Below are 224,276 nucleotides of genomic sequence, written 5' to 3' on the forward strand. Positions count from 1 at the left end.
CGCGGGGCCCTATTATTTCAATTTCCACCAGGGCGACCTGGGCAATTTCACCGTGATCGGTCCGTCCGGCTCGGGCAAGACGGTGGTCGTCAATTTCCTGCTCGCCCAGGCGCGCAAATTCCATCCGCGGATCATCTTTTTCGACAAGGACCGCGGTGCCGAGCTGTTCATTCGCGCTATCGGCGGCCGCTATGACGTGCTGCGCCCCGACATGGCCGCGGGGCTCAACCCGCTGCAGCTCGACGATAGCCCGGCCAACCGTCAGTTCCTGATCGACTGGGTCGCGCAACTCGCGGGCGGCGCCGATATCGACGAGACCGCACGGATCAAGGACGCGATCGACGCCAATTTCGATCAGCCGATCGAGCATCGCCGGCTGCGCCACCTCGCGGAATTGTTCCGCGGCGGATCGCGGCCGACTGCCGCCGATCTCTATTCGCGTCTCAGGCCCTGGTGGGGTGATGGCGAGCGCGCCTGGCTGTTCGACAATGAGCGCGACCTGACCGATCTGTCGGCCGACTCGGTCGGGTTCGACATGACCCAGATCCTCGACGATCCCGCGGTGCGGACGCCCGCGATGATGTACCTGTTCCACCGCGTGGAGGAACGGCTCGACGGATCGGCTGCGATCATCGTCGTCGACGAAGGATGGAAAGCGCTCGACGACGAAGTGTTCGTCCGCCGTATCAAGGATTGGGAAAAGACGATCCGCAAGCGGAACGGGATCGTAGGCTTCGCGACGCAGAGCGCGCAGGATGCGCTCGAAAGCCGTATCGCCTCGGCGATCATCGAGCAGGCCGCGACGCAGATCTTCATGACCAATCCCAAGGCGCGCGCATCCGATTATATCGACGGCTTCGGGCTGACGCCGCACGAATATGAGATCGTCCGGACCTTGCCCGACGATGCGCATTGCTTCCTGATCAAGCACGGCACCGAAAGCGTCGTCGTCCGGCTCAACCTGACCGGCGAACACGACATCCTGACGATCCTGTCGGGGCGCGAACGCACCGTGCGTCTGCTCGACGAGATCCGCGCCGAAAAGGGCGACGATCCGGCCGACTGGATCCCGCCTCTGCTGGAGCGCGCGTGATGCAGGTAGCGTGCCCGGCGATCAACGATTCGCAATTCCTGTCGAGCGTGCTCGGCCATATCGACTGCCAGGCGCAGACCTTGGGCGCCGCCGGATACCAGGCTATGGCGGCGGGCGGATCGGCATCGTCGCTGATCCTGGGCGGCGTGCTGACGGTGTTCATCGCTTTGTTCGGCTATCGCCTGATCCTGGGCGACACGCCCGATGCGCGTGCCGCCATCCTCACCGTGATCAAGCTCGGCGTGGTGCTGTTGTTGGCGACAAGCTGGCCGGCATTTCGCACGCTTGCCTATGATGTCGCGCTCAAGGGTCCGGCGGAGCTCGCCGGCGCCATCGGCGGCGCGTCGGGGCTGCCCGGCGCCGGCGGCGGACTGGTCGCGCGGTTGCAGGCTATAGACGACGAGATCGCGGAGCTGAACGTCATCGGCACCGGACGGCCCCCCAATACCGATCTGGTGACGGGACCGACCACACAGCCGATGACTCCCGAGCAACAGGCACAGGAGCGCCGCCGGCTGCAGGGGCTCGCCAGCCATGCGCGCTGGGATCCGGCGCGCGATCTGTCGCTGCTGGGCAGCGCGCGGACATTGTTCCTGGCGGGAACGATCGCCGCCTTCGCCAGCGTCCGGCTGATCGCCGGGCTGCTACTCGCCTTGGGGCCGCTCTTCGCGATCTTCCTGTTGTTCGAAGGGACGCGGGGTCTGTTCGAGGGCTGGGTGCGCGGCCTGGCCGGCGCCGCATTGGGGGCATTGGGCACCGCGATCGTGTTGGGAGTCGAACTCGCCTTGCTCGAACCCTGGCTCGCCGCAGTGATGGACTTGCGGCATCAGGAGATCGCGACACCCGCGGTCCCGGTCGAACTGCTCGCTTTGTCGGTGATCTTCGCGGTGACGTTGCTCGCGGTACTGGTGGCGGTCGCGCGCGTGGCGCAGGGATTTCGCATACCGACGAGCTGGAAACAGGCTGGCGAGCGGGTTGCCACCCGCTTTGCCGACCGCGCGCCGGTACTGGCCGGTGCGCGCGGCAATGAGGGCGTTATCACCGACCAGCGATCGCGCGCGCTGGCGATCGCTGATGCGGTGACCGCGACGCAGCGACGCGAGAGTCATGCCAGCCAGCCACCCGCTACGTCGCTTGGGCGGCCGGGGATTACGCCCACCAACACCACGCGTGAGATCGCCGTTGCGGCAGCCGTGCCGCTCGGCCAGAGTTTCAGAAGGCGGACGCGGGGGCGCGTGTCGGCCGGGGCAACACGGCGGGATAGCAACAGATGAAACAGGCCGCGCGCGAATCGCTCGACGCTTATTATCGCGAGGCGGACAGCTGGGCCGACGATCGCCAGGACATGCTGCGCGCATCGCGCCGCACCGCGTGGATCGTCGCGAGCGTGGCGGTGGCGGTGGCCCTGTTCGAGGCGATCGCGATCATCGTCTTGATGCCGCTCAAGACCGTCGTCCCCTATACGTTGCTGGTCGACAAGCAGACCGGCTATGTCCAGGAATTGAAGCCGCTCGACGCCGAGAAGATCGCGCCCGATACCGCGCTGACCCAATCGTTTCTGGTCCAATATGTCATCGCGCGCGAGAGCTACGATGCGGGCACGGTGCAGGCCAATTACCGCAAGGTGCAGATCTGGTCGGCCGACGTCGCCAAGGCCGATTATGTCAACGGCATGCAGGCGGCCAACCCGGCCAGCCCGCTCAGCCGCTATCCGCGCTCGGTCGTCGACACCCGGGTCAAGAGCATCACGTCGATGGGCGGCAATCAGGCGCTGGTGCGGTTCGATACCGTGCGCCGCGATCCCGGCGGGCAGACGCAGCCGCCCGAATCCTGGGTCGCGGTGATCAAATACCGTTTCTCGACCGGGCCGATGCGTGCAGAGGACCGTTTCATCAATCCGCTCGGCTTCCAGGTGTTCGGCTATAACCGCAGCCAGGAAAACCTCGCGCCCCAGCCTGTGCCGCTGACCCCCGCAGCGCCATCCGTAGGATCCAGCCAGCCGCAAGTGCTCGCCCCCGGCGCGCCAACGAGTCCGAGTCCTTCGCCGTCGCGCTCGCCCAATGGCGCAGAGGTTACGCTTTGAGGATCGTTTCAGCTCTGATCCTGGCCGCAGCGGTTGCCGCCGCACCGGCGCAGGCGCAGGTCCGGCCGCAACCGGGCGATGGCGATCCGCGCATCCAGACCGTGATGTACGACGCGGACCAGGTCGTCTCGCTCCAAGTGCCGAGCGGGTATGAATTGACCGTCGAATTCGCCCCAGACGAGCGGATCGAGAATGTGGCGGTTGGGGACAGCGGCGCGTGGCAGGTCACGCCCAACAAGCGCGGCGACCGGCTGTTCCTCAAGCCGTTGCAGGGGATCACCACCAACATGACGGTGGTGACCGACGCGCGCTCCTATGTCTTCGAATTGTCGCCGGGCAGCGTCGGCAGCGCGCCGTTCATCGTCCGCTTCCGTTATCCGCCGCCGCCCGCGCCCGCCAATAGCGGGCCCGCGCCGGTCGAATCGGGTCGATACAAATTGAGCGGATCCGCCGACGTGCGGCCCGAAGCGATCTCCGACGATGGGTCCAAGACCTTCATCATGTGGCGCGACAGCCAGACTCTGCCCGCAGTCTTCGTGATCGACCGCGACGGCAAGGAGACACTGGCCGACGGTGCGATGCGCGACGGCCGCTATGTGCTCGACAGCATCAACAACAAGCTCGTGTTCCGGCTCGACAAGAAGATGGCGAGCGCGACGCGCGTGCCCCAGGTGGCGCGCTGATGGCAGTCGCGGGAAGCGATCCGCGCACGCTGCCGCCGCCGGCCGATGTCGAGCCGAGCGCGCGGCCGGTCGTCGCGCGGCCCGGCGGCGGACTGCCCAATTGGGTGATCGCGGCGGGGATCGTCGTCGCCGGTCTGATCCTGTTCCTGATTCTCGACGCACGCCGCCGGCAATTGTCGGCACCGGCCACGCGCGTCAGAACCGCCGATTTACGCAGCGGTGCCGAGCCGCCGCCGCTCTACGTCCCGCCGGTGCCCGAGCCGGCACCGACGGTTATCCCGCCGCCGCCGCCACCCCCGCCGCCGCCTCCGGCCCCACCGCCACAACCGCGCGTCGTCTATGTCCCCGCGCCGCCGCCTCCGCAGCCGGTCGCGCCGCCAGCGCCGCCACCTCGCGCCTCGGCCGATCCGGTGCTCGTGCTCGACACCACGACGGGCGAGGCAGTGGTTCCGGCCGGGCCGACCGGAGAAGGCGGCGCGGGCGCTGTTGCGACGGCCAATCCCGGCGGCGGCGGCGCCACGCTTGGCGGGCGGTCGCGTGCGTCGGTGCTCCGCAACCGCGCGACGACGGTCCCGCAAGGGACGCTGATCCCGGCGGTGCTGGAAACCGCGCTCGATTCGACGCGACCCGGTCCGGCGCGCGCGCTGGTGACGCGCGACGTCCGGGGCTTCGACGGCAGCAAGGTACTGATCCCGCGCGGCAGCCGGCTGATCGGCGATTATAAGGCGGACCTGCAACCCGGGCAGAATCGCGCTTTGGTGATCTGGCAGCGGCTGGTGCGCCCCGATGGCGCGACGATCGATCTTGCCTCGCCCTCGGCCGATCCGCTCGGCCGGGTCGGCATCAAGGGCAAGGTCAACAGCCATTTCCTCGAGCGGTTCGGCAGCGCGCTGCTGCAATCGACGCTCAACCTCGGCGTCGGTGTCGCGACCTCGCGAATCGCCGGCAACAATTCCAGCGTGCTGCTTGCCTTGCCCAATTCGGCGGGGAGTTCGACCGGATCGTCGTTGAGCGACAGCCAGCAATTCCAGCGCACCTTGCGCGTTAGGCAAGGCGTGTCGGTCAGCGTGTTCGTGGCCAAGGATCTGGATTTCACCGCCGTGGAGACGAAGCGATAGCCGCCAGCGATCCCGTCTATCTCAAAAGCTATCTCGCTCCCCTGGGCGGGGTGCTGGCGCGCGACGACGTCACCGACATCTACGTCAATCGTCCGGGCGAGATCTGGGTTGAGACATTGGGCGGCGCGACGGAGCGGCATGACGCTCCGGCGCTCGACCGCGCGACGCTCGATCGGCTGTCGCGCCAGATCGCGGCGCTGTCGCATCAGGGGATCAGCCGCGAGCATCCGTTATTATCGGCGACCTTGCCCGACGGTGCGCGCGTCCAGGTCGTGGCGCCGCCGGCGACACGCGGCGATCTGGCGCTGGCGATCCGCAAGCACGTCTCTCCCGATCTCAGCCTGTCGGATTATGTCGCCGCGGGATCGTTCGCCGATACCAGGCGCGGCGAGGTTGGCGAGCGCGCCCCGATCGACGTGGAATTGTCGCGGCTATTGGACGCCGGCGATGTGGCCGGGATGCTCGCCACCGCGGTCAAGGCGCGCAAGAACATCCTGGTGTCGGGCGGCACCTCGACCGGCAAGACGACGTTTCTCAACGCGCTGATCCGGGAGATTCCGCCGCACGAACGGCTGATCCTGATCGAGGATACGCCCGAACTTCATCTCGGCCATGCCAATGCGGTGGGGCTGCTCGCGGCGCGCAGCGCGCTGGGGGAGGCGCAAGTCACCGCCGACAATTTGCTTGCCGCATCGCTGCGCATGCGCCCCGACCGGATCATCGTCGGCGAGTTGCGCGGACCGGAGGCGTACACCTTCCTGCGCGCGGTCAATACCGGCCATCCCGGATCGATGACCACCGTCCATGCCGACAGCGCGGAGCGTGCGGTCGAGCAGATCGCCTTGCTGGTGCTGCAGACCGGCACCCGGCTGGGGCGCGAGGACGTGCACCATTATGTTCGCAGCACGGTCGACATCTTCGTCCAATTGGCGCGGACCGGCGGACGGAGGCATGTCGCCGAGGTCGTGCTGGCGCGGTGATCCCCGCCGATGAGCGCCGGCAGGCATGGAGAGGCCCCGCCAATTACGGCGAGGCCTCCTTTTCCGTCCGATAGCAGTAGCGATCAGCTATGTGGGACCGTCCCCGTGAATGCGCCGAGATTGCTGTTGCCGGTGACGTCGTTGTCACCGAAGCTTTCGAGCTTGCCGCTGTTTACCGCATTGAGCGCCGTGCCGTTGTTGGTGATCGCGGTGTCGCCGACCCGAACCGCCGCACCGGCACCATTCGAATTGATGCCATAAACTGGGTTGCCGGAAATGGACGAGGACTTGATCACGATCGTGGCGGTCCCGGTAGGTGCCTTGGCCACGACGCCGCTCGCGCCCGTGACGCCGCCACCCGCGATCTCGCTATTGGTCATTGTGGCCGAAAGCGCAGTTGCGCCACTTGCCGTCGAGAGGGCGAGGCCAGTGATCCCGTTGCCGAGCAGACGGACATTGTTGAGGTCGGCGCCCGCCGAGAAGCCGGATGACGGTTGGAGGACGATGCCACCGCCCGTATTGTTGTTGATCGTCGTATTGTTGACGAACAGTTGGACGTTCGACGATGTGCTGTCGACGCTGATCCCGCGCCCAGCCCCTGAGCCGAATCCGAAGATGTACGAATCTTCGACGGTCACGCTCTGTGCCTGAAAAATGTGAATTCCGTATGTCCCTGGGGTTGTGCCCGCGCCGTTGATGCTCAGGCCGCGCACGACCACCACGATGTTGGCGCCATTGACATTAATGCCGCTCGTGGCCGACGCCAGAATGCTGCCTTCCGTCTCGCGGCAATCGAGCGTGATCGATTTGGTGATCGTCACCGTGCCGAAGCCGCCCGGATCGAGGCAATCGATCTCGCCTCCGGCAGCGGTCTTCGAAATGGCGCCGGCGAAGGTCTTGCACGGAGCGGTGCGGCTGCAGGGATTAACGTCATCGCCGACGCCCGAAATCCAAGTACGGGTCGCCTGTGCCGCGGCTGGCGAAGCATAAAGCAGGGATGTCGCGAACAGCGCCCCGATCAACATCATCAACCGTCTGGTAATGTGTGACATTATCTACCCCCATCCTCCGTGGCGGACACATGGCCCGTCATATAGGGTAAATATTCTATTGTAGTTTCGGACGGAGTGATAGCCCCCGTTTCTGTCCTGATGGGGTGCGCGATCAAAGTTGATCCCAATCAGTCTCCAGGCGACGCTGCAACGGACAAGTAAAAGGGGCTCCGACCGGCGCGGATCGGAACCCCTCATTGTTCAATCACTTGACGCTTTGGTGATCAATGCAGCGGGATTGTTCCGGTGAACGCGCCGTCGGTCGTGTTCCCGTCGAGGCGGTTGTTGCCGTAGCTCAGCACTTTCGCAGCGCTGAGCACGAGGATACCGGTGCCGTTATTGGTGATTGTGGTATTGCCGACAAACGCGTTCGCCGACGCTGCAGTGCCGTTGGCGATCAATCCCTGACCCGCATTGAGCGTAATCTGCGAATCGGTGAGCATGAGTTTGACCGTCCCAGTGCCGTTGGGCGCTTTGGCCAAGATGCCCGCCCCGTTGTTCGAGACCGTCACGCGATCGATCGACAGGTTGATTACCGATCCGACGATGCCGGTGGTGTCGGCACGGATGCCGATATTCATATTGTCGACGACGTTGCTGTTGGTGATCGTCGCACTGGCGGTGATCCCAGCCGCCGGATTGACTGTAATTCCGCCAGTGCTCGTCGGGCTGGCGGTGCCGCCGCTTTCACTGATCGTTACGTTGTCGACGAACAACTGGCTGTTGCCGCTCTGCGGTGCGAAATTGATGCCGTAACCGTTGCGGAATCCACGGATCTTGGTGTTCCGGACGTGCACGGCGGCCGCGTTGATAACGTAGACACCGTTAATGCCTGCGGTCGTGGGCGCATTGCCCAGCCCCTCCAGGTCGAGGCCGTCGATCACGACATAAGCGCTCGCCGAATTGATGACGATGGCGCTGCTGCCGGCGACGACGACGCCCGCCTCCGTCTTGTCGCAGATCAGCGAGATCGACTTGGTGATCGTCACCGCACCGAAGCCGCCGGGATCGAGACAATTGATCTCACCGCCCGCCGCCGTCTTGGAGATCGCGCCGGCGAAGGTCTTGCATGGCGCTGTGCGGCTGCACGGATTCGCGTCGTCGCCGACGCCTGAAATCCATGTGCGCGTGGCCTGAGCCGCAGCCGGCGCGCTCCACAGCGTGGCGCACGCCGCGATGATCGCGGCGAAAAGTGTCGAACGCTTCAAACCCATGATAATCGTCCCCCCTCCTCAACTTGCCGTCAATGGCGCGAGCCCATGTCTCTTCCGCGTCGTTCGAATCGACCGTAATGTCACTGGGCCACTCGCCCATCCATGCGATAAAAAATGAGCCATGCGATTAGACTGGAAGCACTTTTCCTGCTTTCGTCGCGGGCCCTGCCCCGGAATTAGGATTAAAGGCTTATTATAGTTCTGCTTGATTGTGTAGTCCCGATCCATCAAGCGGCCTCATCGGCTGGCCCCCGACTTCGTTGTTACCCTCGACATTGAGCCCCGCAAGATACGCTCAAGTCTTCTCATCCATGACAGAATGCCGACATTCTGCCAGACTTTCCTCTTAACTGCCAACAAGTTGGCGTGATTCGTTTTTTTCTCACTCCAGGCTTGAGAGAGTTGGTCTGCCCGCCGTCGGGGCTGTGTATGTGTCCGTGGCCGGGACACTTACTGCGCTTGGGCGTCGAATTATTGCTCGGAAACGACATCTCGCGAAACGTTCATATCGGTTGTATTAGCGGCGACAGCAGCTTAGGCTGGTGGTAAATCTGAGATTAGGGGGTTTCAACATGACCGCTTCCCACAAAAGCACGGTTAGCCGCCGTGGCGTGATGAGCAGGATGGCCATTGCCGCCGCGGCGGGCATCGCCGCGCCGACGCTGGCGCCCGTTGCGCATGCTGCCGCGCAAATCGACGGCAATCTCAAGGCATTCAAGGGGCGCTATGCCCTGCGGGGCGGCCGCGTTATCGACGGCTATTTCGTCGCGCCCAGCCATGCCTCCGAGCTCGACGTGGTAGTAGTGCTGCATGGCGAACAGGGCTTCGATGCGGCCGCGCGCGCGCTGGCCCACGACCATGCCCGGGCTGGTAAACTGGCGATCGTGCCCGACATGCCTGCAACCTATCGCGGCATCGCCGCGCTCGCGGGTCGCGACGCGCATGTCGCCGATATCAAGGCGATGCGCGACGCGTTCGGCCGTCATGTGCGCGGCAACGGCAAGGTCGAATTCGTATCGGCCTAACGTTAATCGTACGTCGCGAGGGAAAAGAGCCGTCGAATGCTTTTCGGCGGCTTTTTTCATGTCGCTGCGGCTTGTGCAGAAGCGGGATTCGAAGTGCCAGCCGGAAACTCGGTGGTTAGGCACGGCAAAGCCGCGCCCGTCTGTCGCCGCATGCGGCGCCGGTCGACGTCCTTGCTATGTCACGAAATAGCGCCGCTATTTCGCGGCAAGAACTGGAGCGAGCGAAGGGATTCGAACCGCGCGCGCGTAGCCCGGTAGGGCGGAGCGCCGACAAAAGACTCGAGGGTTCCTGCACGGCAAAGTCGCGCCCGCCTGTCGCCGCATGCGGCGCCGGTCGATGTCCTTGCTCTGTCACGAAATAGCGCCGCTATTTCGCGGCAAGGAACTGGAGCGGGCGAAGGGATTCGAACCCTCGACCCCAACCTTGGCAAGGTTGTGCTCTACCCCTGAGCTACGCCCGCTCTGGCGCCTGCCCGTGAAGCCACGGGCGGGTAAGGAGCGGGGCCATTAGCAGCGCTCCCGCGGGTCCGCAAGCCCCTGTCGCGCATCAGCCAAAAAGCCTTGGCTTCAGCGCCGCGACGCCCACATAAGGGCCTTTGCCGCTGACGGAGAAGAGACTTGGCTACGCTTGGAATGACCCCGGACCAGAAGGAAGCCGTCGAGGCGTTCCGTCGCGACGTGGTCGAGCCGTCGATGAGCAAGCTGGTGATCATCGACTTCTGGGCCGAATGGTGCGGGCCGTGCAAGGCGCTGACCCCGGTGTTGGAAAAGGTCGCCGCCGATTACGCCGACAAGGGCGTGGTGCTGGCCAAGGTCGATACCGACAAGAATCAGTTCATTGCCGCGCAATTCCAGATCAAGTCGATTCCGACCGTCTATGCGATGTTCCAGGGCCAATTGGTCGCCGACCTGACCAGCGCGCGGACCGAATCGCAATTGAAGGCGATGCTCGACCAGATTCTTCGCCAATTGCCGGTCGAGAGTGCCGAGGCGCAACAGGACGCGGAGATCGAGCCTTTGGTCGCCGCCGCCGAACAGATATTGCATGACGGCGACGCGGCGCGCGCCTTGTCCTATTTCGAGCAGATTGCGGACATCGCGCCCGATCATCCCGATGTGGCGTCGGGGCGCGTTCGCGCGCTGGTGTCGCTCGGCCGGTTGCAGGACGCCGAGGCAGTGCTCGCCGCCCTGCCCGAAGATGCCGCCAAGGGCCCGGAGATCGACCGCGCGCGCGCCGCGCTGGACCTCGCGCGTTCCGCCCCGCCCGCCGAGGATCTCGCGCCATTGATCGCCGCGGCGGAGGCCGATCCCGACAATCTCCAGGCGCGGTTCGACCTGGCCAATGCGCAGATGGCGGCTGGGCAGCGCGATGCCGCCGCCGATTCGTTCCTGGCGATCGTCGCCAAGGACCGTGGCTGGAATGACGGCGCGGCGCGCACGCAATTCCTCAAGCTGCTCGAAGTGGTCGGGCTGGAGGATCCCTGGGTGTCGGCGCAGCGCCGCCGGCTGTCGGCGATTTTGTTTACATGATTGGCCTGTTCACGTGACGACGACGCGGCTCTCGATCTTCCCGCTGGCGGGGGCGTTGCTGTTTCCGCGGATGCATTTGCCGCTGCACATCTTCGAGCCGCGCTATCGAATGATGGTGTCGGACGCGATGGCGCGCGACCGCCGCATCGGGATGATCCAGCCGCGCGGCGAAGGCGACCATCCGCCGCTGTTCGACTTGGGCTGTGTCGGCCGCATCGCCGAGGTCGAGGCGCTCGACGACGGCCGCTACAATATCGTGCTCGAAGGAACCGCATTGTTTCGCGTGACGCGGGAGTTGGAAGTCGCCACCCCGTTCCGCCAGGTAGAGGCTGAGTTGCTGCCGATTCCCGACGAGCCGGAAACGCTGTCGCTCGGTCATCGCGCTGCCCTCGAAACCGAATCGCGCCGCTTCGCCGATGCCCAGGGCTATGCGGTAGATTGGGATTCGGTCGCGCGGCTCGACGATGAGGCGCTGGTCAACGGCATCGCCCAGATCGCGCCGTTCGACGCGGCGGCGAAGCAGGCGCTGCTCGAGGCTGCCGATCTGGCCACGCGTGCCGAGTTGATCGTGCAATTGATGCAGTTCTTCGGCCGCCACGACGGCGAGGATCGGGTTACTCTGCAATAAAACGCCGAGCCCAACCCCGTCGGTTTCGTGCCGGGGGGAGCCGCCCCGGCGCCCCTACGCCGGTATCTGCTGCGAGATGCAATGAAAGCTGCCGCCGCCGGTCAGGATATGGTCGGCGCGCAGACCGACGGTGTTGCGCCCCGGAAACAGCGCGCCGATCGCTTCGACGGCGGCCTGGTCATTCTCCGTGCCGTAGAGCGGCACCACCACGCTGGCATCGCCGATATAGAAATTCATGTAGCTCGCCGGAATGATCTCGTCGTCGCGTAATACGCGGCCAGGGGAAGGGATCGGCACCACCTCGATACCGCCATGCTGGAGCGCGCGTGCGGTGGCGCGTTGATAGACTTGCCAATTGGGGTCGTTCTCGCTCGCTTCGGGAATCGCCAGCCGGCGGACGCCGACGAAGCGCGCGAGGTTGTCGACGTGCCCGTCGGTATGGTCGTTGAGCAGTCCGTCACCGAGCCATAGCACTTCATTATAGCCAAGGTCGCGATGGAGCAGTTCCTCGATTTCGGCGCGCGACATCGATCCATTGCGGTTGCGATTGAGCAGGCATTGTTCGGTGGTGACCACCAACCCCTCGCCATCGCCGTCGATCGCGCCGCCCTCGAGCACCCAGTTGAAGGTCTCGACCGTCTTGCCGCGCGCTTCGGCCAGACGCACACCGATATCGTCGTCGCCGGGCAAGTCGTATTTGCCGCCCCAGCCGTTGAACTGGAAATCGGCCGCCACGCCGTCGCCGCGGATGATCGGCCCGGTGTCGCGCAACCAGATGTCGCCGAACGGTTCGATCACGATCCTGGCGATATCGCCGGCGCGCCTGCGAGCCGCGCCGGCGGCTTCTTCATCGGCGGCAACCAGCAGCACTTGTTCGCCTTTGCCGTCGGCATGGACGGCGCGCGCGAATGCGGTCACCTCGTCGCGTGCGGGCTCGAGGTCGAGTTCCCACAATTCCGGATGGCTCGGGAAACCGATCCACACAGCCTTGTGCGGCGCCCACTCGGGCTTGGGAGGGGCGAGCCTGGTCATTGGCCGGCGCCTGCCCCGGCGCGGGAGCGATCGCGGATCGCGCGGAACTCGGCGGTCCTATACCAATTGGGCCAGGCCGAGCCGTCGGCGAGCTGGCGCCCGAATTGGTAATAGAGCGTCAGATCCTGCACCGCGCCCGTCCAGTTCCAATTGGGGTCATATTCGTCCTGCGGCTTGTGATAGCGGTTCTCGATATAGTCGAGAGTCGCGGCATGCCCCTTGGCCACGCCGCCATCGACCAGATCTTCGCCCGACCCGCCGTCGAACATCGGCACACCGAGTTTGGCGAAGCTGAAATGGTCCGAACGGAAATAGCCGCCGCGCTCGGGATTGGGTTCGGGTTTCATCGTCCGGCCCTGCGCCTCGACCAGCGGCTTCATCAGATCCTCCAGCTCGGACTTGCCATAGCCGGTGACGACGAAATCCTTGGCCGGGCCGATCACGTTCAGTCCGTCCATATTGACCCCGCCGACCGTCTTCGCGAGCGGAAAGACCGGGTGTTCGGCATAATATTTGGACCCGAGCAGCCCCGATTCCTCGGCAGTGACCGACAGGAACACCATCGTCCGCTTGGCCGGTCCCGCTTTGGCCTGTGCCTCGGCCAGCGCGATCAGTCCGGCCGAGCCCGAGGCATTGTCGAGCGCGCCATTGCAGATATCGTCGCCCTTGACCGGGGTGCAATGGCCGAGATGATCCCAATGCGCCGAATAGATCACCGTCTCGTCGGATCTTTCGGTTCCGGGCAGGATGCCGATGACGTTCTTCGACGCCTGGCGTTTGATATTGTTGGTGAACCCGACCGAGAATTTCACCCCGAGCGGGACGGCCCTGAATCCCTTCACTTTGGCCGCCGCCTGGAGTTGGTCGAAGTCCTTGCCTGCGCTCGCGAAGACTTGCTTGGCCTTGGCGAGCTGCATCCAGCCGATCGCCTGGCTCTGGTCCATGTGGTCGCCCTTTTCGTCGAGCTCGAGCTGCGCGCCCGACCAGCTCGACCGTACCACGCCCCAGCCATAAGCGGCGGGGTCGGTATCGTGGACGATGATCACCGCGGCTGCGCCTTCGCGCGCGGCCTCTTCGTACTTGTAGGTCCAGCGGCCGTAATAGGTCATCGCCTTGCCTTCGAAGAGGCCCTTGTTGTCGGGCGCCTGCCAATCCGGATCGTTGACCAGGACGACGACCGTCTTGCCCTTCACATCGACGCCGGCATAATCGTTCCAGCCCTTTTCGGGAGCGTTGATGCCATAGCCGACGAAGACGACGTCCGAATTGCGGATGTCGATCCTGGGCGTCACGCGATAGGTCGAGACAACCATATCGTCGCGATAAGCCAGGCTGACCGGCGTCTTGCCGCCGGTGAAGGTCATCGGGGTGATATTCTCGGCGGTCATCTGGACCATCGGCACGTCTTGGTACCAACTGCCGTTATTGCCCGGCTTGAGCCTGGCTGCCTTCATCCTCTCGACGATATAGGCGACCGTCTTATCCTCGGCCGGTGTGGTCGGCGCGCGTCCTTCAAACGCGTCGGAGGACAGCGTTTTCGTGACGTCCTTTAGCGTTTCGACCGAGATGGCGTGCGTGCTCGACTGGGCAAGTGCCGGCGCCGCGACCAGCGCGGCTAGGGAGAGAACGAGGCGGCGCATGGACGACCTTTCGCTTGGGTGGCCGCTGTCTGGCAGCGCCTAGCGAGCGGCGCAAGCCGGACGTCCAGCCGACCGCCACGGCCCAGCACAATATCCACTAGGTCAGTTGAAAGTATTTGATCCGATATGATGCGAAAGGCCCTCATGTACAGCGTCCCTCCCTTGCTTCGTGGCGCGTCGCGGTTATCGATCGCTACAACGGGGAACGGGGCGAGGGGGACTTATGCGGAAATTGTGTTTTGCAATGGTCGTCGGCCTGGCGCCGCTCGCCGTCGCGGCACAGGATAACCCCGCCAAGTCCGGCAACAATCTTGCCGAGACTTTCGGGACGCGCGAAGCCGTACGACAGATCAGTCTGTCACCGGACGGCACGAAGGCGGCGATCATCCAGCCCACCAAGGGCCATGGCTCGGCACTGATGATCGGGGATATGGTCAATGGCGGCGAGCTGAAGGCAATCCTTACATCCAGCGGAAATCCGGACAAACTCGGTGATTGCCATTGGTCTACGGACACGCGGCTGATCTGCCGCATATCCATCACTAGCGATGTTGATGGCGAACGGCTTGGTTTTTCGCGGATCGTTGCAATCGACGCCGACGGCAAGAACCTCAAGATGCTGAGCGCGCGGACCAGCGATCGGGCCCTGGGGCTCATGCAGAATGGCGGCTCGTTGATCGATTGGGGCGCTGGAGGCGATGGATCAGCGCTGATGACCCGTCTGTTCGTTCCAGAAGTCTCTACCGGGACGCATATTGCCGAAAGCCAGTCGGGATTGGGTGTCGAACTGATCGATACCCGTTCGCTGTCGCGCAAACAGATCGAGCCGGCGCGAGAAAGTGCCGTCGATTATATCAGTGATGGCCGGGGAAATGTCCGCGTCATGGGGCTCCAGCCCAAAACCGGCACAGGCTACGATTCGGGCAAGATAGTCTATTCCTACCGGACCGCCGATAGCCGTGCATGGAAGCCGCTGACCACGGTAACGGTCGTCGCCGGGCAAACGGCGGGCTTCGTGCCTTATGCCGTCGATCCGGCGCTCAATGTCGTTTATGGTTTTGAGAACCAGACCGGCCATACCGCTCTCTACAGTATCGCCCTCGACGGCAGCCTGACCAAGAAGCTCGTCCTGTCGCGGGCGGACGTCGATATCGACGACCTGATCGAGGTGGGCCGGCAGAACCGCGTCGTCGGCGCGACCTTCGTCACGGATCGCCGCGAGGCGGAGTTCTTCGATCCGGCGCTGAAGACGTTGCGAGCGGCGCTGGGCAAGGCGCTGCCGGGCAAAATTATCACCTTCATCGACGCCAGCGCGGATGAGGGCAAATTGCTGCTGTTCGCCTATAGCGACGTCGATCCCGGACGGTATTATCTGTTCGACAAGAAGACGCGATCGATGGCGGAAGTTCTGGCGTCACGGCCGGGTCTCGACGGGGTCAAGCTCGCGACCGTCAAGCCGATCACCTATCAGGCTGCCGACGGCACCAATATTCCCGCCTATCTGACGCTACCGGCGGGAAGCGACGGCAAGAATCTGCCGGCGATCGTGATGCCACATGGCGGCCCGGGGGCGCGCGACGAATGGGGCTTCGACTGGCTCTCGCAATATTTCGCGGCACGCGGCTATGCCGTTATCCAGCCCAATTTCCGTGGATCGACCGGCTATGGCGACGCCTGGTACGAGAAGAACGGCTTCCAATCGTGGCGAACCTCGATCGGCGACGTCAACGACGCCGGCCGCTGGCTGGTGAAATCGGGCGTCGCCGATCCTAAGAAGCTCGCCATCGTCGGCTGGTCCTATGGCGGCTATGCGGCGTTACAGTCGTCGGTCCTCGACCCCGATCTGTTTAAGGCGATCGTGGCGATCGCGCCGGTCACCGATCTCGACACGTTGCGGAACGAAGCGCGCAACTTCACCAACTTTCCGCAAGTCGACGCGCTCATCGGCCACGGGCCATGGGTTGCCGAAGGGTCGCCGGCACGCAACCCGGCCAAGATCAAAGCGCCGGTCCTTCTGTTCCATGGCGATATCGATACCAACGTCCGGATCGGCGAGTCGCGCCTGATGGCCGATCGCCTCAAGGACGCGGATCGCAAGGTCGAGCTTGTCGAGTTCAAGGGTCTGGATCATCAGCTCGATGACGATACGGCACGCGCGACGTTGCTGAGCAAGGCTGACGCATTCCTGCGTTCCTCAATGGGGATGTAATCGCCGCAACCCGCGAAGCGGCCGCATCGATGCCAAGCGAGAAGGCGGCCGAGGACAAGCGGCCGCGATCCGGACCGATGTCCAAACGAAAAGGGCGGCCCCGCGGGACCGCCCTTTCCAATTTCGAAATTCGCCAGTCGATCAGCGCGAATAGAATTCGACGACCAGATTCGGTTCCATCTTCACCGGATACGGCACCTCGTCGAGCGTCGGCACGCGGGTGAAGGTCACCTTGGCATTGCCGTCGGGCGAGACGTAATCGGGAATGTCGCGCTCGGCGAGTTGCTGGGCTTCCATCACCAGCGCCATTTCCTTGGCCTTGTTGCCCAGCGTGATCTCGTCACCGACGAAGCAGCGGCGCGACGCGATGTTGCACTTCACGCCGTTCACGCGGATGTGGCCATGGCTGACAAGCTGGCGGGCGGCGAAGATCGTCGGGGCGAACTTGGCGCGGTAGACGATCATGTCGAGGCGCTGTTCGAGCAAGCCGATCAGGTTCTGCGAGGTATCGCCCTTCATCCGGGCGGCCTCCTGATAGCAATGCCGGAACTGCTTCTCGGTGACGTCGCCGTAATAGCCCTTGAGCTTCTGCTTGGCACGCAGCTGGATGCCGAAGTCCGACATCTTGCCCTTGCGGCGCTGGCCGTGCTGGCCTGGGCCGTATTCGCGCTTGTTCACCGGGGACTTGGGACGGCCCCAGATGTTCTCGCCCATCCGGCGGTCGAGCTTGTGCTTGGCGCTCGTGCGCTTCGACATAAATATTCCTTTGCAATAGCCAACAACGACGCCGCCCCAAGGCGACGTTAATTCCGGTCATCGCTCTGCTGAGATCATGGAGATCGGCAGGGCCACCGCTTCACCGGAAATGCGGGGCCGCTCGCGAAGGCGGCGCCTCTCGCAGAGGCGCCTGATCATGTCAAGCCTTAGCGGGGGCTCGCGGCACGGTTGTTGGGATGCGACAGCATGTCGTCGGTGCTCCGCGCGTTCGCGGCATCGATTGCTGCCCATTCGCTTCTGGTATGGCAGGTGGATCGGGCGCCGATGATGGAGCCGGTCGTCGTTTCGCGACGGCACACCTTCTTTTCCTTGACTGGTTTCGGCGCTGCCGGATCGGTGGCCGCGGTCTGGGCGAACGCGGGAGCGGCGAGAGAGATAGCGGCAACGAACGCCATCGTGTTGAAACGCATCAGTAACTCCACAATTTTGGATTGCTGGCTGCTTATCGTTTCCTTGACAGTAACGGAAGGCTAAAACGTCAGCCGCGCTGACGCGGATTGGAAAGTGCGGACAAGACGCCGCGCAATGTCCGCACTTCCTGGCTCGACCAACCGGGCTTGGTCAGCAAGGTGCGCAATGTCCGCTTTGTTGTCGGCACGCGGTCGGGCGGAAAATAGAAGCCGGCGCTCTCCAGCATCGCGTCGAGTTGACCGATCATGCCGTCGAGTTCTTCCTGCGGCGCGGGAAGCGGCAGATCGGTGTCGGTCGGCTGCGCAAGCGCCACGCCCTTCGACCATTCATAGGCGACCAGGATGACCGCCTGGGCGAGGTTGAGGCTGCCGAACTCGGGATTGATCGGCACGGTGACGATTGTCCGCGCCACGGCGACGTCGTCGGTCTCGAGCCCCGAACGTTCAGGCCCGAACAGGATCGCCGAGCGGCCGGGCTGGCCATGTATCTCGCGCGCTGCGGCCTCGGGAGTCATCACCGGCTTGGTGACGCCACGCTTGCGCACGGTGGTCGCATAGACGTGCGGGCAATCGGCGACGGCCTCGGCGACGCTGTCGAACACCCGCGCACGTTCGAGCACCACGTCGGCACCCGATGCTGCTGGCCCCGCCTGGGCATTGGGCCAGCCGTCGCGCGGGGCCACCAGCCGCATCTCGGTCAGCCCGAAATTGAGCATGGCGCGCGCCGCCTTGCCGATATTCTCTCCAAGCTGCGGACGGACGAGGACGATGATGGGCTGAAGGTCGGTAAGTTCAGTCACGAGTAAGGCGCGCGCTCCAGGCATAGCCACGATAGAGCGCGCGGTGTTGCGCGTTCAGTCCGATCTTGTCCACCACGTCGAACAGATCGGCGCGCGGCGTGACGTCGAACTTCGCCAGCCAGGCGAACAGCATCGCGCGGAACCAGCGTGGCAGGCGTTCCTGCTGCCCGAAATCTACGATGTCGAGCCGCCCGCCGGACGCGAGTTTGCCGGCTGCCTCGCGGATCGCTCCGGTCCAGTCGGGAATCATCGACAAGGTATAGGATTGGAACACGCGGTCGAAATCAGTGCGATCGAACATCGCTTGCGCATCGAAGGCGGTCGCGTCTCCCTGCGCGAAGGTGATGCGGTCGCTCAGTCCCGCCTTGGCGACATTGGCGCGCGCGGTCTCGAGCATCGCCTCGGAGATATCGACGCCGTAATAATGCGCGTCGGGCCAGCGCCGCGCGGCGACGATCAGATTGCGCCCGGTCCCGCATCCTGCCTCCAGCACGCTGCCGCCCGGCGGGGGCGCGAGCCCTTCGATCAGCGCGTCGCGTCCCAGCAGGTAATATTTGCGGGTCAGGTCGTAAAAGTGGCGCTGGCTGCGATAGATCGCATCCATATGCGCGGCATGCGGCTGCTCGCTCAGGCGGCGTCCTCCAGCACGTAGAGATGTACGCCGCCATAGATCGAGGATCGGTCGCGCCGGGTGTAATCGAGCGATTCCTCGGCACGATAGGTCCAGCGGTCAAGCACCGCGTCTGGCACGCGACCCGGCAGGATGGTCGGCTCGCCCGCGGTGCGGAACAGGACCCGCGCCCCCGGCCGCGCGGTGCGCGTGATCTCGGTCCAGAGATCGGTCAATTGCTCGTCGGTCATCCAGTCCTGCGCGTCGAGCAGGATGTAGCGATCGAGTGAGGCATCCGCCTGGCGCTTGAGGAATTCGGCATAGTTCGAATGGAGAATCTCCATCCGGTCGAGCCGGTCGACGACGTCAGCGTAATTGTCTGCCTGGAGATAGGGCGGCAGCGGCGCTTCCGGTCCTTCGCCATAACCGCGGCCGAAGGCCTGCCAGGCGAAATAATTGTCCTTGAGGTCGAAGTCGCAGGCTAGCTTTTCGAGCCGCTCGCGCAGCACGGTCGCCATCTTGGCGTCGCCGGCCAGGGCATCATATTGCGCGGGCGGAATGCCGAGGCCGAACAAGGACGCAGGTTGATCGGTCAGCCAGCGTACGAACGCCTTGTCGAAAAAGGGCGCATATTCGCGATCGAAAATCTCGCGCTGCTCTTCGATCGTGTTGGCCTTGAGGATCGCCTTGGGGTCGACTCCATGGAGCCGCGCCAGCACATGTGCCGCTCCGATGAAGCCGCCGAGCAGCCCGCGCTTGTACAGCCCCTTGGCGAACCCGCCGATGCGACGGCGGCCGATCAGGTCGCGGCTTTCCCAATAATGCCGCGTCGGCTCGTCGAGATGCGGACGGATATAGGCCTTGTATGCAGCGATATTCGCCTTGGTGTTCGCTTCGGCGAAAAAGCGATGGAAGGCGTCGTAATCGGGCAGATGCCGCGCCGCCGCGAGCTTCAATTTGTTGAGCGCGATATGCGCGGTGTTGAGGTCGACCGCGGTGATCCGGCGCGGATTGGCGGTCAGATAGCTGAGCGCGTTGCACCCGCCCGAGGCGATCGTCACGACATGATTGTCGGGCTGGATCGCCAAGGCTTCCATGTCGACCGCGGGGTCTTCCCAGATCTGCGCATAGACCAGGCCACGGAACGCGAAGGTGAAGGCGCGCTCGAGGATGCCCTGCTTGGTCAGATGATCGTGGCGGTGGACCGCATCCTGGACGGCGCGGTTCTTTTGCGGAGCAAGGGAGGTGGCCATACTGAAGTGTCCCAGAGGGTGCGCGGCCTTACCGCGCCCGACCTTTTCGCGCTAGGGCAATCCGGTGACGTTTCGATGACGCCCGCACGACTCGCGACGGAATGAGACGAGGGCGCGCCGTGTCGGCCAGCCGCTTCAAAGCATAGAAAAGGTAAAGTCGGGGTGGCATAACGCGCATGGGACCGGTAAGGGCGTCTCCACACGACAGCTCAAAGGACCCGCGCCCAGTTCATGCGCATCGCCATCGCGTCCGATCATGCCGCCATCGCGCTCAAGGCAGTGCTTGCGGAATGGTTGCGTGCGGCCGGCCATGAGGTCGACGATCTGGGTCCGCACGACGGCGCGAGCGTCGATTATCCCGATTATGGCTACAAGCTCGCCGACGCGGTCGCATCGGGCGCGGCTGATCGCGGTGTCGCCCTTTGCGGGTCCGGCATCGGCATCTCGATCGCGGTCAATCGTAACCCCAAGGTGCGCTGTGCACTCGTCTCCGAACCGCTGTCGGCCGCGCTTGCCCGCGAGCATAACGACGCCAATGCGATCGCGATCGGCGCGCGGCTGACCGGCGAGGCGATGGCGATCGCCTGCCTCGAAGCCTTTCTCTCAACGCCCTTTGCCGGGGGCCGCCACCAGCACCGGGTCGACAAGCTCGGAAACCCAACGCCCGCCAATCCAACGAAAGCCTGATCGATGAGCACCAACCCTTCCGCGCTCCACGACGTCCAGCCCGACGGCTATTTCACTCGCGGCCTGGCCGAGGCCGACCCCGCGGTGTTCGCTGGTGTGCGCCACGAACTCGCCCGCGAGCAGAACCAGATCGAGCTGATCGCGTCGGAGAACATCGTCTCCAAGGCGGTGCTCGAGGCACAGGGGTCGGTGTTCACCAACAAATATGCCGAAGGCTATCCGGGCAAGCGCTATTACCAGGGCTGCCACCCGTCGGACGAGGTCGAGCAGCTGGCGATCGACCGCGCCAAGGAATTGTTCGGCTGCGACTTCGCCAACGTCCAGCCGCATTCGGGGGCGCAGGCGAACGGCGCGGTGATGCTCGCATTGGTCAAGCCGGGCGAGACGATCATGGGGCTTAGCCTCGATTCGGGCGGCCACCTGACCCACGGGGCCAAGGCGGCAATGTCGGGCAAGTGGTTCAACGCGGTGCAATACGGCGTCGACGCCACGACTCACCTGATCGATTTCGACGAAGTCGCGGCCAAGGCGCGCGAGCACAAGCCCAGGCTGATCATCGCCGGCGGCTCGGCCTATCCGCGCCAGATCGACTTCGCCAGGTTCCGCGCCATCGCCGACGAAGTGGGCGCGATCTTCATGGTCGACATGGCCCATTTCGCCGGGCTGGTCGCGGGCGGTGCCCATCCGAGCCCGTTCGGCCATGCCCATGTCGTCACCACCACGACTCACAAGACCCTGCGCGGCCCGCGCGGTGGCGCCGTCTTCACCAACGACGAGGCGATCGCCAAGAAGATCAACTCGGCGGTGTTTCCCGGCCTGCAGGGCGGGCCGCTGATGCACGTCATCGCCGCCAAGGCCGTCGCGTTCGGTGAGGCGCTACGCCCCGACTTCAAACTCTATGCCGCGGCGATCATCGAGAATGCCAAGGTGCTGGCGGCGACGCTCGCCGAGCGCGGCGCGGCGGTGGTGTCGGGCGGCACCGACACGCACCTCGCGCTGATCGACCTGACGCCATTGGGCGTCACCGGCAAGGATGCCGACGAAGCGCTCGAACGCGCGGGCATCACCTGCAACAAGAACGGTATCCCCAACGATCCTTTGCCCCCGGTCAAGACCAGCGGCATCCGGGTCGGATCTCCCGCCGGCACCACGCGCGGATTCGGCCCCGCCGAATTCCGCGAGATCGGCAATATGGTCGCCGACGTGCTCGACGGCCTCGCCAAAAATGGCGAACAGGGCGACGCGCAAGTCGAAATGGCTGTGCGTGAGCGTGTTAATGCACTATGTCACCGGTTCCCGATCTATCCGGAAGGCTAAGTCATGAGTGAAGACAATCTGAAGCGGATGTGCACGCATTGCGACGCGGCGCTGCCCGAGGGCGCGAAATTCTGCCCGACGTGCGGCGTGGCGACCGGCGACGGCTCGACGACCTATGAGGAGGCCAAGGCGTTCGTGATGAACAGTGCCGCCGAGGCGGAGAAGACCGCACGCGACCTGATGAAGAACGAAGATGCGCAGAAGATCGCGGGCGCCGCGGCGGTAGGCGCGGTGGCGGCGATCGTGCTGCCGATTTCGATGGCGACCGGTGCGCTGATCGGTGCCGGCATCATGGCGTATAATCGATTCGCCAAATAAAGGGGCTTGGATGAGTTCTTCTGACGACACGCTCGCGGCCGCACGCGCCGCTCTCCACCGCTCGCGCACCGGTGAGCCCGAGCGGGGCGTCGGCGGCGCGCTGAAGCGCGGCGCGGTGCTGGGGGCGGTCGCCTCGCTGCCGGTCGCGGGCATCGGCCTGATCGGCGGGGCGGTAATCGGAGCCGGTGCAGCCGCGCTCGATGCTCTGACGAAGGACTGATCGGCCTTGCGCTGCCCCTTTTGCGGCCATGAAGATAGCCAGGTTAAGGATTCGCGTCCGACCGAGGACGGCGCGGCGATCCGTCGCCGCCGGCAATGCGAGGGCTGCGCGGCGCGCTTCACCACGTTCGAGCGCATCCAGCTGCGCGATCTGGTCGTGCTCAAGAGCGACGACCGCCGCGAACCGTTCGACCGCGAGAAATTGATGCGCTCGATTTCGGTCGCGACGCGCAAGCGCCCGATCGATCCGGTGCGGATCGAGAAACTGGTGTCGGGAATCCAGCGCCAGCTTGAAACCAGCGGTGATCCGGAAATCCGCGCGCAGCAAATCGGGCAGATGGTGATGGAGGGACTGAAGGGTCTCGACTCGGTCGCCTATATCCGCTTCGCCAGCGTTTATAAGGACTTCACCGAGGCCAAGGATTTCGAGGAATTCGCCGGCAGCGTGAGCGAGATCGGGGCCAAGCCCTAGGCGTGTGCCGCCCAGGCGGTCGCGATCATTTCCTCTAATATTGCCGCCTCTACATCGGCGAGCTTCTTGATGTAGAGGCAGCCGCCGCCGCGTTCGTGCTTGCCCAGCCGGTCGAGCAATGCCTGACTCGAGTCGAGATCACAGCTCAGGTAGAGAACCAGCGCCGCCTTGCGTGGCGAAAAGCCGATCGAGCAAATCTCGCCCTCGCGTCCACTTTCATATTTGTAGCGATGGCGACCGAACCCGACGATCGACGGCCCCCACATCACCGGCGGCTCGCCTGAGATGCGCGTCATGATCGCGGCTAGCGCCTGGCCGTCGGCGCGGCGCTGCGGATGGTCGATTGCCGCCAGGAACGCCTGAGCGTCGATTGTCGTCGGCATGGTCTTGTTTTCGGCCATCGATCGCATCCCTGGCGAGTCGGTCCGCTCAGCCTAGCACGCCGTCCCTGCTTCGCTTAAGTCGCGCGCCATGACCGCCTCCGCGATCACTCGTCGCTCGATCGCCGCGCAGGCCTGGCCGATCATGATTGGCCAGATCACTGTGCCGTTGGTCGGGCTGGTCGACACCGCCGTCATCGGGCGAACCGGTGACGCGGTGGCGCTGGCAGCGGTCGCGCTCGGCAGTTTCGTGGTGACGTTCCTGTTCTGGACCTTCGGCTTCCTGCGGATGGGAATGACCGGGCTAACCGCGCAGGCCGAGGGAGCCAAGGACGGAAAAGAGGTGCGCGCGCTGCTGATCCGCGGCATCGCTTTGGGAGTCGGACTCGGTGCTGCCCTGCTCGCGCTCCAGGCGGTGATCGTCCCGCTCGCGTTCCGCATCTTCGCGGGGTCGGGCGAACTCGATGCAGTGGCGGAAGGGTTCGTCGCCGCCCGCTTGTTCGGGGCGCCTGCCGCGCTCGCAGGTTTCGCGATCAACGGCTGGCTGCTTGGATTGGGGCGGACGCGGGCGGCGCTGCTGCTCCAGATCGTGATGAACACTGCCAATATCGCGCTCGACCTGATCTTCGTCTGGCATTTCGGCTGGGGCGCGCGTGGCGTCGGCTTCGGCACGTCGAGCGCGGAGTGGATTGCGCTGGCGACCGGGCTCACCATCGCCGCTTTCGTGCTGGGGCGCGACGGCCGCGCCGCGATCCGCGGCGAACTGGCGCGCGCCTTCGACCCGGCCGCGCTCAAGCGGCTTTTCGGGGTCAATGCCGATATCATGGTCCGCACCGTCGCCTTGCTGATCCTGTTCGGCTGGTTCGCCAATGCCGGCGCGCGGCTGGGGCCGGTCCAGCTCGGCGCCAATCATGTCCTGTCGCAGTTTGTCGGTCTCGCCGCCTACGTGCTGGACGGTTTCGCCTTCACCGCCGAATCGCGCGTCGGCCAGGCGATCGGGGCAAAGTCGCGCGACGATTTCCTCCGCGCGATCCGGCTGACCGGCGAATTCTCGTTCGCGAGCGGGCTGGTGTTCGTCGCGGCGATCGCGTTCGGCGGCCGCTTCCTGGTCGAGCTGATGACCAGCAATCCCCAGGTCCAGGAGCGCGCGCTGGCGCTCGCTCCCTTCGCAGCGCTGCAGCCGCTGATCGGCGCGCCGGCCTGGCTGCTCGACGGCGTCTTCATCGGCGCGACCCAAGGCAAGGCATTGAGAAACGCCGCGATCCTCTCGACAGCTTTGTACATCGCGACCGACCTGGCGATGCGACCCTGGGGGCCGCTTGGCGTGTGGATCGCGCTCACCTTGAGCTATGTCTATCGCGCCGGCGCGCTCGCTTTGTGGTGGCCGGGACTACTCAAGCAGGTGGGAACGCCCCCACCGCTTGCGGAACCGTCCCCCGGAACCTAGAGGCGCATCGCAAATCCCCCTTCCAGTTTGCGGAGCCGCCATGTCGGAAAAGATCAATCGTGTTGTTCTCGCTTATTCGGGCGGCCTCGACACCAGCGTCATCCTCAAATGGCTCCAGCAGACCTATCAATGCGAGGTGGTGACCTTCACCGCCGACCTCGGCCAGGGCGAGGAGCTGGAGCCGGCGCGCAAGAAGGCCGAGATGGCCGGGGTCAAGCCCGAGCACATCTTCATCGACGACCTGCGCGAGGAATTCGTCAAGGATTACGTCTTCCCGATGATGCGCGCCAATGCGCTCTATGAAGGCCTGTACCTGCTCGGCACCTCGATCGCGCGGCCGCTGATCGCCAAGCGCCAGATCGAGATCGCCAAGATGGTCAATGCCGACGCGGTCAGCCATGGCGCCACCGGCAAGGGCAACGACCAGGTCCGCTTCGAGCTCGGCTATTACGCGCTGGCGCCCGACATCAAGGTGATCGCGCCGTGGCGCGAATGGGATCTGACCAGCCGCACCAAGCTGATCGAATTCGCCGAACAGCACCAGATCCCGGTCTCGAAGGACAAGCGCGGCGAAGCGCCGTTCTCGACCGACGCCAATCTTCTCCACACCTCGTCCGAGGGCAAGGTGCTCGAGGACCCGTGGGAGGAAGTGCCCGACTACGTCTATTCGCGCACCAACAATCCGGAGGACGCGCCCGACACGCCCGAGATCATCACGATCGATTTCGAGCGCGGCGACGGCGTCGCGTTGAATGGCGAGGGCATGTCGCCCGCGACGTTGCTGACCAGGCTCAACGAACTGGGCAAGCGCCACGGCATCGGTCGGCTCGACCTCGTCGAGAACCGCTTCGTGGGCATGAAGTCGCGCGGCATGTACGAGACGCCGGGCGGTACCATCTATCACCTCGCGCATCGCGGCATCGAGCAATTGACGCTCGACCGCGGCGCCGCGCACCTCAAGGACGAGCTCGCGGTGCGCTATGCCGAATTGATCTATAACGGCTTCTGGTTCTCGCCCGAGCGCGAGATGCTCCAGGCGGCGATCGACTACAGCCAGGAAAAAGTCACCGGCACCGTTCGCCTCAAGCTCTACAAGGGCGGGGTGTATGTGGTCGGCCGCAAATCGCCTTATTCGCTCTACAGCGAGAAGGTCGTCACCTTCGAGGACGATCAGGGCGCCTATGACCAGCGCGACGCCGCCGGCTTCATCAAGCTGAACGCATTGCGGTTGCGATTGTTGGGGCGCCGCGACCGCTGAGCCAACGTCCGTCATCCCAGCGAAAGCTGGGATGACGGCTAATAGGTGCCGGTCCGCGTCTCCCGCCAGCTTGGCCGAGTAGGAATGGTCCGATTCCGCTCAACCCCAAGCGCGCCTTAGGGGTCCGTTAACCACTTTCCCGCCAAGGCTCTCCGGACCATCGCGGTTCGGGGGAAAGTAGACATGCGGGACGACCAGGCAGTCGATGTCGCGATCATCGGCGCCGGCCCGGCGGGCCTGACCGCCGCCTATCAGCTGACCAAGCTCGGCTATTCGGTCACCGTGATCGAGAAGGACCCGGTCTATGTCGGCGGCATCAGCCGCACCGTCGAGCATGACGGCTTCCGGTTCGATATCGGCGGCCACCGCTTTTTCTCGAAATCGAAAGAGGTGGTCGATCTCTGGAACGAGATCCTGCCCGACGACTTCATCGAGCGCCCGCGGATGAGCCGCATCTATTACGAGGGCAAGTTCTACAGCTATCCCCTGCGCGGGTTCGAGGCGCTGATGAACCTCGGCATCTGGCGCTCGACGATGTGCATGCTGAGCTATGCCAAGGCCAAGGCGTTCCCGACCAAGAATCCGCGCTCGTTCGAACAATGGGTGGTCAACCAGTTCGGCCACAAACTCTATTCGATCTTCTTCAAGACCTATACCGAGAAGGTCTGGGGCATGCCGTGCGACGAGATGTCGGCGGACTGGGCGGCGCAGCGCATCAAGGGACTGAGTCTGGGTGGTGCCGTGATCGACGGGCTCAAGCGCTCGCTCGGCCTCAACAAGAAACGCAATGACGGCATGGCGGTCAAGACGTTGCTCGAGACCTTCCGCTATCCGCGCCAGGGGCCGGGTATGATGTGGGACGCGGCGCGCGACAAGGTACTCGCCGGCGGCAATCGCGTGCTGATGGGCACCGCGCTCCACCAGATCAGCCAGGACCAGGCGACGGGCCGCTGGCGCGTCGCCGCGCGTCGTGGTGACGAAATGCTGACGATCAACGCCGCCCATGTCATCTCGTCGGCGCCGATGCGCGAGCTGGCGGGGCGGATCCATCCGCTGCCGGCGACCCTGCCCAACGCCCTCGACCTCAATTATCGTGACTTCCTGACCGTGGCGCTGATGATCCGGTCGGACGATTTGTTCCCCGACAATTGGATCTACATCCACGATCCGCGCGTGAAGGTAGGCCGCGTCCAGAATTTTCGCAGCTGGTCGCCGGAAATGGTGCCGGACGAATCGCTCGCCTGTGTTGGCCTCGAATATTTCTGTTTCGAAGGCGACGGCCTGTGGTCGGCCTCGGACGACGATCTCGTCGCGCTGGCGACCAAGGAACTCGCGACTTTGGGGCTGGCCGATCCGGCCACCGTGGTCGGCGGCCGCGTCGTGCGGCAGGAAAAGGCCTATCCGGTCTATGACGACGCCTATCGGACAAATGTCGAGGAGATGCGGACCGAGCTCGAAGCGCGCTATCCGACGCTCCACCTGGTCGGCCGCAACGGCATGCATCGCTACAACAATCAGGATCACGCGATGATGACGGCGATGCTCACCGTCCGCAACATCCAGGCGGGCGAGCGCATCTACGACATCTGGGCGGTCAACGAGGACGCCGAATATCACGAGAGCGGCAATGAGGGCGAGCGCGCCGCGTTGGCCTCTGAGCGCCTCGTCCCGGCGCGCCTGCAAGTCGCATGATGAATCGCGTCATGGCCTTGCTGTGGCGAGCGACCTATTTGCGCTATCTCGCCGCGAGCGTGGTCGCGCTCGGCTTCGATTTCTCCCTGTTCCTGGCGCTACGGACCACTGGCATGCCGATCGCGCTGCTGTCGGCGCTCAGCTACAGCGCGGGCATCCTGGTCCATTGGCTGATATCGAGCCGGCTGGTGTTCGCCGGTGAGCTGCGCGACATCGGCATCGACCGCGCCCGGCAACAGGCGCTGTTCCTGCTTTCGGCCTTCGCCGGGCTGTTGATCACCGTCGCCATCGTCAGCCTCGCGGTCCAATTCGGCATCGACGCCCGGCTGGCCAAACTGGTCGCCGTCGCAGCGAGCTTCCAGGCTACATATCTCTTGCGGGCGAAAATCGTCTTCGCATGACCGAACGGCGCTTCTGGCTGTCGGTCGCAGCGATCTGGGCGATAACGTCGATCCTCCTCGTCGTGATTGCCTGGAGCGCAATCGTCGCATGGCGCTTTCCCGATCCCGACGATCAGATGCGGCTGCTGCAGGTCCGCGACTGGCTGGCGGGGCAGAGCTGGTTCGATCTGACCCAGCATCGTCTCAACCTTCCCGACGGCGTGCCGATGCACTGGTCACGCGTGGTCGATCTGCCGATCGCGGTGGTGATCGTGGCACTGCGGCCGCTGCTCGGCCAGCTCGCCGCCGAGCATGTCGCGCTCGTGGTCGTGCCGCTGCTGACGCTCGGCACGGTGATGGCATTGGTCGCGGCGCTGGCCCGACGCGTGCTCGCGAATGACGGCGCGGCACTGATGGCGGTGTGTATCGTACCCCTGGGCGTGGAAGTTCTCCACCAGCTTCGGCCGATGCGGATCGACCATCACGGCTGGCAGATGGCGACCGCATTGCTTGCCGCCTATGCGCTGGCCGGCGCTCCGACCAGGAAGGCTGGCCTGCTGGCCGGAACAGCGATTGCGATCTGGCTGTCGATCTCGCTCGAAGGCTTGCCGATGATCGCGGCGATCCTGGCGCTGGTCTCGCTCAAATGGGCAGTGGCGCCCGCCAACCGCGCGCTGCTGACGGCTACGGTGGCCGGCACCGCTTTGGGCGTCGTCCTCCTCTTCCTGGTATTGCATCCGGCGGCCGCCTGGCGGGTGTCGCCTTGCGACGCAGTGTCTCCCGTCTATCTGGCGATGCTCGTGGCCGCGGCGGCAGGCACGATCGCCCTGACGGCGCTGCCGGTCCGGACGATCATCGGTCGTGTGATCGGGCTGGCGGGCGTCGGCGTGGCCGCGCTCGTGCCGCTCCCGTTGCTCGCGCCGCAATGCGCGGCGGGCCCGTTCGGTCAGCTCGATCCGCTGGTTCATCACTTCTGGTACATGAACGTGGCGGAGGGTCTGCCGCTATGGGACCAGGCGCCGTCCGTGATCGCCGACACCATCGCCCTTCCGCTGCTTGGGTTGGCCGGTGCCGCCCTTGCGGTGAGGAAAAGCGCGGGCGAAGCGCGCACGCGCTGGATCACCCTCGCGTTCCTGCTGGCGGCGGCGACCGCAGCGGCGATTGTCGTCCAGCGTGCCGGCGGGGTCGCCAATCTGCTGGCAATCGTGGGCGCGGTGCGCTTGCTTCATCCCCTGCTTCTACGGGCCAGGACCATCGACAACCTGCCCAAACGGATTTTGGCGACGTCATGCGTGCTCGCCGCGGCAGCGCCGGGCGCGGTTTTCGGCGCCACGTTGCGAGCATTGGCGCCCGACCCGCGCGTCGCGACAGTCCATCGGGCGATGGGCTGCCTCGACGCGAGTGACATGCAGGCGCTCCATGCACTGCCGCGCGGCAACGTGCTCGCGCCGCTCGATATTTCGCCTGCGATCCTGCTGTTAACGCCGCACGATGCCGTCGCGAGCGGACATCATCGCGGCGCGACCGCGATGCATGATGTGATCGCGGCATTTGTCGGAACCGAGGCGCAGGCCCATGCCATCGTCCTCAGGCGGCGGATCGACTATGTCGCGTTCTGCCCGGGGCTGCCCGAGATCATGATCTACGAAAGCGAAGCGCCCTCCGGGTTTCTGGCAGGTCTCGATGCCGGCCGTACGCCGGCTTGGCTGACGCCGGTCGCATTGCCGGGCTCGCCGGCCAAGGTCTGGCGCGTGCGTTGACCTTGCGGCGCGACCCTGCTCGTGCCTAAAGCCGCGAAGATGGACGGCAACGACAAACTTCAATGGTGGCAGACGCGCACCTTCGTGGTGGTGATGGCGTTGTTGTCGATGGTGCCGTTGTTATGGCCCGACATCCCGCCGCTCGTCGATCTGCCCGGACATATGGGTCGGTATCGCGTCCAGGTCGATCTCCAGAATTATCCCTGGCTGCTCGACTGGTACAATTTCCAATGGTCGCTGATCGGCAATCTCGGCGTCGATCTGCTGGTCGAGATCATGCATCCCATCTTCGGGCTCGAACTTTCGGTCAAGCTGATCGTGCTGTCGATCCCGCCGCTGATCGTGATCGGACTGTTGTGGATCGCGCGCGAAGTGCACGGGCGCATCCCGCCCACCGCCTTGTTCGCGCTGCCGCTCGCTTATTGCTACCCGCTGCAATTCGGCTTCGTGAACTTCATGCTGTCGATGGCCTGGGCGCTGCCGATGTTCGCGCTGTGGCTGCGGCTCGCGCGGCTCAAGAAGTTCCGGCTGCGCGCGATCATCTTCGTGCCGCTGTCGTGCATCCTGTGGATTTGCCACACATTCGGTTGGGGCGTGCTCGGCGTGCTCGCCTTCTCGGCGGAAATGGTGCGCGAGCATGATCGCATAAAGGACCAGGTCGGCGCGCGGATCGGACCGATCACGCGCGAAGGCGCCAAGCGCTGGGCGATGGGGTTCGTGCGCGCCGGACTGCACTGCCTGCCGCTCTGCTTGCCGATGTTGCTGATGATCGCCTGGCGCAATGGTCAGCATGTCAGCGGGCAGACCGGCGACTGGTTCAACTGGCAGGCCAAGATCAGCTGGCTGACGATGATGCTGCGCGATCGCTGGATGGCGTTCGACATCGCCTCGGTGGCGGTGATCGGGCTCGTCATCTACAAGGCGGTGCGCGACCCCAATTTCGAATATTCGCGCGCGGTCGGCCTTTCGACCTTGTTCCTGGTCGCGGTCTTCGTGCTGTTGCCGCGCATCGTGTTCGGTTCGGCTTATGCCGATATGCGGCTGGCGCCGTTCATGGTCGCCATCGGCGTGGTCGCGATCCGGCCAAAAAAGCTGGTCTCGTCTCGCGCGATGACGACGGTCGCGGCGCTCGGCCTTGCTTTCGTGCTGGTCCGCACCACCGCGACGACCGTCAGCTTCTACATTTTCGACCAGAATTACGACCGCGAACTCAAGGCGCTCGACCATATCCCGGTCGGCGCGCGCTTGGTCAGCTTCGTCGGCAAGACGTGCAATAACGAATGGCTGATGAGCCGGCTCGAGCACCTGCCCGGGCTCGCGCTAGAACGCAACGCCGCCTATACCAACGACCAATGGTCTATGCCCGGCGCGCAATTGCTCACGACAAAATATGTCGCCGCCGGGCATTTCTCGCATGACCCATCGGAAATCGTCACCGAGCGCCAGTGCGCGCGCGAATGGTGGAGGCCGATCGACCGCAGCCTGGCGCTCTTCCCGCGCCCGGCGTTCGATTATGTGTGGCTGATCACCCCGCCGCCCTATCACGCCAAATACGTCCAGGACCTGACGCCGATCTGGCGCAGCGGCGACAGCGCGGTGTTCAAGGTGAACCATGTCGAGGTGGCGCCGCAGGCCAAGAGGAGCGACTTTCCGCTTCCGCCTAAGAGCAAGGTTCCCCTCTTCTGAACGGCGTGAGCTGCGCGAGATATTGCTGGTCGCTCTCGACGCCGGCGCGCTCGCGCGCCAGGAAATCGGCAATCGCGCGGCGAAAATTGCGGTCGGGAATGTAATGCGCCGACCAGGTCGGCACGGGGACGTAGCCGCGGGCCAATTTGTGCTCGCCTTGCGCGCCTGCCTCGACCGTCTTGAGCCCGCGCGCGATCGCCGCGTCGATCGCCTGGTAATAGCAGAGCTCGAAATGGAGGAAGGGCACGTCCTCGACACAGCCCCAATAGCGGCCATAGAGCGTGTCGGCACCGATCAGGTTGAGCGCCCCCGCGATCGGGCGGCCGTCGCGTTCGGCCAGGATCAGCAGCACATCGTCCGCCATCCGCTCGCCGAGCAGGGAGAAGAACGGGCGCGTCAGATAGGGATGGCCCCATTTGCGGCTGCCGGTATCCTGATAGAATGCCCAGAAGGCGTCCCAATGCGCCTCGGTCAATTCGGCACCGGTGACGTGACGGATGGTCAGGCCCTCGACTGCCTTGGCACGCTCCTGACGAATCGCCTTGCGCTTGCGGCTGGCGAGCGCGGCGAGGAAATCGTCGAACGTCGCATAGCCGTCATTGCGCCAGTGGAACTGAGTGCCTTCGCGGATCAGCCAGCCCGCTGCCTCGAAAAAAGGGATTTGATCCGGTGTAACGAAGGTCGCGTGCGCCGAGCTAAGGCCGTTCTGATCGGTCAGCGCCTCGATCGCGCCGATCAGCGCGGGGGCTGTCGCCGGGTTGCGTAACAGCAGTCGGGGCCCCGGCACCGGCGTGAACGGCGCGGCGATCTGCAGCTTGGGATAATAATCGCCGCCGGCGCGCTCCCAGGCGTCGGCCCAGGCATGGTCGAAGACATATTCGCCCTGGCTGTGGCTCTTGGCATAGGCTGGCGCGATCGCGGCCGGACGGCCGTCCGGGCCGTCGACGATGACTGGCAGCGCCTGCCACCCGGTGCCGCGCCCGACACTGCCCGATTCTTCGAGAATGGAGAGGAAAGCGTGGCGCACGAACGGATTGCCGGTGCCGGCGCAGGCGTCCCAGTCGGCCGCCGCGATTTGCGACACGCCTTCCGAAATTCGTGCGGTAATTGGCGCGCGACTCACTGGCCGCAGTCTTTCGTCACCCCGGCCTCGTGCCGGGGTCCACTGTGCCGCTTTCCTCGCATGCGTGGAATATGCGGATCGGTGGATGCCGGGACAAGCCCGGCATGACGTTTAGTTCGTTTGTTCGTCGTTGGCTCAGTCGGCCAGCTTGACGACTGCATCGACCTCGACCGCGGCGCCGCGCGGCAGCGCCGCGACGCCGACAGCGCTGCGGGCGTGCTTGCCGGCTTCGCCGAACAAAGCTTCCATCAGGTTCGACGCGCCATTTGCGACTTCGGGCTGATCGGTGAAATCGGGTGCCGAATTGACGAACACGCCCAGCTTGACGATCCGCTCGACCCGGCTGAGGTCGCCGCCCAGCGCCGCCTTGATCTGCGCGACCAGCATCAGCCCGCACAATTCGGCCGCTTCCTGCCCCGCGACCTTGTCCATCCCGTCGCCCAATCGGCCGGTGACCACCTTGCCGTCCTTGAACGGCAGCTGCCCGGAAATATGAAGCAGGCCGTTGGCGTCGACCGTCGGTACATAGGACGCGACGGGCGCGGCCGGCAACGGCAGGCTCAGGCCCATTTCCTCCAGCTTGCGGTCGATACGATCGGTCATGCGGAAATCCCTTCTGTTATGGCCGGCTGGTCGGCGGCGAAGCGCTGGGCGATCCAGTCGCGCGCGGCCCCCCAGTCGTCGATACGTGCGTGCGCGTGCGCCGCGGGCGGCACTTGCGGTGCCATTGCGGGCTCGGCGACTAGGTGCAGCCGGTGGACTGCGGGCGCGTGCTTGGCAACCGATTCGTGGTGGGTCGCCAGATCATCGACGAAAACCGTGACGGGATTGCCATATTCCGCGACCAGTCGAGCGACCGGGCCGCCCTTGCCGCCCTGATTGGTTTCGACGCGGTGGCGGATGCCGTGGCGCGCGAGCTGCTCGATGCGATGATCGCGGCAATGATCGCCCAGATTGGTCAGGATGACGATGTCCGCGCTCTCGGACAGCGCCGCCAGCGCTTCGGCGGCGCCGGGCACCAGGGTCTGGCGCTCCATCTCGGCAGGAAAGAATTCGTCGAGCATCGCCCAGATCCGCTGGTGATCGACCGGACTGCCGTCGGCATGGGTCATAGCGATGAAACTACCGGTCTCATGTGCGAAGGCGATGTCATGGCGCTCGCGCAGCCAGGTGCCGAAATGGCGCACCATGTGCAGCAGCACCTCGTCGCAATCGCAGATCAGCAGCGGCCGCGTCATGCTTCCAGACTCCGGCGGGCGGCGACCAGCGCCTCGGGCTTGACTCCGAGTTCGGTGGCGCAGGCGACGAGATCGGGCTCATGCGCTTCGAGGAACCCCAGCACCGCCGCCTGGGTACCGCGATTCGCGGCCGAGCCGCGCAAGGCTTCGGCATCGAGTCCGGTCAAGTCGAGCAGCCGGTGCGCCCTCGCCGGATCGGCCAGCGTCCAGGCCAGCGCGTGCAATGCCAGGGTCGGGGCGTCGTTGGTGTCGGTCGGGTTCATTGCTATGTCGTGTCCAAGGAGACCCCGTTGGCAAAGCGCGTGCTGGTTGTCGAGGACAACGAACTCAATCTGAAGCTGTTCTGCGATTTGCTGCGCGCGCACGAATTCGAGACGGAGCCGGTGCGCGACGGCCGCGAGGCGGTCGAACGCGCGCGTGCCTTCGCGCCCGACCTGATCGTGATGGATATCCAGCTGCCCTATGTCAGCGGCTATGATCTGATCCTGCAGATCAAGGCGGACGGGGATTTGGGCCGGATTCCGATCATGGCGGTGACCGCTTATGCCGGGCGCGAGGACGAAGAACGGATTCGTGGCGCGGGTGCCGACGCCTATGTGTCCAAGCCGATCTCGGTCGCGCGATTTGTGGAAGAGGTGAACGCGCTACTTTAGCGCTATATCCGTCATCCCAGCGAAAGCTGGGATCTCGAGCGATGGCGCGAGCCGCATGAGACCAGCGTCGGGTTGAGCATGCGGGGCATGCCCAAACCCGACGCTCTTTCGCTGGGGTGATGCCAGAGAGCTACGGGCGAGGGCTTAAAAACGAAAAGGCCGCGAGGGTTTCCCCTGCGGCCCGGGGTCCCCGCCTTCGCGGGGACTGCGTAACTCGCGTAACCGCGAGTTACTTGATCTTCGCTTCCTTGAACTCGACGTGCTTGCGCGCGACGGGATCGTACTTGCGGAACGACAGCTTCTCGGTCTGAGTGCGCGGATTCTTCTTCGTCACGTAGAAGAAGCCGGTGTCGGCCGAGCTGACGAGCTTGATCTTGACGGTGGTCGGCTTGGCCATGACCCAAATTCCTGTTTCGCTTGAAATGCAAAAGCGGCGGACGCGCCGCCGCTTGTCAGGGGCGGGCCATTGGCCCAGCCGAGGGAGATTGTCAAGCGCAAGGGGCTTTAACATCCCCTTTACCATATCGGTAGCACTCTCGCGCAGGCGAAGCGGGAGTAGAGGAAATGGGGGTTTCTGCTCGTAATGACGATCTCGCCGCGCGGATCGCGCGGCTCGACCTGATGGCGCGGCATGTGCGCCCGCGCGACCTCGTCGTCGAAGTCGATTCGATTCGTTGCGTGGCCGAAGCGGCCGGCGTGCTGCCCGTCGTGGCGGTGGCGCATGCGCTCGAATCGGCCTTGGGGCGCGGCGAAAGCGGGATGATCGTGCGCGGCTGGATTGCGATGCTGAGCGAAGCGGTCGGCTGCGGCCAGACCGATGCGCAGACCGGCCATGTCTTCCTTGCCGCCGGTGCGATGCGACTGGGCGGCTGATGGATTCATTGATGGCGGCGCTGGTCGCCGCCTTGCTGATCCGCGCGACTGATCCGACCGCGACTTATGTCGCGCATTTCGCCGATCGTTCGGGCAAGTCCGGCGCGGTGCTGGCCGGTGCGTTGGTCGCAATCCTGATCGCCCATGCCATTGCCGCGATGGCGGGCTTCTTCCTCGCGCCGCATCTCACCCCCAATCCAAAGCGCCTGTTCGTCGCCTTCGCGCTCCTTGCGGCGGCGAGCGGCGGAATCTGGCCGGGCAAGCCGATCGAGCCGGGCGAGGCGCGCCGTCCGTTCTGGACCGTCGCGGTCCGACTGATCGCCGGCGGGTGGAGCGGTCGCACCGAATTCGTCACGCTCGCGCTGGCAATGAGCGGGACAGCCGCGCTCGCCGGCATCGGCGGGTTCATCGGCAGCGCGGTTGTGTTGGGCTTCGCGGCGCTTGGCGGCGACCTGATCTGGCGCACCCTGCCGCACCGCGCGATCAGCTTGGTTGTCGGCGGATTGCTCGCGGTCGCGGGGTTCTGGCTGGCATTCTCCGCCTTGCGGTTGATCTAGCCGCTCGATCACTCTGCCCGGCATTTTCGTGCGGCGAAGGGTGGAGCCAATCCTATATTGATCCGTTGTCGCAACGATTCTTTCGCTCAACGGAGACACCATGCCCAACGCCGATCTCAAGACGCCGACCGATCTGTCCTCCAACGCCGCGAAAAGCGTGAAGGACGCGCTTAACGCGATCCTCGCCGATTCGTTCGCGCTCTACCTCAAGACCAAGAACTTCCACTGGCACGTCTCGGGCCCGCATTTCCGCGATTACCATCTGATGCTCGACGAGCAGGCTGCGCAGATCTTCGCCTCGACCGACGACATTGCCGAGCGGGTGCGCAAGACCGGCAACGTCACCTTGCGCTCGATCGGCGACATCGCCCGGCACCAGACGATCAAGGACAATGATCAGGACTTCGTCGCGCCGGAGGACATGCTTAAGGAATTGCGTGACGATAATCTCAAGCTGGTCGAAAGCCTTCGCGAGGCGAAGGACATCGCCGACAATGCCAAGGACAATGCCACCAGCGCGATGATCGACGACTGGACCGATCAGGCCGAACGCCGCGCCTGGTTCCTGTTCGAGGCGGGGCGCAAGGCGTAAACTGCTCGAGATTCCCCTCTCGGCAAGAGAGGGGAATCCCATGGACCTTTCACCCTTCCAGCGTGATCAGCCACAGATCGGGCGGCGCGCCGAATCGGAGCGGCGGGCCGCTCGTGCCCAATCCACCGGTCACGATCACGGCAAGTCCCGGATCGAGCACCAGCCCGCAGCGATAGCGATCGCCGAAATGCGATACGCTCGCGACCGGGCCGTAAATGGGCAGCACCCCCTGGCCGCAATGCGTATGGCCGGCGAGCAGCAGATGCACGTCCCCCGGCAATCGCGGCGCGATGTCGGGCGAATGCGTCAGGATGATGCGCGCTCCCTCGAACGGGCGCAGCTTGGCCATCGTCGCGGCGATGTCGGCATGATTGGTATAATCGTCATCGACCCCGCCGATCGCGATCGGCCCGCGGGCGGTGACGTCGTTGACCAGCACGGTGATCCGCGCCTGGGCCAACAGGCTGGTGATATCGTCGGCGCCGGTCCAATGATCGTGATTGCCCAGCACCGCGACGACGCCGAGCGGCGGGTGCAGTTTCTTGAATGGCGCGATCAGACCGGGCCCTAATTTCCGCGCGCCATGCGGATCGTGGCCGTAGATGAAGTCGCCCGCCATCAGCACGATGTCGGGATTGAGCGCGTTGATCTGGTCGACGATGCGGCTGAGGCGCGCTTCGTCCATCGCGTGGCTACCGATATGCACGTCGCTGATCAGCACGGCGCGGATCGGCTTAATGCCCTTCGGCCAGCGCGGTAGCTTGATCGTGGCGGTGCGAACGATGGGGTCCCACCGCGCCTCCGCGCGCGCATAGAGATAGAATCCTGCCAGGATCAGCAGCAGGATCAGCAGGACCTTGAGAAGCTTTCGCATGGCCGAACGCTAGGGGGGGCGCGAACGGTCGGCAATGGTCTGGAAATTCCTCCCCGTTCCGGGGAGGATTTAGCGAACGCCTCTGGTGGAACCGTTACGTCAGCGCCATGTTGGTCGCGACATGCACGCTTTCGCGCAGCTTCTCGATTCGCTGATCTACACGCGGTCGCGCAACGCCAAGCTCAAGCTGATCGGCGACTATCTAAAAGCAACGCCCGATCGCGGCTGGGCGATGGCGGCGCTAACCGGCGATCTCGACCTTCCCGCGGTCAAGCCGGCGGTGATCCGCGCGCTGATCGAGGAGCGCGTCGACCCGGTGCTGTTCCGGATGAGCCGCGACTATGTCGGCGATACGGCAGAAACGATCGCCTTGCTGTGGCCCGGCGCAAATGACGGCAGCGGGGAGCCCCTGTCGGTCGGCCAGGTCGTCGACACGCTCAATTCGCTGTCGCGCTCGGACGCTCCGGCTGCACTTGCCGCGATGCTCGACCGGATGGATGCCGAGGAGCGCTTCGCGTTGCTCAAGATGGCGACCGGCGCGCTCAGGATCGGTGTCTCCGCGCGGCTCGCCAAGACCGCGCTCGCCCAGGCGTTCGGCGTCGCGGTCGAGGCCGTGGAAGAAGTCTGGCACGCGATCCGGCCGCCTTACGCCGAATTGTTCGACTGGGTCGAAGGACGCGGCCCGCAGCCGACCGCCGCCGACGTGCCCGTCTTCCGCCCGTTCATGCTCGCCCATCCGCTCGAGGACGGAATCGTCGACCTCGCCGATTATGCCGCGGAGTGGAAATGGGACGGCATCCGCGTCCAGCTCGTCCATGTCGGCGGCACGACGCGCCTCTACAGCCGTGCTGGCGACGATATTACCGGAAGCTTCCCGGACATCGCAGCCGCCTTCCGCACGCCGGGCGTCCTCGATGGTGAGTTGATGGTGAAAGGCGAGGCTCAGGGCAGCGCGCTCGAGGAAGGGGCGGGTGCCGCCAGTTTCAACGCCCTGCAACAGCGGCTCGGGCGCAAGGTCGTATCGGCGAAGATGCTCGACGACTATCCTGCCTTCGTTCGCCTCTACGACATCCTGTTCGACGGCGGCGAGGACCTGCGCGCGCTTCCCTGGACCGGGCGCCGCGCGCGGCTGGAAGATTTTGCCGCGCAGCTCGATCCGGATCGATTCGACGTCAGCGTGTTGATCGAGGCGAAAGATTTTGCCGCGCTCGAAGACATACGCGCCGGCGCTCGCGATGCCGCGATCGAGGGCGTGATGCTCAAGCGGCGCGATTCCGATTACGTCGCCGGGCGCCGCACGGGCCTGTGGTACAAATGGAAGCGCGACCCGCTGACCGCCGATTGCGTGATGATGTACGCGCAGCGCGGCAATGGCCGGCGCTCGTCCTTCTACAGCGACTATACGTTCGGCTGCTGGACCGAAGAGGGCGAATTGCTCCCCGTCGGCAAGGCCTATTCGGGGATCACCGACGACGAGCTGAAGTGGCTCGACAGCTTCGTGCGCAACCACACCGTCAATCGGTTCGGTCCCGTGCGCGAAGTGGAAAAGACGCTCGTGCTGGAAGTGGCGTTCGATTCGATCCACGACTCGAAACGCCACAAATCCGGCGTCGCGATGCGCTTCCCGCGGATCCATCGCATCCGCACCGACAAGCCCGCGGCCGAAGCGGATACGATCGCCGGAATCAGAAAACTAGTGACCTGATCATCCTTGCGATGGCCCCCGATCGCGCCCGATCACGCCTCCGGCGGACAGCGCCCACCAGCAGATGAAGGGTTGGGCAAACAGGCGCGGATAATGATAGGCCCATCCTAACCCGGTGCCGGTCGACAGGTCGTGCACCGCGTGGAGGATGTTCGCCGGATAGACGCACAGCGCGTAAAGAGCGAGCGCAACGCCGGCGATCGCGCGGGTCCGCCGCACGAACAATCCGATCGCCCCGGCAATCTCGGCGCCGCCTGTCAACATGACGACGGTCAATGGATGTGGAATCGCCTGCGGCATGACCTTCATGAATAGGTCCGGCCGCAACAGATGGATCAGCCCCGCCAGCAGATAGAGCGGGGCGAGGGCAAGCCGGGCAGTATCGGCACGCCTCGATCTCGTTTTCCCCACGCCCGCCATGTCAGAATTGGCGGTAATGGACGCAAGCCCATCTGAACAGCGTGCGAACGGTCAGAAATGCGGGCACCAGCAGGGGCGCGATGATCGCGGCGATCAGCATTTCCAGCATGGCACCGTCCGATCCGGCTGGCGGCGAAGTCCGCTCCAATTTGCGCGGAATTTGCCGTTCGGTGAGGTGAGAGACCGGCGCCGGGGAATGGCGCCGGTCTCTCGCTGCCCCCGGAAGGAATTAGGGCAGCATGACGGTGTCGATGACGTGGATCACGCCGTTCGACTGCATCACGTTGGCGATGGTGATCATCCCGGTGTCGCCCTTGTCGTCCATCACGGCCCAGCCGGCGCCCATCTTCTTGAACTTGAGCATGCCGCCCTGCACCGTGGCGTAGCTGGCGGTGCCGCCGTTCGCCTTCGCCTTGGCGGCGATGTCGGCGGCGGTGATGCGGCCGGGAACGACGTGATAGGTCAGGACCGAGGTCAACTGACCCTTGTTCTCGGGCTTGAGCAACGTGTCGACGGTGCCCGCAGGCAGCTTGGCGAAGGCGGCGTTGGTCGGCGCGAAAACGGTGAACGGCCCCGGACCGGACAAGGTGTCGACCAGCCCGGCGGCCTTGACCGCCGCGACCAAGGTGGTGTGGTCCTTCGAATTGACGGCGTTCTGGACGATATTCCTGGTCGGATACATCGCAGCACCACCGACCATCGGGTTCTTCATCGCGGCGACGCCAGCGCCGGCGCCGGCGACCAATGCGGTCGCGAGCATCAACGTACGAATTGGCTTCATTTCCCTGACTCCTATTGCACGCCTTGTTTGGGTGCGTCGGGAGCTACGGATGCGGGACACTGGCGGATGCAGCGGGATACGTAGAATCAGGAAAAGTTTTTCGGCGGAGGGCTGAGACGCCTCCGTCGGCGCAGGCCGGACCTAGGCGATCGAAAGCTTGCCGCTCGCCACCACCGGCCCGGTCGGCAGGCCGGTGGGCGACCCCCCGAGCGGCTCGATCGATACGGCCAGCGTGATCCCGGCCTTCAACGCGGCACGCTGGCCGGCGGCAAGCGTCATCCGCGACGGCCCGGCCGATGCCAGCACGCCCATCGGTTTGGGCACGCCATCGCCACCGATCATCCAGAGTTGCGCGCTCTTGCCGGCAGGCGCCACCGCCGCCTCGCCGACCCGCATTTCGCCGGTGGTCATGTCGACGATCGCCGGCATCGCGCCCGATTTATCGCTCATCACCAGTGAAGCTGCCATCATGCGATGCGCCGCGGGCGGCGCGACCGCTTGCGGGATCGGACGCAGGACGAGGAACAGAGCGAGCATTGCGGCGATCGCTGTTACCACGCCGGCAATCGGCCAGCGGAAGCTGGGCCGTACCGGCACCGGAGGCGGCGAATCGGGCCGGGCCAGCCGCGCGGCGACCGATTCGGGCGCCGGGACTTCGGGATAATCGTCGAACAGTCCCGCCAGCCTCTGGCGCCACTCATCGACCTCGCGCGCGAAGGCGGGGTCGGCCAGCACCCGTCGCAGCGCCGCGGCGCGCTCTTCTCCGTCGAGCAGGCCGAGCGCGAGTTCGGCGGCGGTCATTTCGGGATCGGGAGCGTCAGGCGTCATCGACACACCCCTTCAGCTGGAGCAGGCCGCGTCGCACGATACTCTTCATCGTGCCCAGCGGCATGTTCTTGCGTTCGGCCAGCTCGGCATAGGTCACGCCGTCGAAAAAAGCCGTGCGGATGGCGTCGCGCGAGCGCTCGTCGAGCGCGCCGAGGCAATCGTGCAGGCGCCGCGATTCTTCGTCACGCTCGGCAATCTCGCGCTGATCGGGCGACGCGTCGGCTACCATCGCGGCTTCCTCGATCGGATGCGCCGGCCGGGCCCCCCTTGCCCGCACCCAGTCGATCGCCTTGTTGCGCGCGATCGTTGCCAGCCACGAAATCGGGCTCGCGCGGCCGGGTTCGTAGGCGCCGGCGCGCTTCCAGATCGTGAGATAGACGTCGTGCAATACATCCTCGGCAGCGCTCCGCTCTCCGCAGATACGCAAGCATATGCCGAAAAGCTTCGCCGAGGTCAGGCGATAGACATCCTGCAGCGCGGCGCGATCGTCCTGGCCGGTGCGCACCAATGCCTCGGTCAGGCGGGCGCGCGCAGCGGCGGGGTCGGTCGTTTGGCGCACCGTGCATGACTAGACGTCCGCGACGCTACAGGCAATTAGCGCGATGATGACCGCCACGCTCGCGCCGCTGTTGATGATCGCCTCCGGGTCGATCCACGCGGTGGTCAATGCGATCGTCAAGGGCGGCAAGGACAAGATGGCGTCGCGCGCGATGACCGACGGATCGGCGGCGATCATCCTACTGCCCGCCTTACTGCTCGTGCCGCTGCCGCACGGCGCCTGGACCTGGCTCCTGGCGACCGCGCTCGTCCACGCGCTCTATCTCTACGCGCTGATCCGGGCCTATCAGGTCAGCGATTTCTCTTCGGCTTACCCCGTGCTGCGCGGTACCGCGCCACTGGTTACGGCCGCCGTGACGCTCGGATTGCTCGGCGATCACGTCTCGACCGTGAGCATCGCCGGGATTGCGCTGATCGGCATCTCGATGTTCGTCCTGGCGATCGGCCGTCACCTCAGTCGCGCGGGATTCGGCTGGGCAGTGCTGACCGGCTTCACCATCGCCGCCTATACCGTGATCGACGCGGCCGGCGTGCGGGCGGCGCCGACGCCGTTCAGCTATATCGCCTGGATGTTCGTGACGATGGGGCTGGTTATTGTCGGCCTGTTCGCGATCCTGACGCGCGGCACCCTATTCGCCTCGATGCGCCAGCAGTGGCGACCGGGCGCGATCGCGGGCGCGCTGTCGATCCTGACCTACGGACTTGCGCTTTATGCGCTGTCGATCGGGCCCACGGCGCCGCTCGCCGCCTTGCGCGAGACGGGGATGGTGACGGCACTGATCATTGCCGTCGTGTTCCTGAAGGAGCGGGTGACGATCGGGCGCGGGGTGGCGGTGCTGGGGATATTGGCGGGGGCAGCGCTAATTTTGCGGGTCGCTTGATGCTCGCCCCCACCACCAAGCCGCTGCGCGTCTTGGTCCCCCTCCCCGTAAACGGGGAGGATTTACCCCCCACGAAAAAGCCCGGCCCGCATTTCTGCGGACCGGGCTCTTTTCAAAGCAGAACCGGATCGGGTGTCAGATCGACGTCAGGTTCACCGCGGCGTACTTGCCACGACGATTGTCGACTTCGAGCTCGAACTCGAGCCGATCGCCTTCGTTCAGGCTGGTCATGCCGGCGCGCTCTACCGCCGAGATGTGGACGAACGCGTCGGGCTGGCCGTCGTCGCGCTGAATGAAGCCGAAGCCCTTCATCGCGTTGAAGAACTTGACCGTGCCGGTCGCCTTCTCGCCGGTCAGCTCGCGGCCACCGCCGCCAGCGCCACCACGCGGGCCGGCATCGCGGTCACGCGGCGGGCCGCGGTCGGTCACCGGCATCGGCTCGCCTTCGATCTTGAGGTCGGTCGCCGAAATGCGGCCGCCGCGATCGACGAGCGTGAAAGCCAGCGGCTGACCCTCGGCCAAGCCGGTCAGGCCGGCCTGCTCGACCGCGCTGATGTGGACGAACACGTCCTCGCCGCCATCGTCACGAACGACGAAGCCGAAGCCCTTTTGTCCGTTGAAAAACTTTACGACGCCGGTGCCTTCGCCGACGACCTGCGGGGGCATACCGCCACCGCCGCCGCCACGGAACCCGCCGCCACCGCCGCCGCCGCCGCGGAAGCCACCACCGCCGCCGCCGCCGAAGCCGCCACCGCCGCCGCGATATCCACCGCCGCCGCCATAGCTGCTACCGCCGCCGAAGCCGCCGCCACCAAAGCCACCGCCGCCGAAATCTCCGCCGCCAAAATCGTCACCGCCGAAATTGTCGCGCTTGTCACGGCCGCGACCACCACGATTGCCACGGCCACCTTTATCGAAACTCATGCCCTGTTCGTCTTTCCGGTTCGCCCCGTAACACATTCAAGAACCAACACGTCGGACGACGGACGCAGGCCTTCGGGCGCAAACCAATAGCGCCTTATTGTGTGTCTTAACCCAAAATCGGCCACGCCGCGAACAAAATCGTCCGCATTCCTGCCCTTGTCGTCGCGATACTTGCGCAGGCGTGGCCAAGACGGCACAGCCGTGACCTATGCCAGTCATCGAACTTCTCGCCAGTCCGGCGGCCTGGGCCGCCCTGTTGACGCTGATCGTCATGGAGGTCGTGCTCGGAATCGACAATTTGGTCTTCGTCGCGATCCTGTCGAACAAGCTGCCTGAGGCGGACCGTGCCCGCACGCGGCGAATCGGTATCGGGCTCGCGCTCGTGATGCGCCTGTTGCTGCTCACCACGATCAGCTGGATCGTCGGCATGACCGCGCCCGTGATCGATCTCGGACTGACCGGGGCGGCCGACGCACACGGCAATCCCAGTTTCGAAACGGCCTTCTCGATTCGCGATCTCATCCTGATCGCCGGCGGCCTGTTCCTGCTCTACAAGGCCACGACCGAAATTCATCACAGCGTCGATCCGGCCGAATCGGACTCGCCGCTCGACAAGACCAACAGCCAGAAGTCGCTCGGTTTCGCCGCCGCGATCGCCCAGATTCTGATGCTCGACCTGGTCTTCTCGATCGATTCGATCCTGACCGCGGTCGGCATGACCGATGAATTGCCGATCATGATCGTCGCCGTGGTCGTCGCGGTCGGGGTGATGCTGATCGCCGCCGACCCATTGTCGAACTTCATCGCGAAGAACCCCACCGTTGTGATGCTCGCCCTCGGCTTCCTCCTGATGATCGGCCTCGTCCTGATCGCCGACGGTTTCGGCGTCCATGTCCCCAAGGGCTATGTCTATACTGCCATGGCCTTCTCCGCCGGGGTGGAGATCCTCAATATCTGGAGCCGCAAGGCACGCGAACGGCGGGGCGGAAACGGCGCGGCGCACTGAACGCCGCATCTCCTCCGACCATTGAGCGTTGGGCCCGGAAGGGCTAGGCGCAGTCGGATGACCGTATACCTTCACGAGGAAGACCTCCCCGCCGGGCTGTTCGCCCCCGGCGCCGCGATCGCCGTCGATACCGAGACGATGGGGCTGATCACGCCGCGCGACCGGCTCTGCCTGGTGCAATTGTCCGATGGCGGACCCGACGAGCATCTCGTCCGCTTCGGCCCTGGCAGCGACTATGCCGCGCCCAATCTGAAAGCACTGCTCGCCGATCCGGCGCGGAAGAAACTGTATCATTTCGCGCGCTTCGATCTCGCCGCGATCAAACATTATCTCGGTGTCACCGCTGGCCCGGTCTATTGTACCAAGACCGCCTCGCGGCTGGTCCGCACCTATACCGACCGCCATGGGCTGAAGGAATTGGTCCGCGAACTGCTCGGTCAGGACATTTCGAAACAGCAGCAATCGTCCGATTGGGGCGGACCCGAACTGAGCGACGCGCAAAAGGACTATGCCGCGTCCGACGTGCGCTATCTGCATCGCCTGCGCGACGAACTCGACCGCCGCCTGGTGCGCGAAAATCGCGCCGAGCTGGCGCAGGCCTGTTTCGACTTCCTGCCGTGGCGCGCCGAGCTCGATCTCGCTGGCTGGCCCGAGATCGACATCTTCGCCCATGTCTGAGGTCGCGCTCCGGATGCGGTCCGAGCGCCAGCGCTGGGCGGCGCCGGGGAGCGGGCACGACACGTTGATCGCGATCCTGCGGGTCGTCCTGCCGTCGGCGGTCGGCGTGGTCGCCGCGCTGATGGTGTTCTTGCCGCTGACCGCCGGCGGCGACGTCAGTTTCGTACTCGATCGCAACAAGGTGGAAATCACCAAGGAACGCCTGCGCGTTCAGTCGGCGACCTATCGCGGTCAGGACGACAAGGGCCAGCCCTTCACCTTGACGGCCCAGTCGGCGGTGCAGCACGACGCCAGCCAGCCGATCGTCGAGATCGACCGCATGATGGGCGACATCTCGCTCTCGGACGGCCCCGGCAAGCTCGTGGCGCCAAAAGGCAATTACAATCTGAAGAACCAGCAGGTCGACGTGTCGGGGCCGATCACCTTCACCGGTCCCAAGGGCTATAGTCTTCAGAGCCAAGCGGCGACGGTCGATTTGCGCAAGCGCACGATGCAGGGCACGGGCGGCGTTTCCGGCACCTTGCCGCAAGGCAATTTCAACGCCGATACGATGGACGCCGACCTCGAGAATCGCGTGGTGAAGCTCAACGGGCGCGCGACCATGCACTTCAGCGGCAGGGCCAAAGGCAACCGATAACCGGATTTTTTGGCATATCCGCCGCGCGCGCGCTTGTTCGCGGCAAAGTGCCGGTGCATGGCGCGCGGTACGCCATGCATGAAGCTTGCCAATTGCTCGCGCGATAACCATTCAGTAACCAAGAGGCGGGCACTCAGGGAGCCGATATGAACGACGCCGTGACCCTGGACGAAATTGCGCCGATCGCCGAGACCCCGGTAATGCGCGGCCTGTCGGTCGTGTCGATCGCCAAATCCTACGACAAACGCGTCGTGCTGACCGACGTATCGCTGTCGGTCGGGCCGGGCGAAGTGATCGGCCTGTTGGGCCCCAACGGAGCCGGCAAGACCACGTGCTTCTATTCGGTGATGGGATTGGTGAAGCCCGATTCGGGTCGCATCATGCTCGACGGCGACGACATCACCGGGTTGCCGATGTACCGCCGCGCGATTCTCGGGCTGGGCTATCTGCCGCAGGAAACCTCGATCTTTCGCGGACTGTCGGTCGAAAAGAACATCCTCGCCGTGCTCGAACTCGCCGAGCCGGACAAAGCGGCGCGCGAACGCCGGCTCGACCAGTTGCTCGACGAATTCGGCCTGACCCGGCTGCGCGACGCGCCGGCCATGGCCTTGTCGGGCGGCGAGCGCCGTCGCGCCGAGATCGCGCGGGCGCTCGCGGCCAATCCCTCGATCATGCTGTTGGACGAACCGTTCGCCGGGATCGACCCGTTGTCGATCTCCGACATTCGCGATCTGATCGTCGAACTGAAGAAGCGCGGCATCGGCGTGCTGATCACCGACCATAACGTTCGCGAGACGCTCGATATCGTCGATCGCGGCTATATCATCTATGACGGCCGGGTGCTGTTCGCGGGCTCGCCAGAAGAACTCGTCGCGGACGAGAATGTCCGCCGGCTCTATCTTGGTGAGAGCTTCACGCTGTAGGACGATGACGAGCCCATCTCCCACTCGTCGCCCCGGCGCAGGCCGGGGCCGCTGGCGGAAAAAGGACCTCGATTTCAGAGCGGCCCCGGTCTGCGCCGGGGCGACGGAAAAGCAGCCATGAGTCTCGCGCCTCGCCTTGATCTTCGGCAGTCGCAATCGCTGGTGATGACGCCGCAGTTGCAGCAGGCGATCCGCCTGCTCGCGCTGTCCAATCTCGAAGTCGAGACCTTCATCGCCGAGGAAATCGAGCGCAACCCGTTGCTCGACAGTTCGAGCGCGGGCAGCGACGATGACGGCCCGGTCATCGAACGCGAGGCGCCGGTCGCGACAGGCGACGAGCCGGCGAGCGCCGATGCCCTGTTGAAGGGCGAGAGCGGCGGCGAAGCCTCGCTCGACGTCGATTTCGCGGCGGAAAGCTTCCACCACGACTCGCCGTCGGACCAGGCCGGGATGGACGGATCGCTCGGCCTCAACGGCGGCGCATCCGGCGGCGCGAGCGAGGATGGGCCCGATCTCGACGCCTTTGCCGATACCAGCCTCAGCCTCGCCGATCATTTGCTGCAACAGGCGGGCGAGGTGCTGTCGGGCGCCGATATGTTCGTCGCGCAGCATCTGATCGACCTGATCGACGAGGCCGGATATCTGACCACGCCGTTGCTCGACATCGCCAACCGGCTCGGCGTGCCGCTGGTCCATGTCGAAACCGTGCTCAAGACGATCCAGACGTTCGATCCGACGGGGGTCGGCGCGCGCGACCTCGCCGAATGCCTCGCGCTCCAGGCCAAGGAAGCCGATCGCTACGATCCGTGCATGGCGCGGCTGATCGACAATCTCGACCTCGTCGCGCGCGGCGAGATGTCGCGGCTCAAGCGGATCTGCGACGTCGACGACGAAGATCTCGCTGACATGATCCGCGAGCTGCGCAATTACGATCCAAAACCCGGATGCCGGTTCGGCGGAGAGCCGATGCAGGCGGTCGTCCCCGATCTGTACGTCGCGCGCGCCAAGCAGGGATGGGCGATCGAGATCAATGCGGCGACCTTGCCCAAGGTGCTCGTCAACCGCTCTTATTATGTCGAATTGTCCTCGGGCCCGCAGGACAAGACCTCCAAGGCGTGGCTCAGCGAGATGCTCGCCAGCGCCAATTGGCTGGTCAAGGCGCTCGACCAGCGCCAGCGCACGATCATCAAGGTCGCGAGCGAGATCGTGAAGCAGCAGGAGGCGTTCTTCCTGCACGGCGTCGCGCACCTGAAGCCGATGACCCTGAAACAGGTCGCCGATGCGATCGAGATGCACGAATCGACTGTCAGCCGTGTGACCTCGAACAAATATCTCAGCTGTGCGCGCGGGCTGTTCGAGCTCAAATATTTCTTCACCTCGGCGATCCAGGCAGCCGATGGCGGTGACGCGGTGTCGGCGCAAGCAGTCAAATCGGCGATCCGCACGCTCATTTCGGCGGAGAGCCCCAAGGCGATCCTGTCCGACGACACGTTGGTCGACATGCTCAACGCCAAGGGTTTCGACATCGCGCGACGGACGGTCGCCAAATATCGCGAATCGATGGGGATCGGCAGTTCGGTGCAGCGCCGTCGTCAAAAGGCGCTGGAGGGAGTCGGCTAGAGCCTTTTCAGCGGCGCTGCCTCGACGTCGCAGATGATGTCAGCTCCGCTGAGACCCAGCCTGGTTTTTTACCGTTCGGCAAAACATTCGCTCTAACCCAAGAGCATGGCTGCACATTTCACCGTCCGGGCCGAGCCCTCGCGCGATCTGATTCGCATCACCATGTCGGGCTTCTTCAGCCCCGACGACATACAGGCGTTCCGCGATGCGCGCGCGGTGGAACATGCCCGACTGACCTGCGGGCCCAATCAGCATGTCACACTCAACGACGTGAGCGCGATGAAGGTACAGGCGCAGGACGTCGTCGCCGCCTTCCAGAACCTTCTCGCCGATCCCGCCTACAGGTCGCGCAAGCTCGCCTTCGTCGTCGACCGCACCCTTGCGCGCAGCCAATTGATGCGCGCGCTCAATGGGCGCAGCGCGAAATGCTTCGAAAATCGGGTTGAGGCCGAGCAATGGCTGTTCGCGCACGATCCGGAGATGGTGGCGGCTTGACGCGTTTTCCTTTTTTCCGGGTCACCGCGGCGTAAGGCGCTTTCTCCGCCCCGTGCACAATCTACCCTTGCCGCAAGCGGACACGGGTTCGATATTTTTCCTTGTTTTATAATACTTTCGATAGTTCCCCTCGGTTTAAAAATGCGTTAGCTTCCCGACCAAGGGAGAGGGCGTCATGATCATCGTCACCGGCAGCGTCACCGCGAAAGACGGGCAGTTCGAGGCGTTGCGTGACGCCTGTCTCGCACATGTCCACCGTTCGCGGACCGAGGATGGCTGCATCAGCCATGCGGTTCATATCGATGTAGAAAACCCACTCCGACTGGTGTTCTTCGAAGAATGGCGCGACCTGCCCACGCTGCAGGAACATTTCGTCACCCCTGGGACCGCCAAGTTCATGGGAGCGGTGCGCGAGCACGCTGCGTCGAGCGAAAAGATCACCACCTACAGCGCGCAAAAGGCCCCGCCTCAGGAATAGTCGATACTTGGATACCAGTCGGTGCCGCGCCCGGCAGGAATAGTATCTAGCACGTTCCATAAAGGCGACATTTCAGGCGCGCCGCGGGGATCCTGACCGGGATCCTGCGTGCCGCCCAGTTCCGATCCCCAGAAATGGCGGATCGTGCCGTCCGCATCCTTGGTGAACACATCGTAGGATGGCCAGTCGCCATCGTCGTGCCAGGCATTGTGGTCGCGGCCGAATGCCTCACTGGGATCGCTGTAGAGCGGCAGCCCGCGCCAGCCGCGTTCCTCGGCGAAATCGTAGAGCCGTTCCACTGGTGACCGCGCGATCACCGCGAGCGCGACCTTCTGGCGCAAGTCGAGCGCGTTGGCCGCGAGTGCCCCGAGAAACTGCGTGCACATCGGGCATGGCCGCGCGCGCTCGGGGCCGAACATCCAGCAATAGGTGACAAGTGCGTCATGCCCCTCGAACAGGTCGGCCAGTCCAACCTCGCCGTCCTTGCCCCGGAAACGATAGTCCTTCGCGACCACCGGTCCGGGCGGTAACGCGCGGCGCTGGGCGGCGACCCGCTCGAGATGGCGGCGCAACTCGACCTCTTCGCCAAGCAGCTTCTTGCGCGCCGCTGCGTAATCGGCGCTTTCGCCCGGATAGGGACGATGCGCTTTCTCGGCTAGCTCGGTAGCGGAGGCCAGCAATGCCACGTCGGCGTCGGCCATATTCCTCTCCTTTTCGCAGGTTAAATCCTGAAATCGGAGTCGCTTGTGTATCAGCCGACGGTCGGATCGACCATGATCTTCACGTGGTTCTCGGGATCGCCGAGGTCGGTGAAGGCTTGCGCCACGCCGCCCAGATCGACCGTCCCGGTGATGATCCGCCCGACATTGATCGTTCCCTCGGCGATCTCGCCCAACGTGGCGGCGAACTCCTCGGGCGTGTAACCATAGACGAATTCGAGGTTGAGCTGTTTGGTGATCGCCATCGACGGGCGAAAGCTGTCGGGTTCCATGCACACACCGGCTACGACGATCTGCGCGCCGGGCGGGCAATCCTCGATGATCCGCTGCACCATGCCCGGCACGCCGACGCATTCGAAGATGATCGGCCGCGCGTGCGCTTTGCCCGCCATCCGGGCGATATGCGCCTCCGCCTCGGTCGCGGGAACGCCATAATCGGCCCATTTCCGGTGCGGGCCCTCGACCGCCGGATCGACCACGACGTCGGCGCCCATCCGCTCGGCCTCGGCGCGACGGCGGGGCGAGAAATCAGCGGCGATCACCGGTCCCTTGCCGGCGATCTTGAGCGCGGCGATGATCGCCAGCCCGACCGGGCCGCAGCCGATCACCAGCGACGCCGAGCCAGGTTCCAGCGCGGCCCTGGCGACGGCATGCGCGCCGACCGCGAACGGCTCGGTCAACGCGGCGAGATCGTCCGGCAGGCCGTTGGGCACTTCGAGCAGTAGCCGCTCATCGAGCAGCATCCGCTCGGCGAACCCGCCCGGCGCCGAGGGCGAATAGCCGACGGGGTGATAGCCTTTGGCGGAATTGGTGACGGGGACCGAAACTACACGCGTCCCGGGCTTTAGTCGGTGCGGCGTATCCGGGCCGTAATCGAGGATTTCGGCGCAGAATTCGTGCCCCATCACCATGTCGGGCAGCGGCCGCGGCCTCCCGCCCGAACGCTCGGCGACCATCTTGTCCATATGGTGGAGCGCATGGAGATCGGATCCGCAGATCCCGCAACGCAGCGTGCGCACCAGCACTTGCCCCTTGTCGGGGGTCGGCTCGACAATCTCATCCAGCTCCAGCCGCTGCCTGCGCTTGACCACTGCCCGCATTGCGCTCTCCTCTTCCGTACCCTCTTTTCGAAAATACGGATGGCGCGGTCAATCGTCTTCGTCTTCATACCCGACCAGCGCCAGCGCTCGCGCCTTGATCTGCCGGGTCTCGCACCAATGGATCAACGCATCTTCGCGACCATGGGTCACCCATACCTCTTTGGGCGCGATCTCGATCAGCGTTTCCGTCAACTCATCCCAGTCGGCGTGGTCGGACAGGATTAGCGGCAGCTCGACCAGCTTCTGCCGCGCGCGCTGGCGAACGCGCATCCAGCCTGACGCCATCGCGGTGATCGGATCGGGTAGGCGCCGCGACCAGCGGTCGTTGAGCGCGCCCGGCGGACATAAAACGATCCGCCCCTGCAACTCCGCCTTGGCCACCCCGGTCGCGGGTCGCAGCTCGCCGAGATCGACGCCCAGTTCGCCATAAAGATCGCACAACCGCTGCAAGGCGCCGTGAATGTAGATCGGATCGTCGAACCCCATGTCGCGCAATTCGCGGATCACGCGCTGCGCCTTGCCCAGGGCATAGGCTCCTACCAGCACGCAACGATCGGGATTGGCGCGCGACGCCGCCAGCAATTTGTCGATCTCGTCATGCGTCTCGGGATGGCGGAAGACCGGTAGTCCGAACGTCGCCTCGGTCACGAATACATCGCATTTGACGGGCACGAACCGCGCGCAGGTGGGGTCGGCACGGCGTTTGTAATCGCCCGATACGACGATCGTTTCGCCGCGATGCCTGAGCACGATCTGCGCCGATCCCAGTACATGGCCGGCGGGCACGAATTCGACCTCGACCCCGCCCATGTCGCGGGGTTCGCCATAGCCCACCGCGTGCCCGGCCTGCGGTCCGTAGCGCGTCTCCATGATCGCCAGCGTCTCGGGTGTGGCCCATACCGCCTCATGGCCGCCGCGGGCATGATCGGCATGACCGTGCGTCACCAGCGCGCGCGGGCTGGGCACCGACGGATCGATCCAGACATCGGCCGGCGCCACATAGATCCCCTGCGGATGGGGCGTGATCCAGTCGCCGAGCTTGGTCATCACGCCAATATGGCGCGACGAGCGTTCCTGTTCCATCTTGCCCGCAAATAAGGAGGAACGGATGCGGGAATCGACGATCAATCAGCGGCTTGATCGCCTTGAACGGACGGTCAGACGGCAGCGCCTGATGCTGGGCGCGGTGGGGCTGGGCGGCGCGGCGGCGTTGTCGATGGCGCTTGCGCCTGCCGCGCCCGGGACGATCGAGGCGCAAGCAATCCGCATCGTCGATGCCTCTGGCAAGCCGCGCATCCTGATCGGCGCGCCGCCGCCTGCCGACGGCCGCCAGCGCAAAGACGCCGGGACCGCATCGATCGTGGTGCTCGGCCCCGACGGCGCGGATCGCCTGGTGCTTGGCGAGGAGCCGCCGGTGCTGGTCGACGGCAAGACCTACCCGCGGATCGCCGACGCTTATGGCCTGCTGATCCACGATGCCAAGGGCAATGAACGCGGTGGGTTCAGCTTCCTCGACAATGGCCGTGCCATCCTGTCGCTCGATCGGCCGGGCGGAGACGCGGTCTTGCTCACTGCCAACGACAAGACCGGCTTCGCCGGGCTGGTCGTCAATTACCAGAACCCGTTGGGCAAATATGCCGAGGGGCTGCGGATGGGGACGCAAGCCGACACCGTCTGGTTGTCGCTCCAGGATCGCGCCGAGGGTGAGCGCGCCAGGCTAGCGGTCGACGGCAGGGCGGCGCCAAAACTGATCACGCGGGCAGCGGGCGCGCCGCCGGCGCCATAGCGTGATCGGCGGCTCGCACCCTATATCCGTCGGGTGAGTTCTCTCCCTCAGCCCTTGACCGACTGGTTCGCCGAACGTGGGTGGCGGCCGCGGCGGCATCAGTTGGAGATGCTCGACGCCGCGCGCGCCGGGCATCACGCGCTGCTGGTCGCGGCGACCGGCGCCGGCAAGACGCTCGCCGGGTTCCTGCCCACCCTGGCCGAATTGATAGAATCTCCGAGTGAGGGCCTCCACACGCTCTATGTCTCGCCGCTCAAGGCCCTCGCGGTCGACGTGCAGCGCAACCTGTTGACGCCGATCGAAGAAATGGGGGTCGATATCCGCGTCGAGACGCGCACCGGCGATACGCCGAGCGACCGCAAGGCGCGCCAGCGCGTGCGGCCGCCGCAGATCCTGTTGACCACACCCGAATCGCTGTCGCTGCTGCTCAGCTATCCCGACAGCTTCCTGATGTTCGCTGGACTCAAGCGGGTGGTGGTCGACGAAGTCCACGCTTTCGCCAGCGGCAAGCGCGGCGACCTTTTGTCGCTGTGCATGGCGCGGCTCCAGCGGATCGCGCCGGACATGCGCCGCGCCGCGCTTTCGGCGACCGTCGCGGATCCCGACGCCTATCGCGCCTGGCTCGCGCCCGATGGCGATATCGACAGGGTCGACCTCGTGCTCGGCGAGCCCGGTGCCGAGCCCGACATCGCCATCCTGCTCCCGGAGGGACGTGTTCCCTGGGCTGGCCACTCGGGGCGTTACGCCGCCGAACAGGTGATGGCGGAGATCGAGACCCACCGCACCACGATCGTCTTCTGCAACACGCGCAGCCTGGCCGAGTTGATTTTCCAGGATTTGTGGAAGGTGAACCTGATGTCGCTGCCGATCGGCGTGCATCACGGCAGCCTGTCGAAAGAAGCGCGGCGCAAGGTCGAAAGCGCGATGGCCGCGGGTCAGTTGCGCGCCTTGGTCGCCACCGCCAGTCTCGACCTCGGCGTCGACTGGGGCGATGTCGATTGCGTGATCCAGATGGGCGCGCCCAAGGGATCGTCGCGCCTGCTCCAGCGGATCGGCCGCGCCAATCACCGCCTCGACGAATCGAGCGAGGCGATCATCGTTCCGGGCAATCGCTTCGAATATCTCGAAGCACGCGCGGCGATCGACGCGGTCGAGATGGGCGAACTCGACAACGAGCCCTTCCGACCGGGCGCGCTCGACGTGCTCGCGCAACACGTCATGGCCTGCGCCTGCGCCGCGCCATTCCAGGGCGTCGAGATGCTGAGCGAAGTGCAAGGCGCGCTGCCTTATTCGGCGCTCGATGCGGAGACGTTCGAGCGCGTGCTCGGCTTCATCCGCGACGGGGGATACGCCCTGCGCGCCTATGATCGCTTCAAGCGGCTGACGCAGGAGCCCGACGGGACGTGGCGTGTCAGCCACCCGCGTTTCGTCCAGCAGCATCGCCTCAATGCCGGGATCATCGTCGAGGCGGCGATGCTCAACGTGCGGTTCAAGAACGGCCGCCTGCTCGGCAAGGTTGAGGAAAGCTTTGCCGCCACTTTGTCGAACGGCGATACCTTCTTCTTCGCCGGAATGAGCTGCGAGGTGATCCGGATCGATACCGAAGATGTGCTGGTCCGCGCTTCGACTCGGCCGGCGCGGATCCCGACCTATGGCGGCGCGCGCATGCCGATCTCGACTCACCTTGCCGATCGCGTGCGCGGCTTCCTCGCACATCCCGAGGAATGGGCGCGATTCCCCGATGATGTACGCGAGTGGCTCGAAGTGCAGTCCTACCGGTCGCGCCTGCCCGAACCCGGGCAATTGCTGATCGAGACCTTTCCGCGGGACGGCCGCCAGTACATGGTCGCCTATAGTTTCGAGGGCTGGAACGCGCACCAGTCGCTCGGCATGTTGCTCACCCGGCGGATGGAGACGCAGGGACTGAAACCGCTGGGATTCGTCGCCAGCGACTATGCCATCGGCTGCTATTCGCTCGATCCGGTAACCGATCCGGCCAGTCTGTTCTCGCCCGATATCCTCGAGCACGAATTCGTCGATTGGGTGCAGCAATCGCATCTGCTCAAGCGCGCCTTTCGCGAGGTCGCGGTGATCGGCGGTCTGGTCGAGCGCCAGCATCCCGGCAAGCGCAAGACCGGCAAGCAGGTCACCTTCTCGACCGACCTGATCTATGACGTGCTGCGCAAATACGAGCCCGGCCATCTGCTGCTTCAGGCCGCTTGGGCCGATGCCCGCGCACGGATGACCGATGTCGGGCGCCTCGCCGATCTCCTCGACCGCGCCGGTAACACGATGTTGCACGTGACGCTCGACCGCGTATCGCCGCTGGCGGTCCCGGTGCTGACGCTGATCGGGCGAGAGAATGTCGCGACTGGCCTCGCCGACGATGCACTGCTGTCGGAAGCGGAGAGCCTCGCGCAAGAGGCGATGCGGCTCGACTAGTTTCAGGACTGGTCTCCGGGGGCGTATTATCCGCTTTGTACACGTCCGAAACGGGCGTATGATCCGGACATGCGCGGGTTCATTCCCCTGCTGACGATGAGCGCCGTCGCTCTGGCTGCATCGAGCCTGGCCGCGCAGCAGATTGCAGCGCCCGCGCCTGTCGCCGCCCCCCAACCGCCCTCCGCCGCTGCCAGCGCCAGCCTGGATATCCTCAATTTCCGTGAGCGCAGCGACAGGATGACCGTGCCGGTACTGATCGGCGCGCACGGACCGTTTCCGTTCGTTGTCGATACCGGCGCCGAGCGGTCGGTGGTCTCGCGTGAATTGGCCGGATTTCTAAAACTGCCCCTTGGACAACCGGCGCGGGTGTTCGATTTCACCGGCCCGGCCGACGTCGCCACGGTCAAGGTGCCGTCGTTGAGCGCGGGCGCGCTCGGCACCAGCGGCATGGAAGCGCCGCAGCTATTGATGGCCGATATCGGCGCGCCCGGCATGTTGGGCATCGATGCGCTTCAGGGCCAATCCATCGTACTGGATTTCTACCGGAAGCGAATGGTTCTGAAACGTGCGCGCCGGCACGCATCGGGCGACGTCGTCATATCGGCGCGATCGCGTACTGGGCAGCTGATCGTGACAAAGGCCTGGTTCAACGGCCAACCGATCGCCGTGGTCATCGATACTGGATCGTGGCTCAGCGTGGGCAACAGCGCGATGCTCAGGCTCGCCAAGCGAGCTCCCCGTTCTTACGGTCCGATTGTCGTTACGGCTGTGACTGGCCGCTCATTCACCTCTGATTTCGTGACGGTCAGCGACGTGCGGGTTGGTTCTGTCAACTTCAACAATTTCGGCATGGTGTTCGCCGATGTGCCGCCATTCGGCCGTTTCGGATTGCGCGATAAGCCGGCGCTCATCCTTGGCATGAGTTCGCTTAAGCTTTTCAGTCGGGTAGAGCTCGATTTCGTCAACCGGGAAGTCGGCTTCACGATGGCGCACAAGGGAATAGACGTACACGATACGTGCCGCACCAGCGCGGCATGCCGAAGTATCAGAACTTAGTATCTCAATAGCTGACGCAGGTCAGTGACACACTGGGTTGGAGAACATATAAGGAACAAGTGGCCCAGCTCGACACGCGTCAGAAACTCGAAATCCTCGCCGATGCCGCCAAGTACGATGCCTCGTGCGCGTCCTCGGGATCGGTCAAGCGCGATTCGCGTGGCGGCAAGGGGATCGGGTCGACCGACCAGGGCATGGGCATCTGCCACGCCTACGCGCCCGACGGTCGCTGTATCTCGTTACTCAAGATTCTGCTGACCAACAGCTGCGTGTTCGATTGCCATTATTGTATCAATCGGAAGAGCTCGAACGTCCGCCGCGCGCGCTTCACCACTGATGAAGTGGTCCAGCTCACACTCGCTTTCTACCGGCGCAATTACATCGAGGGCCTATTCCTCTCCTCGGGTATTATCCGCTCGTCCGATTACACGATGGAACAGATCGTCGAAGTGGCGCGCAGCCTGCGTGAGGATCACGATTTTCGCGGCTACATTCACCTCAAGACCATTCCCGATGCCGATCCCGAACTGGTCCATCGCGCCGGGCTCCACGCCGATCGCGTCTCGATCAATGTCGAACTGCCGACCCGTGCCGGGCTCGAACGGCTTGCGCCCGAAAAGGACGCGACGCGGATCGAAGGCGCCATGGCGGGGATGAAGCGCGACATCGTCGATGCCGACGACGCCACCCGCCGCTACAAATCCGCGCCGCGCTTCGCGCCCGCCGGCCAGTCGACCCAGATGATCGTGGGCGCCGACGCCGCGACCGACCGCGACATCGTCACGCGCGCTGCGGGCCTCTACGGCAAGTTCGGCCTCCGCCGCGTCTATTATTCGGCATTTTCGCCGATCCCCGACGCCAGCGCGGTGCTGCCGTTGAAGCGCCCGCCGCTGATGCGCGAGCATCGGCTCTACCAGTCCGACTGGCTGATGCGCTTCTACGATTACAAGCCCGACGAGGTTGCAGCCGCGGCCGACGACTCCACCGGCATGATGCCGCTCGACATCGACCCCAAGCTCGCTTGGGCGCTCAAGTTCCGCGATCGCTTTCCGGTAGACGTCAACCGTGCCCCGCGCGAGGCACTATTGCGTGTGCCGGGACTCGGTACGCGCGCGGTCGATCGCATCCTCGCCGCGCGGCAATGGCGGCGGCTCGCGCTCGCCGATATCGGCCGGCTGACCGTCTCGGTGGCGAAGGTCCGTCCGTTCCTGATCGCCAGCGACTGGAAACCGGTCGCCCTCGCCGACAAGGCGGATCTTCGCGCGCTCGTCGCGCCCAAGCCGAAGCAGATGGAGCTGTTCGGTTGAGGGGATTCTGATGCGAATCGTCACGCTGGAGGCGGAGGACGATTTCGACGGCTGGAGGGATGCCGTGCGCGGCCTGGTGCTCGATCAGGTGCCGCCCGATCAGGTCGTGTGGCAGGTCGGCGACGACGATCCCGGCCAGCTGTTCACCGGGCAGATGCCGGTGGTCCCCGCCGATCGCGGCGCGTTCTCGGTGCCGCGCGCCTTTATCGACCTCGCGCGCTCGGCGATCCTTCATTCCGATCGTCAGCGTTTCGCCTTGCTTCATACCTTGCTCGACCGGGTGCTAAGAGAGCCTGGCCTGATGGAAGATCAGGCCGATCCCCTTGTCCGTAAGATCGAAGGGCTGGCGAAAGCCGTGCGGCGCGACATCCACAAGATGCGCGCTTTTTTGCGCTTTCGCGAAGTCCCGCACCAGCCCGCTCCCCCACCCGACCACCCAAATTATGCTGTGGGCGGTCGGGTGGGGGAGCGGGCCGGCACCGCCCAAAACGGCACTGGGACACGCTATATCGCTTGGTTCGAGCCCGAGCATCACATAGTTCGCGCCAATGCCGGCTTTTTCGTCGATCGTTTCGCGACGATGCGCTGGTCGATCCTGACGCCGGAAATCTCGATCCACTGGGACGGCAAACGGCTCAGCCAGGGCCCCGGCGCCTCGAAAGCGGACGCGCCGGAGGGCGATCCAATCGAGGCGGTGTGGAAGGCCTATTATGCGTCGATCTTCAACCCGGCGCGGCTCAAGGTCGGCGCGATGCTCAAGGAAATGCCGCGCAAATATTGGAAAAACATGCCCGAAACGGCGTTGGTACCGGGGTTGATCGCGGGGGCGCAGGCACGGGAGCAGGTGATGGTCGCGACGGCACGCGCAAAGACCGGAGACAATGTCGAGGCGGCATGGGCGGCGTTGCGCGACGAAGCGATGCATTGCCGTCGCTGCGATCTCTACAAACACGCGACGCAAACCGTGTTCGGTGAGGGGCCGGTCGATGCCGACCTGGTCTTTGTCGGCGAGCAGCCCGGCGACCAGGAGGATCTGGCCGGAAAGCCGTTCGTCGGCCCGGCCGGGCAGATGTTCGACCGTGCGCTGGCGGAGGCCGGGATCGACCGGGCGCGCGTCTATGTCTCGAATGCGGTCAAGCATTTCAAATTCGAGCAACGCGGCAAACGCCGCATCCATTCCAAGCCCGATGCCGGCGAGATCACCGCCTGCCGCTGGTGGATCGAACAGGAACTCGCGCTGGTGAAGCCACGCGTGACGGTGGCGCTCGGCGCGACCGCGGCGCGGTCCTTGTTCGGCAAGGCGATGACGATCAGCCGCGAACGCGGACGCGTGCACGACCTGCCCGGGGGCGGCGAAGGATGGATCACCGTGCATCCCAGCTTCCTGTTGCGGTTGCCTGACGAGGACGCGCGGCATGCGGAATTCGCCAAATTCGTCGATGATTTGAAAGCTGTAGCCAAGCGCGTCGGCGGCTGAGCCCGCCAACCCCCGACACGAACAGCGTCGCGATAAGGGCAATGCCCCTGTCCCAGTGACAAACTTGTGCGACAAATCGCGCTTAGCCCGGCCGCAGCGCGACGAAGGGGACGACATGACGGCTGGCCGCGGCCGGAACTCAGAGCGAGCGGGCTGAAGATGGCTCGCGACGAGAGCGCCGCGAACGAGCGGCGGGCGACGCCGTTGCTCGCGCGCCGCGTGCCGCTCTGGATGCTCGTTCTCGTCTTCAACGTATCGCTAATCCTGATCGTCGCGGTGGCGGCGCTCGCCCGCAGCGCGGAGAAGCATGGCGCGCTGGGCGTCGCAGCGGCGCAGATCGCCGAGATACCGGACACGATCGGCGATTGGTGGAAGGGCGCCGCGCCATTCTCCACGCCGCCTTACGCGAAACTTCCCGCCGGCTTCCGGCGCAATGCCGCGCGGTCGTTCGTCGATCCGGGTTATGCGTTGATCACGCCGTATGACACCCAACGCGGCCGCGCAACGGTCCAGCTGATCCGCTTGTCCGACGGCCGCATCCTCAAGGAATGGCTGCCCGATGTCGCGGCGATCAATGCACGATCGCGTTTTCATTCGGCGATCGTCGACCTCAATCGTGACAAGAGCGTCGACCGCATGCGGCCAATGCACCCGATGCTGCTCGCCAATGGCGACCTGTTGATCCACGACAATACGCCTTTGTCGCGGATCGACGGTTGCGGCCGGCCGCGCTGGGTGATCGACGGTATTTTCCACCATTCGCTCGAGCGCGCCGCCGACGGCAGCTTGTGGATTCCCTATCGGCTGGCGCGCTCCAACGTGCCCGGTGTCGGCGCCAAATTCGCCGACGAGGCGCTGGCGCAGGTCGACGAGAAGGGGCGGCTGATCCGCGTCGAGCGATTGATCGACATCCTCGATCGCAACGATCTGGGCGGGCTGTGGCGCGGCCGCCCCTATGAAGAGGATCCGTTCCACCTCAACGACATCGAACCGGTGCTGACCACGGGCCCATATTGGCAGCGGGGGGACGTCATCCTGTCGCTCCGCAACATGTCGCTGATCGCGCTTTACCGTCCGTCGACCGGCCGCATCCTGTGGACGCGCGCGGGGCCGTGGTCGGCGCAGCATGACGTCTCGATCCTCGACGATCATCGCATCATGGTGTTCGACAACCACGTGCGCTGGGGCGTGGCGGGGCGCCGCGTCGACGGCAACAGCCGCCTGCTGATCTATGATCTGGCGACCGACAAGGTGAGTTCGCCGCTGGCCGCCACCTTCGCGGTGCGCGGCATCACCACCGCGACCCAGGGCCGCGCTACCCCGCTGCCGAACGGCGATGTAATGGTCGAGGAGACCGAGCGCGGCCAGCTGATGCGCATCGCCCCCGACGGCAGCCTGCGCTGGCGCTACGTTTCCGCCGACCCCTCCGGCCGCCGTTTATGGCTGAGCTGGAGCCGTTATCTCGACCCCGGCGATCCCGGGGTCCGTTCCGCCGTCGAGGCGGCCACCGCCAGGGAGCAATGCACATGACCCCCCACCGCATCTCCGCGCTGACCGGCGCGATCCTGCTAACGATGATTCCGACGATCGCTCAAGCCTATAGCGGGCCCGGCGTCGGGCTCGGCGCGATTGGCGTCGTGCTCGGTATCGTCGGTTCGGTTTTCCTGATGACGGTCTCGCTGATCTGGTATCCGGTCAAGCGGATGGTCCGCGGCCTGCGCCGGGGCCCGGCCGCGCCATCCCGGCGACGCGACGGCAACGTATGACTGGGGCGCTCGCACCGATAGCGCTGCTGCTCGGCGCGATCGTCGCGGCGGGCGAACTCGCGCGCCGGCTGCGCATCGTTCCGCGTTTCGCCACGCTTGCCGACCTGGGCCGCCGCGCCGGCGCAATACTCGCCCGGCGTGGCGTATCCGATCATCTGAAGGAGCGCGCGACGCGCATCCTGGCGGGTCGCATGATGGCGTCGTCATTGAGCGCGGGGGCCGTCCTGGCGATGGTGATCGCACCGGTCGTCCTGCTGCTGCTGATCGACGGGGCCTTGCCGCTCGGCGTCCGCGCCGCCTTTTTCGACTGGCAAGCGCGCCTCCTCATTCTTTTCGTGAGTCTGATCTATGTCCTCGCCCGATGGCGGATCGGCCGGCGGCGGCTACAGCCGCGCTGACCGCCTGCTCCACCGCCTGGCGATGAACCCGGCGGTGCTCGATCTCTCGTTCGATCTCGAGCGCGCGCGATACGCCACGGCGGCACGCGCCAGGGAAAGTGCCGCGCCGGTATTCGTCACAGGGCTGGCGCGTGCCGGGACCACGATCCTGCTTCGATTGCTCCACGACAGCGGCCAGTTCGCCTCGCTCACCTATCGAGACATGCCGTTCCCGCTCGCGCCCAATAGCTGGCTGAAGATGAGCAGGCGATCGCGGCACGACGTGGCGGCGCGGGAACGCGGACATGGCGACGGCATTGCGCACGATCTCGACAGCCCGGAAGCGATCGAGGAAGTGTTCTGGCGCACGACCGAGGGCAAGCGCTACATCACGCGCAGCCATCTCCATCCGCACGATCCGCTGCCCGATAGCGTCGAATCCTTCCGCGATCTCGTCGCTCTGGTGTGCCATCGGTACGATCGCCCGCGTTATCTGTCGAAGAACAACGCCAATGCGCTGCGGCTCGGCGGAATCGTCGCGGCATTCCCCGACGCGGTGCTGATCCATCCGTTTCGCGATCCGCTGCAACAAGCGGCATCGCTGCTCAATCAGCATCGCCGCGCGGTCGATCTCGGCCGCGCCGACCCGTTCCGCGCCAGCTATATGCGCTGGCTCGGCCATTACGAATTCGGCCGCAGCCACCGACCCCCGCTGATTCGGGGCGCGCCCGCCGCCAGCGAGCCGACCGACCGGATCGATTATTGGCTGGCGATCTGGAGCGCGGTCCACCGCTTGCTGCTCGATCAGCCAGAGGGGGTCGGCGCGCGGCAAGTATTCGTCGATTACGATGCGCTGTGCGCGCAGCCGGCCGCAGGCGTCGCGCGGATCGCCGCCGCGGCCGGAGTAAAACTGGGCTCGGGCGATGGCCTCCGACCGCCGCCGGTCCATGCGGTGGAGGGCGTGAGCGGTGACGTCCTCGCCGAGGCGCGTGCGGTCCATCGTCAGCTGGCCGCGCGCCAATTAGGAATACCGCTCCCGATTGCCGATTGACCCCAACCGGCCATTCTGCGCATCGACCGGTCCCATGATCGAGAAAATCCTCGCCGTCCTCGCAGGCTTCACCATCTGGGTCATTTCGACCGGCGGCTATCTCGGCATCGTACTGCTGATGGCGATCGAGAGCGCATGCATCCCACTGCCGTCGGAAATCATCATGCCGTTCGCCGGCTATCTCGTGTCGACCGGTCGGTTCGACCTGTTCCTGGCGGCGACCGCAGGCGCGATCGGCTGCAACCTCGGCTCGATCGTCGCCTATGAGATCGGCAAGCGGGGCGGCCGCCCGCTCGCGCTCAAATGGGGCAAGTATGTGCTGGTCGGACCCGGCGAGATCGATGCCGCCGACCGATTCTTCGAACGGTGGGGCTCGATCGCGGTGCTGATCGGCCGGCTGTTGCCGGTAATCCGCTCGTTCATCGCCTTTCCCGCAGGTGTCGCACGGATGCGGCTAGTGCCGTTCCACATCTACACCTTTCTCGGGTCCTGGCCGTGGTGCTTCGGGCTCGCCTGGATCGGCATGAAGCTGGGCAAGGCATGGGATAGCGACCCGCGATTGAAGGCGGCGTTCCACTCGGCCGACGTGGCGATCGCCGTGGTGCTGGTGGCGGCGATCGCCTTCTATCTGTGGCACCGCCTGCGCGGCGTCAGGAAAAGTCCAGACGCGCCGCCGCGGCCCTGAACTTTTCCTCCCGATCGGGGGCCAGTTGCGCAACTCGCCGCTGATAGGTCGCGACCAGCTCGGGGCCGGCTTTCTCGGGCGACCCAGCGTCGAACGGCGGCGCTGGATCATATTCCAGGCTGAGCTGCACCGCCTTGGCGAATTCCGGGCTGCGCACCTCCGCCATCAAGGTCAACGCGAAGTCGATTCCGGCGGTTACGCCGCCGCCGGTCACGCGGTTGCGGTCGACCACGACGCGCTCGGGCAGCATCTCTGCCCCGAACATCGCCAGATAGTCGCGCCACGACCAATGCGTCGCCGCGCGATAGCCTTTCAGCAGACCTGCCGCGCCCAGGATCAATGATCCGGTGCATACGCTCGTCACCCAGCGCGCCTCGGCGCCGACCGCACGGACCCAAGCCATCGCCTGATCGTCGGCGATCACCTCTGTCACGCCCATTCCGCCGGGCACACACAGGATATCGGCACGCGGGACTTCGGCGAAGGTCGCGGTCGGCACGATCGCGAAGCCGGCATCGGTCGCGATCGGCGCGCGATCCTTCCACACCAAATCGAGCGTCACGTTGCCCAGCCGTGACAGCACTTGCGCCGGGCCGGTCAGATCGAGCTGGGTGACGTTGGGGAACAGCAGGAAAGCAACGGAAATCGGCGGGATGCTGGCCATGAGCAGACTCCTTGTCGAGAGGATGCCCAGGCGAGCGGCATTGGTCCAGGCCGCGCTCCCCTGTGGTGCCCCACGGTTTCGCCAGTCACGCAGCGATGAACGGTATCGTGGCCGGGAGAGGATCGCAATCACGGTGATGTCATCGACGCCGCGCGTTCGGCCCGGTTACGTACTTTCCCCAGTATCGCTCCAGCAGCGGAAGTCCGAGATCGCCAGCCGTCGGCAATCCGCATTGCGGGCAGAAGCCGGCGGCAGTTGGGGGTTCGGGACATGGCCGGTGATGGACAGGACAAAACAGGCGATCTTTCTCGCCGCAATCTGCTGACATTCGCCTTTGTCGGTACGGGCATCGCGGTGGCCGGGGCCCTCGCGTCCCCGGGGATAGCCGCAGGCAAGGTTTCCAAGAAGGTTGTGAGCTATCAGGACATGCCGAAAGGCGCCGCCAAATGCGCGACCTGTGCGTCCTTCCAGCCGCCGGCTGCCTGCAAGGTGGTCGATGGTGCCGTGTCGCCCAACGGCTGGTGCAGCATCTACGCGAAAAAGCCCTAGGCCGCGCCTCGCGATTGCGATCTGCGGGCGATAATGCTGTCCGTCCGACGTGGTCCGGGCCAAGCTAGGTTGCCCGCATTCGCCTGACCAAGAGCAAAGCCAAGCTCACGGCTATCAGCAAATACGTACTTGCTCCGGCCATCGGACTCCATCCGAGGAGATCGCTCGGCAGCGTCCTTAGCATGCCCACCCGCCAGTCGGTCAGAATCGGATCGACCAGCGGAAAGCGATAGGTATCCGGCGTGGTGATGTTCGCCGCCGCGATCATCAGGTTGATCGTCACCGATATCAGCAACGCCCCGACCGTTACCACACGCTCCCACCCATAGCGCAGGCTTGCCCAGAACGGCGCCAGACCGATCGCGATCAGCCCGATCGCGGGCACGGAATGGCGCGGGCCGGTCGAATGGCCGCCGTCCCAATAGACATAGGCCGAATTGACCAGCAACACGGTCAGGGCCGCCGTTGCCAGCATCAGCGCCAGTCCACGGTGCTTACGACCGAGCAGCCACAATCCGATCCCGGCAGGAACGAGCACGGGCGCCACCCACAGCAATCCGCGGCGCATCCCGACCAGGATCTTGAGCAACACCATCGGCTTGGGGCTCGTCAGGCCGAACAGGCCCTCATTCATTCCGGCGAAGCCGACCACGCCCTGATAGCCGAGCCGGAAGGGCGTGCCGAACGCGATCATGTTGTAGGCCGTGAACGGTACCAGCAATGTCATCAGGCCGGCGGCTGCCGCTGCGGCGACCGCACGCCGATCGACACGCCACAGACGCAGCGCCCCCCAGATCGCGATTACCGATCCCGCCAACGCCGCCTCGAATTCGATCAGTACCGCCAGTCCCAACGCCGCGCCGCCGATCGCCGCCAAGCGTATCGCGTGCCCTTCGCCCGCGCGCCACAAAGCCCAGACCGCGATCACGAACAGCCCGGCCACCGGTGCATGCCCGAACAGAGTCGTCGACCAGCCCCAGATCGGCGTGCCCAGCGCGAAGCCCAGGCTCGCGACCAGCGCGCCGCTCGCGCTCCCCGTCAGCCGCAATCCGAGATCGTGCATCGCGAGGGCGGCGAGCGCGGCGATGAGGGCGCTCACCATCGCCACCGCCAGCCGCAACCGCACGGTCACGAGATGCTCGAACCGCGCGTCGTAGAGGGTGGGCGGGATATATTCGATCGGCGGGCCAATCTTGTCGGCCAGCGCCATCGCCGGCAGCGACAACAAGGTCATGCCCGGTGCTTTGTCCATATAGACATGGCCGTCGAACTCGGCCTTGTCGATCGTCAGCGCCTGATACTGATCGATCCGCGCGTCGCCGCGTTCGACCAGCGCCATGCCGGCGTATATCCGCGTCGCGTTATTGGGATTGAGCGCCCAAGACCCGAACCAGACGCAGGACAACCAGACCAGCGCGAACAGCAGCAATCGCGTCCGCGCCATGCGTTTATCCGAACAGCCAGCCGCCGAGCAGCCGGAACGGCGGCAAGGTGAAGAATCCCGCGATCAGCAGCGCACCGGTCACCAGCCCGCGTACCGTCGCGCGGTGCCTCGCCACCTGATGCGCGCGCGCCGTCAGCCACACGCGTGGCGCCATGATCAGCGTGAAGATCGACAGAATGTGGATGATGCTGAAATGGCCGGGATTGATCGTCTTGACCAAGAGGCTGAGCGCGGCGGTCGCGACCATCGCCGCCACCCAGATCTTGCCCAACAGGCGATGGGTCTTGGTCCTACGCGGCCTGAGCAGCATCCACGGCGTTAGCGCGAGCGAGACGAGCACGGTGAATAGATGCGCCCAGACGATCGCCGGGACCTGGGGCCATTGCGCGTAGCCGCGGGCGAGCGCGACGATCACCGCAGCCAACAGCACCCCCGCCGCGCCAGCGAGCAGCTTGTCATAGCCATTGGGCGCGATAGAGCCGACCTTCCGATCGGCCTTCATGAATAATGTCGCCATGGGTCCCCCGGTTTACGCAGTCAAACCCTAGGGTTGGCGGCCCGAATGGGCAATCCGCTTGGCATTATCCCTGTCTCTTCGGAAGCGGAGGAAACCCTACGGAACCGGATGCGGTGAAGGCGAGCGGAGGATCGCAACAGTCAGCCTCAATCGTCATGCCGGCCTTGTGCCGGCATCCACGGCGCCGCGCTTCCAGCGGCCGTTGGTCAGGTGCCACGGTGGATGCCGGGACGGGCCCGGCATGACGAACGGGGAAGCGCAATCCCGTTCAACTTCGGGCGGCGCACTCCTGGAACGAAGAACGCCGAGAATGGCAACGAGTCAGCTTGCCACCCATATGCGATTGTCCTGCTCCGGGGGGCAGCGCCACAAGCAAGTCGCCAAGAGTATAGGCCCACCCTCACCTTCGCCTGAAGGAGAGGGGCAACTGAACCTATTTCCCTTCTTCCTCGGCGGCCTTGCGGTCCTTGTTGAACTGCTTGCTTTCCTTGAACTGCTGTTGTGAGCAGCCGAGTGATCCGCCCGGGCCGATCGCCGAGCAGGAGCCGATTCCCGATGCGCCGGTGTCGAGCGTGCCTTGCGCGCGCAAGGCCCAACTCTGATTTTCGGGCGTGATCTTGAAATTGCGCAATTCCTTGGGAACGCGATATTGTTCGGCGGCGTCGCGGCGCGTGCAGACGACGATCTCGTTGCCGTCGCGGTCGGTCGGGCATTGTTCGTTGCCGTAGAGCACCAGCACACCGTTGACCGGCGCGTTGCGCGACACCGGGCCGGGCGTGGTCGGTTTGGGCGGCGGCGGCACGCCCGGGCCGGCCACCTGTGCGGCGGCAGGCATCGCGACGATCGTCGCGGCCAGCAGGCCCAGGGCAAAGTTACGCATCCTCGTCTCCTCCTCCCGCCCGGCGCCTAGAAACGCTTGGCGGTCTCGATCGCTACCCGGCAGCCGAGCCGGATCAGCGCCGACATCAGCGGATAGGCCGGAGCCGATTCCGCACCGTGCGCCAGGGCGGTCTCGCGATGCTCGACCTCCTCGGCCTGGAATTCCGCGATCGCCGCCGACACTGCGGGATCGCTATCGCCCAATTGCTGAAGCTGTTCTGAATAATGTTTGTCGATCTCGGTTTCGACCGCCGCGGTGCAGGCCATCGCGGCTTCGGGGCCGATTGCCGCGGTCGCCGCGCCCAGCGCGAAGCCGGCGACCGTCCAGAAGGGCTGGAGCAGGGTGGGGCGCACCCCGCGATCGGCGATCATCGTGTCGAAGAAGGCGCGGTGGCGTTCCTCCTGCCGCGCCATGCCGGCGATTTCCCGCGCGGCCGGCGTGCGGTCGCCCATGATCGCCAATTGTCCGGCATAGATGCGCGTGGCGCCATATTCGCCGGCCTGGTCGACCCGGATCATCGAGTCGGTCCGCGGCCGGGGATCGCCGGGGCGCCAGCGACTCATGCCGTTCGGCTCCGGCGGGTCAGCAGGAACAGGATGACCAGCGCACCGCCGAGCGAAATCACTGCGTTGAATCCCGCCAGCGAGACTCCGGCAAAGGTCCATTGCGGCGCGTCGCACCGCACAACCGGCGCGTTCATGATCGCGCTCAGCGTGTCGCCGCCGCTGCTGAAAGTGGACGTGCACGGTGTGAAGCCCTGCCACCAATGATATTCGACCCCGGCATGCGCGACCCCGATCGCGCCGCTGATCGCGATCGCGATCGCCGCCAGCACGACCAGCGGCCGCTGCGGCATGCCCGGCACGAACGCCAGCAAAGCGATCGGCAGCGCGGCGTAATGCGGCCAGCGCTGCCAATGGCACATCTCGCACGGGTAGAGATGGCCGATCAGCTGGAATCCCCAGGCGCCGGCGAGCAACGCGGCGGGGATCAGCAATGCCAAAAAGCGGGCCTTTTGAAACGAGGTCATCCCGGCCTCAGTGCTTCTTCGGCGTCGCCGCCGCGGTGGTCACGGCTGGCACCTTGGCCAGCCGCCCGATCGTCTGCAGCGCGTACCAAAGCTGGAAGTCGGTCACGCCCTTCTTCTTCAACTCCTCCGGCGTCGCGGCGAAGCGTGGATCGGTCTTGGTATCCTCTTCGAGGATGGCGTTGTCGGCCTTGACCTCATTGACCAGATGCTTGCGCAGATCGGCCTCGCGGAACACTGGCCGCGACTTGTAATCGGGGTCCGAAATCTGCGGCACCGCAATGTCGGGACGGATGCCACCTTCCTGCACCGACCGGCCCGAGGGCGTATAGTAACGCGCGGTGGTGAGCCTGAGCGCGCTGGTGTCGTCGAGTTGCAGCAGCGTCTGGACCGATCCCTTGCCGAAGCTGCGCTCGCCCATGATCAGTGCACGGTGGTGGTCCTGCAACGCACCAGCGACGATTTCGGAGGCCGACGCGGTGCCGGCATTGGTCAGCACGATCACCGGCAAGCCGTTCGCCAGATCGCCTGGCTTGGCATAATAGCGCTCGATATCCGCGGCGTCGCGGCCGCGTTGGCTGACGATCTCACCATAGGACAGGAAAGCGTCCGACACCTCGATCGCCTGGGTCAGCAGACCGCCGCCATTGTCGCGGAGGTCGACGACATAGCCTAGCGGCTTGTGCCCCAGCGACTTGTCGATGCTCGATATCGCCGAGCGGACGTCGGCTCCGGTATTCTCGGAGAAAGTGTTGATGTTGATATAGCCGATGCCGTCACGGACTTCCCATTTGACCGGCTTCTGGACGATGATCTCGCGGACCAGGCTGACGTCGATCGGCTTGTCGCGGCCCGGCCGGACCAGGGTCAGCGCGATCTTGGTGCCGGGCTTGCCGCGCATTGCGGTGATCGCCTCGTCCAGCGTCTCGCCATAGATCAGCTGTCCGTCGATATGGGTGATGTAATCGCCGGCCTTGATCCCGGCGCGGAAGGCGGGCGTGTCTTCCTGCGGCGCAATGACCTTGACCGCGCCGTCCTGCATCGTGACCGACAGTCCGAGGCCGCCATAATTGCCCTCGGTCAGAATCTTCATGTTCTGAAAATCGACCGCGTCCATGTACGACGAATGCGGGTCGAGGCTGTTGAGCATGCCGTCGATCGCGCCGCGGATCAGCGTTTTGTCGTCGACCTTGTCGACATAGGACTTCTTGACCTGATTGAAGACCTCCATGAACCGGTCGATCTCGCGATACGTGTCGCCATCGGCTGCCGCCATCGCCGCGGTCGCGGTTGGGACGAGAGCGATGGCGCCGGCGATGGCGGTCGCCTGGAGCCAGGTAAAAGCACGGGCCATGGGGTTACTGCGTTCCGATCTTGCTCAACTCGTCCGTCATGTAGCGATATTCGATCGGCCTAGCCAGTCAGGGGTACCGGATCGATCGGACGGCCCTTGCGGCGCAATTCGGCAGTGACTTGGCGGTCGTCGCCCGGCGGTGCCGCGCCCAGCAATGCGCCCTGGCCGACGCGTTGGCCGGTCGCGACGGACAAGGCGCCCAACCCGATCAACGTGGTGCTCCAGCCGCCGCCATGATCGATCACGACGATCGTGCCGTAATCGCGAAACGGCCCGGCAAAGACGATCTTGCCGGCGGCGGGCGCTACGATGTCGGCGCCCCCCGGCACTGCCCAGGTGAGCCCGCGCGAGGTGACGCCGGCCTCCGAAGAAACTTCGCCGAACCCGGTGATCAATCTGCCGGTGACCGGAACGCGATACGGTGCGCTGGCGGCCGTCCACGACAATGCAGGCGCGGTGCCGTCGCCGGGGCGGGGTAATGGCCCCGGCAGTGCCGCCAGTGACCGCGCCGTCGCCGCGGCGTCTGTGGTCACCTGCATGGTGTCGACCAGGTCACGAGCGCGTTCGCCAAGGCCGATCGCGCGGTCGCTTTCCGCCAGCGCGGAGCGGCTGAGATCCTGCGACTTCAGGCGATGCTCCGCTTCCAGCCGGGCTAGCGCGATGCGATTGCTCTCCAGCCGCCGGCGACCTTCGGTCAGGCTGCGCGCGGCAAGCGCGGCGTCGGCGCGTAGTCGGCGCGTATTGTCCAGGTCGGCCCGCAGCCCGGCAGTGCGTGCGCGCACCAGCGGAAGCGTACTGCCGATCACGGCGCGGACATGGACCAGATCGGCGACCGAGCCCGGCTGCATCACGCTGACCGCGTCGGGACGCTGCGCCAGCGAGCACAAGGCCGCGATCAGCCGCGCGATCGGCCCTTGTTGCGTCGCGAGCCGTGCCTGTTGGTCGGCGAGCAGCCGGTCGACCAACGTCACCCGCGCGCTCGCCGCGGCGATATCGGCCTGTGCCTGCTGGATCCGCGCGCCCATCGCTTCTTCCTCGGCGCGCGCTTTGGCGGCTTCATTCTGCTCGGCCTTGGCCGCGGCGTCGAGTTTCGCGGCGCGCTCGGCGGCGGCGGCGGATTGCGCCCGGGCGGAGAGCAAGCGGCGCTGCTGGTCGGCCAGATCGGATTGGGCGTTGCCCTGGCTCGCGGCGAACGCGGCGGCGATCGGGAGCAAGGCAAGAGTCCAGGCGGCGCGCATCGCGCTACCCTTCGCGATGATAGGGATGGTTGGCAAGGATCGAGCTGGCGCGCCACAATTGCTCGGCCAGCATCGCGCGCGCCAGCATGTGCGGCCAGGTCAGCCGGCCGAACGACACGAGCCAGTCGGCGGCCTTGCGCTCCTCGGCCGAAAAGCCGTCCGCCGCGCCGATCAGGAAGCGGATTTCGCGCACGCCGTCGTCGCGCCATTTACCCAATTTGCCGGCAAAGGCGATCGATCCTGGCGTGTCGCCGGTTTCATCGAGCATGACGATGCGCGTCTGCGGCTCGATCGCCGGTATCTTGCCGCCGGTATCGGGCAATTCGGTCATGCGTGTCGGGAAGCTGACGCGCTTGAGGTAGCGGTCGACCAGCTCCGCCTCGGGGCTCCTTCCGATCCGCCCCCGCGCGACGATGTGGAGGAGCATCGACTAGACCCTTCCCGTCATGCCGGCCCTGTGCCGCCATCCAACGTGCAACAACGGAACGACGCCGTTGCGGAAGCTTGGACCCCGGAACAAGTCCGGGGTGACGTTTCGGGATGAGGCCCGCTCATCCCATCCGCCTTCTGCCGTCAGTGCGACGAACCCGACGGCCCGTCGCCGAACGCCCACATCCGCTCGAGATTATAGAACGTCCGCACCTCGGGCCGAAACAGGTGGACGATGACGTCGCCGGCGTCGATCAGCACCCAGTCGGCGGTGGGCAGGCCTTCGATCCGCGGGCCACGGCCGGTTTCGGCCTTGATCCGCTCGGCGAGCTTCTGCGCCATCGACGCGACCTGGCGCGTCGATCGGCCGCTGGCGATAACCATGTGATCGGCGATCGACGACTTGCCGGCGAGCGGGATCGAGATCGTGTCGACCGCCTGGTCGTCGTCCAGGCTGGACAGGACAAGCTGGTGCAACGTCTCGGCCCCTTGAGGGTCGGACGAGCGGTACGCGTGCGGGTTAGTGGCCAATGTGGGTCCTATGGTGCGGAGGAAGGAGGATCGGTGTCGTTGGATCGGCGAAGAAAACGGCGCTGCCAGGCCGGATCGGCCAAACGCAGCCTGGTGGCTGAGGTGGAGTCAGGGCGGAAACGAAGCAGCACGAGGGCTGGCAATCTCCACGTCGTCCAGTTCTTCGCCTGGTGTACGGGCCGGAAAAAGCGCCGCAACCAACCCATGGCGGGCACCGCCTGGGCAGCATGATCATAGCCCGGCCGCGCGATAACCGCAATCGGGATCGATTTCGCTATATGGCGCCAACCCTTCCACTGGTCGAAATTGATCAGATTGTCCTCGCCCATCAACCAGATGAAGTCGATCCGCGAATACAGGCGCTGCAGTTTGGACAGCGTGTCGACCGTATAGCGCGTGCCCAACCGCTGTTCGATCGCGGTGACCCGGATCGGCGCATGCCCGGCCATCGCGCGGGCGGACGCGAAGCGCACCGCGAACGGCGCCATGTCGGTCGCCTTGTCTTTCAGGGGATTGCCGGGCGACACCAGCCACCAGACTTCGTCGAGCCCCAGCGCCTTGATCGCCGCCAGGCTGATCGCCCGATGCCCCGAATGCGCGGGATTGAACGACCCGCCCAACAGCCCGACGCGCAATGCTCCCGCCATCAGATGCCGGACAATGCCTTGGGCGCGGGAGCGGACTGGCTCATCGCCCCTCTGTGGACGGGCGGCGGCGAGCGGGCAAGGGGCGTTAGCGGTACTCCCCTCCCGCTTGCGGGAGGGGCTGGGGGAGGGCGTGTCATGCTCGGCGTCCTTCGAACGTGCCCTTCCCTGACCCTCTCCCCTTGTGGGAGAGGGAGGGAGCGGCGAAGGCGCGGAAGGGTGAGTGGGAGTCACAAGCCAAGTCGCCCGTGACTCCCCCTCACCATTCCCACTCGCTGCGCGAGCGGGCCCCTTCCCTCTTCCACAAGGGGAGAGGGAGTTTTCGCCCATAGCACCTCTCCGGCCATCATTTTCCAACACGGAAAGTTTTAACTTGCCAATCCGGAAAGTCAGGCTTATCTCTTTCCGCATTGGAAAGTGAGGAATCGATGATGACCACGATCGAGGAACAGGCCCGCATGGCGTTGATGGCGAAGGGCGCGGCCGAGCAGGATCTGGCGCGGCTCGCGGCGTGCCCGCCCTGGCGCCACGCGGCATTTGCAGGGATCATGGCGGCGCTCGTCGCCACGCCCGCCGCACCGCTGTCGCTGCGCTTCGTCGTATTGGCGCTGATCTTCGTCGCCATTGCGCTGATCGTGCAATCGGACCGCCGCCGCCTTGGCGTATTCGTCAACGGCTATCGCCGCGGCAGGACCCGGATGGTCGCCTTTCCGATGCTGGCGTTGATCTTGCTGCTCTACGCGGCGAGCTGCTATTTCGCGCTCGACCGCAGCCAGCCGACGGTCAGCCTGGCGCTTGCCGCGGCGTCGTTTGTCATCGGCTATATCGGCAGCACGATCTGGCAACGAGTGTTCGTCCGTGAACTCGGTGCCTGAGGCCTTCAACCCGATCGCCGGGTTCGAGCCGCTGCTCCAGGCCCCGGCACGGCTTCAGGTTATGGCGGTGCTGGCACAGGCGCAGGAGGCCGAGTTCGCGCGGCTGAAGGAGATCACCGCCAGCAGCGATTCGGTGATGTCGAAGCACCTCGCTGCCTTGTCCGACGCGGGGTTCATCTCGCTGCGCAAGGCCGCGCTCGACGGCCGTCAGCGTACTTGGGCCAGCCTCACGCGCGCCGGCCGCAAGGTGTTCGACGATCATGTCGCGGCGCTGCAACGGATCGTTGCGGGCGGTTGATCGATCGGCCGCCGCCGGAAGCGTTTTTGCGGCCCCTATTCGCGGATGCTCAGCCATTCCTCTTCCGGCGCGCGTTCGGTGCGCAGGCGGTTGGCGGGCTCCTCCTTATCCTCGTATCCGATCGCCATGCCGCAAAAGAGCATGCGATCGGCGGGCGTGCCGAGGAAGCGCTCGATCGTTTCGGGATACATTGCCCAGCATTCTTGCGGACAGGTCGCCAAGCCGGCCTCGACCGCGAGCAGCATGATGTTCTGAAGGTACATGCCGAGGTCCGACCATTGCGGTGGGCCCATCCGCCGGTCGACCGTGCAGAACAATGCCGCGGGCGCGCCGAAGAACTGGAAATTGCGCGCGAACCACATTCGCCGCGCCGCCTTGTCCTCGCGCGGAATGCCGATCTGGCCGTACATCGCCTCGCCGACGGCGAAGGTGCGTGCGCGATAAGGCGCGACGAACTGTTTCGGGTAGATGTCGTAGCCTGGGGTCTCGGTCTCGCCCGCCATCAGCTTGGCGGCCACGGTCGCCTTGAGCTCGGCAAGGCTGTCGCCGGTCACCAGGTCGATATGCCAGGGCTGGATATTGCCCCCGCTGGGTGCGCGTGCGGCCTTCACCGCGATGTCGTGAAGCAGGGCGAGGTCGACCGGCGTGTCGAGGAATCCGCGCACCGACCGGCGCGCCGCAATGGCATCCGAAACATTCATGCCGCCAACCTTGCCCGGCGGCGCCGGATCGGCAAGTCGGATCATATGACAACTGCCCCGGACGCACGCGCCGCCCGGGGCGAACGTTCATTATTTCGCCATCGTGATCTCGGACCACAGGCCGTCGTCGACGAACGTGCGGTACTTCTCGTAACCGGCGACCGCGATCTTGCCCTCTTCCTCGCTGAACTTGGCGAGGATCTCCTTTTCGATCATCTGATCGCGCGCCTTATCGGGTTCGAGCATCGCAGCGCTGGTGAAGTGGGTCATGATGAGGACGCTCGGGGCGCCTTTGTTATAGCCGTTGCGCACGAGGAACTTATAGGAATCGATGATCCCATGGGCCTTCATCACTTCGAACCCGGGTACCTGCGACTTGCGAAGCCCTGTTAAATAGTCATCGACGTGATTGGGGTCGACCTCGATGGCGTTGACTTCCCACAAGCCTTTTTGTGGCGTGTAATCGGTATATTGCTTGCCGATAGATACGGTCGCTGTAAGACAAGCTACACCGACCGCCGCCAGAATCATGGCACGACTCATGGTAACCTCCCCAATGTTGATTATAAAGGAAGCCTACGATTCGAAGGCGTGTGCAACTAAAATCGCTCTAGTCGAGCATAGAACTCAAAATATTCAACCCGGCCGGCATATCACCTATGCGCTAAGTTATACCGGCAAAGGGACTCGACTTGTCCAAGAGCGGTCGGCAAGGACGGATCATGCCTCGCCCTGCACCCTGGCGGCTCGATCCAGCCGCCTATCCGCACCATGACGTCATCCAGACCCGCTTCCAGGATCTCGACGTGCTCGGCCATATCAACAACGTCGCCTGGGCGGCGCTGTTCGAGACGGCGCGGGTGCGATTCTATCATAGGCTCAGCGCCTTGGGGCCGGGTCGGAACCGCGGGCTCGTCGCCAATGTCGAGATCAATTACCTGGGGGAGGGCAATTTCCCCGCCGAGATGACGATCGTCAGCGGGATCGGGCGGCTCGGCACGCGATCGTGGCAGACGCTGAACTTGGCGCTGCAGGATGGGAAGCCGCTCGCCACGTGCGACGTGACGATCGTCAGTACCGGGGTCGACGAGATCGATCCGGCGTTCCGCGCCGAACTCGAAAAATGGTTGGTGCGCGAACCGGCCTAAATCAGGGTCGTAGCGCCGCGAAATGCGGTCGACCGGGGTGCCGTCGATCAGCGGGACGGCGCGCGCGACGGCGTAATCGGCGAAGCCCATCTTCGCATAGAAAGCGAGGCCGCCTTCATTGTCGGCGCGGATCGTCGCGTTGATCGCTTTCAGCCCGGCCGCGATCGCCGCGGCCCTGGTGGCGGCGAACAGCGCCGAGCCGATTCCGCGCGTGGTCGATCCACGGCGCGCGAACGTGCCGATATCGCCCCAATCGGAACCGAGTTTGTCGTTGGCGAGCAGGATCTGGAAGCCCATCGCACAGCCCTCCTGATCCTCGGCGATCATGCTGGTGATCACGCGGGGTCCGTCGATATGGGCCTTCGCCAAGCTCTCGGGCGTGAACGGCGTTTCATAGGCCGTCGTCCCGCCCGCGGCGATGATCTCGTTGAGCAGTTCGGCGAGCGCGGGGGCATCGGCACGCACCGTCGGCCTGACACGCAATTCCATCGCGATCAGTCCTGAAACGCAGCGGCGCGCTTCTGCATGTTGGCGGCGACCGCTTCCATCATGTTGGGCTTGCCGATCACCTTCACCTGCTCTTCGGTCTCCGCGGCGAGCATCGTCACCGGATCGGCGTCGTGCATCATGTTGAGCAGGCGCTTGTCGCCGCGGATCGCATGGGGGCTGCGGCTGGCGATCTCGCGTGCCAGGTCCATCGCGGCGGCGTGCGGGTCATCGGCGATACGGGTGACGAAGCCGTGCGCCAGGGCCTCCTGGGCATCGAATTCGCGTGCGGTATAGACGAGCTCGCGCAAGACGTCGTCGCGGACCAGGCTGCGCCACAGCGGAAAGCCCGCCATGTCGGGGACGAGCCCCCAATACGTCTCGCGGATCGCGAAACGGCTACCCGGATGCGCGATGCGGATGTCGGCGCCCGACATGATCTGGAACCCGCCGCCGAACGCGACGCCGTGAACCGCGGCGATCACCGGCATCGGCAGGTTGCGCCAACCCCAGGAAACGTGCTGCGGCAGGATCGCGCCCTGGTCGTTGCGGTCACGCGACGATAGCCCCGAGCCACCGCCCTGCATGCTGACCATGTCGAGCCCGGCGCAGAAAGCTCGCCCTTCGCCCGACAGCACCACGCAACGGACGTCGGCTCGCCCCGCGAGCGAGTCGATCGCCGCGCCGATCCCTTCGAACATCGCCGGGTCGATCGCGTTCATCTTGTCGGGCCGCGCGAGGCGGACGTCGGCAATCTGGTCGGCGATGCTGATGGTGACGCGGTCGTTCATGATAGGGCTCCGTCGCCCCGGCGGAGGCCGGGGCCGCTGGGTTTCACGCGCGCGCTTCGACTCGCAAAGCGGCCCCGGCCTCCGCCGGGGCGACGCGCATCAGACGATCCTCGAACCGCTCTCTCCCCAATAGCGGTCGCGGAGCAAGCGTTTGTAGAGCTTGCCTGTCGGGTGACGCGGCAATTCGGCGGCGAAATCGATCTGGCGCGGGGTCTTTACGCCCGACAATTCGGCCCGGCACCAGGCGGTCAGCTCGGCGGCAAGCTCGGGCCCGGCATCGGCCATATCGGCAGGCTGGACCACCGCCACCACCTTTTCACCCATGTCCGGATCGGGCGCGCCGATCACCGCGACATCGGCGACCTTGGGGTGGGTGATGATGCGGTTCTCGATCTCTTGCGGATAAATGTTCACCCCGCCCGAGATGATCATGAAGCTCTTGCGGTCGGTCAGATAGAGGAAACCCTCCTCATCCAGCCGCCCGATGTCGCCGAGCGTCGTCCAGCCCTTGGCGTTCGACGCCTCGGCTGTCTTGGCCGGATCGTTGTGATAGGCGAACTGGCCGCCGCCCTCGAAATAGATCAGGCCTTCGCTCCCGGCCGGCAGTTCCTCGCCATCCTCGCCACAGATATGGGCGATGCCATAAGCCGGCTTGCCGACCGAGCCCTTGTGCGCGAGCCATTGCTCGGATGTGATCGAGGTGAAGCCATTGCCTTCAGACCCGGCATAATATTCGTAGATCACCGGCCCCCACCAAGCGATCATCGCCTCCTTGACCGGGATCGGGCAGGGCGCGGCGGCGTGGATCGCGGCCTTCATGCTCGACACGTCGTATTTGCGCCGCTCTTCCTCGGGCAGCTTGAGCATGCGAACGAAATGGGTCGGGACCCATTGGCTCGCATTGACGCGATATTTCTCGATCAGCGCGAGCGCCGCGACGGGATCGAAATGCTGCATCATGATCACGGTGCCACCGAGCCGGTGCACGGTCATGCACCAGCGCAGCGGCGCGGCATGATACATCGGCGCCGGGCTGAGATAGATCGTGTCGGGGCCGAAGCCGTAGAGGCCTTGGGCCAGCATCGCCAGGACGTTGACCGCGGCGATGTCGGCATCCTCCGGCAAGGCGACGCGCACGCCCTTGGGCCGGCCGGTCGTGCCCGACGAATAGAGCATGTCGATGCCGGCGCGCTGGTCGGCAATCGGCGTATCCGGCTGCGCCGCCAATGCATCCTCAAGGCTGTCCCAGCCCGCCGCCGTACCGCCCAGCATCAGCCGGCCGAGATCGGGAATCAGCGTCGCGAGGGGTTCGGCGATGGCCGCAAGCGCCGCCGAGGCGACGACCAGTTTCGCATCCGAATCGCGGATGATATATTCGGCTTCGGGCGCGGTCAGCTTCGATGAGATGCAGACATAGAACAGCCCGGCCCTCTGCGCGCCCCAGGTCAGCGCGAAATATTCGGGAACATTGTCCATGAAGATCGCGACGGTGTCGCCGATCGAGAGACCGCGCGCGCGGAACAGCTGTGCGACGCGGTTCGACCGCCGATCGAGCTCGGCATAGCTCCAGGTTTCCCCGGTTTCGGCGACGATCAGCGCCGGCTTGTCGGCATTGTCGCGCGCATGGACGCTGGGATGCATCCGCCCTCTCCTTACATCATTGTCAGTAACGCTAGCCGGTCGTGGCGACAAGGCAAGCCCCGGCGTAAGGAGTTGCACCGCGCGACCGCACGTGTAGGGCATCGGCACGATGAGCCAAGGCTTCCAATTCGACCCCGCTCGGTTCCTCAGCAGCCGACTCGGCCATGGCGGCCTGCTCGGCAGTCGTTACCGCGCGCACGGGTCCGATTGGGCCGAACTCGAACTGCCTTATGACGAACGATTGATCGGAAATGTCGATACGGGCGTGATCGCCTCGGGGCCGATCCTGTCGCTGATGGACATGGCGACCAGCGTCGGCGTGTGGCTGCGCGCCAATGCCTTCGTTGCGCACGCCACGCTCGACCTGCGGGTCGACTACCTGCGTCCAGCCACACCGGGTAAGACGGTGATCGGACGCGGCGAATGCTATCGGTTGACGCGGTCGATCGCGTTCGTCCGCGGTCAGGCGCATGACGGCGACCCCGACGACCCGCTCGCGCATGTCGCCGGGACGTTCATGGCCCCCGACGGCTATCCGCGATGATCGACCGGCTGCCTCCTTATGCCCAATTGCTGGGCCTCACTGCCGAGCGCGATGGCGACGGCGCGCCCGTCCTGGTCATGCCGTTCGGCAATCACGTGCTGGGGCGCCCTGGCTTCCTCCATGGCGGCGCGATCAGCGGGCTGATGGAGATGGCCGCCATCGTCGCGCTCCACGACGCGCTGGAGGGAGAAGGCGGCGGCGAGATCAAGCCGATCAACGTGACGGTCGATTTCATGCGCGGCGGCCGCGACAAGACGACGCGTTCGCGCGGCATCGTCACCCGACTGGGCACGCGCGTCGCCAATGTCGAGGCGACGGCCTGGCAGGACGACCCCGCCAAGCCGATTGCCGCGGCGCGGATGAATTACCTGATCGTGCGGCGCTGAGTTTCGCGGACGGCCGCCTCAGTTCATCGTCACCCCTTCGGGGTCAGCCGCATCAGCCGCCCGCCGGCGCCGCGTTCGCCATCCTCGAGCAGCCAGATCGAGCCGTCGGGCGCCTGGGCGACATCGCGGATGCGCGTGCCGAAGTCCCAGTAATTGGCCGCAGTCGCGGTGTCGCCCGATAGCGCGACGCGGATCAGGCCGGGCGTGGACATCGCACCGATGAACAGCGATCCCTTATATTCGGGGAACATGTTGCCCGAATAATAGATCATCCCGCCGGGCGAGATCGACGGATTCCACCACAATTTGGGAGCTTCGAGATCGGGACGGCTCGGGTGATCGGGGATCGGCTGGCCCGAATAATTGTCGCCGTTGGACACGATCGGCCAGCCGTAATTCTTGCCCGGCAGGATGAGGTTGAGCTCGTCGCCACCGCGCGGGCCCATCTCTTCTTCCCACAATCGGCCGTCGGGCGCGAACACCAGGCCATAGGGATTACGATGGCCGCTGGTCCAGGTCATCGCCTCGACCCCGCCTCTATCGTACATCGGATTGCCCACCGCGGCCTTGCCGTCGAGCGTCAGCCGCAGGATCTTGCCGAGCGCCTGTTTGGGATCCTGCGCCGGGGTGAAGCGCTGGCGCTCGCCCGAGGTCAGGAACAGATATTGGCCGTCGGGCGAGAAGGTGATGATCGAGCCGAACTGGCCGCCTGGTCCGGCCGAGCCCGAGCGCCAGATCACCGACAGATTGTCGAGCTTGCGCCCCGTGAGGTCGAGCTTGGCCTTCGCCAGCGCGAGCTGGCTGCCCTCCGCGCCCGGCTCGGCATAGCTCAGATAGACGATATGACTGTCGACATAGGTCGGTGCGATGGCGACATCGAGCAGGCCCCCTTGGCCGCCTGAGGCGACCTTGGGAACGCCGGCGATCTCCAGCACCTTGCCATCGGGTTGGCGCAGCTTGAGCACCCCCGCTTTCTCGGTGACGAGCAGGCCCTGGTCGTTGGGCAGGAAGGCCATGGCGAACGGTGCATCGAACCTCCCGATATCGGTCACCGTAAATGGCGCCGGGGCGATCGGCATGTTGGCGCGTCCGGTGGTCGCGGGCACGTTCTTGATGTCGGGTTCGAGCGGCGAATTGCGCGGGACGCCCCCCTTGGTTTTGGCAGACTGGCCGTTGGCCTGGCCATCGGTCTGCGCCGAACAGGCCGTGGCGATCAGGCCGGCGGACAACAGGATGCGACGGATCATGGCGATGCCTTTATGAAGCGGAGCGAAGGGCGCTGGGACAACGCCTTGGCATAGCATCGGGTTGCCCGCTTGCCACGGCGCGTGGACCGGACTATATCCTCGTCACAATCTCTACATCGCCAGGTGAAGAGGTCGGAGGGCTCCCGCTCCCCGGCGCCGAACCTGCTTGTTTCACGGATACTTCATGGCGGACATCGCCCAACTGACGCAATTGATCGAGCCCGAGGCCAAGGCCCTCGGCTTCGACCTTGTGCGCGTGAAGATGTTCGGGGGCAAGGAGGACCTGACCCTGCAGGTGATGGCCGAGCGGCCCGAGACCGGGCAGCTGACGATCGACGATTGCGCCGATCTGTCGCGCCGCATCTCCGACAAGTTCGATGAGATCGATCCGATTGAGGACGCCTATCGTCTCGAAGTATCGTCGCCGGGAATCGATCGGCCGCTGACGCGACTCAAGGACTTCGCCAATTGGCAGGGGCATGAGGCGCGCATCCACCTGACCGCGCCGGTCGATGGCCGCAAGCAGCTGACCGGCGATCTTGCCGGGGTGGATGGCGACCGCATCACGATCGATGTCCGCAAGCATCAACCGATGACGATCGGGTTCGACCAGGTCGCCGATGCCAAATTGCTGATCACCGACAAACTCATTGCCGCAACCGCGCCGCTTTCAAGCGACGGCGCAGAAGAATTCGAGACAGAGGAAAGTAACTGATGGCCACCGCCGTTACCGCCAACCGGGCTGAGCTGATCGCGATCGCCAATTCGGTCGCGAGCGAGAAGATGATCGATCGCGGTATCGTGATCGAGGCGATGGAAGATGCCATCCAGCGCGCCGCCCGTGCCCGCTACGGCGCCGAGAACGACATCCGTGCCAAGCTCGACCCGAATACCGGCGATCTCCGCTTGTGGCGCGTCGTCGAAGTGGTCGAGGCGGTCGACGATTATTTCAAGCAGGTCGACCTGAAGGGCGCGCAGAAGCTGCAGAAGGATGCCAAGGTCGGCGACTTCATCGTCGATCCGCTGCCCCCGATCGAATTCGGCCGCATCGCAGCGCAAGCCGCCAAGCAGGTCATCTTCCAGAAGGTCCGCGATGCCGAGCGCGAGCGCCAATATGAAGAATTCAAGGACCGGATGGGCGAGATCATCACCGGCGTGGTCAAGCGCGTCGAGTTCGGCCATGTCGTCGTCGACCTGGGCCGTGCCGAGGGCGTGATCCGCCGCGACCAGCAGATCCCGCGCGAAGTGGTCCGCGTCAACGACCGCATCCGCTCGATCATCCTCAACGTCCGTCGCGAGAACCGGGGCCCGCAGATCTTCCTCAGCCGCGCGCACCCGGACTTCATGAAGAAGCTGTTCGCGCAGGAAGTGCCCGAAATCTACGACGGCATCATCGAGATCAAGGCGGCCGCCCGCGATCCGGGTTCGCGCGCCAAGATCGGCGTCATCTCGCACGACTCGAGCATCGACCCGGTCGGCGCCTGCGTCGGCATGAAGGGCAGCCGCGTCCAGGCGGTCGTCCAGGAAATGCAGGGCGAGAAGATCGACATCATTCCCTGGTCGGAAGACACCGCGACCTTCGTCGTCAACGCGCTGCAGCCGGCATCGGTCAGCCGCGTCGTGATCGACGAGGAAGAGGACCGGATCGAGGTGGTGGTGCCTGACGATCAGCTCAGCCTGGCGATCGGCCGCCGCGGCCAGAACGTCCGTCTTGCCAGCCAGCTGACCAACAAGGCGATCGACATCCTGACCGAAGCCGACGCCTCGGAGAAGCGCCAGCGCGAATTCGTCGAGCGGTCGGAAATGTTCCAGAACGAGCTCGACGTCGACGAGACTTTGGCCCAGCTGCTGGTCGCCGAGGGCTTCGGCGCGCTCGAGGAAGTCGCCTATGTCGACCTCGCCGAACTCGCCTCGATCGAAGGCTTCGACGAGGATCTCGGCCAGGAGCTGCAGAGCCGTGCGCAGGAAGCGCTCGAGCGCCGCGAACAGGCCAATCGCGAGGAGCGCAAGGCGCTCGGCGTCGAGGACGCGCTCGCCGGTATGCCGTACATGACCGAAGCCATGCTGGTCACCCTGGGCAAGGCGGGGATCAAGACGCTCGACGATCTCGCCGACCTTGCCACCGACGAACTGGTTGAGAAGAAGCGCCAGGAACCGCGACGCCGCGCCGAAGACGCCCCCAAGCGTCCCGAGAACAAGGGCGGCGTGCTGGCCGAATATGGCCTGACCGAAGAGCAGGGCAACGAGATCATCATGGCCGCCCGCGCGCATTGGTTCGAGGACGAAGCGGCGGCGGAGGGCGAAGAAGCCTGATGCCGTTCGTCTCGATCCGTCTCGCCGGCACCGCCACGAAGGACCAGAAGTCCGCAATCGTGGCGGACGTCACCCGGTCGCTCGTCGAGCGGCTGGGAAAGAATCCGGCTGCCGTGCAGATCGTGATCGAGGAAGTGTCGACGGAGAATTACGGTGCGGGCGGGGTACTGATCGCCGACCGCGATGCTCCTAAAAGTGAGGGAGACGCGCATGCGGTTCCCTCACAATGATGATCCCGATCGTCCGGTAGCGTCACATACTCCAACCCTTCCCTTCCAAGGGAGGGACAAGGGGTGGGTGCAGCGACGGCGGAGGCTCAATGCCTCCGGCGGCGCTCTTCGTTGCTCGTTTGGGGGGCTCGCTACGCTCGCCACCCACTCCAACCCCTCCCTTGAAAGGGAGGGGCTATGAAAACTTCAGCCGACCCGATCCGCCGTTGTATCCTGTCGGGCGACCGCGAGCCGCGCGGCGAGTTGATCCGGCTGGCGCTCGGGCCAGACGGCCAGGTGCTGCCCGATATCCGCGCCAAGGCGCCGGGGCGTGGGGCATGGATCGGGGTGAGGCGAAGCGAGCTCGATGCGGCCAATGCCAAGGGTAAGTTGCGCGGCGCGCTGGCCCGGGCGTTCAAGACCAACGAACTGACGATTCCGACCGATCTCGGTACGCGGATCGCCGACCAGTTGCAGCGCGCGTTCCTCGACCGGCTCGGTCTCGAATCGAAGGCGGGCAAGATCGTCAACGGCACCGAACGGGTGGAGAAGGCGGCACGCGCCGGCCAGGTCCACCTGCTGCTCCATGCGTCCGATGCAGGTACCGACGGCGCGCGCAAGCTCGCCCAGGCGTGGCGAGTCGGGCGCGATCGCGAAGGTTCGGGCGAAGAGGGCTTGGCACTTCCCCTCCCGCGCACCATATTGTCCTTGGCGCTAGGCCGCGAAAATGTGGTACATATCGCCGTGACCGACCCCGCTGCCGCGGTCCGCGTGCGTGACGCGCTCGACCGCTGGCGGCACTTTATCGGCCCTGATTTGACTACCGAGCCTTGCGAAACGGCCTCGCAGGGCGCATCGGCGCTTCCCGCGGCGGCTGGAAGCACTAGCGGTTCGGCCGAGAACGACGAGGAAATTGAGTGAGCGATACCGACAACGACAAGCCGAAACTCGGAATGCGCCAGCCATTGGGGCTGAAGCGCACGGTCGAGACCGGCAAGGTGAAGCAGAGCTTCAGCCACGGGCGCTCGAACACCGTCGTGGTCGAGGTCAAGCGCCGCCGCGTGCTCGGCCCGAATGCCGGCGGTCCTGCCGAGGCGCCGGTCGTCGAGGAAGCGCCCGCACCGGCTCCGGCACCTGCGCCTGCAGCGCCTGTCGCGCGCGCGCCCTCCGCCCCGCAGCTGTCGCCGCAGGAACGCCAGGCGCAATTGCTGCGCGAGGCCGAGGAACAGCGGATGGCTGCGCTGGAAGAAGCGCGCCGCCGCGAGGACGCGCAACGCCAGGCAGCGGCCGAGGAAGAACGCCGCCGCGCCGAGGAAAAGAGCAAGGTCGCCGAAACGCCGCCCGCGCCGGAACCCGCGGAAGCTCCGGCTCCCGCCCCCGCACCGGCCGCGGCTGCTCCCGCTGCGACGGCACCCGCCGCGCCCAAGCCGACCCCGACACCCGCGCCTGCGCCCGTGCCGCCAGCACCGGTCGCGGTGCAGCTCGATCCGAGCTTGCCGGCGCCGCGCCGCTTCACCCCGGTCGCGCGTCCCGAAATTCCCAAGCCCGCCCCGGCGCCGGCTCCGGCTCCGGCCCAGGCTGCGTCGAGCGCATCGGCCGCCCCCGCGCAGCGCGCGGCGCCGACCGGCACCGGCCAGGCGACCCCGCGTCGTGGCGCCGAGACGTCGCAACCCGCGCGTCCCGGCCAGCGCGACCGCAAGGGCGAGGAGCGCCGTGGCGGCAAGCTGACCGTCAACCGCGCGCTCGGTGGCGAGGAAGGCGCCCGCGCTCGCTCGCTCGCCGCGCTCAAGCGTGCGCGCGAAAAGGAACATCGCCGTCATCTCGGCGGCGGTGCGCCGCGCGAGAAGCAGGTCCGCGACGTCGTCGTGCCGGACGCGATCACCGTCCAGGAACTCGCCAACCGCATGGCGGAAAAGGGCGCCGACCTGGTCAAGTCGCTGTTCAAGATGGGCATGCCGGTCACCGTCAACCAGACGATCGACCAGGATACCGCCGAACTGCTGGTTACCGAATTCGGCCACAACATCACCCGCGTCAGCGATTCGGACATCGACCTGTCGACCGACGTGGTCGAGGATGCGCCCGAGACCCTGAAGCCGCGTCCCCCGGTCGTCACGATCATGGGCCATGTCGACCATGGCAAGACCAGCCTGCTCGACGCGCTGCGCGGCACCGACGTGGTGCGCGGTGAGGCCGGCGGCATCACCCAGCATATCGGCGCCTATCAGGTCACTCTGAAGGACAAGTCGAAGATCACCTTCCTCGACACGCCGGGCCATGAAGCGTTCAGCGAAATGCGCGCGCGTGGTGCCAACGTCACCGACATCGTCGTATTGGTGGTGGCCGCGGACGACGGACTGATGCCGCAGACGATCGAGGCGATCAACCATACCAAGGCGGCCGGCGTGCCGATGATCGTCGCGATCAACAAGGTCGACAAGCCCGAGGCCAACCCGCAGCGCATCCGCGAGCGCCTGCTCGAGCACGAAGTCGTGGTCGAGCAGATGGGCGGCGACGTCCAGGACGTCGAAGTGTCGGCGCTCAAGAAGACCGGGCTCGACGAGCTGATCGAGAAGATCCAGCTTCAGGCCGAACTGATGGAGCTGAAGGCCAATCCCGACCGCGATGCCGAGGGCACCGTGATCGAGGCCAAGCTCGACAAGGGCCGCGGTCCGGTCGCGACCGTGCTCGTCACGCGCGGCACGCTCAAGGTCGGCGACGTGTTCGTCGTCGGCGCCGAGAGCGGCAAGGTCCGGGCGCTGGTCAACGACAAGGGTGCCCAGCTCAAGGAAGCCGGTCCCTCTATGCCGGTCGAGATCCTGGGCATTTCGGGCGTTCCCTCGGCGGGCGATCCGCTCCAGGTCGTCGAGAACGAGGCGCGTGCCCGTGAAGTCGCGGCCTATCGCGCCGGCGTCATCCAGGACAAGCGCACGACCAACGCCCCGGCCAGCCTGGAGAGTATGTTCTCCGCGTTGAAGGCCAATCAGGCGATCGAATATCCCCTGGTGGTCAAGGCCGATACCCAGGGCACGGTCGAAGCGATCGTCGGCAGCCTCAACAAGCTGTCGACCGACGAGATTCGCGTGCGGATCCTGCATTCGGGCGTCGGCGGCATCACCGAGAGCGACGTGACGCTGGCAGGTGCCTCGGGCGCGCCGATCATAGGCTTCAACGTCCGCGCCAATGCCAAGGCGCGCGAGATCGCCGAGCGTCAGAAGGTCGCGCTCAAATATTATGACGTGATCTACGACCTGATCGACGAAATCCGCGCCGGCATGGCGGGCGAGCTTGGTCCCGAAGCGTTCGAGACCGTGGTCGGCCGCGCCGAAATCCGCGAGGTCTTCTCGGCCGGCAAGCACGGCAAGGCGGCCGGTCTGCTGGTGGTCGACGGCGTCATCCGCAAGGCGCTCAAGGCGCGCATCACGCGCGAAGATGTCATCATCTATCAGGGTGAGATCGCCAGCCTGCGGCGCTTCAAGGACGACGTCGCCGAAGTCCGCGCAGGCCTGGAATGCGGTGTGACGTTCACGCAGAACTTCACCGACATCAAGCCGGGCGACTTCCTCGAAACCTTCGAGGTCGAGCTGCGCGAACGGACGCTGTAAGATCAACCGTCATGCCGGCGAAAGCTGGCATCTTGCGCCGCGGGCCGTGCCATATCGGTCGCGCCCGCGGCATGAGACCCCAGCTTTCGCTTGGGTGACGCAGGCGGAGGCAACGTCATGCGCCACAACGATTCCAGTCCCGACAAATCCGTCCGCACGCTCCGCGTGGGCGAACAGGTGCGCCATGTGCTGAGCGAGATCCTCCAGCGCGGCGACGTGCATGACGATACGCTGGCGAGCCACATGGTCTCGGTCACCGAAGTACGGATGTCGCCCGATCTGCGTCACGCTACCGTGTTCGTGAAGCCCCTGCTCGGCAAGGACGAGGACGCGGTGCTGAAGGCGCTCCGCACCAACACCGCCTATCTGCAGCGCGAGGTCGCGCACCGCGTGAAGATGAAATATGCCGCGCGACTCAAGTTCCTTGCCGACGAGAGTTTCGACGAGGGAAGCCATATCGACGCGCTGCTGCGCGCGCCCAAGGTGGCACAGGATCTCGACCAGAACGCCGACGACTGACCGCGGACGTGCGCGTGCCGGGTAAGGCCGCAGTCGTTCGCGGCCCTATGCCTCGACCGTCGCAACGGATGCTGGCGTGCATCCGGTATCCGCGATACCTGATCGGCTGATGGCGAAACTCTATTTCTATTATGCGTCGATGAACGCCGGCAAATCGACCACCTTGCTCCAGGCCGATTTCAACTATCGCGAGCGCGGCATGACGACGATGCTGTTCACCGCGGCGATCGACGACCGCTTCGCCGCCGGCACCATCACCTCCCGGATCGGGCTGGAGGCGAACGCGATTCCGTTCGAGGGCAAGACCGATATCGCCGCGATCGTTGCCGAGCGTCACGCGCATGAGAAGATTGCCTGCGTGCTGGTGGACGAGGCACAATTTTTGACCTCAGCGCAGGTCGACCAGCTTGCGCATCTCGCCGATGTCGTCGGGATTCCGGTGCTCGCTTATGGCCTGCGCACCGATTTCCAGGGGCAATTGTTCCCTGGCTCGGCGCGGCTACTGGCGTTGGCCGATTCGCTGATCGAACTCAAATCGGTGTGCGAATGCGGGCGCAAGGCGACGATGAACTTGCGCGTCGATGAGCAGGGCAGGGCGGTGGTCGAAGGTGCACAGACCGAGATCGGAGGTAACGATCGCTATGTCGCCTTGTGCCGCCGGCATTTCGTCGCCGCGCGGCAAGCCGCCCGCCAGGGCGCGGGGGAATGAACGACACGACGCTCTACAGGATCGCTATCTGGCTGATCCCGCTGGTCATCGCGATCGTGTTCCACGAAGTCGCCCACGGCTATGTCGCGCGCATGCTGGGCGACCAGACCGCTGCGCAACGCGGGCGATTGACGCTCAACCCGATCCGTCATGTCGATCCGGTCGGGACCTTGCTGGTGCCGATGATGCTCGCACTGGCCAATGCGCCGATCTTCGGCTGGGCAAAACCGGTGCCGGTGGTGACCGCGCGGCTCAACCATCCGCGCCGCGACATGGCGCTGGTCGCGCTCGCCGGGCCAGGGATCAATCTCGTCATGGCGATGATCGCTGCAGCCGCGATCGGCGTCTGGGTTGGTTCGGCCGGGGGCTTGCCGCAAAGCGGCGTCGCTGGATTCATCGCCGCCAACCTGATCAACTTCCTGCTGATCAACGTCTTCCTCGCGATCTTCAACCTGTTGCCGGTGCCGCCGTTCGACGGCGGGCACGTGGTCGAGGCGATCCTGCCGCGCGCCCTCGCGGCGCACTACGCCAAGCTCAGCCGGTTCGGCTTTCCGGTGATGCTGTTCCTGCTCGTCATTTTGCCGACGATCGCTCCCAGTGCCAATGTCGTGGCGCGGGTCGTCGGGCCGATCGCGGATTGGGTCCTCGGCCTGTTGCTGGCTATTTTCCATGTGAGTCTGGCTTCAGCCTGAATTCAGGCTCTGCGCTGTAGGATCAATGGCGACAGTCCTTCGTTTCGTCTTTGTCTTCGAAAGGCAACGCCCATGATCCGTAATTTGACGATCGCGATGCTGGCGGCGATGAGCCTTGCCGGCACCGCCGTTCCCGCCGCGGCCCGGCAGCAAAGCCCGACTTGGCCGGCGGACAAACTCGGCAAGGAAACCAGCATTCCGTTCGTCGGCACGATCGGGCTCTACAATTTCGAAGCCGATGGCGATCGTGGCGTCTGGCTGCAGGACCAGCAACGGCGCTGGTATTACGCCACCGTGGTTGGACCGTGCACGGGCCTTCCCTTCGCCGTCCGGATCGGCGTCGATACGCGGTTCGGTGGCACCCAGCTCGACCGCACCGGCACCCTGCTCGTCGACCGCGAACGTTGTCCGATCAACAGTCTGGTCGCGAGCAACGGCCCGCCGCCCAAGGCAAAGAAGGCCAGGAAGGTGAAGGAGGGTTAAGCGTGAAACTTTCCTTGCCCCTCCCCTTCAGAGGAGGGGATGGGGGTGGGGTAGTGCCTCAAGCCGATCGGCAGGCGGGACAAGCCCCACCCCAACCCTCCCCTGAAGGGGAGGGGCTTGTAATATGGGGCATACCCTGCGCTAGGGCGCGCGGATGCATGGCTGGATCATCCTCGACAAACCGCTCAGGCTCGGCTCCACCCAGGCGGTGAGCGCAGTCAAGCGCGCATTGCGCCAGGGCGGCTATGGCAAGGCCAAGGTTGGTCATGGCGGGACGCTCGATCCGCTGGCGACGGGGGTGCTGCCGGTGGCGATCGGCGAGGCGACCAAGCTCGCCGGGCGGATGCTCGACAGCGACAAGATATACGAGTTCACCATCGGGTTCGGAACGCAGACCAGCACGCTGGATGCCGAGGGCGAGGTGGTCGCGAGCAGCGACGCGCGGCCGACGCTTGCCGCCATCGAGGCGATACTGCCGCGCTTCACCGGGCCGATCGAGCAGGTGCCGCCCGCTTATTCGGCGCTGAAGGTCGATGGCGAGCGGGCGTACGATTTGGCCAGGGCGGGGGAAGAGGTGGTGCTCGCGAAGCGGGCGGTGACGGTTTTATCTCTAAATTCCTCCCCGGCACGGGGAGGGGGACCAGCGCGAAGCGATGGTGGAGGGGGCCCGGCCCCAAGCCATGAACGTGAGGAGGGCCCCCTCCACCACTCGCCTTCGGCGAGCGGTCCCCCTCCCCGTGCCGGGGAGGAATTGCAGGAGATCACCCTCACCGCCCATGTCTCCAAGGGCACCTATATCCGCTCTCTCGCCCGCGACATCGCGCTCGCCCTTGGCACGGTCGGCCACGTCACCTATCTCAGACGGGTCAAGGCCGGCCCGTTCGACCTCTCCCACGCGATATCGCTGGACAAATTGGCCGAATCCGCTAAGCGCCACGACCTTGAACAGATTCTCCTGCCATTGAGGGCGGGGCTGGACGACATCCCGGCTCTCTCCCTCGACCCCGACCAGGCAGGAGCGCTCCGACAGGGGCGCGTTCTGGCCGGGATTGCCGAAGACGCCCAATCCAAGGGGGGCCTCCACTTCGCAATGCTGGGCGAAACCCCGGTGGCGTTGGTGGAAGTCGAAAGCGGGGAAGCCCGTGTCGTCCGCGGTTTCAACCTATAGTCTACGATGTCGAAGGAAACAGAATGTCGATTACTCCCGAGCGCAAGGAAGCGCTGATCAAGGAACATGCCCGCGCCGAAGGCGACACCGGCAGCCCCGAGGTTCAGGTCGCGATCCTGACCGACCGCATCAAGACGCTCACCGAGCATTTCAAGACCCATGCGAAGGACAATCACTCGCGCCGCGGTCTCTTGATGATGGTCAACAAGCGTCGCTCGCTTCTCGATTATCTGCGCAAGTCGGATGGCGATCGCTATCTGGCACTCATCGCGAAGCTCGGTCTTCGCAAGTAACTCTCAGGGACGGCGCCTCCGGGCGCCGTTTCGCTTATTCGGCCCTGTGCAATCCGGCACGGGGGCGGCGGCGGAAACATCCGCCACCCGGGCCTGACGTCAGGCCCACTCAAAGGCCCCCGTCGCATCGGGCGACGGGAGTGAAGGAAAACAAATGTTCGATACCAAGAAAGTAAGCATCGAGTGGGGCGGAAAGACCCTCACGCTCGAAACGGGCAAGGTTGCCCGCCAGGCCGACGGCGCGATCATGGCGACGCTCGGCGAAACCGTCGTCTTGTGCGCGGTCACCGCCGCCAAGTCGGTCAAGGAAGGGCAGGACTTCTTCCCGCTCACCGTCCATTATCAGGAAAAATATTCGGCCGCCGGCCGCATTCCGGGCGGCTTCTTCAAGCGCGAACGCGGCGCGACCGAGAAGGAGACCCTGGTCTCGCGTCTCATCGACCGTCCGATCCGCCCGCTGTTCCCGGAAGGTTTCTACAACGAGATCAACGCCATCGCTCAGGTGCTGAGCTATGACGGCGAAAACGAGCCCGACATCCTGGCGATGGTCGCCGCGTCGGCCGCGCTGACGATCTCGGGCGTGCCCTTCATGGGTCCGATCGGCGCCGCGCGCGTCGGCTATGTGAATGGCGAATACATCCTCAACCCGACCGATGCGCAGGTCGCCGAGGGCGATCTCGACCTGGTCGTCGCCGCCACCTACGACGCGGTGATGATGGTCGAATCCGAAGCCAAGGAGCTGTCGGAAGAGGTCATGCTGGGCGCGGTCATGTTCGCGCACGACGCGTGCCGCGAAGTGGTCAAGGCGATCGTCAAGCTCGCCGAGCAGGCCGCCAAGGATCCGTGGGAAATGGCGTCGTCGGACGACAATGCCGCGATCAAGGACAAGCTCAAGAAGCTGATCGGCGCCGACATCGCCGCCGCCTACAAGCTGACCGACAAGTCGGCGCGTTCGAACGCCCTCAACGAGGCGCGGGCCAAGGCCAAGGCGCAGTTCGTCGAGGACGGCCTTAGCCCCCAGGACGTCATGGCCGGCATCAAGCTGACCAAGAAGCTGGAAGCGGAAATCGTCCGCGGCGCCATCCTCAAGGACGGCACCCGCATCGACGGCCGCACCACCACGCAGATCCGTCCGATCCAGGCGGAAACGCACTTCCTCCCGCGCGCGCATGGCTCGACCCTGTTCACCCGCGGCGAGACTCAGACCATCGCCACCTGCACCTTGGGCACCAAGGACGCCGAGCAGATGATCGATGGGCTGAACGGCCTCAGCTACCAGAACTTCATGCTGCACTATAACTTCCCGCCCTATTCGGTCGGCGAAGTCGGCCGCTTCGGCGCGCCGGGCCGTCGCGAAGTCGGTCACGGCAAGCTGGCGTGGCGTGCGCTGCACCCGGTTCTGCCGACGAAGGAGGAATTCCCCTACACGATCCGCCTGACCAGCGACATCACCGAGTCGAACGGCTCGTCGTCGATGGCGTCGGTGTGCGGCGGGTCGCTCGCGATGATGGACGCCGGCGTGCCGATCAAGCGCCCGGTCTCGGGCATCGCGATGGGCCTGATCCTCGAGGGCAAGGATTTCGCGATCCTGTCGGACATCCTGGGCGACGAGGACCATCTCGGCGACATGGACTTCAAGGTCGCGGGCACGTCCGAAGGCATCACCACGATGCAGATGGACATCAAGATCGCGGGCATCACGCGCGAGATCTTCGAGGCCGCGCTGAACCAGGCCAAGGAAGGCCGCGCGCACATCCTCGGCGAGATGAACAAGGCGCTTGATCACACCCGCTCGGAATTGTCGGCGCACGCGCCGCGGATCGAGACCTTCACGATCGACAAGACCAAGATCCGTGACGTCATCGGTACCGGCGGCAAGGTGATCCGCGAGATCGTCGCCACCACCGGCGCCAAGGTCGATATCGACGACGAAGGCGTGATCAAGGTGTCGTCGTCCGACGTCAGCCAGATCGAAGCCGCGATCAACTGGATCAAGGGCATCGTCGAGGAGCCCGAGGTCGGCAAGATCTATAACGGTAAGGTCGTCAACATCGTCGATTTCGGCGCGTTCGTGAACTTCATGGGCGGCAAGGACGGTCTCGTCCACGTCTCCGAAATGAAGAACGAGCGGGTCGAGAAGCCGACCGACGTCGTGTCGGAAGGCCAGGAAGTGAAGGTCAAGGTCCTCGAGATCGATCCGCGCGGCAAGGTTCGCCTGTCGATGCGTGTCGTCGATCAGGAAACCGGCGAAGAGCTGGAGGACACCCGTCCTCCGCGCGAGCCGCGCGAAGGCGGCCGTGACCGTGGCCCGCGCAGCGGCGGCGGCGATCGTGGCGGTGACCGTGGTCCGCGCCGTGACGGCGACCGTGATCGCGGCCCGCGCCGCGACCGTGGCGACCGGGGCGGCGACCGCGGCCCGCGCCGCGAGCGCAGCGAAGGCGGCAAGGATGAGGGCCCCGAGCCCGAATTCGCGCCTGCCTTCCTGACCGGTGACCGCAACAGCGACGACTAAGCCTCACGCGGAAAAGCGACTATCGCTTTTCCGCAAAGGCGATAGGAAGACAGCCATAACGACCGGGAAAGCCGGGGAGGATGAAGCGGCTCGAGAGCAATCTCGGGCCGCTTTGCCGTTTGAGAAACACTTTCGGCGCTGCCGTGGACAGGAACTATCGATCGATGGCGCCTTGGGATGGCGCAGTATAAGCATTCCCCATGACGTTGTTCAGTCGCAGATCGGGCTGTGCCCTGGCGGTTATCGTACCCGTCATGGGCGTGCTGTATTTACTGTTCGGCGTTAGCCTGAACCGCACTGTCGCCCTCGCTGCGGAACCGATCGCTGCCGGAGACATCGACCTTCATCTCGAAGCAGCTGACTTCGAAGAATCCTTGGCACCATGGCCGATATTCTCGACCGTTACGTATCTGGATAACGGTAGGATCAGGGGCAAAATCCGACAGCGGTCATCTGCAGAGCGCACAGCCGATTTCAAAATTGTCATTGTGTCGCGGGAGGGAGCGTCCCGCGTAACGCGCTGCTATCCCGACTATAGGGACGCCTGCTATTTTGATGCGGACCTGGGACATACCAGCCTAGCCAAGGGCATACGACTTAGCGTGTTTGACGCGCGCAACGGCCAGGTCGTCGTAGCGCCGCGGACCGTCGCTTTCTCACGCTCGACCACTTACTCCTCGGCGCGATGGGATGCGCTCATGGGCATTTAGAACATTAGCTGCGTCGGATGAGCTCTCGATAATGAGCCTCAGGGTTGACGTAACTGGCCACATAGGAAATACTTCGCTATATGGTGAAGTATCACTCATCCGCAATCGACCGCACGTTTTCCGCGCTCGCCGACCCGACACGGCGACGCATCCTGTCGCGGCTGAAGGACGAGCCCGGCCTGTCGGTCAGCGAGCTCGCCGGGCCGCTATCGCTCAAGCTGCCCAACATGATGAAGCACCTCGATGTGCTGTCCGATGCAGGGCTGATCACTCGGACCAAGAGCGGCCGTACCGTGGCGGTCAATCTATCGGTCGGGCCGATGCAAGAGGCCATGGCCTGGCTGCAACGCTATGAGCGTCTCTGGACGGTGAGCCTCGATCGGCTTGTCGCGTCCGTTGAAAAGGACGGCGAGTGACGGGGAGCTTGCCGAGCGTGACCATCGTCCGCCGCATCAAGGCGCCGCCAGCCAAAGTCTGGGCGGCGATTACCAGCCCCGATCAGATGATCCAATGGTGGGGACCCGATGCCGGGCCGACACTGCGTGCCGACGTGGATGTTCGCCCCGGCGGCCGGTTCAGCGTCGTGTTCCGCTTGCTCAACGGCGAGGAGCACAATCCTACCGGAATCTACCGGGAAGTGATTCCCGAGCGGAAGCTGGCCTTCACCTGGGATCTCCCCGGCGAGCGCGCGTCGCTGGTCACGTTCCTGCTCGAGCCGATCGACGGAGGCACCGAATTGACATTGCTCCACGAGCATCTTCCCGACGAAGGCGTACGCGAAAGCCACGAACGGGGCTGGAGCGGGCTGCTCGACAAATTACCCCTTTTTCTTGGAGTTTGACGACATGGGCGACCTGACCGTCTATACCTATGATTGGGTTCCCGAGCCGCCGCGCGGATTCGTGCGCGACATACGATTGCGCTGGGCGCTCGAAGAAGCCGAATTGCCCTATCGCGTCGCGAGCGTGCCGTTCAAGGACCGCGGCCCCGAGCATTTCGCGCACCAGCCGTTCGGCCAGGTGCCGTGGCTGACCGATGGCGACCTGTCGATCTTCGAGAGCGGCGCGATCCTGCTTCATCTCGGCGAGCTGAGCGACAAGCTGATGCCGACCGATATCCAGGGGCGGAACGCCGCCAGAGAATGGCTGTTTGCGGCGCTGGCGTCGGTCGAGGCCGCGAGCCAGCCCTGGTCGTTCTTCATGTTCTCCGGCGATACCAGCGAAAATCCGATGCGGAAGTTTTTCGACGGCTTTCTTGAGGCCCGTCTCAAGCATATGGAAATCGTGCTGGGCGAAAAGGAATGGCTGGCCGGCAGCTTCTCGGTCGCCGACATCCTGATGGCCGACGTGCTCCGACTGGTCGACCGGTTCGACGGGCTCGCCGACTATCCCGCCTGCCGCGCCTATGTCGCGCGCGCGACGACGCGACCAGCGTTCGCGAAGGCGCATGCCGACCAGATGGCGCATTTCGCCGCGGCGGATTGACCTGAGGCGTCGGCACGGCTGATGGGCTGGATTGCCCGCTGATCTACGCTGGCGGGCCCGCCCGAACGGATCCGTCGCGCAGCGCCGCCTCCAGGAGCGAAGCGATGGCCTGGCGCCGCACTTCCCTGGCCTCGGCACCGTCGAGGGCGAGGACGTCCTTGAGCACGAGCATGGCCTCGGTTCCGATCACCAGGCTCAGCGCTCGCGTCAGCTGCCGATAGGAAGGGGCCGAAAATTTCGAACGGGCGGGCTCCAGCGCCGCTTCGATCAGCGGCAATCGCCGGTTCTGTCGAGCGGGTACGCCGGTCGACTGGAGCGGCAGCTTGGCGGTGCTGGCAATCATCCGGCGCAGCGCCGTTTCGTTCGCGGCGATCATGCGATCCACCGCGTCGTCCACCAGTAGCAGCCGTTCGAGCGGATCATCCGATGCCCCGGAAAGGCATTCGACCCCCGGGAACGCCATGTGCAGCGCCGCTTCTGCGAGCAAATCGTCGACATTGGGGAAATAACGATAGGCGGTCGCGCGCGACACGCGCGCCTCTTCCGCTATCGCCTCGAGCGTGGGCGCGCCGTTATCTGCCGAAACGCGCAATGCTGCCTCGAGCAGATCGCGGCGCGTCCGGCCTCGCTGGTTCGCGCGGATCGACGCCGGCATCTCAGGAAAGCTGCTGCTGGATCGCGGCTATGTCGAGCCAGACATTCTCGCGCGCGATGTCGCCTCGGTCGGTGAACTCCAGGACATGGAGCAAGCGGAACTGCAGCGGACGGTTCCTGCCCTCGAAGCCGAACGGGCGGCCCTTAGCGATCCCGCTCCAGGTCGAATCGTCGACCATGAAATTCTCCCCGTAGAGGCGGCGGCGCGACGTCACCTGGCCGTCGGCGAGATCGGGAAAGGTCGCTTCGTAAAATGCCCGCGCCTGGTCGCGCCCCTTGCTCGGACCGCCGGGCCAACCAACGACATCGTGTTCGATATTCTCGTCGAGCGTCCCCACCACGCCCTCGATATCGTCCCGAGCTTCGTAGCCGAAATGCTCGTCGAGCTTCTGATCCATTTGTTCGCGAGTGAGCATCGTCCCTGCCTCCAATCGAGCACTCCCCCTAATGAGACAGTCGTCTCATGTCAATACGACGGTATCTGTTTTCAAAGCGGTGTTGGCCCCGGAGGGCATAGCCGTGACGACCGAGCGGCCACGGCTATCGGGCGTCCATTTCGGTCCGCGTACTCGATGGGCCGCAAACGGGCTTGACGAATCCCGTGCGTGCAACCACTTCCGCCACGGCTCCGTCCGGAGTCGCAATCCACTCCTCCTTAGAGGGACCGATGTCTGACCAAAGTCGATCGACCGACCCTCTGAGGCGGCTGGCGGATTGAACTGACGTTCACCTCACCAGCGCTGCCTCAGGGGGCGGTCGCAAAAAATAGGTGAGTAATGAACGCAATCCGTTTCTTCGCCGGTTCGTTCCGGCGCGTACCGCGCGTCCGCGACGTCAATGAGGTCTTCGACGCCCGCCTCACGGTCGGCGAGCGGCTGGCTGATCGCGTCGCGGCGATCGGCGGCTCGTGGGGCTTCATCATCGGGTTCAGCGTCTTCATGGTGGCCTGGGCCATCCTGAACACGATGGTCCTGGCGCGCCACGCCTTCGATCCCTTTCCCTTCATCTTCCTCAACCTGATGCTGTCGATGCTCGCCGCGCTGCAGGCGCCGATCATCATGATGAGCCAGAACCGTCAGGCGGCGAAGGATCGGCTGGAAATGCGGCTCGATTATGAGACCAATCTCCGCTCTGAGGCGGAGATCGCCAGCCTGCACGAGAAGATCGACTTGTTGCTGGCGATGGCCGGTGACGAGGCGATCGCGCTTCGGGAGATGGCGCACGCCGCGAAGTGATGCGCCTCAGGCCAGGCGCCAGACCACGCAGAGGATCGTGACCAGCAGGACCGGCGCCGCCGCTATCAGCAGGCGGCGCCGGGCGGGCGTCGCGCCCCTCGCCATGTCGCTGCCCGCGATGAGCGCGGCGATCAGCACCGCCAGCATCGTCCAGAGGTGGTAGCGCAACTCGCACGCCACGCTCGCGGGCAGATAGCCGAGGCCATAGAGCAGTCCCGATAGCGCCATCGGGATGACCAGCCGCCGCGACGGCAGGCCGGGCGCGACGACGAGCAAGCCGATCGCCAGCGCCATCCACCAGACCGGCCAACCCAAAGGAGTATGCGCCGACCAGCGTGCGCCGCGGTCGAGCCAGGTCAGCGCGGGATTGGGCGTGAGGTGGAAACCCCAGTCATTGGGGGGAATCCGGCCCATGACCGGGCGCTCGACCTCGTCATGGACGAGGAAGCGGATATTGATATTGAAATGGGTCAGACGATGCTCGGCATAAGCGACCGGATGCGCCAGCACCGCGCCGAGCCAGTGGCGGTACGGGCTCTCGCCGCTCTGCTTGAACAGATCGTCCATCGCGTCGAACCCAAGCGGGCACGGATCGGGCACCCACCAGCTATAGGAATCCCAGCGCTCGGGCTTGTAGCAATGACGATTGACCGCGACCGGATCGTCGACATCGTCGTCCGCAGGAAAGGCGTCGACCCCACTGAACCGGGTGATGCCGCCGAGATCGAAGATGACGAGCGACAGCCCGACGCCGCTCGGCTTGGCGCCGACCGCGCGGTTGGCGAGCGGCAGCGCGGCGGCAATGACCGCCGTGCCGATCAGCAACGCGGCGCCGAACCGCACCCGCGTCGCACGCCATGAGGCAGGCAGCAGCGCGATCGCAAGCGGCAGGCAGGCGGGAAGCGCGTTGAAGCGCAACGTCGCGGCGCAGACGATCAGGATCAGCGCGATCAACCGCGCGACGGGCCGGCCGCGGGTCGGGATGGCGACCAGGATCGCGCTCGCCGCAAGCAACAGCCCCGCCATCAGGCTGTCCTTGATGATCTCCGCCATCAGCACGACCGGGAGCGGCAGGATCGCGGCGACCGCAAATGCGATGGCGAGCCGTCGACGGCCCGCGCGCACCGCCCAGACCACCAGCCCGGCGAATGCCGACCAATATAGGCCGAGCTGGATCGCCAGCATCGGCGCGGGGCCGTGGGCGATCGGCAAGAGTTGCCGCCACAGCCATTCCATCGCTGGCGGATGCCAGTCGTCGAAATCGCCGCTCAGCGCCTGGCCATATTGGCGGATCGAATCCCAGGTCATCAGCCCGGGCGCATAGGCATAGGCCTGCGCGGCGCAGACCAACGCCAGCAGCAACGCCGCGATCAATCGATAGTCGGTCCAGCGGATCGGCACGCCGGCTGGTCTGCGCCGATTGGCGGCGCCGATGCAAGCGCGGTTGCGCTCAGTCGCGGAAGCTCGTGTCGATACGGTCGAGCTTCCGCAGCAGCGCCGGCCAGGCGAGCCGTTCGGCGGCCATCGCCATGCCCGCCGGCGGCGTCTGGCCCTTGACCTTGTCTTCGGTGCCCTGAGGTGGATTGTAGAGGTGGTCGTAGCCGGCCGACAGCATCATCACCTGCGCCTGGCAGGCGCGCTCGAGGAAATAGAGCCGCAGGAAACAATCGCCGACGGTCTTGCCGACCGCGAGCGTGCCATGGTTGCGCAGGATCATGGCGTGCTTGTCGCCCAGGTCCTGAACCAGCCGTTCGCGCTCGTCGAGATCGGTCGCGATGCCTTCATAGTCGTGGTATGCGACATTGTGCTTGGCGATCATCGCCGTCTGGGTGTGCGGCAACAGGCCGAATTCCATCGCCGACACCGCCTGGCCATGGGGCGTATGGAGATGCATCACCGCCGCCGCATCCTCGCGCGCCATATGGATCGCCGAATGGATGGTGAAGCCCGCCGGATTGACCGGATGTTCCGACTTGCCGACCGGATTGCCCTCGACGTCGATTTTGACCAGGCTCGACGCGGTGATCTCCTCGAACATCATGTCATAGGGGTTGATCAGGAAATGATGTTCCGGCCCCGGCACGCGCGCCGAAAGGTGGGTGAAGATGAGGTCGTCCCATCCATAGAGCGCGACCAAGCGATAGGCGGCGGCGAGATCGACCCGCGCTTCCCATTCGCCCGGGGCCATGCCGGTATCCTCGACTTGTGCCAGTGTCGCCATGTCAGTCTCTCCGATTCCGTTTGGCCGAGCCTAACCTGACGAGCGCAATCGAACAATGGGTATGGTGAGTTGCGGAGTCCGCCATGGGCATCATGCGCCACGCTCTCGAATCTGTAACATTCTCCCGGCAAGCAGCTTGCGACAGCGGGAGAAGCGAGATGGCAAGATGGTGGACGGTGGGAGCGGCGGCGTTGCTCGGCTTGACCTTCGCGCTCGGTACGGCGGTGTCGGCAAGAATGTCGGCCGATATGCTGACGGTCGACCGCGTCGTGGTAATGATGCGCCACGGCATCCGTCCGCCGACCAAGAATCCGGCGATGCCGGCGCGATACGCGGCCGATGCCTGGCCTGGCTGGTCGGTCAATCCGGGCTGGCTGACCCAGCATGGCGCGCAGGCCGTCGCGACGATCGGCGCCGCCGACCGCGCTTTTTACATGCGCGCTGGCTTATTTGCGCGCGGCTGTCCCGATGCCGCGATCATCGCCGACAGCGACCAGCGGACGATCGCCACGGCCCAGGCTTATGCCGGCACTTTGGCGCCGGGCTGCCCAGTGCCGGTCGACCATCGGCCGCAGGGTACGGACGATCCGCGTTTTTCGGCGATCGAACAGGGGCTGGGTACGGTCGACGTTCCCGCGGCCAATGCGGCCATGGCCAAGGCGATCGGACCGGGCGGAATCGCCGCCGTCGAGGCGCGGATGCGGCCGTTGCTCAGCAAGCTCGACACGATTCTGTGCGCGCAGAAACCGACCTGCGGGGTCGGCGCGGAAAAAAGCGCGATCGCGCCAGCCCAATCCAACAAGCGCCCGGATCTGACTGGCGCGCTCGACCGTGCGTCGACCGCGGCGCAGATCCTGTTGCTCGAATATGCCGATGGCAAGCCGATGCGCGAGGTCGGCTGGGGCCGCGCGACTGCCGCGGACGTCACGGCCTTGTCCGAATTCCACGCGCTCGAATTCGCCATCCTAGCGCGGCCCAAACCCATCGCCGCCGCGAATCTGGTGGGCCTGGTCCCGGCGATCCTGCGCGCGATGGCGGGTGAGGGACCAAGACTGGCGATGATCTCAGGCCACGACACCAATGTCGCCAATCTCGGCGGGATGCTGGGTCTGCACTGGCATGTGCCGGGCTTCGCCGCCGACGATCCCGCGCCGGGTGGGGCGATCATCCTCGAACGACTGACGGATGCGGGCGGCAACGCCTATGTCCGCGCCTATTATCGCGCCCAGACGCTCGACCAGCTCCGCGCCGGCGCCGCGCCGGGCTATCGCCAGGTGCTGCCCATCACGGGATGTCGCGCACGCGGCATCGCCGGACTGTGCACGCTGGCCCAGTTCCAGACGGTAATGTCGGAGAAATAGGGGAGTAAGTGGGGAGCTTCTATTGCCCGGTGCTCCGAGCTCTTGAAGTCCAGGGGGTTCTGTTGCCCGGCCCCCCTGGCGGCCGCTGGAATCCGCTTCTGTTGCCCGGTGCGGTCCAACCGCGCATTTTAGAGTAACCTTAAGCCGTTAGGCCTTGGGGTTACGCCGCAATAGCGAGTGCTTCGTTATCGTTGGCACTTGTGTAATGAGCCGTCACAGTGGCCCGTTCTGAGCGAACGTCAGCGCTTTTCAACACACGTCGATCCTGGTTCGGCCCCGTCAGAAACGGTGTCCAGATACACCACCATTTCTGGTGGAGCCGCCGGGTACTGCCCCCGGGTCCGCTGCGTCTATTGCACGCCATCATTTATCGCCATAGCCGGTTGCCCGGCCCGACCAATATAGGGCCTGCGCGCTTAAAGAAAAGTAGTGGGTGCGGGGGGCAGGGGTGCCCACCGGCAAAAAACCCCAGTTTTCCCGGACCTCCGCCTTTCGGTCGCCACATTATTGGGTAATAAGGTTACCCATTATGTTGACGCAGCGTTCCCGTTACGCGCTTCGCGCGATGCTCTATCTGGCTGAAGCTCCCGCAGGCAGCCCCCCGATCCCGATGAACCGGATCGCCGAAAACGCCAACGTCCCGCGCAAATTTCTCGAACTGATCCTGGCCGATCTTCGCGAGGCCGGCTTTCTGCACAGCCATCGCGGCAAGACCGGTGGTTACTGCCTGTCGCGCCCAACCCATCTGATCTCGCTGGGAGAGATCATTCGCGTGATCGAGGGACCATTGGCGTTGGTGCCCTGCGTCAGCCGCACCGCCTATCGCCGCTGCGCCGATTGCAAGGATGAGGCTGCCTGCGCGATCCGCCATGCCATGGCACGCGTCCGCGACGAAACCGCGCGCATCCTCGACGGTACCAGCTTGGCCGATGCGGTCAGCGAGGACCTCGCGGCGGCGTAAGATTCGGAGACTGCGACACTCTAAGCCCCTCCCCTGCAGGGGAGGGGTTAGGGGTGGGGGAGTGCCTCAAGCCAATCGTCCGTGAGAGGCCCCACCCCAACCCCTCCCCTGAAGGGGAGGGGCTAATATTCACCCTTTCCGCGCGCGCAATTCGTCGCGGATTTCGCGCAGCAGCACGACATCGGCGGGATCCGCAGGTGCTGCTTCCTCGGGCTTGGGCGCGACGCGGTTCACCGCGCGGACCATCAGGAAGATGATGAACGCGATGATCAGGAAATTGACCGCGGCGGTGATAAACTCGCCATAGCCGAACAAGGCGACACCGGCTTTCTTCAGCGCGGCATAGTCGGTCGATCCGGCCAGCGCCGGCGGCACCTTTTCGGGCGAGAGGATGATGAAATGGCTCGAGAAATCGAGTCCTCCGAACACCTTGCCGATCAGCGGCATGATGATGTCGTCGGTCAGCGAGGTGACGATCTTGCCGAATGCCGCGCCGATGATCACCGCGACCGCCAGGTCGAGCACGTTGCCGCGGGCAATGAACGCCTTGAATTCCTTGAACATGATCAAGCCCCTTTCGCTGTATCAGGCCGGCACAGCCTAGGCCCGGTTGGCATGGATGCAAGCGGCCGCCGTTGCGCCCACGCAACCGAATCCGCTTCACGACGACGCCGGGCGTCACTACATTGCGCCAAGCAAGGGGCACTGGAGGGTAGCTAGATGAAGTTTCGTGCGATGATCGTGCTGGCCGCGATGGCGATGCTGTCGGCTTGCGGGATCAACTCCGTTCCCACCGCTGAGGAAAATGCCAAGGCGCGCTGGGCGGACGTCCAGGCCGCCTATCAGCGCCGCGCCGACACCATCCCCAACGTCGTCGCGACGGTGAAGGGCAGTGCCGCGTCCGAAGGCAAGATCCTGACCGACGTGATCAACGCGCGCGCCAATGCGACGCGGGTCCAGGTCAACGCCACCGACCTGACCGATCCGGCCAAGATCGCGAGCTTCCAGGCCGCGCAGAACCAGTTGGGCGCGTCGCTCGGCCGGCTGCTGGCGACGGTAGAGGCCTATCCCGATCTCAAGAGCCAGGAAAATTTCCGCTCGCTGATCACCGAGATCGAGGGCAGCAACAACCGCATCACGATCGCGATCCGCGACTATAATACCGCCGTCCAGGCGTATAACACGCGGATCCGCACCTTCCCCGACGCGATCGGCGCGAAGGTCTTCTACGGCGCCAAGCCGATGGTTCCGTTCCAGGCGCAGCCGGGTGCCGAGACCAACCCGACGGTCGATTTCGGCAATACGAACTGACCATCGTGACCTTAGTGCATCCGCTGCGGAGAGAGTCCGTATGAGGATTCTTCGGGCGCTGCTGTTGATGCTCGCGCTGCTGATCGTCCCGCAGCTCGCGTCCGCGCAGACTTTTCCGCCGTTGTCCGGGCGCGTGGTCGATGCCGCGAACCTGCTCAGCCCGGCGCAGAGGCAGCAGCTCGAGGCGCTGTCGACCGATGTCGGCAACGTCGCTCAGCGCCAGTTCGTGGTGGCGACGATTCCCGATCTGCAGGGCTATCCGATCGAGGATTACGGCTACAAGCTCGGCCGCGAATGGAAGATCGGGCAAAAGGACGCCAATAACGGGATCATCCTGATCGTCGCACCCAATGAGCGCAAAGTGCGGATCGAGGTCGGCTATGGGCTCGAGCCGATCATGACCGATGCCTTGGCCCAGACGATCATCGACGACCAGATCCTGCCCAAATTTCGCGCCGGCGACATGGCGGGCGGTATCATGGCGGGCGCGCAGGCAATCGCCGAGCAGATGAAGGCGCCACCCGAAGCCGCCGAGGCGCGGGTCAAGGCGGCAGCCGCGCAACCGCAGGCGGCGCGGTCGTCGGGCTCGTCATCGGACGGCTTCGTCGCAATTTTCTGGATCTTCATCATCCTGTTCTTCGTGCTGCCGATCGTCTTTCGCGGCGCGCGCGGCCGGAAGTATCGCGGCGGGCGCGGACCGGTGATCCTGTGGGGCCCGGGCCTGGGCGGCGGCTGGGGTGGCGGCGGATCGTCGTCGAGCGGCTGGAGCAGCGGGGGCAGCGACTGGGGCGGCGGCGGTGGCGGTTTTTCGGGCGGCGGCGGATCGTTCGGCGGCGGCGGCGCGTCGGGAAGCTGGTGATGCGCGGACCGATCCTGACCCCGGCCGAACGCGAGCAGGTGACCAAAGCGGTCACGACGGCCGAGGCCGGCACCGATGCCGAGATCGTCACGATCGTGGCGCCGCGATCGGACCCCTATCACGATATCGGCCTCAACCTCGGCATAGTCGCGATGTTGCTGGTGGCGGGGATCGCGGCGCTCAATCCTACCGCGATCGAGGACAAGATCGCCTGGTTCCAGAACGGCTGGCAAGGTGGAGTCAATCTGGGGCGGTCGTTCTTCGCGCTGATGGTGGTCGAGGCCGCCGTGTTGCTGCTGATCCGGGGCGCGCTTTATTGGTCGCCATTGCGGATGGCGCTGACGCCCAAGGCGGTGCGGTCGCGCCGCGTGCGGCGTCGCGCGATCCAGTATTTCAAGGTCGGCGCCGAACGCCGCACCGCCGCGCGGGTAGGAGTGTTGCTCTACCTCTCGCTCGATGAAAGGCTGGCGGAGATCGTCGCCGACGAAGCGATCCATGCCAAGGTCCCGCCCGAACGCTGGGGCGCGGCGATGGCCGCGCTGATCGATCGGGTCCGTGCCGGGCATCCGGGCGATGGCATGGCCGCCGCGGTGACCGCGATCGGCACCATCGTCGCCGAACATTTCCCCAAGACGGAAAGCGACGTGAACGAACTCCCCGACCGGCTGATCGAATTGTGAGCGTCACCGACGCCGACGCGATCGAGGAAACCGTCTGGAAGGGCCGCTTTCTCGAAATGAAGAAACGCGGCCGCTGGGAATATGTCGGCCGCGTCGGCGGGGTCGAAGCGGCGGTGATCATCGCCATCGATCAGGGCCATGTCATCCTGGTCGAGCAATATCGCGTGCCGCTGGGCCGCGCCTGCCTGGAATTGCCCGCCGGTCTGATCGGCGATGAGGATGCAGGCGAAACCGCCGAAATGTCGGCCGCGCGCGAGCTGGAAGAGGAAACCGGCTATCGTCCCGCGACCTGCACCTCGCTGGGGACGTTCTACGCCTCGCCCGGCATGGTCAGCGAGTGTTTCACGCTGATCCGCGCGGAGGGGCTGACACGGGTCGGCGAGGGCGGCGGAACGGCGGATGAGAATATCATTGTCCACCGCGTGCCGATGGCGACGATAACCGACTTCATCGCCGAGCGCCGCGCCGCGGGGGTGGCGATCGACGTGAAGTTGCTGACGCTGCTTGGGCCGTCGCTGCTTTCCGATGAGATCGTAGACGCATAAAGAGCCGTCGGGCGGCAAGCGACTGACTTGCCGACAATAATCCAACGATGCAGCATGTCTGAGCAACTGGCAATCTGTCTGTCCTTTGAGCGCTGATTCGAGGAGCACCTACGTTGGGAAAGCGGCTCATGTTCGTGCTGGTCTGTGCCATGACTGGGATCAGCACCCAGGCATTCGGGCAGTTTATTCTTCCCAAACCGGAAGTGTTCGTTCGCGCGGAAGATCAGCAACGGGCGCGGTTTCTTGAAAAACCGTGCGCCTCAATCGATGAGGGGCACGGCTGCTATCGATACGACGGGCGTTTAATACGCGAGGCGCCTTGCGCTTACCACATCGAAGCCGGCGTTATCGGGTTTGTGCCAACCGACCAATGCTATAAAATGGACGCCCCACGGCGATATCGGGGCGTCTGGATCGATGAATTCGAAGGTCAGAAGTTCATACCGGAGGGAACGAGGGCGCCCGAATGGCCGCGCGGGAATCCGCAATCACCCGAATGGCAGAAGAAAGCCGATCAAGCGATCGCTGCGACGATTTGGCTTGACGTCGATCGGGCCAAATTAGGTCACAAATGGCAACAAGGTGGACGAAGGGTGTTCATCGAGTTCATTGGTCGAAAAACTATGTATCCGGGCAATTATGGCCATATGGGCATGTCGGGACAGGAGATCATCGTCGATCGCGTGATCGCGCAGAGACAATGTCCGCAAATCGGAGCCTGTCGCTGAATAGGCCAGGCAGCTTGCCACCCAAATCTCGCCGTTCGATCCGCATAGCGATAGCTGTCATTCATGGGTTCCCGACCTAGCGATCGTCGTACTTCGCTGCGAACGGCGCTTATTGCATCCGGTTCCCGAGCACCCCGATCTACCATGGGCCGGTCCCCGTCGCGCCTTGCCGATATTCGGCGATGCGGCGAGCGGTGGCGGGGGATAGCGGCGCGGGCAGGGCGTCCGGCGCGAACCAGGCGGCTTCCTCTATTTCGGCCAGATCGGCGCGGCGGAACTCGGCGCTCGCATCGGGACCGCCCTGCACCACGAAAATGACGATATGGTCGTCCTTGCCCTCGCGCCGGCTGTGATAGACGCCGAGGACACGCTCGATCCTGGCGTCGGTCACGCCGACTTCTTCCGCGAGCTCGCGGAATAGAGCGGCGTCGATACTCTCACCTTTATTCACCCCGCCGCCGGGCAGATACCAGTGCTCCATATAGGTGTGTCGCACCAGTGCGATGCGGCCATCCCGATCGAGCAGGATGGCGCGAACTCCGATCGTCCGCGGCCTCGTGATCCGCCATACGATCCGCGCCGCCTTGCCGGCCAGCCGATGCGTCCACGCCATCCCCGGCCTCCTTCGCGCGAACGCCGGGCTGCGGCGCGCGGTTACCAATTCACCCGAATGTGCATGGTGGCGCAGCGATCGTGTGAATTCCACCCTTTGGTAAACCGACGCAGCCCGGTGACCCTAGCCCTTATCCGGCCTCTCAGGCGCCGCCGATCGCTGCCGGGTCCATCCACATGATCTCCCAGACATAGCCGTCGAGATCCTCGACATGGCGATTGTACATGAAACCCAGATCCTGCGCCGGATCGGGATCGGCGGTGCCGCCCGCCGCCGCGGCGCGATCGACGATGGCGTCCACGTCTTCCTTGCTGTCGGCCGACAGCGCCAGCAGCAACGGGCTGGCAGCATGCGCGTCGGCGATCGGACGCTTGGTGAATTCGCCGTAATGCGCGTGGGTGAGAAGCATGACGAAGATCGTGTCCGAGAACATGAGCGACGTCGAGGTTTCACCCGAAAACTGCGGGTTAACCGTGCCGCCCAAGGCGACATAAAAGGCGGTGGAAGCCGCCAGATCGCGCACGGGGAGGTTCACGAAGATCATTTTAGGCATGCTCAGCTCCGTTTTTGGCCCATTCAGTACTAGACCGACTAGTACTGTATCCGCGCTAGCGTTCGGTGGCGGTACTGTCTAGTACTGGGTTGATGAGGGCGCATGAAAACTGACGGCGAGACGAGATCGGAGCGCAAGGAGCGCGACATCATCCGGGCGGCGGCCGCGACCTTCATCAGCAAGGGTTATGACGGCACCAGCATGGAGGAGATCGCCACCAAGGCGGCGGTCTCCAAACAGACCATCTACAAGCATTTCACCGACAAGGAGACATTGTTTGGAGAGGTCGTCCGCTCGACGGCCGCGGGAGCGAACGACATCGTCGAGTTGGTGACGAACCTGCTATCCGACACCAAATTCCGGCAAGGCGGCTTGGCCAAGCTCGGGCGACTGGTGGTGACGACATTGCTGGACGACGAGTTGGTGAAGCTCCGCCGCCTGATCATTGCCAATGCCGATCGGATGCCGAGCCTGGGCCGCGATTGGTACGAAAAGGGTTTCGAGCGGATGCTCGGGACGATGGCGTCCTGCTTTCGAAAACTGTCGGCGCAGGGCCTGATGCGCGCCGATGATCCCGAGCTCGCCGCCAGCCATTTCTTCGGCATGCTCCTCTGGATTCCGATGAACGAAGCGATGTTCACGGGCAACCGCCATCCCCGATCAAGGGTCGAGCTGGAACGGCATGCCGACGCCTCGGTCGAGGCTTTTCTCGCTCTTTATGGAGTGCGGGACCGGCCGAACGCCGGAGGAAAGTCGAGCACCGCGCCGGTATAGGTCTCGACCACGTAACTGAACGGTTCGCCATCGCCGCGCGTCAGCACGGCCTGATGCTCGATGACCTTGTCGGGAATCGGCAAGGATGCGCCCGGATTGGCGCGCGGCAAGGGAGCGCCGCCGCTGTCCCAATCCTCAGGTAACGGCGACCATAGCAACGTCGCCGATACCGTATGCCGCTGAAACCGAAGCGGTTGAACGACGCGACCGAACGCCGCATCGCTGGTTTCTAGCGCCTGGTTCATGTCGGGCGTGAGGCGCGACGGGACGTACCAATTATCGGCCTCGGATAGGAAATACTCGCCGCAGCGCAATCGCACCCGGCGATAGGCGATCGGCTGGCCGGCCTCGACATGCAGCTGCTCACGGACCGCGGCGGGCGGTGGCTTGTCCTGGCCGCGGACGCGATCCGCGACGATCCTCGCGCCATCGGCGAGATGGTGGTGCGCGCACCAGCGGTCGAGCGTCAAGGTCGCGCTGTCATGGCTCAACAGGTCGGCGTTCAACGTCTGGAGCTCGGCCAGCGCTTCGAGCCTGGCGACGGGCGTGTCCGGCCAGGAGGCTGGTGCAGGCGATGCGGCGAGCGCCAGCATAGCCAGCGCGCATCGTACGGTCATTCGCTTCATTTTGACCAAGAAGGATGCTCCCGAGTCGGTATCGCCACATCGCCGCCCTTCAATGGATCGTCTCGCCGCGCGCGCACATGCCGACGAATTTCTCGATCCGCGCAGCCCGCGTTTCCGGTTTCTTCGCGGTCTCCACGCGGTACAAAATCGCGTAGCGATTGGATCCGGTAAGCGAGTCGAAGAACGCCCGCGCCGCTGGTGTTGCATCCAGCGCAGCCTTCAAATCCTCCGGCTCCGCCGCGGTCGAGGCTGGGGCATAGGCCGTATCCCATCGTCCATCGGCTTTGGCCGCCTCGATCTCGACCAGTCCCGCCGTGGCCACGCGGCCGTCAGCCATCAGTTGCTCCGCGCGCTTGCGGTTATTCTCCGACCATTTGCTGGTGCGCTTGCGCGGTGTGAAGCGGGTCAGGAACCAGGCCTCGTCATATTTGTCGATCTGCCCATCGATCCAGCCGTGACACAAGGCGCCATCGATCGCCTCCGCCTTGGTCAGGCTCGACGCGCCATTCCCCGCCTTGGCGATCTTCAGCCATATCCCGGGAGCCTTTCCGGCGGTCGTCGCCAGCCACGCCTCCCACGCTTCGGCGTCGACGAAATCCAGTACCGGCAATCCGCCGCGTTCTTCCACCATCGCGCTCCTTCGACCTGACGTTCCCTTGGCATCGCGGTGGTTGACAGCTCAAGCACTGTGTGACACACAGTGTATAACGCACACTATGTAAAGCACAGCTCATGCCGGTCGACGACGACATATTCGAAAAATTGCGCATCGAGCTTCGTCGGGGATCGCTGGTGCTCGCCGTGCTCGGGGCGCTTCGCGAGGAACGCTATGGCTATACGTTGCGCCAGTCGCTCGAGGATGCCGGGCTGCTGATCGACGAAGGCGCGCTTTACCCGCTGCTGCGCCGCCTAGAATCGCAAGGCCTGTTGATCAGCGAATGGCGCGAGGAGGCGAAACGAACCAAGCGATTCTACCGCCTTTCGGTCGATGGCACCGACACGCTCGCCGCCTTGCTCCGCGAATGGAATGCGATTTCAGAATCGATCCTGCGCCTTACCGAAAAGGACAAATGAGATGGACCTGATCGACCGCTATCTCGCCGCGATCGCGCGGCGCCTGCCCGCAGACAAGGCCGACGATATCGTGGCGGAGATCCGCGACGATCTGCTCACGCGCCAGGAAGTGCGCGAGGACGCGCTCGGACGTCCGCTCGACAAGAAAGAGGTCGCCGCTCTGATCAAGGATATGGGCCACCCGCTGCTGGTCGCCTCGCGCTATCGGTCGCAGCAATATTTAATCGGGCCGGACGCTTTTCCGTTTTTCGTCGCGACCTTGCGCATCGTGGCAATATTCCTGGCGATCGCGTTCGCCGTGACCGCCGCGTCGAGCGTGGTGTTCGGTCACGCCGACATCGTCCACGCCGCGATCGGCGCGACTGCTAACCTGTTGAGTTCGGCTGTGTTCGGCTTCGGCGCCGTGGTCGCGATCTTCTATGCGCTCGAACGTGCCGGCTTCCCGGCCGACCACCTCGCCAAATGGCGGCCGCAGGACTTGCCCGAGGTGAAGGACAAGCAGCCCGGTGCCTGGGGACCGGCGTTCGAGGTCGCGATCGGCGTCTATTTCATCCTGTGGTGGTGCGGATGGGTGCCGTTCCCGGCATATTTCGGCAACACAAAGGGACTGATTCTCACGCCGGATCCGATCTGGACCCTGCTGTGGTGGCCGGTGCTCGCGCTGATGGTCGCGCGCCTCGTCTTCAACCTCATCCAGTGGCTACGGCCGCGTTGGAAGGGGGCGCAGGCACTACTCGCGATCGGTACCGGGGCGGGCGGGCTTGGTCTCGCCTATGTAATCCATCGAGCGGGCCATTGGCTCACCGCGAGCGGTACGCTCGCCGCGGACAAATTGGCGCAGATCGATCGCGGCGTGAACGTCGGCATCCGCTGGGCGATCGTCCTGGTCGGAGCGATCATGGTGGTCCAGTGCTTTCAGGAACTGTGGCGGCTCGCCACGTCGCGTCCAGGGACGACGGGCGCGAAGATGATCTGACGGCTGGCTGATCGAAGGCGGACGGCTATGCCGCGCGCTTTTCCAGCGCGTGCGCTGCCTCGGCCATCAATTGCGCGATGATGTCCGCGACGGGCTCTTCCTTGTTGACCATGCCGACCGACTGGCCGGCCATCAGGCTGCCATGCTCGACATCACCGTCGATCACTGCGCGGCGCAGCGCGCCTGCCCAATAATGTTCGATCTGCAGCTGCGCCTCGGCCATTTCGACGCTGCCGTCGTTCAGCGCCTGCGCGACCTCGACCTGCTTGGCGGTGAACAATTCGGTCCCGGCATTCTTGAGCGCGCGGACCGGAATGACGGGCAGGCGCGGGTCGATCTGCACGCTGGCGACCGCATCGCGGGCATTGGCGCGGAAGAACGCCTTCTTGAAATTGGGGTGGGCGATCGATTCGGTCGCACAGGCGAAGCGCGTGCCGAGCTGGACGCCTGCCGCGCCCATGTCGAGATAGGCTGCGATCGCCTCGCCGCGGCCGATCCCGCCGGCGACGAATACCGGCACCTGCTCGGCGACCTCGGGCAGGATTTCCTGCGCCAGCACGCTGGTCGACACCGGGCCGATATGGCCGCCGGCCTCCATGCCTTCGACGACCAAAGCGTCGACGCCCGAGCGGATCAGCTTCTTGGCGAGCGCGAGCGCGGGGGCGAAGCAGATCAGTTTGGCGCCGTTGGCCTTAATCGCATCGAGCGATCCCGCCGGCGGCAGCCCGCCCGCCAGGACGACGTGCCCGACCTCATGCTTCTTGCACACCTCGATCAGGTCGAAGAGCTGCGGGTGCATGGTGATCAGGTTGACGCCGAACGGCTTCGACGTGAGTTCCTTGGTCCCGGCGATCTCCTTGTCGAGCAATTCCGGAGTCATCGCGCCGCATGCAATCAGCCCGAATCCGCCCGCGTTGGAGATGGCCGAAACGAGATGGCGCTCGCTCACCCAGGACATCGCGCCGCACAGGATGGCGACCTCGGAACCAAGGAATTCCACGCCGCGCGCCATGCGCCGCTTGAGGCGCTCGGCGCCGATCAATGAAGGGGAAGTCATGCCGCGGCACTAGCCTTGCCCGGGGGTTTGGGGCAAGCCCGTGTCATGCGACAGCACGCCACCGAGCTGACGGTGCGGACCCCTGGCCAGGGGTTGCACGATTGCACTGACAGGATTTGCCGCTGGATCGCGGATAGCGGCATCGAGACCGGCCTGTTGACGGTGTTCATCCGCCACACTTCGGCCTCGCTCGTCATCCAGGAGAATGCCGCACCCGCCGCGCGCCGCGACCTCGAACGCTATTTCGCCCGCATCGCGTCGGAATCGAGCGAGTACGAGCATGACGACGAAGGCCCCGACGACATGCCCGCGCACCTGCGCGCCGCGCTGACCCAGACCAGCCTGACGATCCCGGTGATCGGCGGCCGGCTGACGTTGGGGACGTGGCAGGGGGATCTACGTGTTCGAACACCGTCATGCGCCGCATGCACGGACGTTGGCGCTGCATCTGATCGGCGAATGAAGTCCGAAAGTCCCTCCCCTTCAGGGGCAGGGCTATCGCTTATGGATTTGGGGTGGGGCAGCGCCGATCAACTGAGCTGAACCGTCATGCCGGACTTGTTCCGGCATCCCATGCGCAACAACGGCTCGATTCCGTTGTGGAGGGTTGGACCCCGGCACAAGGCCGGGGTGACGACGAATAAACTGCTCGAGTTCCATATGCGATACCCCTCCTTCAGGGGAGGGTTGGCGGGTGGGGCGGTGCCCCAAGCAACCCGCTGGTGGAGAGTCCCCACCCAAACCCTCCCCTGAAGGGGAGGGGCTTGATAAGATTACGCCGCTTCCTCCGCATCGAGCCCATAGGCCGTATGCAGCACGCGCACCGCGAGTTCGGTCTCATCCTCGTGGATCAGCACACTGACCTTGATCTCGCTGGTCGAGATGGCCTGGATGTTGATCCCGCGCTCGCCGAGCGTAGTGAACATCTTCGACGCGACGCCGGCATGGCTCTTCATGCCGACGCCGACCACCGAGATCTTGGCGACCCGGGTGTCGTGGACCAGCTCGTCGAACCCGATCGACTCCTTCGCCTCGTTGAGCGCTTGGATCGTCCGCGCCAGGTCGACCGCCGGAACGGTGAAGGTAACGTCGGTCGATCCCGTGCGCCCCTGCGACTGGTGGGCGATATTCTGGATGATCATGTCGACGTTGATATTGGCCTTGGCCAACGGCACGAAGATCGCCGCGACCGATCCCGGCGTGTCGGACACGTTGGTCAGCGTGATCTTCGCTTCGTTCTTGTCATGCGCGATGCCGGTGATCAGCTGGCGTTCCATATCGTCGATCTCCTCTTCGCCCACGATCATCGTCCCGGGCAACGTGTCCGCCATCGGCGCATCATCGCCGGTGAACGACGACAGCACCTGGACGCGGACATTTTCCTTCATCGCGAGCCCGACCGAGCGCGTCTGGAGCACCTTGGCTCCCACGCTCGCGAGCTCGAGCATTTCCTCGTATGTGACCTTCTTGAGCTTGCGCGCCCTCGGCACGATGCGCGGGTCGGTCGTGTAGACCCCGTCGACATCGGTGTAGATGTCGCAGCGATCGGCCTTCATCGCCGCTGCCACCGCCACCGCCGAGGTATCCGATCCGCCGCGGCCGAGCGTGGTGACGCGGCCCTGTTCGCCATCGGCGCTGTCGGCGACGCCCTGGAAGCCAGGGATCACCGCGACCTCGCCCGAGGCCAGCGCGCGGTCGAGCGCGGTGGTGTCGATCTCCTCGATCCGGGCCGAAGCATGTGCGTCGCTGGTATGGATCGGCAATTGCCAGCCGAGCCAGCTGCGTGCCGGCACGCCGATCGCCTGAAGCGCGATCGCCAGCAGGCCCGACGTGACCTGCTCGCCCGCGGAGACGACGACGTCATATTCCTTGGGATCGTAGAGCGACGACGCCTCGCGGCAGAAATTGACCAGCCGGTCGGTCTCGCCGGCCATCGCCGATACCACCACGGCGACCTGATTGCCGGCATCCACCTCGCGCTTGACGCGATTGGCGACGTTGCGGATTCGCTCGATCCCCGCCATCGACGTCCCACCGAACTTCATGACGATACGGGCAGGGGTCGCGGCCATCGGAGGAGCGGAAGTCCTTTGGATTGGAGAGGCGCGCCTGATAGGAAGCCGCGATGACAAGCGCAACCGTAACGTCTGTAACCACTATCGACCCCGATGAAGCCGCCCATTTCGGCAAGCTGGCGCGCGACTGGTGGGATCCCAAGGGGTCGTCGGCGATGCTCCACCGGCTCAACCCGCCGCGGCTGGGCTATATCCGGCGGCAGGTCGACGCGCATTGGGGCGGCGATCCGACGAGCTTCGCGCCGCTGACGGGCAAGCGCGCGGTCGATATCGGCTGCGGCGCGGGGTTGCTGTGCGAGCCGCTTGCCCGCTTGGGCGCGGCGGTCACTGGAATCGACGCGGCGGCGGAGAATATCGGCGTGGCGCGCACGCATGCCGCGCAATCGGGACTGGCGATCGACTATCGCGCGGGGAGCGTCGAGCTATTGGCCGGCGAGCGGTTCGACCTCGTCACCAGCATGGAAGTGATCGAGCACGTCACCGATCCGGCGGCGTTCGTCGCCGGACTGGCCGGCGCGCTGGCCGATGATGGACTGATGATCCTGTCGACGCCGAACCGCACCGCCATGTCGCGGCTGGCGATGATCACGGTGGGTGAGGGCAGCGGGATGATCCCCAAGGGGACGCATGATTGGAGCAAGTTCCTGACGCCGGAGGAACTGACCGTATTGGTCGAGGATGCGGGGCTGAAGGTGATCGACATCAGCGGGCTGAGCTTCTCGCCGGGTCAGGGCTTTGCCGTGAGCGACGACACGAAATTGAATTACTTCCTGACTGCTGTCCGGGGGTAAGTTCCCTCTCCCTGCGGGAGAGGGAAGGAGCGCCCTAAGGGCGCGGAAGGGTGAGGGTCGAGCTCGGTGGCTCTTTCCTACCCTCACCTTTCCGCCGCTTCGCGGCTCCCTTCCTCTCCCAAAGGGAGAGGAAATATTACGCCATCACATTCCGCCCACGCGCCACCGTCGTGCTGTGCCCGACCACCGCATTGCTCGACTTCGCTCGGATCGTATCGACGAACAGCCAGTCGTTCGACACCGTCTCCTGCGTGATCGTCAGCGCCATGTAGCCGCGGTGCGAGGTATCGCACCATTTGAGCTCGGGATTGCCCGCCACCAGCCCGGCGGCGACGGTTTTTGGATCGATCTTCACTTCGTGTTCGTAGCCGGGCGAGGTCACGCTGTGCCCGGCGAATTCGACGCCCGCCGCCTTGCCGTCCTGCTTGAGGTCGAACGCCCAGCCATTGTGGCTGTCGCCCGAGATCACCACCAGATTGGCGTTGGTGCCCTGCGCGGCGCGCAGGAAGCGGGCACGGGCAGCGGGATAGCCGCCCCAATTGTCGTAATTGAACGGCAGGCCGAGTTTCCCTGCCTGGATGCCGGCGAGGACGTAATTCTTCGCCCGCTCGCTGGCATTGGGGTCGACCCAATTCAGCGCGGCGGCGGGCATCACCGTCTCGCCCAGGATCGTGCCGAATCCGACCAGCTGCCATGTCTGCCCGGCAGCGACCGATCGGCGCATCGCGTGGAACAGCCAGTCTTCCTGCTGCGTCCCCATCATCGTCGCGGCCGGATCCATCCACGGGCCGTCGCGGAACGCCTTCAGCGCCGCGATCGGGTCGGCTGCCTTGAACAGGGGTGCGATATCGGGCTGTTCGGTGCGCGCCAGCACGCGCGTTTCGGTGCGGAACAGGGTCGCGAGATCGCCGATATCGTACGCCTTCCACGGCTCGTCGCTGACCGGCATCCATTCGCGATAGGCCTGGATCGCGGCCAGCTTGCGCAGCGTCCAGTCGCCTTCGTCGGGCTGATGGTTCTCGGCGCCGCCTTCCCACGAATCATTGGCCGATTCGTGATCGTCCCATTGCACGATCATCGGCAACCGGGCGTGCAGCGCCTGGAGGTCGGGGTCGCTGCGATAGCTCGCATAGCGGATGCGATAATCGGCAAGGTGGACCAGTTCGTTGGCGGGCTCGGTCGAGCGCACTGCGTCCTTGGGGGCGGGATAACCACCGGTCTTATATTCGTAGAAATAGTCGCCGAGATGGATGGCGAGGTCGATATCGTCGCGCGCCGCCGCATGGCCATAAGCGTTGAAATAGCCGAACGGCATGTTCGAGCAGGAAAAGATCGCGGCCTTGAACGATTTGGCTTGCGATCCCGTCGGCAAGGTACGCGTCCGGCCGGTCGGCGACTTCGACCCGTCGGGGCCGACGAAGCGATAGAAATAGCTGGTGCCCGGCTCGAGCCCATCGACGGTGATCTTGGTCGTCCAGTTGCGCCACGGCCCGGTGATCGCCATGCCGTTGCCGGCGATTTTGGCGAAATCGGGCTGTTCGGAAAGCTCGACCGTCAGATGGACGGGCTTGCCGTCGGCCGGGACGTAGCGCGTCCATAACAGCATCGAATCGCTGGCCGGTTCGCCGCTCGCGACCGAATGGGTAAAACCGGTCGCGTTGCTGACGTTGATCGTCTGTGCGAACCCTGGGATGCTCCAGGCGCCCAGCCCCAAGGTCCCGGTGACGAGAAGCGAACGGCGATCGATCCGAAGCATAGGCTCTCCCTTTTCCCCGCCTCCTTGCGCGCTTCATATGGCGCGTTCGTGACAGGTCCGGTACGGACGCCGCCATGTTGCTACGGATGATGCGCGGGGGGCAAGCGGGCGTGCCGCTGGTCCTGGGTCTGATCTTCCTGTTCGCGGTGCTGTCGGTGCTGCGGCCGGTCAATCACGACGAGAGCCAATATGTCGCCGCCGCGATCCTGGCGCGCAACGCGCTGCCGTGGCGCGACTTCGCCTATTTCCAGACGCCGTTGCAGCCGGTGCTGTTCGCGCCCTTCGCGGTCAGCCTGGGGACGCTTGCCTGGCCGGGATTGAGGGTCCTCAATGCGGTGCTGGGCGCGATCGCGGTGCTGATGGTGGGCCGTGCCGCCCGGACAGCGGGCGCTTCGCCGCGGATGGCGATTATCGCCGCCGTCTTGTTCGCCGGCACCGACATCCTGCTGTTCAGCGCCGGGACGGCGCGCAACGATGCACTTCCTGCCGCGGCACTGGCGGGCGCGATCGTGCTGATCGTGCGCGCCGCGCAAGGGCAGGGAGCGGCGCGCCATGCGTTGCTGACCGGCTTCCTGCTAGCGCTCGCGGCGGGAGCGAAGATCAGTTACGCCATTCCCGCGGCCGCCTATTTCGTCTGGGCCTTGCTCGACCGGCGCCACCGTCCGGCGATGATCGCGCTTGGCGCGTTGCCGGTGATCGCGCTGATCGGCTGGATGGTCGCGCAGGCGCCTGAAGCGGCGCGGTTCGAGATGCTCACCTTCCCGGCGCTCGCTCCCGATCAGATGTACCGTGATGCCGGACGCGCCTTCAAATTGTCGCTCGGGTTCAAGGCGATCGATACGCTCAAGTTCCTCGCGCTGGGCACGGCCCTGCCGGCGATCGTCGCGGTTGCGGCGCGCTGGCGGCGTGATGAGCAGGGGCTGGCGCGATTGCTCGACATGCTGATCCTGGCCGGGCTGGTCGCGGCGCTGTTGCCCGAGCCGACCTGGCGGCAATATCTGCTGCCTGCGCTGCCGCCCTTGTTCGTGCGGCTGGCGTTGCTGTGGGAGAAGAAGCCGCCGGTGCGTTGGGAGCGGATCGCGTTCGCGGTCTTCTTCTTTGCCGGCTTGGCGCCGTCGGTCGAGGCGGTGGTGCTGACCGCCGAGCATGGCGCGCCAATGGCCAATGCCGTGACCGACGGGGCGCGGTTGAGCGCGGCGATGGACCAGCAAGGGGTGACCGGAATGGTCGCGACGCTATCGCCGCAATATGTCGCGGCGACCGGCCGCGCGATCGATCCGCGCTTCGCGGCGGGCCCGTTCTATTTCCGCAGCCACGATCTGCTCGATCCGGGGAGCGAGCGGGCGCTCAACCTGGTCTCTGCGAAGACTCTGGACGGTGCGGCGCTGCCCAATGCGGTGCTGGTCGGGGGCGACGCGGATGCCGAGGGCGGGGATGCCGCGCTCGAGGCGAAGCTGGCGGCCTGGGCGGCGCCGCACGCGGTCGGCATCGCCCGATTGAACGGAAGATTTACGCTCTACGTGCTGCGCTGACGCCGGTGCCGTCGCGGGCATCGATCAGCGACTGGTAATAGGCCATCAGGTCGAGCGCATGCTCGCGGTCGGTACGGACACGGCCCGCGGCGACGATCGCCGCCTTGCGCAGGATAGCGGGTTCGCGCGCGAACAGGCGTTGGATCGCCGCCGCGGCCGCGGCGGTATCGCGTGCGCGATAGGTTTCGCTAGTCAGCGGGTCGGCGACTTCGGCACAGCCGCCGGTATCGGGGACGATCAGCGGCAATCCCGATGCCATCGCCTCGGACGGCACCAGCCCGAACGGCTCGGCCTCCGAGCCATGGATCAGCGCGTCCGCGCTGGCCATGATCCGCGCGAGTTCGTTGCGTTCGTAAACCGGGCGGAACAGCCGGATATGCGGATTGCCGTCGATCCGGGCCTCCAGTCTCCTGCTCTCCGGGCCGGTGCCGAGCAACATCAGCCCAACCGGCAATTTGTCGCCCGCCATGCGCACGGCGTCGATGACGAGCGGCCAGCGCTTTTCGCCGTGATGACGACCGATCCCGATCAGCAGGTGTCCTTCGGGTGGCAGGCCGACTTGCCGCAGCATTGCGGCGCGCAACCTTTCGTCGCGCAGGCTGGGCGAGAAATGGCTGCGCTCGATGCCAAGCGTCATCGCCGTATCGATCCGCACGCCACGCCGCGTCAGCCGCTTCTGCAGCGCCGGGCCGTTGGTGACGACGGTGTCGTAGAGCGCGAGAAACCGGTTCATGTACCGCGCATAGATGGCGCAAGCGTCCTCGATCTGCTCGGGCGGGGCCAGCCCTTCGAGCCAGCGCATCGGATAGGCCGCGATATTGTCATTGTGCATGAAGAACGACTTGAGCGCGCTCCCCTGCCATTTTCCGACGATCCAGGCGGGGCGCCATGGCGACGACGTCTCGACGACGTCGGGCTGCAATTGGTCGAGCCAGCGCCAGATCGGCTCGTGACGCGAGAACAGGCCGTAATTCTTGTCGAACGGCAGGCCCGGTGATTTGATGTAGATGATCTTGCCACCGCCGGCGCGTTCCTCGACCCGATCTTCCTTGCCGCAGGCGATACAGATCAGTTCGTGGCCCATGTCGGCCATGATCGACATCTTGCGGTCGATATAGGTCCGCACGCCGCCGCCGGTCGGCGAGTAGAATTCGTTGACGTCGACGACCAGCATCGCGGGCGGCCTAGATCTGGCGCTTGATCAGTGCCTGGACCGCGAAGAACGCGGCGAAGGCGACATGAACCACGAGTGTCAGCGCGGTGGTGAAGGCGATCAGATTGGCGAGATCGACATTGGTCGCGTTGCTGTTGCTGTGCACCAGAATCGCGCTGGTCATCGTCGCGAACACCAGGTCCTTGTTCACGAACGGCAGGCGCGAGACCAGCATGCGCACCGCCGACAGGATCAGCCAGGCGCCGATGCCGACATTGGGCAGCCCGAAATGCCAGGCAAAGGCGATCAGCACACAGCCGACCGTCAAGCGCGCGGCATGGATCCAGAAAATCCACCACAGGGTCTTGCGGTCGAGCGAGAACACTTTGCGCGAGAAGATCAGGAACGGCAGGCACATCGCGATCACGACGGGGATGCCGATGGCCAGGCCGGTATAATAACGCGGCGGCAGCACCTCGAGCGCGAATGGCAGCGCGAGAGCGGTCATGACCAATGTCATCATGTTGCCCGAGATCGCCGACAGGATCGAGACGTCCTTGACCGCCCCGAACGGGGCCGCGACCATCGTCGCGCGTTGCCGCGCCCAGGCGTAGAAATAGGCATCGCCCGAATAGCCGACCACCGCCTCGTTCGCGATGCGCTTCTTGATCAGTGCGCCGAACCCCTCGAAGGGGATTTTCCATAACCGGCGGAAGATGATGTAGTCGCCGGTCGGCGGCGAGATGTAGAGGAGGGCAAAGGCGACGTAATAGAGCCAATTGTCCGGCGCGGCGTGGCTGAATCCGGCCAGCCCGGAACCGAGCAGTTGCTTCGCCAGGCCTGCGATCATCGCCAGGCTCAGCACGCCGGCGATGATCATCGGCCAGCGGCTCTTCAGGCTCCTGACGGGCTCAAGCCCGGCGAGGTCCTCGGCGGCGTCGACAATCTTCGGCGCCAGACCGGCGGCAGGATTGTTGGAGGCCCCGACAAAGCCGCTGTTCATCGACGCTCCAAAATCTGTTCATCCAAAGGCGGCAGTTCGGTATCCAATCGCACGTGCCCGGAAATAATGGCCGCTTAACGGCAACGCACGAGCACGACAATCGGCCCGCGACAAGCCGGTTGCCGCAAGCGCCGCGCGATTTGGGGGTGGAAAGCCCGAATCGCAAGTCCTATGTTGCGGTGCAGCATCGCTTCGGCGGCAAATAACACGGTTTTGCCCCAATTATTTCGCCGCCGAGAAACTTTTGACACAAATCGACGTTAGCGCGCCAACTCATGCTCAGTCCTTACGCCCCCGTAAGAATCCTGACTTTCGCTCACAGCCTTCAGGGCGGCGGAGTCGAACGTGCGATGTTGCGGATGATCCGCGGCTGGGTCGAATTGGGGCAGCACGTCACCCTGGTGCTGAGTTCGGCGCAGGGGCCGCTGGCGGCTGAAATCCCCGATGGCGTGCAGCTGATCGAGCTTGGAACGACGCATCTCGGCATGATCCGCGCACTTCCCCAAACAGTGAAGGCGGCGGCGCCCGATATCGTGTTCTGCCCGGGCAATCATTATAGCAGCGCGGCCGCGTGGCTGAAGCTGCGGCTTGGCCGCGATTGCCCGCCCATCGTGGGCAAAGTGTCCAACCGGCTCGATCGCGAGGATCAGTATTTTCCGGTGGCGCAGGGATATCGGGCGTTCCTGCGCTCCTATCCCAGCTTCATCGACCATCTGGTGGCGATGAGCCCGGCGATGGCCGAGGAGACTGTGCGGATGACGGGGATCGGCGCCGATCGCGTCAGTGTCATCGCCAATCCGCCGAGCCCCGAGCCGATCGGGGTACCGACTCCGCCGCTGCCGGGTGCCGATTATCTGATCGGGATCGGCCGGCTGACGCCGCAGAAGCGCTGGGACCGCGCGATCGACGCGCTGGCGCGAGTCGAGCGGCGCGACGCCAAGCTGATGATCGTCGGTGAGGGCGAAGTGCGCGGCGAACTGGAGAATCAGATCGACGCGCTGGGCCTGCGCTCGCGCGTCCATCTGCCCGGCTATTCGACCAACCCGCGGCCCGCTTTGGCGCAGGCGCGCGCCTTGGTACTGACGTCGGATTTCGAAGGCGTTCCGGGCGTGCTGCAGGAAGCGCTGGCGCTCGGCACGCCGGTGGTCGCAACCGATTCGAGCGTCGCGATCCGCGAGATCGTCGCGCATCCGCGTCTCGGCAGCGTCGTGCCGACCGACGACCCCCTCGCTTTGGTCTCCGCGTTCGACCATTGGCTCGCGCCCGGTCGCCCGCGCCCCGACCCGGTCCCCGAACGCGGCCGCGATTCGATCGAACGCTATGTCAGGCTGTTCGAAGAGCTGGTGCTCGATCGTAAGCTCAGGTCGTTGAGAAATTAGATCCGTCCGGTAACCTTGCCGTCGGTTTGATGCTCAGCTCTGGCGCGCCGCTGCAGCGCAGCATATGTTGATCCGATGCGGATCGCGATCATCGACACCAGCACGACTCGTGCGGCGATCATTTCCGAAGGTCTGCGCGAAGCCGGTCTCGACGATCTCGTCCTGATCGACAATGCGCATGCGCTCGTTGCGCAAATCGAGGCGGCCAACCCGGAAGTTGTGCTGATCAACCTCGAAAATCCCAGCCGTGACGTGCTGGAGGAATATTTCGCGGTGTCGCGGGCGCTGGCGAAACCAATCGCGATGTTCGTCGACCAGAGCAATCCGGAGGCCACTGCCGCGGCGATCGATGCCGGTGTTTCGGCCTATATCATCGACGGCCTGTCGAAGCAGAGGATCATGCCGATCGTCGATCTCGCGGTGCGGCGCTTCAACGCCTTTTCCCGGCTCCAGGCCGAGCTTCACGAAGCCCGCAATGCGCTGGCCGACCGCACCGCGATCGACAAGGCGAAAGCGATCCTGATGCGTCGCCGCGCGATCGACGAGCCCGCCGCCTACGCCTTGCTGCGCAGCCACGCGATGCAGTCCAACCGCCGCATCGCCGAAGTGGCGGAAGCCATCATCACCAGCGCGGCGTTGATGGGGGACGACACATGACGCTCGACCGCATCCGGATAGGCTTCCTGCCGCTGGTCGATGCCGCCTTGCCGATCCTGGCGCGCGAGCGGGGGTTCGCCGAGGCGCATGGACTCGAGATCGAGTTGGTTCGCGACCTCAGCTGGGCAACGGTGCGTGACCGCCTGCTCTACGGTCATACCGATGCCGCGCATATGATCGCGCCGCTGGCGATCGCCACCGCGCTCGGCCGGGGGCGTCCCCCCGTCGAGATCGACGTCCCCTTCGTGCTCGGCCTCAACGGCAACGCGATTACCTTCTCGATCCCTCTCGCGACGGAAACGCTCGAGGGCGATCAACTCGGCGACCCGCGGACGGTCGGGGAACGGCTCCGCCAGGTCGCGACGGCGCGAGCACAATCGCGACGCGCGCTCCGTTTCGGCGTCGTCCATCGCTATTCGAGTCATAACTACATGCTGCGCTACTGGCTGGCGGCGGTCGGCATCCGGCCCGACATGGATGTCGAGATCGTCACGATCAGCCCGCCTTTCGCCGCGGACGCGCTCGCGGCGGGAGAGGTCGACGGCATCTGCGTCGGCGAACCGTGGAACAGCGTGGCGGTCGATCGCGGGGTCGGGCGGATCGCACTGGTGACCGCGCAGATCTGGCGGCGCGGGGTCGAGAAGGTGCTCGCGATGCGACGCGAGACGGCAAGCGCTTCGCCCGATCTGATCGACCGGCTGGTCCGGGCGCTGCACGATGCCGCGGCGCATTTCGTCGAGCCCGATGCGGCTGAAGAGAATGCGCGGATCCTGGCGCAGCCCGCCTATCTGGCGGCGCCGGAGGAGACGATCCTGCGCGCCATCACCGATCGGGTCCGCCTGTCGCAGGGCGCGACGCCGCTCCACATTCCCGATTTCATGTTCCAGTTCCGCGAGGCGGCCAACTTTCCGTGGCGTAGCCAGGCGGCGTGGCTGTATTCGCAAATGATCCGCTGGGACGGCACGCCGTTTTCGTCCGAGGAATCTGCTCGCGCCGAGGGCGTGTTCAGGCCCGATCTGTACCGCCGCGCGCTGGCCGGATCGGGCGCGATCCTGCCCGGCGCGAGCTCTAAGCTGGAAGGCGCGATCGGCGATCCGCTCGGCGCGGGATCGGTGCAAGGCAGGCTGGTGCTCGGTGCCGACCGCTTCTTCGATGGCCGTGCGTTCGATCCCGACGATGCGGAGACCTATCTGGCGTCGCTGCCCTGATTTTTGCTGCAAGTGCGAAATAAGCTTGCGTCCGGCAAGCGAATCACGCATCATCCCAATCGCTGGGTAATGACGCTCGGCACGAAATAACCGCGATGACCTCCACCGACGGGGGTGATTGCGGGGCGGGTCCGACGATCCGCCAAGGCAACGAAGCCGCCCAGACGCGCCAGCATTGGCCGCCGTCGGGGCGGCTTTTTTCTTGTCCATCGCACGCGAAGGGGATCCGCATGGCGACCGCATTCTGGAACAGGGCACAGGACAGGCAGCAGGACGGCTTCTGGTCGAGCGGGCATGTCCCGACGCTGATCGCCGCTTTCCTCTATTTCGACCTCGCCTTCATGGTCTGGGTATTGCTGGGGCCGCTCGCCCCTGAAATCGCCAGGACGTTGGCGCTGACGCCCGCCGAAAAGGGTCTTATGGTGGCGACCCCGACGCTTGCCGGAGCGGTGCTGCGCGTGGTCAACGGCCTGCTGGTCGACCGCATCGGCCCAAAGCGCTCGGGCACGATCAGCCAGATCATCGTCATTGCCGGGCTGCTGACCGCCTGGCTGGCCGGCGTGACCAGCTTTGCGGGCACATTGGCGCTCGGCGTCATCCTCGGTTTCGCCGGGGCGAGCTTCGCGATCGCCCTGCCGCTGGCGAGCCGCTGGTACTCGCCCCAGCATCAGGGCAAAGCGATGGGGATTGCCGGTATGGGCAATTCGGGCACCGTGCTTGCCGCCTTGTTCGCGCCGTTGCTGGCCAAGACGTTTGGCTGGAACGCCGTGCTCGGCCTGGCGTGCATCCCCCTGACGGTCGTGTTGGTCGTTTATCAGCTGATCGCCCGCGACGCGCCCAACCGGCCCGCGCCGAAGTCGCTCGCCGAATATCTCCACCCGCTCAAGTCGGCCGACGCCTGGTGGCTGATGGGATTCTATTCGGTGACCTTCGGCGGGTTCGTCGGGCTTGCCGCGTCGCTGCCGATCTATTTCACCGACCGCTTCGGCCTGACGCCGGTCGTCGCCGGCTATTGCACCGCGGCCTGCGTATTTGCCGGCTCGCTGGTTCGTCCGCTGGGTGGCGCGCTCGCCGACAGGATCGGCGGGGTCAAGGCGCTGACCGCGGTGTTCGCGGCTGCCGCTGCCGCTTTGGTGGGAGTCAGCATGGCGCCGACCGTTGGCGCGGCGATGGGATTGTTCGTCCTCGCGATGCTGGCATTGGGCGTCGGCAACGGATCGGTGTTCCAGCTGGTACCGCAGCGTTTCGCCGAAGAGATCGGCGTGATGACGGGCCTGGTCGGCATGGCCGGCGGCGTCGGTGGCTTTTACCTCGCTTCGTCGCTCGGCATCGCCAAGCAGCTGACCGGCAGCTTTTCGCCCGGCTTCCTGATCTTTGCCGGGCTCGCCGGCATCGCCTGTCTCGGCATCACGATCGTCAAATATTCGTGGCGCCGGCACTGGGGTGCGGCCGAGGGCGTGCGGATCTGAGCGGGCAGGGGGGAGCAAGGCGATGAAATATGCCTGGCTGATCCTGGGAAGCGCGCTGGCGGCAACGCCGGCCACGGCCCAGGACATCGCACTTAAGCCGCTCGCCGAGGCGCGGCTTCGCTACGAAACGGTGGATCAGGCCGGGCTGCCTGACGATGCGGATGCCCTGACGGTCCGCGTCCGAAGCGGCATTCAAGCCTTAAGCGGGCCGCTCACGGCGATCGTCGAAGCGCAAGGGACGCTGGCGCTGGTCGGCGATTATTATGACGGCCTGCACGGCGCTGCGACGCGCCCGCTGGTCGCCGATCCGCAAAATATCGCGCTCTACCTCGCGCAGCTGCAATACCGCACCAAGGCGGTTTCGGTGACGATCGGCCGCCAGCGGATTGCGCTAGACGACGAGCGCTTCGTCGGCACGGCGCCGTTCCGCGACAATGGCCAGACCTTCGATGCCGCGCGGATCGAATGGACCGGGGTCAAGGGGCTGAAGGCGGACCTTACCTATGCCTGGCGCGTCAACACGATCTGGGGAATCGACGGCGTGGGTGCTCGGCCGCGCTCGATCGGCGGCGACAATGTGCTGGGCAATCTGTCCTATGCCAGCCCGGTCGGCACGATCACCGGCTTTGCCTATCTGGTCGATCAGGACGAAACCGCGGTGCAGGGATTCCGGCTGTCGAGCCAGACCTATGGCGCGCGCTTGGCGGGCGCGCGGCCGCTCGGCAAGGGGATCAAGCTCTCCTACCAGCTGAGCTACGCGACCCAGTCCGATTATCACCGCAACCCCAATCGCTATCGCGCCGATTATTATCTGATCGATGCCGGGCTCGATCTCCATGCGCTCAAGCTCGGTGCGGGCTATGAAGTGCTCGGCGCCGACAAGGGCGTGGCGCTCGCCGCCTTCGAGACGCCGATCGCGACTGGGTTCAAGTTTCAGGGCTGGGCCGACAAGTTCCTGACCACCCCACCCGACGGCGTCCGCGATCTCTATGGCAACTTGGGCTATGGCTGGAAACAGGCGGGGCCGTTCAAGGCGCTGACTTTGCAGGTGGTCTACCATCGCTTCGCCGCCGATCGTCACAGCCGCCTCTATGGCGACGAGATCGACCTCCTCGCTAGCGCCAAGCTCGGCAAGACCAGCCTGTCCGCGCGCTACGCCGATTACCAGGCGGATGGTTTCGCCACCGATACCCGCAAATTCTGGCTGCAACTCGATTGGAGCTTGTGATGGACTTCCTTTTATCCGTGTCCGACCCCGACTCTCAGCCGGACGCGCCGTCCGGTTCGGAGCCCGGCCTTCCTCATCTGGTGGTGATCGGCAACGGCATGGCCGGGTGCCGTGCGGTCGAGGAACTGATCGCGCGCGATGCCGGCCGCTACCGGGTGACGATCTTCGGCGCCGAGCCGCGGGTGAACTACAACCGCATCATGCTGTCACCGGTGCTGGCGGGCGAGAAGAGCTTCGACGACATCGTCATCAACGATGCCACTTGGTACGCCGATAACGGGATCGAGCTGGTCGCTGGCGATCCGGTGGCGAAGATCGATCGCGCCGCGAAGACCGTGACCGCGCGGTCGGGTCGGACGGTGCGCTACGACAAATTGCTGATCGCGACCGGATCCGATCCGTTCATCATCCCGGTCCCGGGCAAGGACCTGCCCGGTGTGATCAGTTTCCGCGACATGGATGACGTCGATCATATGCTGGCGGCTGCCGATCGCGGCGGCAGCGCGGTGGTGATCGGCGGCGGCCTGCTGGGGCTGGAGGCAGCGCACGGCCTGTCGCTGCGCGGGATGCAGGTCACCGTCCTTCACCTCATGCCCACCCTGATGGAGCGCCAGCTCGACGAAGCGGCGGCGTGGCTGCTCAAGTCGGCGCTGGAGGCGCGCGGCCAGACCGTGCTGACCGGCGCCGACACCGCAGAGATCCTGGGCGACGGCAAGGTCGAGGCCGTGCGGCTCAAGGACGGGCGCGAGATTCCCGCCGACCTGGTGGTGATGGCGGTCGGCATCCGTCCCTCGGTCGCGCTGGCGCGTGAGGCCGGGCTCGCGGTCGGGCGCGGCATCCAGGTCGACGATCATATGGTGACGAGCGACCCCGACGTGCTCGCGGTCGGCGAATGCGTCGAGCATGACGGTCAGGTCTATGGGCTGGTGGCGCCGCTGTGGGACATGTGCCGCGCGCTGGCCGACGGACTGGTCGAGCGGCCCAGCGGCTATCGCGCCAGCGTCACCTCGACCAAGCTGAAGGTCGCCGGGCTCGACGTCTTCTCGGCGGGCGATTTCGCCGGCGGTGATGGTTGCGAGGACATCGTGCTGCGCGACGCCAGCCGCGGCATCTACAAGCGCGTCGTGCTCAAGGACGACCGGATCGTCGGCGCGGTGCTCTATGGCGATACCGCCGATGGCGGCTGGTATTTCGACCTGATGCGGCGCGGCGAGGACATCTCGGCCACGCGCGACCTGTTGATCTTCGGCCAAGCCTTCGCCTCGGGAGGGGGGCAGGCGGACCCTAAGAAGGCCGTTGCGGCGCTCTCCGACGACGCGGAGATTTGCGGTTGCAACGGCGTTTCCAAGGGTCAGGTCGTCTCGTGCATCGCGAAAGGCGCGCATAGCCTCGACGCGGTACGGTCTGGCTGCAAAGCAAGTGCGAGTTGCGGGTCATGTACCGGCTTGGTTGAGACCCTGCTCGCCCTAACGCTTGGCGACGAGGTCGAGGCCGGCCCGAAGACGATGTGCAAATGCACCAGCTTCGGCCATGACGATGTTCGCCGCGAGATCGTCGCACAGGGTATGCGCTCGATTCCCGAAGTGATGCACAAATTGCACTGGTCGACCCCGGATGGCTGTTCGGGCTGCCGCCCCGCGCTCAATTACTACCTGCTCTGCGCGCTGCCCGGCGAGTATCAGGACGACCAGCAGAGCCGCTTCGTCAATGAACGCCTCCACGCCAACATCCAGAAGGACGGCACCTATTCGGTCGTGCCGCGGATGTGGGGCGGGATCACCAGCCCGCAGGAATTGCGCGCGATCGCCGACGTGGTCGAGAAATACGATGCGCCGATGGTCAAGGTGACCGGCGGCCAGCGGCTCGACATTTTCGGCATCAAGAAAGAGGATCTGCCCGCGGTGTGGGCCGACCTCAATGCCGCCGGAATGGTGTCGGGCCATGCCTACGGCAAGGCGCTGCGCACGGTGAAGACCTGTGTCGGCTCCGAATGGTGCCGCTTCGGCACGCAGGATTCGACCGGCCTCGGCGTCAAGCTCGAACGCGGCTTTTGGGGCAGCTGGATGCCGCACAAGTTCAAGATGGCGGTGTCCGGCTGCCCGCGGAACTGCGCCGAGGCGACGATCAAGGATTTCGGGGTGGTCTGTGTGGACTCGGGCTACGAACTCCATGTCGGCGGCAATGGCGGTATCCATGTCCGCGCGACCGACTTGTTGGCGAAGGTCGCGAGCGAGGAGGAAGCGATCCATTTCGCCGCCGCCTTCGTGCAGCTCTATCGCGAGGAAGCGCGCTATCTCGAGCGCACGGCGCCGTGGATCGAGCGGGTCGGGCTGCAACACATCAAGGACCGTGTGGTAGAAGACGCGGCCGGCCGGGACGCGCTGGCCGAGCGCTTCTGGTACTCGCAGACGTTCAGCCAGGAGGACCCCTGGGCCGAACGCGCCTCGGGCGCGGCGCGCGAACAGCATGCGCATATGGCGCATTTTCAACCCTTGGCATTGGAGGTCGCGGAATGATCGGCGATTGGCTCGATATCGGCTGGCTCGACCAGATCCCGGTGCGCGGCAGCCGCACCGTCACCGTCGCGGGCGGTGAGGAAGTCGCGGTGTTCCGCACCGCCGACAACCGCGTGTTCGCGCTCGCCAACCGCTGCCCGCACAAGGGCGGACCGCTCAGCCAGGGCATCGTCCACGGCCACAGCGTCGCCTGCCCGCTGCACAATTGGCGGATCGCGCTCGCGACCGGCGAGGCGCAGGGCGAGGACAAGGGTTGCACGCCCACCATCGCGGTCAAGGTCGACGCCGGGCGCGTGCTACTGTGCCGGTCTTCGACGTTGAAAGCCGCCGCCTGATATGGAAGCGGTACGCACCACCTGCGCCTATTGCGGGGTCGGGTGCGGCATCGTCGCTCGGCGGACCGGCGAGCGCAGTGTAGAGATCGCCGGAGATCCTGATCATCCCGCCAATGCCGGAAGACTGTGCTCGAAGGGCACGCACCTCGGCGAGACGGTCGGGCTGGAAGGGCGCCTGCTCCATCCGATGATCGGGACCAAGCGCGTTGGCTGGGATCGCGCGCTCGATCTCGTCGCGCGGCGCTTCCGCGACACGATCGCGCGGCACGGGCCGAACAGCGTCGCCTTCTACGTCTCCGGCCAGTTGCTGACCGAGGACTATTACGTCGCCAACAAGCTGATGAAGGGGTTCATCGGCTCGGCCAATATCGACACCAATTCGCGATTGTGCATGTCGAGCGCGGTGGCGGGCCATGTCCGCGCGTTTGGCGAAGACGTGGTGCCGGCAAGCTATGCCGATCTCGACGCCGCCGATTTGATCGTGCTGGTCGGGTCGAACACCGCCTGGTGCCATCCGATCGTCTATCAGCGAATCATGGCGGCACGCGCCGCTAGCGGGACGAAGCTGGTGGTGATCGATCCGCGTCGTACCGAGACCGCCGCGGAAGCCGATCTCCATCTGGCGATCCGGCCGGGCAGCGACGTGGCGCTGATGAACGGGCTGCTCGCCTGGTGCCGCGACTCAGGGCTGATCGATCGCGACTATCTCGCCCGGCACGTCCGTGTGCCCGACGATTTCTGGGACAAGCTTGGAGAGGGGAACGACCTGTGGTCGGTGGCGCGGACGTGCGACGTTCCGGCCACCGACCTCAGGCGTTTCTACGAGCTGTTCGCTGCCAATCAGCGGACCGTGACCCTGTTCAGCCAAGGCGTAAACCAGTCGGTCAGCGGCACCGATCAGGTCAACGCGATCACCAACCTGCACCTCGCGACCGGCCGGATCGGCAAGCCCGGCGCCGCGCCCTTCTCGATCACGGGCCAGCCCAATGCGATGGGCGGGCGCGAAGTCGGCGGGCTCGCCTCGACGCTCGCCGCGCACATGGACTTCACGCCCGAAAACGTCGCGCGCGTCGGGCGATTCTGGGCGGCACCCAATATGGCGACCAAGCCCGGATTGAAGGCCGTGGACCTGTTCCGCAGTGTCGGCGAGGGGCGGATCAAGGCGATCTGGATCATGGCGACCAACCCGGCCGTTTCGATGCCCGATGCCGGGCAGGTCCGCGAGGCACTGGCCGGCTGTCCGTTCGTCGTGGTGTCGGACGTGATCGCCGATACCGATACGAGCCGCTTCGCCCATGTCCGGCTGCCGGCGACGGCCTGGGGCGAAAAGGACGGCACGGTGACCAATTCGGAGCGCTGCATCAGCCGCCAGCGCCCGATCTTCGCAGCCCCGGGCGAGGCGCGGCCCGATTGGTGGATCCTCAAGGAAGTCGGCCGCCGCATGGGTTGGCGATCGGCTTTCGCGTATGACCGCCCAGTCGATGTGTGGCGCGAGCATGTCCGGTTGAGCGCCTATCAGAACGACGGCGCACGCCGCTTCCGCCTCGATCGCGCGACGCCGGGCAATGCCGACTATGAGAAGATGGCGCCATTCCGCTGGGGCGACGACGCCTTCGCCGACGGCGTCTATCCGACCCCGGACGGGCGGGCGCGGCTGGTCACCGTCACCCAGCGGCCCGGCGAGCGGCAGCTCGAACGCTGGCCGATGATGCTCAATACGGGGCGGTATCGCGACCAATGGCATACGATGACACGCACCGGGCTCGCGCCCAGGCTGGCGCGCCATCGCGAGGAACCATTGGTCGAGATCCATCCGGACGATGCGGCGCGTTTGGACATCGCCGACGGCGCCCTGGCCCGCGTCTCGACGCCGCGTGGCGAGAGCCTTTATCGCGTTGCCGTGACCGACGCGCAGCGACCTGGCGAGCTGTTCGTCCCGATCCATTGGACCGATCGCGGATCGACCGGCGGACGCACCGGGCTGCTGCCGCGTCCGCTGGTCGATCCGCATTCGGGTCAGCCAGGCTTCAAGTCGACGCCGGCGGCGATCGCGCCGGTGGCGACCGAGTGGCGCGGCTTCCTGCTGATGCGTGGCGAGCCGGGCGCGATGCCTGACTGTCTGTGGGCGACCCGCGTTGCGGTGCCGCAAGGGTCGCTGTGGGAATTGGCCGGGAATGGCGACGCCGCGGCGATCGAGCGGCTGTTGCCACCGGGCGATCGCATCGAAGCGTTCGACCCAGCCAAGGGATCGCGCCGCATCGCCGTCCTCCGCGACGGGCGGTTATCGGCTTTGTTGTTCGTCACGTCGCAAGGCGTGCTGCCGTCGCGCGACTGGCTGATCGCACAATTGGCGGCGCCGGCGGTCGCGCCGACTTTGCTCGCGGGCCGCGCGCCGGGGCCGAGCGTCGATCGCGGTCCGATCGTCTGCGTCTGTTTCGATATCGGCGCGCGAACGATCACCGATGCTATCTGCCAGCTTGGCCTGGCGGATGTTGCCGCCGTCGGCGCGGCTCTGCGCGCGGGAACCAATTGCGGCTCGTGCCGCCCGGCGATCGCCAGATTGATCGCCGAGCACGCCAATCAGGAGAGTGTCAATGCGGGCCGATGACTTTCCGCCGGGCAGCGTCTGGCTGGTCGGTGCCGGCCCCGGAGACCCCGATCTGCTGACGCGCAAGGCCGAAGCATTGTTGCGCTGCGCTTCAATAGTGTTCCACGATGCCTTGGTCGGGCCCGGCGTGCTGGCGCTCATTCCCGATCACGTCCGGCGGGTGCCCGTGGGCAAAAGATCGGGGCGCCACTCGCGAAGGCAGGAGGCGATCAACCATCTATTGATCGAGGCGGCCGTCGAAGGCGAGCGCGTCGTGCGCCTGAAGGGTGGTGACCCGGCACTATTCGCACGATCCGCAGAAGAAATGGCCGCCCTCTCTGCCGAGGGGATTGCCGTTCGGATATGTCCCGGCATCACCGCGGCAAGCGCGGCGGCGGCATCGGCGGGACTATCGCTATCGCTGCGCGGCAAGGCGCGCCGTGTCGAGTTCGTGACGGCGCATGCCGCGCCCGGCCGCCCGCTTGACCTCGATTGGACCCGGCTGGCCGATCCGCAGGCAACGATCGCTTTCTACATGGGACGCACCGCCGCCGCCGATATCAGCCGGAACCTGATCGCGGCCGGGCTCGCCGCCGCGACGCCGGTGATCGTGGCGTGCGATATCAGCCTTCCCGAGGAGACGAGACTGCAGACGCGGCTGGACCTGCTGCCGTTCGCGGTCGCCGCGATCGCCGAGGATCGTCCGACGCTGATCATCGTCGGCGAAGCTGTCGCGCCGCCGGGCATGGTAATGGCGCAGGCCGCTGCGACGAAAGCGGCCGACGCGCAAGGTTAGGCAGCTTTTGCCGTGCGGAGCACGCAGCGAAAGCCGATATGGCTGGTGGATGAGTCGATCGCCTGGGCGTGTCGCGCCGCCGGGCGGTAGCGCTGGCAATAATTGGCGGCACAGAGATGCGATCCGCCCTTCAGCACCTTGCGACCGATCGGCACATGCGGCGTGGCCGGGTCGCGGCTGTCGCGCTCGCGGCCGCCGCGCGGATTGGCCGGGACGCAGCAGGCATCGCCGCGTTTCTTTTTCGAGACCGTCGGAAGCGACCACCAATCGGCGGTCCATTCCCAGACATTGCCGATCATGTCGACCAGTCCATAGCCGTTGGGCGGGTAGGTGCCGACGGGCGACGTCCGCTCCCATCCGTCGAGCAACTGATTGGCGAAGGGGAAGGCGCCTTGCCAGTAATTGGCGAGCATTTTCCCCTCGGGCGCCAGTTCGTCGCCCCAGGCGAATTCGGCGCCGTCCAGTCCGCCACGCGCGGCATATTCCCACTCCGCCTCGGTCGGCAGGCTTTTGCCCGCCCAGTCGGCATAGGCCTTGGCGTCGCTATAGGCGACGTGGACCACGGGGTGATCGGCCAGATCGTCGATCCCGCTGTCCGGCCCGAGCGGATGACGCCAGTCCGCGCCAAAACTGAAACGCCACCATTGCGAGAAATCCTGCAGATCGACTGGACCCGCGGTCCGCTCGAACAGCAGCGATCCGGGCTGCGCCATGTCGATCGGCATATCGGGATAATCCGCCGGATCGGGGGCGATCTCGGCCAGCGTTCGATGGCCGGTCGCCGCGACGAACCGCGCGAACTCGCGGTTCGTCACCGGCCCTTCATCGATCCAGAAGGGATCGACGCGCAAGGCCCGCACGGGCGCCTCTTCCGGATAGAAACGCAGCGATCCCATTGTGAAGACCCCGCCGTCCAGACGGCGCATGCCGGCGGTCGACGCGGTGCCTGCACCTGTCGTGACGGATGCCGGTATCACCATCGCAACTGCTCCTGACCGACGGACCGCGTGCCGACGGATACCGGTTCGTACCCTTACCGTACGAACCAGCCAACAACGAGATGTCGTGAAATCATGGCGCACCCGACAGGATTCGAACCTGTGGCCTCTGCCTTCGGAGGGCAGCGCTCTATCCAGCTGAGCTACGGGTGCGAGCCGGGTGCGCCTAGCAAAGCATCGCCGCGCGCGCCAGCGATTCTATTGCGCGCTCATTTCGCGGCTATTTGGTGATCGTGACCGGCTGGAACTTGCCCAGGCCGCAGCGCGGTCCCGGACCGGCGCCGCCCGATTGCAGCACGGTAATCGTATCGACGGAGCACAATTGGTTGGTCGACACCGAATAGGCGAACCTTTCCTCGAAGCCGAGGCCGGGGCAGGCGCTGGGCAAGGTGTTGCGCAGGATCTTGCGGTTGTTCATCTCGAAATCGATCACCTGGTCGCTGCGGACATGCGTCTCGCGCACCTGGCTCAGATTGACGCAATCGACCGCCGGGCCGGCGGGAGTCGCGGGCGGGACTTCCTTGTCCTTCGCGCTCAACGGGGCGACGATCGCGGCGGCGGCGAGGACGAACAGCAGCGGGCGCATGGCTTTTCTAACTCCGTGTCAGGCGGCGCGCGATTTGGGCGCCGGCGTCTTGGGCTTGAACGCACAAAGATCGGCAACGACGCAACGCCAGCATTCGGGCGTGCGCGCCTTGCATACATATCGGCCATGCAGGATTAACCAGTGATGAGCATGCAGCCGGAACGGTTGCGGCACGACCTTTTCGAGCTTGAGCTCGACCGCAAGCGGCGTCTTGCCGCGCGCCAGCCCGGTGCGGTTGCCGACGCGAAAGATGTGGGTGTCGACCGCGAAGGTCTCGGCGCCAAATGCCACGTTCATCACGACATTGGCGGTCTTGCGTCCTACGCCCGGCAGCTTCTCGAGTTCGTCGCGATCGTTCGGAACTTCGCCGCCATGCTCGGCGATCAACTGCTCGGACAAGGCGATGACGTTCTTAGCCTTGGTGTTGAACAGGCCGATCGTCTTGATGTGCTCCTTGAGCTTCTCCTCGCCCAGCCGCACCATCTGCTCCGGAGTATGCACCTCCTGGAACAGCTTACGCGTCGCCTTGTTGACGCCGACATCGGTCGCCTGGGCCGACAGCACGACCGCTACAAGCAATTGATAGGGATTGCCCGATTCGAGCTCGGTTTCCGGATGGGGGTTGTCTGCGGCGAGGCGGCTGAAGAACTCGACCACGTCGGCCTTGTTCATTGCGCGCCTCAGAGCCCGAGGACTTCGGGCATCGTGTAGCGCCCGGCCGGCTGGCCGGCGAGCCACATGGCCGCGCGCACCGCGCCGCGCGCGAACATCTCGCGGCTCTCGGCGCGGTGGATCAACTCGAGCCGTTCTCCCGGTCCGGCGAAGATGACCTGGTGGTCGCCGGCGATCGATCCGCCGCGGATCGACGAGAAGCCGATCGTGCCTTCGCTGCGGGCGCCGGTAAGCCCGGCGCGGTCGACGACCTTGAGGTCGGCGAGCTTGGCGCCGCGTCCGTCGGCCGCGGCATCGCCCAACAGCAAGGCGGTGCCCGACGGCGCGTCGACCTTGTGGCGGTGATGCGCCTCGACGATCTCGATATCCCATTCAGGCCCCAGCCGTGCCGCGGCATCCGCCACGATCCGCGCGAGCAAGGTGACGCCGAGCGAGGTGGTGCTGGTCTGCAGTACCGCGATCCGTGCCGCGGCATTGTCGATCAGGTCGTGATGTGCCTGGCCCAAGCCGGTGGTCCCGACGACGATCGGCGTCCCCGCTTCGCATGCCGCCGCCAAATTGGCTTCGAGTGCCGAAGGCGCGGTGAAGTCGACCAGTACGTCTGCGCTTTTCGCCAAGACCAGCGCATCGCCATCGGCATCGACGCCACCCGCCACGGTCGCGCCGAAATCGGCGGCGATCGCGGCGATCGCGCGGCCCATCCGGCCCTCGCTCCCCAAAATGCCTATCGCGGTCATGGCGCCCCCTTTGCACCAATCTCCGTCGGCGCGACAGGGGGTAAGGGGGCTTGAATCCCGGGCAGTACGGGTGCCGTGCCCAATACCAGCGACCAGGGCTGGGGCAGGTAATCGACCGACATGTAGAAATAGAAGGCGCAGCTACCGTCGGGTCGATAGGTCGCGCCTTTGAGGATGCCGAGCGCCGTCGTTCCCGAAAATACCGGCGAGCCACTGTCACCGCCCTTGCAGGTCGGTCCTGATACCGTGACCCAGGTCGGCAGGCACGCTCCACCGCACAGATCGCCCGCCGGCGCGAAATCGGTCAGCTCGACCACCGCGCAGCTATAGCCCGTGCGCTCGCCGCGATGGCAGACGAAGTCGCCCGCGCGCGTCTGGTCGCGCGTTCGCATCCCCGTGACTGGCCGCTCGATCATCTTCGCTGTGTCGGCGTAGAACAGGCCAGCGAGCGGTTCCGGCACCGTCCCGATCTGGACGTCGTGATAGCCCCATCCCCATTGCCCGACGAAGCTCAGCGGCACCTCGCTATGGTCGGGCGCGATGAAACTCATCTGGTCGAGGCAATGCGCCGCAGTGGCAACGCCGTAGCGCGTTCCATCGGTAACGACGAAGCCGCTGGTGCAGAGGTAACGCTTGCCGTCGTCGGGATTGTTCCCCTCGAGCCGCGCGCCGCCGACCGGCGGGCCGCCGAGATTGACGTCGACCTGGTCGACCACGCGGATGCTGACGGGTACGCCGGCGACCGCCTCGACCTTCTCGCGCCATTGCTCGACGCCGCTCTTCGCCTCGCCGCTGGTGATCAGCACAACCAACTCGCCGGTGCGCGGATCGAGCCCCATGGCGGGAGGGCGCGGGAACATCGCGCGGATCTGCGCCTGGTGCCAGGTCACTGCCCAGATCACCTTGTCGCGTGAGGCGAGCGCGCCGGTACGGAAGGTGATCGGCAGGGTCATGCCGCCGGCATTGATCGTCTCGCCCGGCACCGGATCGTCGCCGGTCAGATAGACGATGATGCGCAGCTCCGGGCGGTGCTGGATCGAGATGCCGGCGATCCGGTCGCGATATTTGGCCTCGATCGCGTCGGTCACCGGAATGCTGGCGTCGAGCGCGGCGAGGCGGCGGACGGCTTCGTCCTGGGGGACGGCGAACAGCCTGGCATATTCGGCGGCGTCGCGGGCCTGGGCTTCGGCCGGGGTTTCGACTGCCTGTGCCGTCGCCAAGCGGGGGGCGAACGCGAGGAGAAGCAGCAGGCCGGTCAGAAAGATACGCATGCGACCGCCACTCTTACTCCGTCATCCCAAGCTTGTCCCGGGATCCAACGCGCCTCACTTCCCGAACCACGAGCCTCTTGTCCAGCGCCTGCCTCCCATCGTCACCCCGGCACCGGTCGGGATAACGATTGGGAAGGGGAGGCCGCATCCCACTTCTCTTCTCTCGATATGGAGTGGACTAGCCCCCCGCCGCTATCGCCCCCATCGTGACGTAATCGAGCTTGCCCGTTCCCAGCACCGGTAGGGCGTCGACCACCCGGATGTCGCGCGGGATCGCCAGCTCGGCGATGCCATTGGCCTTGCCCCAGGTCTGCAAGTCGGCCGCTTTCGCGCCCTTGGCCGTGGTGAACAGCACGAGCTGCTCACCCTTGCGCGGATCGGCCCTCGTCGCGACGGCGTGGTCGGCATCGGGCCACACCGCGCTCGCATAGCCCTCCACCGCCGGCAGCGAGACCATCTCCCCGCCGATCTTGGCGAAGCGTTTGGCGCGGCCGCGGATGGTGATGAAGCCCATTTCATCGATCGTCACGATGTCGCCAGTATCGTGCCAGCCTTCTTCCGGAGGTTGCAGCGCTCCCGGCTGATCGGCCTTCATGTATCCGGCCATGATGTTGGGCCCGCGGATCGACAATTTGCCGCCTTCCCAGATACCCTCGACCGGTTCGACCTTGGCCTCGATCCCCGGCAACAACCGCCCAACGCTGCCCGCCTTGAAGTGCATGGGCGTGTTGACCGCGATCACCGGCGCCGCCTCGGTCGCGCCATAGCCTTCGAAGATGCGCACGCCGAATTTCCCGGCCCACACCTTGCGCGTCTCGTCGCGCACGCGCTCGGCGCCGGCGAAGACGTAGCGGACCGAATAGAAGTCGTAACTGTGGCCCATCCGCGCATAACCGGCCAGGAAGGTGTCGGTGCCGAACAGGATCGTCGCATTGGCGTCATAGGCCAGCGCCGGCACGATCCGGTAATGCAGCGGATTGGGGTAGAGCAATGTCCGGATCCCGCTCAGGATCGGCAGCAAGGTACCGCCGGTCAGCCCGAAGCTGTGGAATACCGGCAAGGCGTTGAGCACGAGGTCGGACGAATTGAAGTCGATCCGCGCCGACAATTGCTGACAGTTGGACAGCAGGTTGCGGTGCGTGAGCACAACGCCTTTGGGCAGCCCTTCCGACCCACTGGTGAACAGGATCACCGCCGCGTCGTCGGGCGAGACGCGATGGCGGCGATGGAGACGACCGGCCCAGCGCGAGGCGATCAGCGCGCGCAGCTTGGCGACCGCGCCGAGGCTCTTCGCCACACCCTCGAGGTAGAGGAAAGTACGACCGTCCGCCTCCAGTCCCGCCACGATCGGCTCGAGCTTGCCCTGCGCGATGAAGGCACGCGCGGTGATGATCGTCTTCACTTCCGCCGCTTGGCACGCCGCCTTCAGGTTGGTGAGCCCGGCAGTGTAATTGAGCATCGCCGGCACGCGCCCGATCCGCTGCAGCGCGAAGAAGGTCGCGACCACCCCGGCGACATTGGGCAGCAGCACGCCGACCGCTTCGCCTTTCCGCGTCAGCGGATCGAACGCGCGGCCAAGCGCCATGCTGCCGACCACCAGCTTCTTGTAAGTCAAAGGCTCGCGCTTGATGTCCTCGACGATCGGCGCGTGGCCGCCGTTCACGTCCTTCGCGTCCAGCAATGCCTGGAACAGCGTGCTGTCGGTCTCCGACGTTGCGAAGATCATATTGCTCATCTCATCATAGAGACGGCGCCCGGCGATCGCGCGACGGGCGCGCGCGGTCATCTCGCCCTTGATCTCGAACCGGCGCGGCGGGAGGACGGTGAGCGTGATCTTGGGAAAGGTCTTGAGCCGGACCTTGCCGCGCAATTTGGAGAAGGTCGAATATTGGGCGCCGTCGATCCTGACGGGAATGATCGGCGCGTCGGCCTTGTCGGCGACCATGCCAGGGCCGTCGAACACCTTCATCAGCGCGCCGGTGACGGTGATCCGCCCCTCGGGGAAGATCACGAGGGTGTTTCCTTCCTTCACCGCCTTGACCATCGCCTTGGTCGACATCGGATTGGTCGGATCGACCGGAAAGGCGCGGAACAGCTTGAGCGCGGGCTTGATCCACCAGCTCGCCACTACCGCGCTGTGCACCGCGAACACCGGCTTGCCCGGCAGGAACACGGCGAGCAGCAGGCCGTCGAGCCAGGAGACGTGGTTGACCACGACGACGGCGCGCTCGCCGGGCCGCGGCATGTTCTCCTTGCCATGGACCTCGACGCGATAGGCGATCTCCAGCAACGTGCGGATCAGCCGTTTGATGACGGTCTCGGGCAGCAGCCAGCAGCTGACGAGCGCGACGATCAGGGTGGAGAAGCCCATCGTCGCGATCACCGCGGAGATGGAGGCATCCAGCAACTGAGCCATGCCGATCACCACCGCCATCACCAGCACGATGACCAGCGAGTTGACGATATTGTTGGCGGCGATGATCCGCGATCGCTCGGCCACCGGACTGTTGGTCTGGAGCAAGGCGTAGAGCGGCACAATGAACATGCCGCCGGCGAAGGCTAGGCCGGCGAGGTCGATCAGGATGCGCCAGCTGCCCGGCGCGGCCACGAAACGGGCGATATCGGCGCCGGGCGCGGTTACGACGAAACCGCGCGTCGCCGGCCACAAGTCGATCATGAATCCTGCCATCAATAGCGCGGCGAGGGGTACGTAGCGTGCCGACACCCTGCCCTTGAGCAGGCGGTTGACCGCCAGCGAGCCGATCGCGATCGAGATCGAAAAGACCAGCAGGAAGAGGGTCACAACAGGTTTGCCCGCGCCGAGGCGGTTCGTGACCAGCGGTGCGAAGTCGTTCAGCAGCACCGCACCGACCGCGAAGAACCAGCTGATCCCCAGGATGCACAGCCAGGCATCGCGCCCATCACGCGCGCTCTTCAATACTTGCCACGTGCTCCTGAACACGTTGCGGTCGACCGGCACCACACCCGGCGGCGGCGGCGCGGGCGGGATGGCCAGGCTGGAGAGGAAGCCGAGTACGGCCATCCCGGTCGCGACCAGCCCGGCTTCCCACGGCGGAATGAAGTTGGGCATCAACTGGCCTGCCAGGATCGCCAGGAACGTGCCCGCCTCGATCATACCGGTACCGCCCATAATTTCGTCGGGGCTGAGATGCTGCGGCAGGATCGAATATTTGACCGGGCCGAAGATGGTCGAATGACAGCCCATCAGGAACAGCACGGTCAGCAGCAGCGGCACCGATTGCAGCGCGAGCCCGGCCAAGCCCATTGCCATGAAGACGATCTCGGCCGCCTTCACGATCCGCATCAATTTGGCTTTATCCCAACCGTCGGCGATCTGCCCGGCTAGCGCCGAGAACAGGAAATAGGGCAGGATGAACAGGCCGGTGGCAAGCGCCGCGAGCGACGCCGCGCCATTCTCGTCGCCCTTGTAGAGCGTGAAGGTGACGAGGAAGAGCATCGCATATTTGAGCGCGTTGTCGTTGAACGCGCCGATGAACTGGACGACGAACATCGGCCCGAAGCGGCGCTTCGCGAGCAGCGAGAAATCAGGTGCGGACATAGTGGATCTCTCCGGAAGGGATCAGGCGGCCGCCGCGGCGGCATGGCGCGATTTCATCTCGCGCAGGAAGCCGTGCAGCACCTCGGTCGACAGACCGTGGAGCATCAGGCGGAAGCCCGCGCGCAGCGTCGAGAACGGCACCAACGGGTGCCGGTTGTTGATCATCGCCAGATGCTTTTCCTCCCCCGTCAGACGCGCGGCATAAAGCCCGATCGTCTCGTCCAATTGTAGCGAATTCGACGCGCGCCAGAAATCGCGATCGCTGAGCAGCATCGCGTAAGCGGGCGTGTAGAGTTCGATGGCGGTTTGCAGGTCGATCACGTTGAGCCAGTTGGTAGGCAGCGGGTCGAGCGCGATCTCCTCCTCGATCGCCGAGAAATCGAGATCGGCGACGCGGCCGATCGCCGTGCCGCGCCGGTCGAGCTCGCGGTTCAGGTCGATCAGGAAATTGTAGATGTTGAGGTCGTGGTGGAGGAACAGATTGTCCTTCACCGCGGCGATCGTGCGCGGCCGCATCGGCGTGAGATCGGGATGATAACCCGGCGTCGCATTGTCCGAAATGAACCGCAGGATCTGCGCGCCGAGATGGAAATGTCTCAGTATAAGCCGGTTGGCGTCGGGCGTCAGGAAATGCCGCATACCGAACGCGATCGAACGGTGGAGCAGTCGTGGAGCGTTGGGCCAGCGCGGGCTGATCGTGTGGATCAGTTGCGCGAAAACGATCATCGTCCGCGCCAGCGGCCGCACCAATGGCAGCAGGAACTGGCGGCTGCGCGATTGCTGGTCGCGGATCAACGCGGCCTTGGCCTCGTCCGCCAGCGGCAGCGAGCGGTCGAGCATCAGCGCCAGCCATGGGTCGGGATCGCGGGGATCGTGGCCCTTCAATTCCCCTCCCTCCCAGGGAGGGGTCAGGGGTGGGTTTTCGTCAGACGGGGCTCGATGCCCCGGCTGGCGACCCTGTTGCGAGCCCCGGTCGCGCGGCTGCGCCGCGCACCCACCCCCTACCCCTCCCTGGGAGGGAGGGGAGTCAGAAGGACTATCAGCCATGGTCGATCTCCTCGAGCTGGAGGCGATAGAGCCGTGCGACGATCCGCGCGTGGCGGACGATCTCGTCCGCAGTCGCGCGATCGGCGATGGCGAGCGCCAGCGCGCGGTCGAACATGTCGAGATGATCCCCATCATTGGCGCCGTGATAGGCCAGGAAGCTTACCGCTTCGTCGCCAAGATCGAGCTGTTCGCGGATCGCCTGCGACCAGGGGCCGGCCAGACGTTCGCCCAGTCCCTCAATGATATACATCGCGCCGAGCAGCCCAACCGGGTCGGGGCGCGAGGCGGCGTGATACATGAACGCCGACAGCGCTTCCGACCCGATGTTCATGCGACCGGCGCGAATGTCGTCCACCTTACCGCCGGCTGCGACGTAATTGTCCTCGATCAGACGATAGTCGCGATGCTCGGCCACCGCATGGCGCACGAACAGCGAGCGCAATTCCTCGTGATCGGGACCCAGGTTCGACGCCGCGCGGCTGATCCAGCGGCTGCCCTCCACCACTTGCTGGCGCAGATTGAACAGCAAGCGGCGATAATCCTCGAGCCGGAGCTTGCCGGCGAGCAGGCGCGCGACCACCGGTACTTGCGCCAGCGCGCTTTCGAACTCGATCCAGGTCTGGGCGAGCCCGCGATGCGCGGCCTCGATCAAGGCACGATTGTCTGTGGTCATTGCGATAGTCGCGTTCATTGCGGATCTCCGTCGACAACGGTCATTGCGGCGTAGGCCATGATGCACTGGCCGCTTTCGGGCACGGCGCAGAGGATGCGCTGGCCGGGCTTGAGCTGGCCCGACCGCATCAGATCGTCGAGCAACAGGAAGATGGCGGCGGCGCCGACATTGCCCTTGTCATAGATGTTGGTGAACCAGCGCTCGTCGGGAATCATGCACCCGGCGCGCTCGGCCAGCCGTGCCATCTCCTCGCGCAGCGAATGTGCGGAGAAATGGCACAGGAACCAGTCGACCGCCCCCGGATCGATACGGCCGGCATCGACCAGCCGCATGAACTCGCCTAGCCAGACCGGCAGCATGCGATAGAGCGCATCGACATCCTGGCGCAGCTGAAACGCGCCTGCCGCGGCGGCATCCGCGGCGCACGCGTGCAAGCTCCATGGCTTGAGCGAGCCGTCGGGCTGGCGCGCGCCGCCGCCGGTCATGCATGGGACGAAGCGATCGGCGAAGGATCGCAATGAGACCCAGTCGATGCGCAGCGACAGGCCGTGCGCGGCCGGGCGATCCTCGATCAGCAGGGCCGCCGCTCCATCGCTCAGCGTCCAGCGCAGGAATTCGGAATCGCCGGGGAGTGTGCCGTCGGGTTTGATCGTCGCGGTGTCGCGATAATGGCCGGGCCGGAAATAGCGGCTCGAGAATTCGGCCCCGACCGCGATCGCGGCGCGATGTTCGCCCGCCGCGACCTGCAGCGCCGCCGCCTTCAATGCCATCATCGAACTCGCGCAGACGCTTTGCAGACTTGCGAGTTCGATCGGCGGCAAGCCGGACTCGGCATGCACGCCGCTGGCCAGACCGGGGACCATCAGGTCGTTCTGCGTCGTCGCGCTGGCCAGGAAGCCGATCGCGGCGGGGTCGATCTCGGCATTCGCGATCAAATCGCGCACGGCGGCGCCGGCGAGCTTGGCCACGGTCCAGTCGCTGCCGCCGTCGGGGCGGATCGCGTAATGGCGCGATCGGATGCCGTTCTGGCGCAGGGTCAGCCGGCCGAACCGTTCGGCCTCGGGCGACAGGCGGCCGATATAATCGGCCATCCGGTCGTTGGTAACGGCCGCGCCGGGAAGGCATTGCGCGGTCGCAGTCACGTAAACGGGTTGCATTCGGACAACTCCATTCGACGCCCGTCGAGTCGGCGGGCGGAACTGACGTGCCATTGAATTGAGCAGTGTTCAATAAAAATATTAGACAGTGCTCAATTTCGTATCTAGGCAAGGCTGATGGGACGGCGGTCGGATCATACGCGGGGCGAACTGGAGCAGCTGATCGTCGGCGCGGGCCACACTTTGCTCGCCGAAGTCGGCTATCAGCGCTTCTCGGCGCGCGAAGTGGCGAAGCGGATCGGCTATTCGGTCGGCACGATTTACAATGTGTTCGAAAGCCTCGACGACCTGATGCTGGCAATCAACGGCCGCACCTTTCTGGTCTGGGCGGAGACGGTTGCGAGATCGCTCGAAAGCGCGGGCGCGGATCGCATCGCGGTGCTGGTCGCATCCTATTTCGATTTCGCGCTGAGCAACCGCAATCTGTGGATGGCGATCTACGATCACCGCCTGCCGGTCGGTGTGCCATTCCCCGAACGCTATGCGCGCCAACGCGGCGTGCTGACCGACATCCTGCGTGGGGAGATCGCCGCCGTGCTGCCCGACGACCGCCGCGACCGCGCCGCGGCGCTCGCGCGATCATTGCTGGCGACGGTGCACGGCCATTGCGTGTTCGCGCTCAACGGCACGTTCGCGCTGCTCGGCGAACAGGACCCGCACGGCGCGGCTTTGGCGCGCGTGCGGGAGACACTGGCGGCGGCGGGAGCGGCAATGCCAAGCGCGCCCGATCCAGCCTGATCGAGCTTACAAAGCCAGCCCGCGAGTCCACTCGATGCCGGTGCAGGGTGCAAACGACTCGCAACAAAAGACTTCCGGGAACGAACTCGACCCCGTCGCGGTTGAAGAAGAAAATCCAGGAGGAACGACATGGCCGAGAAACAGGACGCGATCGCGCTGCTGAAAGCCGATCACCGCAAAGTCGAGGATCTGTTCGAACAATTCGAGAAAGCGAGCGGCGAGGGCCGCAAACAGAAGATCGCGCTCGAGATCTGTCTCGAGCTGACCGTTCATGCCCAGATCGAGGAAGAGATCTTCTATCCGGCCTGCGAGGGCAAGGTTGAGGAAGACCTGCTCAAGGAAGCCTATGTCGAACATGACGGCGCCAAGGTGCTGATCGCCGAGATCGAAGCCGGCGCGCCGAGCGACGACTTCTACGATGCCAAGGTCAAGGTGCTGTCGGAGCAGATCGAGCACCATGTCGAAGAGGAAGAAAAGCGCATGGAGGGCATGTTCAGCCAGGCGCGTCACGCCGGATTGGATATGGATGCGCTCGGCGATCAATTGCGCGCGCGCAAGGAAGAGCTGATCGCCAATTATAAGACGAATGGGCTCACCAAGCCGGAAACCACGACACTGACCGAGGCGACCGTCTGACGGCCGCGCCCGTCCACTCGCCACGTACCGGGCCGGCGCGCCACCATGCTTGATTGCGTAGTGGTGGGCGGCGGTCCGGCAGGGCTGACCGCCGCAATCTATCTGGCGCGCTTTCATCTCGACGTGCGCGTGATCGATGCCGGCAACAGTCGCGCGGCGACGATTCCGATGACGCGGAATCATGCCGGGTTTCCCGACGGCATCGCCGGGGTGGAACTGGTCGACCGCATGCGGATGCAAGCCCGGCGATACGGAGCGGAATTGGTGCGCGCCGAGGTCGACGGGCTGAAGGTAGCTGCCAGCGGTCTTCACGTCTCGGTCGGTGACGAGGTGGTCGCCACGCGGAGCGTTTTGCTGGCAACTGGGGTGGTCAACCGCCGTCCGCCAATGCCCGACGATCTGCATGCAACTGCATTAGCGCTCGGGCTGCTGCGCTATTGCCCGATCTGCGACGGCTATGAAGTCACCGATCGTCGGGTAGCCGTGCTTGGTACCGGCGGCCACGGGACGCGCGAAGCGATATTCCTGCGCGGTTATACGGCCGATGTGACGTTGATCGCGCCAGGCGGACAGCACGACCTTTCGCCCGAACAGCGCGCGCTCCTGGCGAAAAGCGGGATCGCCATGGTCGACGGTCCCGCTGACGCTTTCGCGATCGATGGCGACCAGATCCGATTGCGCACCGTGGAAGGCGACCTGCGCTTCGACAGTCTATACCCGGCGCTGGGTTCGGATATCAATTCGGCGCTAGCCATCGATATAGGCGCCGCGCGATCGGACGAAGGCTGCCTGATCGTCGACGCGCATCAGCGCACCAACATCGCGCGCCTCTATGCGGCGGGAGACGTGGTCAAGGGGCTCGACCAGATCAGCCATGCAATGGGCGAGGGTGGCGTCGCCGCGACCACGATCCGCAACGACCTCGCGAGCGAGCACGCGCTGCTGCGCAACGCCCCGAGCCGATAGCGGCTCACGGCGTGGGAATGCGGCCGCGGCAGATCTTCCACTAATCTCGCGGCGGGTAAGACGGATGGTGCGCACGACTTGCGTCCGCTGCGGCCATCTCGCAAACCGTCGCGATGTTCGATCCTGTTCCGGGCCTGGAGGCGCTGGTCGCCAAATCGGGCGACAATCCCATCGCGCTGGCGACTCTCGCGCGCTTGTTGCGGACGGCCGGGAAACGAGCCGAGGCGCTCGATCTCGCTGACCGCGCCTGGTCGCTCGCGCCGCACGACCCCGAAGTTCGGTCGCTCGCCGGTGACGTGCTCAGCACCGGGGTGCCCGCCTGGCATTTCGGGATCGTGCGCGACCAGCCGCGCAACGACGCCTACGAAGCGGCGCTGAAACGCGCGATCACCCCGGCCAGCCGCGTGCTCGAAATCGGTGCGGGCTCCGGCCTGCTGGCAATGATGGCGGCGCGGGCCGGCGCGGCGCATGTCTATACCTGCGAAATGGAGCCCGCCGTGGCGCTCGCCGCGCGCAAGGTGATCGCACATAACGGGCTGGCCGACCGCGTGACGGTGATCGCCAAACATTCCGGCGATGTGACTGTCGACGATATCGGCGGCCCCGCCGACGTGATGGTGTCGGAGATTGTCAGCAACGACATGGTCACCGAGGACGCGTTGCCGGCGCTCGAGGACGTAATGGCGCGGCTGGTCGGGCCGGGCGCGGCGATCATCCCGGCGGCAGGAGAGGTGAAGGTCGCCCTGGCACTCGACGCGCGGCTGGCGACGCGGCGGATGGGAACGGTGAATGGATTCGACCTGTCGCCGTTCGATCGGCTGGCGACTCCCTATTATCAGGTCCCGGTGGGCAGTCCCGCGCTGTCGCTCGCCAGCGCACCCTCCGGGCTGTTCGCATTCGATTTCCGCACTGGCGGACCCTATTCCTGGCAGCACGGCAAGGCGGAACTCGTCGCGGCCGGCGGGCCGGTCAACGGGATAGTCCAGTGGATATCGCTCAAGATGGACGACCATGGCGATTACGAAAACACGCCCCAGCCGGGGAGGGAATCATGTTGGGCAGCGCTTTTTCATCCACTGCCCGGGGTACTCAATTTGGATGAAGGCAAGAAGGTCAATATCTTCGGGCACCATGACAGGGTCTCTTTGAGAATTTGGGCGGACGCTTCATTGTAGTCTTCTCAATAACGGCATTCTTCGGTAGAAACCGCGCCTGGACAGGAGAATAAGATGAAAGACATCACTTCTAAGGGGGCCGGGGTCCAAGAGGGGGCAGAGGCGACTTCGACGGCCAAGCCGAAATGGGGCAAGCCGGAGATCACCGATTTCAAGCCCATCACCGTGGCACGAGGCATTTCGTATCGTATCGGCGACGGGATCAGCAACCTGACCTGAATATTGCGCGCGAGTGTCGAGTATAGAGTATGATTTCTGCGGATTGCTGATCAGCTCTCCGCTGGACTTGTATGGCCTTCGTCGCTCGTCGATCGCGTCGCCGGCCACCGTTGACGTAACGATCAGCTTGACCTTCGGGGCGATGCCGCCCCCGCAATCGGTCAGGTACGCTTGGCAGGGGCGATTTGGGCTAATCCTCGAAGGCGATGCCGGCACCGGCTGGGTTATTCGTTGTGGCGACGATTTGGCGATCGTCTGCGATGCCGCCGGCACCACGCTCGATTGCCGATATCGCGACTCAGGTGCTATCCCGCTTCTCCGAGAAATTCTGTCACGCCGCGTTCTGCCGCGGCTGACCTCGCTCCATCGCCGCCTACCGATTCACGCGGCAGCGTTGGCGCAGAGCGATGACGCGGTGTTGCTGTTCGGCGCCTCGGGCGCGGGAAAGTCGACGCTGACCGCGGCGATGGCAGCGACGGGCTGGGATATCATGAGCGACGACATGACGGTGCTGACCGGTGTCGAAGATTCACGGGTCTGGCAGAGCGCCCCGGGCGTTTCGCTGTGGGAAGCGTCCCGCGTGGGGCTCGCCCTGCCCGACACGAACTGCCGCGCCATCGAGGGATATGACGGCAAATATTGGTACGCACCGCCGCATCGCGCGCGCCCGGGCACCGTACCGGTCGGAGCGATGGTGTTCCTGTCGTTCGATACGTCGTGCCATGCCATCGAATGGCGCCCGATTTCGGGCCCCACGGCGATGGTGATGGCTGCGTCGCAGATGGTCCGCTTCGATCCCGCCGACAAGGATGAGAACACGCGCATGCTCGATTCGATCGGTCGATTGGTGCGCCGGATTCCCTGTTACACTTTTACCTATCCGCGCATCTATGCCGCGCTTCCGCCGACGATCGAGGCCATTACGGCGATCCAGGACCATGCCAGAGAACAAGCCGAAGCCTACCTATGACCTGTCGCTGAGCGCCAACGACTTCGCGGCCTGGCACGGCCCGCCGCGCCGGTCGCTGCTGATCTGCAGCCATCCGCGCTCGGGCAGCACGCTGTTGGGCGAGGCGATCCATTTCGCCGGCGATCTGGGGTGTCCGCTCGAATATCTCCACCGCGGCTTTCGCCCGGCGCTGGCCGACCGCTGGTCCGCGCCGGATCTAGACTCCTATGTCACAGCGATGCACCGGCGGCGCACGGATCCGTCGGGCGTCCTCTCGATCAAATTGTTCTGGCAGGACGTTGAGGAAATCGCCCATGAGCGAGCGCCGCACCGTTTTCCGCCGCCACGCAGCGTGTCGCCGGATGACGCCGGTGACGCATTATATCGCGATTACCACGCGATGCTGGCCGAAATCCTGCCGGTGCCGACCTTCGTGTTGCTCGAACGGCGCGACGTCGTGCGCCAAGCGGTGTCGGCGCTGATCGCGTCACAGACCGGGCTGTGGCGGTCGATCCCGGGTGTCGGACCCAGAGAGGCGCGCGCGCCGGCCGAATACGATTATGATCGCATTCTCGGCCTGATCTCATTCGGCCAAAGTTCGGCAGACCATTGGGCGCGCTATTTTCGCGCGATCGGTGCCGAGCCGTATCGCATCGCCTATGAAGATCTGGCGCGCGACTATGCCGGAACGGTCGGCGAGCTCCTCGCTGCCCTTGGCAGACCGAACTCCGCGCCGCCGCAACGGATGAAACGGCAATCCGACCGGGTCGGGGAGGCGATGGTGCTGCGGTTCCTGCGCGATCACGCCGCGCGCACGGCCCGTGATTAGCGCGTTTGGTCCTTAGCGACGGCCAACCCATTTTGCGTCAGCAGCCCGACGAACTCGGCCACGTCGCTGCGGCAGGTTTCCTCATCGACGTCGAACCGGTCCATCATCGCACGGGACAGATCCGCCATCGTTATCGGTGTCTCGAGTGCTTCCCAGATGCGCGAACCGACATCGTTGAGCTGGAAGAAGTGCCCACTCTCGATGCTCAGGATCACCATCTCGCCATCGATCTCCGAGGCGACGAGATTGGCGGGACGGCTCAACAAAGTGGTGTCGCCGATCGTTGATGCGTTGTTCATGCCGACTGGTTCCCGGAAAACATTGGCGCTGGCAAGAGGCGTTGATAGACCGGTGAACGGAAACGGATCGCCGCGCGCGGCATTCGCGGCCTGGGCGCGCGCCTTGATGTCTTCGCATCGCTGATGCCGTCAGCTCTATCCTATCGCCCCGACATCGACGGTTGTCGCGCGATCGCGATCCTGTTGGTGATGGGGTATCATCTCGGCCTGCCCTGGCTTTCAGGAGGATTTGTCGGGGTCGATGTCTTCTTCGTGATCTCCGGCTATCTGATCACCTCCCTGCTGCTCGCCGAACAGCGCGATACCGGGCGGATCGATTTTGCCGCCTTTTATGCGCGACGCGCGCGGCGGCTGTTGCCGGCGTTGGTGACGATGATCGCGGTGGTCCTGGTGATCGGCGCGGTGCTGCTGCTGCCGGATCAGCAGCGCCAGCTCGCCCTGTCTGCATTGGCTGCGCTGCTTTTCTCGGCCAATTTCCAACTCCTGCACGTCCATCAGGGCTATTTCGCCGAGCAGAGCTATCTGGTGCCGCTGCTCCACCTCTGGACCTTGTCGGTCGAGGAACAATTCTATCTGCTCTGGCCGGTCGCGCTGGCGATCCTCGCCGCCGTCGCCAGACGTCGCGGTTGGCGATCCCGGCGCCTGATGCTCCTGGCGATAACCGCTGGGACGCTCGCCTCGTTCGCGATCGGCGTGGCATGGGCCGGAAACCTCGGCTTCCTGCTACTGCCGGGCCGTGCGTGGCAGCTCGGGGTCGGGGCGCTGCTTGCCTTCGTTCCGGCGCTGCCGCCGCGCGGCGCGACGGCAGTGCGTCTGGCCGGCCTGGCCGCGATCGCGGTGGCGGGCGCGCTCATAAGCGATAACCTGCCCTATACGTCCTATCATGCCTTGCTGCCGGTTGCGGGGGCGGCCTGTCTGGTCGTGCCCTCGCAGCAGGCTGGGCCGGTCGAACGATGGCTCGGCGCCCGATCGGCGGTCGGGCTCGGGAAGCTGTCCTACGGCTGGTATCTCTGGCATTGGCCGCTCCTCGCGCTCGCGCACCAGGTCTGGGAGGTCGATCTCGCACGGGATGCCGTGATCGCGTTGGCCGCTTTGCTGGTCGCGGCATTGTCCTATCAATGGATCGAGCGGCCGTTTCGCGAAGGGCGATTCTGCTCGGCGACGCCGCGCAAGGCGTTGGCGACCGGCGCGGCGGCGCTGGGGGCGTGCGGCCTGCTGGCCGCGGGAATCTGGGAGGTGGCGGGCGTGCCGGCGGCGCCGGGGTCGATCACCGCGCAATATCTCGCCGCGCGTGGCGGCGCGGCGCGCGGCTTCGCTTTTTGCGGTGCCCCGGAAGTGGAGGAGCGCTGCGTGCGGGGCGCCTCCATGTCCGGCCCCGGTATCCTGCTATGGGGCGATTCGCATGCCGCGCATTTGGCGCTCGGCCTCGAGCGTGCGGCGCGGCCAGCCGGCGCGCATGTCGTGATCCGCACGATGGGGGCGTGCAACGCCGGCGGGCGCGACGGCGAAGCGCAGGCCGGTCCCTCCGCCAGCGCTTGCGCCACCTTTAACGCGTCGGTGCTCTCGGGGGTCGCCGCGCTTAAACGCACGTCGGCGCTCCGTACCGTGCTGCTTGCGGGCGATTGGGGGATGGACGGGCGCGACTGGGAAGCACGGCTGGCCCGCGTCGCGGCAAGCCTCCGCGCCGCGGGGCTCGATATCGTGCTGGCGCAGGACCTGCCGCTGCAGCCGCCCAACTACCTGACCTGCGCGGCGCGACGATCGCCGCGCGATTGCGCTGTCTCGCGAGAGGCCGTCGATACTCAGCTGGCGGCAAACGACGCCGTCCTGCGCCGCATCGCCGCCGCCAATCCCGGCGTGACCGTCTGGACACCGCGCGATGCGCTGTGTCCCGAGCGACGGTGCGTGACGGTGATGGGCGGCAGACTGCTCTTCCGCAACCGCTCGCATCTGACGCTGGACGGCTCGGCCGTGCTCGCGCCGACCCTCGTTCCGATCATCCCGCGACGTTGATCCAGCCGGCGAAGACTCGTCGCACCCGGCCTCCCTCGACCGCGGTGACGCGATGGCGCAATGCCGGGTCGACGCGGAACAGCAGCATCGATCCCGGCGCCAGATAGCCGGCGGTCCAGGTCGGCCCCTCGCCATCCTTGCGGCCGAGCTCAAACCGTCCGCCGGCGAAGGGCGCGTCGCTCAGATGGACGATCAGCGCGAGCCGGCGTGCCGGGTCGTTGCAGTCGTCGTGCCAGCCAAGCACATGGTCGCTCCCCGGCAGCATTTCCGCCAGCACGCCGGAAACGTTGTTCAGCCCGCCGCACCCGCTGACTGCTTCCACCCAGCGCAGGAACGCGTCGCGTTCGAGGATGAAGCGTAGCGCGCGGCCGACCTGATCGGTCGCCTCGATCGTGCGCCAGCCGATCGTACCGACCTGTTCCGTCTCGAATTTCGTCGTCCGGCACAGATTCATGAGGCTGGCGAGCAAGCCGGGGTCGAAAGCGTCGTCGAGCTGCAACGCATGGTGCGCGGCGAACTGTGCGCGGGCATGATCAAGCTGCCCCGCATCGACCGTAGTGGCGACGGCACCCACGCGCACCGCCGCAACGAGCGAGGGCGGCGGCTCAGGTGAGACCGGCGGCATGATCGAGCCACAGGTCGAGGGCGACGGTGTTCCAGACGACGCTGTACGGGCTGAGCGGCGGGAGGCCGGTCGCGCCCTTTGCACGCCACGCGGCGTGCTCGGCCTCGATCGCGGCGAGACGTCCGGCGTCGATCCAGCCGTTGCGGACCGGCGCTAGGTCGGCGATCGGCCGTTCGCGCAGCCGATCGGCGACCGCATCATAGACTGGCGCCGACATGTCTGCCTTATCGGTGCGCTGCCGCACCATTTCGGGGAGGCTCCCCCGCATCGCTTCGCGCAGCAGGAACTTGCGCACGCCGTGGCGGCGCAGCATCCCGCCGCTCGCGCCCATTGCGAACCGGGTCAGCCGGAAATCATGGAACGGGTGACGCAGCTCGACGCCCTTGCTCGCGGCGTAACCCAGGACATTGTCCGTATTCATGTGGCGCCGGGCGAGCGAATAGACCGCGTAACGTTGTTCGTGCGCCATGCGCGCGAATGCGGGCGGTCGTGGAGCCTCGCGCCAGCGATCGACCAACCCGATCCGCTGTGCCCAATCGGGCGCGATCCAGTCGGGTGCCGCGAGCGTGAAGTCGAGATGCGGGCGCAGCACCCGCGCGCGGCGTCGTGACGAGACGATCGGGCCGATCGCCGAGGAGAGCGTCCAGCGCAGCCGTTGCGCGAAACCGGTCCCGAAACCTGCCGACAGCCCGTCGCGCACCAGGCTCGGCAGTCGTCCCGCGCGCAACAGGTCGGGAAAATAGGCGAAGCCCCCCGTCAGCCAGTCGTCCCCGCCCTCGCCGGTCAGCAGCACCGATAGGTGATTGGCGTGCAGCCAGTCGCACGACGCCATGATCGTTGCCGCGGTATTGGGACGCAGCGGCAAGTGCAAGGTATCGGCCGACCAATTCGCCGCCCGGGACCAGTCGTAGCGTGCGCCGGTCACCGTCTGCGATCGGATTCCGCATTGCGCTTCGACCGCCTCGATCCAACGTCCCTCGTCACAGGGCTCGCCGGGGAAGCGTGCCGACACCGTTCGCGGCATGGCGGCGAGCCGGCCGGCGTCGACGAGGTCGTGGCTGCGGCAGACCACGCTCGACGAATCGAGCCCGCCCGACAAATGGGCGGCGACCGGACCAGCGCTGCGCGCAGTCGCGATCAGTGCCTGATCGAACAGCTCGCAGAAACGCTCGATATGCTCGCTGTCGGAGAGACGGGAAAAATCCTCGAAAGGGCCTTCGAGCCAGCGTCGCGTGCGAATATCGCCGGCATCGGCCACCAGCAGATGGCCGGGCGGCAGCCGCTTGACGTGCTTCCACAACGTGTCGGTTTCAGTAACGAACCGCGCCGATAGGTGCTCGCCGATTGTTCCTTCGTCGATCGCGCGGGAGATGCCCGCGCCGCGGATCAGCATGGCAGGCTCGGTGGCGAAGGCGATACCGCCGGCGGTGGCAGCCCAGAGGAACGGCCGCCAGCCGATCGGCGAGCGAGCGCAGCTCAGCTGCCGCGTGCGCGCGTCCCAGACCGCGAAGGCAAAGTCGCCGACCAACCGGTCGAGCAGGCCTTCGCCGAACCGCTGCCAAGCGGCGAGTACGATCGCGCAATCGGGAGCGTCGGCCGGCGGTGCGCCGCTACCAATCAATGCGCGGAGCTCGTCGCGATTGTCGACGCGCCCGTCGAAGCAGATCGTTCGCGCCGATTCTGCGTCGTGCCAGGGCTGAACCTCGCCCACGGCTTGCGGTGTGGTGGCGAGCGCGACGCGCACCAAGCCGGCATGCCCGTCATTGCGCGACGAGCCGTTGGCGCCGAAAAAACCGGGGGCGGCCGCCGCCATCGCACCCAGCGTGGCCGAATCGACACCACCACGCCAATCGATAATCCCCCCGATCGCGCTCATGACAGAGCGATCAGCAATCGGCGATCGAACGCCCCGCGGACGAAGTCGGCGACGTCCTTGGCGATTGCGGCGCGCGGGGCGTCGAAACGTGCCGTCAGCGCCTCGCTCGCTTCAGCCACGGTCTTTCCGCTGGCGAGTTCACGCCAGATCGCGGCCGCCGCTCCGTTAAGCGCGAAATAGCGGTCGCCTGCGCTATCGAACAGGGTCAGTTCGTCGCCCGCATCGTTCCAACTCAAGGTCGTCGCCGGGGCGAAACGTTGATCCTCAACCGATGACGGCATCTTTGTCCTTCAGGCGCGCGGAAACGAAACGAGCGATCTCGCGGAAAGCGGGGCGTAGCGGATAACCGGTCAGCGGCTCGCCCGCCGCCTCGGTCCAGACATGGGCGCGCAGCCCGTCGCTGTCGCCGGCCTGGGGCGCGACGCCGTAATGGACGGTGGCGGGAATCGCGCGTCGATCGAGGAGCGTGCGGATGGCCAGCGCCTGTTCGAAACACAGTGCGCGAAACGGGACGTTGGCGGCGGCGCAGCGCACCGACCAGGCTATGTCGCGCGCGCGGGCGTCGGCGACGGAACGGTGGTCGTCGCCGCACTCCTGCGGCACGCCCAGCCGTAGAACCAGCCGCCCCGGCGATCTGGTCGCGACGATCAGTCGCGCCATGGCCAGCGCAGCCACGGCTTCGGCGAGCAAGACGAGGCGCGCGGGTCCCAGTCGCGCGAAACGGACCAGTTTAGGCGGCTTGCCAGTCATCGGGTGCGAGGCGCGGTCCGGGTCATACCTTGAGCCAGCGCGACACGCGGGTGTCGATCTCCGCCTGGCGGCGAAAATCGGCGCGGCGACTCGCACGCCGCGCCTGGGGAATGCGGCGAGTAGCAAGCTGCCACCATCGCAACGGATGGCAGAGCAGCAGAAACGGCGATCGCGCCGCGCCGGGGAAGAGCAGCGCCATTTCGGCGCGGGACAGGAACAGGCGGCGGACGACCCGACCGATGGCGCTGCGCGATTGGCCCGTTCCCCGCTTGCGCCAGATGTCGGGCGTGAGTTCGCGGTCCTGCAACAGCAGCAACGCCGCTGACTCGCGAACGCCCTCGATCCTCGTCCGCAAATCGGCTGCCGCCGGTGTCCATGCGATTGGCAGGTCGCGCCAGTAATCAGCGGCGAGGTCGAGCACGAGCACCACCCCACGCATCGACTGCAATTCCTCGGTAATCTGCCAGAAACGATCCCAATCGACCGCATGTCCGCGCAGCAGAAAGGCAATGTCGGCAAGCACCAGCGGCCCATTGTTGAGCAGATGGTCGTAGGCTGCATGCATGATTAGGTGGAGCAGCATATCGGTGGCCGCGGGGAAAGCGATCGACGTCGTGCCGATCGAATGCTCGCGGGCATTCGCCCACACGCCATCCAGCAGCAACGTGTTGCGGTCCCGATCCATCGCACTTGCCGCGCTCTGAATGCCACGGTGCAGTTCCAGCTTGGAAAAGCCGCTCGGAGTGAGCAGGGCAGGCAGGTGGTGCTCATCGGCCTCGAGCGCATGGCGGACATGAAGGTCGCCGTCGCCACCCAGCGCCGGCTGCGCCCCAGCCGCGATGAGAGCATGCCAGGCATCCACCAGCCGATCTTCAGGAACCAGAATGTCGAGATCGCGCATCGGGCGCAGCGCGGGCTGGGGATAAGCGTGATAGGCGAGAAATGGACCTTTGAGCGCGACCGAACGGATTCCCGCCGCGTCGAGCAGCCTGCTCATCGCGGACAGTTCATAACACATGCCCAGCATCCGCTTGGTCGATATTCGCCAAGCCTCGTGCACTTCCACACGTACCGAGTCGGGAATAGGCAGCGCGGCGTGACGATGTTCGAACTGCCAATGCAGCAAAGCGCCTAACCTGTGCTGACGCACCATGTCGAGCATCGCTCGCCATGCGGTGGCATCCAGTGTCGCCACACGCTCGGGCGGAACGTCGCGGCCGTCGGAAATCAAGTCGAGCAACAGCAATCGAAGTGTGTCGGCCGATCCGCAGAAGCGCTTCGGAATATCGTGCCGATCGATCGCCAAGTTCGTACCCCCTGATATGGTCTATCAATCAGGCACCGCCGCGCAAAGGCGAATCCGCCATGTGCCGTGGGCGACCCTTCCGGGATGGGGAAGCCCGTCGATTTTCTTGATGCGCAAGAAATACTAAACGGTCCAAAATGGTTCAGCATTGGGCTAGCTTGGCGTTATGGATGATTCGCGCTTCTCTTCGTTGACCCCCCGGGAGATCGAATGTTTGAAGGGCGTCGCGCAACACAAGCGCACCAAGGACATCGCGAGCGACCTGCATCTCTCCCCCAAGACGGTCGACGCGTATATCGCCAACGCGGTGCGAAAGCTTGGCTACACGGATCGCGATACCGCGGTTCGCGCGCTGATGAGCAGCGGCGCTGCAATAGGGGGTTTTTCCTCATCGGCAATTTCCGGCGTTGAGAATGAGGTTTCTCACGCGCCTTCCTCGTGGCTCGGACGGCTGCCCTGGCCGTTCCCGACACGAGAAAGGCCGACCAATGACCTGAGCTATCCCGGAACAATCGTCGCGATTTTAATCGCGGCTTCGCTGATGGTGACGGCGGTGTCTCTGTACATGCTCGCCATCCGCATGCTCATCGAACGCCTCTAGGCGCACATCCAACAGTCGATTTTTGATTGGCCGGACCGGCTGGTTCGGCAGAGGGGGAATCATGTCCGTTGCATCAATCCAAACCAGTAGCCTTGCCGGCATTCCGACAACTGACTTGGCGATCGCACGAAAAATACTGCGCGCGCTGCTGCCGGCCGAAAACGGAATCGACAGCGCGATCATCGCGCAAACCGACCTCATTGGCTCGATCGTCCGTGGCCGTATGGAAATAGGCGCATCGATCGAGGTCGGCCACGACGCCGCGGTGTTGGCTGCACATTCGCTCGCGCGCCTTTTCGAGGCACGCGAGGACACCATCAAATGCCATCAGCGTCTGGCCATCACGCGCGATGCGCTGGGCCTGGATGGATCCGATGTCGGTTGTGGGACCGACAAACTGGTGGGGGCACGCCGCAGGGCGAGGGCTGCGTAAATTCGTCGACCGCTATAGGGATCAAATCCTATGCAACTCTATCTCTATATCGGTCTTGTCGTCTACGTCATTGCGTTTCCGAGCCTATGCGTATTCGCATGGTTTCGAGGCGGCGCGACCGAGCGACGGGTGGCAACTTCTTACATGATCGCCGCCGTCGCCTCGATCTCCGCCGGCCTGTTCGGACACCATTGGCATGGACCAAATTGGGGCGTGATCGTCGTCGACGTCATATTCCTGGTCGTCCTCGTCGTCATCGCGCGCCAAAGCACAAGGTTCTGGCCGCTATGGACAGCAGCATCTCAATTGGGAGGGTGTCTCGCGCACTTTCCCGCAATCATGAATCCAGCCTTTCCCAAGGAACTCTACGTCAGCACGCAACCCTATTGGGCACTGCCGCTGCTGGTGAGCCTGCTGATCGGAGTGATCTCCGCCCATCGGCTGCGCCGGGAGCAGGAGAAATCGGGCGGTCTGCCGGTGTCGATTCCGGTCTAGTCGCCTACGCCAAGTTCCTGCTCAAGACGGCGGGACGACGAACGAAGGTGGCGTCGGAACTCCGCCTGGTCAGTGCGCAATGGAGTATCCTGCTCGACTTGTTCATCTCCGCGTTCGAGCGGCGAGCGGTGCCGACCGGCGATGCCTGTCTTGCCAGCTCGGCCCCGCATTCGACCGCGCTGCGTCACGTCATCTTCCTGATGGAAGCGGGGTATGTCACCCGGCTGCCGGATCCGGAGGATGCGCGCCGCACGTTGGTCGGGCTGACGCCTAAAGGCTTGGACTTCGTCGGCGGTTGCCTGCAGGCGGAATTCGATGCGCTGAAGGCTGCCCTGGCAGGGCGGATCGACTGATCACGCCCTCAGAGCGGGCCGGTACCGTTTCAGCCAAGCTGAAAAGCGACGTTACGACCAGCCGCCCGCCAGGGCGCGGAACACGTCGATCTGGGCGTCGGCGATCCGTGCATCCTGCTCGGCGAGCGCCGCCTCGGTCTCTGCGTAGGTGCGTTCGGCGTCGAGCCAGGCGAGCGAATCGACCGCGCCCTCGCGCTGCTGCGCACGCGTGATCGCGGCGGCGCGTGCCGCTTCGTCGCGCGCGGCCTTTAGCGCGGTTCGGCGGTCGAGCGCTCGCGCATAAGCGTTGAGCGCGGTCTCGGTCTCCTCGAGCGCGCGCAGCACCGTGCCGTCGAAAGTCGCCAGCGATGCCTGGGTGTCGGCCTTAGCGGCCGCGATTTTGGCCCGCGCGCCTTCCTGATTGGGAAAGGCCCAGTTGATCAGCGGTCCGAGCAGCCAGCGCAGCGGCCCGCCGCCGAATACGTCGCCGATATTGGGGCCGGTCGACCCGATCGACCCACCCAGGCTGATATGCGGATAGAGATCGGCGGTGGCGACCCCGATTCGCGCGGTATCGGCGGCCAGCCGGCGGTCGGCGGCGAGCACATCGGGGCGGCGCTTGAGCAAAGCAGCGCCATCGCCGACCGGGATCGGTTGAGTGATCTCGAGACCGACGGCGCGTTCGCCGGCCGCGGCCGGCAGGTCGGCGGGCGAGCGGCCGGTTAGCGTCGCGAGGCGAAACAGAGCGGCCTGGCGATCGGCTTCGAGCGCCGGGATGTCGGCCGCGCGCTGCTGGCGGAGCGTCGCGATGCGCGACACGTCGAGCTGCGTGGCGAGGCCGGCCTCGTGCCGGCGCTCGGTCAGCTGCAACGATTTGTCGAGCAGGTCGACGATCTGGTTGGCGACCTTGAGGCGCGCGGCGCCCGACGCAGCGTCAGCATAAGCGCGGGTGGTATCCGCGACGACCGCGAGGCGGACCGCATCGGCATCGGCCGCGGCCGCCGCTTCGTCGCCGCGCGCCGCCTCTATCCCTCGCTTGACCCGACCGAACAGGTCGACCTCGTACGAGACCGACAGGCCGGTATCGATCGACCAATCCTCACGCGGGCTGCCCGGCGCGCGCTGGCTTTCGGGCAGCCGGCCATAAGTCGCGCCGGCATTGAGCCCGGTCGACGGTAGCCGCTCGCTGCGCGCGCCGCGTAGCGAGGCGCGCGCGCGTTCCAGATTCGCCACAGCGACGCGGATGTCGGTATTCGACTTGAGCGCGTCGGCGATCAGCCCGTCGAGGACGGGATCCTGATAGAGCCGCCACCAATTGGACGCGGCGGGATCATTGCTGAGCGCCGGGGAATTGGCCGAGACGAACTGGCCGGCCGCAGTCGGCGGGGTGACGGGCGCGACATAGTTCGGCCCCACCGCGCATGCGGCGAGCGCCAGCGCGGAGACCATCGGAGCGATCAGACGAAGCGAATGCATGGCTGGGTTCCTCATTCGGCCGGCTGCAGCGAACCGGACAGGTCCGGGCCGGCGGCAGGCCGTTTGCCGCGCGCGCGGGCGATGCGATCGCCCAGCGCGCGGCACACGACGTAGAAAGTGGGGGTGAACAGCAGGCCGAAGGCAGTGACGCCGATCATCCCGAAGAACACCGCGGTGCCCAGCGCCTGGCGGAGCTCGGACCCCGCGCCGCTCGCGATCAGCAGCGGCACAGTGCCGAGGATGAAGGCGAAGCTGGTCATCAGGATCGGCCGCAAGCGAGTCTGCGCCGCCTGGACCGCGGCTCGCGCCGGGCTCAGACCTTCCTGCTCCTCGCCCTGCTTGGCGAACTCGACGATCAGGATCGCGTTCTTCGCCGCAAGGGCGATCAGAACGACCAAGCCGATCTGGGTCAGGACGTTATTGTCCATGCCGCGCAGGTTCACGCCGACCATCGCGGCCAACAGGCACATCGGCACGATCAGGATGATCGACAGCGGCAGGACGAGGCTTTCGTACTGCGCCGCCAGCACGAGGAAGACGAACACCACCGCCAGCGCGAAGACGACGCCCGCGGTGCTGCCCGCGGCTTTCTGCTGGAAGGCGATACCAGTCCATTCGGTGCCGTAATCGCCCGGCAAATTGTCGGCAGCGAGCTTCTCGAACGTCTTCAACGACTGGCCCGACGAGTAACCGGGCGCGGTGTCGCCATCGACCTCGACCGCAGGGAAGAGGTTGTAGCGCACGACGCGGTATGGGCCGGTGCGGTCGCTGAAATTCGCGACCGATCCGATCGGCACCATCTCGCCCGAATTGGAGCGGGTCTTGAGGTTGGCGATGTCGGCGACGGTCGCGCGGAACGGGGCATCGGCCTGGGCAGTGACGCGATAGGTGCGTCCCAGCAGGTTGAAGTCGTTCACATAGGCCGAGCCGAGATAGACGTTGAGCGCTTCGAACACGCGCTCGGGCGGTACGCCGATCAGGTCGGCCTTGGCGCGATCGATATCGGCGAAGACGCGCGGCGTGTTGGTGTCGAAGAAGGTATAGACCTGGTTCAGCCCCGGCGTCTGGTTGGCCTTGCCGATCAGCCCGTAAGATTTGGCGGCGAGATCGGCATAGCCGTGACCGCCACGATCCTCGACCATCAGGCGATAGCCGCCCGCCGAGCCGATCCCCTGGATCAGCGGCGGCGGCACGATCAGCAATCGCGCCTCGTTGATGTCGGCGGTCGCCTTGCGCGCTTCGCCCATGATGCTGGCGAGCGTGACCCCGAGTTTCTCGCGATCCTCGAACGACTTCAGCGGAATGTACGCCGCTGCCGAATTGGGGGCGAGCGTCTGCGACGGCCCGTCGAACCCGGCAAGCATCACCGCGCCCTTGACGCCCTTCAAGGGCAGGATGCGGTCGGCGACCTTGCGCATCACCGCGTCGGTGCGCTCGACCGAGGCGCCGGGCGGCAGCGAGATCACCGTCAGGAAGTACCCCTGGTCCTGCGCCGGGATGAAGCCGGTTGGCGTCGCCCAGAACAAAGCGGCGGTCGCGGCGATCAGGCCGGCATAGATGGTCATCATCCGCTTCGGCTTGGCGACCAGTCGCGCCGTCAGGCGGGCATAGCCATTGCTCAGCCGCTCGAAGCCGCGGTTGAAGCGATCGCCCGCGGCCATGGCGAGCTGGTGCAGGCGGCCGCCTTTGGCTTCCTCGTCGCGCGGGCGCAGCAGCAAGGCGGCGAGCGCGGGCGAGAGCGTGAGCGACAGGATCAGCGAGATGATCGTCGCGGTGGTAATCGTGACCGCGAATTGCTGGTAAAAAGCGCCCGACAGGCCGGTGAGGAACAGGGTCGGCACGAACACCGCGCACAGCACGAGGACGATCGCGACCAGCGCGGCCGAGACTTCGTCCATCGAAGTGCGCGCCGCCTCCAACGGGCTGAGTCCGTGTTCGAGGTTGCGCTCGACATTCTCGACCACGACGATCGCGTCGTCGACCACGATGCCGATCGCCAGCACTAGCCCGAACAGCGACAGATTGTTGAGCGAATAGCCGAGCCCGGCCAGCACCGCGAAGGTGCCGATCAGAGAGACCGGAATCGCCACCACCGGGATGATCGCGGCGCGCCATTTCTGGAGGAAGACGACGATCACCAGCACGACCAGCACGATTGCCTCGAGCAAGGTGTGCATCACGGCGGTGACCGATTGCTGGATGAAGTCGGTCGGGTTCCAGATCACGCTATAGGCGAGACCCTTGGGGAATTTCGCCGACATCGCGTCCATTTCCGCCTTCACCTTCTCGGCGGCGGCGAGCGCGTTCGATCCGGGGCGCTGGAAGATGCCCAGCACGACGGTCGGCTTGCCCGACAGATAGGTGTTGGAATTGTAATCGGCGGCGCCGAGCTCGACCCGGGCGACGTCGGAGACGCGGATCTGGCGGCCATCGGGGTCCGAGCGGATCACGACATTGGCGAATTGCGCCGGATCGGTCAGCCGTCCCTGTGTCTCGACATTGAACTGGAAGGCGTTGCCCTGGGCATAAGGCGGCTGGCCGAGCGAGCCGGCGGCGACCTGGACGTTCTGCGCGCGGAGCGCCTGGACGATCTCGCCCGCGGTCAGGTTGAGCGCGGCGGCGCGATTTGGGTCGATCCACACGCGCATCGCATAATCGCGGCTGCCGAACAGCCGGACGTCGCCGACGCCGTCGATGCGGCTCAACCGGTCGCGGACCTGGGTCAGCGCGTAATTGGAGAGATATCCTCGATCGAGCGAATTGTCCGGCGAAACGAGGTTCACCACCATCAGGAAGTCGGGCGAGGTCTTGCGCGTGACGACGCCGAGACGCTGCACTTCCTCGGGCAGGCGCGGCACCGCGATCGCGACCCGGTTCTGCACCAGCACCTGCGCGGCATCGAGATTGGTGCCGATCTTGAAAGTGACGGTGATCGTCACGTTGCCGTCACCGGTCGACTGGCTCGACTGGTATAGCATGTTGTCGACGCCGTTGATCTCCTGCTCGATCGGCGCGGCGACGGTCTCCGCGACGGTCTCGGCCGACGCGCCGGGATAGGAGGCGCTGACCGTGACGGTGGGCGGCACGATGTCGGGATATTGCGACACCGGCAGGCTGATCCAGGCGATCGCGCCGATGATGGTGATGATCACCGCGATGACCGCGGCGAAGATCGGGCGCGTGATGAAGAAGCGCGACAGGCGCATGATTCCTGTTCCTCGAAGAAAGAGGCGAAAAGGTCGGGATTTCGCTCCGGTCGCGCCGAGCCGACTAAGGCTCGTTGCCCTTTGCCAAGCTCGGGGCGAGCGGAGGATTTGGCCTTACTGGGCGAGCGTGGCTTGACCCGCCGGTGGCGCGGACGGAGCGGGCGGCGCGGCGGCAGGGGCCACAGGCGCGATCTTGCCGGCGAGCGTCTGCACCTTGGTCCCCGGCTGCGCCATTTGCGTGCCGACGATCACCACGCGGTCGTTCGTCGCGAGCCCGCCGCGGATCACGCGGAGACCATCGACGACCGGACCGAGCTGGACCGGCTTGGCGGCGACGCTGCCGTCCTTGGCGACGACCAACACCGTCTTGCGCGCCTGGTCGGTGACGATCGCGGTGTCGGGCACCATCAAGGCACGGGTACGGCCACCGGTCGCCAGCCGCATGTTGCCGAACATGCCGGGGGTCAGGAACAGGTTCGGATTGTCAAGCACGGCGCGGCCGCGGATCGTCCCCGACTTCATGTCGAGCCCGTTGTCGGTGAAGTCGAGCCTGCCCTTCCAGCGATAATCGCTCTCGTCCTGCAGCTTGACCTCGATCGGCGAGGCGGTGCCGGCACCGGCGCGCTTGGCCTTGAGGAATAAGGCCTCCGATCCGTCGAAGCTGAAATAGATCGGGTCGAGTGCGTTGATCGTGGTCAGCAGCGTCGCATTGGCGCCTTCGCCCGCCGCGACCAGATTGCCGGCATCGACCTTGCGGTCGGAGATTCGGCCCGAGATCGGCGCCCGGACAACGGTGAACTCGACGTCGAGCGCGCGGGCACGAACCCGAGCCTGAGCCGCGGCGAGCGCGGCGGTGGTCGCCTGGACGCGAGCGCGCAAGCGATCGAGCTCACTCTTCGACACGCCGTCGACATCGACCAGCCGCGATGCGCGGTCATAATCGGCCCGCGCCAGGGAGAGGTCGCTATTGGCCGTCGCGACGCCTGCGCGTGCCTCGGCCAAAGCGGCGGCATAAGGACGCGGGTCGATCGTGAAGAGCGGCTGGCCGGCGCGGACGATCTGGCCATCCGTGAAATGGATCGCGGTCACCGCGCCCGAAACGCGCGGGCGCACCTCGACCGAACGGCTCGGCTCGAACCGGCCGACATAATCGTCCCATTCGGTGACGTCGCGCTCGAGCGGAGTGGCGACGGTAACCGTCGGTGGCGGCGGCGCGGCCATGGCCGGTGCCGAGCGATGGACCAAGCCGTAGCCGGCGGCGAGCAAGGCGATCGGCGCGGCGACCCAAGCGGCGCGCTGCCACATCGGGCTGCGGCCCGACGCGGTGCCGTCGAGCGGCTGCGCATTGGTATCGTCGTTGATCGGGGCGATCATGTTCATCGGCGGAAGCTCCGGGGAAGATTGGTGCGGATCGCGTTGATCCGGAAAAGCAGGGCTTCATACTGATCGAGCGTGAAGCCGGCGGCGAGGAAGGCGCGGACTTCGGCGGGTGCGACGGAGAAGCCGCGATACCAGCTCAATACGGCGATGCGGCGCAACGCCTCGAGCCGGGGATCGGACAAGGCCGTCTTGACCACGCCGCCGAATGCCCAGCGGAAGGCGCGGGCGAGCGCTCCGGGGCGATGGATCGATGACAGCCGGTCGAGCTGGGCAAGATTGATCACCTGCCATTCGAGCGCCGAGAAATCGGCCGGCTTCGGCGTGAAGCTGCGGGGTGCCACGGGGGACCGGTCGAGCAGCGCGCCGCCGCCGGCGGGGGCGAATTCGAGATAGGCCATGGCGTGTCCTCCTTATTGTTGGGGCCGCCGCAGGGGGCGTGCGGCGGCCCAGGCCCGGCGATGGGGTCGTCGCCGGGGTGATCCGATATGATTGTGACGAGTCGCGCGCTCCGGCACCGCATCGGCACCGTGGGCGAAGGCTCATTCCTGTTTACGCAAACGCTAGAGGCGGATGTCCGATCGGCCGTTCATGCGGTCTCTTCCCTTCAATCCGAAGGACGCCCTGGGGAGGACCGTCCATCTTCTATACCGAGCAGTATAGAAACTTGCATGGAACGGTTCAAGGGAAAATTCTGTACCGAGCGATATTTTTTGCAATGCGGCGTAAAGCCGGGCTTGTCAATCGTGGCGAGCCTAGCGGCTCGGCCACATCGCCAGCGTGGTGTCGACCAGTCGCTGCAAGTCCTCGCGCGAGGCGCCCGCGCCGGCCTGGACCGCCATGCCCTGAAGAATCGCGGTGAGATATTTGGTGATGCCCTCAGGGTCGACCGGGGCGTTGAAATCGCCTTCGGCGATCGCACGCTCCATTCGCTCGATTAGCGCCTGGTGGGCAATCCTGCCGCGTTCGAGCACTTCCTGGCGGATGCAATCGGCCTCCGCCCCGCAGGCGACCGAACTGATGACGCCAAGGCACCCGCGGGGATCGTCACCGCTCGTCTGGTTTTGCAGACTGCCCTGGAGCAAGCGCTGCGCGACGCCGCGCGCGGTCGGTGCTTCGAGGGCCTGGCCCATGTAACAGAGCTTCTCGCGCTCGTAGAGATCCAGCGCCTTGCGGAACAGGGATTCCTTGTTGCCGAACGCGGCATAGAGGCTCGGGCGAGTGATTCCCATCGCATCGGTGAGGTCGGTCATCGACGCGCCCTCATACCCTTTGCTCCAGAACACGCGCAGGGCCGCCGTCAACGCCTGATCGACGTCGAATTCGCGGGGGCGGCCACGGAGGACGGCAGTTTCCATATCGCTCGGTAGATAATTACGCGGCGGGAGTTTGTCCAGACGCGCTCCCTACCCAGCCTGGGCCTGCCACGCACGGTTGTCAGTGCGCGATCGTTCCCGGCATAGTCACGCGATGACGAACAGGGTCGAAGAATTGGCGCCGGTCGCGGCCATCCCATTGGCTCAGCGCACGAATCCGGCGGTTTTCCGGGGTATCGCCGCAGACTGGCCAGCCGTTCGGGCGCCCGATCCCGGCGCCTATCTGGCCAAGTTCGATAGCGGCGGTCCGATCGGAATCGCCATTGCGCCACCCGATGCGGAAGGACGCCTGGCGTACACCCCCGACATGTCGGCGCTGACCTTCACCCGCGACTCGGCCACGCTCGCCCGGCTGTTTGCGCACCTCGACACCGCGGCGCGAGTGTCATCGCCACCGGCGATCGCGGCGCAAGCGGTAATGGTGCCCGGGGCACTGCCTGGCTTCGCAGCGGAGAACCCGATGCCGCTGGCGCCGGCGGGCGTGGCGCCGCGTATCTGGATCGGCAATAGTGTGCGGGTCGCCACGCATCATGACATGAACAGCAATATCGCGGTGGTGATGGCGGGGCGGCGGCGTTTCACCCTGTTTCCGCCCGATCAAGTCGCGAATCTCTACATCGGTCCGATCGAATTTACCCCGGCGGGCACGCCGATCGGTCTGTTCGATCCCGACGAACCCGATTTCGACCGCTTCCCGCTGGCGCGCGAGGCGATGGCGCACGCCCAGATCGCCGAACTCGAGCCGGGCGATGCGCTGTTCATTCCGCATATGTGGTGGCACCATGTCCGCTCGCTCGATCCTGTGAGCATCCTGGTCAATTATTGGTGGGACGAGGCGCCACCGCCGCAGCCGGGGCTGGCGCCGCTCGATGCGATGGTCCACGCGATCCTGGCCTTCTCCGGCCTGCCCGAAAATCAGCGCGCGGCGTGGCGAGCGATGTTTGACGAATTCGTGTTCGGCGGCGTGCCGCAGCACGTGCCGGAGGAGCGGCGCGGCATTCGCGGGTCGTTAAGCGAGGAGAGCAAGGCCAGGGTGCGGCGGCAACTGGGACAGATGATGTCGCGGTAAGTTCCCCTCCCTGCAAGGGAGGGGTTAGGGGTGGGTAAGTGTCGGGCGAGGCTCGATGCCTCGTCCGATGCTGTTTTAGCGAACGGCTCGAGATTCGTTGAGCGCGCGCAGACGCGCTTTGCGCGCACCCACCCCCGGCCCCTCCCTTGCAGGGAGGGGAGTTTATGTAGCGACGGCCGCGGTCTGGACGACCCCACTTGCCTGACCACCAATCCACGTCTCGCGCACGGTGTAATCGTCGTCGAGCAGCACCAGGTCCGCGCGCAAGCCGGCCGCGATCGTGCCGGTCCGGCCGCTCACTCCCAGGAATGCCGCCGGCGTCGCCGAGGCCATCGCTACCGCCGCCGCGAGCGAAACGCGGCCGCGCTCGACCATGCCCTTGACTGCGCCTGCCATGGTCAGGGTCGACCCCGCGAGCACGCCGTCGGCGCCATGCAGCGTGTCGCCATCGCGCCAGATCTCGCGACCCTGGAGAATGAAGCGCGGCTCGTCGCTACCGACACTGGGCATGGCGTCGGTCACCAGCATCAGACGATGCTGTCCCTTTGCGCGGACCGCGACGCGCAACGTGGCGTCGTGGAGGTGATGGCCGTCGGCGATGATGCCGGCATAGGTCGAATCATTCTCCAGCGCGGCGCCGACCATGCCCGGCGCGCGGTTGGCGAGCTGCGACATGGCGTTGAACAAATGCGTGAATCCGGTCAGGCCGGCGTCGATCGCGGCGCGGACGGTTTCGTAGCGAGCGTCCGAATGGCCGGCACTGACGACGACGCCCTTTGCAACGAGGTGCGCGATCTGCGCGGGGGTGGCGCATTCCGGTGCCAGCGTGACCATCGTCTTGCCGCGCCTGGCCGAGGTCAGCAGGTCGAGATAATCGTCCTTGAGCGGCTGGAGCTTGTCGACCGAATGGATGCCGTGACGCGCGCTCGACAGAAACGGCCCCTCGATATGGATGCCGAGCACGCCGGGCAGCCCGGCGTCGATCGCGGCATCGACTGCGCGGATGCCGGCTTCGACCACCGAGAGATCGTCGCTGATCAAGGTCGGCAACAGGCCGGTCGTGCCATAGCGGCGATGCGTTTCCGCGATGACGCGGATCGTCTCGATGCTGGGATCGTCGTTGAACAATCGCCCGCCGCCGCCATTGACCTGAGTGTCGATGAAGCCGGGAAGCAGCGAATGGCCGCCGAGATCGACGATCCGCGCATCCTGCGGCGGAGCGGACGAGATTGCGCAAATCTCGCCATCGCCGATCACGACGCAGACATCATCGCGCAGGCCGGACGGCAGCAGCACGCGGGCATTGGTGAGCGCGGTGCGGGTCATACCGTTTCGGTTACCTTGGCGAGATGCGGGGGGCGGTCGGGATCGCGGCCGCGCGTGACGGCGAGCGCGTTCGCGAGGCGGTAGAAGCTCTGGACGAGCAATAAAGGCTGGAGCACCGGATGCGCGTCGAGGCTCGGCAGGCTCAGGCCGGGCGCGTCCTTCAATCCGGCACTGAGCACCAGCGCGCCGCGCTCGGCGAATTCCGGCGCGAGGTCGGCAACGCTGTCGCGCGATTCGTCGTCCTGGCCCAGCAGCAGGACCGGAAAGCCCTTTTCGACGATCGCCATCGGACCATGGCGGACTTCGGCGGCGCTGAATGCCTCGGCATGGAAGCCGCAGGTTTCCTTGATCTTGAGGGCCATTTCCTGGGCGATGCCGAAGGCGGGGCCGCGCGCGACGACATAGAGATTGGCGGCGTTGCGCAGCGGTTCGAGCGCGGGCGACCAATCGAGTGTCCAGGCCTGTTCCAGCAAGCCCGGCAGGCCATCGAGCGCGGCGAGCAACTCGCCATCCTCCGCCCAGTCTGCGATCAGATGGACCAATGCGGCGACGCTGGTGATGAACGATTTGGTCGCGGCGACGCTTTTTTCCGGGCCGGCGGCGAGCGGCAGGAACGTGTCCGCCAACGCCGCGAGCGGCGAGCTTTCGTCGTTGACCAGAGCGACAAGGCGCGCGCCGCCCGCCTTGGCCATCTCGGCGGCGGCGATCAGATCGGGGCTGCGACCCGATTGCGAGACTGCCAGCATCAGGGTGCCGGCATAATCGGGCGCTGATTCATACACCGACGAAACCGAAGGGGCGGCCGAGCTGGTCAGCAAGCGCAGATGTGTTTCAACGAGGTAGCGCGCAACTGTAGCGGCATTGTCCGAGCTGCCGCGTGCCAAGGTGACGACCGCGCGCGGCGGGTCCTGCCGCAGCGCCGCGGCCAAGGCAATGCGCGTGTCGCGCTGCCGGATCGCCTGGCGCGCGACCGCGGTCGCCGCTTCGGCGGCTTCGGCGAACATCAGTGTATTCTGGGGAAGGAGGGGCACGGAAATCTCAGGCTGGGGGGACATTGAGTTCGGCGACGAAGTCGTAAGCATCGCCCCGATACCATGATTTGGTGAATTCGACCGTACGGCCATCCTGGGTGTAGCCGCGGCGTTCGATCTCGAGCCCCGGCGAATTGCGCGGGATCGCCAGCAACTCGGCCTGTTCGTCGGTGAACAATACCGCCCGGAAACGCTGCAGCACGCGCACCGGGCGGTCGGCGCCCAATGCGTCGTAGAGCGATTCGGTCACCGCCTCGAGCCCGGGCAGCGAGCTCGCCGGTACGGTCGCATATTCGAGCGCCATCGACACGCCATCGGCATAGCGGATGCGAGTGAAGCGATAAACCTGGCTGCCCGGGCTGAGGCCCAGCGCCATCGCCTCTTCCGGCGCGACAGTGCCTTCTGTGCGGGCCAGCCATTCGCTATGCGGCACGCGGCCGCGCGATTGCATGTCCTCGGTGAAGGACGAGATGGTCGCAAAATTCTTTTCGACGCGCGCGGCGACGAAGGTGCCAGCGCCCTGGCGCCGGGTCAGCATCCGCGCATCGACCAACCCGTCGAGCGCCTTGCGCACGGTGACGCGCGAGACGTTATAGGCCTGGGCGAGGTCCCGCTCGGGCGGCAGCGCCTCGTCGGGCGCCAGCACCTGCCGCTCGATCGCGACGCGCAGCACGCGCTGCAACTGCTGGTACAGCGGCGCGGTATCCCCTTCCGGCAGTTTTCCTACGCGATCGACGAACATGGCGGACAACCCCCTTACGCGACGTTCCTTAAGCCATCGGATAATGCCATTTCAATACCAAAGTATGAAATGAATACACTGGTATTGATTTTGGTATTGCAATTTAATGACCAATACGCCTTTATGTCATCCGCAACAGACCTGATCCGGGCCGAAAATGAGATCGGACAGGGTGAACAGCGAAAGTTGGTCGTACTTTGGTACAGTCCAATCCAGGGGTTGAAGGGGAAGATCATGGTCACGTTCCAAGCCAAGAAGCATCGGGCAATGTTCGCCTGTACCGCAAGCGCGCTCGCGCTGACTATGGCGGCGCCTGCTTTTGCGCAGACCGCTCCGGTGGCTGCGGCGGCCCCCGCCGACGGCGGTAGCGGTCAAACCGCCGGCGCCGATCCGCAGGATCAGAGCAACGACATCGTCGTCAGCGGTATCCGCGCCTCGATCCAGGCGTCGCTCGACACCAAGCGCAATAACGACATGCTGTCGGAAGTCGTCACCGCCCAGGACATCGGCAAGTTCCCCGACAAGAACGTCGCCGATTCGCTCGGCCGCCTGACCGGCGTCAACGTCGTCACCGGATCGGCCAATGCCGGCGGGTTCGGCGAGAACCAGTCGGTCTCGATCCGCGGCACCGATCCGACGCTCAACCTGACCCTGCTCGACGGCCATTCGGTCGCGACCGGCGACTGGTTCGTGCTCGACCAGACCAGCGGCGGCCGCAGCTTCGATTTCAGCCTGTTGCCGTCGGAAATCGTCGGCAAGCTGGAAGTGTTCAAATCATCCGAGGCCGATCTGGTCGAAGGCGGCATCGGCGGCACGATCAATTTGTCGAGCCGCAAGCCGCTCGATTTGCCGGCTAACTCGTTCAGCCTGACCGCGCAGGCCAATTACAACGACCTCGCCGACAAGGTGAAGCCGCAGGTATCGGGCCTGTACAGCTGGAAGAACCAGGACGGGACCTTCGGCATCCTGCTCGCCGGCTTCTACCAGGAGCGCGAGTTCCGTCGCGATGGCCAGGAATTCCTCGGTTACACCACCTACAACAATTTCGCCGGCACCGGTCAGACGGTCACCGCGCCGAACCTGATCGGCGCGGCCTATTTCAGCCAGAAGCGCGTCCGCAAGGGCGGCACCGCCGCGTTGCAATACAAGCCCAACGACCAGTTCGAGGTCACGCTCAACGGCATCTACACGCGGATGGACGCCAACAACGTCAACCGCAATTCGATGGCCTGGATCAGCCGCGTGATCGGCAATAATTCGACGCCGGGGTCGCCGACCAACGCCCTCGGCCAGTATACCGTCACCAACGGTTATCTCACCGCGGCGTCGTGGAGCCAGCTCGACGCCAGCGGCAACCCGATCCAGGGCCGCGTCCAGGACGACATCTTCCGCGACGCCTATTCGTCGACCTGGGTAATCAACCTCGAGACCACGTGGAAACCGACGGATCGCCTGACACTGTCGGGAGAGGTCGGCTACACCAAGGGCGAGGGGGCTACCAAGGACACCTATGCCTGGGAAACCTATTGGGACACCGGCGTCAATTACGCGCTCGCCGGCAAGGGCGCGACGGTCAATTATCCGGGCCTGCCGACCGACCCGAAGTCGGCCGCGTATCTCAACAATTATTACAGCTGGTCGTGGGGCGGCCGCATCGTGTCGCCCGACAAGGAGACCTATGTCCGCGCCGATGCCGAGTACAAGTTCGACGGCGATTTCCTGAAGTCGATCAAGATTGGCGGCCGCTATACCGACCATACGCGCGAGCTGAATTATACGGCCTATGCCTGGGCCGGAAACGGCCTCTATTCGGGCACCAAGGGGGTCGGCCTCGGCACCGTCTATGCCGGTGGGACGACGCCCGACAATTTCCTCGACGGGCTCGTCGATTTCCCGCCTTACTCGATCGCGGACAAGGACAAGGTTCTGGCCGAGCTCGCGACCAATGGCGGGCGCCAGTTCGCTTTCTATCCGCAGGCGAGCTTCTCGGTGAAGGAAAAGACCGAGGCGGTCTATGCCATGGCAAAGCTCGGCAGCCAGGACGGCAGCTGGCGCGGCAACATCGGTGTCCGCGCCGTCCATACCGATCTCAACACGTTGCAATATTCGCCCAACGCGCTGGTCGCCAACGCGACGAGCATCTTCTGCGGCACGTGCGGGACGGTCGAGGTGAAGCGTAGCTATTGGGACATCCTGCCGAGCGCCAACCTGACGTTCAATGCGATGCCCAACCTGCTGCTGCGCGCGAGCGTCGCGAAGACGATGACGCGGCCGGGCTATGCGCAATTGGCCGGTGCGTTCACCGTCAGCGACCTCGCGCTGACCGGCAATGCCGGCGGTAACCCGTATCTCGACCCGACGCGGGCATGGCAGTTCAACCTGGCGGCGGAATATTATTACGCCAAAGAGGCTTTGTTCTCGGTCAACCTGTTCTATCTCGACATCGACTCATACATCACCTCGACCACCACCACGCGCTTCCTGATCACGCAGCAGCACCCCGCGGGGGCGAACTTCCTGATCACCGGCCCGGTCAATGGCCGGGGCGGCACCAACAAGGGCGTCGAGGTCAACTGGCAGCAGCCGATCTATGGCGGGTTCGGCCTGATGGCGAACTATACCTATGCCGATGCCAAGGCGGCGGATGGGGGCGTCATCGACGGCAATTCGAAGCACACGTTCAATGTCACGGCCTATTACGAGAATTCGCTGATCTCGACGCGCTTCGCTTATACCTTCCGGTCGAAATTCCGCTCGGGCATCGATCGCTCGACGCCGATGTGGCAGGCCGATTTCGGCACGCTCGACGGCTCGCTGACGATCAACCTGACCAAGAATTTCGCGCTGACCGCCGACGCGCAGAACCTGTTCAACCACAAGCTCTATTACTTCGTCGGCGACCCCTCGATCCCGCGCGCTTATTACAACAACGGCCGCACCTTCTGGGTCGGTGGCAAAGTCCACTTCTGACCTGTCGCGCATCGGCAAGACCGAATAGGATTATCCGATGCGCACCAGCCTGTTCGCCGCCGTCATGATCTTGAGCATGCCGGCGGCGGCACGGGCATCACCCGACCTCCCTCTGCTGCCGATGCCCGCGACGGTGACGTCGCAGGCTGGCAGCTTTTCTTTTGCCCGCGCGACGATGGCAGCCGACGATGGCGGGGGCATGGCCGCGGCGCGGCGGCTGGCCGATCTTGTCGCGCGCACCGGTGGACCGAAGCTCGCGCTGGCCAAAGGCGGCACGATCCGATTCCGGCGCGACGCGTCGATCAAGGGCGAAGAGGCCTATCGCCTGCGCGTCACGGCGGCGGGCGTTACGGTATCGGCATCGACCGATGGCGGGCTCTATTACGGCGCGACGACGTTGTGGCAGCTGATCGCCGCATCGCGCGATGGCCGGATCGGCGCGGTGACGATCGACGACGCGCCCGCTTTCGCCTGGCGCGGGGTGATGCTCGATTCCGCCAGACACTTCCAGCCGCCGGCCTACGTCAAACAGCTGATCGATCGCCTGGCGATGGAGAAGCTCAACGTCCTGCAATGGCATCTGACCGACGACCAGGGATGGCGAATCGAGATCGACCGCTATCCGCGCCTGACCGCGGTCGGCGCCTGGCGCCAGCCGGCGGGTGCTGCCGGGGTCGATCCAGCGACGGGCAAGCCGGTGCGCTATGGCGGCTTCTACACCAAGGCGGAGATCCGCGAGATCGTCGCTTATGCCGCCGCGCGCCACGTCACGATCGTACCCGAGATCGATATGCCGGGGCATGCCACAGCCGCGATCGCCGCCTATCCGGCGCTCGGCTCGACTGCGACCCCACCCAAGGCGCCGAGTTCCGACTGGGGCGTGATGTACAATCTGTACAATACCGATGATGCGACCTTCACGTTCCTGACCAATGTGCTCGATGAAGTGCTCGACCTGTTTCCGTCGCGCTACGTCCATGTCGGCGGCGACGAGGCGGTCAAGGATCAGTGGAAAGCCGATCCGCGCATGCAGGCGCGGATCAAAGCGCTGGGGCTGAAGGACGAAGAACAACTCCAGGGCTGGTTCATGGCGCGGATCGGCGAGTATCTCCAGAAGCGCGGCCGCCGGCTGGTCGGCTGGGACGAGATATTGGCGGGCAAGGTCCCGCCGTCGGCGACGGTGATGTCGTGGCATGGCGTGTCCGGCGCGATCGCCGCGGCCAAAGCGGGGCACGACACGATCCTGTCGCCTTCGCCCGATTTCTATCTCGACCATATCCAGAGCGATTCCGGCGATGAACCGCCAGGGCGCGGCGGTGTGATGGACTGGAAGCATATCTACACGTTCGACCCGCTGCCGGCCGCATTGAGCGCGGACGAACGGCGGTACCTGCTCGGGGTGCAGGTCAATCTATGGACCGAGCATGTCCGCACGACCGCCTATGCCGACCGCATGTTATGGCCGCGGGCGGCGGCGCTCGCCGAGCTCGCCTGGACGCCGGCGGCGAAGCGCGACTGGAAGGGGTTTGCGGCGCGATTGCCGGCGGAATTCGCGCGCTATCGGCCGTTGGGATTTGGTTACAATATGACTCCGCTCGAACCGCTGGCGAGTGTCGACGGCGAGGGCGGAAAGATCACGGTCAAGCTGCGCCAGCAGGCCGATGTCGGCACGCTGCGCTATACTACCGACGGCAGCGCCCCGACGGCGGCGTCGCAGGTCTATGACGACGCGCTGACCTTGCCGGAGGGCACCCGGCTCCGCGCGCGTGCCTTTGCCGGCGGCGATCCACTCGGCATCGGGCGCGACTGGACGCTGACCGCTGCCCTGCTGCGCATGCGCACCGTGGCCGAGATGGACTTGTGTACCGCCGCGGTGTCACTGCGGCTCGAGGATGACGGCGCGACCGACGGCGTGCGCCGGGTGCACTGGGGCGACATCTTCCATCCCTGCTGGATCTGGAAGCGCGCGCCGCTCGACGGCATCGCATCCTTGTCGGCGGATGTCGGGCAAGTCCCGTTCAATTTCTCCATCGGCGCCGATCTCGCCAAAGTGAAGTTCGACAAACCGCGCACGCCGACCGGCGAGCTCGAGGTCAGGCTCGATCGCTGCGATGGTCCGGTGGTGGCGAGCATCCCGCTCGGCGCCGCGACGCGCAATTCCGGCGTCAGCACGATCACCGGATCGCTCTCGCCGCAACAAGGACGCCATGATCTGTGCATGACCTTTACCCAGACCGGCCCCGATCCGTTGTGGATGCTCGACCGACTGACGCTGGGTCCGGCGCAATGAGCCTGACCATCGCGAGCCCGCTGGCGGGCTGGGCGACGCCGTTGGCCGAGGTGCCCGATCCGGTGTTCGCCGAGAAGATGCTGGGCGACGGCGTCGCGATCGATCCTGTCGAGGGACGGCTGGTCGCGCCGGGCGCGGGTGTAGTGCTGTCGATGCATCCGGCCGGGCATGCGGTAACGCTGCAGCTCGACGCCGGGCCGGTGCTGCTGATGCATATCGGGCTGGAGACGGTCGGGCTGAGCGGCGAGGGGTTCGCGCCCAGGGTGAGCGATGGCCAGCGCGTGGCGGCGGGCGAGCTGCTGATCGAATTCGACCTCGACCGGCTGGCGCGGACCGCGAAGAGTTTGATCACCCCGGTGATCGTCACCAATGGAGAGGCGTTCGCGGTCGAGGGTCTGGTCGGCGACCGCGCGGTGGCGGTGGGCGAGCGGCTGATGGGTTTCCGGGCGCTGGGCGGGGCTGTCGTGGCGGCCGAGGCGGCGGCGTCGACCGTCAGCCGAACGCTGGACTTGCCGCTTGCTTTTGGACTGCACGCACGGCCGGCGGCGCGGATCGCGCAACTCGCGGCCAAACATTCCTGGACGATCGAGATCGTCGCGCCGTCGGGTCGGAGCGCCTCGGCGCGAAGCGCGGTGGCGATGCTCGCGCTGGCGCTGCCGCATGGTGCGGCGATTAAGGTGCGCGGCAGTGACGGTGACGGCGTTGCCGCGATCGCCGATTTGCTGGCCGGCGGGATGGGCGAGTTCAAGCCGACCGGCACGGGCGCCAGGGCGGCCCCGGCCCCCGTGGTCGTCGAGATGCCGTCGCTGCTGAAGGGTGTCGTCGCCGTTCCCGGCGCCGCGATCGGACCAGCTTTCCGTCCGGCCGACCCAGCGGCTGATGTTACAGAGATCGGCTCGGGAGCCGATGCCGAGCGTGCCGCACTGGCCCGAGCGAAGGATCGCGTACGCGCCGCGCTGGCGGCCGACGCGGAAGGCGACGGCGACGGCGCGGGGATCGCCGCCGCGCATCTGGTGCTGCTCGACGATCCCGAATTGGCGGGTGCCGCCGATCAGACAATCGCCGCCGGCAAGAGCGCTGGGTTCGCCTGGCGGCAAGCGATCGGCACCTATGTCGAGCAATTGCGCGGCACCGGCGATGCGCGCTTCGCCGAGCGGATCGATGACTTCAATGATCTGGGCCGCCGCGTCGTGCTTTCGCTCCTGGGAGACCACGAACAGGTGCCGCCACCACCCGGTGCGATCCTGATCGCGGACGAACTCTATCCCTCGCAATTGATGGCGCTCGGCGGAGCAGGGCTTGCCGGCATCGCCACGTCGCGCGGTGGGACCACGTCACACGTTGCGATCATCGCCGCCGGAATGGGCGTGCCGATGCTGGTCTCGCTCGGCGATGCGCTGGCGCGAGTCGAGCCCGGTACCGAATTGGTGATCGAGGACGGGGCGCTGCGCATCGCGCCCGGTGCGGTGGACGTGGCGGCGGTGCGCGCGCGGATCGAGACGCGGCGGGCCCGTCGGCAGGCGGCACTGGCGCATGCCGAGCAGCCCGCGATCACCAAAGACGGCACGCGGATCGAGGTGTTCGTCAATCTCGGCTCGGCGGTCGATGCGCGCGTCGCCGTGGCGGAGGGCGCCGAGGGTTGCGGCCTGCTGCGGACCGAATTCCTGTTCCTCGACCGCGCCACGCCGCCGGACGAAGATGAGCAGCTCGCTGCCTATCAGGCGATCGCGGACGCACTGGGCAACCGGCCGCTGATCGTGCGCACGCTCGATATCGGCGCGGACAAGCCGGCGCCCTATCTGACGATCACGGCCGAAGAGAATCCGGCGCTAGGCTTGCGCGGCATCCGGCTTCAGCTGGCGCGGCGCGACCTCCTTGATACGCAGTTACGCGCGCTGCTGCGGGTGAAGGTGCCGGCACCGCTCCGGCTGATGTTGCCGATGGTCGCCGACCCCGTCGAGCTGATCGCGGCGCGCGAGGCCCTGGCGCGGCATGCAGGCGATCTCGGCGTGGGGGCGCCCGAACTCGGCATCATGGTCGAGACGCCGGCGGCCGCGCTGACGGCGGCGGCGCTCGCGGCCGAAGCGGATTTCTTCTCGATCGGCAGCAACGACCTTTCGCAATATGCCTTGGCGCGCGATCGCACCAATCCGGCGGTCGCAGCGGGGCTCGACGGTCTGCACCCGGCGGTGCTGCGGCTGATCGACGAAACGGTACGCGGCGGCGCGACGCGTGGACGCTGGACCGGAGTGTGCGGCGGGCTTGCCGCCGATCCGGAAGCGGTGCCGCTATTGATCGGGATGGGCGTGACCGAATTGTCGGTGCCGGGGGCGGCGGTCGCCGAGACCAAGGCGCTGGTCCGCGCGCTCGATCTCGCGCGATGCCGTGCGATCGCGGCGCAAGCTCTGGCCGCGCCCGATGCCGCTGCGGTGCGCGCGCTCGTTTCTTCTTTGTCGGAGCAAGGCCAATGAAGCTCTCGCTGCAATCGCTCCAGCCGCTCGGGCGCGCCTTGATGCTGCCCGTCGCCGTCCTGCCGATCGCGGGATTGTTGCTGCGTCTAGGCCAGCCCGATCTGCTCGATATTCCGTTCGTCGCGGCGGCCGGCGGGGCGATCTTCGACAATCTCGGGCTTCTGTTCGCGCTCGGCATCGGGGTCGGGGTCGCCAAGGACAATAATGGCGCGGCGGGTCTGGCCGGTCTGGTCTGCTTCCTGGTCGCGACGCGCGGAGCGATGACTTTGCTCCATGTGCCGCCCGACGTCACTGCCAATATGGGCAAGGATATCGCCGCGCTCGCCGATGCCGCGTGGCGCGAGAAGGCGATCTCGAAGCTGGCGGTGCCGATCGGCATCGCCTCGGGGCTGATCGCCGGGGCGTTCTACAATCGCTATTCGACGATACGATTGCCCGATTATCTGTCCTTTTTCGGCGGGCGGCGTTTCGTGCCGATCCTGTCGGGATTTGCCGGGCTGGCGTTCGCGGCCCTGATCGGTTTCGGCTTCGCCCCGATCAATGCCGGGATGGACGGATTGAGCTATGGCGTCGTCCAGTCGGGCACGGTGGGGCTGTTCATCTATGGCGTGCTCAACCGCTTGCTGATCGTCACCGGGCTACATCACGTCCTCAACAACGTTGCCTGGTTCATCGTCGGCGATTTCCACGGCAAGACCGGCGACCTCAACCGCTTCTTCGCGGGCGATCCGAGCGCGGGCGGGTTCATGTCGGGCTTCTTCCCGGTGATGATGTTCGGCCTGCCCGCGGCCTGCCTGGCGATGTACCGCTCCGCCTTGCCGGAACGGCGCCAGGAGGTGGGCGGCATGCTCACCTCGATGGCGCTGACCGCCTTCCTGACCGGGGTGACTGAGCCGATCGAGTTCAGCTTCATGTTCCTGGCGCCCTTGCTGTACTTCATGCACACGATCCTGACCGGCGCGGCGATGGCGCTGATGCACATTCTGGGCGTGCATCTGGGGTTCGGTTTTTCGGCCGGATTCTTCGATTACGTGCTCAATTTCTCCAAATCGACGCGGCCGTTGCTGCTGCTGCCGGTCGGGCTGGCCTATTTCGCGATCTATTACGGCGCGTTCCGCTGGGCGATCGTGAAGTTCGATTTGAAGACGCCCGGCCGCGAGCCCGAGGAGGCGGAAGAGGAAGGCGCGGCACCGCTCCCGGCCGAACGCGGACTGGCGTTCGTCGAGGCATTGGGTGGGGCGGGCAATCTCGCCAGCATCGATGCCTGCACGACGCGGCTCAGGCTGGTGGTCAACGACCAGGACAAGGTCAGCGAGGCGCGGCTCAAGAAGCTCGGCGCCAGGGGATTCATCCGGCCGAGCGCGCAGGGACTGCAAGTGGTGCTAGGACCGATCGCGGATTCGGTGGCGATGGAAATGCGCGCCGCTGCGGGGCCGTTGTCCGCGGCCGTACCGGTGGCGGAGAGCCGGCCGACGGTGACGGCGGCCGATCCGACGCCATGGCTGGCCGCGTTGGGCGGACGCGACAATATTTCCGCATCGGGCGCGGCATCGAGCCGACTGTGGGTCGACCTCTCCGATCCTGCGCGCGCCGATGAGGCGGCGCTGCGGCAATTGGGCGTGCGGATGATCGCGCGGCCCTCGGCCAATGCGCTGCACCTGATCTTGGGAGCCGATGCCGCGCCGGTCGCGGCGGGACTTCAGGCAGCGTAGCCGCTGCTGGCGATCGTCTCGGCCAGGATCGCGCGCGCGGGTTCGAGTTCGCGTGCGTAATGCCGCCAGCGCCCGATCGAGCGGTCGTTGATCGGCTCCTGGACCTGGGCATAGCTTGGGGTCGGGGCGAAGCGCGGGCTTTCGTGGAAAGCGAGTTGGGCGGGCTCCATCGGCAGACCGATATGCGCCATCAGCGCTTCGGTCTCGTCCCGCTGGCCTGCGACGAAATTCTCGTAGCGGAGCTGGTGCGGCGCGATCCCCGGCAGTCTCCGCCACTCGGCCATCAGCGTGTCGATCAGCGCATAATGGCGCGCGGCGTCGTCGAGCCGATAGCCGCAGTTGAAGCCATGGGTGAAATCGTGGCTCATCGCCGACACCATCACGTCGAGCGGATGACGCCCGACCGCGATCAACGGCGCGGCGGGGAAAGCGAGGCGAAGCAGCGGCAGGTACAGTTCGTTGAGCGGCATCTTGTCGGTGAAGAACGACGTTCCGGGCGCAAGCAGCCCGAACGCTTCGGCCCGGGCCAGATAATGGTCGCGGAGTTGGGTCGCGAGGGTCGAGCGGGCGTCGGTATCCAGCCGATCGGCATGCGCGGGGAAGGCGCCACCGGTATGCCGGGCAGCGATCTCGGCAAGCTCGGCGACAAACAGCAATTCGCCGCCCGCACGGATCCGGGAATGGCTTGCCAGCACTTGCTCGGTCAGCGTGGTGCCCGAACGCGGGAAACCGAGGACGAAGATCGGTTGCGGCACATCTTGGCAGAGCTGTGCGGGCGTCAGTCCGGCCAACCGGTCGGGCGTGAAGAACGCGCGCAGGTCGCCGGCGAGGCGCTCGACTTCGAGGCGCGCATAGCGGCGGCCTGACGCGGTGGACAGGGCTGCCTTGCCGTCAGCGAAATCGTGCCAAGCCTCCGCGTACCGGCCGGCGCGATCGCGCAAACGTCCCCGCTGGAGCAGGGCGGCCCCGGACAGGCTGGGCTCGGCGTCGAGCAGTGCCAGCCCGTCACGCCAGCGTTCGGTGCGCGACAGCAACGCCGCGCGTTGCAAGGTGACGTCGCTGCCTTGCGCTCGCGCCAGCCGCTCGGCGCGATCGAGCATCGCCGATGCCTCGTCGAACCGCCGCGCTTGTTCGAGCAATTCGGCCAGCCAGGCGAGTGGCGGCAGCGCATCGGGCATCGTGGCGATTGCGCGGCGCAACAGCGGCTCGGCATCCGACAGCGCGCCCTGCCGCTGCAGATTGCGGCCAAGATTGGCGAGCAATTGCGGATGCTCGCCGGCCAGCGCAATCGCGCGGCGCAGATGGGCGGCGCCGGCGACCAGCTCCTCGCGTTCGGACAGGATATTGCCCAGCATCATTTCGGGATGCGGGTTGCCGGGATCCGCGGCGATGGCGGCGCGGCAGGCCGCCTCCGCTTCGACGATGCGTCCGCTGTCGAACAGCATCATGGCCAGGTCGTCGTGCGGCCAGCGCGGCCGCGAGTCGATCGCGATCGCTTCGCGCAACAGGCGTTCGGCCCCGGCTACGTCGCCACGCGCGCGATGGGCCAAGGCGAGGATTTCGATCGCGTCGAGCGACACCCGATCCCGCGCCCGCGCTTCGGCCGCCAGCCTTTCCGCCTCGGCATGGCGCCCCGACTGAAACGCGGTGCGAGCGCGGGCGATCAGGTCGCTGGTGGTAGAAAAAGGGGGCATGGCGTCGGATAACGCCATGCCCCGTTCTAAGGAAGCCGATGCAGAAAAGGGAGGATCGGCTCTGGACTCTAGAATTTCAGACCGCCGGCAAACGATCTGGGGGTCGGAACCGCCCGCCCTTGCGATGCAAAGGGAAGCTGGGGGCGGGCGGTTCCGGTACGATCGGGATAACGGCGGGAGGTCGTCGCCGCATGTCCCGATTGTAACGAAAGATTGCCGATGCGATCGCCGCTCTAGGCGGCGAGGCGAGCGAGCCGTCCATCGGCGCCGAGCAGGGTGACGCTCGCCCCGCTCGCACGGCGCCGGGCCAGCCACTCGCGGAACAGCTCGGCGCAGCTGTGATCGACCGCCGCCAGACCGCGCACGTCGATCGTCAGCGGCTTGTCGGCGGGCGCCTTGTCGAGCGCGTCGCTAAGCCTCGGCAGTTGGACGAAGGTCGCGGTGCCCGACAGGTTGAGCGCGGCGTGCTCGTCCGCTTCCTGGTGATCGACGCCGAGCTTAAGGCGCTTCAGGTGCGGGATCACTTCGATCAGCGAGAGCGCGATGCCGACCAGCACGCCGGTCAGCAGATCCTCGGCAACGACGATCACCAGGGTCGCGGCCCAGATCACCGCAGGCAGCACGCCATGGTGGCGGAACAGCTCGCGGACATGCTTCACATTGACCAGTTTCCACCCCGTCACGACCAGCACCGCGCCGAGCGTCGCCATCGGGATCTCGCGCAGCAGCCAGGGCAGCAAGGCGACGAAGCCGAGAATCCACACGCCGTGCAGGATCGCCGAAAGCCGGGTGACGGCGCCGGCCTGGACGTTGGCCGAGCTGCGGACGATCACGCCGGTCATTGGCAGCGAGCCGGCCACGCCGCACAACAGATTGCCGACGCCCTGCGCGCGCAATTCCTTGTTATAGTCGGTGCGGACGCCGTCATGCATCTTGTCGACCGCAGCGGCCGACAGCAACGTCTCGGCACTGGCGATAAAGGCGATGGCGAGCGCCGCGACCAGGATCGACGGGTCGAGCCATTTCGCGAAGATCGACGCATCGGGCACCGCCACGGCAGCGGCGATCGATTCGGGCACGTTGACGCGGGTGACGTCGAGGCCGAACAGGAACGCGACCAGCGTGCCGGCGACCACGCCGAGCAGGGCACCCGGCACCAGCCGCAGCGCGGCCGGACGGAATCTCTCCCAGGCGATCATGACGCCGATCGTCAGCAGCGCGATGAACAAAGCGAGTTCGGTCGAGGTCGCGTTGCTCGGGTCGAGGCCGAGCAGGCGGCCCGGCATCGCGGTGAGGTTGGCGAGCCCGCTCGACATCGGCTTGGCGTCGAACAGAACGTGGAACTGGCCGGCCACGATCAGCACACCGATGCCGGCGAGCATGCCATGGACCACGGCGGGAGAGATCGCGCGGAACCAGCCGCCGAGCTTGAAGATGCCGGCAGCGACCTGGATCAGGCCGGCCAGGATCAGGATCGGTCCCAGCGCTGACAGGCCCTGGTCGCGGATCAGCTCGAACACGATCACTGCCAGGCCGGCGGCGGGGCCACTGACCTGCAGCGGCGAACCCGCCAGCGAGCCGACGACGATGCCACCAATGATGCCGGTGATCAGGCCCTTTTCGGGGGGCACGCCCGACGCGATCGCGATGCCCATGCAGAGGGGCATCGCGACCAGGAAAACGACGATCGAGGCGGTGAAGTCGCGGGCGAGAAACCCACCCGCCGGCTTGGCGGTACTCATTCGGCTGCCTCCGCATAGTCCTCGCCCATCGCCAGGCGCTGGCCGGCGGCGAGCGCCACCGGCAGCGGGCGATCGTCGCGGATCGGCACGAAGCGGCCGGTCTCGCCGTCGAGGCCGAGCATCACGCCCTGATGGATGTCGACGAACCAGCCGTGCAGCGAGATCTCGCCACGCGCGATGCCGGCGGCGACCGACGGATGGGTGCGCAGATGGGCAAGCTGGACGACGACGTTCTCCAGGCTGGCGGCGCGCACCTTCTCGGCCTTTTCGAGCGGGCCGTAGCCGGCGCGCACGACGCATTCGGCGGCATGGCTGTGGCGCAGCCAGGCGGCGACATTGGGCATGCCCTCGAGCATCTCGGGATTCATCAGCGCCTTCATCGCGCCGCAGTCGGAATGGCCGCAGACGATGATGTCGCGAACGCCGAGCGCGCTGACGGCATATTCGACCGTCGACGACACGCCGCCATTCTGCGTCGCGAACGGCGGGACGATGTTGCCAGCATTGCGGCAGACGAACAGGTCGCCGGGCTCGGCCTGCATGATCAGCTCGGGCACGACGCGGCTGTCGGCACAGGAGATCATCAACGCCTTGGGGCTCTGTCCGTGGACCGCGAGTTTGGCATAGAGGTCGTTGCTGCTAGGGAAAACGCGCTTTTCGAAATCGTAGACGCGTCCGATCAGATCGTTCACGGCATATGCTCCTCTTGGCTGGTTGCCGGGAAGAGCTAGGGCCTCGAATTTGCCGCAGTGCAGCGCGGGCGTAAGGAAATGTTGCCGGTGCTGCAGTCGGCTGCGCGTTGGGAACGATCAGTTGGCTTCGCTTGTCGCGCTCACCCGCCGTTTGAAGACGATCGACCGGCCATAGCGTTCGAGCAGCAGGCTGCCATTGTCGATGCGCAGCGGCGTCTTCGCGAATGCAACCTTGCCAAGGTCGTTCTGCTCGAACCGCACGTGGATACGCGAAGCCCGCGAGCCGTCGAGGCGAAAGGCGTCGCTGTGCAGGTCGTACACGCCCAATGTCAGACGCAGCGATACCGGCCGATCGCCGGGCGCAAGCGGAAGCGCGTCGCTGTCATCGGACAATTGGCCGCCGACGAAACGCCCGTCGGCCAGGCCGATCTCGGCGTCGAAATATTGCCTGGTCCAGCCCTGGGGCAAGTCGAGCACAAGATGCGTCTTTCCGTCGGATGCCGGTTGCTGTCCCAGCATGACGAATGCGGGCGCGGTGACCGGATCGCTCGTCAACAGGACCATGTTGCCGTCTACACGCCAGGTACCGCTCGCGCTTTCGTCCAGCGCGCCATAGGACAAGCCATAGTCGAACCGCCCATCAGCCCGCAGTTCCAAGCCGGCCGCCATTTCCATTTGATGACCATCGTAGGTTCCGGCCAATTGCGAGGGGCTCGCCAGCGCGGTTTGTCCGGCGACGACCACTGAGGGGGACGCGATAGCGAACAGTGACAGACCGGCCAGCGCGGCAGTCACGGCGCGGTAGGATCGATGGCGGGTGATGCACCCCATCCGGAGACGCTAGGCGTCTTTTCCGCGACGGTACAGGCTCAGGCGGCGTCCGGCCTGTTTCGGCGCCATAGCCGAAAGAGCAGGACCAGCCCGACCATGACGAAACACAGCCACGGCACCGCCAGCCAGTCGATCCAGTCCGGGCCGGTCGGGGCGCTGGCCCGGCTGTCGGTATAGGCGGCCAGCAGGACCAGCGCGGTAGCGTGCGCCAGGATCAGCCACAGGCTATAGGATGTGATTTTCCATGAACGCTTGTCCGCCGGTTTCGTCAGCAATGCCCGCAGCGTTGAGATGAGCGCGGCAACGACGAATATTCCGCTGCCTGCAACGATGGCCAACCCGAGCAGCAAGCCGTCCAACCGGATCGCAATATCGCTCACTTGCCCTCCTGTCCTGTTCCCGCTCGACGGCTTATCGCACGATTATCGTCGGTCGGGCTCAACCGTCGCGTTGTTTGCCGCGCAACGCCTTGAACACCTCGGCCGGCCCCGCCGCGAGGCTGGCGGCGATGATGAATCCCAAGGCGAATGGCGCCACGATGATCGCGATATACGTGCTCTTCAGCACGGACTTCTTGATCGGCGCCGGATCCATCGCGGAAATCATATCAGTTTCCGTGATCGCAGGGCAGTCCGTCCGACGCTCTAGCCGGCGGCTGCCGCTCCGCGCGGCAGGGTGATCCGCGCACTGAGTCCGCCCGACGGCGCGGCGTCGAGCGCGAACTCGCCGCCATGCGCCGCCACCGCGCGCTGAACGATGGCGAGGCCGAGGCCGAACCCCTGGGTATCGCGGCCCCGCGCGTCGTCAAGCCGGACGAAGGGTTCGAGCGCGCGGGCGCGATCTGCGGGGGCGATGCCCGGGCCGTTGTCCTCGACCGCGATCGTTACCCGATCGGGAGTGGCATCGAGACGAATGTCAACGCGCTTGCCATAATGCAGCGCGTTGTCGACGAGATTGGTGAGCGCGCGCTTCATGGCGACGCGGCGAACGATCACTTCGCAATGATCGGGGCCATGATATTTGGCCTTGCCGCCGCGATCGACGGCGTCGTCGGCGAGCGTGGCGCACATCACCGCGAGATCAGTGGCGGCCGGCGTCTCGGCATCGGCTTCATCCTCTCCCGAGAGGTAGGCGAGCAGGGACGACACCATCTGCTCCATCTCGACAACATCGTGCTGGATCGCGTCGCGTAAATCGCCCTCGTCAATCGCGTCGGCGCGCAGATGGAGGCGGGCAAGCGGGGTGCGGAAATCGTGGCCGACTGCGGCCAGCGCCTGGGTGCGGTCGGCGATCAGTTTGTGAATGCGCGCCTGCATCGCGTTGAACGCGACGATGACGTCGCGGACTTCGCTCGGACCGCGTTCGGGTACGGCCTCGACTTCGCCATGCCCGACGCGATCGGCGGCGCGGGCGAGGTCGCGCATCGGGCGCAGCATCTGGCGCACCAGCAATCCACCGATGAGGATCAGCGCGACCGCCGGGGTCAAAGCGAGCAGGATGCGGCTGACCGCCATGTCGAGCGCGCGCACCGGCTGGCGCGTGCGGAAGGTGACCCAGCTCGCATCCTCGAGCCGGAATGCGCCGGTGATGAAGCCGTCGCGTCCTGGCGAGGTGAGACTGAGGCGGAGGTCGCGCCCGTCGAGATCGGGTTCCCAGGCGAGCACTTGGTCGGTCAGCTTGTCGAGCGACGGCGCGACCGCGGGCGACTTGGGCAACACCGCGCGCCACGCGACCGCGTAGCGCGAGGTAGTGAGTTCGGACGCCATCGCGTTGCGCTCGCCGATCGGCGCCTCCTCGATCAGTTTGCTGGCGATGATGAGGTGCTCGGCCAGCCGGTGGGCTTCGTCTTGGCGTACGGAGAATTGGCTGGCGCGCTCGTACAGGAACGTGCTCGCTCCATATTCGACCAGCACCGCGAGCAGCAGGATCGCGAAGACGCGGCCGATCAGCCCCAAGGTGAGGTGGGGCAGGCGCGTCAACGTCGCTCCACCGCGACGTTGAGCATATAGCCGACGCCGCGAACGGTGATGATCGGGGCGGGCTTGCCCGCGCTCGACAATTTGCGGCGCAGACGGCTGATCAGCACGTCGACGCTGCGGTCCGAGCTGTCGCCGAGCCGGGTACGCGACAATTCGATCAGCCGTTCACGCGCGATCACTCGCTGGGCGTTGTCGCACAAGGCAACGAGCAGGTCGAACTCGGCGCCGGTCAGTTCGACTGCCGCGCCGGTCGGCGAAAGCAATTCGCGGCGCGGAAGATTGACGGTCCAGCCCTCGAAACTGAGCTCGCCCTTCTCGCGATCAGCGGGGCCGCGTTCGATGGCATGGCGGCGCAGCACGGCGCGAATCCGCGCGACCAATTCGCGCGTTCCGAACGGCTTGGCGAGATAATCGTCGGCGCCGAGCTCGAGCCCGACGACGCGGTCGGTCTCGCTGCCCTTGGCCGAGATGAAGATGATCGGCACATCGCTGGTGCGGCGAAGCTCGCGGCACAAATCGATGCCGCTGGTCCCCGGCAACATGATGTCGAGCAGGACGAGATCGACGGGCCCCTGTTCGAACGCGCGCCACATTTCGGGCGCGGTCGCGGCGGGGCGGACAGTATAGCCATTCTCCTGCAGCGCGCGGGTGGTGAGCGTGCGGAGCGGTGGGTCGTCCTCGACCAGGACGATGTTGGGGGCGGTCATCGGACGACCTCTGTCGGTGCCATGCGCTCGACCTAGTCGCGCGGCGCTTCGCCCTCAAGGTCACCACCCGGGACCGGCAATGATTTGTTACGGAGCGGCAAGGCGGCGCGACGGATCGAATGGCAGGAAGCGGGCTCTTTTGAGGAGTCCGATGTGAAATCCGTCCTGATCGCCCTGGCCGCCGCGCTCGCCCTGCCACTACCCGCCGTCGCGCAATCGCTCGATGAGACGCACGAACTGGTCTGGCACCCGGCCGGCAAGATCCCTGCGGCCATCCATCGCATGCGCGACCGTCCCGCCTGCACTCCAAGCGCGGGGCATCACCAATCGGGCAAGACGGCGATGCCGGCGAAGAAGGCCTGCGGCACGGAAATGGCGAAGGCGCCGGCGGCCTCTGATGGCGGGGAACCCGCAGTCGCACGATAACCGCCCGCGTCCTGCTTCAACCAAAATCGTCATCCCAGCGAAGCTGGGACCCATCTCCTGAACGGGCAGCAAAGTGCGCCGGCTGATTTTGTGGGCGGCGCCGGAGATGGGTCCCCGCTGTCGCGGGGATGACGGTAAGAGAGGCGAGCCCCTCACGGCAGCGCGAGTTGCGCCTTGGCGACCTGTTGCAATTGGACCGCGACCTTGGGATCGATGCCGAGATCGTCGGCGGCGCGCTCATTGGCGCCCAACCGCGTCGGATCGAGTCCGGTGACGCGGCCGAACACGACCAGTGCCTCGAGATAATAGCCGAAGATGCTCGCGTGATAATGGTCGTAGGTCCACAGATCGACCTGCCCGAATGCGACGCCGTTATAGGGGTCGGGGTCGGCGATTCCGCTCGCGATCGCGCGGTTCCATGCTTCGCCGACCGGCAGGACGCCGCGGAACGCTGGCGATAGCGCGCGCACGCCGTCGGTCGCGCGGCGCAGGTCCTGCGCCATCGCCGTAATCGGCTTGCCCGACCAGGGGCTGCCCGGCTGATAGACCAGGTCGGCCCGGCTCCAGGTCGCCATCAGATAGATGTCGACCCTCGGGTTGTTGCGCGCGAACATCGCGGCAAGTTGCGGCGCGTAGGTGCGGTAATCGGTTGGGTCACCGGGATGCTCGCGGTCGAGCGTGCTCAGTTCCTGGAGGACGACGACATCCCATTGGCGGTCGATCAGCTGGCGGCGCTGATTCCAGTGGAAGCCGAGCGTCTTGCCGCCATCGGTCTCCAGCGCCACCGTGTAATTGAGACCGGACTCGGCGGCGAACAATTTGAATAGCGCCGGCACGCCGCCATAGCCGTCGCCGTTCAGGTCGATGACGGTGTTGTTGCGATAGCGCTTGACCGCGGAATGCGCCCCTTGCGTGAAGCTGTTGCCGATGAACAGGATCGAGCGCGGCCGGGTGACTGTCGCAGCCCGCGGCGCGGCGGTAGCGGCCGGTGGCGGCGGGACCACCTGCGCCACCACCGGGGTCGCGGCAACGGCGCCAAACGCGATGCCGAGCGCGAGGGTGAACAGGGTAAGTCGCTTCATTGTCAGAACTTCTTCCCAATCTGCATGTACCAATAGCGTCCATAAGGCACGTAGAGCGAGCCGAGATAGCCCGACTCCGTGACCGGAGGCTGCTTGTCGAAGATATTACGCGCTCCGATGCGGAAACTGGTGCCGTCCATAGGGCCTTTGCGGAGGCGATATTGTGCGTAGAGGTTGAACTGGGTCTGACCATCCACGACGAACGGATTGCCCGCGCCATCCAGGAAATTGGTGTCGTAGACCGTGCCGATATAATTGGCGTAGCCGCCCAGCTGGAACCCGCCCAACGTCCAGGTCAGCGATCCCGACCAGCGCCATTTCGGTTTGCCGTTGACCTGAAGCAGGCTCCTCGCGTCGGTCAGCGGCGTCGCCGGGTTGATGGTGCCGGCGGCGCGCGCGTCGAACAACGCCTGCACCGCGGGCGGCGTCTGGCGGCTGTACTTCGTCAGCCGCGCGACGTTGACGTTGAGGTTGAACCGCCCGAACCCGGTCCTGACCGTGTAGAGCATGGTCAGATCGTATCCGCGTACCGTCTGGGGCAACAGGTTGACGAACTGGTCCTTGATCAAGGTGACGGCGCCGGCGGGGGCCAGGCCGGTGCCGGCGAAGACCGGCGTGTCGTCGCTGGTCGGCGCGGCGCGGATCACGTTGGGGTTGCTCGATCCCTGCAAGCGCAACAGGTAATCGAGCACCAAGGCGTTCTGTGCTCCAAACTGGCCGACGATCCCGGTCTGCTTGATCGACCAGTAATCGGCGGTGAAGGTCAGCTTGCCGTATTCGCTCGGGATGAACTTGGGTTCGAGCACGACACCCGCCGTCCAGTTGGTGCTGTTCTCGGGCTTGAGGTCGGGATTGCCGCTGACAGAGATCGAATAGCCGATCGTCCGCGTGCAGCCGGGGAAGTTGTTGGCGGCAAGGCGGCCAGCGCGGACGTCTGCCTCGCAACGATAATAATCGGTCGAGGCGGCGCCATTGGTGTTGAGCCGCGAAAAGGCGACCGCATTGGTCTGCTCCAGATTCGGCGCGCGGAATCCCTTCGAATAGGAGCCGCGCAGGCGGATGCCGTCGATCAGGTCCCAGGCCGCGGCGATCTTCGGCTTCGCCACCGAGCCGAAGTCGCTGTAATGCTCGTAACGCCCGGCGAGCTGGACATCCAAGCGGCGGATCAGCGGCACTTTCATATCCGGCGAGATGACGGGCACGGCGAGCTCTCCGAACGCCGAGAAGACGGTGCGCTCGCCATGGGTGCTGAACGTCGGACTGACCGCGGCGATGTTCGACAGATTGGTCGCGCCGGTCACCGAATCGGTAAAGGTCACGGTGCCGTTGAGGTTGGGGTCGCGATCGTCGCGCTGCGTCTCGCGCCGGCCTTCGATGCCAAGCGCGATGCCCAGCCCGCCCGCCGGCAGGGCGATCAGGTCCGGCTTGGACAATTTGAAGTCGGCGAGGCCGAGAGTCGTCTTGGATTGGCGGCGCAGATTGACTTTGAACTGATCGATCGTCGACTGGCTGGCGGGTGAGCAGTCGCCGAGGCTTGGGCTCGCCGCGCAGCCGCCGCTGAACGGATTATAGGCGTCGGGCGTCGACAGGCTCAGATTCTTCTGCAGCTTGGTCATGTCGATCGCATTCGAATTGTCGGTCGCCTGGGCTTCCGAATAGAGCAGGCCGGTGTCGAAATCGAAGCTGCCGATCTTGCCCTTGGCGCCGACCAGGAAACGGTCCTGCCAGTTGACGGTGTTCACCACCTGATATCCGGCGTCGAGGAAACGATATGTGCTGAGCGTTACGGGCAGGCCGGCGGCAGGGACGTTGGTCAGGCCCGGGATGCGGTTGGGGTTGGTCTGGCCGTTGGCGAATGTCACCGGGCCAAACGGATTCCAGTAATTGGACGCCGGGATGGTGATGGCGTTCAGGTTGATCGTCGGCGGCTGGATGCGCTGCGTATCCGCGCGGTAATAGCCGAGCTCGGTATAGAGCGTGACGCGGTCCGACACGTCGTAATGTGCGGTCAGGAAGCTGTTGTAGCGATTGAGCGACGGCGTGACCGTCGTGCCCGGGCGCGTATCGAACCGCTCCGAGCGCAAGGTCGTCGCGGTCGCGCGCGAGCCCGTGCCGAGGCAGGTGTCGGCGCTGAGCACGAACACACAGCCCGGATTGAGCACCGACTGGGTGTGGAACGCGCCGGCAGACGAGGTCAGCGCCTTGTTGCCCGGGCTCATGCGGATCGTGCCCGGCCCGCCGACGACCGCGAGATTGGCCCAGGGCGACTGGGTGGCGCGGCCGTCCGCGGTCAGGTTGCCGGCAAAGGCGGGATTATCCGCGAACAAGGACAGCAGATTGTCGGTCGCGGTATAGGGCTCGTCCGACGCGAGCTGTGCCGTGTGGCGGGTGTAGTCGAGATAGAGCGACACGTTGCCGCGGCCGCCGCCGAAATTCTTGCCGTAGGTGCCGGTCACTTCATAGTCGCGGCGGCTGGTGCCCTCGGGCCCGCCATAGCGGAAGTCGAAGCTGCCGCCGTTGAGATCGGTCTTGGTCACCGTGTTGACCACGCCGGCGACCGCATCCGAGCCATAGATGGCGGCGGCACCGTCGCGCAGGATCTCGACGCGTTCCAACCCCGCTACGGGCAGCGAATTGGCGTTGTAGCCGAGCACCGGCACGTTGCCTTCGCCCGCCTGGCTGGTCGGATGCGAGACGAGACGGCGGCCGTTGAGCAGGACGAGCGTATAGCCGATGCCCAGGTTGCGCAGGTTGATCGAATTGACGTCGCCGCGCGCCGCGTTGCTGGTCTGCGGGTTGTTGCCTTCGTTGAACGTGACGTCGCCGGCCTGCGGAATCGAGCGGAACAGATCGTCACCCGACGCCGCGCCCATCGCGTCGATCTGGTCGCTGCCGATCACCGTGACCGGCAAGGCGGCGGTGGTCTTCGCGCCCCGAATCTGCGTGCCGACGACGACGATGTCCTTCTCGGATCCGGACTGGCCGCTCGCCTGGCTGTCATTGCTTTGCGAGTCGGTGAGGCCGGGGACATTGTCCTGCGGCGCGGCCTGGGTTTGGGATTGGTCTTGGGGTGGCGCGGCGGGCACATCCTGTGCGGCTGCCGGGCGCGCCGCGGTCAGCGCCGCCAATGCGGTGCCGGCAGCCAAAGCGCTCAGCCTGATCGATCGATTCATGTCACTCTCCCCGTTTTCGTTATGCGATGATCTGTGGCTCAACGGCCGCTTCGAGATTCTCTTCGACCAGCGGCCGCCAGCTGAGCGCGCTGTCGAGCGCGGCGCGGTCCAGCTTGCCTTCCCAGCGCGCCACGACGATCGCGGCGACCGCGTTGCCGATGAAATTGGTGAGGCTGCGGCATTCGCTCATGAAGCGGTCGACGCCCAGGATCAGCGCCATGCCGGCGACCGGCACCGACGGCACGATCGACAAGGTCGCGGCGAGCGTGACGAAGCCGGCACCGGTGACCCCCGCGGCGCCCTTCGAACTCAGCATCGCGACCGCCATCAGCAGCAATTGATCGCCCAGCGACAGGTGCACTCCGGTCGCCTGCGCGATGAACAGGGCGGCGAGCGTCATGTAGATGTTGGTGCCGTCGAGGTTGAACGAATAGCCGGTCGGCACGACCAGCCCGACCACGCCGCGGTCGCAGCCTGCCGCCTCCAGCTTGGCGATAAGGTTGGGCAGCGCCGCCTCGGACGACGAGGTGCCGAGCACGAGCAGCAATTCGGCCTTGAGATAGCCGAGCAGCTTGAGGATCGAGAAACCATGCGCGCGGGCGACCGCGCCCAGCACGATCAGGACGAACAGCAATGACGTCAGATAAAAGGTCGCGACCAGCGCGCCGAGATTGATCAGGCTGCCGACGCCATATTTGCCGATAGTGAAGGCGATCGCGCCGAACGCGCCGATCGGTGCCGCCTTCATCAGGATGCCGGTGAGCTTGAACACGACCAGGCCGAGCCGCTCGACCAGCTCGAGGACAGGTTCGGCGGGGCGCCCTACGAGCGACAGCGAAATGCCGAACAGGATCGCGACGAACAACGTCTGCAGGATGGACCCATCGGTCAGCGCGGAAACCATCGTCGTCGGAATGATCGCCATCAGGAAGCCGGTGACGCTGGTTTCGTGCGCGTCGTGCGCATAACCGGAGACCGCTTTGGCATCGAGCGTGGCCGGGTCGACGTTCATCCCCGCGCCGGGCTGAACGACATTGGCGACGATCAGGCCGACGATCAGCGCGAGCGTCGAGAAGACCAGGAAATAGCCGAAGGCTTTCAGGGCGACACGACCGACCGAGCCGAGCTCGCGCATCCCGGCGATACCGCCAACCACGGTCAGGAAGATGACCGGTGCAATGATCATCTTGACCAATTTGATGAACCCGTCGCCGAGTGGCTTGAGCGCTTCGCCGCCGGCCGGCCAGAAATGGCCGAGCATTGCGCCGAGCACGATCGCGGCGAGCACCTGCGCATAGAGGTGGCGGTAGAAAGGCTTGCGCGCTTGGGGCGCCGGCGCCTCGACGGGGTGAGCGATCATTGTTCCTCTCTGTGTGGGGCGGCGGGCCCCGTGGCCCTTGTCACCGGGCCTTGATCATGCATTCTTGCAGCAGCGAATGCGGCAGGCCAGCAGCTTGGTTGCATAGGATAAGATATTGAAAAATATACTATCTGTGGAATCCTCTGAGACAAGTGCGGTGGCGGCATGTGCGGATTTCCGCACATCCATGGAGCAATAGTGCGGGATTTCGCCCTTTCGCTCCGCGCGTTTTGGCGCAGGATTTGGCTGGTCGGCCTTGTCCTGCTGGGGGTCGTCGTCCTGCTGGTCTGGGCGGGTGCGCGCTGGTCGCTGGCCCAGGCCGAGGCAGCGGCCGATGCGACTGCGCGCCAGACCGCACGCACGCACGTCGCCTTGCTGTCGAGCGAACTCCAGAAATTCCGTCTGCTGCCGGTGGTGCTGGTCGAATATCCGGATGTCGCGGCGACCTTGGCGAACGGAAGTGGCCCGGCGCAGTCGCGGCTGGACCGCACGCTGGAGCAACTTGCCCAGCGCACCGACGCTGCCGCCATCTATGTCGTCGATGCGAGCGGCACGACCCGCGCGGCGAGCAATTGGAACAGTCCGGCCAGCTTTGTTGGCCAGAATTACGGATTCCGCCCCTATTTCCGAGACGCCATGGCGAGGGGCGCGTCGGAATTCTTCGCGCTGGGTACGGTCAGCGGCCGGCCGGGCCTGTACCTTGCCCGGCGGGTCGATCGCGTCGGCCGCGCGCTCGGCGTGGTGGTCGTCAAGGTCGAATTCGACGGCGTCGAGGCGGCCTGGACGCGCAATACCGGCATGACGTTCGTGGTCGACGCGCATGGCGTCATCCTGGTGACGGGCGTGCCAGACTGGCGCTTCCACGCGATTCGGCCGATCGACGCGGCGACGATCGCCGACCTCAGGCGCACGCTGCAATTCGGCAACGCCCCGCCCGCGCCTGCGCCGATCGCGTTCGACGGCGCCGGCGCGCTGATCGGCGGCAAGACGCGCTACCGTGTCGCGGTCGAGCCGGCTCCGCTTGGCAGCGGGCGGCTGTTCCATTTGTCGCCGCTCGATCCGCCGCTGGCGGCAGCGCGCAGTCAGGCGCTGTTGCTCGGGCTGGGATTGTTGCTGGTCCTTGCCATCGCCGCAGGTATCTTGATCCGATCGGCGGAGACACGGCGGATACAGGCGCGGGCGCGCACAGCCTTGGAAGAAGAAGTGAAGCGCCGCACTGCCGAATTGAGCGATGCCAATGCGCGGCTGGTGATCGAATCCGAGGAGCGGATCGAAGCCGACCGCCGCTATCGCGAATCGCGCGAGGAATTGGCGCAGGCCAACCGACTCGCTTCGCTGGGTCAGATCACCGCCGGCGTTGCCCATGAAATCAACCAGCCGGTCGCGGCAATCCGCACCTTTGCCGAAAACGGGACGACGTTGATCGATCGCGATGCGCCTGAAAAAGCGCGCGAGAACCTGGCGCGGATCGTCGATCTGACCGCGCGGATCGGCACGATCACCGGCGAGCTGCGCGCCTTTGCGCGGCGCCGCGCGAGTGCGGGCGGAACCGCCCCGCTGGGATCGGTGCTGGACGGCATGTTGCTCCTGCTCGGCGAACGCGCGCGGGGCGTTGTGCGGGTCGAGATCGATCCGAAGCTGCTCGTCACGCCGTTAATCGGCGACCGCACGCGGCTCGAACAGGTCGTCATCAACCTGGTTCAAAATGCGATCGAAGCAGTCGAGGGGCGTTCCGACGGCCGCATAACGATGACCGCTGCGCCGGTTGTCGGGGCGGTCGAGCTGACCGTCGCCGACAACGGCGCGGGTCTCGATCCCGCGGTCGCGGCGAGCCTGTTCACGCCGTTTGCCTCGGCCAAGCCGGAGGGGCTGGGGCTGGGGCTGGCGATCGCGCGCGATATCGCGCGCGAATTCGGCGGCGACATCACCTACCGCCCCGCGCCCGCAGGTGCCATTTTCGTCGCGCGATTGAAGACCGCATGACTGGGCCGGTGATCTTCGTCGAGGATGACGACGCATTGCGGCTGGCGACGGCGCAAGCGCTGGAACTCGCCGGTCTCGAAGTGCTGCCGTTCGCGCGCGCCGATCAGGCCATGGCGGCGATCACGCGGGATTTCGCGGGCGCGATCGTCAGCGATATCCGCATGCCGCACATGGACGGGCTCGAGTTGCTGGCGGCCGTTCGAGCGATCGATGCGGAAATCCCTGTCGTCTTGATCACCGGCCATGGCGACATCGCGATGGCGGTGGGGGCGATGCGGGATGGCGCGGCCGATTTCCTCACCAAGCCGTTCGCGACCGATCATCTGGTCGCCGCAGTCCGGCGCTCCCTCGACCATCGCGCGCTGGTAATGGACAATCGCCGCCTGCGCTTGCTCGCCGAGCAACCCGCCGGCGATCCGCTGATCGGCGACAGTCCCGCGATGCAGCGGCTACGTCAGGTCGTCCGCCAACTCGCCGAGGCCGATATCGACGTGCTGGTCGAAGGCGAGACCGGGACCGGCAAGGAATTGGTCGCGACCTTGCTGCATCGCTGGGGCCGGCGCCGCGCGCGGCCGCTGATGGCGGTCAATTGCGGCGCGCTGTCCGAGGGGCTCGCCGAGATCGAGCTGTTCGGCCACGCGTCCGACAGTGTTCCCCACACACGGCTGTCGCGCGTCGGCCAGATCGCCGCATCGAGCGGCGGCACCTTGCTGCTCGACGAGATCGACAGCATGCCGATGGCGATGCAGGCCCGGCTGTTGCGTGTGCTCGAGGAGCGCGAGGTGCACCCGATCGGTGCCGAGCGGCCCGAACCTGTCGATCTGCGCGTCGTGGCGACGAGCAAGATCGATCTGTCCGCAGCGGTCAAGGCGGGGCAATTCCGTGCCGACCTGCTCTATCGGCTGAGCACCGCGCGCCTTCGCGTGCCTCCATTGCGCGAACGCGGCGATGACATGCTTGTGCTGTTCGCGGTGTTCGCCAAGGATGCCGCCGAGCAATTCGGCCGGCCCGAATGGCGGATGGACGCTGCGACGCGCGGACGGCTGCGCCATCACGACTGGCCGGGCAATGTGCGCGAGTTGCGCAATTTCGCGATCGAAGCGGTCATGGGAGTCGCCGGTGACGCTCCGGCCGGTCGAGTTGCGGTTCGATCGCTGCCGGAACGCGTCGCCGATTACGAAGCGGGCGAAATCCGTGCCGCGCTGGAAGCCAGCCGGGGACGCATTCCACCGGCGCTCAACGCGCTCGGGCTTCCGCGCAAGACGTTGTACGACAAGATGACGAAGTACGGGATCGTGCCGGGCGACTATCGCCGTCGCGATTGACTAGAGCGCGATGACGTGGGTTTGACCCACCGTGACGGAGCGGATTTTGGCGCAGGGCGAGGAACGAGGAGGGAGCGATGTATAATGCATCGTGACCGACGAGAGACACTGCCATGCGCCAAAAGGCGCCCGCCGCTTTGCGGTTGCCCGGGCGCGTCCGCTGGTCTGCGTCGCGGCCCTTGCGCGTAGCGCCGCTACGCGCTGCACACCGCTCCTTGCCAGCGAACACGCCCGGGCAATCACGGCGGGTCAAACCCACGTCATCGCGCTCTAAAACTCACCTGTCGAAGTGCGGTGGCGCCGACACATCCCCCCCGGAATGCCCGGAGCGCGGCCCTATCCTCGCGGATCGGCCAGCAGCTTCCTGTTGCAGCGCCACCGAGGAAGCCCTTAGCGCAGAATCACGTTGCCGCGGTTGAACGCGAAAACCATCGACTGGAACCAGCGTCCCAGATGCTGCCGTTAACGATCTTCCGCATGCTAATATTCCAGCGATGGGCGGCATATCGTTACGATCCCTTGACCTTTGAGCGAGCTTGGGTGATTCGATCCGCGGATCCGCGGCTTCCATCGCCCGATCAATTGAACGGGCGTTTCGAACGGCTAAATTGCCGCCAGACCAGTCAGCTGCCGTCGATAGGTGCTGGGCGAAACCCCATAGCGGGCGCGAAACATACGCGACAGGTGCGACGCGTCGCTGAACCCGTAGTGATCGGCAAGGTCCTGGATCGCGTCGTCGCTGTCCTGCCGGGTCAGCGCTTGATGCACTGCTTCCAGCCGGCGGTTGCGAATATAGGCCTGCACCCCGCCTTCGTCCTCGAACAGGCGATGAAGGCTGGTTCGCGAAAGGTCGAGATCGCGACACAAGCGCTTGATCGTCAAATTGGCCGATCCGAGATGCGCGTCGATCAGCGCGCGTGCGGCGTGGGACGCGGCTGCGCGCCGCACCGCCGGTGCGCTTTCGGGTTCCGCGGTGCGCACCGTCAGGACCAGCAGGTCGAGGATCGCACGCGCGAGCAGCGGAATATCCTCCTCGCAATAAGCGTGCGCCGTATCCAACAACCGCTCCAGATAAGCGATCAATGCCGCGCCGGCGGCGGATCGCACGACCACGCCGTGAAGCGCGGCCACATCGATCCCGCACTCGGTCGCCGCTGGGCGCGTCACCGAAAGCAGGATGGTGCGGCTGGCGCTTGAGTCGTGCTGAGACGGTTGCGACAGATCGACGAAGTGCACACTGCCCGGGCCCGTCCTGAACGGGCGGTCGCCCATCACCCCGGCGGCGCTGCCGGCGAGAGTCATCGCCACCGTCATCCCGCCGGGATCATTCGCCGCGATCAGATCGGGATCGCGCACCCAGCGTTGCGCAGTGAAATCGGCGCGATGCACGATGAGATCGCCGAGCAAGAGCGATACTGCGCTCGCCGCAAACGGCTCATGCGGGGTGGTGCGATAGAGCGTGCCGATGCTCGGCCACGGCCGTTCGACCCAGGCGCTATGGCTGGTGGCGCCCGGATCCGCCGTAAAGTGCCGGAGCCTGAGACGCTGGCTCGATCGCATCGATGCTCCTTATCAGCACTATCGCGTATGGTGTAGTGGAGGGGGGCGCCAAACGGCCGGTCGAGGCCGCTTCGACGGGTCGTTGGCATCCACACCGACTCAACCCTGACGCGACTTTTGCCGGTCAGAACGGCGCAATCAGGAACATCGGCATCAGCTTGGCCGTGATATTGCGCATCGCGTCATCGTCCTGGCCCAGCATGTCCCGCAAATGCGGGCCGATCACCGCGTCGCCGAACGCGCAGACCGCCATCATCAATACAGCCGCGCGAACGCGCGCGTCGGCGCCTTCGTCCACGAACTTGTCACGGAAGGCGACGACCAGCGAGTGCACTGCTTCGCGGATCGGCTCGAGATGGCCGAAATCGCGCGACATCGCGATCCATGCGGCGAGTTGTCCGGCGCCCCCTTGGTCGAAGGCGTCGAACACCCGATTGACCAGCGCGCGTGGCGCCGCGCTGTCGCTGCTCAGCGCCGCGACCGCGTCGTCGATCGCGGCGGTCAGGTCGCGGATCATCGATCCCATCAGCGCCGATTGGAGTCCGGCGGCGGAGCCGAAATGATGCAACACATTGGCATGCGACATGCCGATCTCGCGACCGACATTGGCAAGCGTCACCGCGGCCGGCCCGCCGTCGAGTAGCAGCTTGCGCGCTGCTGCCAGTCCCTCTTCACGCGCCTCGCCGCCTAGCCGCTTGCGGCGGCGCATTCGCACCGGCGTGCCTCCGGCCGGTTCGCTCTTGGCCATCTCTTCATCGCTCCGCTGCCGGTCGATCCAGCTCTTATCGACATGCTTGTAGATATATTCGCGGTCCCGTCATCCCCCGCGGCACAAAACTCTCGAATTTGCGTCAGGCAGACGCACATTTGCGTGCTCCGAAGTCTCATGATATTTACATTGATGTAAATTTGATTCGCGATGGGAGACCAATATGGCCGGGCGTACCCACACACCGTCCGAACTGGCGATCAACAAGAGGGACTGGAAATTCGGCCGGGGCGAAAGCACGCGGCGCTGGTGGCATGGCGGAGACCCTGGCCGCACCGCTTTCTACAATGCGCTGTCCTCGACCTTTCCGGTCGGCGAGAAGTTCTTCATGACCGCGATCCGCCCCTATCGCGATGATACGGCGGAGCCGCTGCGCAGCCAGATCGACGATTTCATGTACCAGGAATCGACGCATTCGCGCGAACACCTATTCTTCAACCGCCAGGCGCGCGAGGCTGGATACGATATCCAGCCGGCGGAGGACCGTGCCGCCCGCACGATCGCCTGGGCGCGCCGCCGACCGCCGATCGTCCAGCTTGCCGCGACATGCGCGCTCGAACATTTCACGGCCGCGATGGCGCATGCTGCGCTGGCGGATCCGGAGCATCTCGGGCCCGCCGACCCGCAGGCGCGCAACATGTGGCGTTGGCATGCCATCGAAGAGATCGAGCACAAGGCGGTAGCCTATGACACGTGGAACCATGCGACGCGCGACATGCCGCGTCTCCGGCGCTGGCTGTTGCGCTCGGTCGTGATGGCGACGGCGAGTGCACGGCTGCATTATGTGCTGTTCCGCAACACCGCGGGCCTATTAGCGCAGGACTGCAGTAACGACTGGCGGACCTGGCTTAGGTTGCTCGGCTATCTCTACCGACGCCCCGGAATGATGCGCGTCGTGCTGGTCAGCATGATCGGCTATTTCCGTCCCGGCTTCCATCCCTGGAAACTCGACGATCGGGCACTCGTGGCGAGTGCGCTCGCCACGCTGGCGCCGCCAGGCGAGGCGGTGGCGGCGTGATGCGCATGGCTCTGCGGGGATTGGGCTTGGTGCTTGGCGGGCTCACGGTGCCGGCCCAAGCGGCCGACATCACCGGCTTATGGTCGACGGGTAGCCAGGACGGCCGCGTCCAGATCTATCGCTGCGGCGCCGCCTATTGCGGCCGCATCGTCGATGCCGCGCCGATCCGCGCCAATCCCGATCAGCGCGACGTGCACAACGCCGACGCCAGGCTGCGGACGCGCCGGCTCAAAGGGCTGGTCGTGATCGCCGAATTCACCGGCGGGCCGACCGAATGGAAAGGCGGCCCGGTTTACGATCCGGAATCGGGTGACGGCGCCGCGACCGGCTATTTGAAGCTGCGCGCCGATGGCAAGCTCGAGCTCAAGGGGTGCGTCGCGATCTTCTGCCGCACCAAGGTCTGGACCCGGGTGCGATAGGAGCAAACGTTCCCTCTCCCGCAGGCGGGAGAGGGCAAATACTTACCAGACGTGGACGCGGTCCTCCGGCGCCAGATACAATTTGTCGCCTGGCTTGACCCCGAACGCGGCGTACCAGGCGTCCATGTTCCGGACGATGCCGTTGACGCGATACTCCTCCGGACTGTGCGGGTTGGACAAGAGCTGCGCACGCAACGCGCCTTCGCGCGCCTTGCCTTGCCAGCTCTGGGCATAGGCGATGAAGAAGCGCTGGTCGCCGGTATAGCCGTCGATCACCGGCGGCTCGCCGTGGCGTGCGACATAGCGACGGTAGGCGGCATAAGCGGCTTCCAGGCCACCGAGATCGCCGAGATTCTCACCCAGCGTCAGCTCGCCCTTGATATGGACGCCGGGGATCGGTTCGTACGCATCAAACTGATCGACCAGCTTTTTGGCATGCGCGGTGTAGCGGTCGGCCGATTCCTTGGTCCACCAGTCGCGGAGCTTGCCGGTAGCGTCGAACTGCCGTCCCTCGTCGTCGAAGCCATGACCCATTTCGTGGCCGATCGTGGCGCCGGTCTCGCCGTAATTGACGGCGGGGTCGGCGGCGGGGTCGAAGAAGGGCGGCTGCAGGATCGCGGCCGGGAAGGTGACCTGGTTGGTCAGCGGATTGTAATAAGCGTTCACTTCCTGGACGTTCATGTCCCACAGCGCGCGGTCGACCGGCTTGCCGAGCCGCGAAAGCTGTAGCTTCCACTGGAAGTCGTCGGCCTGGATCGCATTGGCGAGCGGATCCGTGGGCGACACCGCCATCGCCGAATAATCGATATATTTGACCGGATGGCCGATCCGCGGGTCGAACGACGCCAGTTTGACCAGCGCCTCCTTGCGGGTCGGCTCGTCCATCCATGCCGCGTTCTCGATCTTCTCCCGATAAGCGGCGCGCAGGTCGCCGATCAGCTCGGTCATCTGGCGATCGGTCTCCGCGGTCCAGTGACGCTGCGCGTACATCTCGCCGACCGCCTCGCCGAGATAGTCGTTGAGCAGTCGCACGCCGCGTTTCCATCGCTCCGGCTGCGCCTGCACGTCCTGCAATTTGTGGCCATAAAATTCGAAATGCGCGTCGTCGAACGCCCTGGGGAGATATTGGGCATGATCGCTGATGAAGCGGAAGGTCATCCAGTCCTTCCATGTTGAGAGCGGCGCGGCGGTGATCGCCTTCCCGGCCGCGGCGACCGCGCTCGGCTCGGCAACGATCACGGTCGGCATCTTGGCGAGGCCCAGCTTGGTCAGGACCGGCGTCCAGTCGAATTGCGGGGCGAGCGTGTCGAGGCCCGCGCGATCCATCGGATTGTACGTCTTGACCGGGTCACGCCGCGCCTCGGGCGTCCATTGGTCCTGCGCCAGCCTGGTCTCCAGTGCGATGATCGCATCGGCTTTCGTCGCGCCGCCGGCGATGCCGGCGAGATCGAACATCTGGACGATATAGTCGCGATACGCCTTGCGGAACGCGACATACTTGGCGTCCGGCAGCAGATAATAATCGCGCGACCCGAGCCCGAGCCGCGCCTGGCCGGTGTCGACGGCATATCGGGTCGGATCCTTGGCGTCGGGGCTGACGCCGATATTGATCGGCATGGCATAGCCCGGCTCGGCCATCAGCGCGACCAGCTGGTGGGTGTCCCCGACCGCGGCGATCCGTCCTAGAAAGGGTTTGAGCGGTGCGGCGCCGCGCGCCTCGATCGCGGCGGCGTTCATATAGGCGCCGTAGAAATCGGCGATGCGGCGCATCTTGGGATCGGCCGGATGCGGGCCGGCATCCTCGACCAATTTGCGGACTTCGGCCTCGGCCTCGTCGGGCATATCGTAATTATAGCCGGCGCGTGCCTTGTCGGGCGCGATCGGCGCAGTCTTGAGCCAGGTCCCCTCGGCGTAGCGGAAAAAATCGTCGCCCGGCTTCACCCCCTTGTCCATCGTGGCGTAATCGACGCCCCAGGGCCCGTATTTGGGCTTGGGCGTGCCGGTCTGCGCCAACGCCAGCCCCGACATCCCCAGCAGCAACAGGCCCGCAACCCGCTTGATCGCCATCGCTCCCGACTCCCCCACTCAAACCTTTGGTCGGCGAGTGTGTTGTCAGACTATGGCGGCCGGCAAAAGCAGAATCTTGAGGGGTCAGGCCGCTTCGGCTGCGATCCGGCGCAGTGCCTGTTCGAATGCCTCGGGCGGCTGGCCGCCCGAAATCAGATAGCGGTCGTCGATGACGATCGCCGGTACCGAGTTGATGCCGCGCGATTGCCACAGCCGTTCGGCGTCGCGAACTTCGGCCGTATAGCGGCCCGACGCCAACACCTCGCGCGCCGCGTCGCCGTCTAGTCCAGCGCGCTCCGCCGCTGCGACCAGCACCTCCGGATCGGAGACGTCCAGCCCTTGGGTGAAGTTCGCCTCCAGCAAGGCGTGCTTGAGCGCGGCTTGGTGTCCGCTGCCTTCCGCCCAATGGAGCAGCCGATGCGCGTCGAACGTATTATAAACCCGCCTGCCGTCGATTCCGCCCATGTCGAAGCCGACCGCGGCGGCGCGATCGCGGATCACATTGCGGTTGGCCGCTGCCTGCTCCGCGCTGATCCCATATTTGCGAGTGATGTGCTCGGCCCCGTCCTCGCCTTCGCGCGGCATATCGGGATTGAGCTCGAACGGTTGGAACGTGATGGTCGCGTCGATCAGGTCGCCGGTGCGCGCCAGCGCTTCCTCCAGACCATTCAGCCCCACCGCGCACCACGGGCAAGCGACGTCCGAAACGAAATCGATCTTCATTGGGCGGGGCATGGCTGGTCCTCCATCGGTTGCGACACAGATGGGGAGGACACCCTGCAATGTCATCGTTCGCACTGGCGGTTTACGCGCGCTTAATCGTAACGGGCGCATAGCGAGGCCGATGCTGCATGCCCCCGTCGCCAAGCCGGAGCCTGAAAAGGAGGCGCCCGCGCCGTCTCTTTTCGCGCAAGCGCGATCGGCGGTGATCTGGCGGTCGGGTGCGCAGATCGTCGGCCAGATGATCACCTGGGCGGCGACCTTCCTGGTCATCCGTATCCTCAATCCGCACGATTATGGCCTGTTCGCGATGACCCAGGTCGTGCTCGCAGTGCTCAACATGCTCAACGGTGCCGGGCTCGCCAGTGGCTTGATCCAGAAGCCGGACGCCGACGAGCGCTCGATCCGTCAGCTTTACGGCATGCTGATCGTGCTCAATTTCGGACTGGGTGCGGTGCAGTTCGCGATCGCGCCGCTGGTCGCGGCCTATTTCCACCAGCCGATCGTCGCCGATCTGCTCCGCGTGCAGTCCTTCCTCTACGTCACGACGCCGTTCGTCGCCTTTCCCTATGCGCTGCTCGCCCGGGCGATCGATTTCCGGGTGCAGGCCAAGGTCTATCTGGCCTCGTCGGTGACGGGGGCGCTGGCGGCGCTCGCCGGGGCCTATGCCGGGCTGGGCGTGTGGACTTTGATCCTGGCGCCAGCGGTGCTGTTCAGCACGCGCGCGATCGGCATGACGCGGGCGGCGGGGCACAAATATCGGCCGCTGTTCGATTTCCGCGGCGCGGGCGATCTCGCCAAGTTCGGCGGGCTGATGGCGGCGGGGCAATTCTTCTGGGTGCTGCAGAGCCAGGCCGACGTGTTCATCGCCGGCCGCGTGCTCAATCCGGCGACGCTCGGCCTCTACACCACGGGCCTGTTCCTGACCCAGATCCTGGTGTCCAAGTTCGTGCCAGCGATCAACGACGTCGCTTTCTCGATCTATGCGCGGATGCAGGACGATCGCGCCGCGGTCGCCGACGGCTTCGCGCGCTCGTCGCGGATGGTGATGCTGGTGGCGATGCCCTTTTATGTCGGGCTCGCGGTCACCGCCGAGCCATTGGTGGCGACGGTGCTCGGGCCCAAATGGGTCGCGGCGGCGCCCTTGGTCCAGTTGCTCGCGCTAGCCATGCCGGCGATGACGCTCCAGGTGCTGTTCAGCCCGGCGTGCAGCGCGATGGGGCGCCCCGGCATCAACGTCCATACCGGCGCAATCGGAGCGGTGCTGCTGCCGATAGCGTTCCTCGTCGGGCTGCATTGGGGCGTGACCGGGCTCGCGGCGTCGTGGTTCTTCGCCTATCTGATCTATCTCGCGATCACCGGCTGGCGGGTGATGCCGGTGCTCGGCGTGTCGGCAGGGCAGCTGGCCAAGGCGATCGCACCGACCTTCACCGCCTCGCTGGCGATGGGCGCGGTCGTGCTGGCGGTCGACCACGTCCTGCCGGCAATGGTGGTCCAGGCCCGCCTCGCGATCTTGGTGATCGTTGGTGCGGCGGTTTATGCCGGCTGGCTGTGGCTTCTCTCGAAGGACACGCTGCTCGAGGCGATCTCGATGGCGCGGGGCAAGCCCTATTATCGCGCCGGCGAAGGTCCCGCCCGGGTCACCAGCGCCGCCTGAAAGCCGGGCGCCGGTTCGAACGACGTCATCGCCCACCCCTTTTCGTCGCTGGTGAAGCGCGCTGGCTTGCCCGGTACGATCGACACGGTGAAAGCGTCGAGCGGATAGGATAGGCCGAGGCCGAGTGCCTTCACGTACGCTTCCTTGCGCGTCCAGCAATTGTAGAAGCCGGCGGTCCATTGCTCGGCTGGAAGCGCGATTAGCTCTTCGTACTCCGCGGGCGCGAACAGGCGTTTAGCAACCTTGGGACAAGCGAGCTCGGGGTTGCGCCACTCTATGTCGCAGCCGATCGCCATGCCGCGCGCGGTCGCGATCAGCGCGCGGCCGTTGGAATGCGAGAGATTGAAGCTGAGCTCGGGGGCGTCGAGCAACATCGGCTTGCCGTACCCATCCTCGGCCAGCCTGAGCGCTCCCGGCGCGATGCCGAGGTCGCGGCCGAGCAATTCGCGCAACTGGCCGCGCCGTGCGATGAAGCGGTTGCGGTCGCGATCGTTGCGGAACCGCGTGGCACGCTCGCGTTCGGCGATGTCGAGCCAGGACGCGTACCGCTTCAGCGCCTCGGCATCGACGTCGAGATCGACCAAAGCGATCGTCGCCGCGCCGGGCTTCCGGTCGATCGAGAGCAGTTCCACGCCGGCCTCAGGCGGCGGCCCGATCGGTCCGGCTCGCGCGGTCAAGCGCCTCGTTCAGCCGTGCCGCGAAGGTCGCGACGTTAGGTGGCTCGGCCATCGTGCCATGGGTGCCGGGGATGTCGTACGACTCAAGCGGGCCGACCACGACTTCGGCCCAGCCCGGCCGGCTATCGAGCACCTTCAGCCGCTCCGCCGGCTGGAACAAGGCGACCGCGCCGTCATAGGTGCCGGGGAAATAGCCATAGGCGGCCTGTTCCATCTGCGCGGCGAACACGCGGTAGCGGCCCTCGCGCTCGGCGATCTCGGCGACGCCGACATCCTCCATCAGGCCGCGCGCGCGGTCGAAGGCGTAATCGAGGCGCTTGCCGATCGGCAGGTTGTTCCACACGCCAAGGTGATAGCGCGCCTTGCTCATTCGCATCTGGGTCGCGGTGATCCGCTGGAAGGCGACCGGGTTCATCGAATGACCCAGCGCGAGTAGCGGCACATCCTCGCCCGAAGCGCGCAATTGCCGCGCGACCTCGAACGCCATGATGCCGTTGGTGCACCAGCCGCCGATCAGATACGGCCCCTTAGGGCGCGTTGCGCGGATCACCGCGACGATCTCCGACGCCATCTGCTCGAAGGTCATACAGGGCTTCAGCGTGCGTTCGAGAATGGGCCCGAGCGGCAGGCCGAGGAACGGACGATCGGCGCCCATCGCCTCCGCCAGCGCCATGAAGGTGGGGCCGCCGTCGAGCCACAACAGCGGCAACTCGCTGCCCTTGGGCTGGAGCGGCACCCATTCGCCAAGGTCGGCGCTGGCATCGCCCTCGATCCGCTCGGCGAGCTTGTCGAGCGTCGCCGCCTGGAAGAATTCGGCCATGCCGATGCGGCGGCCCCATTGCTGCTCGATGCGGACGAGCAGGCGCGCGACGAGCAAGGAATGGCCGCCAAGCTCGAAGAAGCTGTCGTCGCGGCTGACCTGGCCGATGCGCAGCAGGTCGCACCAGATCGCGGCGAGCTTTTCCTCGGTCTCGCCCTGCGGTGGCTCGATCTGCCGGGTGCCGGCCCCGCCAGGCTGCGGCAGTGCCTTGCGGTCGACCTTCGCATTGGGCGTCATCGGCAGCGCCGGAAGATGCTCGAAATGCGAGGGGATCATATACTCGGGCAACGTCTTGCCGAGATGCTCGCGCAGTTCGGCGCGGCTCGGCATGTCGTCGCCGCGCGTGACGACATAGGCCGCGAGCGCGCGTTCGCCCGAGGCGTCGGGCCAGCTGCGTACGGCGGCTGCAACCACGTCGGGATGCTCGGCGAGCGCGCCTTCGATCTCCTCGACCGCGACGCGATAGCCGCGGATCTTCTCGTCATTGTCGACGCGGCCTAGGCACAGGATCGTGCCATCGGCCTGGTATTTGGCCAGATCGCCGGTGCGGTACAGCCGTTCGCCGCGGATGGTGACGAAGCGCTCAGCAGTGAGGTCGGGACGACCGCGATAGCCGCAGGCAAGCCCCGCGCCGCCGATGAACAATTCGCCGACCGCGCCGATCGGCGCGGTGTTGCGATATTGGTCGAGGATGTGAATCGTGGTGTTGTCGAGCGGGCGGCCGATCGGCACCGGGCCATCCCCCGGCGTGACGCGCGCGAGCGTCGACCAGATTGTGGTCTCGGTCGGGCCGTAGACGTTCCATATTTCGCCCGAGCGCTGGATCAGGCTCTCGGCGAGGTCGCGCGGCAGCACTTCGCCGCCGCACAGGATACGCAGGCTCGGCGAGCCTTGCCAGCCGGCCTCGATCAGTGCGCGCCAGGTCGCCGGGGTCGCCTGCATGACGCTGGGCTTCGCGGCGACGAACAACTCGTTGAGCTGGCGCGGATCGGCGGTGACGCTCTTCGGCGCGAGGATCAGCTCGCCGCCGCTGATCAGCGGCAGGAACAGTTCGAGCCCGGCGATGTCGAACGAGAGTGTGGTGACTGCGAGCAGCGAATCCTCGGCGGTGAAGCCGGGGTTGTTACGGAACGAATTGAGCAGGTTGATCAGCGCGCCATGGCCGATCTCGACTCCCTTGGGATTGCCGGTCGAGCCCGAGGTGTAGAGCACGTAAGCGAGATCGCCCGGTTGGACGGCGACGGAAGCCGGAGCTGGAGCGCCGTCACGGACGTCGTCGATCAGGATGCGCGGCAGTCCGCAATCGGCGAGGATATGGTCGAGCGACCGCTCGCTGAGCAAGGCCTTCGCGCCGGCATCCTTCGCGATGTACTCGAGCCGTGCGGCGGGGAAATCCGGGTCGAGCGGCAGATAGGCGGCGCCGAGCCGGTGTACCGCCAGCAACGCCGCGACCATGTCGGGCGAGCGGTCGAGGCAGATGCCGACCAGGTCGCCCTGCGCGATCCCGGCCGCGTGAAGCGCCGCGGCGATCGCGTCGGCGCGGGCATCGAGCGTGGTGTAGCTGACGGTGTGATCGCCGAAACGGATCGCGGTGGCGGCGGCCCGCGCCGCGACTTGCGCGCGGATCGCGTCAGGCAGCAAGGCCGGCGCGGGGGCGACCTCGGTCGCGTTCCAGTCGGCCAGCAGCTTGTGGCGTTCGTCCGCGCCGAGCAGCGGCAGATCCTTGAGTGGTAGCGTCGCATCGGCGACCACGCCCTCCAGGATCGTCATGTAATGCCCGATCATCCGCCGCACCGTCGACGGATCGAACAATTCGGTCGAATAGAGGAAGCGGCCGTGCATCCCCTCGTTCTGCCGTTCGTCGAGTTCGAGATAGAGGTCGAACTTGGCGCCGCCGACCACGACGTCCATCTGGGTCAGGTCCCAACCGTCCGGAAAAGGATCGACCGGCGGCTCGATCGAGAACAGACAGTTGAACAAGGGATGGGTGCCCGGCTGGCGCTTGACGTCGAGCGCGCGGACGACCTCGTCGAACGGCGCTTCGCTGGAGGCGAGCGCGCCGAGCACCGAATCGCGGACCTCGATCAGGAAATCGCTGAACCGCGTCTCGCCCCTGGGCTTGGCGCGCAACGAGATCGTGTTGAGGAAATAGCCGACGACATTCTCGAGCTCGGGGCGGCGGCGCAAGTCGGTGACGCCGCCGACGATGATATCCTCCTCGCCCGAATAGAGGTGGAGCTGCGCGTGATAGGCAGCCAGCAGAGTCATGTAGAGCGTGACGCCATGGCGCCGCCCGACCTGCTTCAGATTCTCGATCAGGTCGTTGGGAATCTCGAACACTTCCATCGACCCGGCATGGGTCGGGCGCGCCGGCTTGGTACGGTCGCCGACCAGTTCGAGCTTGGGTGGCGCGTCGGCCAGCGTCTTGCGCCAATAGTCAATCTGCTTCTGGATCGGCGCGCTCTTGAGGTGTTCTTGCTGCCAGATGGCGTAATCGCCGTACTGCAGCGCGGGCATCGGCAGCGGCGAGGGCGCGCCGCGCGCAAAGGCATCGTACAGCTTGGCCAGTTCGGGCACGATGACGCGATAGATCGCGACCCCATCGAAGATGATATGGTGGAGCGTGAAATAGAGCCGGTGATTGTCTTCAGCGAGCTTGACGATCCGCGCGCGGAACAAAGGCGCGTCGGAGAGGTCGATCGCGCGGCGGGCGTCCTCCTGACCGATTGCCAAGGCGGCGGCGTCGCGCTCGGCTTCGGGCAGATGGCTGACGTCGTCATAGGGCAGCAGGATGTCCTGGTGCTCGCGGACACGCTGGACAAGGACGCCATTCTCTTCGACGAACGCAGTGCGCCAGGCCTCGTGGCGGCGCAGGATTTCGTTGACGCTGCGCTCCATCGCGCTGCGGTCGAAGCTGCCGAAACGATGGATCGTGATCGATTCGTTATAGAGCGGCATGTCCGGCGCCATGATGGCGTGGAGCCACACCTGGCGCTGGTCGGCCGAGAGCGGGATTTCGGCACCGGGCGGGCGCTTCTCGATCGCTTGTGGCTTGGCGGCGGCAACCCCGCCGCCGCGCATCATCTTTTCGAGCAGCGCCCGCTTCGAGGCGGACAGGTCGACATGCGCGTTCACCGGGATCAGGCCTCGACAGGACGGAAAGCGAGCGGGAGGGCGGACAGGCCACGCAGCCCCGAATTGGTCCGCCATTCAAGTGTGCTCTCGGGCACCGCGACGCGAATGTCCTGCATGCGAGCGAGCAACGCGAGATAAGATATCCGCGCTTCCATGCGCGCCAACGCCGCGCCGAAACAGAAATGCGCCGCCCAGCCAAAGGCGAGATGGCGGTTATCGGTGCGGGTGAGGTCGAGCTCGTCAGGATTGGGGAAGCGCTCGGGGTCGCGATTGCCGGCAGCCATTACCGCCATCACCGCTTCGCCCTTCTTCATCAGCTTGCCGCCGATCTCCGTGTCCTGCTTGACGATGCGCGCGGTGTGCTGGCTCGGCGTCTCGTAGCGGAGCAATTCCTCGACCGCGCTTTCGATGATCTCGGGATGCGCGCGCAATTGCGCCATCTTGTCGGGCTGGCGGGTGAGCGTCAGGATTCCGTTGCCGATCAAATTGGTGGTGGTCTCCTGCCCGCCGACCATCGTCACGATGGTGTTGGCGATGACCTCATCCTCGGACAGACGCTGGCCGTCGACCTCGGCGTCCATCAGCGATCGGATCAGCCCGTCATGCGGGTTGCGTTCCTGTTCGCGCACCGCGTCGCGGAAATAGCCGGTCATGTCGGCGACGCACTTGAGCACGTCGCGGATGCGGTCGGGGTTGTGCTGGAAGTTGCCGAGCATCTCGGCGAAGGTCGCCGACCAGGATTTGAGCTGGCGATGATCCTCCAGCGGCACGCCGAGCAGGCCGGCGGTGACGATCGCCGGGAAGGGTTCGGCGAAATCGGCGATCAATTCGCACTCGCCGCCCTGCACCGCGTCGTCGATCAGGCCATGCGCGATCTCGCGGACCTTGTCCTCCATCGCCTCGACCCGGCGCGGCGTGAAGGCGCTCATGCAGAGCTTGCGCAGGCGGGTATGGTCGGGCGCGTCGAGGAACAGCATCTGGCGCGCCATCAGATCGGCGACCGGGCCGAGCGAGGGCAGGCCGAGCGCTTCCATCTTCTTCGGATCGGGCGTGCGGTCGGCGCTGAATTCCTTCAGCACGAAATGCACGTCCTCGTACCGCGTCACGACCCACGTGTGCATGAACGGATCCCACGTCACCGGCGCTTCCTCGCGGAGACGGCGGTAGAAGGGGAAAGGATCGGCGTGGACCTTCGGGTCGAGCAGCTGGAACAAGCTGAGGCTCGGGTCGAACGGCTGGGCCGCTGCGGCGATGGGCGAATGCTCGGTCATGTCTTCGGCTCTCCGTTCGGGCCGGTTATTGCTGGGCGCGGTGAGCGGCCTCGTCGTCGTCCATCGCCGCGATCATCGCGAAGACGATCTCCTCGATCCGCGCGGCGAGCTGGCGAATGGTCGGCGCCTGGAACAGGTCGCGCAGCGTCAGGTCGATGCCGAACGCCTCACCCGCGCGCAGCACCACCTGGGTGCCGAGCAGCGAGTGGCCGCCGAGCAGGAAGAAATTGTCGTCGACGCCGACATTGCCGCGCCCGAGCACCTCGGTGAGAATCTCCGCGAGCCTCTCCTCCGCCGGCGTCTCGGGCGCCGCGAAGCCTGCCGTGGCGAGCGCGTTGGCGTCGCTCGGTTCGGGAAGCGCGCGCTTGTCGAGCTTGCCGTTCGGCGTCAGCGGCAGTGCGTCGATGCGGACGAACGCGCTGGGGATCATATATTCGGGCAGCGTCTTGCCGAGGAATTCGCGCAGCTCTTCGGCCGACAATGCATCCTTTTCGACGACATAGGCGACCAGCATGTCGCCGCCGTCCGGCGACGGCGCCGCGATCACCGCGCCCGAGCGGACCCCCGGATGGGTACGCAGGACGCTGGCGGTTTCCTCGGGCTCGACGCGATGGCCGCGCACCTTGGCCTGGTCGTCGACGCGGCCATGGAACGTGATCTGGCCGTCGGGACGCCACGCGGCGCGGTCGCCGGTGCGGTAGAAGCGTTCGCCGTCGATCGTGACGAAAGCTGCGGCGGTGAGATCGGGTTGATGGCGATAGCCTCGGGCGACTTGCGGACCGCCGATGAAGATCTCGCCCTGCGCATCGCCGGTAACAGGATTTAGGTCGGCATCGAGAATGCGGATCGTCGTGCCCTTGATCGGATAGCCGATCGCGGGAAGTCCGGTCTCCTCGTTACCCGGCGGCACGATCGCTGAGGTAGCGACGACGGTGCATTCGGTCGGGCCGTAATTGTTGACCAGAGCGAACGGCAGGCCGGGACGCGGACGGCCGAGCAGGCGGTCGGCGCCGGTCAGGATGTAGCGCAGCCGCGTGCCAGTCGCCCAATCGTCGCGGACCAGATCCTGGGCCAGCGCTGTAGGGACGAAGGCGACGGTGACGCCCTGAACGATCAGCCAGGCGCGCAGCCGCTCGTCCGAGGTGCGGACGTCGTCGGTCGCCAGCACGACCGAGGCGCCGGCGCAGAGATACGGCCAGACTTCCCAGACCGAGGCGTCGAAGCCGAGGCCGGCGAGATGGCTGCCGCGATCGTCGGCGGTGATGCCGAACGCCTCGTTGTGCCAGGCGATCAGCCAGGAGAGATTGGCGTGGGTGACTTCCACGCCCTTGGGCTTGCCGGTCGTGCCGGAGGTATAGATCACATAGGCCAAGGCATCGGGATCGTTGGGCGTCGCCGCGAGTGGTTCGGCATTGGCCAGTTCAGGGGCTTGCCAGTCGAGCGTGACGATGGGGGTCGGGCTGTTGGGCACGCGCTTTGCGGTGTCTTCGCGACCGATGACCAAGGCGCAGGCAGCTTCCGCGACGATCGTCTGCAGGCGGCCATCAGGCCAGCTGGGGTCGAGCGGGAGATAGGCGGCACCCGCTTTCCACGCGCCGAGCACGACGGCCAATTGGTCGAACGAGCGCTCCAGGCACACGCCGACGAGCGATTCGCGGCCGACGCCTAGCGAGGTCAGCCAGGCGGCGACGCGGCTCGCCTGGGCATCGAGCTCGGCATAATTGAGCGTGCCGCAGGGCGCGACGAGCGCGGTCGCCTTGGGATGGCGCTTGGCAACCTCGGCGACGACATGAGGCGTCGAGAATGGCGGCGCGACGAAAGCGGTGGCGCGAGTTGCCGGAGATTCGCCGCCCTGCGACGAATGGAGCGATGCGGTGTGCTGACTAGCCATAGGCTCGCGCTTAACCGACCAGTCGTTTTGAAACATTTAAAGCGGCGGAAACCGTCTCGTGCCCGACCAGCAACGGTCGACCGACGCCGAGTGGTAAAGGCCGCGTTCAGCACCGTCGCTCAGCGGATCGAAACGCGTCACGGACAATATTCCCCTTATGGGGGAGGGCCTTCACAACCGCGATGTCGCGTGGGCATTACCCCCGCCGCGCGTCGACAAGCCCCGGGTTTCGGGAATCGACCTGTTTCGCGGCGCGCTGGTCATTCTGGTCATTCTCGGCCATTTCGCCGAATTGACCCAGCGCCATCATTTCCTGACCTGGTTCGGGGTCGGCTTTCGGATGCCGCTGTTCATCGGTCTGAGCGGATATCTGTTCAACCTCGAACAGGCGCGCAGCCTGTCGTCGGCGGGGCTGCTGCGGAAATATTACGATCGCATGGTGCTCCCTTGGCTCGCCGCTTGCGCGGTGGCGGTGGTGATCACCGGATCGATCGCATGGTTTTCGCCGTTCTTTGCAGTGATCCGCCCGCCTTATCATTTGTGGTTCGTTCCGGTGATCCTGGCCTTCATGTTCGCGGCGAAGCTGTGTCGTCTTGGTCCGGCGACGATGCTGGCGATCGCCATACCGAGCAGCATTGGTGCGATGTACGTATTCGGCGTCGGACACGATGTCTGGCAATTCGGCGCATGGGGCCCCGACCGGCGCTATTTCATCTATCCGATCTATTTCGCGCTGGGGATGTGGATCGCGCGCCGCCCCCCACCGACGCAGGAACATCTGCTGCTGCTGGTCGCGTTCGCCGGGCTGTTATGGTGGTCGCGTCTGTACGACCATCCCTCGACCGCGGCCGAGGCGGCCGCCGAACTATTGCTGTGCGTCCCGTTGATTGCGTTATTTCCCTGGCTTAGGCGGATAACCTTCGACATTGCGCTGATCAGCGCGATCGGGCGGGACAGCCTGTTCTTCTATCTTTGGCATCCGCTGGTGTTCGCCTTGTGGTGCGCCTGGGGATTTTCAGGCGCGCCGCTGCTGGCATTGGCGGCCGGTACGACGTTAGCGGCGTGGGCGGCGATCGCGCGCCTGCCCAATTTGTCGGGTGTGCTGGGCGTGCGGCCGGTCGCCGCGCCGGCCGATGCCGCCGCGACCAGAATGCCCGACGCCGCATCGCCCGAAGGTGCGGCATGAGCATGGCGTTCAGACTGTGCCGTACCGGCATGATGACCATTGCCTGGATCATGGTGCTGCCGTGCCTGCTCATCCTGATCGGCGCGGTCGTGCCGGTCATTCCGTGGTTTCGCATCTACGCGTTGGGCGTTGTGCCGAACCACACGTCGTGGCTGTTCCTGTGGGGGATCGTCGCGCTGTTGATCGGGTTGCTGGCGAATTCGCTGTTCAAGTCCCGGGCTGCTATCGCCCTTGTCGCAACCGCAGTGGTCACCATTCTCGCGACGACCTTGGTGATGCTCCATTTGCTCTATGTCGCGCAGGTCAATGGCGCGCGTATCAACGTGGTCCGGGCGCTCGAATTGCGCGAAGTACGCGACGGCGCTCGTCCCGACGAAAGCCGTGTCTATTCGCGGCCCGGTGGCGAAGACCTCTGGCTCGATATCTATCACCCCGCGCAAAGCCGGCCTGGCGCGTTGAGTCCGGTGCTGATCGCCGTTCATGGCGGCGGCTTCTTTCAGGGCAGCCGCTCGTCCGGCGCCGCGAACCAGCGTTGGTTCGCCGACCATGGCTGGACAGTGATCAGCATCGACTATCGGCTGGCCAGGGATGATCGGCCAACCTGGAATCTGGCCACGCGCGACGTGCAATGCGCGCTCGCATGGACCGCCGCCAATGCGGCGGCGATGCATATCGACCTCGATCGCGTAACTCTGAGCGGCGGATCGGCCGGGGGAAGCCTGGCGATGGCCGCCGCATATCTGGCCAATGCCAAGCGCGCGGACCCGGAATGCGGCCCCGCCATTCCGCATATCGCAGCCGTGGTCGCCAAGGCGCCGCTGATCGACGTCATCGGATCGTGGTATTATTCGAGCGAATTGCGCGACGAGCAGCGCTCGTACCTGACGCGCTATATCGGCGGATCGCCGCGCGATTATCCCGAGCGTTATGCCGCGATCGACTTGCGCCAGTTTCAGTTCCCCAGCAATCCGCCGACCCTGATCCTAGGCGGCGCCTCCGATCCCTTGCTGTCGCCGGAAGCGGGGTCGGATTTCGTGCGTAGGGCGAATGCCGCGGGGCTCGTGGTCGACCAGATCCTGTTCCCCTATTCGGGGCATGATTTCAATACGACCTATAACAGCATCACCAACCAGGCGATGCGGCAGATTATCGCGCAATTCATCGTCGACCATGGAGCGGGGCCGAAACTGCCCGAGCTGACCTTCGCCGATTGACGCCGCGCTTCATCCCGGTTCGGCCGGGCCACTTCCGCACGCGGGAAAATGCGACCGATCGTCCTCAGTCGGCTGGTTTGAACCGGTCGGGGTGCGCCGCCGCGACCGCGTCGATGGAGGTCAACCGAGAATCGATCACCACCAGCCGGGGGAAGGCGTCGAGTGGCGTGTCTAGCCGCCGGGCGTTGTACATCTGGGGCACCAGGCAGACGTCGGACAAATCGGGCGCGGCTCCGCCCAGAAAATCGCCGTCGCCCGCCATGGTTTCCAGCGCAGTGAACCCCTGCATGATCCAATGGCGGTACCAATCGTCGCGTGCCGCCTGGTCGACACCCATCTCGCTCAGCCGGCGCAGCACGCGCAGATTGTCTACCGGATGGATGTCGGCGGCGATCACCAGGGCACGCTGCAAAGTCATGGCGCGGGCGAGCGCGTCGGCGGGGATCAGTCGAGGATCGGGAAAACGCGCATCGAGATAGTCGATGATCGCCAGGCTCTGGATCAGAACATGGCCGTCGATCTCCATCGTGGGAACAAGTCCTTGCGGATTGATCCCGAGATTTTCGGGCGCAAGCTGCTCGCGCTTGAGCAGATTGACGTCGTGGCGCTCATACGCGACCTGCTTCATCGCCAGCGCGATGCGGACGCGATAACTTGCCGACGAGCGCCAATAATCGTGCAGCCGGATCGTCACAACATGCCCATGCCGGCGGCAGCGGCTTCGGCGTCCTCTTCGGCAGTGCGTTCCGAATTGCGCTCCAGCGCGACCTTGATCATCGCCGTGAGCGGGTCGGCGAGCGCCAGGCCGAGCACACCGAAGAGGGTCGAAGCGAGGATCTGCATCGACAGGGTCAGCGCCGGGGGCAGATCGACCGTGCGCCGCGCGACCAATGGAATCACGACCCAGCCGTCGAACGTCTGGACGACGAAATAGATCGCGATCGCGGTCAGTCCCTTGTCCATCCCCGCACTGAACCCGACCGACACCATCAGCACGCCGCTGACGAAGGCGCCGATATTGGGAATGAAGGCAAGCATGCCGGTGATGATGCCGAGCACCAGCGCCATCGGGATGTCGAACAGGCTGAGCGCGATCCACGTCACCAGGCCTTCGAACGCCATGCCCGCCAGCCGCCCGGCCAACAGGCGGCGGAGTTGCTTCGCCATCCGCCCCAGCGTGATGGAGAATTCGGCGCGATAATCGCTCGGCACCATCCATTGCAGTCCGCGATCGTAGATCCTGGGTTCCATCGCGACGAACAGGCCGATCACCATGATCATGAACAAGGTGGTGACCGCGCCAAGCGCGGTACCGATCCAGCTGGTCAGCTTGCCGACCGACCCCAATGCCTGTTGCGCCAGACCCTTGAGGTCGTCGGCGCCCGGCAGGATGCCCTGAGCGGCCGCCCATTGCGACAGGCGGTCGGCCTGGATTTCGAGCGTTGCCTGGAGCTGTTGGAACTGGATGACCACGCCGGCGCCGGTCTTGTAAAAAACGGTTCCGATGAAAGCGATCGTCAGGACCACGACGATCAACAATCGCCAGCCGCGCGGGATCGGCAGGACGCGTCCCAACAACCGGACGCCGCCGTCGAGCATCGAGGCGAATACCAGTCCCGCCAGGATGATCAGGATCGGTTGGATCAGGATCACGACCAGCGCCATCGTCGCGGCGAGTCCCAACCAGACGGCCGCGCGCTTCAGCTCGCGGCGCATCTCGGGATCGCGCATCTCGTTGGGGCTGGGCTCGGCGACCAGCATGGAGGTGTCGTCGGCCACTATTTATCCCGCGCCGGGTGGAGCGAGGTGCCCGCGCGGCCGCCCCGCAGGCTGCCCCACCAGGTCAGCGGGTTCCAGGTCGCGCTGCCGTTCTTCGAAAAGGTGATGAACTCGGCGCGGCCGCCGATATATTCCCACGGCACCGGACCCCCGAGCCCCCCTTGGTCGAGCGCGATGCGGCTGTCGGCGGAGCGCTCGCGATTGTCGCCCATCAGGAAGACGTGATTGGCCGGGACCGTGATCGGACCGTAATTGTCGCCTTCATAGTAATTCGGCTCACTGCCCGGTGTGTCGCGACTGAGGTCGACGGTTTCGAAGCTGCGCCCGTTGGGCAGAGTCTCGCGGACCAGCGGCAATCGGCAGAAATGTTTGTTCGGCGGACCCTGTAGCCCGCCGGGAATATCGCAGGTCGTGCCATATTCCTGGCCAGTCAACGCGACGCCGCCATAATCGGGCAGATCGACATAATGGACCGGGCCGCGCTTCACCGGCACGTTGTTGATCAGGACGACGCCATTGCGCACCTCGATCCGGTCTCCCGGCAAGCCGATCACGCGCTTGATATAATCGGTGTTGCGTCCCGGCGGCGTGACGATGACGACATCGCCGCGCTCGGGCAACCGGCCGAACAGCCGGCCGCGGATGAAGGGCAATTGCACGCCCCAGCTTTCCTGCGGCTTGTGCTCGACCAGGTCGCGCCACATCGCAGCGGGATTGGGTAAAGTGGGCGAGATGAACGACCAGCCATAAGCATATTTGGCGACGACCAGCTGATCGCCGACCTCCAACCCGGGCAGCATCGATTCGGATGGGATGTAGAATGGCTTGGCGATGAAGCTGTGGAAGCCTAGCACGGCCAGGATCAACCAGAAGATGCCGGCAATCTCTTTCCAGACGGCGCGCGCGCGCGTGCGCCATTTGTCGGCGGTAGCAGGGGCCGCGGGTTCCACCGGAGCCGCCGCGGGCTCGAATTCTCCGTCGTTCAACGCCAACTCGTCACTCATTCACCGATTCCGATATCCATTGCCGGCCCGATAGCATCATTCGGCGCGGGCCGCGCCTCGATCACCACGAATGCCTGCGCCCAAGGATGATCGTCGGTGAGTGTTACATGTATATAAGACACGTGACCAGCCGGCGTGATCGCGTCGAGCCGGGCCTTGGCGCCACCGCTCAGCGCGAGGGTCGGCGCGCCCGATCGCGCGTTGACCACGCCGATATCCTTCATGAACACGCCGGCCTTGAACCCGGTGCCGACCGCTTTGGAAAAGGCCTCCTTGGCGGCGAAGCGCTTGGCCAGCGTACCCGCCTTGGTGAACGGCCGGCGATTCGCCTTGGCGCGCTCGATGTCGGTGAAGACGCGATTCTCGAACCGCTCGCCGAAACGATCGAGCGAATTCTGGATCCGCTCGATATTGCAGAGGTCCGAGCCCATGCCGATGATCAAATTCCCTCTCCCGTTGGGAGAGGGAGGGAGCGCCGAAGGCGCGGAAGGGTGAGGGTCGAGGCGAGTTGCTCTACTCGGCCCTCACCCTTCCCACGCACTGACGCGCGCGGGCCCCTTCCCTCTCCCAAGGGGAGAGGGAGATTCACCGCGCTTCATCCATCAGCGCGCGCATCCGCCGAACCACCGGCGCCAACCCGTCGAAGATCGCCTCGCCGATCAGGAAATGGCCGATATTGAGCTCGCGGACCTGCGCGATCGCGGCGATCGGCACGACATTGTCGAAGGTCAGGCCGTGGCCGGCATGCGCTTCGATCCCGTTCTTGGCGGCGAGCGCGGCGGCATCGGCGATTCGGCGCAGTTCGGCGGCGCGTTCGTCGCCGTCCAGCTCGCAATAGCGGCCGGTATGGATCTCGACCACCGGCGCGCCGAGGCTCATTGCCGCCTCGATCTGACGCGGATCGGGCTCGATGAACAGCGACACGCGGATATTGGCCGCACCCAGGGCACGAACCATCGGCGCCAGGTGATTGTGCTGGCCGGCGGCGTCGAGTCCGCCTTCGGTCGTCCGCTCCTCGCGCTTTTCGGGGACGATGCAGGCGGCATGCGGGCGATGACGCAGCGCGATCTCGAGCATCTCATCGGTCGCGGCCATTTCGAGGTTGAGCGGGATCGGCAGCTCGGCCGACAGCCGCGCGATATCCTCGTCGGTGATGTGACGGCGATCCTCGCGCAGGTGCGCGGTGATTCCGTCGGCGCCCGCGTCGGCCGCAAGCAAGGCGGCGCGCACGGGGTCCGGATAGCCCGAGCCGCGCGCGTTGCGGACGGTCGCGACATGGTCGATATTGACGCCCAGGCGCAGGCGTTCGGATGGTAAACCGCTCATCTGGCGCCCCAGATACGGGCCCGCTTCGAGGCGCGCAACGCCATGTCGCTGCGAAAATCGACTCCCGCGCTTGAAGATTGCGACGCGAGCGGCGTATAGGCCCGGGCCAGACGGGCCAAACCCGCGACTGACCGGGCCGCTGCCGCGGCTCAAATGCTTTGAACAGGGTGACGCGACAATATGCGCTTTATCGGTGTGAAAACTGCGATGCTGGCGGCGGGGCTGATGCTCGCCGGCGCCGGCCAGGCCGCGCCACAGGCGCCCGCGGCACCGCCGCCCGCGACCGCCGCGACTCCGGCAGCGTCGACCGCGGCTCCGGCTGCGACCGCTGCCACGACGGCGGGGGTCAAGGCGACTCCGGCCGCAGCGACACCGGCCGCGAACGATCCGCTGCTGTCGATGGATGGCGCGCCGCCGATGAAGCCGACCGCCGGTATCGGCCAGCCGGTCGATCGGGAGATCGGCCTGCAGCCGCAGGTGACCAAGAATGGCGAACGCGCCGCCCGTTTCCACAATCATTGGCTTGTGCCGACGATCACGGCGATCTCGATCCTCGTCCTCGTTCTGCTGCTGTTGGTGATGGTGCGGTTCAACCGGCGGTCGAACCCGACGCCGTCCAAGACCGCGCACAACACCCTGATCGAGGTGGTCTGGACGCTCGTACCGGTGCTTATCCTGGTCGTCCTCGCGATCCCGTCGATCGGCTTGCTCCAGGCGCAATTCAATCCGCCGCCAAAGAACGCCATCACCCTCAAGGTGACCGGCAACCAATGGTATTGGACCTATAGCTATCCGGACAATGGCGGGTTCGAGATCACCTCCAACCTGCTAAAGGAAAAGGATGAGGTCGCTCCGGGCGAGCGCGCCCGCACCGATGAGGACGGTCCCCGCCTGCTGGCGGTCGACAATCGCGTCGTGCTGCCGGTCGGGGTGCCGATCCGCCTCCAGACCACTTCGGCCGACGTGATCCACTCATGGGCGATCCCGGCCTTCTGGATCAAGCTCGACGCCGTTCCGGGCCGCCTTAACGAAACCAGCTTCACGATCGAGAAGCCGGGCCTCTATTTCGGCCAGTGCTCGGAATTGTGCGGTCCCAAGCATGCCTACATGCCGATCGCCGTCGAAGCGGTTCCGCTCGACGTCTACAATAAATGGGTAGTCGCCAAGGGCGGCAAGGTCGCCGGTGCCGCCGAGCCGGCAGCGGCTGCGCCTGCCGACGCGAATGCCTCGGCTCCGGCCGACGCCAATGCGACCGCTCCCGCGGGTCCGACCGCCGGCAACGCCGCAACGCCGGCGCCCGTTACGAATCAAGCCGCCACCGCCAACCCGGCGGGTGCCGGCAACACCGGAAACTGATCAATGAGCGATATTGCCCTCACGCCCAACGCCTTCGAGGCGCATCATGGCGGCCACGAGCATCATCATGACGCGGACCACAAGCCGGGCTTCTTCGCCCGCTGGTTCATGTCGACCAACCACAAGGACATCGGGACGCTGTACCTGATCTTCGCGATCACCGCGGGGATCATCGGCGGCGCGATTTCGGGCCTGATGCGCGCCGAACTGATGCATCCGGGCATCCAGTTCCTCGGCCAATGGGCCAATACGCTCAACCACATCCGTGGCGGCGGCGACGTCAACATGGACCAGGCGCGCCACCTGTGGAACGTGCTGGTGACGGCACACGGCCTGATCATGGTGTTCTTTATGGTCATGCCGGCGATGATCGGCGGGTTCGGCAACTGGTTCGTTCCGCTGATGATCGGTGCGCCGGACATGGCGTTCCCGCGCATGAACAACATCTCGTTCTGGCTGCTGATCCCCAGCTTCACCCTGCTCCTCGCCTCGCCGTTCTTCGGCGGCGCGGACGGCGGCGCGGGGACCGGCTGGACGGTCTATGCGCCGCTCTCGACGCAGGAGGCAGGGCCGTCGGTCGACATGGCGATCCTGTCGCTGCACCTGGCGGGCGCGAGTTCGATCCTGGGCGCGATCAACTTCATCACCACCATCTTCAACATGCGCGCGCCGGGCATGACCCTGCACAAGATGCCGCTGTTCGTGTGGTCGGTGCTGGTCACCGCGTTCCTGCTGCTGCTGGCGCTGCCGGTGCTCGCCGCCGCGATCACCATGCTGCTGACCGACCGCAATTTCGGCACGACCTTCTTCCAGGCCGAAGGCGGCGGCGACCCGATTCTCTACCAGCACCTGTTCTGGTTCTTCGGTCACCCCGAGGTGTACATCATGATCCTGCCGGGCTTCGGCATGATCAGCCAGATCATCGCGACCTTCTCCAAGAAGCCCGTGTTCGGCTATCTCGGCATGGCGTACGCGATGGTCGCGATCGGCGTGGTCGGGTTCATCGTGTGGGCGCACCACATGTTCACCACCGGCCTCAGTGTAAACACCAAGATGTACTTCACCGCCGCGACGATGGTGATCGCGGTGCCGACCGGCATCAAGATCTTCTCGTGGATCGCGACGATGTGGGGCGGCTCGATGAGCTTCAAGACCCCGATGGTCTGGGCGCTCGGCTTCATCTTCATGTTCACCGTCGGCGGCGTGACCGGCGTCGTCCTCGCCAATGGCGGCGTCGACGATTACATGCAGGACACCTATTACGTGGTGGCGCACTTCCACTACGTGCTGAGCCTCGGCGCGGTGTTCTCGCTGTTCGCGGGCTTCTATTACTGGTTCCCGAAAATGTCGGGCCGGATGTACAACGAGTTCCTCGGCCACCTGCACTTCTGGGTGTTCTTCATCGGCGTGAACGTGCTGTTCTTCCCGATGCACTTCCTGGGCCTGCAGGGCATGCCGCGGCGCTATCCGGACTATCCGAACGCGTTCGAGCATTTCAACACGGTGGCGACCGTCGGCTATATGATCATGGTCGCGGGCATGGTGATCTTCTTCATCAACCTGATCTGGTCGCTGGTCGCGGGCAAGAAGGCGCCGAACAACCCGTGGGGCGAAGGTGCGACCACGCTCGAATGGACGCTGTCGAGCCCGCCGCCGTTCCACCAGTTCGAGACGCTGCCCGTCATAGACGGGGGTGATTCCCATCATCATTGATCGGTATTGATCCGGCAACGGAGCGCCCCGGAAGTTTCCGGGGCGTTTTCGTTTCGGCGCAGCGGCTTTGCATGTCGCCGCGAGCCGCTTATAGGCCCCTCAACCCATGACGACCGAGACGATCGCTCTTCCCGCCGACTGGCGTGATTTCCTGGCGCTGACCAAGCCCCGGGTGATGACGCTCGTCGTCTTTACCGGTCTGTGCGGCATGCTCGCGGCACCTGTCGCGATCCACCCGGTGATCGGCTTCACCGCCATCCTGTGCATCGCGCTCGGCGCGGGCGCGGCAGGGGCGCTCAACCAATGGTATGAAGCCGATATCGACGCCAAGATGAAGCGCACGCGCGGGCGCCCGTTGCCGGCTGGGCGGATGAGCCGCGACTCGGCACTGCACTTCGGTGTCGGGCTGGGCGTCTTCTCGGTGCTGCTGATGGGGCTCGCGACCAATCTGCTCGCGGCGGGCATTCTGACCGCATCGATCCTGTTCTACGTCTTCATTTACACGATCTGGCTCAAGCCGCGGACGCCGCAAAATATTGTCATCGGCGGCGCCGCCGGAGCCTTTCCGCCGCTGATCGGCTGGGCGGCGGCGACCGGCAGCCTCGCGCCATTGCCGCTGCTGTTGTTCGCGCTCGTGTTCCTGTGGACTCCGCCGCATTTCTGGGCGCTCGCGCTGTTCGTGAAGACCGATTACGCCAATGCCGGCATTCCGATGCTGCCCGTGGTGGCAGGCGAACGGCCGACCCGCCTCCAGATCGGGCTCTACACCATCCCGATGGCGGTGGCCGCCGTGGCACCCTGGCCACTCGGCCTGACCGGCGCGATCTACGGCTGGGTTGCGGCGGTGGCGACGGCGTGGTTCGCGCTGCTCGCCGCACAGGTTACATTCCGCACCACCGGCGCTGGCGATCGCATGCGTCCCGAAAAACGGCTGTTCGCTTATTCGGTCGCCTATCTCTTCATCCTGTTTGGCGCGGTCGTCGTCGATCGGTGGCTGGCATGACCCCCGACCAACAGCGACTCGCGGCGCAGCGCCGCAATGCGCGCGCCCTCGCGCTGGTGCTGGGCATGCTGGTGATCCTGATCTTCGCGCTCGCGATCGCCAAGATCGGGCTTGGTTGGTCACACGGGTGATGGCGATGCAGCGAACGACACGGACAGCGATTTTGGCGGCGATCGGCGTATGTTGCTCGACCGGCCTCGCCTGGGCCAGCGTGCCGCTCTATCGCATATTCTGCCAGGCGACGGGCCTGAACGGCACCACCGGACGGGCGTTGCGGGCGCCCGGTGCGGTCGACGGCAAGGTCACGGTTGCGTTCGACACCAACGTCGCGCCGGGCTTCAAATGGAATTTCAAGCCCGAGAACGAGTCGGAGACGATCGATATCGGCGCGCGCGACATGGCGTTCTTCGATGCGACCAACACGTCGAACCAGACGCTGACGGGCACGGCGACATTCAACGTCACCCCGGCGCAGGCGGGGATATATTTCAAGAAAATCCAGTGCTTCTGCTTCACCCAGCAGACGCTCAAGCCCGGCGAGACGCAACGCATGCCGGTGATCTTCTTCGTCGATCCGGCGATCCTCAAGGATCCGGACGCGCGCGATATCCAGACCATCACGCTCAGCTATACGTTTTACCCGGTAGATTCCGCGAAAACGTCAAGCTAGAGGCCTAAACAAACCAGTCTAACGGGGACCGACATGGCCGGCGCCAAGAACCACGATTACCATATCCTGCAACCCGATCCCTGGCCGCTGATCGGTTCGATGTCCGCGCTGGCGCTGGCGTCGGGCGGCATCATGTGGATGAAAGGCGCGCATTACGGCTCGCTACTGTTCGGGTTCGGCCTGATCTGTGTGCTGTTCACGATGTTCTCGTGGTGGTCGAACGTCATCAAGGAAGCGCATCAGGGTGATCATACCCCGGTGGTGCAACTCCATCTGCGCTACGGCATGGTGCTGTTCATCGCCTCCGAAGTGATGTTCTTCGTCGGCTGGTTCTGGGCGTTCTTCGACTTCTCGCTCTTCCCCGCGCCGGTCGTGTGGGACGCTGCGAGCAAGACGGCGAGCCTCGCGACCGAGAATGTCGCCGCCGCCTCGGTCTGGCCGCCCAAGGGCATCGAGGTCATCAACGCCTTCCAGTTCCCGCTGCTCAACACGATCATCCTGCTGCTCTCGGGCACCACGGTGACTTGGGCGCACCATGCGCTGATCCACAATCAGCGCGGCGGCGCGATGAAGGGCCTGTGGGGCCTGATCGGCGTCGGCGAGAACGACGGCGTCAAGAAGGGCTTGTGGCTGACGATCGTGCTCGGCGTGCTGTTCAGCTCGATCCAGGCCTACGAATATTCGGAGGCGCCGTTCCCGTTCAAGGGGCTGAATTATGGCGCGTCGTTCTTCATGGCGACCGGCTTCCACGGCTTCCACGTGCTGATCGGCACGATCTTCCTGACCATCAACCTGATCCGCGCGTACAAGGGCGACTTCACGCCGAAGCAGCATTTCGGCTTCGAGGCGGCTGCCTGGTACTGGCATTTCGTCGACGTCGTGTGGCTGTTCCTGTTCGTCACCATCTATGTCTGGGGCGGCTGGGGCGCACCCGTCCACGCCGGCTGATGACGGAGACGCGACCCGACGGGGGCGCTGCGCCCGCCGCGGTCGCGCCGGTTGAGGTCGCGCTGAAGGGTTTGTGTCCGCGATGCGGCAAGCCGACCCTGTTCGCCAGCTGGATACGATTCGCCGATAGCTGCCGCGCCTGCGGACTCGATTTTTCGACGTTCAACGTTGGCGACGGCCCGGCCGCGTTGCTGATCCTGGTTCTGGGTGGTGCGATCGTGGCGGCGGCAATCACACTCGAATTGTCGGTGTCGCCGCCCTTCTGGGTCCATCTGCTCATTTGGATTCCGGTGACGGCGATCGCCGTACTGGGAGCGTTACGCGTTTCGAAGGCAGGGCTGCTCGCGCTGGAATATCGCAACAAGGCGCGCGAATATCGCAGTGAGGGCCCGCGATGAAGCGCTTCCCGGTCGTCGCGACCATCCTGGTCGTGCTCGCGGCGGCGACAATGATCGGACTCGGCGTCTGGCAATTGCAGCGCCGTCAGCAGAAGCTCGCCGAGCTCGCGACCCTCGCTGCCAATCCGTCCAAACCGGTGATCGCCTTTCCCAGCCCGTCGATCGGCGACGATTTGCTCTTCCGCAAGGCCTGGGCATTCTGCCTGAAACCCGTCAGTTTCGCGCTCGATGGTGCGGGCAAGGCCGGTTTCCGCGTCATCGCGCGGTGCGCGACCGGGGCGGAAGGGCCGGGCTTCTCGGTTCAGCTGGGCACGACGCACGATCCGGAGTTCAAGCCGCGCTGGGCCGGCGGCAAGGTCAGCGGGATGATCAGTCACGCGCCGTCGGATCGACCGCTGATCGCCAGCCTGTTCGGAAAATCGGCGCCCCGGCCATTGCTCCTGGTCGCCGACACGCCGGCGGCCGGACTGACCGCCAATGAGATGCCCAGCATCGAATCGATCCC

The 224,276-nt window shown here is 65.5% G+C and carries 222 protein-coding genes, 2 tRNA genes, 1 other RNA gene, 2 pseudogenes and 1 riboswitch (2 of these 228 cut by a window edge); of the genes and pseudogenes, 122 read left to right on the plus strand and 105 right to left on the minus strand.

What is annotated here, in order from left to right; all coding sequences use genetic code 11:
* The 6 genes in view from Q0L25_RS10160 to virB11 are tightly spaced (at most 50 nt apart) and all read left to right on the plus strand, a layout consistent with a single transcriptional unit that may run on beyond the window.
* Window positions 1-1,093 carry the 3' portion of a VirB4 family type IV secretion/conjugal transfer ATPase gene (locus Q0L25_RS10160; RefSeq protein ID WP_296613916.1) on the plus strand. 1,280 nt of this gene lie to the left of the window's left edge, so the window shows 1,093 of its 2,373 coding nt (coding positions 1,281-2,373); its start codon lies beyond the left edge, outside the window; it ends in the stop codon at window positions 1,091-1,093.
* Window positions 1,093-2,367, plus strand: coding sequence for a type IV secretion system protein (locus Q0L25_RS10165; RefSeq protein ID WP_296615667.1), 1,275 nt, complete (start codon window positions 1,093-1,095; stop codon window positions 2,365-2,367). Before Q0L25_RS10160 ends, Q0L25_RS10165 begins: the two co-directional genes overlap by 1 nt.
* Window positions 2,364-3,176, plus strand: a complete 813-nt coding sequence (locus tag Q0L25_RS10170) for a VirB8/TrbF family protein (protein WP_296613917.1) — start codon at window positions 2,364-2,366, stop codon at window positions 3,174-3,176. Before Q0L25_RS10165 ends, Q0L25_RS10170 begins: the two co-directional genes overlap by 4 nt.
* On the plus strand, window positions 3,173-3,859 hold the full coding sequence (locus tag Q0L25_RS10175; RefSeq protein WP_296613918.1) for a TrbG/VirB9 family P-type conjugative transfer protein: 687 nt from the start codon (window positions 3,173-3,175) through the stop codon (window positions 3,857-3,859). The genes Q0L25_RS10170 and Q0L25_RS10175 overlap by 4 nt, the downstream gene beginning before the upstream one ends.
* The gene (locus Q0L25_RS10180; RefSeq protein WP_296613920.1) at window positions 3,859-4,977 is read left to right on the plus strand and encodes a TrbI/VirB10 family protein; all 1,119 of its coding nucleotides are present in this window, start codon (window positions 3,859-3,861) and stop codon (window positions 4,975-4,977) included. Before Q0L25_RS10175 ends, Q0L25_RS10180 begins: the two co-directional genes overlap by 1 nt.
* A 50-nt stretch (window positions 4,978-5,027) precedes the next feature.
* Entirely contained in the window at window positions 5,028-5,957 is a 930-nt protein-coding gene (virB11, locus tag Q0L25_RS10185) for a P-type DNA transfer ATPase VirB11 (RefSeq protein WP_296613922.1), read from the plus strand.
* Window positions 5,958-6,040: 83 nt separating this feature from the next.
* On the opposite strand, the gene Q0L25_RS10190 is transcribed toward virB11, so the two are convergent.
* Window positions 6,041-6,778, minus strand: a complete 738-nt coding sequence (locus Q0L25_RS10190) for a hypothetical protein (protein ID WP_296613924.1) — start codon at window positions 6,776-6,778, stop codon at window positions 6,041-6,043.
* Between the two features lie 455 nt (window positions 6,779-7,233).
* Window positions 7,234-8,223 (minus strand): hypothetical protein, encoded by a 990-nt coding sequence (locus Q0L25_RS10195; protein ID WP_296613925.1) that lies wholly within the window; start codon window positions 8,221-8,223, stop codon window positions 7,234-7,236.
* A 572-nt stretch (window positions 8,224-8,795) separates the two neighbouring features.
* Between Q0L25_RS10195 and Q0L25_RS10200 the strand changes: the two genes are divergently transcribed.
* Window positions 8,796-9,248 carry a hypothetical protein gene (locus Q0L25_RS10200; RefSeq protein ID WP_296613926.1) on the plus strand — a complete coding sequence of 151 codons (453 nt, stop codon included), beginning with the start codon at window positions 8,796-8,798 and terminating at the stop codon, window positions 9,246-9,248.
* A gap of 386 nt (window positions 9,249-9,634) precedes the next feature.
* Here Q0L25_RS10200 and Q0L25_RS10205 read toward each other — a convergent pair.
* Window positions 9,635-9,709, minus strand: a tRNA-Gly gene (locus Q0L25_RS10205).
* Window positions 9,710-9,881: 172 nt separating this feature from the next.
* On the opposite strand from Q0L25_RS10205, the gene Q0L25_RS10210 reads away from it, so the two are divergent.
* Both Q0L25_RS10210 and Q0L25_RS10215 read left to right on the plus strand, forming a co-directional pair.
* The gene (locus Q0L25_RS10210) at window positions 9,882-10,778 is read left to right on the plus strand and encodes a tetratricopeptide repeat protein (RefSeq protein ID WP_296613928.1); all 897 of its coding nucleotides are present in this window, start codon (window positions 9,882-9,884) and stop codon (window positions 10,776-10,778) included.
* A gap of 13 nt (window positions 10,779-10,791) precedes the next feature.
* On the plus strand, window positions 10,792-11,406 hold the full coding sequence (locus Q0L25_RS10215) for an LON peptidase substrate-binding domain-containing protein (protein WP_296613929.1): 615 nt from the start codon (window positions 10,792-10,794) through the stop codon (window positions 11,404-11,406).
* A 54-nt stretch (window positions 11,407-11,460) separates the two neighbouring features.
* Here the strand turns inward: Q0L25_RS10215 and Q0L25_RS10220 are convergent, their stop codons facing one another.
* Both Q0L25_RS10220 and Q0L25_RS10225 read right to left on the minus strand, forming a co-directional pair.
* A complete protein-coding gene (locus Q0L25_RS10220) occupies window positions 11,461-12,438 on the minus strand; it encodes an agmatine deiminase family protein (protein WP_296613932.1) in 978 nt (325 codons plus the stop codon).
* Window positions 12,435-14,078: a M28 family metallopeptidase gene (locus Q0L25_RS10225; protein WP_296613934.1), complete on the minus strand. Its 1,644-nt coding sequence runs from the start codon at window positions 14,076-14,078 to the stop codon at window positions 12,435-12,437. The genes Q0L25_RS10220 and Q0L25_RS10225 overlap by 4 nt, the downstream gene beginning before the upstream one ends.
* Window positions 14,079-14,301: 223 nt before the next feature.
* On the opposite strand from Q0L25_RS10225, the gene Q0L25_RS10230 reads away from it, so the two are divergent.
* Complete coding sequence (locus Q0L25_RS10230) at window positions 14,302-16,287, plus strand: S9 family peptidase (protein ID WP_296613935.1); 1,986 nt, start codon at window positions 14,302-14,304, stop codon at window positions 16,285-16,287.
* A 141-nt stretch (window positions 16,288-16,428) separates the two neighbouring features.
* Here Q0L25_RS10230 and rpsD read toward each other — a convergent pair whose 3' ends face one another.
* The 5 genes from rpsD to Q0L25_RS10255 form a co-directional block, all read right to left on the minus strand.
* Window positions 16,429-17,043, minus strand: a complete 615-nt coding sequence (rpsD, locus tag Q0L25_RS10235; RefSeq protein ID WP_296613937.1) for a 30S ribosomal protein S4 — start codon at window positions 17,041-17,043, stop codon at window positions 16,429-16,431.
* A 167-nt stretch (window positions 17,044-17,210) separates the two neighbouring features.
* Window positions 17,211-17,474: a hypothetical protein gene (locus Q0L25_RS10240; protein WP_296613939.1), complete on the minus strand. Its 264-nt coding sequence runs from the start codon at window positions 17,472-17,474 to the stop codon at window positions 17,211-17,213.
* Window positions 17,475-17,542: 68 nt separating this feature from the next.
* Window positions 17,543-18,274, minus strand: a complete 732-nt coding sequence (locus Q0L25_RS10245; protein ID WP_296613941.1) for an RNA methyltransferase — start codon at window positions 18,272-18,274, stop codon at window positions 17,543-17,545.
* Entirely contained in the window at window positions 18,267-18,878 is a 612-nt protein-coding gene (locus Q0L25_RS10250) for a class I SAM-dependent methyltransferase (RefSeq protein WP_296613942.1), read from the minus strand. The genes Q0L25_RS10245 and Q0L25_RS10250 overlap by 8 nt, the downstream gene beginning before the upstream one ends.
* Before the next feature lie 23 nt (window positions 18,879-18,901).
* The gene (locus Q0L25_RS10255; RefSeq protein WP_296613945.1) at window positions 18,902-20,137 is read right to left on the minus strand and encodes a DUF3419 family protein; all 1,236 of its coding nucleotides are present in this window, start codon (window positions 20,135-20,137) and stop codon (window positions 18,902-18,904) included.
* A 231-nt stretch (window positions 20,138-20,368) separates the two neighbouring features.
* Between Q0L25_RS10255 and rpiB the strand changes: the two genes are divergently transcribed.
* From rpiB to nrdR, 5 genes are read left to right on the plus strand one after another with little or no spacing between them, the layout of a single operon-like run.
* Window positions 20,369-20,824 carry a ribose 5-phosphate isomerase B gene (gene rpiB / locus Q0L25_RS10260; protein ID WP_296613946.1) on the plus strand — a complete coding sequence of 152 codons (456 nt, stop codon included), beginning with the start codon at window positions 20,369-20,371 and terminating at the stop codon, window positions 20,822-20,824.
* A gap of 3 nt (window positions 20,825-20,827) precedes the next feature.
* Window positions 20,828-22,141, plus strand: a complete 1,314-nt coding sequence (glyA, locus tag Q0L25_RS10265) for a serine hydroxymethyltransferase (RefSeq protein ID WP_296613947.1) — start codon at window positions 20,828-20,830, stop codon at window positions 22,139-22,141.
* 3 nt (window positions 22,142-22,144) lie between these two features.
* The gene (locus Q0L25_RS10270; RefSeq protein WP_296613949.1) at window positions 22,145-22,459 is read left to right on the plus strand and encodes a zinc ribbon domain-containing protein; all 315 of its coding nucleotides are present in this window, start codon (window positions 22,145-22,147) and stop codon (window positions 22,457-22,459) included.
* Between the two features lie 10 nt (window positions 22,460-22,469).
* Complete coding sequence (locus tag Q0L25_RS10275) at window positions 22,470-22,679, plus strand: hypothetical protein (protein ID WP_296613950.1); 210 nt, start codon at window positions 22,470-22,472, stop codon at window positions 22,677-22,679.
* Between the two features lie 6 nt (window positions 22,680-22,685).
* A complete protein-coding gene (gene nrdR, locus Q0L25_RS10280; protein WP_066588043.1) occupies window positions 22,686-23,150 on the plus strand; it encodes a transcriptional regulator NrdR in 465 nt (154 codons plus the stop codon).
* Here the strand turns inward: nrdR and Q0L25_RS10285 are convergent.
* Entirely contained in the window at window positions 23,147-23,551 is a 405-nt protein-coding gene (locus Q0L25_RS10285; RefSeq protein ID WP_296613953.1) for a DUF1801 domain-containing protein, read from the minus strand. The two genes, nrdR and Q0L25_RS10285, sit on opposite strands and share 4 nt — an antisense overlap.
* Window positions 23,552-23,621: 70 nt before the next feature.
* On the opposite strand from Q0L25_RS10285, the gene Q0L25_RS10290 reads away from it, so the two are divergent.
* The 6 genes from Q0L25_RS10290 (at window position 23,622) to Q0L25_RS10315 (ending at window position 31,753) form a co-directional block, all read left to right on the plus strand.
* Complete coding sequence (locus Q0L25_RS10290) at window positions 23,622-24,977, plus strand: MATE family efflux transporter (RefSeq protein ID WP_296613955.1); 1,356 nt, start codon at window positions 23,622-23,624, stop codon at window positions 24,975-24,977.
* A gap of 40 nt (window positions 24,978-25,017) precedes the next feature.
* Entirely contained in the window at window positions 25,018-26,235 is a 1,218-nt protein-coding gene (locus Q0L25_RS10295; protein ID WP_296613957.1) for an argininosuccinate synthase, read from the plus strand.
* Between the two features lie 183 nt (window positions 26,236-26,418).
* Window positions 26,419-27,927, plus strand: a complete 1,509-nt coding sequence (locus Q0L25_RS10300) for an NAD(P)/FAD-dependent oxidoreductase (RefSeq protein ID WP_296613958.1) — start codon at window positions 26,419-26,421, stop codon at window positions 27,925-27,927.
* Window positions 27,924-28,328 carry a GtrA family protein gene (locus Q0L25_RS10305; RefSeq protein ID WP_296613959.1) on the plus strand — a complete coding sequence of 135 codons (405 nt, stop codon included), beginning with the start codon at window positions 27,924-27,926 and terminating at the stop codon, window positions 28,326-28,328. The genes Q0L25_RS10300 and Q0L25_RS10305 overlap by 4 nt, the downstream gene beginning before the upstream one ends.
* Window positions 28,325-30,067 carry a hypothetical protein gene (locus Q0L25_RS10310; RefSeq protein WP_296613961.1) on the plus strand — a complete coding sequence of 581 codons (1,743 nt, stop codon included), beginning with the start codon at window positions 28,325-28,327 and terminating at the stop codon, window positions 30,065-30,067. Before Q0L25_RS10305 ends, Q0L25_RS10310 begins: the two co-directional genes overlap by 4 nt.
* A 39-nt stretch (window positions 30,068-30,106) precedes the next feature.
* Window positions 30,107-31,753, plus strand: coding sequence for a hypothetical protein (locus Q0L25_RS10315; RefSeq protein WP_296613963.1), 1,647 nt, complete (start codon window positions 30,107-30,109; stop codon window positions 31,751-31,753).
* Here the strand turns inward: Q0L25_RS10315 and Q0L25_RS10320 are convergent.
* The 4 genes from Q0L25_RS10320 to Q0L25_RS10335 all read right to left on the minus strand — a co-directional run bounded on the left by Q0L25_RS10320 (window position 31,728) and on the right by Q0L25_RS10335 (window position 34,377).
* A complete protein-coding gene (locus Q0L25_RS10320) occupies window positions 31,728-32,876 on the minus strand; it encodes a GNAT family N-acetyltransferase (RefSeq protein WP_296613965.1) in 1,149 nt (382 codons plus the stop codon). The genes Q0L25_RS10315 and Q0L25_RS10320 overlap by 26 nt on opposite strands.
* A gap of 135 nt (window positions 32,877-33,011) precedes the next feature.
* Window positions 33,012-33,479: a RidA family protein gene (locus Q0L25_RS10325; protein WP_296613967.1), complete on the minus strand. Its 468-nt coding sequence runs from the start codon at window positions 33,477-33,479 to the stop codon at window positions 33,012-33,014.
* The gene (locus tag Q0L25_RS10330) at window positions 33,476-34,114 is read right to left on the minus strand and encodes an HAD family hydrolase (RefSeq protein WP_296613969.1); all 639 of its coding nucleotides are present in this window, start codon (window positions 34,112-34,114) and stop codon (window positions 33,476-33,478) included. Before Q0L25_RS10330 ends, Q0L25_RS10325 begins: the two co-directional genes overlap by 4 nt.
* On the minus strand, window positions 34,111-34,377 hold the full coding sequence (locus Q0L25_RS10335) for a DUF3572 family protein (RefSeq protein ID WP_296613970.1): 267 nt from the start codon (window positions 34,375-34,377) through the stop codon (window positions 34,111-34,113). The genes Q0L25_RS10330 and Q0L25_RS10335 overlap by 4 nt, the downstream gene beginning before the upstream one ends.
* A 27-nt stretch (window positions 34,378-34,404) precedes the next feature.
* On the opposite strand from Q0L25_RS10335, the gene Q0L25_RS10340 reads away from it, so the two are divergent.
* Window positions 34,405-34,767 carry a response regulator gene (locus Q0L25_RS10340; protein WP_296613972.1) on the plus strand — a complete coding sequence of 121 codons (363 nt, stop codon included), beginning with the start codon at window positions 34,405-34,407 and terminating at the stop codon, window positions 34,765-34,767.
* 229 nt (window positions 34,768-34,996) lie between these two features.
* Here the strand turns inward: Q0L25_RS10340 and rpmG are convergent, their stop codons facing one another.
* The gene (gene rpmG, locus Q0L25_RS10345; RefSeq protein WP_046348982.1) at window positions 34,997-35,164 is read right to left on the minus strand and encodes a 50S ribosomal protein L33; all 168 of its coding nucleotides are present in this window, start codon (window positions 35,162-35,164) and stop codon (window positions 34,997-34,999) included.
* A gap of 167 nt (window positions 35,165-35,331) precedes the next feature.
* Between rpmG and Q0L25_RS10350 the strand changes: the two genes are divergently transcribed.
* The 3 genes from Q0L25_RS10350 (at window position 35,332) to Q0L25_RS10360 (ending at window position 36,789) form a co-directional block, all read left to right on the plus strand.
* Entirely contained in the window at window positions 35,332-35,640 is a 309-nt protein-coding gene (locus tag Q0L25_RS10350; protein ID WP_066587992.1) for a hypothetical protein, read from the plus strand.
* Entirely contained in the window at window positions 35,640-36,197 is a 558-nt protein-coding gene (locus Q0L25_RS10355; RefSeq protein ID WP_296613973.1) for a hypothetical protein, read from the plus strand. Before Q0L25_RS10350 ends, Q0L25_RS10355 begins: the two co-directional genes overlap by 1 nt.
* Window positions 36,198-36,297: 100 nt before the next feature.
* On the plus strand, window positions 36,298-36,789 hold the full coding sequence (locus tag Q0L25_RS10360) for a DNA starvation/stationary phase protection protein (RefSeq protein WP_296613974.1): 492 nt from the start codon (window positions 36,298-36,300) through the stop codon (window positions 36,787-36,789).
* Window positions 36,790-36,838: 49 nt separating this feature from the next.
* On the opposite strand, the gene Q0L25_RS10365 is transcribed toward Q0L25_RS10360, so the two are convergent.
* A complete protein-coding gene (locus Q0L25_RS10365; protein WP_296613975.1) occupies window positions 36,839-37,663 on the minus strand; it encodes a metallophosphoesterase in 825 nt (274 codons plus the stop codon).
* A gap of 121 nt (window positions 37,664-37,784) precedes the next feature.
* On the opposite strand from Q0L25_RS10365, the gene Q0L25_RS10370 reads away from it, so the two are divergent.
* Window positions 37,785-39,368 (plus strand): cisplatin damage response ATP-dependent DNA ligase, encoded by a 1,584-nt coding sequence (locus Q0L25_RS10370; protein ID WP_296615669.1) that lies wholly within the window; start codon window positions 37,785-37,787, stop codon window positions 39,366-39,368.
* On the opposite strand, the gene Q0L25_RS10375 is transcribed toward Q0L25_RS10370, so the two are convergent.
* From Q0L25_RS10375 to Q0L25_RS10390, 4 genes are all read right to left on the minus strand, one after another.
* Window positions 39,369-39,779 (minus strand): DoxX family protein, encoded by a 411-nt coding sequence (locus tag Q0L25_RS10375; protein WP_296613976.1) that lies wholly within the window; start codon window positions 39,777-39,779, stop codon window positions 39,369-39,371.
* Between the two features lie 238 nt (window positions 39,780-40,017).
* Entirely contained in the window at window positions 40,018-40,548 is a 531-nt protein-coding gene (locus Q0L25_RS10380) for a fasciclin domain-containing protein (RefSeq protein WP_296615671.1), read from the minus strand.
* A gap of 162 nt (window positions 40,549-40,710) precedes the next feature.
* Window positions 40,711-41,397 (minus strand): anti-sigma factor, encoded by a 687-nt coding sequence (locus Q0L25_RS10385; RefSeq protein ID WP_296613977.1) that lies wholly within the window; start codon window positions 41,395-41,397, stop codon window positions 40,711-40,713.
* Complete coding sequence (locus Q0L25_RS10390) at window positions 41,387-41,956, minus strand: sigma-70 family RNA polymerase sigma factor (RefSeq protein ID WP_296613978.1); 570 nt, start codon at window positions 41,954-41,956, stop codon at window positions 41,387-41,389. The genes Q0L25_RS10385 and Q0L25_RS10390 overlap by 11 nt, the downstream gene beginning before the upstream one ends.
* Before the next feature lie 43 nt (window positions 41,957-41,999).
* Between Q0L25_RS10390 and Q0L25_RS10395 the strand changes: the two genes are divergently transcribed.
* Window positions 42,000-42,836, plus strand: a complete 837-nt coding sequence (locus Q0L25_RS10395) for a DMT family transporter (RefSeq protein ID WP_296613979.1) — start codon at window positions 42,000-42,002, stop codon at window positions 42,834-42,836.
* 135 nt (window positions 42,837-42,971) lie between these two features.
* On the opposite strand, the gene Q0L25_RS10400 is transcribed toward Q0L25_RS10395, so the two are convergent.
* On the minus strand, window positions 42,972-43,760 hold the full coding sequence (locus tag Q0L25_RS10400) for a cold-shock protein (RefSeq protein ID WP_296613980.1): 789 nt from the start codon (window positions 43,758-43,760) through the stop codon (window positions 42,972-42,974).
* A 208-nt stretch (window positions 43,761-43,968) separates the two neighbouring features.
* Here Q0L25_RS10400 and Q0L25_RS10405 point away from each other — a divergent pair, with 208 nt between their 5' ends.
* From Q0L25_RS10405 to Q0L25_RS10435, 7 genes are all read left to right on the plus strand, one after another.
* Window positions 43,969-44,766 carry a TerC family protein gene (locus Q0L25_RS10405; RefSeq protein WP_296613981.1) on the plus strand — a complete coding sequence of 266 codons (798 nt, stop codon included), beginning with the start codon at window positions 43,969-43,971 and terminating at the stop codon, window positions 44,764-44,766.
* Window positions 44,767-44,823: 57 nt separating this feature from the next.
* The gene (locus tag Q0L25_RS10410; RefSeq protein WP_296613982.1) at window positions 44,824-45,444 is read left to right on the plus strand and encodes a ribonuclease D; all 621 of its coding nucleotides are present in this window, start codon (window positions 44,824-44,826) and stop codon (window positions 45,442-45,444) included.
* A gap of 13 nt (window positions 45,445-45,457) precedes the next feature.
* Complete coding sequence (gene lptC, locus Q0L25_RS10415) at window positions 45,458-46,081, plus strand: LPS export ABC transporter periplasmic protein LptC (protein ID WP_296613983.1); 624 nt, start codon at window positions 45,458-45,460, stop codon at window positions 46,079-46,081.
* Window positions 46,082-46,227: 146 nt separating this feature from the next.
* Entirely contained in the window at window positions 46,228-47,004 is a 777-nt protein-coding gene (lptB, locus tag Q0L25_RS10420) for an LPS export ABC transporter ATP-binding protein (RefSeq protein ID WP_296613984.1), read from the plus strand.
* A 117-nt stretch (window positions 47,005-47,121) separates the two neighbouring features.
* The gene (gene rpoN, locus Q0L25_RS10425; protein ID WP_296613985.1) at window positions 47,122-48,624 is read left to right on the plus strand and encodes an RNA polymerase factor sigma-54; all 1,503 of its coding nucleotides are present in this window, start codon (window positions 47,122-47,124) and stop codon (window positions 48,622-48,624) included.
* A 105-nt stretch (window positions 48,625-48,729) separates the two neighbouring features.
* Window positions 48,730-49,119, plus strand: coding sequence for a hypothetical protein (locus Q0L25_RS10430; protein WP_296613986.1), 390 nt, complete (start codon window positions 48,730-48,732; stop codon window positions 49,117-49,119).
* 175 nt (window positions 49,120-49,294) lie between these two features.
* A complete protein-coding gene (locus Q0L25_RS10435) occupies window positions 49,295-49,597 on the plus strand; it encodes a putative quinol monooxygenase (RefSeq protein ID WP_296613987.1) in 303 nt (100 codons plus the stop codon).
* Here Q0L25_RS10435 and Q0L25_RS10440 read toward each other — a convergent pair.
* The 3 genes from Q0L25_RS10440 to Q0L25_RS10450 are packed head-to-tail and all read right to left on the minus strand — an operon-like array spanning window position 49,588 to window position 52,463.
* Window positions 49,588-50,298: a DUF899 family protein gene (locus tag Q0L25_RS10440; RefSeq protein WP_296613988.1), complete on the minus strand. Its 711-nt coding sequence runs from the start codon at window positions 50,296-50,298 to the stop codon at window positions 49,588-49,590. The two genes, Q0L25_RS10435 and Q0L25_RS10440, sit on opposite strands and share 10 nt — an antisense overlap.
* Window positions 50,299-50,348: 50 nt before the next feature.
* Window positions 50,349-51,416, minus strand: coding sequence for a zinc-binding dehydrogenase (locus Q0L25_RS10445; protein WP_296613989.1), 1,068 nt, complete (start codon window positions 51,414-51,416; stop codon window positions 50,349-50,351).
* A gap of 48 nt (window positions 51,417-51,464) precedes the next feature.
* Window positions 51,465-52,463, minus strand: a complete 999-nt coding sequence (locus Q0L25_RS10450) for a ligase-associated DNA damage response exonuclease (protein ID WP_296615673.1) — start codon at window positions 52,461-52,463, stop codon at window positions 51,465-51,467.
* Between the two features lie 61 nt (window positions 52,464-52,524).
* On the opposite strand from Q0L25_RS10450, the gene Q0L25_RS10455 reads away from it, so the two are divergent.
* The 10 genes from Q0L25_RS10455 to Q0L25_RS10500 all read left to right on the plus strand — a co-directional run bounded on the left by Q0L25_RS10455 (window position 52,525) and on the right by Q0L25_RS10500 (window position 63,363).
* A complete protein-coding gene (locus Q0L25_RS10455) occupies window positions 52,525-53,202 on the plus strand; it encodes a hypothetical protein (protein WP_296613990.1) in 678 nt (225 codons plus the stop codon).
* Between the two features lie 33 nt (window positions 53,203-53,235).
* The gene (locus Q0L25_RS10460) at window positions 53,236-55,644 is read left to right on the plus strand and encodes a ligase-associated DNA damage response DEXH box helicase (protein WP_296613992.1); all 2,409 of its coding nucleotides are present in this window, start codon (window positions 53,236-53,238) and stop codon (window positions 55,642-55,644) included.
* 69 nt (window positions 55,645-55,713) lie between these two features.
* On the plus strand, window positions 55,714-56,700 hold the full coding sequence (locus Q0L25_RS10465; protein WP_296613994.1) for an aspartyl protease family protein: 987 nt from the start codon (window positions 55,714-55,716) through the stop codon (window positions 56,698-56,700).
* Window positions 56,701-56,759: 59 nt separating this feature from the next.
* Window positions 56,760-58,007 (plus strand): putative DNA modification/repair radical SAM protein, encoded by a 1,248-nt coding sequence (locus tag Q0L25_RS10470; RefSeq protein WP_296613995.1) that lies wholly within the window; start codon window positions 56,760-56,762, stop codon window positions 58,005-58,007.
* 10 nt (window positions 58,008-58,017) lie between these two features.
* Window positions 58,018-59,484 (plus strand): UdgX family uracil-DNA binding protein, encoded by a 1,467-nt coding sequence (locus Q0L25_RS10475; RefSeq protein WP_296613997.1) that lies wholly within the window; start codon window positions 58,018-58,020, stop codon window positions 59,482-59,484.
* A gap of 159 nt (window positions 59,485-59,643) precedes the next feature.
* Entirely contained in the window at window positions 59,644-61,014 is a 1,371-nt protein-coding gene (locus Q0L25_RS10480; protein ID WP_296613998.1) for an arylsulfotransferase family protein, read from the plus strand.
* Window positions 61,011-61,250, plus strand: a complete 240-nt coding sequence (locus tag Q0L25_RS10485; protein ID WP_296614000.1) for a hypothetical protein — start codon at window positions 61,011-61,013, stop codon at window positions 61,248-61,250. The genes Q0L25_RS10480 and Q0L25_RS10485 overlap by 4 nt, the downstream gene beginning before the upstream one ends.
* The gene (locus Q0L25_RS10490; RefSeq protein ID WP_296614002.1) at window positions 61,247-61,648 is read left to right on the plus strand and encodes a hypothetical protein; all 402 of its coding nucleotides are present in this window, start codon (window positions 61,247-61,249) and stop codon (window positions 61,646-61,648) included. Before Q0L25_RS10485 ends, Q0L25_RS10490 begins: the two co-directional genes overlap by 4 nt.
* A complete protein-coding gene (locus Q0L25_RS10495) occupies window positions 61,599-62,678 on the plus strand; it encodes a sulfotransferase (RefSeq protein WP_296614004.1) in 1,080 nt (359 codons plus the stop codon). The genes Q0L25_RS10490 and Q0L25_RS10495 overlap by 50 nt, the downstream gene beginning before the upstream one ends.
* A gap of 34 nt (window positions 62,679-62,712) precedes the next feature.
* Window positions 62,713-63,363, plus strand: coding sequence for a DedA family protein (locus Q0L25_RS10500; RefSeq protein ID WP_296614006.1), 651 nt, complete (start codon window positions 62,713-62,715; stop codon window positions 63,361-63,363).
* Here the strand turns inward: Q0L25_RS10500 and Q0L25_RS10505 are convergent.
* Window positions 63,329-64,027 (minus strand): DJ-1/PfpI family protein, encoded by a 699-nt coding sequence (locus Q0L25_RS10505; protein ID WP_296614008.1) that lies wholly within the window; start codon window positions 64,025-64,027, stop codon window positions 63,329-63,331. The genes Q0L25_RS10500 and Q0L25_RS10505 overlap by 35 nt on opposite strands.
* Window positions 64,028-64,044: 17 nt before the next feature.
* A riboswitch (ZMP/ZTP riboswitch) is annotated at window positions 64,045-64,126 on the minus strand.
* A 171-nt stretch (window positions 64,127-64,297) separates the two neighbouring features.
* Between Q0L25_RS10505 and Q0L25_RS10510 the strand changes: the two genes are divergently transcribed.
* Complete coding sequence (locus Q0L25_RS10510; RefSeq protein WP_296614009.1) at window positions 64,298-64,576, plus strand: hypothetical protein; 279 nt, start codon at window positions 64,298-64,300, stop codon at window positions 64,574-64,576.
* A gap of 64 nt (window positions 64,577-64,640) precedes the next feature.
* On the opposite strand, the gene Q0L25_RS10515 is transcribed toward Q0L25_RS10510, so the two are convergent.
* The 10 genes from Q0L25_RS10515 to Q0L25_RS10560 form a co-directional block, all read right to left on the minus strand.
* Entirely contained in the window at window positions 64,641-66,020 is a 1,380-nt protein-coding gene (locus Q0L25_RS10515; protein WP_296614011.1) for a hypothetical protein, read from the minus strand.
* A gap of 4 nt (window positions 66,021-66,024) precedes the next feature.
* Complete coding sequence (locus tag Q0L25_RS10520; RefSeq protein WP_296614013.1) at window positions 66,025-66,522, minus strand: DUF2306 domain-containing protein; 498 nt, start codon at window positions 66,520-66,522, stop codon at window positions 66,025-66,027.
* A gap of 448 nt (window positions 66,523-66,970) precedes the next feature.
* Window positions 66,971-67,417 carry a hypothetical protein gene (locus Q0L25_RS10525; RefSeq protein ID WP_296614015.1) on the minus strand — a complete coding sequence of 149 codons (447 nt, stop codon included), beginning with the start codon at window positions 67,415-67,417 and terminating at the stop codon, window positions 66,971-66,973.
* A 26-nt stretch (window positions 67,418-67,443) separates the two neighbouring features.
* Window positions 67,444-67,980, minus strand: a complete 537-nt coding sequence (locus tag Q0L25_RS10530; RefSeq protein WP_296614017.1) for a demethoxyubiquinone hydroxylase family protein — start codon at window positions 67,978-67,980, stop codon at window positions 67,444-67,446.
* Window positions 67,977-68,447: a disulfide bond formation protein B gene (locus tag Q0L25_RS10535; RefSeq protein ID WP_296614019.1), complete on the minus strand. Its 471-nt coding sequence runs from the start codon at window positions 68,445-68,447 to the stop codon at window positions 67,977-67,979. The genes Q0L25_RS10530 and Q0L25_RS10535 overlap by 4 nt, the downstream gene beginning before the upstream one ends.
* A 7-nt stretch (window positions 68,448-68,454) precedes the next feature.
* Entirely contained in the window at window positions 68,455-69,798 is a 1,344-nt protein-coding gene (locus Q0L25_RS10540) for a S41 family peptidase (RefSeq protein ID WP_296614021.1), read from the minus strand.
* A gap of 59 nt (window positions 69,799-69,857) precedes the next feature.
* The gene (locus tag Q0L25_RS10545) at window positions 69,858-71,036 is read right to left on the minus strand and encodes a murein hydrolase activator EnvC (RefSeq protein WP_296614023.1); all 1,179 of its coding nucleotides are present in this window, start codon (window positions 71,034-71,036) and stop codon (window positions 69,858-69,860) included.
* Between the two features lie 4 nt (window positions 71,037-71,040).
* Complete coding sequence (locus tag Q0L25_RS10550; RefSeq protein ID WP_296614025.1) at window positions 71,041-71,463, minus strand: 23S rRNA (pseudouridine(1915)-N(3))-methyltransferase RlmH; 423 nt, start codon at window positions 71,461-71,463, stop codon at window positions 71,041-71,043.
* 146 nt (window positions 71,464-71,609) lie between these two features.
* Window positions 71,610-71,996 (minus strand): ribosome silencing factor, encoded by a 387-nt coding sequence (gene rsfS / locus Q0L25_RS10555; protein ID WP_296614027.1) that lies wholly within the window; start codon window positions 71,994-71,996, stop codon window positions 71,610-71,612.
* An 8-nt stretch (window positions 71,997-72,004) separates the two neighbouring features.
* On the minus strand, window positions 72,005-72,643 hold the full coding sequence (locus Q0L25_RS10560; protein WP_296614029.1) for a nicotinate-nucleotide adenylyltransferase: 639 nt from the start codon (window positions 72,641-72,643) through the stop codon (window positions 72,005-72,007).
* Between the two features lie 428 nt (window positions 72,644-73,071).
* Here Q0L25_RS10560 and Q0L25_RS10565 point away from each other — a divergent pair, with 428 nt between their 5' ends.
* Window positions 73,072-73,515, plus strand: a complete 444-nt coding sequence (locus Q0L25_RS10565) for a hypothetical protein (RefSeq protein WP_296614031.1) — start codon at window positions 73,072-73,074, stop codon at window positions 73,513-73,515.
* Window positions 73,499-73,813 (plus strand): transcriptional regulator, encoded by a 315-nt coding sequence (locus Q0L25_RS10570; protein WP_296614032.1) that lies wholly within the window; start codon window positions 73,499-73,501, stop codon window positions 73,811-73,813. Before Q0L25_RS10565 ends, Q0L25_RS10570 begins: the two co-directional genes overlap by 17 nt.
* Window positions 73,814-73,848: 35 nt before the next feature.
* On the opposite strand, the gene Q0L25_RS10575 is transcribed toward Q0L25_RS10570, so the two are convergent.
* Window positions 73,849-74,514 (minus strand): nitroreductase, encoded by a 666-nt coding sequence (locus Q0L25_RS10575; protein ID WP_296615675.1) that lies wholly within the window; start codon window positions 74,512-74,514, stop codon window positions 73,849-73,851.
* Between the two features lie 90 nt (window positions 74,515-74,604).
* Window positions 74,605-75,057, minus strand: coding sequence for a hypothetical protein (locus Q0L25_RS10580; RefSeq protein ID WP_296614036.1), 453 nt, complete (start codon window positions 75,055-75,057; stop codon window positions 74,605-74,607).
* 179 nt (window positions 75,058-75,236) lie between these two features.
* Here Q0L25_RS10580 and Q0L25_RS10585 point away from each other — a divergent pair, with 179 nt between their 5' ends.
* Window positions 75,237-75,662: a thioesterase family protein gene (locus Q0L25_RS10585; protein WP_296614038.1), complete on the plus strand. Its 426-nt coding sequence runs from the start codon at window positions 75,237-75,239 to the stop codon at window positions 75,660-75,662.
* A 93-nt stretch (window positions 75,663-75,755) separates the two neighbouring features.
* On the opposite strand, the pseudogene Q0L25_RS21800 reads toward Q0L25_RS10585, so the two are convergent.
* The 3 genes and pseudogenes from Q0L25_RS21800 to Q0L25_RS10600 form a co-directional block, all read right to left on the minus strand.
* Window positions 75,756-76,151, minus strand: a pseudogene (locus Q0L25_RS21800) (N-acetyltransferase family protein); the annotation flags it as partial.
* A gap of 5 nt (window positions 76,152-76,156) precedes the next feature.
* The gene (locus tag Q0L25_RS10595; protein ID WP_296614043.1) at window positions 76,157-76,939 is read right to left on the minus strand and encodes a crotonase/enoyl-CoA hydratase family protein; all 783 of its coding nucleotides are present in this window, start codon (window positions 76,937-76,939) and stop codon (window positions 76,157-76,159) included.
* Between the two features lie 99 nt (window positions 76,940-77,038).
* Window positions 77,039-78,580 (minus strand): acyl-CoA synthetase, encoded by a 1,542-nt coding sequence (locus Q0L25_RS10600; protein WP_296614045.1) that lies wholly within the window; start codon window positions 78,578-78,580, stop codon window positions 77,039-77,041.
* Between the two features lie 109 nt (window positions 78,581-78,689).
* Here Q0L25_RS10600 and Q0L25_RS10605 point away from each other — a divergent pair, with 109 nt between their 5' ends.
* Both Q0L25_RS10605 and Q0L25_RS10610 read left to right on the plus strand, forming a co-directional pair.
* Complete coding sequence (locus Q0L25_RS10605; RefSeq protein ID WP_296614046.1) at window positions 78,690-79,124, plus strand: PaaI family thioesterase; 435 nt, start codon at window positions 78,690-78,692, stop codon at window positions 79,122-79,124.
* Entirely contained in the window at window positions 79,121-79,510 is a 390-nt protein-coding gene (locus tag Q0L25_RS10610) for a PaaI family thioesterase (protein WP_296614048.1), read from the plus strand. The genes Q0L25_RS10605 and Q0L25_RS10610 overlap by 4 nt, the downstream gene beginning before the upstream one ends.
* 29 nt (window positions 79,511-79,539) lie before the next feature.
* Here Q0L25_RS10610 and Q0L25_RS10615 read toward each other — a convergent pair whose 3' ends face one another.
* On the minus strand, window positions 79,540-80,757 hold the full coding sequence (locus Q0L25_RS10615) for a PQQ-dependent sugar dehydrogenase (RefSeq protein ID WP_296614050.1): 1,218 nt from the start codon (window positions 80,755-80,757) through the stop codon (window positions 79,540-79,542).
* 184 nt (window positions 80,758-80,941) lie between these two features.
* Between Q0L25_RS10615 and rimP the strand changes: the two genes are divergently transcribed.
* The 16 genes from rimP (at window position 80,942) to Q0L25_RS10695 (ending at window position 95,454) form a co-directional block, all read left to right on the plus strand.
* The gene (gene rimP, locus Q0L25_RS10620; protein WP_296614052.1) at window positions 80,942-81,472 is read left to right on the plus strand and encodes a ribosome maturation protein RimP; all 531 of its coding nucleotides are present in this window, start codon (window positions 80,942-80,944) and stop codon (window positions 81,470-81,472) included.
* Window positions 81,472-83,070, plus strand: coding sequence for a transcription termination factor NusA (gene nusA / locus Q0L25_RS10625; RefSeq protein ID WP_296614054.1), 1,599 nt, complete (start codon window positions 81,472-81,474; stop codon window positions 83,068-83,070). The genes rimP and nusA overlap by 1 nt, the downstream gene beginning before the upstream one ends.
* Window positions 83,070-83,300 carry a 4-oxalocrotonate tautomerase family protein gene (locus tag Q0L25_RS10630; protein ID WP_296614056.1) on the plus strand — a complete coding sequence of 77 codons (231 nt, stop codon included), beginning with the start codon at window positions 83,070-83,072 and terminating at the stop codon, window positions 83,298-83,300. The genes nusA and Q0L25_RS10630 overlap by 1 nt, the downstream gene beginning before the upstream one ends.
* 177 nt (window positions 83,301-83,477) lie before the next feature.
* Entirely contained in the window at window positions 83,478-84,200 is a 723-nt protein-coding gene (locus Q0L25_RS10635; protein ID WP_296614058.1) for a DUF448 domain-containing protein, read from the plus strand.
* Window positions 84,197-86,884 (plus strand): translation initiation factor IF-2, encoded by a 2,688-nt coding sequence (gene infB, locus Q0L25_RS10640; RefSeq protein ID WP_296614060.1) that lies wholly within the window; start codon window positions 84,197-84,199, stop codon window positions 86,882-86,884. The genes Q0L25_RS10635 and infB overlap by 4 nt, the downstream gene beginning before the upstream one ends.
* A 117-nt stretch (window positions 86,885-87,001) precedes the next feature.
* Window positions 87,002-87,403: a 30S ribosome-binding factor RbfA gene (gene rbfA / locus Q0L25_RS10645; protein ID WP_296614062.1), complete on the plus strand. Its 402-nt coding sequence runs from the start codon at window positions 87,002-87,004 to the stop codon at window positions 87,401-87,403.
* A gap of 109 nt (window positions 87,404-87,512) precedes the next feature.
* Window positions 87,513-88,112 (plus strand): thymidine kinase, encoded by a 600-nt coding sequence (locus Q0L25_RS10650; RefSeq protein WP_296615677.1) that lies wholly within the window; start codon window positions 87,513-87,515, stop codon window positions 88,110-88,112.
* A complete protein-coding gene (locus tag Q0L25_RS10655; RefSeq protein ID WP_296614064.1) occupies window positions 88,109-88,804 on the plus strand; it encodes a site-2 protease family protein in 696 nt (231 codons plus the stop codon). The genes Q0L25_RS10650 and Q0L25_RS10655 overlap by 4 nt, the downstream gene beginning before the upstream one ends.
* A 72-nt stretch (window positions 88,805-88,876) precedes the next feature.
* The gene (locus Q0L25_RS10660) at window positions 88,877-89,287 is read left to right on the plus strand and encodes a DUF6491 family protein (protein WP_296614066.1); all 411 of its coding nucleotides are present in this window, start codon (window positions 88,877-88,879) and stop codon (window positions 89,285-89,287) included.
* A gap of 154 nt (window positions 89,288-89,441) precedes the next feature.
* Window positions 89,442-90,455 (plus strand): tRNA pseudouridine(55) synthase TruB, encoded by a 1,014-nt coding sequence (gene truB, locus Q0L25_RS10665; protein WP_296614067.1) that lies wholly within the window; start codon window positions 89,442-89,444, stop codon window positions 90,453-90,455.
* Window positions 90,456-90,478: 23 nt separating this feature from the next.
* Window positions 90,479-90,748, plus strand: a complete 270-nt coding sequence (gene rpsO, locus Q0L25_RS10670; RefSeq protein ID WP_066590615.1) for a 30S ribosomal protein S15 — start codon at window positions 90,479-90,481, stop codon at window positions 90,746-90,748.
* A 154-nt stretch (window positions 90,749-90,902) separates the two neighbouring features.
* Complete coding sequence (gene pnp / locus Q0L25_RS10675; RefSeq protein WP_296614070.1) at window positions 90,903-93,260, plus strand: polyribonucleotide nucleotidyltransferase; 2,358 nt, start codon at window positions 90,903-90,905, stop codon at window positions 93,258-93,260.
* Between the two features lie 200 nt (window positions 93,261-93,460).
* Window positions 93,461-93,970 carry a hypothetical protein gene (locus Q0L25_RS10680; RefSeq protein WP_296614072.1) on the plus strand — a complete coding sequence of 170 codons (510 nt, stop codon included), beginning with the start codon at window positions 93,461-93,463 and terminating at the stop codon, window positions 93,968-93,970.
* An 80-nt stretch (window positions 93,971-94,050) separates the two neighbouring features.
* Entirely contained in the window at window positions 94,051-94,386 is a 336-nt protein-coding gene (locus Q0L25_RS10685) for a metalloregulator ArsR/SmtB family transcription factor (protein ID WP_296614074.1), read from the plus strand.
* Complete coding sequence (locus Q0L25_RS10690; RefSeq protein ID WP_296614076.1) at window positions 94,383-94,811, plus strand: SRPBCC domain-containing protein; 429 nt, start codon at window positions 94,383-94,385, stop codon at window positions 94,809-94,811. Before Q0L25_RS10685 ends, Q0L25_RS10690 begins: the two co-directional genes overlap by 4 nt.
* Window positions 94,812-94,815: 4 nt before the next feature.
* Complete coding sequence (locus Q0L25_RS10695; RefSeq protein WP_296614078.1) at window positions 94,816-95,454, plus strand: glutathione S-transferase family protein; 639 nt, start codon at window positions 94,816-94,818, stop codon at window positions 95,452-95,454.
* Window positions 95,455-95,497: 43 nt separating this feature from the next.
* Here the strand turns inward: Q0L25_RS10695 and Q0L25_RS10700 are convergent, their stop codons facing one another.
* Both Q0L25_RS10700 and Q0L25_RS10705 read right to left on the minus strand, forming a co-directional pair.
* Entirely contained in the window at window positions 95,498-96,109 is a 612-nt protein-coding gene (locus Q0L25_RS10700) for a TetR/AcrR family transcriptional regulator (RefSeq protein WP_296614080.1), read from the minus strand.
* 1 nt (window position 96,110) lies between these two features.
* The gene (locus tag Q0L25_RS10705; protein WP_296614082.1) at window positions 96,111-96,524 is read right to left on the minus strand and encodes an ester cyclase; all 414 of its coding nucleotides are present in this window, start codon (window positions 96,522-96,524) and stop codon (window positions 96,111-96,113) included.
* Window positions 96,525-96,884: 360 nt separating this feature from the next.
* On the opposite strand from Q0L25_RS10705, the gene Q0L25_RS10710 reads away from it, so the two are divergent.
* Complete coding sequence (locus tag Q0L25_RS10710; RefSeq protein WP_296614084.1) at window positions 96,885-97,343, plus strand: DUF1003 domain-containing protein; 459 nt, start codon at window positions 96,885-96,887, stop codon at window positions 97,341-97,343.
* Window positions 97,344-97,349: 6 nt separating this feature from the next.
* On the opposite strand, the gene Q0L25_RS10715 is transcribed toward Q0L25_RS10710, so the two are convergent.
* Both Q0L25_RS10715 and Q0L25_RS10720 read right to left on the minus strand, forming a co-directional pair.
* Complete coding sequence (locus tag Q0L25_RS10715) at window positions 97,350-98,744, minus strand: hypothetical protein (RefSeq protein ID WP_296614087.1); 1,395 nt, start codon at window positions 98,742-98,744, stop codon at window positions 97,350-97,352.
* A gap of 49 nt (window positions 98,745-98,793) precedes the next feature.
* Window positions 98,794-99,564 (minus strand): class II aldolase/adducin family protein, encoded by a 771-nt coding sequence (locus tag Q0L25_RS10720; protein ID WP_296614088.1) that lies wholly within the window; start codon window positions 99,562-99,564, stop codon window positions 98,794-98,796.
* Window positions 99,565-99,722: 158 nt separating this feature from the next.
* Between Q0L25_RS10720 and Q0L25_RS10725 the strand changes: the two genes are divergently transcribed.
* A complete protein-coding gene (locus Q0L25_RS10725) occupies window positions 99,723-100,925 on the plus strand; it encodes a histidine-type phosphatase (RefSeq protein WP_296614090.1) in 1,203 nt (400 codons plus the stop codon).
* 86 nt (window positions 100,926-101,011) lie between these two features.
* Here the strand turns inward: Q0L25_RS10725 and ssrA are convergent.
* Window positions 101,012-101,355, minus strand: a transfer-messenger RNA (tmRNA) gene (gene ssrA, locus Q0L25_RS10730).
* Window positions 101,356-101,454: 99 nt separating this feature from the next.
* On the opposite strand from ssrA, the gene Q0L25_RS10735 reads away from it, so the two are divergent.
* Window positions 101,455-101,886 carry an Rrf2 family transcriptional regulator gene (locus tag Q0L25_RS10735; protein ID WP_066590611.1) on the plus strand — a complete coding sequence of 144 codons (432 nt, stop codon included), beginning with the start codon at window positions 101,455-101,457 and terminating at the stop codon, window positions 101,884-101,886.
* Window positions 101,887-102,015: 129 nt separating this feature from the next.
* Here Q0L25_RS10735 and mscL read toward each other — a convergent pair whose 3' ends face one another.
* Complete coding sequence (mscL, locus tag Q0L25_RS10740) at window positions 102,016-102,450, minus strand: large conductance mechanosensitive channel protein MscL (protein WP_296614092.1); 435 nt, start codon at window positions 102,448-102,450, stop codon at window positions 102,016-102,018.
* 156 nt (window positions 102,451-102,606) lie between these two features.
* On the opposite strand from mscL, the gene Q0L25_RS10745 reads away from it, so the two are divergent.
* The 5 genes from Q0L25_RS10745 (at window position 102,607) to Q0L25_RS10765 (ending at window position 106,009) form a co-directional block, all read left to right on the plus strand.
* Complete coding sequence (locus Q0L25_RS10745) at window positions 102,607-103,197, plus strand: LemA family protein (protein WP_066590604.1); 591 nt, start codon at window positions 102,607-102,609, stop codon at window positions 103,195-103,197.
* 40 nt (window positions 103,198-103,237) lie between these two features.
* Window positions 103,238-104,056, plus strand: a complete 819-nt coding sequence (locus tag Q0L25_RS10750) for a TPM domain-containing protein (protein WP_296614095.1) — start codon at window positions 103,238-103,240, stop codon at window positions 104,054-104,056.
* Entirely contained in the window at window positions 104,056-104,736 is a 681-nt protein-coding gene (locus tag Q0L25_RS10755; protein ID WP_296614097.1) for a hypothetical protein, read from the plus strand. Before Q0L25_RS10750 ends, Q0L25_RS10755 begins: the two co-directional genes overlap by 1 nt.
* 56 nt (window positions 104,737-104,792) lie before the next feature.
* Window positions 104,793-105,281: an NUDIX hydrolase gene (locus tag Q0L25_RS10760; protein ID WP_296615679.1), complete on the plus strand. Its 489-nt coding sequence runs from the start codon at window positions 104,793-104,795 to the stop codon at window positions 105,279-105,281.
* Window positions 105,282-105,409: 128 nt separating this feature from the next.
* Window positions 105,410-106,009 (plus strand): hypothetical protein, encoded by a 600-nt coding sequence (locus Q0L25_RS10765; RefSeq protein ID WP_296614099.1) that lies wholly within the window; start codon window positions 105,410-105,412, stop codon window positions 106,007-106,009.
* A 139-nt stretch (window positions 106,010-106,148) separates the two neighbouring features.
* Here Q0L25_RS10765 and Q0L25_RS10770 read toward each other — a convergent pair whose 3' ends face one another.
* Window positions 106,149-106,622, minus strand: a complete 474-nt coding sequence (locus Q0L25_RS10770) for an NUDIX domain-containing protein (RefSeq protein ID WP_296614101.1) — start codon at window positions 106,620-106,622, stop codon at window positions 106,149-106,151.
* 142 nt (window positions 106,623-106,764) lie between these two features.
* Window positions 106,765-107,175, minus strand: a complete 411-nt coding sequence (locus Q0L25_RS10775) for a VOC family protein (RefSeq protein ID WP_296614103.1) — start codon at window positions 107,173-107,175, stop codon at window positions 106,765-106,767.
* A 102-nt stretch (window positions 107,176-107,277) separates the two neighbouring features.
* On the opposite strand from Q0L25_RS10775, the gene Q0L25_RS10780 reads away from it, so the two are divergent.
* On the plus strand, window positions 107,278-107,949 hold the full coding sequence (locus Q0L25_RS10780; RefSeq protein WP_296614105.1) for a TetR/AcrR family transcriptional regulator: 672 nt from the start codon (window positions 107,278-107,280) through the stop codon (window positions 107,947-107,949).
* Here Q0L25_RS10780 and Q0L25_RS10785 read toward each other — a convergent pair.
* Both Q0L25_RS10785 and Q0L25_RS10790 read right to left on the minus strand, forming a co-directional pair.
* Complete coding sequence (locus Q0L25_RS10785) at window positions 107,892-108,575, minus strand: hypothetical protein (protein ID WP_296614107.1); 684 nt, start codon at window positions 108,573-108,575, stop codon at window positions 107,892-107,894. The genes Q0L25_RS10780 and Q0L25_RS10785 overlap by 58 nt on opposite strands.
* A gap of 49 nt (window positions 108,576-108,624) precedes the next feature.
* The gene (locus Q0L25_RS10790) at window positions 108,625-109,206 is read right to left on the minus strand and encodes a YdeI family protein (RefSeq protein WP_296614108.1); all 582 of its coding nucleotides are present in this window, start codon (window positions 109,204-109,206) and stop codon (window positions 108,625-108,627) included.
* A 101-nt stretch (window positions 109,207-109,307) separates the two neighbouring features.
* On the opposite strand from Q0L25_RS10790, the gene Q0L25_RS10795 reads away from it, so the two are divergent.
* Complete coding sequence (locus Q0L25_RS10795) at window positions 109,308-109,649, plus strand: PadR family transcriptional regulator (protein ID WP_296614110.1); 342 nt, start codon at window positions 109,308-109,310, stop codon at window positions 109,647-109,649.
* A gap of 1 nt (window position 109,650) precedes the next feature.
* Window positions 109,651-110,625, plus strand: a complete 975-nt coding sequence (locus tag Q0L25_RS10800) for a hypothetical protein (RefSeq protein WP_296614112.1) — start codon at window positions 109,651-109,653, stop codon at window positions 110,623-110,625.
* A 25-nt stretch (window positions 110,626-110,650) separates the two neighbouring features.
* Here the strand turns inward: Q0L25_RS10800 and Q0L25_RS10805 are convergent, their stop codons facing one another.
* On the minus strand, window positions 110,651-111,682 hold the full coding sequence (locus Q0L25_RS10805) for a nitronate monooxygenase (protein WP_296614113.1): 1,032 nt from the start codon (window positions 111,680-111,682) through the stop codon (window positions 110,651-110,653).
* A gap of 45 nt (window positions 111,683-111,727) precedes the next feature.
* Between Q0L25_RS10805 and Q0L25_RS10810 the strand changes: the two are divergent.
* Window positions 111,728-112,145: pseudogene (locus Q0L25_RS10810) on the plus strand (secondary thiamine-phosphate synthase enzyme YjbQ).
* Window positions 112,146-112,455: 310 nt separating this feature from the next.
* Here Q0L25_RS10810 and Q0L25_RS10815 read toward each other — a convergent pair.
* Entirely contained in the window at window positions 112,456-113,754 is a 1,299-nt protein-coding gene (locus Q0L25_RS10815) for an aspartate kinase (protein WP_296614115.1), read from the minus strand.
* Window positions 113,755-113,807: 53 nt separating this feature from the next.
* Between Q0L25_RS10815 and ubiG the strand changes: the two genes are divergently transcribed.
* The gene (gene ubiG / locus Q0L25_RS10820) at window positions 113,808-114,548 is read left to right on the plus strand and encodes a bifunctional 2-polyprenyl-6-hydroxyphenol methylase/3-demethylubiquinol 3-O-methyltransferase UbiG (RefSeq protein ID WP_296614116.1); all 741 of its coding nucleotides are present in this window, start codon (window positions 113,808-113,810) and stop codon (window positions 114,546-114,548) included.
* Between the two features lie 136 nt (window positions 114,549-114,684).
* On the opposite strand, the gene Q0L25_RS10825 is transcribed toward ubiG, so the two are convergent.
* Window positions 114,685-116,304: an alkaline phosphatase D family protein gene (locus Q0L25_RS10825; RefSeq protein WP_296614118.1), complete on the minus strand. Its 1,620-nt coding sequence runs from the start codon at window positions 116,302-116,304 to the stop codon at window positions 114,685-114,687.
* Between the two features lie 74 nt (window positions 116,305-116,378).
* Between Q0L25_RS10825 and Q0L25_RS10830 the strand changes: the two genes are divergently transcribed.
* Window positions 116,379-117,836, plus strand: a complete 1,458-nt coding sequence (locus Q0L25_RS10830; RefSeq protein ID WP_296614120.1) for a phospholipid carrier-dependent glycosyltransferase — start codon at window positions 116,379-116,381, stop codon at window positions 117,834-117,836.
* Here the strand turns inward: Q0L25_RS10830 and Q0L25_RS10835 are convergent.
* Window positions 117,814-119,010 carry a glycosyltransferase gene (locus Q0L25_RS10835; RefSeq protein WP_296614121.1) on the minus strand — a complete coding sequence of 399 codons (1,197 nt, stop codon included), beginning with the start codon at window positions 119,008-119,010 and terminating at the stop codon, window positions 117,814-117,816. The genes Q0L25_RS10830 and Q0L25_RS10835 overlap by 23 nt on opposite strands.
* A gap of 10 nt (window positions 119,011-119,020) precedes the next feature.
* On the minus strand, window positions 119,021-119,992 hold the full coding sequence (locus Q0L25_RS10840; RefSeq protein ID WP_296614123.1) for a hypothetical protein: 972 nt from the start codon (window positions 119,990-119,992) through the stop codon (window positions 119,021-119,023).
* Window positions 119,993-120,267: 275 nt separating this feature from the next.
* Between Q0L25_RS10840 and Q0L25_RS10845 the strand changes: the two genes are divergently transcribed.
* From Q0L25_RS10845 to cobA, 9 genes are all read left to right on the plus strand, one after another.
* Window positions 120,268-121,371 carry a glycosyltransferase gene (locus Q0L25_RS10845; protein ID WP_296614124.1) on the plus strand — a complete coding sequence of 368 codons (1,104 nt, stop codon included), beginning with the start codon at window positions 120,268-120,270 and terminating at the stop codon, window positions 121,369-121,371.
* Between the two features lie 75 nt (window positions 121,372-121,446).
* The gene (locus tag Q0L25_RS10850; protein WP_296614126.1) at window positions 121,447-122,028 is read left to right on the plus strand and encodes an ANTAR domain-containing response regulator; all 582 of its coding nucleotides are present in this window, start codon (window positions 121,447-121,449) and stop codon (window positions 122,026-122,028) included.
* A complete protein-coding gene (locus Q0L25_RS10855; RefSeq protein WP_296614128.1) occupies window positions 122,025-123,236 on the plus strand; it encodes a CmpA/NrtA family ABC transporter substrate-binding protein in 1,212 nt (403 codons plus the stop codon). The genes Q0L25_RS10850 and Q0L25_RS10855 overlap by 4 nt, the downstream gene beginning before the upstream one ends.
* Before the next feature lie 230 nt (window positions 123,237-123,466).
* Window positions 123,467-124,705 (plus strand): NarK/NasA family nitrate transporter, encoded by a 1,239-nt coding sequence (locus tag Q0L25_RS10860; protein WP_296614130.1) that lies wholly within the window; start codon window positions 123,467-123,469, stop codon window positions 124,703-124,705.
* A gap of 22 nt (window positions 124,706-124,727) precedes the next feature.
* Window positions 124,728-125,933 carry an alginate export family protein gene (locus tag Q0L25_RS10865; protein WP_296614132.1) on the plus strand — a complete coding sequence of 402 codons (1,206 nt, stop codon included), beginning with the start codon at window positions 124,728-124,730 and terminating at the stop codon, window positions 125,931-125,933.
* A complete protein-coding gene (nirB, locus tag Q0L25_RS10870) occupies window positions 125,933-128,449 on the plus strand; it encodes a nitrite reductase large subunit NirB (RefSeq protein WP_296614134.1) in 2,517 nt (838 codons plus the stop codon). The genes Q0L25_RS10865 and nirB overlap by 1 nt, the downstream gene beginning before the upstream one ends.
* On the plus strand, window positions 128,446-128,784 hold the full coding sequence (gene nirD / locus Q0L25_RS10875; protein WP_296614136.1) for a nitrite reductase small subunit NirD: 339 nt from the start codon (window positions 128,446-128,448) through the stop codon (window positions 128,782-128,784). Before nirB ends, nirD begins: the two co-directional genes overlap by 4 nt.
* Window position 128,785: 1 nt before the next feature.
* Window positions 128,786-131,392 (plus strand): nitrate reductase, encoded by a 2,607-nt coding sequence (locus tag Q0L25_RS10880; RefSeq protein ID WP_296614138.1) that lies wholly within the window; start codon window positions 128,786-128,788, stop codon window positions 131,390-131,392.
* Complete coding sequence (gene cobA, locus Q0L25_RS10885; protein WP_296614140.1) at window positions 131,379-132,167, plus strand: uroporphyrinogen-III C-methyltransferase; 789 nt, start codon at window positions 131,379-131,381, stop codon at window positions 132,165-132,167. The genes Q0L25_RS10880 and cobA overlap by 14 nt, the downstream gene beginning before the upstream one ends.
* On the opposite strand, the gene Q0L25_RS10890 is transcribed toward cobA, so the two are convergent.
* From Q0L25_RS10890 to Q0L25_RS10935, 10 genes are all read right to left on the minus strand, one after another.
* Window positions 132,164-133,147: a formylglycine-generating enzyme family protein gene (locus Q0L25_RS10890; RefSeq protein ID WP_296614142.1), complete on the minus strand. Its 984-nt coding sequence runs from the start codon at window positions 133,145-133,147 to the stop codon at window positions 132,164-132,166. The two genes, cobA and Q0L25_RS10890, sit on opposite strands and share 4 nt — an antisense overlap.
* Before the next feature lie 94 nt (window positions 133,148-133,241).
* A tRNA-Arg gene (locus tag Q0L25_RS10895) sits at window positions 133,242-133,318 on the minus strand.
* A 67-nt stretch (window positions 133,319-133,385) separates the two neighbouring features.
* Window positions 133,386-133,751: a hypothetical protein gene (locus tag Q0L25_RS10900; RefSeq protein WP_296614144.1), complete on the minus strand. Its 366-nt coding sequence runs from the start codon at window positions 133,749-133,751 to the stop codon at window positions 133,386-133,388.
* A gap of 18 nt (window positions 133,752-133,769) precedes the next feature.
* The gene (gene nth / locus Q0L25_RS10905; protein ID WP_296614146.1) at window positions 133,770-134,423 is read right to left on the minus strand and encodes an endonuclease III; all 654 of its coding nucleotides are present in this window, start codon (window positions 134,421-134,423) and stop codon (window positions 133,770-133,772) included.
* Window positions 134,424-134,431: 8 nt separating this feature from the next.
* Window positions 134,432-135,160, minus strand: coding sequence for a 4-hydroxy-tetrahydrodipicolinate reductase (gene dapB, locus Q0L25_RS10910; protein ID WP_296614147.1), 729 nt, complete (start codon window positions 135,158-135,160; stop codon window positions 134,432-134,434).
* On the minus strand, window positions 135,157-136,431 hold the full coding sequence (locus Q0L25_RS10915; protein ID WP_296614149.1) for a hypothetical protein: 1,275 nt from the start codon (window positions 136,429-136,431) through the stop codon (window positions 135,157-135,159). Before Q0L25_RS10915 ends, dapB begins: the two co-directional genes overlap by 4 nt.
* 178 nt (window positions 136,432-136,609) lie before the next feature.
* Window positions 136,610-140,011, minus strand: a complete 3,402-nt coding sequence (locus Q0L25_RS10920; RefSeq protein WP_296614151.1) for an acyl-[ACP]--phospholipid O-acyltransferase — start codon at window positions 140,009-140,011, stop codon at window positions 136,610-136,612.
* Between the two features lie 21 nt (window positions 140,012-140,032).
* The gene (locus tag Q0L25_RS10925) at window positions 140,033-140,896 is read right to left on the minus strand and encodes a hypothetical protein (RefSeq protein ID WP_296614153.1); all 864 of its coding nucleotides are present in this window, start codon (window positions 140,894-140,896) and stop codon (window positions 140,033-140,035) included.
* A 154-nt stretch (window positions 140,897-141,050) separates the two neighbouring features.
* Entirely contained in the window at window positions 141,051-141,749 is a 699-nt protein-coding gene (locus tag Q0L25_RS10930; protein ID WP_296614155.1) for an iron-containing redox enzyme family protein, read from the minus strand.
* Complete coding sequence (locus Q0L25_RS10935) at window positions 141,746-142,888, minus strand: 3-oxoacyl-[acyl-carrier-protein] synthase III C-terminal domain-containing protein (RefSeq protein ID WP_296614157.1); 1,143 nt, start codon at window positions 142,886-142,888, stop codon at window positions 141,746-141,748. The genes Q0L25_RS10930 and Q0L25_RS10935 overlap by 4 nt, the downstream gene beginning before the upstream one ends.
* A 117-nt stretch (window positions 142,889-143,005) precedes the next feature.
* Between Q0L25_RS10935 and Q0L25_RS10940 the strand changes: the two genes are divergently transcribed.
* The 7 genes from Q0L25_RS10940 to Q0L25_RS10970 all read left to right on the plus strand — a co-directional run bounded on the left by Q0L25_RS10940 (window position 143,006) and on the right by Q0L25_RS10970 (window position 148,400).
* Complete coding sequence (locus Q0L25_RS10940) at window positions 143,006-143,626, plus strand: TetR/AcrR family transcriptional regulator (RefSeq protein WP_296614159.1); 621 nt, start codon at window positions 143,006-143,008, stop codon at window positions 143,624-143,626.
* A 129-nt stretch (window positions 143,627-143,755) separates the two neighbouring features.
* A complete protein-coding gene (locus Q0L25_RS10945) occupies window positions 143,756-144,262 on the plus strand; it encodes a hemerythrin domain-containing protein (RefSeq protein ID WP_296614161.1) in 507 nt (168 codons plus the stop codon).
* Window positions 144,263-144,307: 45 nt separating this feature from the next.
* Window positions 144,308-145,228: an NAD(P)/FAD-dependent oxidoreductase gene (locus Q0L25_RS10950; protein ID WP_296614162.1), complete on the plus strand. Its 921-nt coding sequence runs from the start codon at window positions 144,308-144,310 to the stop codon at window positions 145,226-145,228.
* A gap of 113 nt (window positions 145,229-145,341) precedes the next feature.
* Complete coding sequence (locus Q0L25_RS10955; protein ID WP_296614164.1) at window positions 145,342-146,403, plus strand: 50S ribosomal protein L11 methyltransferase; 1,062 nt, start codon at window positions 145,342-145,344, stop codon at window positions 146,401-146,403.
* A gap of 54 nt (window positions 146,404-146,457) precedes the next feature.
* On the plus strand, window positions 146,458-146,622 hold the full coding sequence (locus Q0L25_RS10960) for a hypothetical protein (protein ID WP_296614166.1): 165 nt from the start codon (window positions 146,458-146,460) through the stop codon (window positions 146,620-146,622).
* 244 nt (window positions 146,623-146,866) lie between these two features.
* On the plus strand, window positions 146,867-147,592 hold the full coding sequence (locus tag Q0L25_RS10965; protein WP_296614167.1) for a hypothetical protein: 726 nt from the start codon (window positions 146,867-146,869) through the stop codon (window positions 147,590-147,592).
* Window positions 147,561-148,400: a Stf0 family sulfotransferase gene (locus Q0L25_RS10970; protein ID WP_296614169.1), complete on the plus strand. Its 840-nt coding sequence runs from the start codon at window positions 147,561-147,563 to the stop codon at window positions 148,398-148,400. Before Q0L25_RS10965 ends, Q0L25_RS10970 begins: the two co-directional genes overlap by 32 nt.
* Here Q0L25_RS10970 and Q0L25_RS10975 read toward each other — a convergent pair.
* On the minus strand, window positions 148,397-148,699 hold the full coding sequence (locus tag Q0L25_RS10975) for a PqqD family peptide modification chaperone (RefSeq protein ID WP_296614170.1): 303 nt from the start codon (window positions 148,697-148,699) through the stop codon (window positions 148,397-148,399). The two genes, Q0L25_RS10970 and Q0L25_RS10975, sit on opposite strands and share 4 nt — an antisense overlap.
* Window positions 148,700-148,822: 123 nt before the next feature.
* On the opposite strand from Q0L25_RS10975, the gene Q0L25_RS10980 reads away from it, so the two are divergent.
* Entirely contained in the window at window positions 148,823-150,712 is a 1,890-nt protein-coding gene (locus Q0L25_RS10980; protein ID WP_296614172.1) for an acyltransferase family protein, read from the plus strand.
* Here Q0L25_RS10980 and Q0L25_RS10985 read toward each other — a convergent pair.
* The 5 genes from Q0L25_RS10985 to Q0L25_RS11005 are packed head-to-tail and all read right to left on the minus strand — an operon-like array spanning window position 150,696 to window position 155,269.
* On the minus strand, window positions 150,696-151,286 hold the full coding sequence (locus Q0L25_RS10985) for a 2OG-Fe(II) oxygenase (RefSeq protein ID WP_296614175.1): 591 nt from the start codon (window positions 151,284-151,286) through the stop codon (window positions 150,696-150,698). The genes Q0L25_RS10980 and Q0L25_RS10985 overlap by 17 nt on opposite strands.
* A gap of 31 nt (window positions 151,287-151,317) precedes the next feature.
* Window positions 151,318-153,213 (minus strand): asparagine synthase-related protein, encoded by a 1,896-nt coding sequence (locus Q0L25_RS10990; protein WP_296614176.1) that lies wholly within the window; start codon window positions 153,211-153,213, stop codon window positions 151,318-151,320.
* Window positions 153,210-153,494 carry a PqqD family protein gene (locus Q0L25_RS10995; protein ID WP_296614178.1) on the minus strand — a complete coding sequence of 95 codons (285 nt, stop codon included), beginning with the start codon at window positions 153,492-153,494 and terminating at the stop codon, window positions 153,210-153,212. Before Q0L25_RS10995 ends, Q0L25_RS10990 begins: the two co-directional genes overlap by 4 nt.
* Complete coding sequence (locus Q0L25_RS11000) at window positions 153,478-153,963, minus strand: lasso peptide biosynthesis B2 protein (RefSeq protein ID WP_296614180.1); 486 nt, start codon at window positions 153,961-153,963, stop codon at window positions 153,478-153,480. Before Q0L25_RS11000 ends, Q0L25_RS10995 begins: the two co-directional genes overlap by 17 nt.
* Before the next feature lie 22 nt (window positions 153,964-153,985).
* Window positions 153,986-155,269: a nucleotidyltransferase family protein gene (locus Q0L25_RS11005; RefSeq protein ID WP_296614181.1), complete on the minus strand. Its 1,284-nt coding sequence runs from the start codon at window positions 155,267-155,269 to the stop codon at window positions 153,986-153,988.
* A 166-nt stretch (window positions 155,270-155,435) separates the two neighbouring features.
* Here Q0L25_RS11005 and Q0L25_RS11010 point away from each other — a divergent pair, with 166 nt between their 5' ends.
* The 4 genes from Q0L25_RS11010 to Q0L25_RS11025 all read left to right on the plus strand — a co-directional run bounded on the left by Q0L25_RS11010 (window position 155,436) and on the right by Q0L25_RS11025 (window position 157,151).
* The gene (locus tag Q0L25_RS11010) at window positions 155,436-155,870 is read left to right on the plus strand and encodes a response regulator transcription factor (protein WP_296614183.1); all 435 of its coding nucleotides are present in this window, start codon (window positions 155,436-155,438) and stop codon (window positions 155,868-155,870) included.
* A 61-nt stretch (window positions 155,871-155,931) separates the two neighbouring features.
* Window positions 155,932-156,303, plus strand: coding sequence for a hypothetical protein (locus Q0L25_RS11015; protein ID WP_296614185.1), 372 nt, complete (start codon window positions 155,932-155,934; stop codon window positions 156,301-156,303).
* Window positions 156,304-156,432: 129 nt separating this feature from the next.
* Complete coding sequence (locus Q0L25_RS11020; protein WP_296614187.1) at window positions 156,433-156,798, plus strand: hypothetical protein; 366 nt, start codon at window positions 156,433-156,435, stop codon at window positions 156,796-156,798.
* A gap of 47 nt (window positions 156,799-156,845) precedes the next feature.
* Window positions 156,846-157,151 (plus strand): winged helix DNA-binding protein, encoded by a 306-nt coding sequence (locus tag Q0L25_RS11025; protein WP_296614188.1) that lies wholly within the window; start codon window positions 156,846-156,848, stop codon window positions 157,149-157,151.
* Between the two features lie 51 nt (window positions 157,152-157,202).
* On the opposite strand, the gene Q0L25_RS11030 is transcribed toward Q0L25_RS11025, so the two are convergent.
* From Q0L25_RS11030 to Q0L25_RS11050, 5 genes are all read right to left on the minus strand, one after another.
* Window positions 157,203-158,606 (minus strand): efflux transporter outer membrane subunit, encoded by a 1,404-nt coding sequence (locus Q0L25_RS11030; RefSeq protein WP_296614190.1) that lies wholly within the window; start codon window positions 158,604-158,606, stop codon window positions 157,203-157,205.
* A gap of 11 nt (window positions 158,607-158,617) precedes the next feature.
* Window positions 158,618-161,812, minus strand: coding sequence for an efflux RND transporter permease subunit (locus Q0L25_RS11035; RefSeq protein ID WP_296614192.1), 3,195 nt, complete (start codon window positions 161,810-161,812; stop codon window positions 158,618-158,620).
* Between the two features lie 114 nt (window positions 161,813-161,926).
* Window positions 161,927-163,192 (minus strand): efflux RND transporter periplasmic adaptor subunit, encoded by a 1,266-nt coding sequence (locus Q0L25_RS11040; protein ID WP_296614194.1) that lies wholly within the window; start codon window positions 163,190-163,192, stop codon window positions 161,927-161,929.
* Window positions 163,189-163,590, minus strand: a complete 402-nt coding sequence (locus tag Q0L25_RS11045) for a hypothetical protein (RefSeq protein WP_296614196.1) — start codon at window positions 163,588-163,590, stop codon at window positions 163,189-163,191. The genes Q0L25_RS11040 and Q0L25_RS11045 overlap by 4 nt, the downstream gene beginning before the upstream one ends.
* A 354-nt stretch (window positions 163,591-163,944) precedes the next feature.
* The gene (locus Q0L25_RS11050; protein WP_296614198.1) at window positions 163,945-164,547 is read right to left on the minus strand and encodes a TetR/AcrR family transcriptional regulator; all 603 of its coding nucleotides are present in this window, start codon (window positions 164,545-164,547) and stop codon (window positions 163,945-163,947) included.
* Between the two features lie 112 nt (window positions 164,548-164,659).
* On the opposite strand from Q0L25_RS11050, the gene Q0L25_RS11055 reads away from it, so the two are divergent.
* Window positions 164,660-165,634, plus strand: coding sequence for a cupin-like domain-containing protein (locus Q0L25_RS11055; RefSeq protein ID WP_296614200.1), 975 nt, complete (start codon window positions 164,660-164,662; stop codon window positions 165,632-165,634).
* A 162-nt stretch (window positions 165,635-165,796) separates the two neighbouring features.
* Here Q0L25_RS11055 and nagA read toward each other — a convergent pair whose 3' ends face one another.
* The 3 genes from nagA to Q0L25_RS11070 are packed head-to-tail and all read right to left on the minus strand — an operon-like array spanning window position 165,797 to window position 168,733.
* Window positions 165,797-166,960, minus strand: coding sequence for an N-acetylglucosamine-6-phosphate deacetylase (gene nagA, locus Q0L25_RS11060; RefSeq protein WP_296614202.1), 1,164 nt, complete (start codon window positions 166,958-166,960; stop codon window positions 165,797-165,799).
* Window positions 166,957-167,964, minus strand: a complete 1,008-nt coding sequence (locus Q0L25_RS11065; RefSeq protein ID WP_296615681.1) for an SIS domain-containing protein — start codon at window positions 167,962-167,964, stop codon at window positions 166,957-166,959. The genes nagA and Q0L25_RS11065 overlap by 4 nt, the downstream gene beginning before the upstream one ends.
* Before the next feature lie 34 nt (window positions 167,965-167,998).
* A complete protein-coding gene (locus tag Q0L25_RS11070; RefSeq protein ID WP_296614204.1) occupies window positions 167,999-168,733 on the minus strand; it encodes a GntR family transcriptional regulator in 735 nt (244 codons plus the stop codon).
* 234 nt (window positions 168,734-168,967) lie between these two features.
* On the opposite strand from Q0L25_RS11070, the gene Q0L25_RS11075 reads away from it, so the two are divergent.
* Genes Q0L25_RS11075 through nagE form a run of 4 tightly spaced genes read left to right on the plus strand, consistent with a single transcriptional unit; the run spans window position 168,968 to window position 178,176 of the window.
* On the plus strand, window positions 168,968-171,703 hold the full coding sequence (locus tag Q0L25_RS11075) for a TonB-dependent receptor (RefSeq protein ID WP_296614206.1): 2,736 nt from the start codon (window positions 168,968-168,970) through the stop codon (window positions 171,701-171,703).
* A 37-nt stretch (window positions 171,704-171,740) separates the two neighbouring features.
* Window positions 171,741-173,993 (plus strand): family 20 glycosylhydrolase, encoded by a 2,253-nt coding sequence (locus Q0L25_RS11080; protein ID WP_296614207.1) that lies wholly within the window; start codon window positions 171,741-171,743, stop codon window positions 173,991-173,993.
* Complete coding sequence (gene ptsP / locus Q0L25_RS11085; RefSeq protein ID WP_296614209.1) at window positions 173,990-176,464, plus strand: phosphoenolpyruvate--protein phosphotransferase; 2,475 nt, start codon at window positions 173,990-173,992, stop codon at window positions 176,462-176,464. Before Q0L25_RS11080 ends, ptsP begins: the two co-directional genes overlap by 4 nt.
* Window positions 176,461-178,176: an N-acetylglucosamine-specific PTS transporter subunit IIBC gene (gene nagE, locus Q0L25_RS11090; protein WP_296614211.1), complete on the plus strand. Its 1,716-nt coding sequence runs from the start codon at window positions 176,461-176,463 to the stop codon at window positions 178,174-178,176. The genes ptsP and nagE overlap by 4 nt, the downstream gene beginning before the upstream one ends.
* On the opposite strand, the gene Q0L25_RS11095 is transcribed toward nagE, so the two are convergent.
* From Q0L25_RS11095 to Q0L25_RS11130, 8 genes are all read right to left on the minus strand, one after another.
* On the minus strand, window positions 178,164-179,870 hold the full coding sequence (locus Q0L25_RS11095; RefSeq protein WP_296614213.1) for a sulfotransferase: 1,707 nt from the start codon (window positions 179,868-179,870) through the stop codon (window positions 178,164-178,166). The genes nagE and Q0L25_RS11095 overlap by 13 nt on opposite strands.
* Window positions 179,871-180,103: 233 nt before the next feature.
* Window positions 180,104-181,612 carry a SulP family inorganic anion transporter gene (locus Q0L25_RS11100; protein WP_296614215.1) on the minus strand — a complete coding sequence of 503 codons (1,509 nt, stop codon included), beginning with the start codon at window positions 181,610-181,612 and terminating at the stop codon, window positions 180,104-180,106.
* A complete protein-coding gene (locus Q0L25_RS11105; RefSeq protein ID WP_296614216.1) occupies window positions 181,609-182,304 on the minus strand; it encodes a carbonic anhydrase in 696 nt (231 codons plus the stop codon). The genes Q0L25_RS11100 and Q0L25_RS11105 overlap by 4 nt, the downstream gene beginning before the upstream one ends.
* 117 nt (window positions 182,305-182,421) lie before the next feature.
* The gene (locus Q0L25_RS11110; protein WP_296614218.1) at window positions 182,422-183,099 is read right to left on the minus strand and encodes a hypothetical protein; all 678 of its coding nucleotides are present in this window, start codon (window positions 183,097-183,099) and stop codon (window positions 182,422-182,424) included.
* Between the two features lie 74 nt (window positions 183,100-183,173).
* On the minus strand, window positions 183,174-183,515 hold the full coding sequence (locus tag Q0L25_RS11115; RefSeq protein ID WP_296614219.1) for a hypothetical protein: 342 nt from the start codon (window positions 183,513-183,515) through the stop codon (window positions 183,174-183,176).
* 58 nt (window positions 183,516-183,573) lie between these two features.
* Window positions 183,574-183,741, minus strand: coding sequence for a hypothetical protein (locus tag Q0L25_RS11120; RefSeq protein WP_296614221.1), 168 nt, complete (start codon window positions 183,739-183,741; stop codon window positions 183,574-183,576).
* Between the two features lie 38 nt (window positions 183,742-183,779).
* A complete protein-coding gene (locus tag Q0L25_RS11125) occupies window positions 183,780-185,114 on the minus strand; it encodes an ATP-binding protein (RefSeq protein ID WP_296614223.1) in 1,335 nt (444 codons plus the stop codon).
* Window positions 185,111-185,821 carry a response regulator transcription factor gene (locus Q0L25_RS11130; protein ID WP_296614226.1) on the minus strand — a complete coding sequence of 237 codons (711 nt, stop codon included), beginning with the start codon at window positions 185,819-185,821 and terminating at the stop codon, window positions 185,111-185,113. Before Q0L25_RS11130 ends, Q0L25_RS11125 begins: the two co-directional genes overlap by 4 nt.
* 153 nt (window positions 185,822-185,974) lie before the next feature.
* Here Q0L25_RS11130 and Q0L25_RS11135 point away from each other — a divergent pair, with 153 nt between their 5' ends.
* Window positions 185,975-186,247, plus strand: coding sequence for a hypothetical protein (locus tag Q0L25_RS11135; RefSeq protein WP_296614227.1), 273 nt, complete (start codon window positions 185,975-185,977; stop codon window positions 186,245-186,247).
* A gap of 152 nt (window positions 186,248-186,399) precedes the next feature.
* Here Q0L25_RS11135 and Q0L25_RS11140 read toward each other — a convergent pair whose 3' ends face one another.
* From Q0L25_RS11140 to Q0L25_RS11150, 3 genes are read right to left on the minus strand one after another with little or no spacing between them, the layout of a single operon-like run.
* Window positions 186,400-187,329, minus strand: a complete 930-nt coding sequence (locus Q0L25_RS11140) for a DUF4886 domain-containing protein (protein ID WP_296614228.1) — start codon at window positions 187,327-187,329, stop codon at window positions 186,400-186,402.
* A gap of 2 nt (window positions 187,330-187,331) precedes the next feature.
* Complete coding sequence (locus Q0L25_RS11145; protein WP_296614230.1) at window positions 187,332-190,502, minus strand: TonB-dependent receptor; 3,171 nt, start codon at window positions 190,500-190,502, stop codon at window positions 187,332-187,334.
* A gap of 19 nt (window positions 190,503-190,521) precedes the next feature.
* On the minus strand, window positions 190,522-191,862 hold the full coding sequence (locus Q0L25_RS11150; RefSeq protein ID WP_296614231.1) for a dicarboxylate/amino acid:cation symporter: 1,341 nt from the start codon (window positions 191,860-191,862) through the stop codon (window positions 190,522-190,524).
* 198 nt (window positions 191,863-192,060) lie between these two features.
* Here Q0L25_RS11150 and Q0L25_RS11155 point away from each other — a divergent pair, with 198 nt between their 5' ends.
* Both Q0L25_RS11155 and Q0L25_RS11160 read left to right on the plus strand, forming a co-directional pair.
* Window positions 192,061-193,845, plus strand: coding sequence for an ATP-binding protein (locus tag Q0L25_RS11155; protein ID WP_296614233.1), 1,785 nt, complete (start codon window positions 192,061-192,063; stop codon window positions 193,843-193,845).
* On the plus strand, window positions 193,842-195,170 hold the full coding sequence (locus Q0L25_RS11160; protein WP_296614235.1) for a sigma-54 dependent transcriptional regulator: 1,329 nt from the start codon (window positions 193,842-193,844) through the stop codon (window positions 195,168-195,170). The genes Q0L25_RS11155 and Q0L25_RS11160 overlap by 4 nt, the downstream gene beginning before the upstream one ends.
* Window positions 195,171-195,773: 603 nt before the next feature.
* Here the strand turns inward: Q0L25_RS11160 and Q0L25_RS11165 are convergent.
* Both Q0L25_RS11165 and Q0L25_RS11170 read right to left on the minus strand, forming a co-directional pair.
* Window positions 195,774-196,730, minus strand: a complete 957-nt coding sequence (locus Q0L25_RS11165; protein WP_296614236.1) for an AraC family transcriptional regulator — start codon at window positions 196,728-196,730, stop codon at window positions 195,774-195,776.
* 124 nt (window positions 196,731-196,854) lie between these two features.
* Window positions 196,855-197,478, minus strand: a complete 624-nt coding sequence (locus Q0L25_RS11170; protein WP_296614238.1) for a TetR/AcrR family transcriptional regulator — start codon at window positions 197,476-197,478, stop codon at window positions 196,855-196,857.
* Between the two features lie 184 nt (window positions 197,479-197,662).
* Here Q0L25_RS11170 and Q0L25_RS11175 point away from each other — a divergent pair, with 184 nt between their 5' ends.
* Complete coding sequence (locus Q0L25_RS11175) at window positions 197,663-198,517, plus strand: metal-dependent hydrolase (protein WP_296614241.1); 855 nt, start codon at window positions 197,663-197,665, stop codon at window positions 198,515-198,517.
* Window positions 198,517-198,936, plus strand: a complete 420-nt coding sequence (locus tag Q0L25_RS11180) for a DUF2147 domain-containing protein (RefSeq protein WP_296615682.1) — start codon at window positions 198,517-198,519, stop codon at window positions 198,934-198,936. Before Q0L25_RS11175 ends, Q0L25_RS11180 begins: the two co-directional genes overlap by 1 nt.
* 42 nt (window positions 198,937-198,978) lie before the next feature.
* Here Q0L25_RS11180 and Q0L25_RS11185 read toward each other — a convergent pair whose 3' ends face one another.
* Both Q0L25_RS11185 and Q0L25_RS11190 read right to left on the minus strand, forming a co-directional pair.
* A complete protein-coding gene (locus Q0L25_RS11185) occupies window positions 198,979-201,003 on the minus strand; it encodes a M13 family metallopeptidase (RefSeq protein WP_296614242.1) in 2,025 nt (674 codons plus the stop codon).
* Window positions 201,004-201,087: 84 nt separating this feature from the next.
* Complete coding sequence (locus Q0L25_RS11190; protein ID WP_296614244.1) at window positions 201,088-201,738, minus strand: DsbA family oxidoreductase; 651 nt, start codon at window positions 201,736-201,738, stop codon at window positions 201,088-201,090.
* Between the two features lie 109 nt (window positions 201,739-201,847).
* Between Q0L25_RS11190 and Q0L25_RS11195 the strand changes: the two genes are divergently transcribed.
* Window positions 201,848-203,380, plus strand: a complete 1,533-nt coding sequence (locus Q0L25_RS11195; RefSeq protein ID WP_296614245.1) for a lipopolysaccharide biosynthesis protein — start codon at window positions 201,848-201,850, stop codon at window positions 203,378-203,380.
* On the opposite strand, the gene Q0L25_RS11200 is transcribed toward Q0L25_RS11195, so the two are convergent.
* From Q0L25_RS11200 to Q0L25_RS11215, 4 genes are read right to left on the minus strand one after another with little or no spacing between them, the layout of a single operon-like run.
* A complete protein-coding gene (locus Q0L25_RS11200; RefSeq protein WP_296614247.1) occupies window positions 203,335-204,057 on the minus strand; it encodes a 4'-phosphopantetheinyl transferase superfamily protein in 723 nt (240 codons plus the stop codon). The genes Q0L25_RS11195 and Q0L25_RS11200 overlap by 46 nt on opposite strands.
* The gene (locus tag Q0L25_RS11205) at window positions 204,020-208,012 is read right to left on the minus strand and encodes an amino acid adenylation domain-containing protein (RefSeq protein WP_296614249.1); all 3,993 of its coding nucleotides are present in this window, start codon (window positions 208,010-208,012) and stop codon (window positions 204,020-204,022) included. Before Q0L25_RS11205 ends, Q0L25_RS11200 begins: the two co-directional genes overlap by 38 nt.
* Window positions 208,013-208,017: 5 nt before the next feature.
* Entirely contained in the window at window positions 208,018-209,283 is a 1,266-nt protein-coding gene (locus tag Q0L25_RS11210; RefSeq protein WP_296614251.1) for a cytochrome P450, read from the minus strand.
* 25 nt (window positions 209,284-209,308) lie between these two features.
* On the minus strand, window positions 209,309-211,174 hold the full coding sequence (locus Q0L25_RS11215) for an amino acid adenylation domain-containing protein (RefSeq protein ID WP_296614252.1): 1,866 nt from the start codon (window positions 211,172-211,174) through the stop codon (window positions 209,309-209,311).
* A gap of 157 nt (window positions 211,175-211,331) precedes the next feature.
* Between Q0L25_RS11215 and Q0L25_RS11220 the strand changes: the two genes are divergently transcribed.
* Together Q0L25_RS11220 and Q0L25_RS11225 are read left to right on the plus strand one after the other, a co-directional pair.
* Window positions 211,332-212,360, plus strand: coding sequence for an acyltransferase (locus Q0L25_RS11220; protein WP_296614254.1), 1,029 nt, complete (start codon window positions 211,332-211,334; stop codon window positions 212,358-212,360).
* 2 nt (window positions 212,361-212,362) lie between these two features.
* Window positions 212,363-213,574: an alpha/beta hydrolase gene (locus tag Q0L25_RS11225; RefSeq protein WP_296614255.1), complete on the plus strand. Its 1,212-nt coding sequence runs from the start codon at window positions 212,363-212,365 to the stop codon at window positions 213,572-213,574.
* Between the two features lie 64 nt (window positions 213,575-213,638).
* Here the strand turns inward: Q0L25_RS11225 and maiA are convergent, their stop codons facing one another.
* From maiA to Q0L25_RS11250, 5 genes are all read right to left on the minus strand, one after another.
* On the minus strand, window positions 213,639-214,268 hold the full coding sequence (maiA, locus tag Q0L25_RS11230) for a maleylacetoacetate isomerase (protein WP_296614257.1): 630 nt from the start codon (window positions 214,266-214,268) through the stop codon (window positions 213,639-213,641).
* Window positions 214,265-215,335: an AI-2E family transporter gene (locus Q0L25_RS11235; RefSeq protein WP_296615684.1), complete on the minus strand. Its 1,071-nt coding sequence runs from the start codon at window positions 215,333-215,335 to the stop codon at window positions 214,265-214,267. The genes maiA and Q0L25_RS11235 overlap by 4 nt, the downstream gene beginning before the upstream one ends.
* Window positions 215,336-215,352: 17 nt before the next feature.
* Complete coding sequence (gene lepB / locus Q0L25_RS11240) at window positions 215,353-216,357, minus strand: signal peptidase I (RefSeq protein ID WP_296614258.1); 1,005 nt, start codon at window positions 216,355-216,357, stop codon at window positions 215,353-215,355.
* The gene (acpS, locus tag Q0L25_RS11245) at window positions 216,354-216,800 is read right to left on the minus strand and encodes a holo-ACP synthase (protein ID WP_296614260.1); all 447 of its coding nucleotides are present in this window, start codon (window positions 216,798-216,800) and stop codon (window positions 216,354-216,356) included. Before acpS ends, lepB begins: the two co-directional genes overlap by 4 nt.
* A gap of 142 nt (window positions 216,801-216,942) precedes the next feature.
* Window positions 216,943-217,683 carry a pyridoxine 5'-phosphate synthase gene (locus tag Q0L25_RS11250; protein WP_296614262.1) on the minus strand — a complete coding sequence of 247 codons (741 nt, stop codon included), beginning with the start codon at window positions 217,681-217,683 and terminating at the stop codon, window positions 216,943-216,945.
* Window positions 217,684-217,863: 180 nt separating this feature from the next.
* Between Q0L25_RS11250 and coxB the strand changes: the two genes are divergently transcribed.
* The 8 genes from coxB to Q0L25_RS11290 all read left to right on the plus strand — a co-directional run.
* The gene (gene coxB, locus Q0L25_RS11255; protein WP_296614263.1) at window positions 217,864-219,039 is read left to right on the plus strand and encodes a cytochrome c oxidase subunit II; all 1,176 of its coding nucleotides are present in this window, start codon (window positions 217,864-217,866) and stop codon (window positions 219,037-219,039) included.
* A gap of 3 nt (window positions 219,040-219,042) precedes the next feature.
* Window positions 219,043-220,752, plus strand: a complete 1,710-nt coding sequence (ctaD, locus tag Q0L25_RS11260; RefSeq protein WP_296614266.1) for a cytochrome c oxidase subunit I — start codon at window positions 219,043-219,045, stop codon at window positions 220,750-220,752.
* Between the two features lie 106 nt (window positions 220,753-220,858).
* Window positions 220,859-221,755, plus strand: coding sequence for a heme o synthase (locus Q0L25_RS11265; protein WP_296614267.1), 897 nt, complete (start codon window positions 220,859-220,861; stop codon window positions 221,753-221,755).
* The gene (locus tag Q0L25_RS11270) at window positions 221,752-221,886 is read left to right on the plus strand and encodes a hypothetical protein (RefSeq protein WP_296614269.1); all 135 of its coding nucleotides are present in this window, start codon (window positions 221,752-221,754) and stop codon (window positions 221,884-221,886) included. The genes Q0L25_RS11265 and Q0L25_RS11270 overlap by 4 nt, the downstream gene beginning before the upstream one ends.
* Window positions 221,886-222,425: a cytochrome c oxidase assembly protein gene (locus tag Q0L25_RS11275; RefSeq protein ID WP_296614270.1), complete on the plus strand. Its 540-nt coding sequence runs from the start codon at window positions 221,886-221,888 to the stop codon at window positions 222,423-222,425. The genes Q0L25_RS11270 and Q0L25_RS11275 overlap by 1 nt, the downstream gene beginning before the upstream one ends.
* Before the next feature lie 33 nt (window positions 222,426-222,458).
* A complete protein-coding gene (locus tag Q0L25_RS11280) occupies window positions 222,459-223,373 on the plus strand; it encodes a cytochrome c oxidase subunit 3 (protein WP_296614272.1) in 915 nt (304 codons plus the stop codon).
* Complete coding sequence (locus tag Q0L25_RS11285; protein WP_296614273.1) at window positions 223,373-223,771, plus strand: DUF983 domain-containing protein; 399 nt, start codon at window positions 223,373-223,375, stop codon at window positions 223,769-223,771. The genes Q0L25_RS11280 and Q0L25_RS11285 overlap by 1 nt, the downstream gene beginning before the upstream one ends.
* On the plus strand, window positions 223,768-224,276 hold the 5' portion of the coding sequence (locus Q0L25_RS11290; protein ID WP_296614275.1) for an SURF1 family protein. The gene runs 100 nt beyond the window's last position; 509 of the gene's 609 nt are visible here — the first part of the coding sequence; it begins with the start codon at window positions 223,768-223,770; its stop codon lies off the right edge, out of view. The genes Q0L25_RS11285 and Q0L25_RS11290 overlap by 4 nt, the downstream gene beginning before the upstream one ends.

The organism is Sphingomonas sp., from assembly GCF_024508665.1.
In the GTDB taxonomy this organism is placed as follows: Bacteria; Pseudomonadota; Alphaproteobacteria; order Sphingomonadales; family Sphingomonadaceae; genus Sphingomonas.

Bases quoted from the DNA above. Each gene is read 5' to 3' on its own strand.
- Q0L25_RS10165 (WP_296615667.1), top strand. From the start codon at position 1,093: ATGCAGGTAGCGTGCCCGGCGATCAACGATTCGCAATTCCTGTCGAGC.
- Q0L25_RS10170 (WP_296613917.1), top strand. From the start codon at position 2,364: ATGAAACAGGCCGCGCGCGAATCGCTCGACGCTTATTATCGCGAGGCG.
- Q0L25_RS10180 (WP_296613920.1), top strand. From the start codon at position 3,859: ATGGCAGTCGCGGGAAGCGATCCGCGCACGCTGCCGCCGCCGGCCGAT.
- Q0L25_RS10195 (WP_296613925.1), bottom strand. From the start codon at position 8,223: ATGGGTTTGAAGCGTTCGACACTTTTCGCCGCGATCATCGCGGCGTGC.
- Q0L25_RS10200 (WP_296613926.1), top strand. From the start codon at position 8,796: ATGACCGCTTCCCACAAAAGCACGGTTAGCCGCCGTGGCGTGATGAGC.
- Q0L25_RS10210 (WP_296613928.1), top strand. From the start codon at position 9,882: ATGACCCCGGACCAGAAGGAAGCCGTCGAGGCGTTCCGTCGCGACGTG.
- Q0L25_RS10220 (WP_296613932.1), bottom strand. From the start codon at position 12,438: ATGACCAGGCTCGCCCCTCCCAAGCCCGAGTGGGCGCCGCACAAGGCT.
- Q0L25_RS10225 (WP_296613934.1), bottom strand. From the start codon at position 14,078: ATGCGCCGCCTCGTTCTCTCCCTAGCCGCGCTGGTCGCGGCGCCGGCA.
- Q0L25_RS10230 (WP_296613935.1), top strand. From the start codon at position 14,302: ATGCGGAAATTGTGTTTTGCAATGGTCGTCGGCCTGGCGCCGCTCGCC.
- rpsD (WP_296613937.1), bottom strand. From the start codon at position 17,043: ATGTCGAAGCGCACGAGCGCCAAGCACAAGCTCGACCGCCGGATGGGC.
- Q0L25_RS10240 (WP_296613939.1), bottom strand. From the start codon at position 17,474: ATGCGTTTCAACACGATGGCGTTCGTTGCCGCTATCTCTCTCGCCGCT.
- Q0L25_RS10250 (WP_296613942.1), bottom strand. From the start codon at position 18,878: ATGGATGCGATCTATCGCAGCCAGCGCCACTTTTACGACCTGACCCGC.
- Q0L25_RS10255 (WP_296613945.1), bottom strand. From the start codon at position 20,137: ATGGCCACCTCCCTTGCTCCGCAAAAGAACCGCGCCGTCCAGGATGCG.
- rpiB (WP_296613946.1), top strand. From the start codon at position 20,369: ATGCGCATCGCCATCGCGTCCGATCATGCCGCCATCGCGCTCAAGGCA.
- glyA (WP_296613947.1), top strand. From the start codon at position 20,828: ATGAGCACCAACCCTTCCGCGCTCCACGACGTCCAGCCCGACGGCTAT.
- Q0L25_RS10270 (WP_296613949.1), top strand. From the start codon at position 22,145: ATGAGTGAAGACAATCTGAAGCGGATGTGCACGCATTGCGACGCGGCG.
- Q0L25_RS10275 (WP_296613950.1), top strand. From the start codon at position 22,470: ATGAGTTCTTCTGACGACACGCTCGCGGCCGCACGCGCCGCTCTCCAC.
- Q0L25_RS10285 (WP_296613953.1), bottom strand. From the start codon at position 23,551: ATGGCCGAAAACAAGACCATGCCGACGACAATCGACGCTCAGGCGTTC.
- Q0L25_RS10290 (WP_296613955.1), top strand. From the start codon at position 23,622: ATGACCGCCTCCGCGATCACTCGTCGCTCGATCGCCGCGCAGGCCTGG.
- Q0L25_RS10295 (WP_296613957.1), top strand. From the start codon at position 25,018: ATGTCGGAAAAGATCAATCGTGTTGTTCTCGCTTATTCGGGCGGCCTC.
- Q0L25_RS10300 (WP_296613958.1), top strand. From the start codon at position 26,419: ATGCGGGACGACCAGGCAGTCGATGTCGCGATCATCGGCGCCGGCCCG.
- Q0L25_RS10305 (WP_296613959.1), top strand. From the start codon at position 27,924: ATGATGAATCGCGTCATGGCCTTGCTGTGGCGAGCGACCTATTTGCGC.
- Q0L25_RS10310 (WP_296613961.1), top strand. From the start codon at position 28,325: ATGACCGAACGGCGCTTCTGGCTGTCGGTCGCAGCGATCTGGGCGATA.
- Q0L25_RS10315 (WP_296613963.1), top strand. From the start codon at position 30,107: ATGGACGGCAACGACAAACTTCAATGGTGGCAGACGCGCACCTTCGTG.
- Q0L25_RS10325 (WP_296613967.1), bottom strand. From the start codon at position 33,479: ATGACCGATCGTATCGACCGCAAGCTGGAGGAAATGGGCCTGAGCCTG.
- Q0L25_RS10330 (WP_296613969.1), bottom strand. From the start codon at position 34,114: ATGACGCGGCCGCTGCTGATCTGCGATTGCGACGAGGTGCTGCTGCAC.
- Q0L25_RS10335 (WP_296613970.1), bottom strand. From the start codon at position 34,377: ATGAACCCGACCGACACCAACGACGCCCCGACCCTGGCATTGCACGCG.
- rpmG (WP_046348982.1), bottom strand. From the start codon at position 35,164: ATGGCCAAGCCGACCACCGTCAAGATCAAGCTCGTCAGCTCGGCCGAC.
- Q0L25_RS10350 (WP_066587992.1), top strand. From the start codon at position 35,332: ATGGGGGTTTCTGCTCGTAATGACGATCTCGCCGCGCGGATCGCGCGG.
- Q0L25_RS10355 (WP_296613973.1), top strand. From the start codon at position 35,640: ATGGATTCATTGATGGCGGCGCTGGTCGCCGCCTTGCTGATCCGCGCG.
- Q0L25_RS10360 (WP_296613974.1), top strand. From the start codon at position 36,298: ATGCCCAACGCCGATCTCAAGACGCCGACCGATCTGTCCTCCAACGCC.
- Q0L25_RS10365 (WP_296613975.1), bottom strand. From the start codon at position 37,663: ATGCGAAAGCTTCTCAAGGTCCTGCTGATCCTGCTGCTGATCCTGGCA.
- Q0L25_RS10370 (WP_296615669.1), top strand. From the start codon at position 37,785: ATGCACGCTTTCGCGCAGCTTCTCGATTCGCTGATCTACACGCGGTCG.
- Q0L25_RS10380 (WP_296615671.1), bottom strand. From the start codon at position 40,548: ATGCTCGCGACCGCATTGGTCGCCGGCGCCGGCGCTGGCGTCGCCGCG.
- Q0L25_RS10385 (WP_296613977.1), bottom strand. From the start codon at position 41,397: ATGACGCCTGACGCTCCCGATCCCGAAATGACCGCCGCCGAACTCGCG.
- Q0L25_RS10395 (WP_296613979.1), top strand. From the start codon at position 42,000: ATGATGACCGCCACGCTCGCGCCGCTGTTGATGATCGCCTCCGGGTCG.
- Q0L25_RS10400 (WP_296613980.1), bottom strand. From the start codon at position 43,760: ATGAGTTTCGATAAAGGTGGCCGTGGCAATCGTGGTGGTCGCGGCCGT.
- Q0L25_RS10405 (WP_296613981.1), top strand. From the start codon at position 43,969: ATGCCAGTCATCGAACTTCTCGCCAGTCCGGCGGCCTGGGCCGCCCTG.
- Q0L25_RS10410 (WP_296613982.1), top strand. From the start codon at position 44,824: ATGACCGTATACCTTCACGAGGAAGACCTCCCCGCCGGGCTGTTCGCC.
- lptC (WP_296613983.1), top strand. From the start codon at position 45,458: ATGCGGTCCGAGCGCCAGCGCTGGGCGGCGCCGGGGAGCGGGCACGAC.
- lptB (WP_296613984.1), top strand. From the start codon at position 46,228: ATGAACGACGCCGTGACCCTGGACGAAATTGCGCCGATCGCCGAGACC.
- rpoN (WP_296613985.1), top strand. From the start codon at position 47,122: ATGAGTCTCGCGCCTCGCCTTGATCTTCGGCAGTCGCAATCGCTGGTG.
- Q0L25_RS10430 (WP_296613986.1), top strand. From the start codon at position 48,730: ATGGCTGCACATTTCACCGTCCGGGCCGAGCCCTCGCGCGATCTGATT.
- Q0L25_RS10435 (WP_296613987.1), top strand. From the start codon at position 49,295: ATGATCATCGTCACCGGCAGCGTCACCGCGAAAGACGGGCAGTTCGAG.
- Q0L25_RS10440 (WP_296613988.1), bottom strand. From the start codon at position 50,298: ATGGCCGACGCCGACGTGGCATTGCTGGCCTCCGCTACCGAGCTAGCC.
- Q0L25_RS10445 (WP_296613989.1), bottom strand. From the start codon at position 51,416: ATGCGGGCAGTGGTCAAGCGCAGGCAGCGGCTGGAGCTGGATGAGATT.
- Q0L25_RS10450 (WP_296615673.1), bottom strand. From the start codon at position 52,463: ATGACCAAGCTCGGCGACTGGATCACGCCCCATCCGCAGGGGATCTAT.
- Q0L25_RS10455 (WP_296613990.1), top strand. From the start codon at position 52,525: ATGCGGGAATCGACGATCAATCAGCGGCTTGATCGCCTTGAACGGACG.
- Q0L25_RS10465 (WP_296613994.1), top strand. From the start codon at position 55,714: ATGCGCGGGTTCATTCCCCTGCTGACGATGAGCGCCGTCGCTCTGGCT.
- Q0L25_RS10475 (WP_296613997.1), top strand. From the start codon at position 58,018: ATGCGAATCGTCACGCTGGAGGCGGAGGACGATTTCGACGGCTGGAGG.
- Q0L25_RS10480 (WP_296613998.1), top strand. From the start codon at position 59,644: ATGGCTCGCGACGAGAGCGCCGCGAACGAGCGGCGGGCGACGCCGTTG.
- Q0L25_RS10485 (WP_296614000.1), top strand. From the start codon at position 61,011: ATGACCCCCCACCGCATCTCCGCGCTGACCGGCGCGATCCTGCTAACG.
- Q0L25_RS10490 (WP_296614002.1), top strand. From the start codon at position 61,247: ATGACTGGGGCGCTCGCACCGATAGCGCTGCTGCTCGGCGCGATCGTC.
- Q0L25_RS10495 (WP_296614004.1), top strand. From the start codon at position 61,599: ATGTCCTCGCCCGATGGCGGATCGGCCGGCGGCGGCTACAGCCGCGCT.
- Q0L25_RS10500 (WP_296614006.1), top strand. From the start codon at position 62,713: ATGATCGAGAAAATCCTCGCCGTCCTCGCAGGCTTCACCATCTGGGTC.
- Q0L25_RS10505 (WP_296614008.1), bottom strand. From the start codon at position 64,027: ATGGCCAGCATCCCGCCGATTTCCGTTGCTTTCCTGCTGTTCCCCAAC.
- Q0L25_RS10510 (WP_296614009.1), top strand. From the start codon at position 64,298: ATGGCCGGTGATGGACAGGACAAAACAGGCGATCTTTCTCGCCGCAAT.
- Q0L25_RS10515 (WP_296614011.1), bottom strand. From the start codon at position 66,020: ATGGCGCGGACGCGATTGCTGCTGTTCGCGCTGGTCTGGTTGTCCTGC.
- Q0L25_RS10520 (WP_296614013.1), bottom strand. From the start codon at position 66,522: ATGAAGGCCGATCGGAAGGTCGGCTCTATCGCGCCCAATGGCTATGAC.
- Q0L25_RS10525 (WP_296614015.1), bottom strand. From the start codon at position 67,417: ATGCGTAACTTTGCCCTGGGCCTGCTGGCCGCGACGATCGTCGCGATG.
- Q0L25_RS10530 (WP_296614017.1), bottom strand. From the start codon at position 67,980: ATGAGTCGCTGGCGCCCCGGCGATCCCCGGCCGCGGACCGACTCGATG.
- Q0L25_RS10535 (WP_296614019.1), bottom strand. From the start codon at position 68,447: ATGACCTCGTTTCAAAAGGCCCGCTTTTTGGCATTGCTGATCCCCGCC.
- Q0L25_RS10540 (WP_296614021.1), bottom strand. From the start codon at position 69,798: ATGGCCCGTGCTTTTACCTGGCTCCAGGCGACCGCCATCGCCGGCGCC.
- Q0L25_RS10545 (WP_296614023.1), bottom strand. From the start codon at position 71,036: ATGCGCGCCGCCTGGACTCTTGCCTTGCTCCCGATCGCCGCCGCGTTC.
- Q0L25_RS10550 (WP_296614025.1), bottom strand. From the start codon at position 71,463: ATGCTCCTCCACATCGTCGCGCGGGGGCGGATCGGAAGGAGCCCCGAG.
- Q0L25_RS10560 (WP_296614029.1), bottom strand. From the start codon at position 72,643: ATGGCGGGAGCATTGCGCGTCGGGCTGTTGGGCGGGTCGTTCAATCCC.
- Q0L25_RS10565 (WP_296614031.1), top strand. From the start codon at position 73,072: ATGACCACGATCGAGGAACAGGCCCGCATGGCGTTGATGGCGAAGGGC.
- Q0L25_RS10575 (WP_296615675.1), bottom strand. From the start codon at position 74,514: ATGAATGTTTCGGATGCCATTGCGGCGCGCCGGTCGGTGCGCGGATTC.
- Q0L25_RS10580 (WP_296614036.1), bottom strand. From the start codon at position 75,057: ATGAGTCGTGCCATGATTCTGGCGGCGGTCGGTGTAGCTTGTCTTACA.
- Q0L25_RS10585 (WP_296614038.1), top strand. From the start codon at position 75,237: ATGCCTCGCCCTGCACCCTGGCGGCTCGATCCAGCCGCCTATCCGCAC.
- Q0L25_RS10595 (WP_296614043.1), bottom strand. From the start codon at position 76,939: ATGAACGACCGCGTCACCATCAGCATCGCCGACCAGATTGCCGACGTC.
- Q0L25_RS10600 (WP_296614045.1), bottom strand. From the start codon at position 78,580: ATGCATCCCAGCGTCCATGCGCGCGACAATGCCGACAAGCCGGCGCTG.
- Q0L25_RS10605 (WP_296614046.1), top strand. From the start codon at position 78,690: ATGAGCCAAGGCTTCCAATTCGACCCCGCTCGGTTCCTCAGCAGCCGA.
- Q0L25_RS10610 (WP_296614048.1), top strand. From the start codon at position 79,121: ATGATCGACCGGCTGCCTCCTTATGCCCAATTGCTGGGCCTCACTGCC.
- Q0L25_RS10615 (WP_296614050.1), bottom strand. From the start codon at position 80,757: ATGATCCGTCGCATCCTGTTGTCCGCCGGCCTGATCGCCACGGCCTGT.
- rimP (WP_296614052.1), top strand. From the start codon at position 80,942: ATGGCGGACATCGCCCAACTGACGCAATTGATCGAGCCCGAGGCCAAG.
- nusA (WP_296614054.1), top strand. From the start codon at position 81,472: ATGGCCACCGCCGTTACCGCCAACCGGGCTGAGCTGATCGCGATCGCC.
- Q0L25_RS10630 (WP_296614056.1), top strand. From the start codon at position 83,070: ATGCCGTTCGTCTCGATCCGTCTCGCCGGCACCGCCACGAAGGACCAG.
- Q0L25_RS10635 (WP_296614058.1), top strand. From the start codon at position 83,478: ATGAAAACTTCAGCCGACCCGATCCGCCGTTGTATCCTGTCGGGCGAC.
- rbfA (WP_296614062.1), top strand. From the start codon at position 87,002: ATGCGCCACAACGATTCCAGTCCCGACAAATCCGTCCGCACGCTCCGC.
- Q0L25_RS10650 (WP_296615677.1), top strand. From the start codon at position 87,513: ATGGCGAAACTCTATTTCTATTATGCGTCGATGAACGCCGGCAAATCG.
- Q0L25_RS10655 (WP_296614064.1), top strand. From the start codon at position 88,109: ATGAACGACACGACGCTCTACAGGATCGCTATCTGGCTGATCCCGCTG.
- Q0L25_RS10660 (WP_296614066.1), top strand. From the start codon at position 88,877: ATGATCCGTAATTTGACGATCGCGATGCTGGCGGCGATGAGCCTTGCC.
- truB (WP_296614067.1), top strand. From the start codon at position 89,442: ATGCATGGCTGGATCATCCTCGACAAACCGCTCAGGCTCGGCTCCACC.
- rpsO (WP_066590615.1), top strand. From the start codon at position 90,479: ATGTCGATTACTCCCGAGCGCAAGGAAGCGCTGATCAAGGAACATGCC.
- pnp (WP_296614070.1), top strand. From the start codon at position 90,903: ATGTTCGATACCAAGAAAGTAAGCATCGAGTGGGGCGGAAAGACCCTC.
- Q0L25_RS10680 (WP_296614072.1), top strand. From the start codon at position 93,461: ATGACGTTGTTCAGTCGCAGATCGGGCTGTGCCCTGGCGGTTATCGTA.
- Q0L25_RS10685 (WP_296614074.1), top strand. From the start codon at position 94,051: ATGGTGAAGTATCACTCATCCGCAATCGACCGCACGTTTTCCGCGCTC.
- Q0L25_RS10695 (WP_296614078.1), top strand. From the start codon at position 94,816: ATGGGCGACCTGACCGTCTATACCTATGATTGGGTTCCCGAGCCGCCG.
- Q0L25_RS10700 (WP_296614080.1), bottom strand. From the start codon at position 96,109: ATGCCGGCGTCGATCCGCGCGAACCAGCGAGGCCGGACGCGCCGCGAT.
- Q0L25_RS10705 (WP_296614082.1), bottom strand. From the start codon at position 96,524: ATGCTCACTCGCGAACAAATGGATCAGAAGCTCGACGAGCATTTCGGC.
- Q0L25_RS10710 (WP_296614084.1), top strand. From the start codon at position 96,885: ATGAACGCAATCCGTTTCTTCGCCGGTTCGTTCCGGCGCGTACCGCGC.
- Q0L25_RS10720 (WP_296614088.1), bottom strand. From the start codon at position 99,564: ATGGCGACACTGGCACAAGTCGAGGATACCGGCATGGCCCCGGGCGAA.
- Q0L25_RS10725 (WP_296614090.1), top strand. From the start codon at position 99,723: ATGGCAAGATGGTGGACGGTGGGAGCGGCGGCGTTGCTCGGCTTGACC.
- Q0L25_RS10735 (WP_066590611.1), top strand. From the start codon at position 101,455: ATGTTGACGCAGCGTTCCCGTTACGCGCTTCGCGCGATGCTCTATCTG.
- mscL (WP_296614092.1), bottom strand. From the start codon at position 102,450: ATGTTCAAGGAATTCAAGGCGTTCATTGCCCGCGGCAACGTGCTCGAC.
- Q0L25_RS10745 (WP_066590604.1), top strand. From the start codon at position 102,607: ATGAAGTTTCGTGCGATGATCGTGCTGGCCGCGATGGCGATGCTGTCG.
- Q0L25_RS10750 (WP_296614095.1), top strand. From the start codon at position 103,238: ATGAGGATTCTTCGGGCGCTGCTGTTGATGCTCGCGCTGCTGATCGTC.
- Q0L25_RS10755 (WP_296614097.1), top strand. From the start codon at position 104,056: ATGCGCGGACCGATCCTGACCCCGGCCGAACGCGAGCAGGTGACCAAA.
- Q0L25_RS10760 (WP_296615679.1), top strand. From the start codon at position 104,793: ATGAAGAAACGCGGCCGCTGGGAATATGTCGGCCGCGTCGGCGGGGTC.
- Q0L25_RS10765 (WP_296614099.1), top strand. From the start codon at position 105,410: ATGTTCGTGCTGGTCTGTGCCATGACTGGGATCAGCACCCAGGCATTC.
- Q0L25_RS10770 (WP_296614101.1), bottom strand. From the start codon at position 106,622: ATGGCGTGGACGCATCGGCTGGCCGGCAAGGCGGCGCGGATCGTATGG.
- Q0L25_RS10775 (WP_296614103.1), bottom strand. From the start codon at position 107,175: ATGCCTAAAATGATCTTCGTGAACCTCCCCGTGCGCGATCTGGCGGCT.
- Q0L25_RS10780 (WP_296614105.1), top strand. From the start codon at position 107,278: ATGAAAACTGACGGCGAGACGAGATCGGAGCGCAAGGAGCGCGACATC.
- Q0L25_RS10785 (WP_296614107.1), bottom strand. From the start codon at position 108,575: ATGAAGCGAATGACCGTACGATGCGCGCTGGCTATGCTGGCGCTCGCC.
- Q0L25_RS10790 (WP_296614108.1), bottom strand. From the start codon at position 109,206: ATGGTGGAAGAACGCGGCGGATTGCCGGTACTGGATTTCGTCGACGCC.
- Q0L25_RS10795 (WP_296614110.1), top strand. From the start codon at position 109,308: ATGCCGGTCGACGACGACATATTCGAAAAATTGCGCATCGAGCTTCGT.
- Q0L25_RS10800 (WP_296614112.1), top strand. From the start codon at position 109,651: ATGGACCTGATCGACCGCTATCTCGCCGCGATCGCGCGGCGCCTGCCC.
- Q0L25_RS10805 (WP_296614113.1), bottom strand. From the start codon at position 111,682: ATGACTTCCCCTTCATTGATCGGCGCCGAGCGCCTCAAGCGGCGCATG.
- Q0L25_RS10815 (WP_296614115.1), bottom strand. From the start codon at position 113,754: ATGGCCGCGACCCCTGCCCGTATCGTCATGAAGTTCGGTGGGACGTCG.
- ubiG (WP_296614116.1), top strand. From the start codon at position 113,808: ATGACAAGCGCAACCGTAACGTCTGTAACCACTATCGACCCCGATGAA.
- Q0L25_RS10825 (WP_296614118.1), bottom strand. From the start codon at position 116,304: ATGCTTCGGATCGATCGCCGTTCGCTTCTCGTCACCGGGACCTTGGGG.
- Q0L25_RS10830 (WP_296614120.1), top strand. From the start codon at position 116,379: ATGTTGCTACGGATGATGCGCGGGGGGCAAGCGGGCGTGCCGCTGGTC.
- Q0L25_RS10835 (WP_296614121.1), bottom strand. From the start codon at position 119,010: ATGCTGGTCGTCGACGTCAACGAATTCTACTCGCCGACCGGCGGCGGC.
- Q0L25_RS10840 (WP_296614123.1), bottom strand. From the start codon at position 119,992: ATGAACAGCGGCTTTGTCGGGGCCTCCAACAATCCTGCCGCCGGTCTG.
- Q0L25_RS10845 (WP_296614124.1), top strand. From the start codon at position 120,268: ATGCTCAGTCCTTACGCCCCCGTAAGAATCCTGACTTTCGCTCACAGC.
- Q0L25_RS10850 (WP_296614126.1), top strand. From the start codon at position 121,447: ATGCGGATCGCGATCATCGACACCAGCACGACTCGTGCGGCGATCATT.
- Q0L25_RS10855 (WP_296614128.1), top strand. From the start codon at position 122,025: ATGACGCTCGACCGCATCCGGATAGGCTTCCTGCCGCTGGTCGATGCC.
- Q0L25_RS10860 (WP_296614130.1), top strand. From the start codon at position 123,467: ATGGCGACCGCATTCTGGAACAGGGCACAGGACAGGCAGCAGGACGGC.
- Q0L25_RS10865 (WP_296614132.1), top strand. From the start codon at position 124,728: ATGAAATATGCCTGGCTGATCCTGGGAAGCGCGCTGGCGGCAACGCCG.
- nirB (WP_296614134.1), top strand. From the start codon at position 125,933: ATGGACTTCCTTTTATCCGTGTCCGACCCCGACTCTCAGCCGGACGCG.
- nirD (WP_296614136.1), top strand. From the start codon at position 128,446: ATGATCGGCGATTGGCTCGATATCGGCTGGCTCGACCAGATCCCGGTG.
- Q0L25_RS10880 (WP_296614138.1), top strand. From the start codon at position 128,786: ATGGAAGCGGTACGCACCACCTGCGCCTATTGCGGGGTCGGGTGCGGC.
- cobA (WP_296614140.1), top strand. From the start codon at position 131,379: ATGCGGGCCGATGACTTTCCGCCGGGCAGCGTCTGGCTGGTCGGTGCC.
- Q0L25_RS10890 (WP_296614142.1), bottom strand. From the start codon at position 133,147: ATGGTGATACCGGCATCCGTCACGACAGGTGCAGGCACCGCGTCGACC.
- Q0L25_RS10900 (WP_296614144.1), bottom strand. From the start codon at position 133,751: ATGCGCCCGCTGCTGTTCGTCCTCGCCGCCGCCGCGATCGTCGCCCCG.
- nth (WP_296614146.1), bottom strand. From the start codon at position 134,423: ATGAACAAGGCCGACGTGGTCGAGTTCTTCAGCCGCCTCGCCGCAGAC.
- dapB (WP_296614147.1), bottom strand. From the start codon at position 135,160: ATGACCGCGATAGGCATTTTGGGGAGCGAGGGCCGGATGGGCCGCGCG.
- Q0L25_RS10915 (WP_296614149.1), bottom strand. From the start codon at position 136,431: ATGCGTATCTTTCTGACCGGCCTGCTGCTTCTCCTCGCGTTCGCCCCC.
- Q0L25_RS10920 (WP_296614151.1), bottom strand. From the start codon at position 140,011: ATGTCCGCACCTGATTTCTCGCTGCTCGCGAAGCGCCGCTTCGGGCCG.
- Q0L25_RS10930 (WP_296614155.1), bottom strand. From the start codon at position 141,749: ATGAACGCGACTATCGCAATGACCACAGACAATCGTGCCTTGATCGAG.
- Q0L25_RS10935 (WP_296614157.1), bottom strand. From the start codon at position 142,888: ATGCAACCCGTTTACGTGACTGCGACCGCGCAATGCCTTCCCGGCGCG.
- Q0L25_RS10940 (WP_296614159.1), top strand. From the start codon at position 143,006: ATGGGACGGCGGTCGGATCATACGCGGGGCGAACTGGAGCAGCTGATC.
- Q0L25_RS10945 (WP_296614161.1), top strand. From the start codon at position 143,756: ATGGCCGAGAAACAGGACGCGATCGCGCTGCTGAAAGCCGATCACCGC.
- Q0L25_RS10950 (WP_296614162.1), top strand. From the start codon at position 144,308: ATGCTTGATTGCGTAGTGGTGGGCGGCGGTCCGGCAGGGCTGACCGCC.
- Q0L25_RS10955 (WP_296614164.1), top strand. From the start codon at position 145,342: ATGTTCGATCCTGTTCCGGGCCTGGAGGCGCTGGTCGCCAAATCGGGC.
- Q0L25_RS10960 (WP_296614166.1), top strand. From the start codon at position 146,458: ATGAAAGACATCACTTCTAAGGGGGCCGGGGTCCAAGAGGGGGCAGAG.
- Q0L25_RS10970 (WP_296614169.1), top strand. From the start codon at position 147,561: ATGCCAGAGAACAAGCCGAAGCCTACCTATGACCTGTCGCTGAGCGCC.
- Q0L25_RS10975 (WP_296614170.1), bottom strand. From the start codon at position 148,699: ATGAACAACGCATCAACGATCGGCGACACCACTTTGTTGAGCCGTCCC.
- Q0L25_RS10980 (WP_296614172.1), top strand. From the start codon at position 148,823: ATGCCGTCAGCTCTATCCTATCGCCCCGACATCGACGGTTGTCGCGCG.
- Q0L25_RS10990 (WP_296614176.1), bottom strand. From the start codon at position 153,213: ATGAGCGCGATCGGGGGGATTATCGATTGGCGTGGTGGTGTCGATTCG.
- Q0L25_RS10995 (WP_296614178.1), bottom strand. From the start codon at position 153,494: ATGCCGTCATCGGTTGAGGATCAACGTTTCGCCCCGGCGACGACCTTG.
- Q0L25_RS11000 (WP_296614180.1), bottom strand. From the start codon at position 153,963: ATGACTGGCAAGCCGCCTAAACTGGTCCGTTTCGCGCGACTGGGACCC.
- Q0L25_RS11010 (WP_296614183.1), top strand. From the start codon at position 155,436: ATGGATGATTCGCGCTTCTCTTCGTTGACCCCCCGGGAGATCGAATGT.
- Q0L25_RS11015 (WP_296614185.1), top strand. From the start codon at position 155,932: ATGTCCGTTGCATCAATCCAAACCAGTAGCCTTGCCGGCATTCCGACA.
- Q0L25_RS11030 (WP_296614190.1), bottom strand. From the start codon at position 158,606: ATGCATTCGCTTCGTCTGATCGCTCCGATGGTCTCCGCGCTGGCGCTC.
- Q0L25_RS11035 (WP_296614192.1), bottom strand. From the start codon at position 161,812: ATGCGCCTGTCGCGCTTCTTCATCACGCGCCCGATCTTCGCCGCGGTC.
- Q0L25_RS11040 (WP_296614194.1), bottom strand. From the start codon at position 163,192: ATGAACATGATCGCCCCGATCAACGACGATACCAATGCGCAGCCGCTC.
- Q0L25_RS11045 (WP_296614196.1), bottom strand. From the start codon at position 163,590: ATGGCCTATCTCGAATTCGCCCCCGCCGGCGGCGGCGCGCTGCTCGAC.
- Q0L25_RS11050 (WP_296614198.1), bottom strand. From the start codon at position 164,547: ATGGAAACTGCCGTCCTCCGTGGCCGCCCCCGCGAATTCGACGTCGAT.
- Q0L25_RS11055 (WP_296614200.1), top strand. From the start codon at position 164,660: ATGACGAACAGGGTCGAAGAATTGGCGCCGGTCGCGGCCATCCCATTG.
- nagA (WP_296614202.1), bottom strand. From the start codon at position 166,960: ATGACCCGCACCGCGCTCACCAATGCCCGCGTGCTGCTGCCGTCCGGC.
- Q0L25_RS11065 (WP_296615681.1), bottom strand. From the start codon at position 167,964: ATGTTCGCCGAAGCCGCCGAAGCGGCGACCGCGGTCGCGCGCCAGGCG.
- Q0L25_RS11070 (WP_296614204.1), bottom strand. From the start codon at position 168,733: ATGTTCGTCGATCGCGTAGGAAAACTGCCGGAAGGGGATACCGCGCCG.
- Q0L25_RS11075 (WP_296614206.1), top strand. From the start codon at position 168,968: ATGGTCACGTTCCAAGCCAAGAAGCATCGGGCAATGTTCGCCTGTACC.
- Q0L25_RS11080 (WP_296614207.1), top strand. From the start codon at position 171,741: ATGCGCACCAGCCTGTTCGCCGCCGTCATGATCTTGAGCATGCCGGCG.
- ptsP (WP_296614209.1), top strand. From the start codon at position 173,990: ATGAGCCTGACCATCGCGAGCCCGCTGGCGGGCTGGGCGACGCCGTTG.
- nagE (WP_296614211.1), top strand. From the start codon at position 176,461: ATGAAGCTCTCGCTGCAATCGCTCCAGCCGCTCGGGCGCGCCTTGATG.
- Q0L25_RS11095 (WP_296614213.1), bottom strand. From the start codon at position 179,870: ATGCCCCCTTTTTCTACCACCAGCGACCTGATCGCCCGCGCTCGCACC.
- Q0L25_RS11100 (WP_296614215.1), bottom strand. From the start codon at position 181,612: ATGAGTACCGCCAAGCCGGCGGGTGGGTTTCTCGCCCGCGACTTCACC.
- Q0L25_RS11120 (WP_296614221.1), bottom strand. From the start codon at position 183,741: ATGATTTCCGCGATGGATCCGGCGCCGATCAAGAAGTCCGTGCTGAAG.
- Q0L25_RS11130 (WP_296614226.1), bottom strand. From the start codon at position 185,821: ATGACCGCCCCCAACATCGTCCTGGTCGAGGACGACCCACCGCTCCGC.
- Q0L25_RS11140 (WP_296614228.1), bottom strand. From the start codon at position 187,329: ATGAAGCGACTTACCCTGTTCACCCTCGCGCTCGGCATCGCGTTTGGC.
- Q0L25_RS11145 (WP_296614230.1), bottom strand. From the start codon at position 190,502: ATGAATCGATCGATCAGGCTGAGCGCTTTGGCTGCCGGCACCGCATTG.
- Q0L25_RS11150 (WP_296614231.1), bottom strand. From the start codon at position 191,862: ATGATCGCTCACCCCGTCGAGGCGCCGGCGCCCCAAGCGCGCAAGCCT.
- Q0L25_RS11160 (WP_296614235.1), top strand. From the start codon at position 193,842: ATGACTGGGCCGGTGATCTTCGTCGAGGATGACGACGCATTGCGGCTG.
- Q0L25_RS11165 (WP_296614236.1), bottom strand. From the start codon at position 196,730: ATGCGATCGAGCCAGCGTCTCAGGCTCCGGCACTTTACGGCGGATCCG.
- Q0L25_RS11170 (WP_296614238.1), bottom strand. From the start codon at position 197,478: ATGGCCAAGAGCGAACCGGCCGGAGGCACGCCGGTGCGAATGCGCCGC.
- Q0L25_RS11175 (WP_296614241.1), top strand. From the start codon at position 197,663: ATGGCCGGGCGTACCCACACACCGTCCGAACTGGCGATCAACAAGAGG.
- Q0L25_RS11180 (WP_296615682.1), top strand. From the start codon at position 198,517: ATGCGCATGGCTCTGCGGGGATTGGGCTTGGTGCTTGGCGGGCTCACG.
- Q0L25_RS11185 (WP_296614242.1), bottom strand. From the start codon at position 201,003: ATGGCGATCAAGCGGGTTGCGGGCCTGTTGCTGCTGGGGATGTCGGGG.
- Q0L25_RS11190 (WP_296614244.1), bottom strand. From the start codon at position 201,738: ATGCCCCGCCCAATGAAGATCGATTTCGTTTCGGACGTCGCTTGCCCG.
- Q0L25_RS11195 (WP_296614245.1), top strand. From the start codon at position 201,848: ATGCTGCATGCCCCCGTCGCCAAGCCGGAGCCTGAAAAGGAGGCGCCC.
- Q0L25_RS11210 (WP_296614251.1), bottom strand. From the start codon at position 209,283: ATGACCGAGCATTCGCCCATCGCCGCAGCGGCCCAGCCGTTCGACCCG.
- Q0L25_RS11215 (WP_296614252.1), bottom strand. From the start codon at position 211,174: ATGGCTAGTCAGCACACCGCATCGCTCCATTCGTCGCAGGGCGGCGAA.
- Q0L25_RS11220 (WP_296614254.1), top strand. From the start codon at position 211,332: ATGGGGGAGGGCCTTCACAACCGCGATGTCGCGTGGGCATTACCCCCG.
- Q0L25_RS11225 (WP_296614255.1), top strand. From the start codon at position 212,363: ATGGCGTTCAGACTGTGCCGTACCGGCATGATGACCATTGCCTGGATC.
- Q0L25_RS11235 (WP_296615684.1), bottom strand. From the start codon at position 215,335: ATGCTGGTCGCCGAGCCCAGCCCCAACGAGATGCGCGATCCCGAGATG.
- lepB (WP_296614258.1), bottom strand. From the start codon at position 216,357: ATGAGTGACGAGTTGGCGTTGAACGACGGAGAATTCGAGCCCGCGGCG.
- Q0L25_RS11250 (WP_296614262.1), bottom strand. From the start codon at position 217,683: ATGAGCGGTTTACCATCCGAACGCCTGCGCCTGGGCGTCAATATCGAC.
- coxB (WP_296614263.1), top strand. From the start codon at position 217,864: ATGCGCTTTATCGGTGTGAAAACTGCGATGCTGGCGGCGGGGCTGATG.
- ctaD (WP_296614266.1), top strand. From the start codon at position 219,043: ATGAGCGATATTGCCCTCACGCCCAACGCCTTCGAGGCGCATCATGGC.
- Q0L25_RS11265 (WP_296614267.1), top strand. From the start codon at position 220,859: ATGACGACCGAGACGATCGCTCTTCCCGCCGACTGGCGTGATTTCCTG.
- Q0L25_RS11270 (WP_296614269.1), top strand. From the start codon at position 221,752: ATGACCCCCGACCAACAGCGACTCGCGGCGCAGCGCCGCAATGCGCGC.
- Q0L25_RS11275 (WP_296614270.1), top strand. From the start codon at position 221,886: ATGGCGATGCAGCGAACGACACGGACAGCGATTTTGGCGGCGATCGGC.
- Q0L25_RS11280 (WP_296614272.1), top strand. From the start codon at position 222,459: ATGGCCGGCGCCAAGAACCACGATTACCATATCCTGCAACCCGATCCC.
- Q0L25_RS11285 (WP_296614273.1), top strand. From the start codon at position 223,373: ATGACGGAGACGCGACCCGACGGGGGCGCTGCGCCCGCCGCGGTCGCG.